General features: G+C 39.1%; 165 protein-coding genes and 5 pseudogenes. 62 read left to right on the top strand and 108 right to left on the bottom strand.

What is annotated here, in order from left to right:
- Positions 1–287: 287 nt before the first annotated feature.
- The 7 genes from MKI85_RS06955 to MKI85_RS06925 form a co-directional block, all read right to left on the bottom strand.
- On the bottom strand, positions 288–1196 hold the full coding sequence (locus MKI85_RS06955; RefSeq protein ID WP_241626283.1) for a hypothetical protein: 909 nt from the start codon (positions 1194–1196) through the stop codon (positions 288–290).
- 92 nt (positions 1197–1288) lie between these two features.
- Positions 1289–2494, bottom strand: coding sequence for an MFS transporter (locus MKI85_RS06950; protein WP_241626281.1), 1206 nt, complete (start codon positions 2492–2494; stop codon positions 1289–1291).
- A gap of 10 nt (positions 2495–2504) precedes the next feature.
- Complete coding sequence (locus MKI85_RS06945) at positions 2505–2729, bottom strand: tautomerase family protein (protein WP_241626279.1); 225 nt, start codon at positions 2727–2729, stop codon at positions 2505–2507.
- Positions 2730–2740: 11 nt separating this feature from the next.
- Positions 2741–6634, bottom strand: a complete 3894-nt coding sequence (locus MKI85_RS06940; protein ID WP_241626278.1) for an amino acid adenylation domain-containing protein — start codon at positions 6632–6634, stop codon at positions 2741–2743.
- A 154-nt stretch (positions 6635–6788) separates the two neighbouring features.
- Entirely contained in the window at positions 6789–7538 is a 750-nt protein-coding gene (locus tag MKI85_RS06935) for a maleate cis-trans isomerase family protein (protein ID WP_241626276.1), read from the bottom strand.
- A gap of 74 nt (positions 7539–7612) precedes the next feature.
- Complete coding sequence (locus MKI85_RS06930) at positions 7613–8488, bottom strand: NAD(P)-dependent oxidoreductase (RefSeq protein WP_241626274.1); 876 nt, start codon at positions 8486–8488, stop codon at positions 7613–7615.
- 232 nt (positions 8489–8720) lie between these two features.
- Positions 8721–9302: a TetR/AcrR family transcriptional regulator gene (locus tag MKI85_RS06925; protein WP_241626272.1), complete on the bottom strand. Its 582-nt coding sequence runs from the start codon at positions 9300–9302 to the stop codon at positions 8721–8723.
- 123 nt (positions 9303–9425) lie between these two features.
- Between MKI85_RS06925 and MKI85_RS06920 the strand changes: the two genes are divergently transcribed.
- Together MKI85_RS06920 and MKI85_RS06915 are read left to right on the top strand one after the other, a co-directional pair.
- Complete coding sequence (locus MKI85_RS06920) at positions 9426–9836, top strand: RidA family protein (RefSeq protein WP_241626270.1); 411 nt, start codon at positions 9426–9428, stop codon at positions 9834–9836.
- A gap of 540 nt (positions 9837–10376) precedes the next feature.
- On the top strand, positions 10377–10613 hold the full coding sequence (locus MKI85_RS06915) for a VF530 family protein (RefSeq protein WP_016141020.1): 237 nt from the start codon (positions 10377–10379) through the stop codon (positions 10611–10613).
- Positions 10614–10954: 341 nt separating this feature from the next.
- On the opposite strand, the gene MKI85_RS06910 is transcribed toward MKI85_RS06915, so the two are convergent.
- The 4 genes from MKI85_RS06910 to MKI85_RS06895 all read right to left on the bottom strand — a co-directional run bounded on the left by MKI85_RS06910 (position 10955) and on the right by MKI85_RS06895 (position 14987).
- Positions 10955–12295, bottom strand: coding sequence for an MFS transporter (locus MKI85_RS06910; RefSeq protein ID WP_241626269.1), 1341 nt, complete (start codon positions 12293–12295; stop codon positions 10955–10957).
- Positions 12296–12454: 159 nt separating this feature from the next.
- Positions 12455–13543, bottom strand: a complete 1089-nt coding sequence (locus MKI85_RS06905; RefSeq protein ID WP_241626266.1) for a 4-oxalomesaconate tautomerase — start codon at positions 13541–13543, stop codon at positions 12455–12457.
- Positions 13544–13545: 2 nt separating this feature from the next.
- Positions 13546–14259, bottom strand: coding sequence for a 4-carboxy-4-hydroxy-2-oxoadipate aldolase/oxaloacetate decarboxylase (locus MKI85_RS06900; protein WP_241626264.1), 714 nt, complete (start codon positions 14257–14259; stop codon positions 13546–13548).
- A complete protein-coding gene (locus MKI85_RS06895) occupies positions 14256–14987 on the bottom strand; it encodes a PIG-L deacetylase family protein (protein WP_241626263.1) in 732 nt (243 codons plus the stop codon). Before MKI85_RS06895 ends, MKI85_RS06900 begins: the two co-directional genes overlap by 4 nt.
- A gap of 156 nt (positions 14988–15143) precedes the next feature.
- Here MKI85_RS06895 and MKI85_RS06890 point away from each other — a divergent pair, with 156 nt between their 5' ends.
- The 7 genes from MKI85_RS06890 (at position 15144) to MKI85_RS06860 (ending at position 21326) form a co-directional block, all read left to right on the top strand.
- A complete protein-coding gene (locus MKI85_RS06890; protein ID WP_241626261.1) occupies positions 15144–16343 on the top strand; it encodes a LysR family transcriptional regulator in 1200 nt (399 codons plus the stop codon).
- 113 nt (positions 16344–16456) lie between these two features.
- Positions 16457–17293, top strand: a complete 837-nt coding sequence (locus MKI85_RS06885; protein WP_241626259.1) for a gallate dioxygenase — start codon at positions 16457–16459, stop codon at positions 17291–17293.
- A 15-nt stretch (positions 17294–17308) separates the two neighbouring features.
- Positions 17309–17668: a protocatechuate 3,4-dioxygenase gene (locus tag MKI85_RS06880; protein WP_241626257.1), complete on the top strand. Its 360-nt coding sequence runs from the start codon at positions 17309–17311 to the stop codon at positions 17666–17668.
- 10 nt (positions 17669–17678) lie between these two features.
- Positions 17679–18380, top strand: coding sequence for an alpha/beta fold hydrolase (locus tag MKI85_RS06875; protein WP_241626255.1), 702 nt, complete (start codon positions 17679–17681; stop codon positions 18378–18380).
- Positions 18377–18796, top strand: coding sequence for a nuclear transport factor 2 family protein (locus MKI85_RS06870; protein WP_241626253.1), 420 nt, complete (start codon positions 18377–18379; stop codon positions 18794–18796). The genes MKI85_RS06875 and MKI85_RS06870 overlap by 4 nt, the downstream gene beginning before the upstream one ends.
- 329 nt (positions 18797–19125) lie before the next feature.
- On the top strand, positions 19126–20043 hold the full coding sequence (locus MKI85_RS06865) for a SphA family protein (protein WP_241626252.1): 918 nt from the start codon (positions 19126–19128) through the stop codon (positions 20041–20043).
- A gap of 101 nt (positions 20044–20144) precedes the next feature.
- On the top strand, positions 20145–21326 hold the full coding sequence (locus MKI85_RS06860; RefSeq protein WP_241626250.1) for an MFS transporter: 1182 nt from the start codon (positions 20145–20147) through the stop codon (positions 21324–21326).
- An 808-nt stretch (positions 21327–22134) separates the two neighbouring features.
- On the opposite strand, the gene MKI85_RS06855 is transcribed toward MKI85_RS06860, so the two are convergent.
- From MKI85_RS06855 to MKI85_RS06835, 5 genes are all read right to left on the bottom strand, one after another.
- Positions 22135–23112, bottom strand: a complete 978-nt coding sequence (locus MKI85_RS06855) for a fumarylacetoacetate hydrolase family protein (protein ID WP_241626247.1) — start codon at positions 23110–23112, stop codon at positions 22135–22137.
- 99 nt (positions 23113–23211) lie between these two features.
- Entirely contained in the window at positions 23212–24351 is a 1140-nt protein-coding gene (locus MKI85_RS06850; protein ID WP_241626246.1) for an FAD-dependent monooxygenase, read from the bottom strand.
- A 10-nt stretch (positions 24352–24361) separates the two neighbouring features.
- Positions 24362–25495 carry an alpha/beta hydrolase family protein gene (locus MKI85_RS06845; RefSeq protein ID WP_241626244.1) on the bottom strand — a complete coding sequence of 378 codons (1134 nt, stop codon included), beginning with the start codon at positions 25493–25495 and terminating at the stop codon, positions 24362–24364.
- Between the two features lie 41 nt (positions 25496–25536).
- Complete coding sequence (locus tag MKI85_RS06840) at positions 25537–25899, bottom strand: Rieske (2Fe-2S) protein (protein WP_413350973.1); 363 nt, start codon at positions 25897–25899, stop codon at positions 25537–25539.
- Positions 25896–26825 (bottom strand): VOC family protein, encoded by a 930-nt coding sequence (locus MKI85_RS06835; RefSeq protein WP_241626239.1) that lies wholly within the window; start codon positions 26823–26825, stop codon positions 25896–25898. The genes MKI85_RS06840 and MKI85_RS06835 overlap by 4 nt, the downstream gene beginning before the upstream one ends.
- A gap of 224 nt (positions 26826–27049) precedes the next feature.
- Here MKI85_RS06835 and MKI85_RS06830 point away from each other — a divergent pair, with 224 nt between their 5' ends.
- Positions 27050–27841 carry a cyclase family protein gene (locus tag MKI85_RS06830; RefSeq protein WP_241626237.1) on the top strand — a complete coding sequence of 264 codons (792 nt, stop codon included), beginning with the start codon at positions 27050–27052 and terminating at the stop codon, positions 27839–27841.
- A gap of 186 nt (positions 27842–28027) precedes the next feature.
- Here the strand turns inward: MKI85_RS06830 and MKI85_RS06825 are convergent, their stop codons facing one another.
- Positions 28028–28465 carry a MarR family winged helix-turn-helix transcriptional regulator gene (locus tag MKI85_RS06825; RefSeq protein ID WP_241626235.1) on the bottom strand — a complete coding sequence of 146 codons (438 nt, stop codon included), beginning with the start codon at positions 28463–28465 and terminating at the stop codon, positions 28028–28030.
- A gap of 321 nt (positions 28466–28786) precedes the next feature.
- On the opposite strand from MKI85_RS06825, the gene MKI85_RS06820 reads away from it, so the two are divergent.
- Positions 28787–29329 carry a cysteine hydrolase family protein gene (locus MKI85_RS06820; RefSeq protein WP_241626233.1) on the top strand — a complete coding sequence of 181 codons (543 nt, stop codon included), beginning with the start codon at positions 28787–28789 and terminating at the stop codon, positions 29327–29329.
- Positions 29330–30429: 1100 nt separating this feature from the next.
- Here MKI85_RS06820 and MKI85_RS06810 read toward each other — a convergent pair.
- Positions 30430–31560, bottom strand: coding sequence for an alkaline phosphatase family protein (locus MKI85_RS06810; RefSeq protein ID WP_241626232.1), 1131 nt, complete (start codon positions 31558–31560; stop codon positions 30430–30432).
- Between the two features lie 190 nt (positions 31561–31750).
- Positions 31751–32857: an MFS transporter gene (locus MKI85_RS06805; protein ID WP_241626230.1), complete on the bottom strand. Its 1107-nt coding sequence runs from the start codon at positions 32855–32857 to the stop codon at positions 31751–31753.
- Between the two features lie 154 nt (positions 32858–33011).
- On the opposite strand from MKI85_RS06805, the gene MKI85_RS06800 reads away from it, so the two are divergent.
- Positions 33012–33809 (top strand): AraC family transcriptional regulator, encoded by a 798-nt coding sequence (locus tag MKI85_RS06800; protein WP_241626229.1) that lies wholly within the window; start codon positions 33012–33014, stop codon positions 33807–33809.
- Positions 33810–33847: 38 nt separating this feature from the next.
- On the opposite strand, the gene MKI85_RS06795 is transcribed toward MKI85_RS06800, so the two are convergent.
- Together MKI85_RS06795 and MKI85_RS06790 are read right to left on the bottom strand one after the other, a co-directional pair.
- Positions 33848–34486, bottom strand: coding sequence for a TetR/AcrR family transcriptional regulator (locus MKI85_RS06795; protein ID WP_241626227.1), 639 nt, complete (start codon positions 34484–34486; stop codon positions 33848–33850).
- A gap of 371 nt (positions 34487–34857) precedes the next feature.
- A complete protein-coding gene (locus tag MKI85_RS06790; protein WP_241626225.1) occupies positions 34858–35436 on the bottom strand; it encodes an NAD(P)H-dependent oxidoreductase in 579 nt (192 codons plus the stop codon).
- Between the two features lie 507 nt (positions 35437–35943).
- Between MKI85_RS06790 and MKI85_RS06785 the strand changes: the two genes are divergently transcribed.
- The gene (locus tag MKI85_RS06785) at positions 35944–36333 is read left to right on the top strand and encodes a DoxX family protein (protein WP_241626223.1); all 390 of its coding nucleotides are present in this window, start codon (positions 35944–35946) and stop codon (positions 36331–36333) included.
- Between the two features lie 59 nt (positions 36334–36392).
- Here MKI85_RS06785 and MKI85_RS06780 read toward each other — a convergent pair.
- A pseudogene (locus tag MKI85_RS06780) lies at positions 36393–36527 on the bottom strand (IS5/IS1182 family transposase); the annotation flags it as partial.
- A 131-nt stretch (positions 36528–36658) separates the two neighbouring features.
- Positions 36659–38797, bottom strand: coding sequence for a TonB-dependent siderophore receptor (locus tag MKI85_RS06775; RefSeq protein ID WP_241626220.1), 2139 nt, complete (start codon positions 38795–38797; stop codon positions 36659–36661).
- 76 nt (positions 38798–38873) lie between these two features.
- On the opposite strand from MKI85_RS06775, the gene MKI85_RS06770 reads away from it, so the two are divergent.
- Entirely contained in the window at positions 38874–40022 is a 1149-nt protein-coding gene (locus MKI85_RS06770) for a DUF1624 domain-containing protein (RefSeq protein ID WP_241626218.1), read from the top strand.
- Between the two features lie 820 nt (positions 40023–40842).
- Here MKI85_RS06770 and MKI85_RS06765 read toward each other — a convergent pair.
- The 8 genes from MKI85_RS06765 to MKI85_RS06725 form a co-directional block, all read right to left on the bottom strand.
- The gene (locus MKI85_RS06765; RefSeq protein ID WP_413350968.1) at positions 40843–41166 is read right to left on the bottom strand and encodes a helix-turn-helix domain-containing protein; all 324 of its coding nucleotides are present in this window, start codon (positions 41164–41166) and stop codon (positions 40843–40845) included.
- Positions 41151–42482, bottom strand: coding sequence for a type II toxin-antitoxin system HipA family toxin (locus tag MKI85_RS06760; protein WP_241626214.1), 1332 nt, complete (start codon positions 42480–42482; stop codon positions 41151–41153). The genes MKI85_RS06765 and MKI85_RS06760 overlap by 16 nt, the downstream gene beginning before the upstream one ends.
- A 227-nt stretch (positions 42483–42709) precedes the next feature.
- Entirely contained in the window at positions 42710–43420 is a 711-nt protein-coding gene (locus tag MKI85_RS06755; protein WP_241626213.1) for an LrgB family protein, read from the bottom strand.
- Positions 43413–43817 (bottom strand): CidA/LrgA family protein, encoded by a 405-nt coding sequence (locus MKI85_RS06750; protein WP_241626211.1) that lies wholly within the window; start codon positions 43815–43817, stop codon positions 43413–43415. Before MKI85_RS06750 ends, MKI85_RS06755 begins: the two co-directional genes overlap by 8 nt.
- Complete coding sequence (locus MKI85_RS06745; protein ID WP_241626209.1) at positions 43817–45469, bottom strand: nitrite/sulfite reductase; 1653 nt, start codon at positions 45467–45469, stop codon at positions 43817–43819. Before MKI85_RS06745 ends, MKI85_RS06750 begins: the two co-directional genes overlap by 1 nt.
- 64 nt (positions 45470–45533) lie before the next feature.
- Complete coding sequence (locus MKI85_RS06740; RefSeq protein WP_241626207.1) at positions 45534–46355, bottom strand: hypothetical protein; 822 nt, start codon at positions 46353–46355, stop codon at positions 45534–45536.
- A 384-nt stretch (positions 46356–46739) separates the two neighbouring features.
- Entirely contained in the window at positions 46740–47207 is a 468-nt protein-coding gene (locus MKI85_RS06730; protein ID WP_241626204.1) for a DMT family transporter, read from the bottom strand.
- Positions 47208–47218: 11 nt separating this feature from the next.
- A complete protein-coding gene (locus tag MKI85_RS06725) occupies positions 47219–47647 on the bottom strand; it encodes a DMT family transporter (protein ID WP_241626202.1) in 429 nt (142 codons plus the stop codon).
- A gap of 135 nt (positions 47648–47782) precedes the next feature.
- On the opposite strand from MKI85_RS06725, the gene MKI85_RS06720 reads away from it, so the two are divergent.
- The gene (locus MKI85_RS06720; RefSeq protein WP_241626200.1) at positions 47783–48721 is read left to right on the top strand and encodes a LysR family transcriptional regulator; all 939 of its coding nucleotides are present in this window, start codon (positions 47783–47785) and stop codon (positions 48719–48721) included.
- Between the two features lie 450 nt (positions 48722–49171).
- Here MKI85_RS06720 and MKI85_RS06715 read toward each other — a convergent pair whose 3' ends face one another.
- The gene (locus MKI85_RS06715; RefSeq protein ID WP_241626198.1) at positions 49172–50110 is read right to left on the bottom strand and encodes a LysR family transcriptional regulator; all 939 of its coding nucleotides are present in this window, start codon (positions 50108–50110) and stop codon (positions 49172–49174) included.
- A 201-nt stretch (positions 50111–50311) separates the two neighbouring features.
- Here MKI85_RS06715 and MKI85_RS06710 point away from each other — a divergent pair, with 201 nt between their 5' ends.
- On the top strand, positions 50312–53791 hold the full coding sequence (locus tag MKI85_RS06710) for an indolepyruvate ferredoxin oxidoreductase family protein (RefSeq protein WP_241626196.1): 3480 nt from the start codon (positions 50312–50314) through the stop codon (positions 53789–53791).
- A 177-nt stretch (positions 53792–53968) separates the two neighbouring features.
- Here MKI85_RS06710 and MKI85_RS06705 read toward each other — a convergent pair whose 3' ends face one another.
- Positions 53969–55981, bottom strand: coding sequence for an AAA family ATPase (locus MKI85_RS06705; protein WP_241626194.1), 2013 nt, complete (start codon positions 55979–55981; stop codon positions 53969–53971).
- A 796-nt stretch (positions 55982–56777) separates the two neighbouring features.
- Positions 56778–57485, bottom strand: a complete 708-nt coding sequence (locus MKI85_RS06700) for an SDR family NAD(P)-dependent oxidoreductase (RefSeq protein ID WP_241626192.1) — start codon at positions 57483–57485, stop codon at positions 56778–56780.
- A gap of 274 nt (positions 57486–57759) precedes the next feature.
- On the opposite strand from MKI85_RS06700, the gene MKI85_RS06695 reads away from it, so the two are divergent.
- On the top strand, positions 57760–58458 hold the full coding sequence (locus MKI85_RS06695; RefSeq protein ID WP_241626190.1) for a DUF1826 domain-containing protein: 699 nt from the start codon (positions 57760–57762) through the stop codon (positions 58456–58458).
- A gap of 148 nt (positions 58459–58606) precedes the next feature.
- Here MKI85_RS06695 and MKI85_RS06690 read toward each other — a convergent pair whose 3' ends face one another.
- On the bottom strand, positions 58607–58906 hold the full coding sequence (locus MKI85_RS06690) for a hypothetical protein (RefSeq protein ID WP_241626188.1): 300 nt from the start codon (positions 58904–58906) through the stop codon (positions 58607–58609).
- 149 nt (positions 58907–59055) lie between these two features.
- Between MKI85_RS06690 and MKI85_RS06685 the strand changes: the two genes are divergently transcribed.
- The 4 genes from MKI85_RS06685 (at position 59056) to MKI85_RS06670 (ending at position 62811) form a co-directional block, all read left to right on the top strand.
- Entirely contained in the window at positions 59056–59739 is a 684-nt protein-coding gene (locus MKI85_RS06685; protein WP_241626186.1) for a heavy metal response regulator transcription factor, read from the top strand.
- Positions 59729–61105, top strand: coding sequence for a heavy metal sensor histidine kinase (locus tag MKI85_RS06680; RefSeq protein WP_241626184.1), 1377 nt, complete (start codon positions 59729–59731; stop codon positions 61103–61105). The genes MKI85_RS06685 and MKI85_RS06680 overlap by 11 nt, the downstream gene beginning before the upstream one ends.
- 383 nt (positions 61106–61488) lie before the next feature.
- Entirely contained in the window at positions 61489–61869 is a 381-nt protein-coding gene (locus MKI85_RS06675; protein ID WP_241626183.1) for a copper resistance CopC family protein, read from the top strand.
- A gap of 63 nt (positions 61870–61932) precedes the next feature.
- A complete protein-coding gene (locus MKI85_RS06670) occupies positions 61933–62811 on the top strand; it encodes a copper resistance D family protein (RefSeq protein WP_241626180.1) in 879 nt (292 codons plus the stop codon).
- 229 nt (positions 62812–63040) lie between these two features.
- Here MKI85_RS06670 and MKI85_RS06665 read toward each other — a convergent pair whose 3' ends face one another.
- The 5 genes and pseudogenes from MKI85_RS06665 to MKI85_RS06645 form a co-directional block, all read right to left on the bottom strand.
- On the bottom strand, positions 63041–65140 hold the full coding sequence (locus tag MKI85_RS06665) for a TonB-dependent receptor (RefSeq protein ID WP_241626179.1): 2100 nt from the start codon (positions 65138–65140) through the stop codon (positions 63041–63043).
- Positions 65141–65457: 317 nt separating this feature from the next.
- The gene (locus MKI85_RS06660; protein WP_348637232.1) at positions 65458–65880 is read right to left on the bottom strand and encodes a DUF2946 domain-containing protein; all 423 of its coding nucleotides are present in this window, start codon (positions 65878–65880) and stop codon (positions 65458–65460) included.
- A 191-nt stretch (positions 65881–66071) separates the two neighbouring features.
- The gene (locus MKI85_RS06655) at positions 66072–67409 is read right to left on the bottom strand and encodes a PepSY-associated TM helix domain-containing protein (RefSeq protein ID WP_241626178.1); all 1338 of its coding nucleotides are present in this window, start codon (positions 67407–67409) and stop codon (positions 66072–66074) included.
- A 121-nt stretch (positions 67410–67530) separates the two neighbouring features.
- Positions 67531–67659, bottom strand: a pseudogene (locus MKI85_RS06650) (type 1 glutamine amidotransferase domain-containing protein); the annotation flags it as partial.
- A gap of 272 nt (positions 67660–67931) precedes the next feature.
- Positions 67932–68360, bottom strand: coding sequence for a MerR family transcriptional regulator (locus tag MKI85_RS06645; RefSeq protein ID WP_241626176.1), 429 nt, complete (start codon positions 68358–68360; stop codon positions 67932–67934).
- Positions 68361–68460: 100 nt separating this feature from the next.
- Here MKI85_RS06645 and MKI85_RS06640 point away from each other — a divergent pair, with 100 nt between their 5' ends.
- Positions 68461–69732: a saccharopine dehydrogenase family protein gene (locus MKI85_RS06640; protein WP_241626174.1), complete on the top strand. Its 1272-nt coding sequence runs from the start codon at positions 68461–68463 to the stop codon at positions 69730–69732.
- A 168-nt stretch (positions 69733–69900) separates the two neighbouring features.
- Here the strand turns inward: MKI85_RS06640 and MKI85_RS06635 are convergent, their stop codons facing one another.
- From MKI85_RS06635 to MKI85_RS06620, 4 genes are all read right to left on the bottom strand, one after another.
- Positions 69901–71622 (bottom strand): acetyl/propionyl/methylcrotonyl-CoA carboxylase subunit alpha, encoded by a 1722-nt coding sequence (locus MKI85_RS06635; RefSeq protein WP_241626172.1) that lies wholly within the window; start codon positions 71620–71622, stop codon positions 69901–69903.
- Positions 71619–73205, bottom strand: a complete 1587-nt coding sequence (locus tag MKI85_RS06630; RefSeq protein WP_241626170.1) for a 5-oxoprolinase subunit B/C family protein — start codon at positions 73203–73205, stop codon at positions 71619–71621. Before MKI85_RS06630 ends, MKI85_RS06635 begins: the two co-directional genes overlap by 4 nt.
- 92 nt (positions 73206–73297) lie before the next feature.
- Positions 73298–74065: a LamB/YcsF family protein gene (locus tag MKI85_RS06625; RefSeq protein ID WP_241626169.1), complete on the bottom strand. Its 768-nt coding sequence runs from the start codon at positions 74063–74065 to the stop codon at positions 73298–73300.
- Between the two features lie 64 nt (positions 74066–74129).
- Positions 74130–75029, bottom strand: coding sequence for a LysR family transcriptional regulator (locus tag MKI85_RS06620; protein WP_241626167.1), 900 nt, complete (start codon positions 75027–75029; stop codon positions 74130–74132).
- Between the two features lie 110 nt (positions 75030–75139).
- Here MKI85_RS06620 and MKI85_RS06615 point away from each other — a divergent pair, with 110 nt between their 5' ends.
- Positions 75140–76567 carry a coniferyl aldehyde dehydrogenase gene (locus MKI85_RS06615; protein ID WP_348637234.1) on the top strand — a complete coding sequence of 476 codons (1428 nt, stop codon included), beginning with the start codon at positions 75140–75142 and terminating at the stop codon, positions 76565–76567.
- Between the two features lie 45 nt (positions 76568–76612).
- On the top strand, positions 76613–77290 hold the full coding sequence (locus MKI85_RS06610; RefSeq protein ID WP_241626163.1) for a type 1 glutamine amidotransferase domain-containing protein: 678 nt from the start codon (positions 76613–76615) through the stop codon (positions 77288–77290).
- 193 nt (positions 77291–77483) lie between these two features.
- Here the strand turns inward: MKI85_RS06610 and MKI85_RS06605 are convergent, their stop codons facing one another.
- The 7 genes from MKI85_RS06605 to MKI85_RS06575 all read right to left on the bottom strand — a co-directional run bounded on the left by MKI85_RS06605 (position 77484) and on the right by MKI85_RS06575 (position 86078).
- Complete coding sequence (locus MKI85_RS06605) at positions 77484–78851, bottom strand: amidohydrolase family protein (protein ID WP_348637233.1); 1368 nt, start codon at positions 78849–78851, stop codon at positions 77484–77486.
- A 23-nt stretch (positions 78852–78874) separates the two neighbouring features.
- Positions 78875–79795: an ABC transporter permease gene (locus tag MKI85_RS06600; RefSeq protein ID WP_241626160.1), complete on the bottom strand. Its 921-nt coding sequence runs from the start codon at positions 79793–79795 to the stop codon at positions 78875–78877.
- Positions 79796–79805: 10 nt separating this feature from the next.
- Positions 79806–80906, bottom strand: a complete 1101-nt coding sequence (locus tag MKI85_RS06595) for an ABC transporter permease (protein ID WP_241626158.1) — start codon at positions 80904–80906, stop codon at positions 79806–79808.
- A gap of 21 nt (positions 80907–80927) precedes the next feature.
- Positions 80928–82532 (bottom strand): ABC transporter ATP-binding protein, encoded by a 1605-nt coding sequence (locus tag MKI85_RS06590; RefSeq protein WP_413350952.1) that lies wholly within the window; start codon positions 82530–82532, stop codon positions 80928–80930.
- A 109-nt stretch (positions 82533–82641) separates the two neighbouring features.
- Positions 82642–83733 (bottom strand): BMP family ABC transporter substrate-binding protein, encoded by a 1092-nt coding sequence (locus tag MKI85_RS06585; protein WP_241626156.1) that lies wholly within the window; start codon positions 83731–83733, stop codon positions 82642–82644.
- 622 nt (positions 83734–84355) lie between these two features.
- Positions 84356–84841 (bottom strand): nucleoside deaminase, encoded by a 486-nt coding sequence (locus MKI85_RS06580; protein ID WP_241626154.1) that lies wholly within the window; start codon positions 84839–84841, stop codon positions 84356–84358.
- 322 nt (positions 84842–85163) lie between these two features.
- Entirely contained in the window at positions 85164–86078 is a 915-nt protein-coding gene (locus MKI85_RS06575) for a LysR family transcriptional regulator (protein WP_241626152.1), read from the bottom strand.
- Positions 86079–86181: 103 nt separating this feature from the next.
- Between MKI85_RS06575 and MKI85_RS06570 the strand changes: the two genes are divergently transcribed.
- The 3 genes from MKI85_RS06570 to MKI85_RS06560 all read left to right on the top strand — a co-directional run bounded on the left by MKI85_RS06570 (position 86182) and on the right by MKI85_RS06560 (position 89356).
- Complete coding sequence (locus MKI85_RS06570) at positions 86182–87222, top strand: aromatic ring-hydroxylating dioxygenase subunit alpha (RefSeq protein ID WP_241626150.1); 1041 nt, start codon at positions 86182–86184, stop codon at positions 87220–87222.
- A 64-nt stretch (positions 87223–87286) separates the two neighbouring features.
- Positions 87287–88258: a PDR/VanB family oxidoreductase gene (locus MKI85_RS06565; RefSeq protein WP_241626148.1), complete on the top strand. Its 972-nt coding sequence runs from the start codon at positions 87287–87289 to the stop codon at positions 88256–88258.
- Positions 88259–88300: 42 nt separating this feature from the next.
- Complete coding sequence (locus tag MKI85_RS06560) at positions 88301–89356, top strand: aromatic ring-hydroxylating oxygenase subunit alpha (RefSeq protein WP_241626146.1); 1056 nt, start codon at positions 88301–88303, stop codon at positions 89354–89356.
- A 199-nt stretch (positions 89357–89555) separates the two neighbouring features.
- On the opposite strand, the gene MKI85_RS06555 is transcribed toward MKI85_RS06560, so the two are convergent.
- Entirely contained in the window at positions 89556–89795 is a 240-nt protein-coding gene (locus MKI85_RS06555) for a hypothetical protein (protein ID WP_241626144.1), read from the bottom strand.
- A gap of 570 nt (positions 89796–90365) precedes the next feature.
- Positions 90366–91667: a dicarboxylate/amino acid:cation symporter gene (locus MKI85_RS06550; RefSeq protein ID WP_241626142.1), complete on the bottom strand. Its 1302-nt coding sequence runs from the start codon at positions 91665–91667 to the stop codon at positions 90366–90368.
- A 303-nt stretch (positions 91668–91970) separates the two neighbouring features.
- Between MKI85_RS06550 and MKI85_RS06545 the strand changes: the two genes are divergently transcribed.
- A complete protein-coding gene (locus MKI85_RS06545; RefSeq protein WP_241626140.1) occupies positions 91971–93038 on the top strand; it encodes an asparaginase in 1068 nt (355 codons plus the stop codon).
- 91 nt (positions 93039–93129) lie between these two features.
- On the opposite strand, the gene MKI85_RS06540 is transcribed toward MKI85_RS06545, so the two are convergent.
- The 6 genes from MKI85_RS06540 to MKI85_RS06515 form a co-directional block, all read right to left on the bottom strand.
- A complete protein-coding gene (locus MKI85_RS06540; protein ID WP_241626138.1) occupies positions 93130–93585 on the bottom strand; it encodes a hypothetical protein in 456 nt (151 codons plus the stop codon).
- Between the two features lie 32 nt (positions 93586–93617).
- Positions 93618–94091: a hypothetical protein gene (locus MKI85_RS06535; protein ID WP_241626136.1), complete on the bottom strand. Its 474-nt coding sequence runs from the start codon at positions 94089–94091 to the stop codon at positions 93618–93620.
- Between the two features lie 234 nt (positions 94092–94325).
- On the bottom strand, positions 94326–95789 hold the full coding sequence (locus MKI85_RS06530; RefSeq protein WP_241626134.1) for an amino acid permease: 1464 nt from the start codon (positions 95787–95789) through the stop codon (positions 94326–94328).
- 521 nt (positions 95790–96310) lie between these two features.
- Positions 96311–97777 carry a succinylglutamate-semialdehyde dehydrogenase gene (astD, locus tag MKI85_RS06525; RefSeq protein WP_241626133.1) on the bottom strand — a complete coding sequence of 489 codons (1467 nt, stop codon included), beginning with the start codon at positions 97775–97777 and terminating at the stop codon, positions 96311–96313.
- Positions 97774–98811: an arginine N-succinyltransferase gene (gene astA, locus MKI85_RS06520; protein WP_241626131.1), complete on the bottom strand. Its 1038-nt coding sequence runs from the start codon at positions 98809–98811 to the stop codon at positions 97774–97776. The genes astD and astA overlap by 4 nt, the downstream gene beginning before the upstream one ends.
- Positions 98812–100041: an aspartate aminotransferase family protein gene (locus MKI85_RS06515; protein ID WP_241626129.1), complete on the bottom strand. Its 1230-nt coding sequence runs from the start codon at positions 100039–100041 to the stop codon at positions 98812–98814.
- Positions 100042–100499: 458 nt separating this feature from the next.
- Here MKI85_RS06515 and MKI85_RS06510 point away from each other — a divergent pair, with 458 nt between their 5' ends.
- The gene (locus tag MKI85_RS06510) at positions 100500–100922 is read left to right on the top strand and encodes an Lrp/AsnC family transcriptional regulator (RefSeq protein ID WP_241626127.1); all 423 of its coding nucleotides are present in this window, start codon (positions 100500–100502) and stop codon (positions 100920–100922) included.
- A 287-nt stretch (positions 100923–101209) separates the two neighbouring features.
- Here the strand turns inward: MKI85_RS06510 and MKI85_RS06505 are convergent, their stop codons facing one another.
- Positions 101210–102745: an arylsulfatase gene (locus tag MKI85_RS06505; RefSeq protein ID WP_241626125.1), complete on the bottom strand. Its 1536-nt coding sequence runs from the start codon at positions 102743–102745 to the stop codon at positions 101210–101212.
- 698 nt (positions 102746–103443) lie between these two features.
- On the opposite strand from MKI85_RS06505, the gene MKI85_RS06500 reads away from it, so the two are divergent.
- The 3 genes from MKI85_RS06500 to MKI85_RS06490 all read left to right on the top strand — a co-directional run bounded on the left by MKI85_RS06500 (position 103444) and on the right by MKI85_RS06490 (position 105951).
- Entirely contained in the window at positions 103444–103845 is a 402-nt protein-coding gene (locus tag MKI85_RS06500; protein ID WP_241626124.1) for a rhodanese-like domain-containing protein, read from the top strand.
- 275 nt (positions 103846–104120) lie between these two features.
- The gene (locus tag MKI85_RS06495) at positions 104121–105335 is read left to right on the top strand and encodes an MFS transporter (protein WP_241626121.1); all 1215 of its coding nucleotides are present in this window, start codon (positions 104121–104123) and stop codon (positions 105333–105335) included.
- A 154-nt stretch (positions 105336–105489) separates the two neighbouring features.
- Positions 105490–105951, top strand: coding sequence for a hypothetical protein (locus MKI85_RS06490; RefSeq protein ID WP_241626119.1), 462 nt, complete (start codon positions 105490–105492; stop codon positions 105949–105951).
- 176 nt (positions 105952–106127) lie between these two features.
- On the opposite strand, the gene MKI85_RS06485 is transcribed toward MKI85_RS06490, so the two are convergent.
- Positions 106128–106766: a LysE family translocator gene (locus MKI85_RS06485; protein WP_241626117.1), complete on the bottom strand. Its 639-nt coding sequence runs from the start codon at positions 106764–106766 to the stop codon at positions 106128–106130.
- Positions 106763–107407, bottom strand: coding sequence for an alanyl-tRNA editing protein (locus MKI85_RS06480; RefSeq protein WP_241626115.1), 645 nt, complete (start codon positions 107405–107407; stop codon positions 106763–106765). Before MKI85_RS06480 ends, MKI85_RS06485 begins: the two co-directional genes overlap by 4 nt.
- Before the next feature lie 89 nt (positions 107408–107496).
- Between MKI85_RS06480 and MKI85_RS06475 the strand changes: the two genes are divergently transcribed.
- Positions 107497–108432: a LysR family transcriptional regulator gene (locus tag MKI85_RS06475; protein ID WP_241626113.1), complete on the top strand. Its 936-nt coding sequence runs from the start codon at positions 107497–107499 to the stop codon at positions 108430–108432.
- Positions 108433–108608: 176 nt separating this feature from the next.
- Here the strand turns inward: MKI85_RS06475 and MKI85_RS06470 are convergent, their stop codons facing one another.
- The gene (locus MKI85_RS06470; RefSeq protein ID WP_241626111.1) at positions 108609–109481 is read right to left on the bottom strand and encodes a LysR substrate-binding domain-containing protein; all 873 of its coding nucleotides are present in this window, start codon (positions 109479–109481) and stop codon (positions 108609–108611) included.
- A 140-nt stretch (positions 109482–109621) separates the two neighbouring features.
- Between MKI85_RS06470 and MKI85_RS06465 the strand changes: the two genes are divergently transcribed.
- From MKI85_RS06465 to MKI85_RS06455, 3 genes are all read left to right on the top strand, one after another.
- Positions 109622–111037, top strand: a complete 1416-nt coding sequence (locus MKI85_RS06465) for an aspartate ammonia-lyase (protein WP_241626109.1) — start codon at positions 109622–109624, stop codon at positions 111035–111037.
- 348 nt (positions 111038–111385) lie between these two features.
- Positions 111386–112513 (top strand): hypothetical protein, encoded by a 1128-nt coding sequence (locus MKI85_RS06460; protein WP_241626107.1) that lies wholly within the window; start codon positions 111386–111388, stop codon positions 112511–112513.
- A gap of 282 nt (positions 112514–112795) precedes the next feature.
- Positions 112796–113584 (top strand): crotonase/enoyl-CoA hydratase family protein, encoded by a 789-nt coding sequence (locus tag MKI85_RS06455; RefSeq protein WP_241626105.1) that lies wholly within the window; start codon positions 112796–112798, stop codon positions 113582–113584.
- 517 nt (positions 113585–114101) lie between these two features.
- Here MKI85_RS06455 and MKI85_RS06450 read toward each other — a convergent pair.
- The 14 genes from MKI85_RS06450 to MKI85_RS06385 all read right to left on the bottom strand — a co-directional run bounded on the left by MKI85_RS06450 (position 114102) and on the right by MKI85_RS06385 (position 130351).
- Positions 114102–114995 (bottom strand): LysR substrate-binding domain-containing protein, encoded by an 894-nt coding sequence (locus MKI85_RS06450; protein WP_241626103.1) that lies wholly within the window; start codon positions 114993–114995, stop codon positions 114102–114104.
- A 112-nt stretch (positions 114996–115107) separates the two neighbouring features.
- Positions 115108–115746, bottom strand: a complete 639-nt coding sequence (locus MKI85_RS06445) for an ATP-binding cassette domain-containing protein (RefSeq protein WP_241626101.1) — start codon at positions 115744–115746, stop codon at positions 115108–115110.
- A gap of 3 nt (positions 115747–115749) precedes the next feature.
- Positions 115750–116433: a molybdate ABC transporter permease subunit gene (gene modB / locus MKI85_RS06440; RefSeq protein WP_241626099.1), complete on the bottom strand. Its 684-nt coding sequence runs from the start codon at positions 116431–116433 to the stop codon at positions 115750–115752.
- Between the two features lie 10 nt (positions 116434–116443).
- Positions 116444–117208 (bottom strand): molybdate ABC transporter substrate-binding protein, encoded by a 765-nt coding sequence (gene modA / locus MKI85_RS06435; protein ID WP_413350937.1) that lies wholly within the window; start codon positions 117206–117208, stop codon positions 116444–116446.
- 43 nt (positions 117209–117251) lie between these two features.
- On the bottom strand, positions 117252–118478 hold the full coding sequence (locus MKI85_RS06430; protein ID WP_241626096.1) for a molybdopterin molybdotransferase MoeA: 1227 nt from the start codon (positions 118476–118478) through the stop codon (positions 117252–117254).
- Complete coding sequence (gene moaCB / locus MKI85_RS06425; protein WP_241626094.1) at positions 118478–119401, bottom strand: bifunctional molybdenum cofactor biosynthesis protein MoaC/MoaB; 924 nt, start codon at positions 119399–119401, stop codon at positions 118478–118480. Before moaCB ends, MKI85_RS06430 begins: the two co-directional genes overlap by 1 nt.
- Positions 119402–119425: 24 nt before the next feature.
- Complete coding sequence (locus MKI85_RS06420; RefSeq protein ID WP_241626092.1) at positions 119426–119944, bottom strand: molybdenum cofactor biosynthesis protein MoaE; 519 nt, start codon at positions 119942–119944, stop codon at positions 119426–119428.
- A gap of 3 nt (positions 119945–119947) precedes the next feature.
- Positions 119948–120208 carry a MoaD/ThiS family protein gene (locus MKI85_RS06415; RefSeq protein ID WP_241626295.1) on the bottom strand — a complete coding sequence of 87 codons (261 nt, stop codon included), beginning with the start codon at positions 120206–120208 and terminating at the stop codon, positions 119948–119950.
- 4 nt (positions 120209–120212) lie between these two features.
- On the bottom strand, positions 120213–121229 hold the full coding sequence (gene moaA / locus MKI85_RS06410; RefSeq protein ID WP_241626090.1) for a GTP 3',8-cyclase MoaA: 1017 nt from the start codon (positions 121227–121229) through the stop codon (positions 120213–120215).
- 129 nt (positions 121230–121358) lie between these two features.
- Positions 121359–121970, bottom strand: coding sequence for a molybdenum cofactor guanylyltransferase (gene mobA, locus MKI85_RS06405; protein WP_241626088.1), 612 nt, complete (start codon positions 121968–121970; stop codon positions 121359–121361).
- Positions 121967–124747 carry a nitrate reductase gene (locus tag MKI85_RS06400; protein ID WP_241626086.1) on the bottom strand — a complete coding sequence of 927 codons (2781 nt, stop codon included), beginning with the start codon at positions 124745–124747 and terminating at the stop codon, positions 121967–121969. Before MKI85_RS06400 ends, mobA begins: the two co-directional genes overlap by 4 nt.
- 58 nt (positions 124748–124805) lie before the next feature.
- Positions 124806–126425, bottom strand: coding sequence for a nitrite reductase small subunit NirD (nirD, locus tag MKI85_RS06395; RefSeq protein ID WP_241626084.1), 1620 nt, complete (start codon positions 126423–126425; stop codon positions 124806–124808).
- A gap of 14 nt (positions 126426–126439) precedes the next feature.
- Positions 126440–128986 (bottom strand): nitrite reductase large subunit NirB, encoded by a 2547-nt coding sequence (gene nirB / locus MKI85_RS06390; protein WP_241626083.1) that lies wholly within the window; start codon positions 128984–128986, stop codon positions 126440–126442.
- Between the two features lie 24 nt (positions 128987–129010).
- Positions 129011–130351, bottom strand: a complete 1341-nt coding sequence (locus MKI85_RS06385; RefSeq protein ID WP_413350933.1) for an MFS transporter — start codon at positions 130349–130351, stop codon at positions 129011–129013.
- A 462-nt stretch (positions 130352–130813) separates the two neighbouring features.
- Between MKI85_RS06385 and MKI85_RS06380 the strand changes: the two genes are divergently transcribed.
- Both MKI85_RS06380 and MKI85_RS06375 read left to right on the top strand, forming a co-directional pair.
- The gene (locus tag MKI85_RS06380; protein ID WP_241626078.1) at positions 130814–131407 is read left to right on the top strand and encodes an ANTAR domain-containing response regulator; all 594 of its coding nucleotides are present in this window, start codon (positions 130814–130816) and stop codon (positions 131405–131407) included.
- Positions 131408–131410: 3 nt separating this feature from the next.
- The gene (locus MKI85_RS06375; protein ID WP_241626076.1) at positions 131411–132400 is read left to right on the top strand and encodes an ABC transporter substrate-binding protein; all 990 of its coding nucleotides are present in this window, start codon (positions 131411–131413) and stop codon (positions 132398–132400) included.
- Positions 132401–132415: 15 nt separating this feature from the next.
- On the opposite strand, the gene MKI85_RS06370 is transcribed toward MKI85_RS06375, so the two are convergent.
- From MKI85_RS06370 to MKI85_RS06350, 5 genes are all read right to left on the bottom strand, one after another.
- Positions 132416–133213, bottom strand: a complete 798-nt coding sequence (locus MKI85_RS06370; RefSeq protein ID WP_241626293.1) for a thioesterase family protein — start codon at positions 133211–133213, stop codon at positions 132416–132418.
- Between the two features lie 60 nt (positions 133214–133273).
- Complete coding sequence (locus MKI85_RS06365; RefSeq protein ID WP_241626074.1) at positions 133274–133951, bottom strand: class I SAM-dependent methyltransferase; 678 nt, start codon at positions 133949–133951, stop codon at positions 133274–133276.
- 80 nt (positions 133952–134031) lie between these two features.
- Positions 134032–135024, bottom strand: a complete 993-nt coding sequence (gene bioB / locus MKI85_RS06360) for a biotin synthase BioB (RefSeq protein ID WP_241626072.1) — start codon at positions 135022–135024, stop codon at positions 134032–134034.
- A 97-nt stretch (positions 135025–135121) separates the two neighbouring features.
- Positions 135122–136813 carry an AMP-binding protein gene (locus MKI85_RS06355; protein WP_241626071.1) on the bottom strand — a complete coding sequence of 564 codons (1692 nt, stop codon included), beginning with the start codon at positions 136811–136813 and terminating at the stop codon, positions 135122–135124.
- Positions 136814–136916: 103 nt separating this feature from the next.
- Positions 136917–137546, bottom strand: a complete 630-nt coding sequence (locus MKI85_RS06350) for a TetR/AcrR family transcriptional regulator (RefSeq protein ID WP_241626069.1) — start codon at positions 137544–137546, stop codon at positions 136917–136919.
- A gap of 144 nt (positions 137547–137690) precedes the next feature.
- Between MKI85_RS06350 and MKI85_RS06345 the strand changes: the two genes are divergently transcribed.
- The 5 genes from MKI85_RS06345 (at position 137691) to MKI85_RS06325 (ending at position 144342) form a co-directional block, all read left to right on the top strand.
- On the top strand, positions 137691–138887 hold the full coding sequence (locus tag MKI85_RS06345) for an isovaleryl-CoA dehydrogenase (protein ID WP_241626067.1): 1197 nt from the start codon (positions 137691–137693) through the stop codon (positions 138885–138887).
- A gap of 90 nt (positions 138888–138977) precedes the next feature.
- Complete coding sequence (locus MKI85_RS06340; protein ID WP_241626291.1) at positions 138978–140630, top strand: carboxyl transferase domain-containing protein; 1653 nt, start codon at positions 138978–138980, stop codon at positions 140628–140630.
- A gap of 10 nt (positions 140631–140640) precedes the next feature.
- On the top strand, positions 140641–141435 hold the full coding sequence (locus MKI85_RS06335) for an enoyl-CoA hydratase/isomerase family protein (RefSeq protein ID WP_241626065.1): 795 nt from the start codon (positions 140641–140643) through the stop codon (positions 141433–141435).
- 19 nt (positions 141436–141454) lie between these two features.
- Positions 141455–143443 carry an acetyl/propionyl/methylcrotonyl-CoA carboxylase subunit alpha gene (locus MKI85_RS06330; RefSeq protein ID WP_241626062.1) on the top strand — a complete coding sequence of 663 codons (1989 nt, stop codon included), beginning with the start codon at positions 141455–141457 and terminating at the stop codon, positions 143441–143443.
- Positions 143440–144342: a hydroxymethylglutaryl-CoA lyase gene (locus MKI85_RS06325; RefSeq protein ID WP_241626060.1), complete on the top strand. Its 903-nt coding sequence runs from the start codon at positions 143440–143442 to the stop codon at positions 144340–144342. Before MKI85_RS06330 ends, MKI85_RS06325 begins: the two co-directional genes overlap by 4 nt.
- Positions 144343–144411: 69 nt before the next feature.
- Here the strand turns inward: MKI85_RS06325 and cysK are convergent, their stop codons facing one another.
- From cysK to rutD, 8 genes are all read right to left on the bottom strand, one after another.
- Positions 144412–145410 carry a cysteine synthase A gene (gene cysK, locus MKI85_RS06320; RefSeq protein ID WP_241626058.1) on the bottom strand — a complete coding sequence of 333 codons (999 nt, stop codon included), beginning with the start codon at positions 145408–145410 and terminating at the stop codon, positions 144412–144414.
- Positions 145411–145578: 168 nt separating this feature from the next.
- Complete coding sequence (locus MKI85_RS06315) at positions 145579–146454, bottom strand: NAD(P)-dependent oxidoreductase (protein ID WP_281070021.1); 876 nt, start codon at positions 146452–146454, stop codon at positions 145579–145581.
- Between the two features lie 31 nt (positions 146455–146485).
- The gene (gene rutG, locus MKI85_RS06310; protein ID WP_241626056.1) at positions 146486–147835 is read right to left on the bottom strand and encodes a pyrimidine utilization transport protein G; all 1350 of its coding nucleotides are present in this window, start codon (positions 147833–147835) and stop codon (positions 146486–146488) included.
- A 32-nt stretch (positions 147836–147867) separates the two neighbouring features.
- Entirely contained in the window at positions 147868–148434 is a 567-nt protein-coding gene (gene rutF / locus MKI85_RS06305; protein WP_241626054.1) for an NADH-dependent FMN reductase RutF, read from the bottom strand.
- Positions 148435–148469: 35 nt separating this feature from the next.
- The gene (gene rutC / locus MKI85_RS06300) at positions 148470–148859 is read right to left on the bottom strand and encodes a pyrimidine utilization protein C (RefSeq protein WP_241626053.1); all 390 of its coding nucleotides are present in this window, start codon (positions 148857–148859) and stop codon (positions 148470–148472) included.
- Positions 148860–148874: 15 nt separating this feature from the next.
- On the bottom strand, positions 148875–149630 hold the full coding sequence (gene rutB, locus MKI85_RS06295) for a pyrimidine utilization protein B (protein ID WP_241626051.1): 756 nt from the start codon (positions 149628–149630) through the stop codon (positions 148875–148877).
- On the bottom strand, positions 149627–150745 hold the full coding sequence (gene rutA, locus MKI85_RS06290; protein WP_241626049.1) for a pyrimidine utilization protein A: 1119 nt from the start codon (positions 150743–150745) through the stop codon (positions 149627–149629). The genes rutB and rutA overlap by 4 nt, the downstream gene beginning before the upstream one ends.
- Positions 150746–151085: 340 nt before the next feature.
- The gene (rutD, locus tag MKI85_RS06285; protein ID WP_241626047.1) at positions 151086–151901 is read right to left on the bottom strand and encodes a pyrimidine utilization protein D; all 816 of its coding nucleotides are present in this window, start codon (positions 151899–151901) and stop codon (positions 151086–151088) included.
- 232 nt (positions 151902–152133) lie between these two features.
- Between rutD and plsB the strand changes: the two genes are divergently transcribed.
- The 6 genes from plsB to MKI85_RS06255 all read left to right on the top strand — a co-directional run bounded on the left by plsB (position 152134) and on the right by MKI85_RS06255 (position 159645).
- Positions 152134–154638, top strand: coding sequence for a glycerol-3-phosphate 1-O-acyltransferase PlsB (plsB, locus tag MKI85_RS06280; protein ID WP_241626045.1), 2505 nt, complete (start codon positions 152134–152136; stop codon positions 154636–154638).
- A gap of 175 nt (positions 154639–154813) precedes the next feature.
- Positions 154814–155134: an ArsR/SmtB family transcription factor gene (locus MKI85_RS06275; protein ID WP_241626043.1), complete on the top strand. Its 321-nt coding sequence runs from the start codon at positions 154814–154816 to the stop codon at positions 155132–155134.
- An 80-nt stretch (positions 155135–155214) separates the two neighbouring features.
- Positions 155215–156948 carry a SulP family inorganic anion transporter gene (locus tag MKI85_RS06270; protein WP_241626042.1) on the top strand — a complete coding sequence of 578 codons (1734 nt, stop codon included), beginning with the start codon at positions 155215–155217 and terminating at the stop codon, positions 156946–156948.
- Positions 156949–157176: 228 nt separating this feature from the next.
- Positions 157177–158370 carry a serine/threonine transporter SstT gene (sstT, locus tag MKI85_RS06265; RefSeq protein ID WP_241626040.1) on the top strand — a complete coding sequence of 398 codons (1194 nt, stop codon included), beginning with the start codon at positions 157177–157179 and terminating at the stop codon, positions 158368–158370.
- Positions 158371–158422: 52 nt separating this feature from the next.
- Positions 158423–159091 (top strand): YoaK family protein, encoded by a 669-nt coding sequence (locus MKI85_RS06260; protein ID WP_241626038.1) that lies wholly within the window; start codon positions 158423–158425, stop codon positions 159089–159091.
- A 17-nt stretch (positions 159092–159108) separates the two neighbouring features.
- A complete protein-coding gene (locus MKI85_RS06255) occupies positions 159109–159645 on the top strand; it encodes a DUF2058 domain-containing protein (RefSeq protein ID WP_241626036.1) in 537 nt (178 codons plus the stop codon).
- Positions 159646–159697: 52 nt separating this feature from the next.
- Here the strand turns inward: MKI85_RS06255 and MKI85_RS06250 are convergent, their stop codons facing one another.
- Complete coding sequence (locus MKI85_RS06250; RefSeq protein ID WP_241626034.1) at positions 159698–161854, bottom strand: TonB-dependent siderophore receptor; 2157 nt, start codon at positions 161852–161854, stop codon at positions 159698–159700.
- A gap of 285 nt (positions 161855–162139) precedes the next feature.
- Between MKI85_RS06250 and MKI85_RS06245 the strand changes: the two genes are divergently transcribed.
- Positions 162140–163426 carry a mechanosensitive ion channel family protein gene (locus MKI85_RS06245; protein WP_241626032.1) on the top strand — a complete coding sequence of 429 codons (1287 nt, stop codon included), beginning with the start codon at positions 162140–162142 and terminating at the stop codon, positions 163424–163426.
- Between the two features lie 85 nt (positions 163427–163511).
- Here MKI85_RS06245 and MKI85_RS06240 read toward each other — a convergent pair whose 3' ends face one another.
- Positions 163512–163832 (bottom strand): hypothetical protein, encoded by a 321-nt coding sequence (locus MKI85_RS06240; protein ID WP_241626030.1) that lies wholly within the window; start codon positions 163830–163832, stop codon positions 163512–163514.
- 129 nt (positions 163833–163961) lie between these two features.
- Positions 163962–164573, bottom strand: a complete 612-nt coding sequence (locus MKI85_RS06235; protein WP_241626028.1) for a LysE family translocator — start codon at positions 164571–164573, stop codon at positions 163962–163964.
- A gap of 531 nt (positions 164574–165104) precedes the next feature.
- Here MKI85_RS06235 and MKI85_RS06230 point away from each other — a divergent pair.
- Together MKI85_RS06230 and MKI85_RS06225 are read left to right on the top strand one after the other, a co-directional pair.
- Positions 165105–165320: a hypothetical protein gene (locus MKI85_RS06230; RefSeq protein WP_241626026.1), complete on the top strand. Its 216-nt coding sequence runs from the start codon at positions 165105–165107 to the stop codon at positions 165318–165320.
- 55 nt (positions 165321–165375) lie between these two features.
- Positions 165376–166104 (top strand): annotated as a pseudogene (locus MKI85_RS06225) (IS982 family transposase); the annotation flags it as partial.
- Between the two features lie 108 nt (positions 166105–166212).
- Here the strand turns inward: MKI85_RS06225 and MKI85_RS06220 are convergent.
- Positions 166213–166428, bottom strand: a complete 216-nt coding sequence (locus MKI85_RS06220; RefSeq protein WP_241626024.1) for a hypothetical protein — start codon at positions 166426–166428, stop codon at positions 166213–166215.
- 792 nt (positions 166429–167220) lie between these two features.
- On the opposite strand from MKI85_RS06220, the gene MKI85_RS06210 reads away from it, so the two are divergent.
- From MKI85_RS06210 to MKI85_RS06190, 5 genes are all read left to right on the top strand, one after another.
- Positions 167221–169074 carry an ABC transporter ATP-binding protein gene (locus MKI85_RS06210; protein WP_241626020.1) on the top strand — a complete coding sequence of 618 codons (1854 nt, stop codon included), beginning with the start codon at positions 167221–167223 and terminating at the stop codon, positions 169072–169074.
- The gene (locus MKI85_RS06205) at positions 169074–169526 is read left to right on the top strand and encodes a MaoC family dehydratase (RefSeq protein ID WP_241626018.1); all 453 of its coding nucleotides are present in this window, start codon (positions 169074–169076) and stop codon (positions 169524–169526) included. Before MKI85_RS06210 ends, MKI85_RS06205 begins: the two co-directional genes overlap by 1 nt.
- A 144-nt stretch (positions 169527–169670) precedes the next feature.
- Positions 169671–170699: a helix-turn-helix domain-containing protein gene (locus MKI85_RS06200; protein WP_241626016.1), complete on the top strand. Its 1029-nt coding sequence runs from the start codon at positions 169671–169673 to the stop codon at positions 170697–170699.
- A gap of 69 nt (positions 170700–170768) precedes the next feature.
- Positions 170769–171143 carry a glycine cleavage system protein GcvH gene (gcvH, locus tag MKI85_RS06195; protein WP_161933873.1) on the top strand — a complete coding sequence of 125 codons (375 nt, stop codon included), beginning with the start codon at positions 170769–170771 and terminating at the stop codon, positions 171141–171143.
- A gap of 268 nt (positions 171144–171411) precedes the next feature.
- On the top strand, positions 171412–172587 hold the full coding sequence (locus MKI85_RS06190; RefSeq protein WP_241626013.1) for an MFS transporter: 1176 nt from the start codon (positions 171412–171414) through the stop codon (positions 172585–172587).
- Between the two features lie 59 nt (positions 172588–172646).
- Here MKI85_RS06190 and MKI85_RS06185 read toward each other — a convergent pair whose 3' ends face one another.
- From MKI85_RS06185 to MKI85_RS06175, 3 genes are all read right to left on the bottom strand, one after another.
- Entirely contained in the window at positions 172647–173693 is a 1047-nt protein-coding gene (locus tag MKI85_RS06185; protein WP_241626011.1) for a 3-deoxy-7-phosphoheptulonate synthase, read from the bottom strand.
- Between the two features lie 441 nt (positions 173694–174134).
- Complete coding sequence (locus MKI85_RS06180; protein ID WP_241626009.1) at positions 174135–175277, bottom strand: fatty acid desaturase family protein; 1143 nt, start codon at positions 175275–175277, stop codon at positions 174135–174137.
- Between the two features lie 24 nt (positions 175278–175301).
- Positions 175302–176327 (bottom strand): flavin reductase family protein, encoded by a 1026-nt coding sequence (locus MKI85_RS06175; RefSeq protein ID WP_241626287.1) that lies wholly within the window; start codon positions 176325–176327, stop codon positions 175302–175304.
- A gap of 701 nt (positions 176328–177028) precedes the next feature.
- On the opposite strand from MKI85_RS06175, the gene MKI85_RS06170 reads away from it, so the two are divergent.
- On the top strand, positions 177029–178582 hold the full coding sequence (locus MKI85_RS06170; RefSeq protein ID WP_241626007.1) for a phospholipase D family protein: 1554 nt from the start codon (positions 177029–177031) through the stop codon (positions 178580–178582).
- A 78-nt stretch (positions 178583–178660) separates the two neighbouring features.
- Here MKI85_RS06170 and MKI85_RS06165 read toward each other — a convergent pair whose 3' ends face one another.
- Positions 178661–180058, bottom strand: coding sequence for an aminotransferase-like domain-containing protein (locus MKI85_RS06165; RefSeq protein ID WP_241626005.1), 1398 nt, complete (start codon positions 180056–180058; stop codon positions 178661–178663).
- A 138-nt stretch (positions 180059–180196) separates the two neighbouring features.
- On the opposite strand from MKI85_RS06165, the gene MKI85_RS06160 reads away from it, so the two are divergent.
- Positions 180197–181060 (top strand): DMT family transporter, encoded by an 864-nt coding sequence (locus MKI85_RS06160; protein WP_241626004.1) that lies wholly within the window; start codon positions 180197–180199, stop codon positions 181058–181060.
- Positions 181061–181087: 27 nt separating this feature from the next.
- Here the strand turns inward: MKI85_RS06160 and MKI85_RS06155 are convergent, their stop codons facing one another.
- The 8 genes from MKI85_RS06155 to MKI85_RS06120 all read right to left on the bottom strand — a co-directional run bounded on the left by MKI85_RS06155 (position 181088) and on the right by MKI85_RS06120 (position 187431).
- Positions 181088–181675: a uracil-DNA glycosylase family protein gene (locus MKI85_RS06155; protein ID WP_241626002.1), complete on the bottom strand. Its 588-nt coding sequence runs from the start codon at positions 181673–181675 to the stop codon at positions 181088–181090.
- Between the two features lie 518 nt (positions 181676–182193).
- A complete protein-coding gene (locus MKI85_RS06150) occupies positions 182194–182391 on the bottom strand; it encodes a hypothetical protein (protein WP_241626000.1) in 198 nt (65 codons plus the stop codon).
- Between the two features lie 61 nt (positions 182392–182452).
- On the bottom strand, positions 182453–182680 hold the full coding sequence (locus MKI85_RS06145; RefSeq protein ID WP_241626285.1) for a hypothetical protein: 228 nt from the start codon (positions 182678–182680) through the stop codon (positions 182453–182455).
- Positions 182681–182778: 98 nt separating this feature from the next.
- The gene (locus MKI85_RS06140) at positions 182779–182994 is read right to left on the bottom strand and encodes a cold-shock protein (RefSeq protein WP_005093626.1); all 216 of its coding nucleotides are present in this window, start codon (positions 182992–182994) and stop codon (positions 182779–182781) included.
- Positions 182995–183563: 569 nt separating this feature from the next.
- Positions 183564–184307, bottom strand: coding sequence for an SDR family oxidoreductase (locus MKI85_RS06135; RefSeq protein WP_241625998.1), 744 nt, complete (start codon positions 184305–184307; stop codon positions 183564–183566).
- Between the two features lie 13 nt (positions 184308–184320).
- Entirely contained in the window at positions 184321–185019 is a 699-nt protein-coding gene (locus tag MKI85_RS06130) for a histidine phosphatase family protein (RefSeq protein WP_241625996.1), read from the bottom strand.
- The gene (locus MKI85_RS06125; protein WP_241625994.1) at positions 185016–186137 is read right to left on the bottom strand and encodes a phosphotransferase family protein; all 1122 of its coding nucleotides are present in this window, start codon (positions 186135–186137) and stop codon (positions 185016–185018) included. Before MKI85_RS06125 ends, MKI85_RS06130 begins: the two co-directional genes overlap by 4 nt.
- Before the next feature lie 55 nt (positions 186138–186192).
- Complete coding sequence (locus tag MKI85_RS06120; RefSeq protein ID WP_241625992.1) at positions 186193–187431, bottom strand: acyl-CoA dehydrogenase family protein; 1239 nt, start codon at positions 187429–187431, stop codon at positions 186193–186195.
- Between the two features lie 92 nt (positions 187432–187523).
- Between MKI85_RS06120 and MKI85_RS06115 the strand changes: the two genes are divergently transcribed.
- Entirely contained in the window at positions 187524–188441 is a 918-nt protein-coding gene (locus MKI85_RS06115; RefSeq protein ID WP_241625990.1) for a LysR family transcriptional regulator, read from the top strand.
- 265 nt (positions 188442–188706) lie between these two features.
- Here MKI85_RS06115 and MKI85_RS06110 read toward each other — a convergent pair whose 3' ends face one another.
- Both MKI85_RS06110 and MKI85_RS06105 read right to left on the bottom strand, forming a co-directional pair.
- The gene (locus tag MKI85_RS06110) at positions 188707–189309 is read right to left on the bottom strand and encodes a nitroreductase family protein (protein WP_241625988.1); all 603 of its coding nucleotides are present in this window, start codon (positions 189307–189309) and stop codon (positions 188707–188709) included.
- 288 nt (positions 189310–189597) lie between these two features.
- Entirely contained in the window at positions 189598–190092 is a 495-nt protein-coding gene (locus MKI85_RS06105; protein WP_241625986.1) for a hypothetical protein, read from the bottom strand.
- Positions 190093–190379: 287 nt separating this feature from the next.
- Here MKI85_RS06105 and MKI85_RS06100 point away from each other — a divergent pair.
- Both MKI85_RS06100 and MKI85_RS16960 read left to right on the top strand, forming a co-directional pair.
- Positions 190380–190674 (top strand): annotated as a pseudogene (locus MKI85_RS06100) (transposase); the annotation flags it as partial.
- 2 nt (positions 190675–190676) lie between these two features.
- Positions 190677–191217: pseudogene (locus MKI85_RS16960) on the top strand (DDE-type integrase/transposase/recombinase); the annotation flags it as partial.

Here is a 191217-nt window from a genome sequence, read left to right as displayed (position 1 = left end):
GAATAATAAAGGGCGAATTAATCGCCCTTTTCTTTTGTTCGCTTGGATGTCGCATAACGAAACTATTATGTTAAATAGAATATTATGTAAGTTGCCTACGCAAATGTTGTTTGCCGTCACGCGACATATAGGTTGTCATTTGCGACAATTGTATGCGCTCATCAAACTTCAATGATCTATCATCAGCATTATACTATTGTGAAGTTTACGCAGCTCGTTTAATAAGCGTTTGGCGATAATCTTGTGCAACAAAGCCTACTCAAATTAATAGTGCAATACTAATCCAATTATTTTATTAGGATAGAATTATATTTTTCTGGTAAGAGACCATATTCACCCCATGTAAGGTTCTCAACACATAGCCCTATACCATTAGGAGTAATTTTACCCCAAAAAATTACTATGCGACCTTCTGAGTTGTCATTAATACCGTGTTTCTTTTGAATACCATTTAAGTCTTTAAAATAAAAGTCTTTTATCAGGGGGTTTGATACTAATCTAGTCATTCTTACATTACTATCAGTACCTTGACCAGCAACAAATGAGCCTCGAATTACTCCATAATACAATTTAGGTTCATCATCTTCATCAATAACATCTTCGATATTATGTAATACTTCTTTTAATAATATAGCAGCATTTGCATTTGGTAGATAAAAGTATTTATAGTAATTTTCATTAAATTTTCTACAAATTCCAGCTACCGTTGAAATTTTTGTTGGCAAGTCTAGGTTTTCACCATTATGTCTAGATATAGGGACGGCTGAGATTGGCCCATCCACATCTTCGATTGCTGTTTGATCGTACTCATCTACTTCAGAATCATCTTCAGCAGGAGCTTCTGATTTAAATTTATGAATGATTGCTAATTGTTTATTTTCGATAGCTTCTAGTGCCTGCTCTTCTGTCTCATATAGTTGACCTTCTGGTTTTGGTACTCTTAATTTACAGTCAACATCACTATAAGAAGGCAAATGAGAAAAAAAAGCTTCTCTCCCATTTGTAAAAAAATCTTCAACTAAAGGTCTTCTAGTTAAGGGGGTTAAACATATCGGACAAAATATTTTATCTTTCATCGATACATCAAACTCTTTAGCTATAATACTTGTGGCATTTCTTCGTAAATGATCTTTATTTCCTGTTTCGTAATTCCAGCCAATTAAATACAGGGCTGATTTAATTCTATTATCTGACATTATTTATTCCTTATAAATTATTTGTAATCTAAATAGTCAATAAACACTAAGTTGAGAAGACACAACCTAGTGTCTAAAGCTAATAAGAAATTTTATCTATTTCTAAATCCATGTGCTTTAGCTTGTAATACAACATAGACTGAAGTTATTGATAAAATACACATTGCTATTGTGAATGATGATGGGCCGATTTTTTGAAGTAATACACCACCTAGCAACCCTCCTCCAGCAACAGCCAAATTAAAGACAGTAACTAACATGGACTGAGCAACATCAGCACCTTCACCAGCTGTGTCAGCAATTGCTGTTTGCAATAAAGTTGGAGCTCCACCAAAAGTTATACCCCATAATGCGATACCACAAAGTACTAGCCAAGCATAGTTACCATTACCACCTAGCCCTATAAGAATGGCAGCAACAGCAAAGCCCGCTAAACTTAGTAAAGTTAATAGGCGTAATGATCTATCAACCCAAACACCAGTAACCCAAATCCCAATGATTGAGGATACACCGAATAATAAAAGGACTAGATCCACCCTGTCACCAAGACCTACCGAGGTTAAATAAGGTGAAATAAAGGTATACAAAACATTATGTGCAAGTATCCATAAGAAGATTACTGTTAATACTGAGCGAATACCTGGATGTAAAAAAATCTCTTTGATTGACTGGCGTTTTTCTGCAACCTGTCCAGAAACGTTTGGAATTGCAACTCTAATCCAAATTAATAGAAGTAACGCGAGTAGAGAAATGATCCAAAATACACCTCTCCAACCAAACATACTTCCCAACCAAGTCCCCAAAGGTACTCCCATACATAAAGCAATTGGTTGTCCTACACCAACAATAGCCAATGCTCGCCCCTGTAAGTTAGTAGAGACCATACTTCTAGCATAACCTGCCAGTACCCCCCAAATAATTCCTGCTGACATCCCTGCGATAAAACGAGCAACTAACACAACAATATAGCTAGAAGATAAAGCCGTTAAGGTATTGAAAATTAATAGTCCGCTTATTGCCATTAAGAACAATGGTCTTCTAGACCAACTGCGAGTAGCAGCAACGACAGGAATAGCAGCTATTACAGAACCTAGAGCGTAAACAGATACTAATTGTCCTGCTAAAGCTTCTGTTACCTGTAAATCTCTACTAATCAAAGGTAATAAACCAGCTGGAATTGTTTCTGTCATAATTGTAATAAAACCAGCAAGCGTAAATGCTAGAAGCTTTAAAATTGGAATATCTTCTTTAGAGGTACTTACAATATCTGCTGTAACAGAGTTTTCTTGTATAGTCATAGTCCAGCCTTTAATATCGAGGTACTTTATTTAGCAAATTTGAACGATTAATAATCTCTGTTAAATATACTTCACTTTTCCATTTTTCTGGATGAATAGGCTCTAGTGCTATAGAAATAACTTCATCATCACATTCAAAAATACTTTGAAGTAATTTTGATATAGTATTATTAATATCTTCCTTTTGATCATCAGTAATTTGACGTTCAAAATACTTAATATTGACATGAGGCATAGTGTTATTCCTTATGCAGTTTTACATTCAGTTAATTTTGAAGTTTTTATTTTTTCAATAAGTTCTATTAATTCATTCACACCTGTTTTTAGAACTTGATAATGATCAAAATTTAATTGTAATAACAATGGCTTATCTATTAAGTTTTCCATTACCTCTTCTATAAACGAATAATCATCACCTGGTGCTTTAAATATAGAAATAGGGGCTTTAATTCTATGTTCTAACATTTCATTGAATGTATATTTAAATTCATATGTAAGTTCAACGATTTTTGTAATTCTTTCAATTAATGAGGTTTCTAGAGTAGGTATTTCCATCATGATCAAATTAATAAAATCAACTTTTGAATTCACTAGCTTAAATTCATTTATTACATCTAAAGATGGTAAATAACCTAGAAAAACTGAATATAAAATTGATAAGAATGCATTATCAGAATATAAATATTCTCCATTACTTCTATAGGCAATATCTCTTGTATTAGGTGAACCTGGTGCTATCAAGATTAACTCATCCACTATTTCTCCCATTTTTTCTAACTGGTAGGCTACTTCAAAAGCTACTCTTGCTCCAAAAGAATAACCCCAAAGTGTATATGGACCTTTTGGCTGCTGCTTTTTGATCATAACAACATCTTTTTGCGCCATTTCAGCTATAGTTGAATAAGGCTGTTCATGTTCATTAATTCCAAATGCCTGTACACCATAGAATGGTCTTTCATTACCAGTAGCTTGTGCCAATGTTCGTAAATTCATTGGGTAACCACCTAAACCAGGCCAGCAAAATATTGGTCTTTTAAAATATTTACCATTATTGAGATTCACTAGCCGAGAATATTCATTCTGTGTTAGTGCTTTTACTTGAATTGCTAAGGCTTCAACAGTTGAATAACTAAATATAGTTTGGAGAGGCAATCTAGTATTCAAATTTTGGTTAATGGAATGAATTAATGATATGGCTAATAAAGAATCACCGCCTACTTCAAAAAAGTCATCTGATACAGAAACTTCATTCAATCCCATAGCCTCTTTCCAAATTTCTGCAATCTCTATTTCTAAAGTATTACGAGGTAATATGATCTCCCTTTTAAGCTGAACCGACTTAATAGTTGCTTTCAAAAGTTCAATGTTGACTTTTCCATTCGCAGATAAGGGTATTTCATCCAGCATTACAATCTGATTGGGAACCATATAATTAGGTAAAATATTTTCTAGATCTTGTTTTAATATTTCAGATGGACCTTTCAAATGTATGGAATCTTCTTTCATTCCTTCACCAAGAATTTGTTCACTACTAATTCCACCCGCTAAAGCAAAATATGAAGATTTATGAATTAAGCCAATTTCACTAAACAAAAACTCTAATCGTTTTGCTGTAGCTAAATCATTACCTGTCTTAGAACTATATCCTGAAGCCATCAAACCAATTTTTTCATTATTCATTTGTAGAATCTGTAATTGGCGTCCTAATTGGATATAGTCATCCCATCTGCTCTCATTCAATTTGACTAAAGCTATACCAAAACTTGCTTGCTCATAAGTCCTCTGATTAATTGCTATAACATGTTTTTTTTGTATAATCTCTTTCGTCAACTTAGATAAGGAACCTTCCTTGTAGTGATAAATTCCCTGCTCTAGATCACTCACATTGTTAACTTGAATAAATAAATCTAAGTCAGTTTTGATATTTCGATCCACAAAGCTAACTATTGGATAACTTCCTAAATAACGATGGCCTTCGCCACATTCTAAGTCAGTCATAATTTGATTTTTGGTAAACCCCAAACCTACCCCTAAACCATATTCTGGTAGCACTACATCTAATAACCCCAAGACATGACCTGCCTCCATTTCTAAAACTTCAATCACATTATTTTTATATACAGCCTCAATAGCTGTTTCCTTACCTACAAAATGCATTAATAGCTTTGTAGTGCCTTGTTCTGGTAATTCTTTTATTATTTTAAGTTCATGATTTATTTGATTAAAATAATATAACCCAGCATCTAATCCTTCTACCCCTTCGATTTCAAGGTAAAGTTGATGTGCATACAAAGCTCCTGGCGAGGCATAAGCGTACTTAGGTAGCAAACGATGCTCACTATAAAAAGGCCCCAAATTCCGAAGAATCTCACCAAGGATAGCGAAAGTTATTTGCTGAACATTTATCGCTTTTACTTTTTTTCTTTGATGTTTGCTTTCAATTAGATTTATTATTTTTTTTCGATTAATAGTTTCTCCTTCAAAAAACCTATATGTTTTACGTGCAAAAGCCTTCTTATATTGTTCCTTAGTTGGCTCCTTACCTAACAACTGTATAGTTGGCTTTTCAAGATCGCTCTTTACATTGCGTAACCCCAATTGACTCAATTGTGCTTTTACTTGTGTACGACTTGATTTTGAAAGATGATGACCTCCATGTGTACCTTGATCCATAAGAATTGCTTCTCTAGGATTCAATTCAACACAAGCAATTAAACTTTCAAAACCAGAATCACCATCTTTATTAACAAATATAGCTGCATTTTTTACCCAATCATGGTTTTCGACAGCGACCCTAATTTCATCCAACTCAATTCGATAACCACGAAGTTTTACTTGATTATCTACTCGTCCTACAAATTGCACACTACCATTAGCATTCCAACTTGCGAGATCCCCTGTTTTATACAACCTTACAGGAGTAATAGAATCTTTTAAGTTAAGGCTAATAAAGCGTTCTTCTGTTTGTTCTGGTCTATTTAAATAGCCACGAGCAACCTGCATTCCTCCAATGTAAAGTTCACCAATTTTATCAGTATCTGTAATAAGTTCTCCAGTTTCATGATCCATAATATAATATGAAGTATTAGATACAGGGAAACCAATTGATACAACCTTAGGAGAATTTTTTAAATACTCCTTACATACAGTTAAAGCTGAGGTATTAATCGTACATTCAGTTGGCCCATATAAATTAACTAGTTTGCAATTAGGAATAATATTCATAAAAGTTTTAGCAAGTTTTCTAGTTAAGGCCTCTCCACCGCTAAAAACATATATTAATGAGCTACAACTTATGAATTCAGCTTCATTAATTAGTGCCTGCAATAATGTAGGAACACATTGTAATACTGTAACATTATGCCTTTTGATTGCTTCAATCATTGCAAGAGGATCACGATAAATATCAGGTTCGCCCATAATTACTGTTGCACCAAGTACAACTGATAGTATCTCCCATTGGGCGGCATCAAAGCTCATCGGTGTTTTTCTTAAGACTACCTGATCTTGATTAATTTTATAAGTCGACTTTAACCAAAGAAGTTGATTAACTAGATTTTTATGTTCTATTTCTACCCCCTTAGGTTTTCCAGTTGTTCCAGATGTATAAATCACATAAGCTAATGAGTGAGTACAAACACTCAATGCAGCGTCATTTAAAGGCGATGCTATTTGTAAATTATCAGTTGTTATAAATGTGATATCTTTTAGATTTAATTCTTGTAAACTTGGCAATAACTCTGATTGAGTAAATATAATTTTTAATCCTGAGTCTTCAATCATATAACGAATTCTTTCTTCAGGATATTCTGGAGCTAAGGGTAAATAAGCACAGCCTGCTCTTAAAATACCTAATGTACCAATCATCATATCAATTGAAGGCTCAACATAGATCCCAATGCAACTATTTGGGCTAATTCCATCAGCTTTAAGTTTTTTTGAAACTAATTGGGTTTTAGCTGATAACTCAGAAAAAGTTAATTTTTCTTCTTCTGTGCTAACTGCTATTTTATGTGGATATTGAAGCACTTGTTTTTCAAACAGATCAATTACTGTTTTTGGTTGAATTTCTATCATTTTTTTACTTTCGTAATCTATTGTAGCGATATTGCTTTTATCTAATAAACCTATATTTTTCAATGATGTGACTTCCTAGAATAATATTTTATTTATTTCTAATTACGTTTTCTTGGATGATTATTCGGTGTAAAAGATATTTCTACATCGTTAAAAACAATATGCAATAAAAATTGATTTTTATTGTATCAATCATTCCAAAACCACTAAAAAAAAATCAATATTTTTCTAGTAGACATCCAAAGTTCATAATTTTATCTGCTATCCCACTTTGACGAAGTGCATGCCAATATAAAACCACATTATTAGAAATCACGGGTTTATTTAACCATTTCTCAGCAACCATTGCTGCTCTTGCCATAGCTACATTAGTTCCTACCTGTACAATGGCTTCAATTTCTGGAGAGTCAACAGCTTTTATTGCTTCAAAAATTTGATTTTCAGAAATATGTGAAATGAGGGCTGGTGTTGAACCACCAAGCCCTCGAATAGCTAGTACTTCATACCCATTATCTGTAAAAAAGCGGCTAACGGTATTATCACCTACAGGTAAATATGGAGTAAGTACAGCAATCTTTTTAATCCCTCCCAATACATCAAATGCTGACTTATATGCGTCAGGACTTGTTGTAACAGGAATACCTTTGCTCATTGAATTAAACGAATCGACAACTTTCTCATGACTACCTAATCCATCCCAGTAGCTTTCAGGTGAAACACCAATAATAATTCTATCTGGTTTACAAGTGATTAAACTCTGTATAGCACCTTCAGTAGATGTTCTAATATTATTGATAACACTCTGAAAACCAGGTTGTTGATCCATTAATTCATCTTTGATCAACATTCTACTAGTATGGTTAGTAACACCATAAGGTCTTAAAGCCTCTGTTTCTGGTTGCATAGATGTATTTGTAGAGGGAAGAATTAACCCCATTTTTAATCTATACCCTAATGAATCGTTCATTTATTTCTCACAAAGCCGATATTAAATATCGGCATATTTAAAATTATTTATTTTGGTATTAGGTGTGGATAATCTTATTTAGCAAAGTAACTTGCAGCCATATCCTTAGCGCCATATCCAGCTTTCTGAGCACGTTTGAATCGCGCAAGTCCTGCTTCCACACCATCAACATTAACACCAGCGTGTTTAGATGCATCTAAAACTAGTTCAGTGTCTTTGACTGCATTGTCCAAAGAGAAACTTGCATCATAATTACCTGCTAAAATTGCAGCTGATTTGAGCTGAAAATACATGTTGTCCATAGGACCGCCTTTAACTACTTCTACCACTAAAGCTGGGTCAACATCTAAGGCTTGAGCGATTGATAGACTTTCAGCAATACCATGAGTTAAAGCAAAGGCCCAGCTATTTAATGCAAGCTTTAATTTACTACTTACTCCACTCTCATTAGAAACCCACACTGTACGTTGACCAATTGCATCAAAAACTGATTGGGCAGTATCTTTATAGTCCTCAGGACCAGAAGCAATAATTACTAGTTTTCCTTGTTCTGCTGGACCCTTAGTACCTTGAACAGGAGCATCATAGTATTTTAGAGAATTATCATGAGCAAATTCTTCTAGTTGTGAATTTGCACTAATGCCCACGGTACTTGCTTGAATCCAAATAGTATTCTTAACTAATTCAGGTTTTGCCAAATTCATCGCATCTAATACAGCTTGTCCGTCTTTAAGCATTGTTAATACAATATCGGCTTCTTTAACAGCATCTTTTGCGTGCTCATATACAGTTATGTTTGACTCTTCTAAAGCTTTAGCTTTTTCATAGGTACGATTCCATGCATTGACATTAAAACCATTTTTTTTTAGGTTTCTAGCGATTGCCGCTCCCATAATACCCGTGCCTAAAACCGCAATTGTCTTTGCTTTAGATTGTGATGCTTGAGTCATTGTTACTTCCTTTCTTTGTAGCTAATAAAAAATTATGTTTGTTTAAGTTGTACTACTTTTTAGATAGACAGATAGTTTTGTACCAATCATTCCAAAATAAATTAAAAAAATATGCTTTTTCACCTCAGATATTGAATTAAAACTGTATTTATTAGACATAGAAATATGCCTTGGAGTATTAACAATTTAGCTATTAACACTACAAGAAATATTTGCAATATTATTAATTAATTTAAATAGCACTTATAGCAATATCAACAATGTCTACAAGCCTTTCAGAATGACATTTTTTTTCACTACCTTTACTCACGACCCGAATCCCTTGGATTGTGCTAACAATAAATCTAGCTAATGCATCAGGTTTTTTTGTAGCATCAATTTCACCATTAGCTTGGCCACGCAGTATTAACGTGCTAATTGCTCTTTCCATTCTACTTAAATTCTTTGCTACTAAATCAGCAATACCCTCATCATGTCTTGCCATTTCTAATGATGCATTAGCTACCATACAACCCATGTTCTCAGTATCATTAAGCTCTTCTGAGACAATTTTCATAAGTAAACGACGTATTAATTCTTTAACAGTCCCATCCTCAGATAACATAGCTATATTACAAGCAGTAATTTCATAATAACGCTTTAAAGCAAATTCATAAACTCCATATTTACTTCCAAAAGCATTATAAAGACTCCCACGTCCTAGACCTGTGCCCTCCACTAAGTCTTGAATACTAGTTCCTGCATATCCTCTTTGCCAAAAAACTTTCATAGCAGCTTCTGCTATATCGTCTTCTTCAAATTCTTTTGGTCTCATTTTGAAACTCTTTCTGGAATGATCGTTCAAAAAAATATATCATTCACATGACCGAAACGTCAATAGAAAAATCTTATTAACAATATTTATCGAGAAATAAATTTTATGAGTAGAATTACACGCATGGGTTCAGATCAAGCACAATATGCAGAGTCAATATCAATTCCAAGTGATACTTCTTTAGTTTACGTAAGCGGAATTCTTGCAGACATTGCAGATTCTTCAGCTCCAGCTGATACAATTAAAGCTTATGGGGACACACAAACGCAGACCATATCTATATTAAATAAAATTAAAACTATTCTTGAAAAACAAAATCTTAAGATGAATAACGTCATTCAATTAAGAGCTTTTTTAGTTGGAACTGAAGAGCATGAAGGAAGATTAGATTTTAAAGGATTTCAAAAAGCTTACGCTGAATTCTTCACAGATTCTGATGTACAAACCAAACCAACAAGAACAGCGATTCAAGTAGTAGGTTTACCACTACCAGGAACTCTTGTTGAAATTGATGTTATTGCTGCTAAATCTTAATATTATAGGTATTTGTGCAAGTTTAGTTTTACTTGCATAAATACCTTAAAATTGCAGTTAAAAATACTTAAGAATAAAATGCTAAATGTTGACTAGATTTAGCATCATATTTCTTAATCTAAGCCTATAGACTATGAGTTACCTTATAAAAATAATGAACTTAATAAAAAAAACTTTATTGATTAAATAATTGTTTGAAGAATGAGTGAGGAGTTAATTACTTCTGAAACATTTACTTCAAGTGATTGAATAAATTGAGTATAAAAGTGACAACTTATATGTCGTTGAAGGTTGATACTCTCTGTCATGACAACCTGTAATCTATTGATTATTATGATGTAGAAATGACAACTTATGTGTCGCGTGACGGTTTGCAATAACTACCTAATTATTAGAATTTGACTAATTTATATTTAGAAAAAAGTTAACATAGAAAATAAGCTGTAATTTTCTATGTTAATTTCGTTTAAATTCTAACCCTCTCATTTTCCAACTCGCTCAGGTTATAATAATGGCCTCCCAAAATATGATTGATCTATTATGAATACCTCCAATGACCCTTTACACGGCAAAAAACTTGCCGACATTTTGGATGAATTATTGGATTACTACGGCGGCTTTGAAGGCTTAAGTCGTAAAATTGAAATTAGATGTTTTTGTATAGATCCAAGTGTTAAATCATCATTGCGATTCTTACGTACCACACCATGGGCACGTGAAAAAGTAGAAAACTTATATTTGTATGTCTTACGCCAAAAAGCTAAACAGAAATCGTAACTATCAAAACCTTAGCCTCAGAACTTTAATTAGTGGTGGACTGCCACCACTCTCTTAGACAAAATTTAGTCTATTCTTAAGACCTTTTTTGTAGGAAAATATGTATTCATAGCTAGGTTCATGAACCAAATTTTTTATAAGTTATCACTTAGTGCTCTAAGTAATTAAAACAATCTAGAAAAAGATTACATGCTGCAAATAATGGATCTCAGCTTAGGCCATTACTTGATTGTATGGAAATATCACTCACCATTCATTGTACTTTATAAAACGATCATTTAGTCTGATGAAGTCGCTGTGAGAAATACTAAGTGTTGAGGCTTAGTATTTCTCTGCATTATTTAACTAGGGCTGAAACACTCAGTTGAAGTTCTTGAGCTTGAAATTGAACATTTGTAATGATGATAGCTGATTAAAAGCATAATAAAAGCAACTGCAAAGAAAATAGAAGCGAATACATACAAATTCAATGGTGATATACCTGCATCAAGAAAGTAACCAGCTCCTAAAGGTGCTAAAATGGCACCAAATCTTCCCATACTAATAGCAAGCCCAACACCTGTTGCACGGATTTCTGTTGGGTAAGTTACTGTAGATAAAGCATATAATCCTGCGACACATCCATTCGCCAGCATTCCCACTAGAATACCTACCCAAAGCGCATAATTATAAATATTCGATACCACGATAAATAAAAGAATTGCTATCGCTGTTGCGACTAGAAAGATTGCTAAAATTTTGTGAATCTGAAACCGTGAACTTATACTTCCCATTAGGATGGCACCTAAGATACCACCAATGTTTAGAAAAATGCCTAAATTTACGCCCTGCTCCATACTCATTCCAGCCATAGCTAAAATTTTAGGTGTCCAGCTCAAAATAAAATAGAATCCTGCCATAATCATAAAAAAAGCAATCCATAAACAAATTGTCTGGGTTGCCAATTGCGCTAGGAAAAGTTTTTTGATTGATGTTCTTTGCTCGGTTAAAGTAATAGCTGGCATCTCTACCAAAGGTGTCAGTCCAATTTTAGTACCAATTTTATTAATTCTCTCCAATGCATATTTGGGTTGTTTAACGGCTAGATATTCAAGAGACTCAGGCAATATCTTCAAACAAATCAAAAATACTGAAAAAGTTAATCCACTACCTAATAAAAAAACACTACGCCAACCATGTAAAGCAATTAAATAATAGGCAATCATTCCTCCCAGTACAGCACCAACAGCATATCCCATTGATAATAAACTGACGGATAGACTTTTCCATTTTAATGAAGAAAACTCATTCGCAACGACACTGGCATTGGTTAAGATACCACCAATGCCTAACCCTGTAATTAAGCGGCAGGTTGCTAACTGAAAAGCATTTTGTGAAAAAGCGCTGAGTAACATTCCTGAACCACAAATAAATAAACAAATTAGAATAATATTGCGACGACCAATTTTATCCGCTTGTGGTGCAAGTATAAATGAACCTAATGCCATCCCGATAAAGCCAATACTTAGCAGAATTCCTAACATCGAACTTGAAATTTGCCAATCTGCGGAGACGGATGTTGAAGTAAATGCCATTACCATGACATCGTAACCATCTACAATATTTAATAATATACAAAGTGCTACGATGAACCACTGATAGAGATTCATTTTTTTTTGACCTAATTCTTCTTTTAAATCCATAATTCATTCCTTGAAAAAATTTTAATTAATTTTTTAAACAGCTAATCTAAAGCTGAAAGTTATTCAAAGAGAAAATTGCAGAACAACTTTCTGCTGGGTCTTATTGATCACTCAAGCTAATCATTGAGTTTTAGCCGAAATTATTAAGTATTTATTGCATCAATTCTGTAGCTGGTTTTTCCATATTTGTGATGGAATTAAAACCCAGCCATCAAATAACGCCCGTGCAGTACGCACAAAACCACATCCAGTTACTGAGCCAGACCAGTCCCGTTTTAGCAAAACAGTGAAATGTCCTGAAGGATGCTCAATATCCAATCTCTGTTCAGATTGGTCTACACATCGAACAATTGAATTCGCTACGCTCTCAGGCAGAATGCATGCAGTTGCTACACTGGTAGCACCAAATACACCAATCGCACTGTGACATTGATGTGGAATAAAACTTCTTGTATTAATCGCTCCTCCTGCCTGTGCCGATGAAATCAAACACATTTTGGGTATTGTTTTTTCAGTCACATCTCCAAGGTTCATCATGTGACCTGCTTTAAGTCGGATTTTTTCCAATTGTGCTTTTAATACATGGTTTTGATCGAGTTCCTGTGGTGTTTCATTACCATGACATCCCAAATCTTGAGCTTGAATGAGAACAACAGGCATTCCGTTATCAATACACGTCACACTAATGCCATCTATCTCATCTTTAACTTGACCCGTGGGTAATAATTGTCCACAAGTTGAACCAGCAATATCAGCAAACTCTAAAATAATTTCTGCTGCAGGCTCTCTTACTCCATCAATATAGGTCTCACCCACATAATCCAATTTAGCATCGGGAGTCTGAATACTGGCATATGCCAATTGCTCAGTATTCTGCATAAAGACCCGAACCGTGGTAATCGTTTCTTGAGTTTTTATCAATCCGCGTTCGATAGCAAAAGGTGCTACTCCTGCTAAAATATTGCCGCAATTTTGTCCATAATCAACTTTGGCCTGATCTACATTGACCTGTGCAAATAAATAATCAAGATCAGCATCTTCACGTAATGAGCGCTGTACAATTGCAACCTTACTGGTCAGAGAATTTCCACCTCCAATACCATCGATTTGTCTAACATCCGGTGAACCCATAATTGCCAACAAAACCTGATCTCGCAATTCAGCGTCTTGAGGCAAATCTTGTGCTAAAAAATAAGCCCCTTTCGAGGTTCCTCCACGCATTAATAAACAGCGGATTCTGGTTTGCATGGCTATAGCTCCAAATCTTCTAAACGCTCTACATAGCGTAAGCCTTTTTCTGCCAACCGAGGTCGCATCTCGTAGATATCAAGTCCCAGTTCCCCCAGAGCCATACGCTGTCTTTTCGATTCTTCCAAATGCATACGCTGTTGGCTTTTCTTTTCCACATTAAGTGCTTCTTCGCGTCTTACAACGACTACCCCATCATCATCTGCAACAATCACATCACCGGGATTTACCAACTGATCCGCACAAACTATTGGGACATTAACTGAACCCAGTGTTTCTTTAACAGTTCCTTGTGAATAAATAGCGCGTGACCACACATGAAAACCCATTTCACGTAAAACCTGACTATCTCGGATACCAATATCACCAACCAAACCCACCACACCGCGAGCCTGCATTGAAGTTGCCAGTAAATCGCCAAAGAAACCGTCATAACATGGAGAAGTTGGAGAGACTACAATAATATCTCCAGGCAAACATTGTTCTACTGCCACATGGAACATCCAATTATCGCCTGGTGCTACCAAAAGCGTCACTGCCGAACCCGAAATGCAAACACCCTGTTGGATCGGACGTATCCTTGGTGCCATCAGACCTTTACGACCTTGCGCTTCATGGATAGTCGCAACACCATATTGAGCCATAGATTTAATGACTTGTTGATCAATACGATCAATCTGACGAACAACTACACCTTTATGACCAAGAATATTCATTCTAAGTTCTCCGTCACACGAGGAAATATGCTTTGGTATCCTTCGGCATAGACGATGTTTTTAGCTGCGGTAATTCCAATATTACGTTTTGCCTGAACACCACGTTGTAAAGCTACACGCGTATAATATTCCCAAAGGTGTTCCTGTCCCTGCATACATTGAATTGCTTGATATTTTTTCTCCCATACGCTGGTTATGTCCAGTAGCACATCAGGTTTCCAGTTACATTGTTCTGGTTGGTGAGGTTCAAAGCAGTAAAAAGGTGGCGCGGCTATAATTTTTTCACCAGGATTGTGCCCTTCTGCTTGAGCAATTATGCGTGCTTCCTGAGCTAAATGCGTTGCGCGTGGATGATCATAATTATAAGGGTCATGTAAAGAATGACTTAATACAAATGAAGGTTGCAGACACCGATATATTTCAGCCAATTTAAATAAAACATCTTTATCTGTAATCAGTGGATAATCACCTAGATCTAAAAATTCAATACTAGCACCCAAAATTTCTGCTGCTGCTTGAGCTTCTTGCTGCCGAACCTGTTTTACTTTTTCTTCGGTCATATTCGGTTGACGCCATAATTTGGCTGATTCACCGCGTTCTCCAAAAGACAAGCATACAATATGCATCTGTGTTCCCTGTGCTTGATGTAAAGCAATTGCTCCACCTGCACGCCATACAAAATCAGCCGAATGTGCACTAATAACTAATCCTGTTTTTTGCGCTGTCATGTTTCATCCTTAATCTCTGAAGTTGACGAAATAGTGACATGGGGCTACGCACTTTGAACAATTCAATTGACTTTTCCTGATATGAGTTTTATTTATAGGCTAGCAATCAAGAGAATTGAGAAAATAATTTTGAATCATGAAAAAAACTTTAATATCATGCAACTACGTTTTTTCATTGAAGTTGCAAAACTGCAAAATATTTCAAAAGCAGCAGAAAATTTATTCCGCACACAATCTGCGGTGACACGAGGAATCTTGCAATTAGAACAACAGCTCGCAGTACAATTGTTTGAAAGACACCCTCAGGGTGTTTTACTGAGTGATGCTGGTCACTATCTTTTACCTCGGGTACAAAATGGTATCGCTTATTTGCAAAAGATCGCCGATCTGGTGAAGCACTCTTTTACGGATTCACAGCGCAAACATCCTATTTCTGAACCCTTTTTTTTATACAATCACCAACGCCTTCAAATTTTTCTGACCCTGTGTTTAACCAAAAATATGAAAAGCACTGCTCAACTGCTACATTTGACCCAACCCGCAGTGAGTGCAGCGATTAAAGTTCTTGAACAATCACTCGGTATGAAATTATTCGAAAGAAGTGTGCAGGGATTAAAAGCCACCACCTTTTGTGAATTATTGAGACAACAGGTTCAGCTCTGTTTTAATGAACTTAGACCATTACATGATGATTTACGGACCTTTCAAGGACAAATACGGGGAAGTGTGCATATTGGAACACTGCCATTAATTCGCGTAGAGGTCTTGCCACAAGTGATTGGCCAAATGAGTTTTGACTATCCTGCCATTCATTTTGTAACTTATGAAAGTGCGTATGAAATTCTGAGTGCCCAGCTTCGTGTAGGCGATATTGATTTTATATTAGGTGCAATACGGCCTGATCAAGGAAGTGCCGATTTTAGCCAGAAAATATTGTTTTCAGAAGATATGGTCATTGTGCTAGGTAAGCAGCATCCCCTGCTTAATCAACCAATTGATGAAATTCAATTAACTGACTTAATGGATTTCCCTTGGATTCTACCAAGAGCAAACACACCATCACGAGAATTGATTCAAAAAAGTTTCGATACTTTGGGCTTAACTGCCCCTATACCGACTATTGAAACTGGAGATCAAACACTGGTTCGTGGTCTTTTACAGTCTTCATCATTATTGGCAATTGTCTCACATTCGCAGATGAGACAAGAGTTGGAACAGGGTCTAATTTTACAATTACCCATTCGGCTGCCAAATACGCAACGTGATATCGGGATCATTTACAGAAAGCATGCCATCTTAAGTCAAGCAGCACAACTTTTTCTTGATAACATACTGAATTATAATTACAAATATTAGTTAAACTTGAGCTAACATAAATAAAATTCATACCTATTTTAATGAATAGAATTAGTCATTCTTATCAAAAGTAACAATACTGCTTCTAATTCAAAGTACACAGGGAAAATAACGTGGCAAAAATAATTTGTGGAATCGGAAGTTCACATGTTCCAACGATTGGTTTGGCTTATGACAAAGGCAAACAAACTGATCCCGCCTGGAAACCATTATTTGATGGTTATAAACCGATTGCACAGTGGTTAATTGATAAAAAAATTGATGCGCTCGTCTTTTTTTATAATGATCATTGTTCGACTTTCTTTTTTGATTTTTACCCTACGTTTGCATTGGGTGTGGGTGAGTCTTTTCCTGTTGCGGATGAAGGTGGAGGCGCGCGTAACCTTCCTGACATACGTGGGAACGTTAAATTACAGGCTCACATTGCCGAAAGTCTGGTCAATGACGAATTTGATTTAACGATTTTTCAAAACAAACCGCTCGATCATGGCTGTGCTGCCCCTCTTCCACTGCTTTGGTCACCTGTACCAGATTGGCCTGGAGTGATCGTTCCTATTGCAATCAACGTTTTGCAATATCCATTACCCACTGGTTTACGCTGTTACAAACTAGGACAAGCCATTCGCAAAGCGATTGAGAGTTATCCAGAAGATTTGAATGTTGCTGTAGTGGGTACAGGCGGTTTATCTCATCAAATTCATGGAGAGCGTACTGGTTTTAATAATACAGAATGGGATCACGAATTTTTACAACTATTACAACATGATCCTCTAGCGCTTACTCAACTGACTCATAAAGATTATATCGAGCGCGGTGGTGCCGAAAGTGTAGAACAAATTATGTGGCTGGCAATGAGAGGCGCACTTGGGGATCATATTGAACAAAAGCACCTCAACTATTATCTGGCAACAACGACTGCCATGACAGCGGTACTTTATGAAGTTAAATAAGCTAAGGAATGCAACATGAATCCACAACTTCAAGGAATAGAAAACATTGAAGGCACTTATGTCTTTGATCTAATCACAAGTAACAATCGATTGAAAATTAATACTTTTTTTTGGAATATGACCAAGCAAGAATGGAGAGAACGTTTTATAAATAATCCAGATCTAGTTATGACCGAAGCTGGGCTAACCGCTCATGAAAAGCAATTAATTTTAAATCAAGATTGGTTAGGGTTAGTACGACATGGTGTCAACTTTTTTGTACTGGAAAAATATGCGCGCGTCCTAAAAAAAAGCAATATGGAGGTCTATGCCATTATGCGTGGTGAATCTTTAGAGGATTTTTTAAAAACTCGTCTGGTTCCAGACCTAAAATAAGGCAAATAACATGAAACCTAAACTGATATTTCTATCAGGATTGTTGTGTGACGCAACGATATGGTCCAAACAGCTTGATTTCTTTTCTTCTAAATATGAAGTTTGTGCTGTCGATTTCCGTGATCTTGATAACTTTCAAGACATGGCTCAAAAAGTCATAAAGCTCATAGACTCATCATGTACCGTAATTGGCCACTCTATGGGGGCAAGAGTTGCTTTGGAAGTTTATAGACTGGCTCCGCAACAGATATCTCAACTTGCACTGCTAGATTTTGGTATTCATGGGACAATGCCAGGTGAAGCAGAAAAACGCATTGCATTAATCGAAGCTGTACGTACAAACGGAATAAAATATCTTATTCCTCATTGGCTTGAACCCATGATGCATCCTCAAAATATACGCGTTACAGAGATCTTTGAACCTATGGAAAATATGGTGCTTTCTCAGACGCTAAATAGTTTTCAGGCTCAAATTTATGCCCTGCTTCATCGACCAGAAGTAAAAGAACTTTTTGCTCAAATTAATGTCCCTTTATACTTGGGCGTTGGTCGTGAAGATCAATGGAGTACACTTTCACAACATCAAGCCATGCTTGAATTGAACCCTACTGCACAATTAAACATTTATGAACAAAGTGGCCATATGTCACCAATAGAAGCAGCAGAACAAGTGAATCAAAGTCTAAAAGAATGGTTGAAAAAATATTCATGAACAATCCCGAACCACATATTCAGGCTCAAATTGAGCATTTAATTCGATATTTTGCTTATTTAAATGATCAAAAACAGTATGAAGAACTCATTCAACTCTTTACTGAAAATGCAAGCTATACGCGGCCTAGTCAGCCTGACCAGATTATCTTGGGGAAAACTGATATTTTAGATTCATTTATCAATCGTCCACAAAAGAAAACTCAACATGTTGTCGGTAATATTTTACTCGACCAACAGTCGCCTGATTTAATCATTTCACATAGTCAAATTGTGTTATATAGCGGCCGTGAAAATAAAGAACTCGATATGATTGTAGTTGGTGGTTTTAATGATAAAGTTATTCTAAATCAAGGGCGATGGTATTTTAATGAACGCCGCGGATTCTTAAATTTTAAACATCACTTTACGTCATAATCATAATAGTCAAAATAATGTTAAGTGAATAAAAATTTGATACTTTAATAATATTGAATATTTATTAAGGTTAATTAATTTATGATAATATTTTTTAAAAGGATTAATTTAATACTAATCCTTTTTTTATTTAAATTTTTATTTTAAAAATAAAAACTATTCACAGATATAAAATTAAAAATATAGTTGACACATCAACATAATCAAATTAAATTAACCATTATGCATTATTTGATCAAAATGCAAGCAAATGGATCCATAGCAAAAAATTCAGATTTAAAAAAATTTTCCACCTAAGGAATAGGTGTGATTGAACAAAGGAAACAGAAATGATGATCAAATATACAAGTATCGCCCTTGTAGGTATGGCTACGTTATTTACGACTGTAGGGAAAGCAGCTCCAAATGGTAACCCAACTATTCCTGGTGGTGTTACTCAATTTTTTATTGCGGATTTTCCACCTATGTCAGGAAACTATGCGCAGTTTTCATCTAGCTATACAACGGCAGAGAGTGCTATAGACCAAAACGGTGACAAAAAAGCTGACATAGATTTGACAGTTAAAGCCCAAACCCTACGATTAATGACCGTATGGGATAAAAAATTACTGGGAGCTGATATTGTCGCGTCAGAGATGATTGGTACTTATGTAGATTTAGATAATACGATCTACACTCCCTATACAAATATCGAGATTGCTGATAGTGGATTAGCTGACGTATTAATCGAGCCCCTAATCCTGCAATGGAATAAAGGCGATCGTAAGCAATGGAAGTTTGTAGCGGGAGGAGGCCTTGTTGTTCCTATTGGCTCGTACTCAAAAAGTCACAAAGCGAATGTCGCCGCGCACTATTACTCTTTGGCTCCACGATTTGCAGCAAAATATCAAACTCAATCCGGTATCGAAATTGGCTTAAGCCCAATGTTTAACTTCAACTGGGAAAATGAAGATTCAAACTACCGTACAGGGAATGAGTTAACTTTAGACTATGTTATTAATCTAAAAAGAAATAATTGGCGATATGGTATTACGGGTTTCTATTACACCCAATTCGAAGATGATGAACAAGATGGAAACACTATTGCGAATTCAAAATCTGAAGCTTTTGCAGTAGGTCCAGCCATTCAGCATCAGTTCATGAATGGCAAAGGTCCTTTAGTGAGTGCAAATTGGATGAAAGAAATTTATAGCCGTAATCGTTCAGAAAGTGACACTTTTATGTTGTCTGTAGCAGTTAAATTCTAATTCTAACCCAGTCCCAACTTTCACTTTCATTCCAGTTTTTGCAAGAAAACTGGATCAAGTTTGATCACTCTAAAATTCAATACGCTAAGGAAAGATCAAGTATGAATCAGATTAATTCTAAAAAAAGTATATTTGCCTTAACTGTAAGTCATTGTGCTGGCATGCTCGATGCTATTGCACTGCCTATCTGGATCAGTGTACTCATGACGGTTTACATGTTTGATTCACAACAGTCTGGATTGTTAGTCACAATGTTCCTAATCGCCGTGACGATTTCGAGTGTTATATTTTCTGCTAAATTTAATCTACTCAGACCGCATAAGTGGGTATATATAGGCTTTTTCATAGCAGGTCTATGCTTTTTGGGGTGCACACAAACGGACACCTTTGGAAGCTTGGCCATTCTCCATTTTTTTGGTGGTTTTGCTGTAGGAATGTCTTTAAGTTTAGCCCATGGCACGATGGGACGTAGTCAAAACCCACACCGAATTTTTGGCATTGCTGGTATTGCAATTGGTATTTTCGGTCTATTATTCATGATTGGTGCTCTACCTATCATCCAACATTGGGGCGGTCGATATCTGTTTTTATTTTTAGGCAGCATTATGTTTGTTGCGAGTGCAATAACCTTATTTTTGTTCCCTAAAAAAGAAAAAGATGCTTTTCAAGTCACTCAATCCTCTGCATTGCTGCCTAAAACCAAACTTTCATCAACCGTCTGGCTTGTGATCGCAGGTGTTGTGTGTTTAACAATTATTCAATCAATGACCTTCAGTTTCTATGAACGGATTGGAATAGCAGAAGGATTCGGTCAAAAAGCAGTAGGTATGGCTCTAATTATTTATGGCATCATGGCACTCTTTCCCGCTCCTTTGGCAACCGTTTTACAATATCGTATCAAGCCTACTTCCGTTATCTGCATTGCTCCTATTTTACAAGCTATTAGCGTAATGTTTATTGCGCAAAGTTCAAATTATTTACTGTATGTCATTTTCGGTTCTGTGATGATCATGGTACTTATTTTCTCACATACCTTTATTTTTGGTTTACTTGCTCAACTTGATCCCACTGGTCGTGCAGCTGCCGCAACACCAGCGATGTTAATGTTTGGTACTGCGATTGGCCCTATTTTAGGAGGAAGTATTGTTAAGTTTTATGGTTTTCCTGCACTCGGTTATGCTGCAATAATATTGGCTGGAATCCAATTTATGTTATTTAGACGTGCAAGCTTTCAGATTTATCATCCCAATAAATCATCAACCAGTTCATTGAAATCAACATAATATATAATATTAAAATTGTATTAAAGATCCGCCTTAGGGCGGTTTTTTATTTGCATAAATAACATTCATTAAAATATATAATGCTATCTGGCGCATATTAAGTAAAATAATTAATCCCATCCCTATTGGGGAATATATTTTTGATATTTATCTTGGTAATCAATATCTATATTAATTCAGAAAAATTATTTTATATTAATGATCACTGAAGTTTTCTTGTGGATTGATAAATCTGATTGATGATTAAAATTAAATAAACCTAATTTTTAATATTAAATTACCAGTAGACAAACCTAAGTAATATTTTAAAAATAGTACTTCATGTGACACCATTTCAAAAATGTATTACTGAAAAATATGTAATTTAAAGAAAAATAAATTAAACTGCTTATGTAATTTTATAATGCTAAATATATATTGAATCAATTGTAAATTAACAATAAAGCTTCGAATTCAAGCAGAAATTAATTAAAATTTCATAGAAAAACAAGACAATATTTTTTCTAGAAAACAATCTAATCATTAAGATAAGTTATCTGTAAAAGAAATCTGAAAATTTAAGAGGCAGCTGAAGTGATCAAATTGTAATGCACAAAATTATTGGATTTTTTGCTGAGGTTATGTATTTAAATGATATTTTTCCAAGAATTGGTATATTTAAATTTGTGATGCAGTTTCGAGAATTTATAAGCGAGGGATATATAGAATAAGATGATTTGGAAAAGTTCAGCTTTCGAATGCGTATGAGCAAATAACTCGTCATAATCAAACGGAAAGCTGACTCAATATTGTTTAATTTAAAAAATATTTAATTAATTTTTGTAAGGAAACGAGTTTTAATTTCTCCAAAAACAGGTTGATTATCAACATCATAAACTTTCATTTCAATCACTTCACCTGACTGAATAAATGTACTTTTTGCTTGCCCTGTTTCAAGTATTTCAAGTGCAAGTCCTTCAGCCAAACAGGCTGATCCAACTGTTTTGGCATCGATGTTCGATACAGTACCAGATCCTATAATTGTGCCAGCCTTTAAATTACGGTTATAACTTAAATGTGTGATTAATTCACTAAATGAATAATTCATTTCAGCCCCATTGGGATGACCAAATAATTCAGAATTACGATATACATTTAGATCCAGCTGTACTTTGTCATTTTCCCATGCGTTGCCTAACTCATCTGGTGTGACTGCAACTGGCGCAAATATTGTTGCAGTTTTAGCCTGAATAAAGCCAAATCCCATTTTTATTTCACGTTTTAGTAAATTACGCATACTTACATCATTCATAAGCATAATTAATTTGATATTTTTACTGATCTCAGCTTTTGAACTTCCCATAGCTGTATCAGAAACAACCACAGCAAACTCGCCTTCAAAGTCACATTGATCTTCAGCTTTAATAAATTCGTAATCTGCATAGGCAGGTCTAAAATCATCACTTTGACGTTGAATCAGAATTGGGACACCTTCAGGCTCCTCATTTTCGACTTTGTAAGCCGCTTTCATAATCTTACCGTGATTTAAAAATGCTGAGCCATCTACAAACTGATAACATCGTGGTAAGGGAGCAAGGGCATGTGTAGGATCGAATGGAAAACCAGCACTGATATCATCATTGAAAATTTCATAGGCTGCTTTTAATTGATGTTCGATTTGATCCCAGTTTTCAAGTAATTGGATTAAGCTGCTATATGAGGAGATTTTTTGTGCACGGCTTAAATCTCTCGAAACGAAAACAACTTCGCCATCGCGAGTAGCATTCGGTAATGATGCAAATTTCATCAACAATATCCTTTTATAAATAAGTCAACTTTTCCTTTAAGTTGACTTTTTATGTGTATATTCAGTTCGAATTTATTAATTATCTATTTCACAGTTAACTTAAATTCGCTCACGTAAACGTTGCATCGTTTGGATCATGATATTCCGATGTTCTTCAGGAGAGCCTTGAGATATCTCAATTTCTCCAAGACGGGTGGAGCTTGAAATAACCAAATTTGCTCGGTCAAAATGTCGGGCTTGATATTGTTTAAATGCATCTTCTATAGAGTCAGCTCGCGCAAGTTCCTCCGCCAAAATAATGCCTCCTTCAATTGCCAATCCTGCTCCAGACGCTAGATGCGGCGTAGTACTGTGTACAGCATCACCTAATAATACGACACGATCTTTATACCAAGGCGTTTCAATGAGGTGAGTGTATAAAGGTCGATAAATAATATCTTTTTCTTCAATTTCTCCTTCATCGATTTTTTGTTTTATTCGAGTTAACGGATCACCAAATTCAGCAAGTAGTTTTGCTAATCGTTGAGGCCATTCATTTTGAGGAATTGCTTCATCTTGCTCATGATGATCCAAAACGAACAAATAACTCTCTTCTTTACTGATAGGTGTCATTCCAGCTTTGAGTGTTTTACCTACATACATTGTAAGATGTTCGAAATAGCGCGGGATCACAATTCGCCAAGACCCCTGATGAGTAAATTTTAAGCCTTTATAATCAGGATAAATATTTTTACGCACCTTAGAATGAATACCATCTGCGCCCACCACGATATCGTAATGTCGCCAATGATTTTCCCCTGTTAACTGAATATCCACTCCATCTTTGTGATTTTGAAATTTTTCAACTGTATTGGATACAATGACATTTACACCTAATTCACGTAATCGGGTTTCTAAGATGCTGGCAAGTTTTGTCCTTAAAATTCCAGCATTATGATTCTTTAAATCTTCAGCACCAATTGCAGGCAATACAGGTGCTTGCATAATCTTATGCCCTTCTGCAGTCCGTAATTCAATTAAGCTAAAACTTCCTGCAATCTCTAAAACCTGATCAATGACCCCTATTTCCTTAAGCGCACGTAATGTTGCTGCACTTAAAGAAATACCCGCACCTAATGGCTTGAGGGTATCACGCTGCTCAATCAAATCGACCTGATAGCCTTGTTTGCTTAATTGGATGGCAGCACACATTCCACCAATACCACCACCAATAATTGCAATTTTCAAAATCCCTTTCATTTTATTTTCCTTATATATGACTAGTTGTACCGTTTAAATGTTCCGCAAGCCAATCTGCGACATAGGCACCTGAATTTAATGGATTATCAACTGAGCTATGTTCAACGCCCCCCATTTCATCTGTTATGACTAAGAGTTCTTTATCTATTGAATTAGTAAGCTGCTCATACGTTTCATACGCATATTTAAGGGGAATTTGACGATCTTTTTCACCATGTGTTACTAGGAAAGGGACTTTGATCCGATCCAAGATGCCATTGAGATGCATGTTTTCTGCGATTTCAAAAAACTCTTCTGAATTTTTGGCCCCAAAAACCCATTCAACATGTTTCCAGTAATGTGGCACTGGATTTTCACCTTCTCGCTTCAAACGTGCTTGTTGTACCGCACGCCAGTCATGATTCGCTCCCCAAATCGCAGCACAGCAAAAACGTGGTTCAAAAGCAACTGCACGTGGGCAGTAGTATCCACCTAATGAAATACCGAATGCTGCTATTCTGTTATGATCAATATTGGGTTGTTCAACTAACCAATCGACAATTTTTGATGCCCAAATTTCTGAATTATAAACAGCGGGCATATTTTGAAAACGAATTGCCTCACCTGTTCCTGGTTGATCTACAGCGAGTATTGAAATACCACGATCCAGTAAATTGTTGACTAAGGGGTTACAAATCATTAATTCTTTGGTCGAGTCTAAGCCATTCATCATGACCACAATTGCTTCCTTCTCACCCTCAGCCAGACCACGCCCACGAGCGTAAATCGCACTAATATGCGTATCCTGATAAGGAATTTCTACACGTTTTGAACCATCGTTTTTATATTGTCGTGATTTCTCAAAAATATCTAAATACCGTTTATAGGCATCCATGCGTTCAGGGCTACCCTGCTCTTGCATACGCTCAGCAATTAAATAATATAATCCTGCACGATGATATTTTTCGCCAGCTGAAATATGACGTTTTTTAGCAACATCATTTTCAGCCATCCGAACTAATTTATCCGCACCTTCACGCCATGCATGAAGAAATTCAACTGTACCAATATCTGCATCGGTTGAAGATTTTTCTAACAATGGACGACAAAAGACATCAATCTCACCAATACTTCCACCATGCGTTGCAGCAATGATAGTCGACATACTCCAAATATAATTTTTAGGAAAATAAATAAACATTCAGGTTAACCTCTAAAATCAATTAATAAATTATTTTCAATATAAATCGCACCATCGAGCACAAAATGTTCGATTCTGGTTAGATACTGTCCTTGACAAGGACCTGCAAAGCAGTGCCCGTCTAACTTGTCAAAATGGGCCGAATGGGCATAGCACACAATGTGAGAGCCACTAGTCGCAAGAAATTGATCTTTTTTAAACTCAAGCGGACGGTGGTGATGTGGACAATCATTAAGCCAAACACGAACCTGCTTCTGGTGGTAAGTCACAAAGATCTGATCATTTCGATTATCAAAAGAAATTCCTTTAGCTTGTTTTTCTGATAATTCTGCGACGTAAGCAATAAAAGTCTTATCACTCAATCTCATGCTCCAGGTGACCACTTTTTCACATGTTCAAATAAGAATACTTGTGATGTGTCAGCAGATGTTGGCAAAGCACGTGGCTGCCAAGTGTCATCATGGATATCCATATCTGCATCAAATTCGATCGTTCCGCCGAATGGGCTGTTGAAATACCAGAAGAAATTACTTCCCATAATATGGCGACCCGGACCCCAAAAGCTTTTATAGCCTTTTTGGGCAAAATCCCATCCATTTCTAAAGACTTCGTACCCACTACCAAAATGAAACGTAAAATGGTTAAGACCAACCATATGCGGGTTAAAACTTTGTACTAGAAATAGTGAATGATGTTCTTGAGAACCAGCGGGACGCATAAATGGCCCTAGGTTAATAAATCGATCTGTAGTTCTAAAGCCTAAACGATCTGCATAAAATGCTTCAGCTTTATTATGATCTGGCACAAAATAAACCACATGAGATAACGAGCGTGGAGTACGAGGATGATCTTTATCTAGTACGCCAAGTTCGTTTAAAGCACGCCCTGGTGCTTGTCCTGGAGCATTAATACCGACATGAGGGGCAATAATCTTACGACGTCGTGTAATACGAAAACCAATTGCAAATCCGCTGTCATCAATTGAATGCACGGTGCCTTCTTCATCGATACTCACAACACGATCTTTAGATAGTTCAGCAGTAATCTTTTCTAGTTCTTCTTGATCTGGAACTCCATATACAGTTTCACGTATATTTGGCGATGGTGCATTTGGTGCTGGTAATGATGGATCCGTATCAAGTTTGAATACGATAGTACTGCCATCGAGTGCTTCATATACTCCACCTGATGCATTCTTTTCGACTCGAATTAAACCGTAATCCAAAAGATATTGATGACAAGCTTCTAAATCCGTTACGCCAAAAATAAGACTTTCCAAGCCTAATATATTCATTTCATTTCCTTATATATTTTACAAATTAACTAAACAGGTCACTCACCTGAAGTCTATCGGTCTATTTTTTATAGCACACATTGTTGATGTGTCAACTATATCTGGAATAATAAATTTATTAAGTTGACATATCAACAATATCTAATTTATTTTAAGATGAAATACCAATTATTGGCATAACCATTAAATAGTTTAACTCACCCTTTTGACATGGATAGCAACCGATGGAAATACAAAATCTTATTAAAAATCTAAAGTTTATTGATCTTTCTGTATCTTTACAGAATAACCCTTATACGGATCCCCCACCGTTACTACCTCAGATTGATTATTTTGATCATAAAGAAGGTATAGATGAAATGATTGCAAACTTTCCAGGACTGGATATTGCGGATATACCTGGACAAGAAGCCTGGGCTGGTGAATTTCTGAAAATCACGACGCACAGCGGCACTCATATGGATGCTCCTTGGCATTACAGTTCAACCACTGATGGAGGAAAACCATCATATGGTATTGATGAATTACCTTTAGATTGGTGTTTACGTCCTGGTATTAAACTTGATTTTCGTCACTTTGAAGATGGTTATGTAGCAACGGCTAAGGATATTCAGAATGAATTAGATCGGATCGGATATACTTTAAATCCACTTGATATCGTTTTAGTGAATACTGCTGCGGGTGCAAAATTTGGGGAACCTGAATATTTAGATACAGGATGTGGAATTGGACGTGAAGCTACACTTTGGATGTTAGAGCAAGGAGTACGTGTTGTGGGTACGGATGCTTGGAGCTGGGATGCACCATTTAGTTTTACGCGGCAACGCTTTATGGAATCTAAAGATGCTTCCATTATATGGGAAGGGCATAAAGCTGGTCGTGATATTGGCTATGGGCAAATGGAAAAATTGTCTAACTTAGAAAGTTTACCAGCCTTTGGTTTTATGGTTTCCTGCTTTCCTTATAAAATTAAACATGCCTCTGCTGGCTTTGTTCGCGCAGTCGCAATTCTGTAGTCCAAAATTATTTATAGAAACCATTTATAAGTAAATGGTTTCTATATCTCTCTTTTAGTTCCAGTATTTACTTATTCTTATTTATTTCTGGGAATCTAGTTGTTTCAAATATTTCGATCAAGAAACTATAGGTCTAGCTCAATAAATAAAAAAACCTTATAGAAGTTTATTTCTATAAGGTTTTTTTTACATCTGATCAACTTTATTACGGAGTTTTTTAAGAAGATGAAAGAGTTGATTTTTTTCTGCTTCATCAAGCTCTTCAAGGAGTAGCTGTTCTCTTGCAATTGCAAAGTCTGCTGCAACTTCATAAAGTTGTTTTCCAGATTCAGTTAGATTTAAGACATAAGCGCGTTTATCCGTGTTATCACCATCTACACTAATATATTTCTTTTCTTCCAACTTTTTCACAGTGCGGCTCACCGCAGCTTTATCTAGACCTAAGAGGTCGCTGACAATTTGCAAAGAGCTGTTCGGATTACCTGATAAGACTGCTATTACGCGCCATTCCATCATGCCAATGCCAAAATTTTGTGTATAAGCAGTGCTCGATTTCAACATGAGCTTATTGGCGAGCATATTGATTTGGGCTGTCGCATGACGGTCAATAATAATTTTTTGCATTGATTAGAATATTTGCATAAATAAGGGATAAATTATACATGATCAATAAATAAAGGTATATTTAACTGAGTAGTTAAATGTACCTTTGATCGTTGATATTAAAATCATTATAAGATAACAACTGCGCGGACAAAGCGAGCAGAAGTATGCTTTATCAAATTAAAGTAATTTTTAACCCTAAGTGGTTGTGAATTTTGTTTTGTTGCAAATAACTACTAATGCTAAGTTTAATACTGTCAACTTCAGGAAATGTTGGTCGAACGTTGCTTGAAAGTCGATCACACTACTATAAGTAATACCAAAGAGACCTAAGGAAAAAACATGTCAAAATCAGCTTTATTAGTTATCGACTTACAAAATGAATATCTACCTACAGGTAAATTACCTTTGGCAGGTATTGAACAAGCTGCTGAGAACGCAGGAAAAGTGATTGCTAAGGCCCGTCAAGAGGGTACTCAAGTGATTCATGTCCAGCATATTGCTAATGCGGAATCTCCTATATTTGTGCCTAATTCGAATGGTATTGAATTTCAGGATACAGTTAAGCCACAAACTGATGAAAATGTGGTCATTAAAAATCAAATCAATGCTTTCTTAAATACGAATCTCAAAGAAATTTTAGATACCAATGAAGTGACTGAGTTAGTTGTGATTGGTTCCATGAGCCATATGTGTGTGGACGCTGCTGTTCGTGCTGCTTCGGATTTTGGCTATAAAGTTAAAGTTATTCATGATGTTTGTACAACGCTCGACTTAGAATTTAATGGCGTCAAGGTACCTGCTAGCCATGTCCATGCAACATTGATGGCCGCTTTTGAATTTGCTTATGCTCAAGTGATATCAACTGAAGATTATATTGGCTAAAGATTAAGATTTTCTAAAATTAATATAATATGAATGATCCGAAATTATTCAGACATCAAAAAAGCCCAACATCATGTTGGGCTTTTTCGTATGCGCTGTTTAGGTATAACTCTTGTTTTTAGGCTCATTAGGTTCATGAATCTAGATTATTAAAATTAACTCATATTTTGGCATATATAATTGAAAGGTATAAATAAACTTTAAAAAATAATTTATAAGCCAGATTTCAGGTAAACATAAGTTAAATATGATATCCAAGACTGTTGTAGCCTACACAATGCAGTTGCTGTTACAGATCAGCATCATGAACATGAAAAATTGTATTCATGATGCTGAGTACCTTAAGTAACATAATATTCGTTATACCGAAATCCGTCGCTATCTCATAAGATAGATATGATGATCTAATTTTTTTATACTATCCAAAGAACAATAAAATTAATCATCTAAAGCAACCTTATAATAATTTCGAAACAAACTAAAACATCTAATAAAGATAGATAATAAAACCAATAAGTCCAAAATATCTTATGTTGTTATATAAAACTTAAATTTTACCAGCATCTTATTGCTGAAGTTACTCAAAAACTCTCCCCCATTTCATGCATGTTGTTAGAGTATTTTTTAGAATTTTGTGGTACTCAGAAACGAGAGCAGATCTGTAACCCCATTCCCCCATCACGGTTTCGATGTGGAGTAAAACTATTTCAGATTCAAACGCACGGTAGCCCATCTAGGATGAGCTCAGTAGCTCTATCGAAAAAAAGTTACCAGTTATTTAGTTGCAGGAATTTACAGCATGAATAAAGTGTACAAAATAAGGAGCAAGGGAATTTAAGGTATGAAAGAAACGTTAATGAAATCCGTCGTCTATAAGAGTTATTAATATTATAAAGTATTTTAATTCAATGGCTTATAACTAAAATTAAAAAGACCTCAAAGCGAAAGAAGCCTTAAGAGACTGAAGTGAAGATCTTGGGAAAGATGAATAATAATATTTTAAAGAAAAAAGGGATATTTGCCCTTTCCTTTTGTCCTCGTCGATATGTCGCATAACGAAACTAGGCTGTTTAATCCGACACGCCGAATATTTGAAATAATTACCCCCATATCAGGAGAGGGATTCTTTGTTCATCATCAGAAATAGCGCCGTGATGACCGATCCAGCTTGTCTGATATTGATCATATAAAGAGTTAGAATCCACTAATCCATATTGATTTTTACTCACAACAATTAAATCACCTAGTCTATGATTAAAAGATGAGTTTTTTTGTGTACCAAACATTTGGTTATCAATCGCATTTTGTTTGCTATAAATATTAAAGTTTTCGCCTAAATAACTGTGCCATTTAATTAAATTAATATCTTTTGCATATTCAGGTTTTAAATATATATGCCGAGCACGAATATCACCACAAAGGAGGTGTGTTTCCTTTTTAAGCTCTGTTATTTTATTAAAATCAATCATATTATTACGATCTATATTTATCATTCCATGATCAGCTGTAACTATCAAAACAGCATCATTCGGAATAACCTTACGAATCTTTTCAACAATAGATTCTAGTAAAATAAGTTCATCTTTCCACTCTTTTGAGCCTGCCCCATACAAATGTCCCACATAGTCTAGATTTCCGAAATATATATATGAAAAACTCCTCTCGGCAGTTCCTCTGGATTGGCTTAATTGATTCACTAAGAGTGTATCATTCTCATAACTATAAATTTCAGCATCTGAAAATACCTGTTTAGTAAATTCAGAATCTGCTATCTCAAAGGGTAAAAATGCGTTTATTTTTATTCCGTCATTATGCATGTCACTCCAAATACCTTTCGGAATCCTAATATCCGATTCTAAGAGCTGAATACTTGAATCTTGTGCACATAGATAGCTCCATCTAAGCGGACTAAAATATTTGTGATTATTGTAAAAAGCAGATCCAACTATGCCATGTTCAATTGGATCTAAACCTGTTGCCAATGATGTTAGACAAGTTGCTGTAGTAGAAGGAAAACCTGATGCAATTGTTTTATGGTCATTAAAAGTTTTAAGAAAGCTTAAGTCAGATTTATTCTCAAAAAATAAATTATCAGATAGCCCGTCGATTAAACATAAAAAGTAATGTTTAGCTTCTGGAAGTTCAATGGGAGTAGATTCAAACTTAGATTTATTCAATTGAAATGCTACTGAATTAATAACATTTGCCAATCCAATGTTTTTTGTTCTCATAAAATTTCTTCCTGTTACTCATTTTTATTTAATCTAAATGAATTCATAAATTTAGTTAAGTCATTTAATCTCTTAAAAAATAATATAATATCTATCCAACATATAGATTAAGATTTTCCCAACGTCCTTGTTGTTGGGTGTCATTAGTAAATACTACGTCTTGCAATTCCGCAAGACGTTAAATATCAGTTTAAATATATTTATTTCTGCCAGCTAACATACCAGTATAAGCACCAAGTACAGCAATAACTGATGTCACTAATAAGGGAATTGACCAATCTCCGAACATATCAAATAGTTTACCTAATAGCATAGGACCTACGGCTGCAAGTAAATATCCTAAACATTGAGCCATACCAGAAAGTACTGCCGCATCTTGGGTCGATTTTGTGCGTAACACAATAAAAGTTAACCCTAGCATCATACTTGCCCCACAGCCAAAGCCTAGTAACATAGACCAAATAAAGGCAAATTTAGGTGCATAAACCAGACCGACAAATGAAATAGCTGAAAATAGACTCACAATAACTGCTGCTAATCTTTGATCTTTCATACGGCGTAGACTCGCAGCTAAAATCAGACCAGGAATAGCTGTAGCAAGTTGCAAAACTCCATGTAATGATCCAGCCTCAGCAGCAGATAAACCTTTACTCATTAAAATCGTTGGCAACCAACCTACCGCAATATAAAAAGGCATTGCGTTAAAACCCATGAATAAAGTTACTTGCCATGCTAAGGGAGATTTCCAAACACTACTACTAGACTGAGAGGCATTCGTTGCGACCTTTAAACTTTCATGATTCTTTAATTGAGGAATCCAGAATATTCCAGCAAGTAGCGGTGCTATCACAAATATAGACAGAGCAATATGCCATCCCCAAAGTTGGGTTAATGGAATTACAATCGTAGATGCTATCGCTCCACCAAGTCCCATAGTAATAGAATATGCCCCTGTTAAAGATGCGGCACTTTTAGAAAAGCTTCGCTTGATTAGACTAGGTAGCAATACGTTTCCAAAGGAAATTCCAATACCTATAAATAATGTGCCAGCATATAGCATCCATGAATATTGTCCTGACCGAATTAAAATTCCTAATGCGATAATAATAAGAGCACTAAAAAGAGTTCTCTCTATTCCAAATTTATTCGCTATAGATGCACTAATTGGAGAAAAAACTGCAAAAGCAATAAGCGGCAATGAGGTTAAAAAGCCAATCGCAGTAGTACTTAAATTAAATTCACTTTTGATCCATGATAAAACTGGTGCTATTCCCGTAAAAGGTAAACGTAAGTTCAAAGCAATAAGTAATATCCCTATACAAAGTAGTATGGCTTGATAATCATACTTAGTAGTCGACCTATTCATAAATCCAAATAAAATACCAAAAAAGCAATTTTATGGCATAGAATTATGGTGAAATATAGATAAATGGACAGAATATACCTATATCATGCCAAATCAACGAATATTCGTAAGCTCTATAAATGATTTTGATTCTGATCACTTCGAACAATCTACAATAGCGCTTCAACTTGCCCCAAACCTAAAAAAAATAGCACCACGTCAGCACAATCATAGAAAAGGTCAATTAATCCTATCTGTTCATGGTGCAGTGACTTGTGAAGTTCCAAATGCTTTATGGCTAGTACCCCCTCAACATGCTGTTTGGATACCGAGTGGAACAAATCATTGTTTTAAAGTGACTGAAAATGCTCAGATATATTTTTTATTCATTGAACCAGACGCTGCAAGAATGCCTATGGAGTGTTGCACAATCGCAATTTCCCCATTAATTCGGGAATTAATTATATATTTAGCACAACAAGATCCATCCTATCCTGCGGACGGACCGACAGCACGACTTGCTGCTGTATTACTTGAGCAACTATCTGATGCTCCAGTTAAGGAATTACACTTACCAATGACCAATCATCCTAAGATTCGGCATATATCAGATGCGCTTATTTCTGACCCAAGTAATCGAAACACGCTTAAACAATGGTCTGAAGAGCTTTCCACCAGTGAACGCTCCTTAGCGAGATTAATTGAGAATTCAACTGGTTTAAGTTTTGGAAAATGGAGACAACAGCTCTATCTTATGATTGCTTTAACCCAATTAGCAGAAGGACAATCGGTTCAAAATGTAGCAGGAAATTTAGGATATGATTCAGTTAATGCATTTATAACCATGTTTAAAAAAGCATTGGGGAAATCCCCGACTAAGTACTTTTCTTCACTCAATACTTAATAAAGACAATTGCTTAAACGATTATCTAAATGAAATATTTATTCATCCTTTACAGGACCATAATACGACATAAAGATATCAATTCCTTGTTCCACTCTTGTTTCAATTTCATCATCAGAAAGAATGGATCTAACCCCCAGTTTAATTTCTAAACTGGTGAAACCCAGCCATAAGCCTGTCAGATAATCTGCGGCGATATGTGGCTCACATCTTTTAATTTCACCTTTCGCTATTGCTTGAGAAAGGAGTGCTATAAGCATGTATTGCCCTCTACCAGGGCCAGCAGCAAAAAAACGTTCAGGCAACTGAGGGGATTTTACTGCCGCAGCAGCAATAAGACGATCCCAACCCAAAATCTCTCTATTATTAATAAAGCGGACATAACGCAAACCAAAAGATTTAAGTACCAAATTTAAAGGCATACTAAGACTTTGCTTAAATTGTTCGTCGCTAATTGTGAGGTCTGATTCATGTCTAATGACTGCTTCTAAAAGACTCTCTTTATCCGAGAAATGTGAGTAAACAGTAGATTTAGCAACACCAGCGTTTAATGCAATTGTATCAATTGTCACATCCAGTCCATACTCAAGAAAAAGCTTACGTGCCGATACAAGAATAGCCAGTTTTCTTGATGAGTCTTTTGGTCGACCTGGACCACGAGTTTTTTTAATTTCCATTAAGCTACCGATATAACCATGAATAATGCTCAATATAACTTAAAGATAAATAGTCACTATGATGCATACGAATTGACTAGTGAAGTCTTAAATTTTAGCGTTAAAAAATTGAAATAAAAAGAAATAATCTAGATAATTTTAAACTATAAATGGTAAGGAATAAGGTTTCAAATAGAGGACTGTTTTCAATAATATTGAACTCAGGATAGATTTTTCTCTTTTAAGGAAGGGACAAGGGAAAGAAATTTATTCGAAACAATCCCTACATCCAAACCTTATTTCAAGAGAAAATAACCTTTCATTTTAAGTTTAAATGAATGATTAATTACTTAGTATTTTATTGCGCCAATAATGGAGCTTAAAATTTAGAATTAAACTTCATTTAAAAGATGTTTTTCAAAACGCTTTATCTCTTCACTTACTTTTGGATTTTTAACGACATCATTCGTTATAAATGTTGCAAGGGGTTTCATGCCTAAAAATTGATTAGCTTTATGAAAATGGAGATAAACGCCATCAACCCCATACCCTTCAAAAAACTGCTCAGGGTCAGTAAAAGCCTCTAATGGTGCATTCCAAGTAAGAGATAACATGTACTTTTTATCGTGCAGTAAACCACCTGAACCATATTTGCGTGATTCATCAGATCTAGTACGACCATCACTTGCATAAAGCCTACCGTGACCTATTGTAAATACATCATCCATCCATTTTTTGACAGTCCAAGGCTCACCCATCCACCAACCAGGCATTTGATAGATTAAAATGTCACTATCAAGAATTTTTTGAATTTCTGATTCAACATCGTAATTACTATCAGCATGTGTGACTGTTACCTTATGACCGCTATCACTTAATAGTTTCTGAGCTGTACTAACATAAAGCTCATTTAGTTCACCTTTAGCAAAGTCAAAAGCCTTAGCACCATTAACAATTAAAATGTTACTCATATATTACCTTTTGGGAGAAAAAGAACATAAGTTGCTGATAAATAATGTTATTACTAAATTGATACCACCAGTAAAATATGTCTAATTAGCAAGCTATTTAGCTTAAAATCTACAATTAGACTACTAATAAGTATAGTTAATAGATAATGAAAGAGCAACATAGATCGGTTTTTAATCATCTTTGTGTGATTTAAGGTTTTGAATAGATTGAATTTAAATATAAATTTTAATATAGGATTTATAAATTCCTCTAATCTTGATTGTCTTTAGGTATATAAAATATTTAATACAGAACAAGATGATTTAGAGAGTTCTAGTTGTGCTTTTTCAACAGGATATATGTCTATTTAAATTGCTGATATATATTGATTTTATGTGATATTGTTGACATGGTTTCTCAAAAAGGTATTGATCGTTTTATAAGCTAATTTATATAGAAGACTTTACAGTATGGTAATTGATTTCTATACTCATGAGTCTGCTTATTGTCATCCTTATTGAGTCCTAATGATTGAAATCCTATCAAGTACGCTCTTTTTAATTGTTGCAAAAATTATTCTGACATTTTTCTTTTGGATTGCAGGAATTTATGGAATCGTTAATTTCCAAGAAATTGAAAAGGAAATGAAAGATGTCCAGCTTCCTTATCCAAGATTTTTTGCAGTAGCAACAATTTTTTGCCAACTTATGGGCTCATTGCTCATCATTCTTAATCCATATGGCTTTGGATGGATAGGTGCAGGCGCTTTGATTATATTTACCTTGCTAACCATTCCGTTAGGACATGCATTCTGGAAATTTGATGAGCCTCAGCGTACCTCGGAATTTCACATTGCATTAGAACATATCTCTTTAATTGGTGGATTAATGATAGCCGCTGCACTGTCCGTAATGTAGATATGTTTAAGTAAACTCAAACTGGAGGTCGTCTTAAAGGGATTGAAAAATTTAAGTGTGACTTGGAGATGCGGTTTGCCTAATTCAGTAAATTTATTCAATAAGGCTATGCGTACTTCTATCTCCTTGACCTGAATTGAAAAATACTTTGCCTATAATTTATTGATTAACAGTTTGTTGCAGTGCATTTTGTCGAAACCAAATACTCTGCAACAAAACTCCTTCCAAATACGAATCAAACTTTTTTTTCTTAGCTTAAGGCTAGGATAAGAAAAATATGGGTGTTCTGACTATGTTCGCCTGAACTACGTGCATCAAAACTAAGTTAGAACATCCACTGTACAGACAGAGAAGCATTTATTGGATCACCTGGCTGTATCCACATTTCGTTATAACTCTCTACATAATAAGTTTTATCAAATACGTTGTTGAGATTAAACTGATAACGAAACTTGCTATTAGGTTCGTAATAGGCATTTAGATTCACTACGCTATAGCCTGGCAATTCCAGATTCCCTTGGTCATTTTGAGTGCCGTTGCGTTTCCCAACATAAATCAGATTACCCCCTATACCTGCTTTGCGATGTTCGTTGTCGAATAATGTGTAATCAAGGCTAAGATTAGCATTGTTTCGCGGAACACTATTTAAGCGTGTACCTTTTGCAATGTTGGTGTCTTTGGTAATGATTGCATCGGTATAAGTGTAGTTGGCCAATAGGTCTAATTTTGAAAATATCTGGGTCTTGAAGCTTAACTCAACACCTTGGCTTCGTGCTTCCCCTGCCGCATATTGATAACTAGGATCATTTGGATCAGTCGTCAAAGCATTGCGTTTTTTCATATGAAATACTGCAACACTGAATAAGCTATTATCTGTAGGTTGGTATTTGGAACCCATTTCATAGCTTTCACCTTTTTCTGGAGCAAACACATTACCGCTCGTGTCAGTTCCTGTATTTAGTGCAAAAGATTTGCCATAGTTGCTATAAAATGACAAGTGATCGTTCACCTTATAATTGATGCCGAGTCGGGGTGAAATTTCATTGAAGGTTTTATTCGAATAAATACGATTGACGTAATTGTCCAAACTCTGTTTAACGTGATCTAAACGGCCACCTATTAAAATACTCCATTGATCATTCAAGAACATATGGTCTTGTAGATTCAAAGCCATATAGTCTTGTACTTCATGTGTGTTGGTGAATAGCCCCATCTCTTTGGGATAAGTCCCATATTGCGGGTGATTGACATTGATCTGGTTAACACAGTATCGGCTTGGATTGCTGTATCCACCATTGACAAATCCTGCACGTCCATTGTCGCAGCGGAACTGGCGCTGATCAAAAACTAATGTGCCGAGTTCGGCACTAACTAAAACTTCATGTTTCGCCCAAGCCGTGTCCACTTTTCCTAATAATTCAGTCTGCGCCAATCGATCGGCAGTGTAGGTATATCGCTGACGACGCTGACGGTTCAAAGTTTCACCATCAGCCTCAAAGTTTCGTGGTTCATTTGAACTTCCAGCAATTTTCCCCTGCTTGTAACTGATGGCACTGTTGAGTTTCCAGTCATCATCCAACTCATGTGCCAAATGTAGTTGATAAAACTGGTCGCTGACTTCATTCTCATCTGCAGAAGGTTCACCTGTGTAGGTTGTACGATCCATGAAGATCTGTCCCTTGTAGGCACTGATGCCACGGTCAAATAATCCTTTTTGACGGGTAATTTCACTGTCAAAATTGAGTTGAGTCTGGTCAGAAATTTTCCAACTGAGTTGAGGTGAAAAGAACCAACGTTCGCTGTTGACATAGTCACGGAAACTTTGGTTATCTTCATGTGCAACTGCAAATCTGTAAGCAACCTGATCATTAATTGGTGCGGTATATTCAAAACTACCACGATATTTTTCTTCAGTATTGGCTCTAAGATAGACCTCTCCTTGGGGTTCCCATTGTGGTTTTTTTGCAGTGATGTTGAGTAAGCCTCCCATTTCACCCCGACCGTAGAGAGCTGCGGCAGGACCTTTTAGAAAATCCATGGATTCGATATTGAGCATGTCACGTGGTGCACTTAAACCACGGTTTACGCTCAATCCATTACGGATAATAGTTGCACTTACATTAGGATCGGTTGTAAAACCACGAATCGAATAGTTGTCCCAAAAACCGCCACCATAATTATTCTGTGCGTATACACCATTAACCAGTTGAATGGCTTCATCAATCCGCTGTACGTCCTGTTGCTTCAAAATTTCTTCAGACAAAAAACTGCGACTGAATGGAATATCCACCGCATCATGTGCGAATTTTGTAGCCACCGATGTTTTAGTTTCACTTTCCTGACCATCCACTGCTTGCAGCGTAATCGTCGAAAGAACATTCGTCGATTTATCATCGCCCCATGTTAAACCTGGAAATAAAGAAAGTCCCAAAACAGAAGAAATGAAATAATTTTTGCGTTGCATAAAACGACTCAATCGAAGAGACAAAATTTAATTATTGTAATAATATAACATTACATATATGAATTTTATAGTGATCATGCCAGAAGTTAAAATATTATCTCGATTGCAATCAATTGATGCGCTACGCGGCTTGGTGATTGTGATCATGTTACTCGATCATGTTCGAGAAACTTTTTATCTCAATAAACAAGTCACAGACCCCATGAACATTATGGAGACAGAACCTGCGCTTTTTGGTAGCCGAGCCTTAGCCCACATCTGCGCGCCAATTTTTGTTTTGTTAACGGGCTTATCTGCATATTTGTATCAATTGAAGAATAATAATCTCGCAAGTACTCGCAGTTTCTTGTTCAAACGGGGTCTGTTTCTAATTCTTTTGGAACTTACTTTAGTGAACTTTGCTTGGACTGCAAAATTTCCTCCAGATATCATTTATTTACAGGTGATCTGGGCTATCGGGATCAGTATGTTGGTTTTGGCCTTATGTGTTGGGCTACCAAGAAATATTCTACTGGGTGCTGGGTTACTCATTATATTTGGGCATAACTTACTTGACCAAATCACCTTCAGAGGCATCTCTGGCTTAGAACAAATATGGTTTGTTCTGCACGAACGTGGTTGGATCGAATTTGAGACACTCAGAATACGAACATCCTATCCGGTTCTGCCATGGTTTGGTGTGATCTTTGTGGGCTATGCATTAGGTTACTTCTTTGAACCACGATTTAGTACCGCAGAGCGTCAGCGTTATTTGCTTACACTGGGTATTATTAGCATCGTTTTATTTTTGGCTTTGCGGTCAATCAATATCTATGGGGATCATCCGTGGAGCTTTTATGATTCGTGGATGATGACTGTTATGAGCTTTTTTAATCTGACGAAGTATCCGCCTTCTTTGTTATTTATTCTTTGGAATGTTGGACTTGGACTTATTTTTTTAGCGTTATTTGAAATTTTGATTAAATGGAATGCCTTTAAGCCACTGATTGTGTTTGGTTCTGTACCGATGTTTTTCTATTTGCTTCATCTATTTATACTAAAGCTATTTTATGTCATTTGTATTGCTCTGATCGGTACTACCGACGGAAATTATTTTGCAGTCAATTCAGTAGCTGCACTGTGGTTCATTACTTTACTGCTAACTGTGTTGCTCTATCCTTTGGTGGCGTGGTTCTCAAAGTTTAAGCACAAGAATAAGCAAATAACTTGGCTCAAATACTTTTAATATCAAATTCCATTGAGGCTGGTTGTTTCATGTTTTGATATAAGCATCATTTGAAGATAGAAATACCATCATATCTAGAGCTAAAAAATATCTGCTGTCATTAAAACCATATTTTAGTTTTAATAAAATTAGCATACATAATATGGATTATTCCGAATCATCCATGCAATAAAAAAGCCCAACATCCAGTTGGGCTTTTTCGTATGCGCTATTTAGGTATAACTCCTGTCGTACCTCACATCCTGGTGGTGCCACTTATGATTATTGTTTTATGTGTTGGAACTTCCTGTTCTCTATGATCTGATCATAAGAAATATATCAGGGATGACATAGACGCAATGTTCTCTAATTTATGTCAGCCTGAGCTTACAACATTGCTCAAAACTTATCCCAAGGTTTATCCGCAGAAATTGTGGATAATTTCCGAGTGGAAGCATTGAGTTCTCTAGAAAAAGTTAAAATATGATCATTCTTTAACCTATTTTGTAAAAAAAACAGATCAACCACCTTGCTCCTAAAAATAGTTCGTTCATCTGCTAAACGAACTGTCAGACGCATAAGGTTCATGATCTTTTGTTGTTTAAATTTACCTATATATCAATATATAACTTTTTGAAAATCCCAATCTATTTAAATAATAATTCATGAGCTAGACTTCAGGAAAATCTAAGTAAAATTCGATATACCTTATACGAAATTCACTTGTAATCCACAAATTAATGTTTGCTTTTAGAATACTCATTCTCGAGATTTTGCTAGCGGACGGTTTTCAAAGTTCGTGTATTTATAAGATGATCAAAATAGCTTCAATTTCAAGTTTTTAATCACTAGATGGCTGAATAATCTTGTGAACGATATGCTCATGTGTCGGTACGAGACCGGCTTTTAAGCCAAGTGGTTTAAACACCTTATCTAACACGACCTGAGTCAGTTGACCTTTGTCCTGTTCAATGTCTGTTAACGTACGCCGACTGATTCCGACCATTGCTGCATATTTTTCTTGAGATAGCCCCAATACATTTTTTCGCAAGTGGCACAGCAGTTGCCCCAAGGTAATTTTACCGAATAAATATTGCGTATATAAATCAATGAGCAATTGTTGACGGTCTAGTGGTTGATTTTCCTTTTTCATAATAGCTCCCATCGACTTAGTTTGGCTTCAATGAAGTCATATCCTAGACCAGGCATATCTATAATCGTTTGGGGAACACCTTTATTGATTAATTGCTGCTTGAGACCAATAAGTTTGCTCGCCAATGTTTTCAATGTACTTAAAGAGATATGTGGTTCACACCAGTGTGCAAGATTTTGTGTAATACCTTCCCAGCGGTATTCCCCTCCTTCCTCATACGGACTTCCCCATGTTGTTGATCTTGTCACAACTTCTGGATCGGCTTTCATCGGGGCAAAATCATAAATTGGAGCAAGAAATATTCGTCCTGATTTTTTTAGGAATGACGTATTACGACCGTGATTATCTGAGTTACCAAAAATGATATTCAGTAGATCCCTTTGTAACCACTCACAAACGAACTGCGAAGAATCAAAGTTTTTGTCCACCGATTTTAATAAGGTACAAAGCGCGTCTATGACTTCAAAATGATTCAAATGGCTCCCTGTTGTTTTATTCAATACAGAGTAAACCGACTCAAGCCCGAATCTATGCCATTGTTGATTACACCACTCTACGTCAAATCTTGGTAGCCATAACGAAGGGTATTTCTGACCTTCAATCAGCTTCATCTGAGAAGTTTCAATTGTTGTAAATCCAAGTTCATTCAGGGCATGATAAAAATGATATTCTGCTCTCAATATGTCGCAGTCTATTGCACTACGGTTATTTCGAGGGAATTTAACTAGATAATGCTGATCTGGTTCATCAAAAGAATTTTGATAGGTATCAATCCAAACTTGCTGATCCTTTGACACGCGAATCAGTAGTTTTGGAGCCTCACCACCTGCACCAGTTGCACCACCACTAATTGCACCCATTTGTTGTGCGTATTCGAGAAAATCAATATTCCGTTCCGTAACATCATCAATAGTGAACTTGCGTAAGTGCAATGTTGATTCTGAATTGATTGGTGGAACTGATTCCTTAACTCTTAAATTCCCTACAGGAGCAATTGTGCCTTTTTCCAATAAAGTAAAATCTTGTTCTGCTGGTGAAAGTTTTTGCAGACCTAAATATTGAACTAAATAACGTCGAGCAGCACCAGACGGAACAATATCATCTAAAAAACTAAACCAGACTTTCGATTCATGTTGAATAAGAATTTGAACAGGAAGTGCTAAGCTACATGCATGTTCATCTCTCTTATCTAGATAAGAAATGGCATATTCTAATTCGTAGGCTAACTCACTCGCACTTGCAGACCCTTTATGTGGCTCTAATATCTTGAGTTCTGCTATATCTAGCCATTCTGTATCGAGAAGAGCCTGAATCGTTAATTTTTTCATAAATATTAATGAGCAAATATTTTCTCAAAAATACCATAAAACCAAAAAAATGAGAATATATTTGCTCATTTATACAGTGATTCAAATTAAATGAGCAAATATATGCTCAAGCAATAGATAAAGTTTCTTCAAATACTACAAATGTAGAAGCCACACAAATTCTAGATACCCATAGCCCAACCGCCAACGCCGCTGACATAGGATTCATTTGCGACTCCTTGTTGATTTTAGAACGATATAGCACCAAGGATGTATTTCGTCAGTGCAATCGCTGTGGGAGCAAATAGCACCATGATGATTCCTGAAATAATCATAGAAAGGCTGGCAATCACACCTTCTAATTCATTTCGTTGTCTTGCACGGGCAATCCCCATGGCATGTGCGGCATTCCCCAATGCTGCCCCCGAAGCAATCTTGTTTTTGAACCGCATCCATAACAGCAGAACATCTCCCAACAACATGCCGACCAAGCCTGTAATCACGGTAAATAGTGGAATTAAGCTGATTGAACCGCCAACTTTTTCAGTCAGCACCAAAGCAAAGGGAATTGAAATAGAACGTGCCAATAGACTATTTTTCACAATGTCATCGAAATTCATCAGACTGGCCAAAAACCAGCTACTCAAAATACCCATCAACATGGCGAGGCTAGAACTTAGCATGAGTACCTTAAAGTGTTGCTGAATCATGCGGCGATAGCGAAATACAGGAATAGCAAAAGCCACAGTGATGGGACCAAGCATCGCCACCAAATACTGTGTGTAGTGGTAATAGTCTTGGAACTGATGCTGTAACATAAAAATCAGCACAATGCTCAAAACTGGGACGACAATAATCGGAGATAAATAGATTTTTTTTGTTCGAACAAAGAGCCGCTTTGCCATGAAATAACACAGTACGGTCCAAACGAAGTAAAAAAGTCCCCAGAACTCACTCATACTGTCCTTCCTGATTTAGATCTTCATGCTTTAGGAGCAACTTGACTGTATAGACGGAAGCCATCATCACCAAAGCTGTGCTGATCAAAATCACCAGCAGTATTTTCCAACCACTGATCATCAATAAGTTCTGATATTGAATTACACCGACCACAGGCGGAATAAAAAACAGCAACAACTCACCCAGTAAAAGGTCGGCACCGTAGTCAACTTGGGCTAATTTAAGCCATTTCATTTCAAGCAAAAATAACAGCAGAAAGAAGCCCAACACACCCGATGCCACGGGCAAGCTCAGCAGCTTTTGCAAGCCATAAGCACAGCCCCAGACCATCAAAATGATGATGATTTGGTAGCTTGAACTTTTGAGTTGACTGAGTTGATTTCGCATATCCAACATTAGCTTATGTCCGCATAAGCCCGTTCTTTAAATGGCTGAATCGAAACACGTTTGTAGGTTTCTAAAAAAGATTCATCCTCCAAACGTAGATCCAGATAGGTATTCAAAATTTCTTCGAGCACATCCGGAATATCTTCTGCTGGAAAAGAAGGTCCTAAAATATCGCCAATAGATGCATCGTGGTTAGAATTCCCGCCTAAAGTAATTTGATAATACTCAGCACCTTTTTTATCGACACCCAAGATACCAATATTTCCGACATGGTGATGCCCACATGCATTCATACAGCCTGAAATGTTCAGATCAACCTTACCTAAATTATATATAGTGTCTAGATCATCAAAACGACGAGCAATCGCTTCATATACTGGAATGGATTTGGCATTCGCCAATGAACAAAAATCACCGCCGGGGCAGCAAATCATGTCGGTCAAAAAACCAATATGAGCACGGGCTAGATTGGCGCGATCCAAGACTAGCCACAGTTCAAATAAATCTTTTTGTCGCACATCAGTTAAGGCTATATTTTGCTCATGCGTGGTACGGAGTTCACCAAAAGTATATTGATCAGCTAAATCTGCAATTAAACGCATTTCATCGGAAGTCATATCTCCTGATGCTACACCAGCTCTTTTTAAACTAATTGTAACTATGCGATAGCCTGCCACTTTATGTGGATGAGTATTGATATTGAACCAGTGTTTAAACTTCGGATACTGCTGGAATAAAGCTTCAAAATCATGCTGTTCTAAGTTTTCATATGTAAATGGCTGAAATACGGCATCCATTTGCTCTAACACACTTTTCTGAACTTTTAGCTGAGTCTGAGTATAGGCAAATTCAGCTTCAACTTTTTCAGCAAAACCCTCAGGAGTTAATGCTTTCACGAGAATTTTGATGCGTGCTTTATATTTATTATCGCGACGACCATGTAAGTTATATACGCGCATGATGGCATCTAAATAAGCAATTAAGTCTTCACGCGCTAAAAATTGCTTGATGACATGCCCAGCTAATGGTGTACGACCCAAACCACCACCTACTTTAATTTGATAGCCAATTTCCCCTGTTTCATTTTTTACAACATACACTCCGACATCATGGAATGTTGTCGCAGCTCGATCCTGTTCTGGGTGTGCACAAACTGCGATTTTAAATTTACGTGGCAGGAATGAAAATTCAGGATGAAAGGTGCTCCACTGGCGAATCAGTTCACAAGTTGGACGCGGATCGGTCAATTCCCCTTCAACTACACCGGCATACTGGTCTGTGGTGGTATTTCGAATGCAGTTACCACTGGTTTGAATAGAATGCATTTGTACTGTAGCCAGTTCTTGCAAAATATCAGGCACATCTTCAAGCTGTGGCCAATTGAGTTGAATGTTTTGGCGTGTCGAAATATGTGCATAACCACGATCATATTTCTGTGCAACCTCAGCCACCTTTCGTAGTTGTCGAGCATTCATAAGCCCGTAGGGTACAGCTAAACGTAACATCGGTGCATAACGCTGAATATATAAACCATTTTGTAAGCGCAACGGTCTATATTCTTCTTCGCTCAATTTTCCGTTTAAATAACGCTGTGTTTGATCTCGAAATTGTGCAACACGCTGATTCAATAAATTTTGATCAAAGTCACTATATAAAAACATATGCTACCTATCTATTTATTACGTAAATTCAAAAGTTTATTTTAAAGTTGATGAGTGAAGCGGATCAGGCGAATAAAGCTACCGACTGCCCTGACACACCATTCTGAATACAGGTCTGCATATACTCCGCATAGACCGATAATTTTTCATAAATATGCTCTGCATAGAACATATCTTCCACCAGTTGCTTGGCTTGAGGTTTTTGATAACGACCACTCACAGAGAGCAACTGCGCATTAAGATTGGAGAATCTTTCACACAATTCGGTATAGCTTTGATCTTTGCGTTTAAACATTAACTGACGCATGTCGAGTTCAGCGCTGTCCATGATTTTGTCTAATGGATCCGTTGCAATAACATGAATTTTGATCTTAAAAAACTGTTCAACTGCCGCAATTTTCTGCGTATCAAGCTTTAAATGGGTAATTAAATAAATCTGGGCGACATCTGCTCTGCATAAGGCCTTCAGCAAAGCGTAATAGAAAAATTCCACATCATCCAAATCGGTATCATGCAGGTCTAAATAAATATTCAAGGCTTGTAGAACATCATCCATTTTGATGTGCTGTTTTTTCTCGGCCTGATAGTATCGGTTTAATACATTCAGTACAGGTAGGCTTGCTTGGCTATGATAGATGGTGGTTTGATTTAAATTTCCCAGAATAAAAGGCGAAAACAAGTAAGCTAAGCTTGATTGCTCCTGCTGAATGGCCGACTGCACGATATAATCGACTTTCGCCTTGGAAAGTTCACGTAATACTTTTGCACGTAGTAGGGTGGCTTCTAAATTGACAAATTTCTGTATCAGTTGCTTTTGCAACTTTTCTGAAAAAGCACCCTGCTCTACAAGCTCAGGAATTCTATTCAGACTCTCTGTAACAAACATGTCCGCACCATCAAGATTTATTCATTTCAGACATTTTTGATTCTTTTTCAAATCAGCAGTAGCTACAAAATCGCACTGTCTGAATATAACAGAGTATTTTTATCAACTTTCTCTGTTATATTTTTTATGACGTATTCTTGTACCTACTTCTTGAATTCCCTGTCCTGCAAAATCTGGATAATTAGTCAAAGTAGGTAGTAATGGAAATGGCGATGTACGCAAAACCCGATTTACATAAAGATGCTTAAATACTGGATCAAAATTTTGCTGACGTATTTTCCATGGGTATCTTATCCGGAATCTTGACCTATCAATTTGGGCCCACTAATTTAGCTAACTAAAAAGTAGCTACAAAATACTTGGCTATTCAGCTCTATTTTCTATCTAATGAAGTTCTGGCTGAGTTTTAGCTGTAACATTACTTTTATAGATAAAAAATAGCGCGATCGCTAATAGCATAAGAGCAGCAATTCTTGATCCATCCAAAGGAATAACAGAATTATTAAACCAGCCAAAGTTATCAATAAAAACACTCATAAGTAACTGCCCGCTAATAACAGCCACAGTGGTAGCAGCAGCACCAAGTCTAGGCATAGCAAACACGACCACTAGCATATAAGTAACACCAAAAAAAGCACCTGTTAATTGCCATCTTGGTGCAGTAAATAAATTTAATGAATAGTGTGGCTCCCAAAAGAAACCTATTAAAAAGCTAACCATGGAACCCATTACAAATGTTAACCAAGCACTTTCCAATACCCCCACTTCTGAGCCAAGGCGTCCATTAATTGATGATTGGGCACACAATACCGCGCCACCAAACATTACAATGAATAACATCAAGTAAATCATGGGAAAACTCCTTATTGAATAAGCCACAATGCAGCTAAAATGGCAATTAGTGCACAAATACGATATTTATCTACAGCACGTTTACTGCTGCCTAATAAGCCCCAATGATCAATAATAAGACTGGTGGCTATTTGACCAAATAAAATGCCTACCATCGTTAAACCGACACCAATGTGAGGTGTCGCTATGGTTAAGGAAACCACATACACGGGACCGAGTATTCCACCAGCAAGTTGCCAGCGTGGTTGTTTAAATAGAAGAGTAAGTCGCGGACGGCCGAAAATTAAACCAAATGTTAGTAGAATGGAACCTATTACAAAAATTCCTAATGTAGCCCAGATATGTCCAATTTCTTCACCCAGTGGTCCAAGCAAACCCGCTTCGACAGAGAGTCCCATACCCGCAAGAACAACTAATGGAAAAATCCATAACTGCTTCATACATTATTGCCACAAAAAAAGAAGAGCAGATTGTATTTACTTGTTTAAAAAGCCACAATTAAGCAATTAATCAAAACATAATTGCTATAATAACAATAATTAATTCGTAACTAACATTCTAGGAACAGACCAAGAATGCAACTAAACGCACTACGTTATTTTGTTATGGTTGCAACCACAGGTAGCTTTGCAGCTACAGCAAAGCACTTTAAAGTTCCGCCCTCTTCTGTGTCCCGATTTATATCGGGGCTTGAACAAGAAATTGGGCAGCAACTGTTTTACCGTAATACTCGATCTGTCCGACTGACGGAAATCGGGGAAAAGTACTATGTCCAAATTAGGGATGTACTTGATACTCTTGATTTTGCTAACGAGCAGGTTGCAGGTAAGGGTTCTGGTGTAAGAGGATTAGTGCGTATTAATACAGCCGTCGCACTAGGACGGCTACATATATCCCGCATTGTGAATAAATTACAGGAGATATACCCTGATTTATCGGTAGAGTTAATCCTAACGGATACATTCATTGACCCTGTACAAGAAGGTGTCGACATAGCGATAAGGATTGGTTCATTACCAGATTCTGCATTAATAGCGAGAAAAGTCTGTGATCAGCAGTACGTATTATGTGCTAGTCCTGAATATCTTGAACGGTATGGCGTACCGGATTCACCAGAAGATCTCAAAAAACATTTATGCCTTGTTTATAAGGGGCTTTTAGGTACTCAACGGTGGTACTTCCGACAGGAACATCATGACAAACCTATTGTATTAGAACCACAAGGTACATTAACGAGTAACAATGCAGATGTCTTAGTTGCAGCGGCATTAGAAGGAAGAGGTATTGTGCTATTTCCTACTTGGATTTTTGAACATGATAGTTTCAAAAACCGAAAATTAGTTCCTTTACTGCCTGAATGGATAGGTACAGTTGATCCTCATTCTATTGGAATTCACCTTGTCTCTCCTGAAAACAGAATTCGTTCTCAAAAAGTAAGAGCCGTACTTGATTTTATATTAAAGGAAATTGGAACCCCTCCTTACTGGGATAATATCCTTGAATTTGGAAAATGATTGAAGTATCAGTATTAATTTTATTTAAAATCAAAATTATACGGCTTTAACAATTTTCTTTTAATTTGTTTATGAACCATAACATTATCGTATAAAACCAAGCCCAAAACTAAGCGGTTGGGCTTGGTTTTATGATTTATCATTTATCATTTATCATATTTCATGACACTGAGTACGTGAATGAACATAATATTTGTTATGTCGAAATCATTTGCCTTCTCATTTGATGAACAAAAAATTCAATTGATCTATTTCATCATGATGGTCTGTATCTCACTACGGAAGAATATTGATTAAGGCCAACAAGTATTTTCCACGAAATCAGCTCTAGCTTATTCGCTTGACTTTATTTAGTTTCATTCTAACTTTTAAAGCTGTACGACTCTATGGACTGAGGTTTGTGGTAAATCTACTTTTATATTTAATGGTGATCTTAAGAGCCTATTAGCATTATAAAAAATACTCTGTATCACTCTGAATTTTTGGTGAAATATGCTGCTCTACCCACGTTAACCATGCTCTGGTTTTTGCATCAATAAAATGACGAGATGGTAATAAGGTATAGACCCCAATATCTGGTGACCTCCAGTCAGATAATATTCGATGTAACCGCCCAGTACGTATAGCTTCAATCACTGTAAAGGTTGGAAGCAATGCGATGCCCATGTCTTGTAGCACCATATCCAGTAAGAGTTCTGGTGAATCTGCAATTAATGGTCCTGTAATATCGATTTGATAGGAACAACTATTTTCACTCACCAGATGCCATTGTGGTGTAATCGATGGATTCACCAATCTCAAACATGCGTGTTTTTGCAGATCATCTAATGATTTGGGTTCACCATATTTTTCTAAATAAGCTGGTGATGCACAAAGTACTGAAAATATGGTTCCAATTTGGCGAGCAACAAATCTTGAGTCAGCCAAAGATTCAGCAAGATACAGACTGACGTCAATTCCTTTACCTAAAAGATCTGGAACATTCTGCGAAGTACGATATTCAACTGTAAGTTCTGGATAGGTTTGACAGAATTCCGCCATCATTGGAGACACATAATGATGACCGAAACTTGCCATACTCAAAACACGTAGCCGTCCCTGTGGTTTGGTTGCCCTTCCCATGGCTTGAGTTTCTGCTTCATCTACCATTGCAAGCACGTGACGGCATTGTTCTGCATAAGTTGCACCAATATCGGTCAGTGCGTGCTGTCTGGTCGTTCGTTGTAGTAATTTTGTTCCTAAACGCTCTTCTAACTCGCTAACGAGCCGAGACACTTGCGCTGTTGTCAGTTCCATCTGCTCTGCCGCAGCAGTAAAGCTTCCACTATCAATCACTTTTAGAAAAGCATGCATTGCATGGAGTAATCCACCATCAAGATTTTTGCGCATAACGTAAATATCTTTTGCTTAATTACGCATTGTTGCACCAGTCTGGATCAATCACAATGACATTAATGTACATACATTGAGCAGTTTTATTGTTTACAAAGACTGATCAATTTTTTCCTAAGTATGTCATTTACTCCAAATATTCAACGGGATGTTGAGAAAATAAAGTAGCTCGAACTACAAAATTCCAAGGAGAAATAAATGAATATAGCGACAAAATTTACTCCAAATAAGATTCCAACCAAGGATGTATCACTTGAAGATAAATATCTCAGTGATGACGGTACTGCTTACATGACAGGTATTCAGGCTATGGTGCGCTTACCACTCGCGCAAACACGGCGGGATACTTTAAACGGTTATCATACTGCTGGTTTTATTTCTGGTTATCGTGGTTCCCCTGTCGGAAATTATGATAATTTTCTCTGGCAAGTTGAAGGCATACTCAAAGACCATCATGTGGTTTTTCAACCAGGTGTAAATGAAGATCTCGCTGCTACTGCAATTTGGGGTACTCAACAAGCCAATCTCGCAGGTCAAGGTAAATATGATGGCGTGACTTCTTGGTGGTATGGCAAAGGTCCTGGTGTAGACCGTTCTGGAGATGTTCTGCGTCATGCCAATCTTGCAGGAACACAAGAACGAGGCGGTGTGGTTGCCTTTTTTGGGGATGACCACTCTTGTAAATCCTCAACAGTTCCGCACCAGTCAGAACACGTCATGATCGGTTGTGGCATTCCCATTTTTTACCCGACTTCAATACAACAAATTCTAGATTTAGGTGTGCATGCGGTAGCCATGTCACGCTTTGCTGGCGTATGGACGTCAATGAAATTGGTCAGTGAAATTGTTGAAACCTCTGCTTCTGTTCATGTCGATTTAGATCGGGTGACTCCTGTATTACCTGAAAATGTTGCAATGCCTGAAGATGGAGTCAACATTCGTTGGCCTGATCACGGCATTCAACAAGAAGAACGTCTTTATAAATATCGCTTACCCGCTGTATTGGCTTATGCCCGTGAAAATGAACTGAATCAGGTCACTTGGCATTGTCCTAATGCACGTATTGGTATTGCAGCCAGTGGTAAAGGCTATTTAGATACTATTGAAGCCTTACGTATTCTAGGCATTGAAGGTGAAACAGCCCAACAGCTCGGACTCCGAGTCTATCAAGTTGCTTTAATTTGGCCTTTAGAACCACAAGGTCTGCATGAATTTGCCGAAGGTTTAGAAGAACTGATTGTTGTCGAAGAAAAACGCCCGATCCTTGAAGCACAAATTAAAGATGAGCTCTATGCACTTCCAGATGACAAACGCCCTCGTGTGATTGGTAAAGCCTGTGATGGCAAAGGTGAATGGAGTACATCTGTAGATGAAGCCCCTTTGAAGGGTTACTTTGAGTACCAACCAGAGCCCATTGCAAAAATGCTGGCAGCTCGATTCTTAAAATTAGATCTTCCAGAAAGCTTAAAAACCCAAATTCAAAATAGAGTTGAGCTACTACAAAAATCAGAACAAGAATCACAGCGTGCTTCTGATATTGCAGAACGCAAACCTTTCTTTTGTAGCGGTTGCCCCCACAATTCATCCACAGTATTACCAGAAGGTAGTCGTGCATTAGGCGGGATTGGTTGTCATTATATTGCCGTGTTACAGAATCATGGCACAGAAACGTTCACGCAAATGGGTGGCGAAGGCGTAAGTTGGGCTGGTGCTTCGCATTTCACAAATGAAAAACATATTTTTGCGAACTTAGGCGATGGAACGTATTTCCATTCAGGTTATCTAGCAATACGCCAAGCAATCGCGGCAAAACTCAATATCACCTACAAAATTCTCTATAACGATGCCGTTGCAATGACAGGTGGGCAGCATGTCGATGGTCATCTTAGCGTGGCACAGTTAACCCGACAATTGGATGCTGAAGGAATCACCAAACAAGTTATTGTTACGGATGAACCTGAGTTGATTCATGCAGAAGAAGTCATTGCACCTCACGTAGAGATCTATCATCGAAACGAACTAGATGATGTGCAACGTAAATTACGTGAAATTTCTGGGGTTACGGCGTTAATTTATGTTCAGACCTGTGCCAGTGAAAAACGTCGTCGCCGTAAACGCAATGCTTATCCAGACGTTGCAGAGCGCGTTTTTATCAATAGTGAGATTTGTGAAGGTTGCGGTGATTGTTCTAAAAAATCGAACTGTTTATCTGTCGAACCGGTTGAAACAGCGTTAGGAACAAAACGTCAAATTAATCAGAGCACTTGTAACAAAGACTTCTCTTGTGTCGAAGGTTTCTGTCCAAGTTTTGTGACCGTACATACTCGCGACATGAAACGCCAAGAAATATTTAAAGGCATTGCAGCGGGTTGGCCAGAAAAACCGATTATTCCTGAGCTTGATCAACAGCCAATCCGTATCATGGTCGGTGGTGTTGGCGGTACAGGTGTAGTTACAGAAGGTGCTTTACTTGGCATGGCTGCTCATTTGGAGGGTAAAGCTGCACGTATCATGGATATGGCTGGACTTGCTCAAAAAGGCGGTACGGTTTATTCCTACGTACAACTCGCTAGAGAAGATGATCAAATCTCTGCAACTAAAATCCCTGCGAGTCAATGTGATGTTTTAATCGGTGCAGATGCCATTGTCGCAGGGAGTAATGCGTCACTTTCTCGCTTAAAAGCGGATGCTGTTGTCATCGTCAATGAAGATGCTTCCCCTACTTCGGCTTTCCTAGAGTCTCGGGATTGGCATGCGCCAATAACAGATTTGATGAATCGAATTCGTGGTCGAACCACACAAGGAAAACTCGTCTCTGTACCTGCAACCCGTATTGCCTCTCAAGTGCTGGGTGATGCGATCTATGCAAATCAAATCTTACTTGGCATGGCTTGGCAATTAGGTCAGATTCCGTTGAAGCGTGAGAGTATTGAAAAGGCAATCCATCTTAATGGCACTGCTGCTGAAAAAAATCTTGAAGCTTTCCGCATCGGTTGTCATCTCATCAGTGACCCTGACTTGGCAAAACGCATTATTGCAACGATACCTGCAACCCATACACCCACAACCTTAGCCGAATTAGTTGAAGATCGCTCTGCTCGGTTGGTTGAGTACTGGAATCAAGATTATGCAACGCAGTATCGAACTCTAGTGGAACAAGCTGCCAAAGTATTGCCAGAAGAATTAGCGGCAACAATTGCGACACAGCTCTATAGAGTCATGGCGTATAAAGATGAATACGAAGTTGCACGCTTACTTACAGGAAAAAGCTTTAAACAATCGATTGAAACGCAGTTTGGTCAAGGTCTACGTCTAACCTATCACCTTGCTCCACCTGTTCTAGGTGCAAATGCAGCAACACACAAACGTGCTTTCGGATATTGGATGCGTATTCCGATGATGATACTTGCTCGTCTACAATGGCTTCGAGAAACTTTCCTTGATCCATTTGCTATACAGCAAGAACGTCAAAGAGAACATGCTTGGCGTGATCGTTATATCACATTTGTAAAAGACATGAGTGCTGCACCTGAAAGTTATGACTTAGCTGTCGCTAAACAAATCGCTGAATTACCTGCAGATGTACGCGGTTTTGGTCATATCAAAATGCAAGCGATGGAAACAGCGGTAAAACGTTGGGATGAACTTGCATTGAGTTTACGTAAAGAAAATGAATAGCAAAGTGTTTAGATAAATAAGTAGCTGATACAGGATCACACAGAGGTTGTATTGATTAGGTTCAGCTACTTGAGGTTTATTATTTAATGCATGTAAATATTGTAAATGCGGTCTTAAACCACTTTTTTACTGAGTCATATGAAATAGCCCATCTAATATGGGCTATTTATTTTTACTTTATGCTACTTTAAGTTTGTCATGCGACTTATAAGATTCCAGTAATTCTGGATGAAGATTGAAATAATTTCGAACAATCACCAAAGCCTCATCAATCTCAAGTACATAGTTTTCGATGAGCTTATCCGATAGATTGTTTGTCAGCTCCATGAAATTCGCTAGCAACATTTTCGTACTAGCATAAAGACGTTTCGAGTGTTGTTCAATCAGGTCTAATTGTACTGGACTCATTTCTTTATCTTTCATTAAAACTGAGTAATTCAGTTTGAAATCCTGATAAAAACCAACTTCTCCAATCATGACTTTAAGTAAGCGCGTCACTTTTTCAATATCATTATGTGCGCCTGCGGTCACGCCAACGGCGTTATAGTAAAGCTCTTCATTTACCATCCCGCCATATAGCTGCATAATCTGTAACTCGTAATCATAGAGAGATTCTAACTTCAACTCTTTTTCTTTACTTAGTACAAAACCCAATGCCCCCATTTTAGAGACAGATTCAGTAGAAATTTTGATGACATCGATGTGTTCATGAAGATGTTTTAAGTCTCCTTTGCTTTTTAGTAAAGCCTCGTGTAACTGCATAATGAAATGCCCAGATTCATGACGTGCAATCAATACGCGTTTTTCTAGCATATTGGCTGTGGTTTCACGGTCAGTTAAGCCCACTGCAACACGCTCAAAAGCCTGCATTAAAATATCTTGAGAAACCGCAGTACGCTCCTGTAATGCAATTAAGGATGCACGACCAACCAGAGTTTCCAAAATAGCGGGACTCATTGAACTTGATACACTGGCGATTTTATTGAGGTCTAGGTCAGTACTTACTTTGTTACTATCCAACTTACTGATTAAACGGGAAAGAATCTCTCGACGTTCTTCAAAGTTAGGTAAGCGGAAGTTAATTTTAAGATGGAAACGACGCAACATTGCATCATCCATTTGAATTTTATGTTCATCCATATTGGATGCCACAATCCATATAATTTCAGATTTAGTTGTATTCACACCATCTAAAAGTGCTAACAATGCGTTGATGGTATCGCGTTCCCAATCTTTCACGCCTGAATGTGTTCTGCTCATAAGCAATGATTCAGCTTCATCTAAAAAGATGATCGCACGTTTTGACGTAGATGCTTTTTTTACGAGGTTCTTTAAAGCTTTTGGACCACCACCTACATAGCCACTTTGCAGGCTTGCAGCGGATTGATAAATAAGAGGGATATCCAGTCGTTTTGCTAAACAACGAGCAATTTTGGTTTTACCCACACCAGCAGGTCCAGTCATCATGATATTGAACTTTTTGGTGACATTGTACTGCGCGTAAAGTTCCTGATTTCGGATCATATCTTCGATTTGTAGTAGTTCCGCCTTAATATCTTGCAGGCCAACTAAATCATCCAAATCATCTTTGATGTCTTTCGGCTCAACACGATTTGCAGAAGTCGCCAAACTACGGTTTTGAAAGTAAATAAAGCCCCAGAGGATTAAGCCGATAAAGACCAAGTTAATTACAGTGCCCAAAGCACCACTGCCACTACCTTCAACTGCGGGTTCTTTTACAACCAACGGATCTTTTGGAACACCAAGTCGCTTATGAATATCTTTCATGCTTTCTGTATATTGCCAATCGATATTCTTATTTTTGGAATAATACGGCTCAAAAGTATTTTTCAAATACGTTGAATACAGTTCATAGCTCACACCTTCATAGACAGTAATCTCTTTCTTATTTTTTTGTTTCACAAAGATTGCTTTACTTGAATAAGAGATTGGGCTAACAACAATGAATTTTGTTGTATTGGCTAATTCTGCACTGTTTAACTTGAACAGATCATCCGCAGTTTTCAAATTATAGTATTGTGCCTGTTCAGCTAGTTTTTCATTTTTAACCACAGTCCTATTATAAGCGACTGCTAAGCCAGCACATATCAAGCAGAAAAGTAAAATATGCAATAAATACGTCTTCAATTGCTTAACAACTTTAGACAGCAACACTTTAATTTTCTTCATACAACACATCACCCACAAGTTTTACATACAAATGAATACTCAAATTTTTGAGTTCTTGACAAAAAAAAGAACGTAATTGATTTTCCTGAGAAAAAACAATTTCTTGCCTGTCATTCATCTGTTTTAAGCAAAAAAGCCATTCGGGCATAGAATCACATGAAATAGTCAGCTATGCAATTTTCAATATATTTAGGTACAAAAAATTGATATTCAAACAGTTAAAAATATTTGTATATTCCATATAAGTGTTTGATAAGTTTATTTTTATTATCTCTGTTGGCTTCTTGGATATTCACAATTAAATGCCTTATATATATTTTGAATATACAAGGCATTTTTTGCCCAGAGTGATAAATCGACATCATTTTTGCCATATGGAATACGAATTCCTGTGGTTAGATTTAACACGCCATAACTTAGAATTTTAGAATAAATTGAATTATTCACATCCGAATAAACTTCTGAGCGCCAACCATAGTTGACCAAGCTATAGTGTTGCACATTGGAAAATACATCATGTTGATGCAGAGCCGCAGCACGTTGAAGAGTTTTTAGCGAAACTCAATCAACAAGAGGGTCATCACCTTGAAAAGGTGGCTACAGCAACCATTTAATTTATTCAATTGTGTGTTTTCGGGCATTACTATTTGTTCAGAGATGAGTTCTACTTACCCACGATAGAACAATTGCAAGACAATATTCAAAACACAGTGCATTTATTTTTAAATGGTTATCGGACTTGTCTACTCAACAGCCCTTCAAATCATGAGAGGACTGTTATTATTTAAGAATATGGCTACCACGCCATTTCATTCCCCTGAAAATCAATAAACTTTTGTTCAGTCTTACCAAGAAAGCCTTCTATCAAACTTACAATTCCTGCGGTGCTCTCTTTCACAGTTACAGGTGCAAGGCTGCCACCCATTTCAGTTTGAACCCAACCTGGATGTAAATTTAGAACACCAATTTGCGCAGGAATTGCCTCCTTTTGTGCAAAGCCACGGGTAATACTGTTCAGTGCTGCCTTACTGGCACGATACAATTCCATACTGCCATCTTCGTTTAAAGTAATACTGCCCATGATTGAGCTCATAAATGCAATTACGCTGTTTGCTTTCATTAGAAGAAGGAACTTTCTGGCAATGGTTACAGGTGCAATACTATTGACCCAAAACAGATTCGCAATTTCATTTGGGGTACACTGCTCCACGCGTTGATGTTCTGGTCCTAAAATACCCGCAGAAACCAACAATAGATTAATGGAATGCTCAGGATATTTACTGATAATGCTGTCCGCAGTTTGTACATTGCTTAAATCTAACTCAGCCAATTCTAGTTTGTCTGGATGCTCTGAAAGCAGTTGCTTCAGATCGGCAGGCACTTGGGTTATATCTCGGATAGTCGCGATTACACTCCAATGCTGATTGAGTAGCTCACGCACCAGCCCTAAACCAATCCCTCTTGAAGTCCCCACCACAATTGCACGTTTATTTTCATTAGACATAAAATGTTCCTATTCATTCTTTATTTCATGGTGAAAAAACACCTTTAAAGGTTGAAGTCATTTACAGGCATCAAACCTTTAGACGCTATCTGATCTTAACAAGTGTTTCATGCACTGGATTATTTTTCTTCATAAAAAAATAGGATGACAATACGTCTTTATCAATCTAGCCTCTTTGCTAGAAGCACTCATGTATTCTTTCGTTATTTCCATTTCTAAAATGTTGAGTATGGGTATATTATCCCGCACGGTTGATGATTGATTTAATGCTAGTATGAAGAATTCGTTTTCTGACAATAAGCAAGTTAAGGTAGTTTCTACCTTTTCTGAACTCGTGAATTCACCTTTCCAAGGAACCATGAATGCGATTTGTTGGTCTAGAAATTTAGTTGGCGATTTTCAAGAGATCGTAGCTAAACTTGAATTAAAAGAAAATATGACCGAAATATCTGTTGATGACCTTTTAGCACTGCAACTTTCAGAAAAAGGCAATTTGGCGAGGGACATTCTCTTAAGTGATATTCAGTTATTAACTGATTTTGGAGCATCTCCTTCACTTAATTTGTTGAAATGTTACGAACGAGATGACGAACTAGATTTCATTTCAACCGATGTCTATTCGTATCATGTTGATCGTTCTCCCATCGCTACGGATACTTTTTTATGTACTTATCATGGTGCAGCAAGTGATATTTTGCCCAATGATCAGGTCGAGCAAAAAATTTCAATTCCAGAAATAAGGGAAAAACTCAAAGAATTACATGAGGGTTCAGAAGCTGAATTTGAAGCTTTCCTTGAAGAGTATTTCTTTGATTTACATTATCAACCTAAACCCAATGCCATACCTATAAATTTAGGTATAGGACATCTTTGGCGCTTGGCAGTAGATCATCCAACACAGCAAGTCCTACCTTGTGTACATAGAGCACCTATTGAAAAGGATGGCGTGTATAGACTGCTCTTGATTTGTTGAATTTTTATCATTACTTAGAAATGAAGTTTATTTTTATTAGATCAAAGGGCATGATCTAAATCTATAAATAAAAGCCTTTGACCAGCTTAAAGTAAAAAGAGCATCAACTTTGATGCTCTTTTTGTTTCAAAACGGATTGTTTCAACCCTTATTTTTTTGGAGCGGATTGATTCATATTAGAATGGTCCATTTTTGAGTGATCCATGTCCATCATTTTAGAATGATCCATCTCAGACATCTCTGCCATTTGGGTATGTTGGCTATGGTCTTGTTGCATTTTCTCCATAGTTTTCATATCACACGGTTCTGGGCATTTCTCCTGCATTTTAGCCTTGGCTGGAGTTTGAGCTACTGCAGGCTTAGCCTCCGCTGCCCAAGATTGGGTACCCATCACTAAAGCACCAACACACATGAAAGTGGTTAAACCACAGCGAAACATCATTTTCATTTTTTGCTCCAAAAATTAACTTTCTTCCCCTAACATATCCCTGAGTGATAAACATCTAAGTGACATGAAAATGACATTTTTGTAATCTACGTAAAATCACCTATTTATCACGCTATTATGATAGTCAGGTGTGATATGGGATTTTGTCTATGAGAATCTTATTGGTTGAAGATGAACAAAAAACTGGGGATTACCTGAAGCAAGGGTTGACTGAAGCAGGCTATATTACCGACTGGGTCACAGATGGATTATCGGGCAAGTATCAAGCGCTTTCTGAAGAATATGACCTGATTATTTTGGATGTGATGTTACCTAAACTAGATGGTTGGAGCATCATTCAAGATATCCGAAAAAGTGGTAAAACCATGCCGATTCTGTTTCTATCTGCTCGTGATCAAATTGAAGATCGAGTCAAAGGTTTAGATTTAGGTGCAGATGATTACTTGGTCAAACCTTTTGCTTTTGCCGAATTACTGGCTCGAATAAAAAGTCTTCTGCGGCGCGGGCAACAAAAAGAAGACAGCAATATTATTACCATTGCGGATCTTGAGCTTGATCTGCGTAAACGGCGTGTCACACGGGCGGGACAACGCATTGACCTGACGGCAAAAGAGTTTGCACTGATGGAATTATTTATGCGTAGGCGTGGAGAAATCCTACCTAGAGCGCTGATTGCATCGCAAATCTGGGATATGAACTTTGATAGCGATACCAATGTTGTCGAAGTCGCGATTAAACGCTTAAGAAATAAAATTGACAGTGACTTTAGCCCTAAACTGATTCAGAACATACGTGGTATGGGCTATGTGCTAGAGATAGAAGATGACTCATAAATTGTTGAATGCAATCAGCTTTCGTATTGCACTCGTCTTTTCCATTTCCACTATTATTATCTTAATGATTATGGGGTTGGTCATTCATCAACTTGTAATGCATCATTTTGAAATGCAAGACAGAACGCAGTTAGAGGGCAAAATTCAACTGGTTGAAAACTTATTGGCTCAAAATCCTTCTAGTGCACAAGAGCTCAATTTATATTTAAAAGATGCCTTAGTTGGTCATCATGATTTAATCGTTCAGATTGAGCGCCCCTCTGGGGAAATTATCTTTAGTTCGGCACCGACCGTCATTGATTCTAAAGTGCTCACCAAGTCCCCCAAAAACACATGGGTAGAATGGCGGAATCAAAATAAAGTCTATCGTGGGCTGGTCTATAAGAAATCTTTTGAGCAAAATCTTATGGTTCCATCAGCTCAAATTATTGTTGGGGTAGATACTTCTGAACATCTACATTTTTTAAATAATTTTAGACAACAGCTACTTTATATAGGCTTAGTCGGTACACTCTGTTTAATGTTCTTTGGTTGGCTTGCTGCATGGCGAGGTCTTCGCCCTGTTCAAAACATGGCAAGAGTTGCAGAAGGTATTTCAGCCCAACATCTGTCTGAACGTTTAGAAGTCGACCATACTCCAACCGAATTGAGATCACTCGCCATCGCTTTTAACGAGATGCTAGATCGACTAGAAATAGCGGTGGAAAAACTGTCCGACTTTTCATCGGATCTTGCACATGAAATTCGAACGCCAATTAACAACTTGATGACTCAAACACAAGTTTGTTTATCGCGTAGCCGAAATATTCAGACTTATCAGGAAGTTCTTTTTTCAAATTTAGAAGAGTTTGAACGTTTAGCCCGTATGATTTCGGATATGCTTTTTCTTGCTAAAGCAGAGCATGGATTACATTTACCCAATTTACAACAAGTGAATTTAGAACAAGAAGTTGCCGCTTTGTTTGACTTTTATGATGCAATCGCTGCTGAAAAAAATATGTCTTTAAGCCAAAGTGGTTCTGCCAATGTACAGGGTGATCCGTTAATGCTGCGCCGTGCACTGAGTAATTTGCTATCGAATGCGATTAAATATGGTAAGCCAGATTCCACCATTAACATCAACTGCGAGCAAAACACAGAGACCACAATTTTTAAAATTGAAAATGAATGCCCCCCTTTATCACAAGAACAGTTGAGTCGGCTATTCGATCGGTTTTATCGCACCGATGCATCTCGACAGCGCGTTGAAGAAGGGACAGGCTTAGGACTGGCTATTACTAAATCTATTCTTGATGTACATAGAGCAACCATCCAAGCCGATTATCAAAACGGACATATTATTTTTACAATCACCTTTAAAAATTAACGCGTTGCTGTTTTTGCTTTTTAGACATTCCTTATTCTCACAGGAATGTCCGAAGAAGCTGTTCACAATCATGCAGGAAATGGCTTGATAAACCTGAATGGTTAGGTTCCCTTTCAAGAGAATTTAGACACTTTCTACGCACTCATTTTAAAAAGTATTGTAATAACAAAATTTTATCTATTTGATCTACAAGTCTATAGGGTTCCGCAAAGTGTACTCAGTTCCCTGTCCACCACCGAAAATGACAAAAATGTAATTTTGAAGTCATCGAGGCGTTTCATTAGATCCTGAATAATAGAGAAAAAGGTGATGAGCAATTTACCAAGCCGAGAAGCTTGATTAAGCCATTGCTTAACCCCTGATAGTTTTAAAAGGATGAGGACATGATTTTCTCTCAACGTACAACAAATGCCTTACGTAATATGCTTTTGGGTGCAAGTTTAGTGGTTGCCTCTTCAAGTGCTTTAGCCCATGTGAGTCTTGAAAGCGCAAATCCAGCCATCAATGCTACTGTTGCAAGCCAGCCTAACAGTTTAAGACTGAACTTTGGCAGCGAAGTGATGTTAATGAACGTCAAGCTGAAGGATGCGCAAAGTAAAACGATCGCGCTAAATTACCAAGTCAATCATGACTTAAAAAAATCATTTGAAGTCGCTCTGCCAAAACTAAAATCAGGCAAATATACTGTGATCTGGACCACCATGGGCATGGATGGTCATCACATGAGTGGTGAATATAATTTCACGCTAAAATCACCAAAATAAAAAATCTCAATGGACATCATGTCAATCTTTGGCTGACATGATGTCGTTGCAAGGACGAAGAATATGGTTGCTGAAACTTGGGACTATTTATCATGGCTAGTCAAAGGCATGTTATATCTTGGCGTTGCATTTGTGACAGGTGGGTTATTCTGCTCGTATCTACTTAAACGTTATACCAATATTCAGCAAATGCTCCTTAAATACATCACGCTTGGCGCAGGCTTAGGTTTAGTGACGAGTGTTCTAGGATTTTTTGTTCTCATCGGCAGTTTTTCAAATAGTGGTCTGTCGGGTATGTGGGATAGCAACTACATCTCCTTGCTCATAAATACCCCGATCGGGCATGCTTACATGATTCGGTCTATCAGCTTTGCCCTCATCCTTCTGTTGATGATCATTAAACTAAGCAAAGCACGTCCAATTTCTAATGTTGAAGCCATTGTTATAGGTTTATTGATTCTCCCCATTCTGTTCAGTTTTTCTCAACTTGGACATGTCACCCATTTAGACCGGTTCGGTCACTTGTTGTTATCACTGCATGTATTCGCGATGTCTTTATGGATGGGATCACTCTATCCTTTATGGAAAACCAGCACCTTAATTCATGGTTTGCCATTAAAAGAGCGCATGCACGTGTTTGGTCAAATTGCCGCGGTAATTGTCGCGATACTAGCGACTTGTGGGATCAGTATCGTGCTGTTGCTTGTACAAGATTTCAATACCCTCCTCAGCACTGCTTATGGACAGGGGTTTATCATTAAAATCCTCTTGGTACTCAGTATTATATTATTGGCGGCCTTTAACAAATGGTACTTCACTCCTCGTTTGCAAGATCCCAAATTTGCGAAAAAATTAAGTTATGCCATCTGTTTGGAAATGCTTCTGGGTCTTTCCATCCTATTCACCACAGGTTATATCACCACAGTAGTTGGTCTTGAATAGTAATTCCTAGATGAAATGGAGTTGACTTTTTTTTATTGAAAATGATCGCTAGAACCTTAGTGCTACCTCATTGATAAGTTTTAAATTAACAATAGAAAAATGTCGTATTAAAGTCGCAAAATTCATGATACTTGGAGTAATTGATGTGATTACTCCAAGTCATTCATTCTAGTGATTTGAAAGTCATAACAATGAGCCAGTTTGGTATAAAACCTAAACTCATGCCGGCTTAGAATGCCCAGTGAATGGTTGCTGTTGCCTTCAGTGGTTCACCGGGTTGTACCCAGTTGTTGGTATAGCTAGATACGTAGTAGTCTCGATCGAATAGATTCTCTATATTCAACTGGACACGTAAATCTGGATGTACTTGAACATATCCTCCAAGATTCACCACAGTAAATTCAGGTAAGCTTGTGCCATTGTCGATATAGTTTGCACTACGTTTGCCATAATAATTTACATTGCCAATCAAACCTGCTTCATGCCCCACCAGACTAAACTGATAATCTGCACTTAAATTAGCAGTATGTTTTGGAATATTTTTAAGTCTGGCACCTTTTGCTTCAACTTCACTTTCTACAATTGAAGCATCGGTATAGGTATAGTTGGCATTGACACGTAGATGATCTGTGAACTGATGTTGTAACTCGAACTCAAGACCATGGCTTTGCACTCGACCACTATCGACATAGCTATCACTAATACCTTCCGTGAGTAAATGCTGCTTATCTAGATCAAAATAGGTTAAGCCTAACCAGCTTTTTGCCAAGAACTGATACTTGCCTCCAACTTCCCAGCTTTCAGTTTTTTCAGGGTCATACAGCTCATTGTCTTTATTCAAGCCTGTATTTAACTCAAATGCCTTGCCCCAATTGCTATAAAAAGAAAGTTTTTCAGTGGGTTGATAATTAATCCCTGCACGAGGTGTAAACGGTGTAAATGCCTGTTCGGATGAGTTTCCTGTACGATGATCCTCAATTTGCTGTTCTAAGCGATTGAAACGACTACCAATCAATACATTCCACTGATTATTGAGAAAAATCTGATCTTGAAGATTAAAGCCCAAGATATCCTGCGTTTCTTTGCTGTCTTTGGTAATGCGGGTTAAAGGAAGAATATTCTGACCATACACAGGATTGTAGATATCTATCTGACTGGATGTCCCTGCTGCACTTCGGCGTTGTAACTGATCAATGGTATAGTGACTAGCTTCTAGATTTGTAACTATTTCATGGCGAATCGATCCCGTATCGAACTTGCCTCGTAAAATCGACTGAAAATCGCTGGTATCGGTTTCAAATTGTCGTGAGCGACGGAAACGGTTTGCGGTTTTTCCATCTGGCGCAATAGACGAGATTTCGGTCGATGTTCCTGCACGTTCTCCATGACTATAGGTAATTGCAGTCGTATTATTCCAATTGTCATTAAATTCATGATTTAGGCGTAATTGATACATTTGATCTTTGATCTCAATATCACCATCACTCGGTTCACCTAAAAAGGTTTTTTTATTCAAGGTGAACTGACCATTGACCATTGGGATACCGCGATCAAATACCCCTTGGGATTCTGCAAATTCGGTATCCAGATTCAACTGGGTTTGCTCCGAAAGCTTCCAAGCCAGTTGTGGGGCAATATAATAATGTTCACTATCGACTTGATTGCGAAAGCTCTGGTTATTTTCATAAGCCAATCCAAGGCGATAAGCCACATCCTGATTTATTGCACCTGTAGTATCCACAGCAGCACGGTATTCTTCTAAGGTGCTGCCACTTAGATTTAAACTATTCTTGTTCTGCCATTCGGGCTGTTTGGTGGTAATGTTCATGATGCCTCCAATCGCGCCCTGCCCATACATCGCGGCCATTGGTCCTTTCAGGAAATCAATTGCTTGAATATTGATCATATCTCTAGGGGTATGAATACCACTCACGGAACTGAGCCCATTACGCATGTAGATTGTCCCCATATTGGGGTCGGTACTAAAGCCTCGGAAGGAATAGTTATCCCAAAATCCACCACCATAACTGTCTTGATAAACTACACCATTCACCAAGGACAACGCATCACTCACACGCTGAACATTATGATTTTGAATATCTTCATTTGAGACATGTGATTTGGTAAATGGCACTTCCAATAAGTCATGGTTAAACTGGGTAATCGCCTGAGATGAAGTATGGCGCTCATCCTGCTTCTCAGCAGTTAAAGTAATGGTTGCGAGTTGTGCTGTATTGTTCTCAGTGGTTTCAGCAGCAGAAGCTGTGCCCATTGAAAATTGAGCCAGTAAAATACCTAAGGTCAGTGGATGAAATACAAACTTCGCCATGAATAAAAACCTAAAATTTTTTTAAACTTGAATAAGGGGTTAATTCAATACTGCGTAGCTGTTTGATCAGATTGATGAGAAGAATTACCAAAACCTCCCTCCTGATATTTTGCTCAGCGCTTATGCAAGCCTAAATATCTCGATCATTTACTGCGATCCCCATTTTTTTCTTCAGCATGCTTTCTAGCAATTTTGAAATATCAGAAATGAATACAAGGGGATCTACGTAAAACTACGAAGTATGAACAACAAAACGTTGAACAAATCATTCAAAGCTGTTGAGTGTTTAACGCGCATGATGATTTGCTACTGGAGTTTTAGGCGAATACAGGCGGGGCTCGTCCTTGAGGACTTAAAAATAAGCGTTGTAATACAAAGAAGACATGCTTAAATGCTTTCTGAAAAGTCAGTAATCGGATTTGTAATCGTTCAAATACTTCTTGGATCTCAAGATTTAAGTTTGCAATTAAATGTCCATAAACAGTACAGAACATACATTGATGATCAAGTGTATGATCATGCTGGGAACTTGAGATCTGAAGCTGCTGAACATCTGATTGATGCAAATCATGAGTTTGCATTTTGTGCATGCTATGCAGCGTTGATTTGGACGTAGCGGATAATTCAGCAATCGTGACGCAAACCCGAGAAATTTGAAATTGCTCAGGTAATAAGGGCTGTAAAAATACAGCAACTTGTAAAAACATCGCCACTAATGCGAGAACCAAAGCCGTTCTCAATCCACTACTCGTCCATTCAGCTTGAGCTCAGCGAAATTAGCATAGATATAATGATCAAAGCAATGTAAGGTTTTAGATCAATTTATTTGTCATAAACGACTAAAACTCAATCTATACATGTTTTACAGCTACAAAAAATCAATTTCGAAATAATGCTCATCAGCTAAAAATTGCAAAAGTGACTCTATTGCTTAATGTTTGATCTGTTTAAAGAGTTGTCCAACCGCGAAGATGATATGTAATACCACTATACTTACGACCCATACAGGCACTAAAAAATAGAGTAAAACTAAACTCATAATAAGAATGCTTAAAGGTAGAAGATTACCTTGCTGCCAAAGCTGACTCAAACTCTTATTCAATTGCTGAATGGACTCTGCAGGACGGCTATAGCTCCACCATGCACGATAAGCAAAAGCGGTAATCATTAATATCCCCAGTGCACTCAGCACCAAAATAAGTTGATTCCACCAACCAAACAATACTCCAATGTGCATATCGACACCCCAACGCGTCAATTTAGCTGACAAAGGGAAATCTTTAAAATGCACTTGATCAATCACTTTTTGTTGCGCGATATCAACCGCTAAAGCATCAATTTGTATCGGATGACGATGATTTATTTCCTCTACCGTCCATGCCTGATTGTGCTGATAACTTGGTTTGATCTGCAAGGCGGTTGCCATCAGTCCATTGGCTCTGGCAATTGTGACCATCTGATCAAAATAATCAAAGTCCAATACCTTCATATCAGAAGACATATTCATCTTGCCATGATGTTCTGCATGTGGGTCGACATGCTGTGAATGTGATGTCATTTGAATTTGTCTATTCAACGTTGGCGTATCGCTATTTAACCAATGTCGAATTTCGGCAATATTTGCACCTGACCATTTTGACCAAGTTAAACCCGTAATGGATAAGAATAAAAGCATCGGTAAAATCAGCAACGCGGTCAGATAATGCCATTTAATGAAACGATTACGCTGATGTGCAGATGTCTTAATCTGTTTACGTTTAAGCCACCATTGTAGCAGTCCTGTGAGTGTAAATATCCCGAGCCAACTTGCGGCAAGTTCACTGTAAAGACGTCCCCACTCTCCGAGCAATAGATTTCGATGAACTTGATCTAAAAAGGTGCGGACAGGCAGCACACCACTGGTGCCATACGCAGCAAGCTGACCTTGTACCTTAAGCGTATAAGGATTCACAAAAATAGCCATCGATGTAATGGAATCTTGGGAGCCTTGATACAGTATTCTGGTGGTACTGTTCTCTGTCGGAGCTGTACGTATTGCAATGATCTGGGCGTCTTTAGGCAAAACTTCTTGAGCAGCTTTGACTTGTAAACTCAAAGGTTGAGCCAATGCTCCAACTTCATGTTCGGCAAAAAGTTGCTGATGATAAATACTTTGTTCGATTTGCGGTGTTAAGGCATACAGTAATCCCGTCAAAGCAGCAATAAAAATAAAGGGTGCAATCAAAAGCCCAAGTTGACTATGACTTAGACGTAACAAGGATTTCAGCATTCTGCCCCCATTGCTGTTCATCGATTTATCTTTACCCTACAGATATCTGCGGAGTAAATGTGCGAGGCATTATACGTATGAAAATATCAGGAAGGAAACTGTTGGAAATCTTAAGGGTATTTGGACTGATGAAATCGATGTCATAACCAGTCGCATGTGCTACATCGTAAAAATGAGTTAACTCTGTTAGCCAAACTTAAGTTGTCTCTTCTGGAAATGGATATTTCGTGTGATTATTCATGACAATTAAAAAATCTTGGTTTGTTATTAATGTTGGTCTGATCAGCATAACGACATACCGAAATGGAAAGTAAGATAGCCAATATCGAAGGGACCGCTGCCCTATCACGTTGAAAGCGAATGTTTATAGGCTGTAACGTCAGCATGAATATCTACCACAAAATGTTCATAAAGAAATATAAGGTTAAAGTATACTTTAGGTTTAAGGTCAAGCGTGTCTTATAGGGTTATCCCTACTTACAAGTTAGATATAAATTATTTAATAATTCAGAAGATAAACGTCTAAGACTTCTCAGTTATTTCGTTAGATTCCGTGTAATAAATATTCATTAAACGTTTGGCATTATCTTCACAGCTCATGTCATTCGGTTTATTTTGAATAGACTCAATGAGCTGTAGTAAGTTCTTTTTATTACTAGCCAGCATTTTTTGCATTTTGGTAATTTCTTTGACTTTGTCATTCAACGTTTCAATTAGTTTTTCATGATTCCAGTTTGAAATATTGGCAGGAATTAAAGATTTAATTTCTTCCAAAGAAAAGCCCACTTGTTGTGCCTGTTTAATTAAGTGGAGTTGCTGTAAATCATCTTCAGAATATTTACGATAACCATTGGCAAGTCGTTTGGCTTTAGGCAACAACTTGATTTGCTCGTAATACCGAATAGTCGGTGTATTCAGACCGCTTAGCTTTGACAATTCACTAATATTCATTTGCACAACTCTCTTGACCTTAAAGTTTACTTTAATCTTATAGTGTTCATCTAAATTGCAGGCTCCATACGTATAAACAAGACTCATCAGGAGAATATCAATGACCGCCACAGAAACAGCACAGTTTGATTTGGTTGTATTTGGTGCCACCAGCTTTGTGGGACAAATTTTAACAACTTATCTGACGCAGTATTTTGCTGAGCAAGGTCCGTCAGGTGAACAAATTCATTGGGCAATTGCAGGTCGTTCGCAAAGTAAACTGGATGCTTTAAAACAAACATTGGGGAATGCAGCCAAAGATTTAACCACCATTATTGCCGATGTAAATGATGCCCATGCCATTAAAGCACTGTGTGAACAAACGCGTGTGGTGGTGTCTACCGTAGGTCCTTATGCATTGTATGGTGAAGCCATGGTTAAAGCCTGTGTTGAAACGGGAACAGACTATTGTGATCTGACGGGTGAAACACAGTGGATCAAAAAAATGCTGGATCGCTACCAGAGCCAAGCTGAGCAAACAGGTGCGCGCATTGTGAATTGCTGTGGTTTTGATTCTGTGCCATCCGATATGGGGGTCTATTTCTTACAACAACAGGCTCAAAAACACTGGCATGCACCTGCGACGCAAGTCAAAATGCGCGTTAAGGCACTAAAAGGTGGTGCTTCGGGCGGTACCATTGCCAGCATGATCAATATTATTCAGGAAGCAGCAGCCGATCCTGTACTGCGTAAACAATTAGTCAATCCATATTTGCTTGCTCCTGAAAATCATGGTTTCCAAAAGAAACAACATTATGTAAAGACTGCTGAGTTTGATACAGATTTTAACGCTTGGATTGCACCATTTGTGATGTCTGCAATTAATGAACGGGTTGTACATCGCTCTAATGCGCTTGCCAATCATTCCTATGGAGATCAGTTTTCTTACAATGAAGCGATGTTGATGGGTCAGGGTTTCAGTGGTCGTGCCAAAGCGTATTCTTTGGTGGCGGGATTAGGTGCTTTCATGCTGGGTGCAGTGAGCAAACCAATCAGCAAAGTCATGGAGCGCTATATGCTTCCAAAGCCAGGTGAAGGTCCGACACCAGAACAGCAACTTTCAGGATTTTTTGATATCCGCTTTATGGGCAAATCGGACGATGGAAAAGTCATACAAATTAAAGTGACTGGAGATCGTGATCCTGGCTATGGCTCGACAGGAAAAATGCTCGGTCAGGCTGCACTGAGTTTGGTGCTTGATCACCATAGCAATGGGCAGAAAACTGGGCGCAGTGGCGGATTTTGGACGCCTGCGACCATGTTTGACCAACGCTTTATTGAGCGTTTAGAGCACTATGCGGGCATTGATTTTCAATTGATTTCAGTATCTTAAAATTGCTGATAATCGGAAGTACTAAAGCCGAATTCGCTCGACGATGTCTTATATGAGATGATCGCACTACACACTCTAGCGCTGAAAAAATCGGGTAAATTGGTAAGACCTGATTCTCCAAAATAGAATCAGGTCATTAGAAATGAGTATGATCTTTAATCTCTAGAATTACTGAATTGAGGCAATGATATCTTCCGCATGGCAACTTATGCCCTGTTGTATCAAGATTTCTAATACTCCAGTTTGATGCGCTTGCACAGGAACTTCCATTTTCATGGCTTCCATAATGGCAACCACTTGTCCTTGCTCGACTTGTTCACCACTTTTGACCTTCCATGCACTAATTACCCCATTAATCGGTGCAAGCAAATGTTCAGGTTGTAGGCTTTGTTCAGGAGTTGCCATCGCTTGAGTCATGTTTATTGGATTTTGTGCAAACATGTTTGCAGGCAGACCTAAACGATGTAATTTGCCATCAATTTCAATATAGCTCAGTAGCATCGGCTGTTGATGATTGGGGATACTGCGTTTCAATGGCTTTAACTCATGTTTAAAGTCATTTTCAATCCAGCGGGTATGCACCTTAAAATTATCCGTGAAGTCTGGTTCGTTTAATACCGCACGATGAAAATCTAAAACAGAAGCGATGCCTTCTATTTTGAATTGCTTGAGTGCGCGTTTGGCACGCGCAATTGCAACCTCACGTGTAGGACCCGTCACAATCAGTTTTGCCATGAGTGAATCAAAATGGCTGGAAACCAAGGATCCTGTGCGGACTCCAGTATCTACACGTACCCCATGCCCAGAAGGTGCATCAAATAAGTTGAGCGTACCAAATGCGGGGATAAAACCGCGCGCTGGGTCTTCTGCATTAATACGGAACTCAATGGCATGCCCTTGCGCTTTTGGTGTTTCTGTAATCGAGAGTGGATGCCCTTGCGCTACGCGAATTTGCTCAACCACCAAATCGACTTTAGCTGTTTCTTCGGTCACAGGATGCTCGACTTGCAAGCGTGTATTGACTTCCAAAAAGGAAAACTTTCCATCTCGGCTCAGTAAATATTCAACCGTCCCTGCTCCGATATAGTTTGCTGCCTGACAGATATTTTTTGCTGAATTAAGAATTTGCTGATAAATTTCAGTACTGATAAACGGCGCAGGTGCTTCTTCCACCAGTTTTTGGTTACGGCGTTGCAGAGAGCAATCTCGCGTGCCCAGCACCACAATATTGCCATGCTGATCGGCAATCACCTGTGCTTCAACATGACGGGGTTGATCTAAATACTGTTCAACAAAACATTCACCGCGCCCAAATGCAGCCTTTGCCTCACGAACTGCGGAATCATAAAGCTCTTTTACTTCTTCAAGTTTCCATGCAACTTTTAATCCGCGCCCACCGCCACCAAATGCTGCTTTAATGGCAATCGGTAAACCGAACTCTTTGGCAAATGCGAGGGCTTCATCCGCATTGTTCAAAGGTTCTTGTGTGCCTTGTACCAATGGAGCACCGACTGAAGCGGCAATTTTACGTGCTTCAATTTTATCGCCTAATTTTTTAATGGCACTGGGTGATGGTCCGATCCATTTTAAACCTGCATCAATCACGGCTTGTGCAAATTCAGCACGTTCAGATAAAAATCCATAGCCAGGATGAACCATGGTCGCTTCGGACTTTTTGGTAATTTCTAGAATTTTGGCAATGTTTAAATAAGTTTCACTGGCACTAGCCCCTTCTAAGCCCCATGCCTCATCAGCAAGTTCTACATGCATACTGCCGATGTCGTCATCTGCATAAACTGCAACCGATGGAATACCCAGATCACGGCAAGCATGAATTATACGAACGGCAATTTCCCCGCGATTGGCAATCAATAATTTTTCAGTCTTCATGCTTTGTTCTCTAAATCTGTAAATTCAGCAATTTTTCTAAATTTGAGTTGGCAACCTGCTGGAATCTGCGCCACCAAGTCCCAATGGTGTTTCGCGACACTGGCAATGACGGGATATCCCCCAGTAAGCGGATGATCATTCATAAACAGAACGGGTTGACCGTTGGGCGGAATTTGTAAGGCACCTATACAGGTTCCTTCACTTTCGAGTTCACGGTTAATTTTACGCACCAAGGGTTGTTCTCCCAAAAGTCGTAGCCCGACCCGATTACTCTCATTGCTAACCAGCCATGTTTGCTGGCATAAACGTTCAATACTGTCTGCATCAAACCAATCTGTACGTGGTCCCATCACAATATCAAGTTCAACTAAATCCCCAACTTTAGGCAAATTCAACTTGGCAATCTCGGTTACGCTAATGTATGTTGTTTTGACCTGACCTTGATAAAGGGTATCGCCTACTTTTAATGGCTCTGGTCCCAATACCGCCAGACTGTCAAAAGAGGCACTTTGCAGGATCGGTTCGACCGCTAGCCCACCGCGCACGGCTAGATAGTTACGTAATCCAGAGGTCGGTGTTTGAATGAAAAATTCATCCCCTTCATCCAGTGCGATGGCTTGATAACTTTGAAAATTTGCAGTTTGTCCATCCGAAAATGTGATATGGATGGTTGAGATTGCTCCCGTAACTGCAATCACTGTTGAGCGATGCACTTTGGCTTTTAAGCCACCATTTAAAACTTCAACAACAGCAGTCTGCGTTGGATTTCCCACAATTCGGTTAGCACTATGCATGGCGGATAAATCCATTGCACCAGCACCTCCGACACCAATCTTGCTTTGGTTGAGTCGTCCTTCATCCTGTATCAGCATTTGTAAACTGGGTGCGGTCACGGTAAATAATGCATCAATAGATTGGGGATTGATGGTCGGCAGAATTTTCCCAGGAACACTGACTGTTATTGGCTGATGCGTGACATCCTCGAAATGTACTGTCATACCTGGCAACAGCAGCGCAGGATTTTGACGCTGCAAATCCCACATTTTTTCGTTGGTTGTTCCAATCAGTTGCCAGCCCCCTGGACTATCTTTTGGGTAAATCCCTGAATATTGTCCAGCTAAGCCCAAAGAACCTGATGGTATTTTTTTACGCGGAACCGATAAGCGTGGAATATCAGTAAATGGTCTATCAGGGCTGGTCAAATAGGCAAAGCCCGGTGCAAACCCAATAAAGGCAACATTCCAGACACTTTGCTGATGTTTTTGGATGAGCTCAGCAACAGAAAGTCCCTGTAACTCTGCGACCTGTGTAAGGTCTTCGCCTGTATATCGAATTGGGATAATGACTTCTTGGGTATGCAGCTCGTAGCTAGAATTGGCTTTTAGCGACTGAATGCAAGCCATGAGCGTTGTGAAATTGGTTTCTAGCTCATTAAAAAATACTAAAATGGTTTTGGCAGCAGGAATTAAGTCTTTAATGCCTTTGAATTTCATGCTGTGCAATTGATTGTACAACGCCAAAGTTTCTTCGAGGCTATCAAGCTCGATTAAGAAACAATCCGTGTTTACGGATAAAAAACGCATTTGTGTATCCTTGCAAATTCTACTTGAGTCTCAACTCACCCATCTAAGCCTAAAGGTCTGTTATGAACTTAAACCTTATTTGATTGAATGTTCTACAATTTTTTTTGTATAAATGAGCCAACTTGGATGTCATGCTGTTGCAATTCAGTTTTAATCGCCTTTGCCATGTCTAACGCTTCAGCAGTGTCGCCATGTAAACAAATCGTGTCAGCTTGAATTGGAGTAAATTTGCCATCGATAGACTCTACACCACCTTTTTGCAACATCGAGACCACACGGCGAGCAACCAATGCCGCATCATGTAACACAGCACCTTCTAAACGACGTGATACTAAGGAACCATCACTGTTATAAGCACGGTCAGCAAAGGCTTCAGACACTACGTTTAAGCCTGCTTTACGCGCTTGATCTACCAAATTAGAACTCGCCAGAGCCACTAAAACCAATTCAGAGTTGTAGATTTTAATGGCATCAATGACTGCGGCAGCCTGTACTTGATCATGGGCGATGGTGTTATAGAGCGCTCCATGGGGTTTTACATATTGCACTTTAGAACCTGCGACTTTTGCCAGACCATCCAACGCCGAAATTTGGTAAAGCACATCAGCAATCAGTTCGTCTCGTGAAAGTTGCATATTACGGCGACCAAAGCCGACTAAGTCAGGATAAGAAACATGCGCACCAATTGTTACCCCCAATTCAACAGCTTTACGCACTGTTTTCAAAATTCCAAGCGGGTCGCCTGCATGAAATCCACAAGCAATATTGGCGCTTGTGACAAGCGGTAAGATTTGATCATCATTACCCATCTTCCACGAGCCATAACTCTCTCCCAAATCACTATTTAAGTCTACATACATAGCAAATTCCTTTATTCCTACATTATCTTTTGAATTCAAGTTGAACCGAACTGAAAATAACTCTTTATTTCGGCTTATCTGTATTCTGTAATCGCCACAACAACGTTTGACGAGCATGTGCAACCCGAGGTTGACGTAGTGCACTCGGTAGCCAAATCAAATAATAATTAATTTCAGTATGTGTACGTGGTGGAGGAATGATCTTTAATTCGTTATTTTCCAATTGCTGCTGACACAGGAATTGAGGCATCACTGACCAACCAATTCCCTGTACCAATAAACTTCGATGAGCACGTAGATCTTGTCCGACCATTGCGAGAGTCAATTCAGGTATTTCAATTCGATTATGTTGCAGCCAAGGTTCTACCAGTGACAACTCGAGATTATATGCCAGTAATGGTTCTAGTAATAAAGCCTGTGGAAAATTTTCTGCTTGGAGTAAACGTTCAACAACGCTAGGGGCTGCAACTGCAATTACCTTGTCGGTTAAAATCGTCTCACTTTTTAGACGAGCATCAGTGACTGGATGCGCAGATATTCCCAAATCACAATGACCTTCCAGTAACATCTGAGTCACCATTGGACCATCGCCCGTATGCATACGGACTCTAATTCCCGCTTCTAATAAAGGGGCTAACTCAGGCGCCAGTTTTTCTGCCATAAAATCGGCATGACCAATCAATTGCAATGCGCCAGCAACATCACGTGAACGTGCTCGAGCAGAAGCCAATGCTGCCTCTACCGCATCTAATTTATCGCCTATATCAGCAGCGAGTTCATCCGCAGCAGACGTCGGCAATACACCACTTACTTGCCGCTCAAATAGTGGACGGCCAATTGCAACTTCAAGCCCAGCAATATGCTGCGAAACTGCAGGTTGCGTTAGGTTTAATCTACGCGCTGCGCTGCTAATTGAACGCTGACGATAAACTTCAATAAAAGTTCTTAATCGGACTAATGACATGAGTAGCCATAAATTTATTTATGCCCCTACCAAAATAGCATGATTATCACTCACTCAACAAGAACACGTATCCTGATCTCAACATCAGATCTTACTGAAATACCAAGGATATTTTAATAATGATGAAGCAACAAACCTCTGAAGATTTATCGACCATACTTAATAGCTTAAAGCGTGCCCATTTAAAACATGGACCAGCCAGTGCGGCATTGCGACGCGATCGGTTACTTCGCGCGGTTCAATTGCTCAGTGAGAATCATCTAGCCCTGTCCGCTGCAATTAATCAAGATTTTGGTCATCGAAGTGCGTATCAAACCCTGCTTGCAGATGTACTCAGTAGTATCGGGGCTTTAAAATTTGCGGCAGAACATGTTGAGCAATGGATGCAACCTGAAGTTGTAGCTGCTCCTGCAGAAGGTATGCAAACTTGGATTCAACAGCAACCTTTAGGTGTAGTCGGCATTATTAGCCCATGGAATTTTCCACTTAATCTTGCCTTTGGTCCGCTGGCTGGCATATTTGCTGCGGGGAATACCGCGATGCTGAAACCCTCAGAGTTGACACCGCATACTTCTGAATTGCTCGCAGAATTGGTGGCTCGCTATTTTAAACCTCATGAGCTTGTCGTGGTTTTAGGTGATGCTGAAGTTGGTCAAGCATTTAGTGCTTTACCATTCGATCATTTGGTGTTCACAGGAAGCAGCGCTGTGGGTAAACATATTATGCGCACCGCAGCAGAAAACTTAGTACCTGTTACATTAGAATTGGGAGGGAAATCTCCTGTGGTTATTGCAGAAAGTGCCGATGTTCAACAAGCTGCGCAACGCATTATGACGGTGAAAACCTTTAATGCAGGACAAATCTGTGTTTCACCCGATTATCTGTTCTTATCAGATGCTCAAGAGAAAGCCTTTGTTGCTGCTGCACAACAATTCATCAGCGAAAGTTTTCCGAGTGTGCAACATAATAATGACTATACTTCTATTGTTAGCCCAAGACACTTTGAACGACTTGTTGCATTGCTGTCTGATGCGCAAAGTAAAGGTGCGAAGATCATTAGTTTAGCACCTGAAGGTGAGCCTGATATTGATGCTGTTACGCGGAAAATTGCCCCTCATCTTATACTGAATGTGACGGATGAAATGCTGATTATGCAGGAAGAAATCTTTGGTCCCCTGCTACCTGTCAAAACCTATCAACTATTCGAGGAGACAATTAACTATATCAATGCTCATCCACGACCGCTGGCAGCTTATTATTTTGGTCAGGATCAAGCACAACAGCAGCATTTTGCAATTCATACGACCTCTGGTGCACTCGTAATCAATGATGTTATGACCCATGCTTCCATTGATACATTACCCTTTGGCGGTGTTGGCGCTTCAGGTATAGGCGCATATCACGGTGTTCATGGGTTTAGACGTTTTACCCATGCGAAAGCCGTTGTGGTACAAAGTATGGATGGTGCTTCCAACCTTCGTTTACGCGCGCCATATGAACAAAAGCAAGCAACACTAACTGCGCTTTTTAACAATTAAAATATTAAATGATACAACCCGTTGCACGGGACAAAGGAGTTACTGATGAAGATTTTAATGGTATTAACGTCACATAGTGAACTGGGTAATACAGGACACAAAACTGGCTTCTGGTTAGAAGAGTTTGCCGCTCCTTATTATACTTTTAAGGATGCTGGTGCAGAGATAGTTTTGGCATCACCACTGGGTGGACAACCTCCACTCGATCCCAAAAGTGCGCTCGATGATTTTCAAACTGAATTAACGCATAGATTTAACCAAGACCCTGAAGCACAAAAGGAACTAGCAAACACGGTGAAATTAGACACGGTGAAAGCAGAAGATTTTGATGCGGTGTTCTATCCGGGTGGTCATGGTCCATTGTGGGACTTGACTAATTCGACAGACTCTATTCAGTTGATTGAAGCCTTTACTGCAGCGAACAAGCCGACAGGCTTTGTATGTCATGCTCCAGGGGTTTTACGTCATGTGAAAGCTGCAAATGGCGAACCTTTGGTTAAAGGGCGTAATGTGACTGGCTTTACCAATGGTGAAGAAGCCGATGTTCAGCTCACGGATATTGTGCCTTTCTTAATTGAAGATGAGTTCATTCGTCTTGGGGCAAATTACCATAAAGCTCAGAACTGGCTGCCAAATGTCGTCACAGATGGCAAATTGATTACAGGTCAGAACCCTGCCAGTTCAGCGCCTGTTGCGGAAGCGCTATTAAAACTCCTTTCTTAACATGCTAAATCAACAAACATAAGCTTTGATTAAGCCTCTCAATTTGAGAGGCTTTAGCTAGTTGAAAGAATAGATGCATCATTCGCTTAAATACTTTAGGCATAACTTCACGCAATCAGTTCAAGTCGACAAATGAATGCCCCTCACTTCAATATGATGGGCTTAAAATTAAACCGTTTGAAATTGAACAATATTATCTTTGTAATTCATTAATGATCACACCACCGTGTTGTGACATCCATTCATCACGACGTTTAAATAATTGCGGTGCAGCTTGATTGACCTGATCTATTAAGGCTTGCAGATCAGCATTCACCAGTTTTCGATTCTCGACAACGGTTTGCCCATTCACCATGGTCATATGCACATCTTGTCCTTGCACTGCATGGACTATATTGGTGTGCAAGTTAAATAAACGACCATGATCAATTAAGGGTGTCATTCGAGGGGTCGCAATATCGACTGCGATAATATCCGCCAATTTCCCTGCTTCTATCGAGCCAATCTGATGTTGCATGCCGAGTGCTTTTGCACCCAATTGAGTTGCCATTTGACAGACCGACCAAGAATCGAGTGCTGCGGCATCCAGTCCAGAAAACTTCGCCAATAAAGAGGCTGTTTTCATTTCTTCAAACATATCCAGATTGTTGTTTTCCTTTTCCCCATCTGTTCCCAAACCAACCGCAATACCCTGTTGCAGCATTTGCGTAATTGGTGCTGCACCTGAAGCCAGTTTCATATTAGAAATGGGGTTGTGGGCTACGCCAACATTGTAATGCCTTAAAATCTCAATTTCAGCGGCATTGGTCCAAACGCAATGGGCTAACAAGGCTTTGGGAACATCGAACATGCCCAATTGTTCCATGGTCTGAATCGGTCGCATGCCATAACGATGAATATTTTCCTCTACATCAAACTGACTTTCATTACTATGCGTGTGAAACCCAGTCTGATAGTCATTACAGAGTTTTTGAATACGCGCGAGCGCTTTTTCTTCCGCATAAAACAAATGCTCTAGACCAACCCAGACTTGAATACGTCCGTGTGCTGCTTGATGCCATTTTTGCAGCAGTTTTTCATTACTATTCAGCGTTTCGAAATAGTTATGGTCGGGATGTTCAGCGACATAAGGCACCAAGACTGCACGTATCCCCAACTGTTGTGCAGCTTCTGCACTGCCATCCATATAGCGCCACATGTCCACAATTGTCGTTGTACCTGAAAGAAGAGCTTCTGCATAACACAAATAAGAGGCTATTTTTGCGTCATGGGCAGTGAGTACACGGTGCATCGGATCAATAAACTGTTGTAGCCAATCCCAAACGGGTAATCCTTCTGCCGTTCCTCTTAACAAGCCTGAATGACAATGCGTATTGATCAGACCAGGCATCAGTAAACTTTTCGGATATTGGCTGATTTCCACATTTGGATAGAGCTGCCGTATTTCCTCTAAAGTCCCCACCTGCTGGATCTGCGCGCCATCAATTAAAATGGCACCGTTCTTGATACACTCCAAGGCTGAATTCATGGTCAACACATAATCTGCGGCGATAATTTTCATCATGTAATTCCGTTATTGGGGCGTTAAGGGCTGAATGTTTTACCCAATGAAGCAGGTAAATTCAGTTTTAATAATTTCTTATCACGTGAAATAAGCACCAAAACGACAATGGTCGCAAGATACGGTAAAGCGGATAAAAACTCATTTGGAATTTCGATGCCTAAAGCCTGAGCATGGAATTGTAAAATGGTCACGCCACCGAATAGATAAGCACCAAGCATTAAGCGCGTTGGTTTCCATGCGGCAAAAACCACTAAGGCAATTGCAATCCAGCCACGACCTGCCACCATATTTTCAATCCACATGGGGGTGTAAACCGTTGATAGAAAAGCACCACCAATGCCTGCCATCATGCCGCCGAATAAGACAGCACCATAACGAATTGCCAGCACGTTATAGCCCATAGCATGCGCGCTTTCTGGTGACTCCCCGACTGCTTTGAGTAACAGCCCCAAACGGGTTTTGCTTAACACCCACCAGACCGCAATAAACGCAACGATGGAAAGATAAACCACATAATTCTGCTGAAACAACACAGGACCCAGCACAGGAATTTCAGCAAGCACAGGAATATTTAAGTTTGTAAGACCGGGTAAAGTCGTACTGACATAACTTTGTCCAATAAATGCAGAAATCCCTATACCAAAGATGGTCAGTGCAAGACCACAAGCAGACTGATTGGTGCTCATGGATAAAGTGAAAAAGGCAAAAATCAGTGCCATCAATGCACCCGCCAAGCCACCAACCATGAGTGCACTTGCTACGCTGGCATCGTACTGGCTCGCAAAGGCAAAACCCGCAATTGCCCCAACCAGCATCATGCCTTCAACCCCCAGATTTATCACACCTGTACGTTCGGCAACCAGTTCACCTAAACCTGCAAAAATAATCGGGGTTGCTGCAGCGACAGTGCCAGCCAGAATTGCAGTTAATTCAATACTCATATGATTTTCCTTATGATGAAGCCGCTTGAGTCGTTACAGTTGTTGTTTTGTTTTTCTTTTTAGAAAAGCGGTAACGGTTTTCAATTAGCGCATCGGATGCCAATAAAAAGAACAAAAGCAACCCCTGAAATACGCCTGTAATGGCTACAGGAAGTTGTAATTCCATCTGAGCAAGTTCACCACCCAAGTAGATGAGAGCCATTAGAAATCCTGAAAGAACAATACCAATGGGATTTAAGCGACCTAAATACGCCACAATAATTGCTGCATAACCGTAACCAGGCGAGATATTCGGATTTAATTGACCAATGGGTCCTGCGACTTCACAAATACCTGCGATACCCGCCATCATCCCAGATATGCCTAAGCTTAGCCAAATGGCTTTACGGGCAGAAAAGCCTGCATATTGAGCGGCTTGAGGTGCTTGTCCACTCACTTCCAGCGTATAAGCCGACATGGTTTTACGAATGAAAATCCAGAATAGACCCACTGCGACCAAGGTAATAAAAATAGACGCATTGACTCGAGTCCCTTCAATAATCAAAGGTAATGTCGCACTTTCGCTAAACATCACCGATTGCGGAAAGTTCATACCATCGGGATCGCGCCATGGACCATTCACCAAATACATCAGTAAGAAAAAGGCAACGTAGTTCATCATTAACGTGGTCAAGGTTTCTTGAGCATTAAAATGCGTTTTCAACAAGGCTGGAATCAGCCCCCAGATTGCGCCTCCAATTGCCCCCATCACGACCATCAGCGGTAGAATCCACCAGCCCATTTGGTTATGGAATAAAATGGCAATACCACCGCCTACAATTGCACCCATGGTCAACTGACCTTCTGCACCAATGTTAAATAACTGTGCGCGAAAGCCGACAGCTAGACCCAAGGCAATCAGAATCAATGGACTAGCTTTAATCAGCAATTCACTTAAGTTATAGAGTGAGGTTAATGGCTCAATAAAGAAGATATATAACGCTTTGGCTGGATTCACCCCCAATATTAAAAACAACAAACTCCCGACCACAAGCATTGCCACTAGCGCGAGAATGGGCGATAACCATTTCATTAATTGAGAAGGTTTTTCTCTAGGTTCTAATAAATACATATTTCTACCTTATTCGCGTGTTTACTGAGCTTGTACATGGTTTGCAGTAGGTGTTGCATATGCTGAAGTTGGTAGCACTTGAATGCCAGACATCAGTAATCCAATCTGTTCTGCATTGGTTTGTTGTGTTGCAACGGGTGCTGATAATTTTCCAGCAGCCAAGACACAAATTTGATCGCTAATTTCAAATAACTCTTCGAGTTCTTCTGAAATCACCAAAATAGCGACGCCTTGGCGAGATAAATCAATCAGGGTTTGACGAATAAACATCGAAGCACCCACATCAACACCCCATGTGGGTTGAGCAATAATCAGGACTTTGGGCTGTTGTAATATTTCACGACCGACAATAAATTTCTGTAAATTGCCACCAGATAAACTACGGGCTTCGGCTTGAGGACCTGATGCCTTAACGCTAAATTTTTCAATACATTGCTGTGTCAGACTGACTACTTTTTTAAATTGAATAAATCCAAACTTGTTTAAGCCTTGTCGAAATGCAGTCAGCAGCATATTTTGCGTCAAAGGCATTTTAGGCACAGCACCGCGACCTAATCGTTCTTCAGGGACAAAGCCCAGACCAAGGTCGCGACGTTTACCTGCCGTTAATTCCGAGATGTCTTGATTTAAAATAAAAATTTGATCTTTCTTACAAGTCTGTTCACCTGAAAGTAAGGACAAGAGTTCTGCTTGACCATTCCCTGAAATTCCCGCAATCCCCAGAATCTCCCCCGCTTTTAGCGATAAATTGATCTCGGAAAGTGAAACTCCAAAAGGATCGTCTGTTTCATAATTTAACTGTTTCACTTGAAACAAAGTTTCGGCACTGCCCAAATATTCGGGATGTTCATAACTTGGTAAATCTCGGCCAATCATTAATTTAGCCAATTCAGCGGTGTTTTTTTCAGCAGGTAATACATGACCTGTGACTTTGCCATTACGCAAAATTGTTGCTTCGTCACACAGCTCTTTAATTTCATGCAATTTATGACTGATATAGAGAATGGAAACGCCCTGTGATGCCAGTAAACGCAAGGTTTTAAATAACTGTTTCACCGCTTGAGGGGTTAAGACCGAGGTGGGTTCATCTAAAATCAGCAAGGAAGGATTTTGTAATAAACAACGAATAATTTCGACTCGCTGGCGTTCACCGACAGAAAGCGAATAGACTTCACGCCGTGGGTCTACAGGTAAGCCATATTGCTCAGAGACTTCTACAATTTTGGCATTTAAGGTTTTTAAATCTATTTTTTCGTCAAGACCCAGTAGAATATTTTCAGCGACAGTCATGGTTTCAAACAAAGAAAAATGTTGGTAAACCATTCCAATTCCAAGCTTTCTTGCTGCGGATGGACTATCGATCAGTACTTCCTTACCATTCCAGACAATTTGTCCAGAATCAGCTTTGGTTGCGCCATAGATAATTTTCATTAAAGTACTTTTTCCAGCACCATTTTCCCCCAAGATGGCGTGAATCTGCCCTGCCTGTACTTTTAAATGAATGGCATCATTGGCTTTTAGTGAATTGTAGCTTTTGTTGATATTGACTAATTCAAGTCGCAAGCTTTTCTGTTCCTGCGCTGATGTTTTTTGTATATCGTTTGACATATTCGGCAGGCTATTCATCTATTGCCCTCCACTCATATTTGGCTCAGTACATGAATCAGTCATGAGCTAAGCCAAACGCTCTAATTTTTCTGCTTAATTTTTTAAACAAGGTGATTTCAATTGAGATTTATTTAGGTAATGAACCTTCAACCCCTTTCACATAGAAGTTCATTTTTGCGAGGCTTTGATCGTTCATTTTGCTACCTTTCGCAATCGCTAAACTACCATCTTGCTTATAGATTGGACCTTGGAACGGATGTAATGTGCCGTTGTGAATCGCACTTTGGGCATTCAAGGCAGATTGCTTCACTTTTGCAGGCACAGCAGGACCAAAGTTTTCAATTTTTACAGCATCTTGACGTACGCCATACCAAATTGCAGAAGGTTTCCAGCTCTTATTGGCTACGCTTTGCATCACAGGGGTGTAAATTTTTTCCCAGTGTAGAACAGATGCCGCTAAATGGGCTTTAGGACCAAATTTGGTCATATCCGAATCCCAACCAAAGGCATATACACCCTTCTGTTGCGCTGCTTGAACCACTGCAGGAGAGTCCGTGTTTTGCATGAGCACATCGGCTTTTTGTGAAATGAGAGCCAAAGCCGCATCTCGTTCTTTACCTGGGTTAAACCAAGAGTTTACCCAAATCACTTTGGTTTTGACTTTAGGATTTACACTTTGTGCACCCAGCGTATAGGCATTAATGTTACGTACCACTTCTGGAATCGGGAATGAAGCAACTACACCCAAGGTATTGGTTTTTGTGGTCTGACCAGCGACTATCCCCAACATATACGCACCTTCATAAGTACGTACATCGTAAACACCTAAGTTTTTCCCTTGTTTATAGCCTGTAGAGTGCATAAACACAGTATTTGGGAACTGTTTAGCGACTTTTTCCATTTGGTTCATATAACCAAAAGAGGTCGCAAAAATGACTTTATTGCCCTGCTGAGCCAAGTTACGAATTACGCGTTCAGCATCGGCAGTTTCAGGGACATTTTCAATATAAGAAGTCGAGAATTTACCGCCCAGAGCCTTTTCAGCTTTCATACGACCTTGATCATGCGAATAAGTCCAACCATGGTCGCTGGTCGGACCAATGTAAACAAAAGCTGCTTTATCTGCGGCAAAGCTTTGGCTGCTAAGCACCAAGCCAATTAGTGCCGATGAAATTAAAGAAAGAACAGTTTTTTTGCCCATATTATGTTGCTTTGCCATATGGCACTCCATGAAATCAATTTAGGTATTCGATGATTAGGCATTGAAATGTGTGCACTTCAAAATGCTGTCTCATTACTCTTCATGGGTTAATTAGCAACATCTATTCCATATTTTTATAAAAAATGACAAAGAACTTATTTTTTCTAAACAATTTTTAGAACATGCTGTTCATTAATTTATTTCGTTCAATATAAATCATTATTTTTAAAGCCTAATCATGAATTAATTAATTTTTTGGAACCTGATATATGACTTGGATAATCTGTCAGATTGACAAGATGGATCGTGGTTGATGATTCAGATCTCTGTAAATTTGACCTTTGGTTAAACTGTAAATATATGAAATAATTTAGATAAACTACATTCAAAAGCAATGATTTGCTTAAATCTGGTGCATAAGAAATAGGTATGCCTTGTTTGGATTCAAGACATGAACGAGATATTTTATGGATTTTATTATTGAAGAGGAAAAGTAAAAAAATAAAATCTATATTGATATATTTATTATCTTTGATTTTTAATTGATTATTAATTGGATTAGATTAAATTAATTCATTTTGTATGCCTTAAAATTAAATACTCTTTCGTATTAAATTAGAGAATATAAGTAAAGCACCTATTATCTAGAGTGCCAAAAATCTTGTTGGAGCTTTACGATTTCTTCTTCTAATTCTACAACTGGACCGATTAATTCTATTTGTTTCTGTCCATGGGAAAATACATATTCGGCAGAGACACTCATAGTCGGATTCTCACCATGATTGCCAGTACACGCCAATAATCTTTCTTCTGACATTGCATAAACCACCCGACCAATATTTGCCCAATAAATGGTGCCTGAGCACATACAGCAAGGTTCTACTGCGGTATACAAGGTACAGTCCGCAAGATATTCAGGCGTGTAATTAGTTGCTGCAATACGCGCTAAAGTCGATTCAGCATGATTCACTGTATCAATATTACATTGGGTCAGTAAAACGGTTTCGTGATCTGGAGCGACCAGTACTGCACCAAAAGGATGATGCCCTAAGGACATGGCTCTTTTGGCGACTTCATTTGAAAGTCTTAAAAAAGTTAACATTTGCTTATAGCTAGGCTGTGTCATATATAGCTCAATTTTTTAGAAACTCATATCAACACACGATTCGTATGCTGATATTGTGCTGGTAAAATTAATTACTGTGCTTGAGGTATTACTGGTAATACCACTTCTTTGTTTTATGATTAAAGCAATATTGATGCCATACCTAGTTTCTAACAAATTGAAGACTTAAGACTCACCTTGTTGCATTATTTTGGTCCTGTTTACACCAATCAAATCATATGAAATGAAGCAATTTTTTTTGTCATTCATTGTTGCTGCACTTTTTTAGCGCTTGCTTGGCTCAATAATAAAGACATTACAATTTTGTGTGCATTCCAGATATTCAAAAATCTGCTTTTATACTTTCCATGTTTTGTATCAAACTTTGGATCAGTAGCTTGGAAATTCTAGAAAGCTGGCGTCGTGAACCTGCACAAAGTGCCAGAGTCAGCGGTTGTACGGCTCGATCTACAATCGGAATAAAAACCAGATCCTGATTTTTCACCGCAGAATAAACATCCAGATAACTCATAATAGAGATGCCCAAGTTGCGTTTAAGCATGGAAATCATTAAGTGGATATCATTGGTTGAAGTCTCGAACGTGGGGGTAAAACTCTGTTTTTTATAAATTGCCATCACCCGTTCATGGATGACGAGTGGTCGATCCGCAATAATATGTCGGTACTCTATAGTATCAGATAGGTTCAGTTTTTTATTTTTAGCAAGAGGATGTTCGGGACTCATCACAAAACCTAAAGGAATTTCTATAAAAGATAAGACTTCCAGTTGAGAATTTAAAATCGGATCAAGAATAAGACCAAAATCAATTTCAGTATTGATAATTTTTTCGACTATCTCATCACTTCCATTGGTATGAATATTAAAAGTCAGCCATGGATATTCAGTTTGTAATGAAGTTAGTGCATCAATGACAAAGCCTTCACTCAAAGCCGCGATTAAACCAAATTCAATCGAACCTCGTTTGAGTCCCTGTATTTCATCGAAGCGCACACAAGTTTGTTTAAATTCTTTTTGCCAACGCAGTAAATCGGCATAGAGCAATTCCCCAGCAAGCGTCAATTTCAGTCCATTGGGCAAACGCTCGAACAGTAATACGCCAAGCTCTTCTTCTGCCAATGCAAGTTGCCGATGTACTGCTGATGCCGAAATAAACAGTTGATCGGCAGCTTTTCTCAGATTACCTGACTTTGCCACGACAAGGAAATATTCACTGAATCTTGAAAAAGGTACGCTCATTTGTGTTCTAAAAAAAAGAATGATGTCTTCAAATCATTGTAATAGACAGAACACAAAAAGCAAATCAAAGTAAAGACAAAGATAGATTATGACTTGAAACAACATGAATGCTCCTATTACGACCTTAAATTTGAGTCTCCCAGCGCATTGTTCTTTTACTGAACAAGACTGGCTGCTATTGGCAAAATATTGGTATCCCGTTGCACGTGTGGAAGATATTCAGGCGGTGCCTGTCAAAGCTACACTGTTGGATGAGCCTTTGGTGATATATCGGGTAAATAACCAAATTGTGGTCGCGAAGGATGTGTGTCCACATCGTGGGGTGCCACTTTCACTGGGGCGTCATGATGGTGAAGGTGTGGTGTGTCCATATCATGGCTTGCGTTTTGGTGCTCATGGACACTGTAATCGTATTCCTTCCAGTCCAAATCAAGCGATTCCAGCCAAACTCAATCTTTTTACTTATCCTTCAGAAGTTCGTTATGGCTTGGTCTGGACGTGTTTAGCACCAGAAAATGAAACGATTCCACACATGCCGCTTTGGGATGAAACAGATGTTCAGCAAGTTGTATGCCCACCTGTAGATATTCACGCTTTTGCGGGTCGCCAACTGGAAGGATTTATTGATGTCGCACATTTTGCATGGGTACATACAGGCACTTTTGCAGATCCGAATAATCAGCTAGTTCCTGATTATTCAACTCAAGAAACAGATTATGGATTTACAGCAGAATACTGGAGTACGGTTGGTGACTACCCAGCCAGTGATGACTTTAAAAAGGAGCCAGAGTTTAAAATTTTACGTTACTTTGAAGTGCATGTTCCCTTTACTGCAACCTTAAGTATTCACCTGCGTAATGGTGCAAAAATGGTGATTATGAATGCCGCTTCACCAGTTTCAGCCAAAGAAACCCGTTTGTTTGCACCTATCGTGAAAAACTTTGATTTGAATGACAAGGTTGAAGACATTATCGAATACAACTTAAAAATTTTTGAAGAAGACCGTTTGATGGTGGAAACGCAAAAACCTGAACGTCTACCCCTAGATTTGACTATTGAAGCGCATATTCCAGCCGATCGGAGTTCCATCATGTTGCGCCGCAGTTTGAAAAAAGCAGGTTTTGGTGAGTTTTTCTTGGTTTAAAACCCTCCTATTTTTCAGCCAGTGAATGTGAATCAAGAATAATTTAAGTATATGGAATAATGATATGAAACAACTATCTGTAGTCGTCGATCGCCTTTCACGGCAAGGAAAGAATAATCTTGCCGTGACCCTCGTTCCAGTGGATCAACAACAATTGCCCACTTGGAAAGCAGGTGATCATATTGATGTGTTCTTACCAAATCAGCTGGTCCGTCAATATTCTTTAACGGGTCGCCCAAATGAGCAAAACGAATATCTTATTTGTGTAAAAAAAGAACAGCAGTCCAGAGGTGGTTCACGTTATGTGCATGAACAATTAAGAATTGGGCAAACCCTGAATATTTCATTGCCACGGAATGCTTTTCCCTTGGTTACAGCGCAACGTTATATCCTTTTGGCTGCAGGCATTGGTATTACGCCCTTGTTGGCTTTTGCAGAACAGTTAGAAACACAGCAAACGCCTTTCGATCTTTTTTACTATGTAAAAGACCTAGAAGATGTCGCTTTTAAAAAACGTTGGCAGAAAGGTTTCCAACATGGACGATGCCATCTTTTATTGAGTAATCATGGGCAAAGTGTTCGTCATGGTTTGCCTGAAATATGCCATCAAGCGAATCCCCTTACACAACTATATTTATGTGGTCCAGAAGCCTTCATGCAACATTGTCAGCTGCAAGCTATGCAATTGGGCTGGTCAGCAGATCAGATACAGCTGGAAGCTTTTGCACCAAGTCAAAATAAATCCTCAGAGACACATGCAACATCGGCAGAGTTTAAGGTCATTCTTCGCTCGACAGGGCAAAGTTTTGACGTCCCCGAGAACAAGACCATTGCTCAAACATTGATGGAACAAAATATTGCTGTACCAGTTTCCTGTGAAATGGGCATGTGTGGTGCCTGCCTGACACGTGTTTATCAGGGGGAAATTGACCATCAAGATACCGTACAAACAGAATCAGAAAAAAATGCCGCTGAACAATATATTGCTTTGTGTTGTTCTCGCGCCAAATCAGCCATTTTAGAAATTGCATTGTAATTACATTGTAAGTTTAATTTCAGAACTTTTAGGAAAATTAACATGAATGCCATCCCTGTGATCAATTTAGTCAATAAACCATGTTTCAGTCAGTTTGAAGATCAGGATTGGGACATTCTTTCACAACATTGGTATCCGATCGCACGGATTCAAGACGTCACACAGCAACCGCAGCAAGTAACTTTACTCGATATTAAAATGGCATTGTATAAAACCGAATCTGGTCAAATTCATCTGGTGCGTGATATTTGCCCACATCGTGGTGTCCCATTAACCAAAGGTTGGGTTGAAGGCGAAGAAATTATTTGTCCTTATCATGGTTTACGTTATAACGTGGAAGGTAAATGCACAAAAATTCCTGCGCAACCTGAGTTAACCAAAATTTCTGATCGCTTTAGTTTGACCAAATTTCCTGTGGTCGAAAAATATGGGCTGATTTGGACCAGCATTCAAAACCGTGATCTGAATACTGCAAACTTTCCTGTACTAGATACCTGGGATACAGCAGAACATCAATCCATTTTGCCGCCATCTGTCGACATTAATGGTTCTAGTGGTCGTCAACTGGAAGGTTTCATTGATGTTGCACATTTTGCATGGGTGCATCATGAAGCATTCGCCAGTCGTGAAAATCCCGTCGTGCCTAAATACAGCACTATTAAAACCGATTATGGTTTACAAACAGAATATATCAGTGATGTCAGTAATTATCCGCATGGGCTACAACATTTGGCTCCAGAAGGATTTTTATGGAAACGTGTTTTCGACATCTACCCACCATTCTCAGCCATTTTGAGCATTGATTTTCCAAACCAAGGTCTACTGAAAATTTTAAATGCTTGCTGTCCTGTGTCGCATAATAAAACTCGATTATTTGTCCCTTTAACGCGTAACTTTGATACCACAGGCGATTTACAAGAGGTCTATGATTTTAATGCACAAATATTTGCTGAAGATCAGGACATGGTCGAATCTCAAAAGCCTGAAGAGCTGCCGTTAGATCTAACCATGGAAGCCCATTTTGAAGCAGACCGCTCTTCTACGATGTATCGTCGAATTTTGGCAGATTGGGGCTTAAGTAAACGATATACCGTCTAAAAAGTTGCTGAGGTAAATCTAAAATGTAATCTAGTCGATTGCATTTTAGAAATTTAGCACTGAAGTATTGATGCGTTTTAGGTTGTTTTTTACTCTTATAAACCATTCAGCAACTCTAGTCTGTTCATGGTTTAGTGTTTACAAGCAAGGCATAAACAAAAGACTAAAGCGTGGAGATCAACAGAGCGTTGGATAGTCATTAAATTGAATTTGATGTAATTTTAATTATAGAAATGTCTGTAATGAGTTCTGAATCTTTGTAGTGTGATTGAAGTAATATCACCAATTCCTTTGCCCTTTGTTCGCTATAATAACAATCCCCTTCACTGAGCTCTTCTAACCATTCTGGTAGAGAACCCAATACGGTCTGCTTACCATGACGTGTGCCATAGTACACGTCTACGCCAGACTTTTTGGCTATGATAAGAAATTGTGACATAAGGAATATCCCAAGTCATGGGGTGGAATTTTACTGTTTGGTTGAAATTACATTAGACAGTAAGTTGACTTAACATGACATCACCATTCCTTGTGATATTTATGAAGATAATGCTCACTCTGTGAGTATTATGTGATCAACTTAGCCTTCTTAATTTACCAATTGTACATGCAAAAAAGAAGCCTATATCTATAAATAACCGCAATTTTTTCGATAGAGCCTTCAGGAAGTTTGGTGTGTTATTTGTATTTGTAAAACAATAAGATTCAATAGATTATATTTTTATTAGAGCCACATCCCACACAGCGTATAAAAGTCACCTAAATAAATAATCTGTTGCTAGCTGGAGACATTTCAAAGCAATAAGTCTATGTTAAAATTACAGTAAATCTACTTTAGATAGGTCATGCCATGGAAACTATAATTATTACCGTGATCTTACTGATAATCTTGGTATTACTGGTGTTCTTTTATAACAAGAAGAAATAGTGAGAGTTATTAGATTTATTCTTTGAAGCAATAAAAAAACACCGCTTTCACGGTGTTTTTTGAATAAAGACTCAGTTCAGATCAATTACGATATGTGGTCTGGTCATTTGGGATCAGTGGTTGGACTAAAGCTGTTTCAGTTTCATCTGCTTCAACTTTGTTACCTTCCGTTTTCGCAATAACAGCAGTTGCTACACTGTTACCAATAATATTGGTTGCAGTACGCCCCATATCTAAGAAATGATCAACGGCAAGAATCAAAAGAATACCTGCTTCTGGTAATTTAAACATCGCTAAGGTTGCTGCAATTACTACTAGTGAAGCACGTGATACCCCTGCAATACCCTTACTGGTAATCATCAAGGTTAATAACATCAAGATTTGCTGGGAAACGCTCAGTTCAATGTTATATGCCTGAGCAATGAACAACACTGCAAATGACATGTAAATCATTGAACCATCTAAGTTAAATGAATAACCTAGGGGTAATACAAAACTGGTAATGCGTTTAGGTACACCAAATCTTTCTAAGGCTGCCATTAACTTCGGATATGCAGATTCACTACTCGCAGTAGCAAAGCCTAAAGCAACAGGTTCACGTACAGTTTTGAGTAAGCGGAAGACATCCTTCTTAAGAAAGATATAACCGACACTGATAATAATTACCCAAAGAATGATCAAGCTTGCATAAAACTCGCCAATAAAAACACTATAGTCGAGAATGATTTGCGGACCTTTTACGGTAATTGCGGATGCAATTGCAGCAAATACAGCAATTGGTGAAAAAGTCATGACATAGTCCGTAATACGGAACATGATACGACACAATTCATCAATTATTTTTGCAATTACAGTGCCTTCATCTTGCTGATGATGTACATATGCTAATGCAGAACCAAAGAAGATCGAAAAAATAAGAATCTGAAGGATTTCATTATTCGCCATCGCTTCAGCAAAGCTTTTTGGGAAAATATGCGTGATAAAGGTTTGTAGGCTTAGATTGGTTGCACTTACGCCCACATCTACAGGTGCTGTTGGGATTGGGAGATTCATACCCGCGCCTGGTTGGAAGAAATTGGCCATACCCATTCCCAATAATAGAGAGATGAGTGAAGCACCAATAAACCAACTCATAGCCTTGAGTGTGATTGAACCTAAAGATGATGATTTGCCCATGGAAATCAGACCCGATACGATGGTCGCGAATACCAATGGTGCAATAATCATTTTAATTAATCTTAAGAATATATCTGTAAGAATCTTAAAATATGAAGCGATATTTTCAGCTTGAGTAGGACTCAAATTACTATGAAAAAGCCAACCAATTAATATTCCAGAGACCATCGCTACTAGAATAAATTTCAATAGTTTTTTCTGATCCATTAAAATTTCCTTTTAATACCCTAAAATCTTCAACAACATCTTATTGTTTTATAAGATGTTCTGATTTTCTTCCTTCCAAGCCAAATATCCATTTAACTTAGGGGTGACTGGCAGAATCTAAACAATATCAATAAAAATTAACAATGCAAAAAAGTATTTTTCCATGCAAAAAATGCATAGCGATTATTAAGATTTAATACAAAATGCCAATGACGATTAGCAGCAAAGCTTCTTAAATATTGTTAATGTTTGTAGTAATCAAACATTGTTGTTTATGGAATTTAAAGAACTAGGATCTGGTTAATGATAAGTAAAACTCTCCAAACATGCGGCTTGGCACTTACTCTCCTTGCATCTTCAATGGCGCTATATGCAAAAAATAATGTAGTTGTGGTTGCTACAGGCGGAACTATTGCGGGTGCGGGTGCAAGCTCAACCAATAGTGCAACCTATAGCGCAGCTAAAGTACCAGTGGATGCGCTGATCAAAGCTGTACCACAAGTGAATGATCTTGCAAATGTGACAGGTATTCAGGCGTTACAAGTTGCATCGGAAAGCATCACGGACAAAGAGTTGTTGTCTTTAGCACGTCAAGTCAATGATTTAGTGAAGAAACCTTCAGTTAACGGTGTCGTGATTACCCATGGCACAGACACCATGGAAGAAACGGCATTTTTCCTGAATCTAGTAGTACATACAGATAAGCCAATTGTATTGGTTGGCTCTATGCGACCTTCAACTGCCCTATCTGCAGATGGTCCCTTAAACTTGTATAGCGCTGTTGCACTTGCATCCTCAGATGAAGCAAAAAACAAAGGCGTTATGGTTTTAATGAATGATTCGATTTTTGCTGCGCGTGATGTGACAAAAGGAATTAATATTCATACTAATGCCTTTATCAGCCAATGGGGTGCTTTGGGTACTTTAGTTGAAGGTAAACCGTATTGGTTCAGAAGTTCTGTGAAAAAGCATACCAATAATTCTGAATTTAATATTGAGAAAATTCAGGGCGATGCTTTACCAAGCGTGCAAATTGTTTATGGTTCTGACTCTATGATGCCTGACGCCTATCAAGCATATGCAAAAGCAGGCGTAAAAGCGATTATTCATGCGGGTACAGGAAACGGTTCTATGGCAAACTACATAGTCCCTGAAGTCAAAAAATTGCATGATGAACAAGGCATTCAAATTGTACGTTCATCGCGTGTAGCGCAAGGTTTTGTCATTCGCAATGCAGAACAGCCAGATGATAAATATGGTTGGATTGCAGCACATGATTTAAATCCACAAAAAGCCCGAATTTTGACGGCGCTTGCACTGACTAAAACCAATGATGCGAAAGAAATTCAGGATATGTTCTGGAAATATTAATCTATAATCTAAGCTAAGTCGCATAAAGAAAGCCAGATTCAAGTATCTGGCTTTTTTAGTTTTTTTGAATATAAATGAATAAAAATAACCTTTATTCCAACTTAATCGGACCTGTGGTCTGGGCATCAGAATCATACCAATAGCCTGCATTTCCGTGCATGGTGTTGCCTTCTAGCCGATATTGAATAAAACCTTGCTTAAACATTAAACCGCCATCACTTCTTTTGGCAGCAACCTTTTTACCATTCACCCAGACATTTTCCTTGTCATCTACTCGTATAGTCGCAACGGTTTGTCCTGTATTGGCATTTTTTGCCACCCATTGCCCTGTAAAAGTGTGATGATGCATTGGATAAACTTCTGAACCAAAACCTGCTTTTGCATTTTCAGCTTTGGTTTTATTAATATCACAGCCCATCATTTCAGACATTTGTGTACAACCAGACTGCTCTAATTTGGTTCTGTATTTAGCATCAATAGCATGTGCAGTATTGAAACTACATAGTGCAAAAAGGATTACACATGTACTGCTCAACTTTTTATTCATTCGGTACATCCTCTTTTATAGTTGTATGAAAATTACTGACAATCAGATGAATTGACTTTATTTATTGTATTGATGCGACCATTGTAAGTAACCGTTGCTATACAGCTAGAATCACTTGAATTCCACCAATAGTTGGTTTTTGAACTGTAGTCAGTGGAACGGCTGGTTAAATGGTAGTTATAACGTTTAAACACAGATGTCGCTGAAATGGCTTTAGTTTCTTCTAGGTTTTTTATTTCTGGTGGAATTTGAAGGCTTTCATTTTTTTTATTGGAGCTATCTGCATATTGTGCTAAGGCAGAAATAGAGGCAATGGATAAAGCTGCGCTAGATAGCATGGAAGTATTGGTTGGATATTGTTCTTTTGAATTTTCTGATGCACGGTCCTTGGCATTTATCGAAATATTATTCAGTTCTGCAAGTTCGGATGGCGTCGCAGCTTGTGTCAGAGCTGATGTAAGACTGAAGAAGAACAAAGCACTGATTGTCTTATGAATATTGTTCATTTTATAACTCCCCTTAATCCGTGAGAAGATTTTTGTTATAGAGATACTCTAAGCTTTTTTTTTCGAAAATAAAAGTACTGAAATAATTTTAAATAAAACTAATCTTATTGAATTTTATCCTTATTTTTTTATGAATTTATACTTTTCAATTGTTTAATATATTTCTAATACATACAAATAAAATAGCTAGGATGAATTCATCCTAGCTATTTAAAATCAAGTTAAATTGAGCGATTAAACATAATCCGCTTTGCTTTGATCTAATAGGCTAAGTTGTAATAATTTTTTCTTTTTATAACGGTAGCCAATAAATAGACCGATAAACCAAATTGGAGAAACTGCAAGCGCAACTAATGTATCGTGATCAAAAGCTAAAATAACAATAGTGAATGCCAAGAATAACATGGTGAACCATGCCATAAATAATCCACCCGGCATTTTGTAGTTAGATTGCTGATGTAATTCAGGATCTTTTTTACGATATGCAATGTACGAAAGCACAATTAACATAAAAGTAAAAATACATAAAATTGAAGTCAGTGCAGAGATAATAGTAAATGCTGTCATGACATTTGGAACAATAAATAGAATTGAAGTTCCAAGTGTTACGCAAACCATTGAGAACACTAAGCCACGAATTGGAACTTTGCTTTTTGACAACTTACTAAAGCTTTTCGGTGCATCATTTTCTAAAGATAAACCGTATAACATACGACTGGTCGCGAAAATACCGCTGTTTGCAGATGATAATGCTGAAGTTGCAACTACAAAGTTAATTAAGCCTGCAGCAATTGGTAATCCCACATGCGTAAACATTTCCACATAAGGGCTCTTGTCTGGAGAAACTTGTGCCCAAGAAGTCACAGCAATAATACAGAGCAGAGAACCTACATAGAACAACAAAATACGTATAGGAATTGAGTTGATCGCTTTAGGTAGTGATTTATGCGGATCCTTCGTTTCTGCTGCAGTAGTACCCACCAATTCAATACCAACAAAGGCAAAAATTGCTATTTGGAAACCTGCCAAGAAACCTGTTAAACCATATGGGAACATTGAGCCACTTTCAAAAACATGTGAGAAAGAAGCTGAGACACCATTTGGAGAAACAAAGTTGGTGCTAATTAAGTAAAGTCCAGCAACAATAAATAGAATAATTGCCACGATTTTAATTAAGGAGAACCAGAACTCTAGTTCACCAAATATCCTGACCGCGACAAAGTTCAATATGGTAAGTATGGCGAGTGATGCAAATGCTGGTATCCATACCGGGATGTCTGGATACCAGAATTGCATGTATCCCCCAATGACAATGACGTCTGCAATTGCAGTAATGATCCAGTTACACCAATAGGACCACCCTAGAAAGAATCCTGCACATGGACCTAAATATGCAGTTGCAAAATCAGCAAAAGTTTTAAAGTTGGTATTTGCAAGAAGCAATTCCCCCATCGCACGCATCACGAAAAAGAAGAAAAAACCAATAATTAAATATGTGAGGATAATTGATGTTCCAGAGACACTGAGTGTTTTACCAGACCCCATAAATAAACCTGTGCCAATTGCACCACCAATTGCAATCATCTGAATATGACGATTGGTTAATGAGCGCTGCAATTTTTCTTCATCTTGTTCAGTCATGTGCTGACTACCAAGAAGATCTCCTTCTAGAAATGGCTTTCCCTTTTCATTACTCATGTAGTTATCTACTCCAATTTAAACACTTGTTACAAACCCTTTAATGCCGACTTAACCTACATAATGAATAATCTCAATGATTTAAATCAAATAATGTCATTAATTTAAATGCGTCTGAATAAATCCATTTAAATTTTTAATTTAAAGTCGTGCATGACTACTTAATTAAAGGGATTGCTTAAATAAGTTTTATTTAAAACTCAATAATCACTCCAATTTGAATGTGAAATGAATGCCTAAGATTTAATCCACAGAGTCTCATTTCAGTACTTTATTTGACCGAAATAATAAAAGCGTGGATCATACAGCACACTCGAAACTTTTAGGTTTAATTACTCTTTAGTTTTGCTTAATTTAAAAGCACTTGTTTACTTTAAAATGAACGTTTAGCTAAAAAATATGCAAAATATGGTTGCAATTATCCATTAGTCTAGTGTGTTTTATTTTAAGGATTGATGGATTTAAAATATGTTCCATCAATCCAATTCTGAATATATTTGAGTATTTAAATGCTCAAATATTTATAAACAAATACCTGGAGAAAGTTTTTCAGGTAAAATAACTTTGTCACTTTCCAGTGAAGCCATAGGCCAAGCACAATAATCTGCTGCATAAAATGCGCTTGCGCGATGATTGCCTGAAGCCCCTACACCACCAAAGGGTGCGGCGCTAGATGCGCCCGTTAAAGGCTTGTTCCAGTTCACAATTCCTGCACGCGCCTCAATTAGCAAACGATCAAACAACGCTCGATCTGGTGAAACCAAACCAACGGATAGTCCAAAACGTGTCTTGTTTGCGATGCTTAAAGCTTCATCGAAGTCTTTATAACGGCAGATGGTTGTTAAAGGTCCGAAGTATTCTTCATCTGGAACCTCAACATGGGTCACATCAATAATTCCAGCGGTCAGTAGTGAACTTTCTAACTGTGGGCGTGTCATTGCTAACAATGTTTTTGCACCCAAAGCAACAAGATTATCTTGTGCCTTAAGAATCTGTTCAGCTGCCTGAGAGGAAATCACCCCGCCCATAAACGGTTGCGGTTCAGCATTCCAAGTACCAACCACCAGCTTGCTCGCTGCTTCAACGAAACGTTGAACAAAAGCATCACCATTGGCACCTTCTTTCACCAAAATACGTCGTGCGCAAGTACAACGCTGTCCGGCTGAAACAAAGGCAGATTGGATCGCTAAATGCACTACGGCATCAAGGTCAGTCACTTCATCAATAATGAGTGCATTATTGCCGCCCATTTCTAAAGCGAGAATTTTTTCAGGACTGCCCGCCATTTGTTGATGCAAATGGTAGCCAGTATTGGCACTGCCCGTAAAAAGCAAACCATCAATCTGAGCTGAAGCCGCCAGTGCTTCGCCCGTTTGACGTCCGCCTTGTACCAGATTCAAAACACCCTCAGGTAAACCCGCTTGTTGCCAGAGTTTTACTGTTTCTTCAGCAGTCCAAGGTGTTAGTTCACTTGGTTTGAATACGATGGTATTTCCAGCAATTAAAGCAGGAACAATATGCCCATTTGGCAAATGACCTGGAAAATTGTATGGACCGAAGACTGCCAATACTCCATGTGGACGGTGGCGCAAAGATGCCACGCCATCTGCCATGACCGTTTCGCTAGCACCTGTTCTTTGATGATAAGCACGTACAGAAATCGCCACTTTTGCAATCATAGACTGCACTTCTGTCAGTGTTTCCCAAAACGGCTTACTGGTTTCTTGGCTAATAACTTCTGCCAGATGCTTTTTATTTTGTTCGAGTAAAGCGGCAAAACGTTCAATTAACTCGATGCGTTGTTCGATTGGACGTTTTGCCCATGCAGGAAAAGCATCACGCGCTGCAAGCGTGGCTTTTTCTACATCAGCTGAATTGGCTTCTTGAGCAGTCCAGAGTGCTTGGTTGCTGACTGGATCAGTTTTGATCCAGTCTGTACCATGCCCATTAAGCCACTGCCCGTTTATGAATTGCTTGCCCTGAATCATGCTTTGTGCTCTTTTGGGTTGAGTGACAAAACACGCACAACATCACCTTGCGCCACTTTGAGTTGCTCAGCCTGTGCTTGAGTCAACTGGATGGTTTTTTGTTGTGGATCATGCTGAACCAAAATACCGCGGAACTCTTGGTAATGATCATTCGAAATTAGATAAGGCTCTGCTTCATTCAAGGTTGCTGTTTCAACAATCGCAACTTGAAGAACCAAGCTTTCTTTAATTGAACGTAAGTTTTCAACATCTGCTTCTAAGGTTGCCCCGCCATCGAAAATGTCGACATAGCCTTGGAAACGTAAACCTTCACCCAACAGCAATTTGTAAGCAGGTAAGGTATTTGGATGTACTTTACCAATCACTTCTTTTGCTGCCGCAGGCAACATATCGACATATATAGGATAGCGTGGCATCAATTCAGCAATAAACGACTTTTGCCCTGTACCGCTTAGATAATCTGCCTTTCTAAATTCCATATCGAAGAATTTATGTCCGACAGCATCCCAGAATGGTGAATTGCCAACATCATCAGAATAGCCGCGCATTTCAGCCACGATGCGTTTTTCAAAAAGATGTCTAAATGCTGCGATGAACAAGAAACGGATTTTTGAAAGGAATTTTCCGTTCATATCTTTACGATAATCTGGATCAAGGAATAAAGTACACAATTCACTGCACGTGGTATGGTCATTGCTCAAAAATAAAGTTTGATGTGACTTATACACATTTAAATTTTTTGAAGAATGAACCTGTGTGCCCACATGGAAGTTGTACCAAGGCTCACTTAAGCCTAGTGCAACTTCAATACCACACAGTCCCACCACTTTGTTAATGCTGGTATCTTCTAAAACAAAGAAATAACCCTGATCTGCTTTACTCAGTTTGCCACGTACGGTATCGCAAGCACGTTTCAGTTTTGCAGCCAAAATTTCCAAGTTTGGCTGTAATGATGTAAGACCATAGCCTGCTTTTTCAGCAAGTTGGTAAATATCATTAATATCATCTTCTCGGATATAACGAATAATCATCATTTATGCACACTCCTTCAATTCTTGATAAAATTTTTCTAGGGCTTGTTCAAAACGACGTAGCCCTTCATCGATATCTTCAAATGGAATAATCAGTGAAGGTGTAAAACGAACAACATTTGGACCTGCAACCAGTGCCAGTAAGCCTTCGTCACCAGCCAAGTTCACAATCATTTTGGCTTGACCCGCATGCTCAGCTTTCAGCACACACCCAATCAGTAAGCCTTGACCACGGATTTGCTCAAACACGTTGAATTTGGCATTGATTTTATTGAGACCACTGACAAAATGATCAAAACGTTGCTTAACGCCATCTAACACTTCTGATGTATTGATGAATTCAAACACTGCATTTGCGACAGCACACGCCAATGGATTACCACCATACGTTGTTCCATGATCACCTACGGCATACATGTTTGCGTATTTGTCTGTGGTAATCATTGCACCGATTGGGAAGCCGCCGCCCAATGCTTTTGCAGTGGTTAAAATGTCTGGGGTAACCCCTGTATTCATGTAGGCATACAGTGAACCTGTACGACCAACGCCTGTTTGCACTTCATCAAAAATCAGCACTGCGCCATGTTCATCACAAAGTTGGCGTAAGCCTTTTAAGAATTCTAAATCGGCTGGTAAAACACCGCCTTCGCCTTGAATCGGCTCAACAATGACAGCGCAGGTGTTTTCATTAATGACTGCTTTCGCCTGCTCTAAATCATTGAATGCTGTATGCTGAATACCTTCTGGTAGTGGTGCGAAATCTTGAGAGTACTTTGGTTGACCACCCGCAGTTACGGTGAACAAGGTACGACCGTGAAAGGCATTCTTAAACGCAACAATTTGATTTTTTTGTGAATTACCGTTGAGTAAACCGACTTTACGCGCAAGCTTTAAAGCCGCTTCATTCGCTTCTGCACCTGAGTTACAGAAGAAGACTTTGTCTGCAAAAGTATTTTCAACCAACTGTTTCGCTAAACGTAGAACTGGCTCATTGGTATAACCATTACCAATATGCCAAAGTTTACTCGCTTGTTCTGTCATCGCTTGAACAGGCACTGGGTGTGCATGACCTAGGGCATTTACTGCAATACCACCTGCAAAATCTATATACTGCTTGTCATTTTGATCCCAAACTTGAGAACCTTGACCACGAACTAAGATGAAGTTTGCTGGTGCAAAAACTGGAACCATCCAATCATTAAAGTTCTCACGAGTCACTGCGAAGTTATTCATTTTGCTTCCTCTTCAATATTTCCAAATTTGTTTATCTTTAGCGCTTTGCCAGCATTGCCAAAGAAAAGTCCTGATATCTCTGCGCGGTGCGCCTAAATTCTGTGAAGCTGGATTGTTATAGAAAACTGGAATTTGATTCAGACTGTTCTAAACCGAGTAAAATCCAAGTTGGGGAAAAATGATGTTTAATCATCGTTTGAGCATGATGGATATAAGCTGAGGTCATCTATTTTTCCCTTAACAATTTGAGTTTCCTTGGCGCTAGGAATCTTTTGAGAAAGATGATCTGCAACTTCATGTTGAATGGATCGCATGCGGATTTTAAGTTTCAAAGAAAACTGACTCTGCCGCAGGCCTAGCGCATTTGTATATTATTCAAAATCAAAATGAGTAAAAAAATTTGTACTTTTTTTTAAAATGAATTATTTTTTTCCAAATTGACAATTGCAGGATGCAAAATGAGTGAAATTGATCAAATCATTCTGGGTTTACTAAAAGAAAATGCTCGAATGTCTGTCACGGATTTGGCAGAAAAAGCAGGGGTATCTCGCCCAACCATTAGAAGTCGCATTGATTATATGGAGTCCAGCGGAATGATCACGGGATATACCGTGCGCTATCGTCCAGATGTAGATAGGAATATTATTCGTGCATGGATGAGCATTATGGTGGAAGGCACTAAAGCCCGTTCGGTGATTAGTGAATTACGTCTTGATTCCGCAGTTGAACAGTTGCATAAAACCAATGGTAAGTGGGATATTTTGGTGGAAATCCAAGCCGATTCACTCGAAAACTTCGATAAGGTTCTGGAGAGAATACGTTGTATTTCTGGTATTTATAATAGTGAAACCAGTATTTTGCTTTCTACGTTTAAGACCTAATTTTTCAATATCTTTTTTAAATATCCTATTATGAAGCTAAGCTTTGGATGCTTTTAAAAGCACATTCGGAAACTATTGATTGATGTACTTAATGCAATATTGCATATTCTTATTCTAATGGACACCAAATCTCACAAACAAATGAACAGAGAGTCGTATCTAACTTGGACACTTTAAATGGTTTCTAACATTTTGATTTCGTATAATGGCCTTTATGTTAAATACTTTGAAAATATAAGAAAGCCCTTAACAAGTAAGGGCTAACCTAGAAAAATTTCGTGTATCAATTAGCGGTTTGAAGATTGGTTTTCAATCAGACTTGCAACGTTATCAACTTGAACAGACATGCTCTTTTGACTTGGCGGGAAATCTTTAAATGTACTGATGAATTGACCAATTTGCTGACCTGCTGGACCTAAAATCCAACTGCGGTTCTCTGACCACTCATCATATCCACGTGCTTCGGTAAAGCGTTCAAATGGGTCCATTTTTAAGTTGATGATATATGGACTTGTGAGCGTTTCTTGTGTTGAACGGAACCAACCATCTTGTTTTGTAAACAGTAATTTCCAATCACCATAACGCATGCCATGGAAGGTTGTTTCTGTAAAGTAGTAGAAGTCTTTACGTTTGGTCTTGCCTTGGTTTAATAAAATATCACTTTGATCATAGCCGTCTAAGTGAACTTTATAATTTTTACCCCCAATCCGCTTTCCTTTTAACAGGTCTTCTTTTAGTGTTTTCTCTCCAACCCATGACATGATTGTTGGCATCCAATCTTCCATGGTCATAAATTCCCCCGTTGTTGTATTTGCTGGAATATGACCAGGCCACTTAACAACTAAAGGAACTCGGAATCCACCTTCCCAACCACCAACGCCTTTCTCCCCATGGAATGGCTGATTACCGCCATCTGGCCAAGAGTTGGATGCAGCACCATTATCCGTAGAGAACACTACAATGGTATCGCCACTTACTTTCATATCATCAAGTAGCTTTAAGAGTTCGCCAACATCATCATCCATTTCAGCGACACCATCAGCATAAATGCCATATCCTGTTTTGCCATCATAGTGCTTATTCAGGTTGGTTTTATAATGGGTACGGGTCATGTTATGCCAAACAAAGAAGGGCTTGTCTTGTTTAACCGCATCTGTAATAAAGCGCTTAGATTGCTGTAGAACTTCTTCGTCTAAATTACGTTGACGTTCTTCACCGAATGGACCTAGGTCTTCAATTTGTTGTTTACCATTGCCGAGCGCTTTTGAGTGAATAACACCACGCATTTTTAAACCTAGTTTCTCTTGTGTGGCTTCATCTTTTGGATAATCTTGCTGCTCGCCATATTCACCTGCATTGAGGTGGTAGAGAATCCCGTAGAACTCATCAAAACCATGTGCAGTAGGTAAGTGCTCATCTCGGTCGCCCAAATGGTTTTTACCAAATTGACCCGTAATATAGCCTTTTGCTTTTAACATCTCAGCAAGGGTGGGATCTTTAGCTTTTAAGCCTTGTTCTGCTCCAGGCAGACCAACCGTACTTAACCCAGTACGCATTGGATACTGACCCGTAATGAATGCAGCACGACCAGCAGTCGAAGATGCTTGAGCGTAGTGATCCATAAAGGTCATGCCTTCTTTGGCAATTCGATCAATATTTGGAGTAGTACCACCCATCATGCCACGGTGATAGGTGCTTAAGTTCCACATCCCGACATCATCACCCCAAATGATTAAAACGTTGGGTTGCTTTGCGAATGTTGTTGCCGAGATCAACGCCCCACCAACTAAGGCGATGGAACGTGCTATTAGACTTTTCCGCATAGATATTCTCCAGTGTTGATTTTTATAAAGCTCTTAATTTCTGATTTTCTGTAATTAAAAATGACTATAGTTATTCGAGGTAGTGTTTGTAGAACACTTTTGGATTTAGTCTAAAAATACAGCATATTAGAAAATAAAAAAATAGGCTGAAAGTAGGTTGGTATGTTTTCTTTATAACAAATAAAAAAAGGCCTGACATAATACCAAGCCTTTCCCAATAGATTTAACTCTATTTGCTTCATCACTTGAAAATAGCGTAGATATTTTTCTTAATCAATAGTTAAAGAATTTGTTTATATCCGAGTATGTCTATTTGAAAGTTTTCCTAAAATTAACATAATGCACGTTATACGTAATTCTTAATTTATATTGTTGTAAATCAGTTATTTATAGCATTTAATTAAGCCCAATCTATTCCGATAGGGCTTTTTTATACACTTTTCATGTTCCACGGTTTTATCTAGTCTCATTTGACCCTAAAACAGAAAAAAATGTCCAGATGAAGTAAGAATAGATGTCCAAGTAGTTATTGATTTTTCAGCAATATTAAAAAGGTCGTGCAAAATGAAAACGGAAAGTATTTCTTCGGTTAAAGTGAATCATTAGACTGATATATATTACAAAATTGTCGAAATCATTTAGAAAATTTTGTTAAGGTGAAAGTTAGAACTCATTACTTGCCGCAAGGAAATACAAACATGGTGATGTCACAATTAGAGTTTTATCAAGCAAAACTGAACTATGAAATGGACTCTTGGGATTTATTCGAGGCATTAAACCAAGGTCAAAAAATTGTGGTGGTCGATGGTCGCAGTGCAACGGCATATCAGCAAGAGCATATACCGAATGCGATGAATATTCCGCATCGAGGAATTACTCCTGAATCCTTAGAACATTTAGACCCATCACTATTGTATGTCACCTATTGCGATGGGATTGGTTGTAATGCTTCAACTAAGACTGCACTTAAAATGGCAACTTTGGGCTTTCAAGTGAAAGAACTCATTGGTGGTCTGGATTGGTGGAAACGAGATGGCTACCAAACAGCAGGTGAAAATGCGCAAGTAGGCACAAGCTTAGATTGTGGTTGTGCAGGTTAAATTGAAAATACTAAAGCTTGATTTGTTTTCAACCTGATCAAGCTTCCTCAATCGAATATAAAAATAAACAACTAAGCATTCCAAATAGTTTTAACCAATTTTTGAGTGCTTTCTTAGCGGCATTTTTGATATTCTTTATGATAAAAATCAACTTTTAATTCATCTTAACCATCATAAACTGAATAAGACCATTAATTCTTTTGGCAACTTCATTAAAACATAAGTCAGGAAAGACTAAATCTACAGACTATAAAGCTTGCTAAGGATTAGTGGTAATGGATTTTAAAACTCAGCGTAATACACCTGCTTTCTTCTCATTCCATGCAATTGCAATCATTACCTTTGCTCAACTATTCGGAACGTCGCTATGGTTTAGTGCCAATAGTGCTGCACTGGATTTAATCCGAGAATGGCACATTACGGTCTCAGATATCGGCTGGCTGACCAATGCTGTGCAAGCGGGGTTTATCATTGGCACCTTTCTCATTGCTTTTACAGGCTTTGCTGATCGTTTCAAGGCGAGTTCAATTTTTACAGTTGCAGCATTAGCAGGCGCTTTTTTTAACCTGTGTTTTGCTTGGTTTGCACAAGGTTTAGTCGATGGCATGATGTATCGCTTTTGTGTAGGTGTTTGTCTGGCTGGTATATACCCTATTGGAATGAAATTGGTGGTGCAATGGGCACCTAACCGAGCAGGACAAGTTTTAGCACTCTTGGTTGCCATGCTGACTTTAGGTTCTGCCCTACCGCATGCCTTAAATGGTTTATCTGCCAATTTGAACTGGCATTATGTAATCACCTTATCTTCAATTTTAGCATTGATAGCTGCATCGCTTATTTTCATGTTAGGTGATAGTCAAAATGCAAAATCGCCAATAAAAAAGGTGAACAAAGCATCAGCATTTCACGTGTTTAAGATTCCTAAATTTAGAGCTTCTGCATTGGGATATTTTGGACACATGTGGGAGTTGTATGCCTTCTGGACAGTGCTCCCTCTGCTCATTGCTCATTCTGGCGTTTTAAATATACTGCGTTTTTCTAACCTTGCCTTAACTACCTTTTTTGTCATGGCTTTTGGGGCTTTAGGCTGTCTGTTCGGGGGATACTTGTCAAAAAAATACGGCAGTGACAAAGTCGCGATTGGGGCTTTATTCACGTCGGGTCTGAGCTGTCTCATCTTTGCGATTGGTTGGCGCTATTTACCTGAGTGGTTGATATTGCTTGTGCTGATTATTTGGAGTGCATCTGTGATTGCTGATTCGCCACAATTTTCTGCGCTGTCCTCTGCTGCTTGCCCTCCTGAAAATTTGGGTGCAGGGCTTGCTTCACTGAATTCGATTGGTTTTGCCATCACCATCATTTCTATTGCATTGACAACTCATGCATTCGATCGCATAGGTTTAGATTCAACTTGGATTCTGTTGATTGGACCTGTGCTTGGGATCTTTGGTTTTTATAAAGCGATAATCAAAGCCCATCCCGATAACTAACTAAAATATAGCCACTATATTTTGTTAATTTAAAGATATAGACCACGCCCTTTTAACAGGGTCTGCTCATGTTAGAATGCAAAGCATCGACTTGATAATAATTGAGGGAAACTCATGTTTTATAAATTTGCAGACCATTTGGATTGAATAGATTATGGGTATAGCTATCTTCTGTCTGATTCTCGGTTTTATTATTGGTTATTTATTTCGAGATTCTCGTAAAGAGACCAACACAACGAATACTAAAGCAAAACCAAATACGCGAAATGTTTATTTGAGTTATAACGAAAGACAACGCGCTAAGCTTCAACATTACAGCGATGCAGATCGCATTCGCGAACTCAATTTACTCTCTCCCAATGAAAGCAAATTCATGCGTTTATTACAGCATCAGTTTCAACATGAATTGTTGATTATTAAAGATCGACGCTTTTATATTGCAGATCAAGACCGCTACCCGATAGCAATCTTTGAATATCGGGATGGTTCAAAAGAACTTAAAGTCCAAGATGTGGAAGATGGTATTCCCGTCTTTATTTATAAGGCGATTCTTTCCAGTGATGCCATAGCTGAAGACTATTTATTCGTAAAGAACAATAACTCTGCGAGAAAGTAAAACTTTCTCATAAGTCCTTTTTAAAATATTCCCTAAAAAGCCCTCTCATCCTTGCCTTCTTTAAAAAATGAGAAGGCATTTGGTACGTCGATGGTATGGACTACTCATTACCTGCGTGTAGCCACTAACAATTCAACGAGATAGGTCTGACAATAGACTGAATTGTTGTTTTTAATTTAAAAAACAACATTCCAAATTAAACGCAATGCGATTACAGCCAATAACACCCCCATCATTTTTTCAAGTACAGCATTATATTGGAGAAAACCTGATCGAATGTTTGGTCGTGTGAAAATCAAACTGACCCCTACAAACCATATTGCATTCACAAAACACATCCAGCCTCCATAAAAGATCTGAATGCCTAGAGGTGTCGTTGCACTCACAATACTGGTAAAAATTGCGAGAAAGAAAATAGTCGCTTTCGGATTCAAAGCATTGGTTAGAAAGCCCATCATAAATGCTTTCTGAGCTGTCATCTGTACTGGGTCAGAAGGTTGATTAAAGCTCATTTCAATAGGTTTGGATGCCCCTTTGACACAATTCCAACTTAAATAAAGTAAATATGAGGCACCTATAATTTGGAAAATACTCATAAAACTCTGATTCTGAGACAGAATAAGCCCTACACCGATGAGGGTATAAAACACATGAACTGAAATACCACAGCCAATGCCTAGCGCCGTCATACATCCAATACGATGTCCATACAGCGTGCTTTGTCGAACTGTTACAATGAAGTCAGGTCCAGGGATAATCACGGCAAGAAAATGTATAACCGCTAAAGTAAAAAATTCATGGCTATACGCACTCATCCCGCATCACCCGCTTCTAAAGCGTAACGAATGGATAATTTCCCTTTTTTGATTTCTATCTTCTGAATTTTAATTTCACCTATTTCTGCAAGTGATTGAACATGTGTACCGCCACAAGGATAGGCACTAAAATGACCAAAAGCTATTTCTCGAAATCCATCTTTATTGATGCTTATGTGAGCTGGAAAATCTGCTTCAATCGACTGTTTAAGTAGACTTTTTAGCTGGATAGGATCTATTTCTTCGCTCTTTTCAGTTGCATTGAATTGTACTTTTGCATCGCTTGGCCAATGTTGAGCTTTGATTGGCTGCCAACCATAAGTCTCGACGATATGTCCAATTAAGTGCCCAGCACTATGTAAGCGACTATGGAAATGTCGCTGTTGTTGATTTACTTTTGCATAAACCTGACCAAGAGGAACAGCTTGTTTACATTCATGAATAATCTTGCCATTTTCAAATGATACATGCATGACTTCGCTCTCATCAATCGTCCCAAGATCACTGGGCTGCCCTCCACCCTGAGGATGAAAAGGTGTCTGATTTAAGACAATCTTAAAATGTAGATTTTCAAGTTTTTCACATGAAATCACTTCAACTTCATGTTCAGTAATACCCGATAAATAAAGATTTTTTTCCATAAATCACAACCAATTTCATTATATGTAAAAATTGTATAGTTTTGTCCTGATCGTGATAATCTACAAAAAAACCAAATAACTTTTGCCTTATGAGCACAAATCAAAATCTTAATTTACTCAATGAAATGGCTACATTTGTCAAAGTGGTAGAAACCAATAGCTTCTCTGAAACGGCTCGCCAGATGGGAACCACACCTTCTGCCATCAGTCGTGCAATTTCACGGCTTGAAAAAGCTTTGGGAACACGATTAATTCAAAGAACCACACGTAAACTACGTTTGAGTGAGAGTGGACAAGCGGTTTATGAGCGTTGTCTCGATATGGTGAATGCTGCCCAAGCCGTTATGGAAAGTTCAGAAAAATTTCACGCTGAACCCCAAGGACAAATTCGCATGAGTGTCCCTAAAGCGGTTGGACATTATTTGATTCATCCACATTTACCTGAGTTTTTAAGACTGTATCCCCAAATCGACATTCAACTACTTTTAGAAGATCGTTATGTAGATCTCATAGAGGATGAAGTTGACCTTGCTATTCGCATTACGGAAAAACCGCATAATGGCTTAATGGGGCGAAAACTGATTGAAATTGATCATGTCATTTGTGCATCACCAGAATATTTGGCACAACATGGAATGCCACAGCATCCGCATGATTTGAAAGACCATTCATGTATCTACCTGGGTGAACAAGCCATTGATTCAAAATGGAAATTTCAGCAAGGAAGTAAAAATGTATCTGTACACGTCAAAGGTCGCTATGCAGCCAATCATACAGGCGTGCGGCTAGATGCTGCCTTACAACATATTGGTATTGCCAGTTTACCGTTTTTTGTCGCTAATCAAGCGTTGCAGAATAAGCAATTGATTCAAGTTCTACCCGATTGGTATTTCAAAACCTACTACAGTGGTGGTGCATGGCTACTTTATCCAGCCACGAAGCACTTGCCTCCCAAGCTTAAAGTATTGATCCAGTTTCTCGCTCAAAAACTTGAACAAGCGCCAACATTGTTAAGACCAGATTGATAAAAAATGTACAGGGAAACAGTCGGCGGCTTCATAAGAAGTTCAAATAACAAAGTATAAAGATTAGCAGCGAAGTAAATAATGCAGTAAATATTCAAGTATTTAAGAGGAATGTTGGCATTATATAAATCTATTTTAAGTTATTTAACTTATGATTTATACAATGCCAAAATTGATTATTGGATTAGGGTATTCCAAATATAATCCATGCGTTGCGAATAGATTACTTTACTACGAATAATATAAATATCTTGGAAAAAATGATAATTATCTAATACTCGTAATTTATTTTCAGCAATCTCTTCTTCAACCAAAAGTTTAGGCAGCCAAGCAACGCCTAGTCCTTGTAAAACCAAAGCTTTTAGATCACCCGCATTATCTGTTTCATATAAAATTCGATAATCGAGTTTATCTTCAATTTCACGATCCACACATTTTCTGAGATACGCTTGTTTACTGTACGACAGTAAAGGGAAGTTTTGATCTAAACTATATTTTTCGTATTTATCACGTGCAGAAGCGACAGGTAAGATTTCCATTTTCACAATTTTATGAAATGCAAAAATTGCATGATCCAATTGTTTTAAGGTTTCTTCATCACAATAGCAAATGAGGAAATCACATGAACCTTCTTTCAATAATCGCATGCCCTGTTTCATATTTGCTGCAATAATTTCAAGCTGTAGATCTTTAATATCTGTATATAAATTGTGAATAAAGTTCGGAAAAAACTGTGTGATTAATGAATGAGAAACAGCAAACTTTATCGAAAGTTCGTTGTTTCGGATATTTTTTTCCAAATACTTAATGGTTGTATCTAGTTGATTTTGTATGTTTTTAGCGGAAGATAGTAAAATTTGTCCTGCATCTGTAAAGTCTACGTTTTTGCTATAGCGTTTTAAGATTTGAAAGCCAAGTGCATCTTCGATGGCTTGAATTCTGCGTGTGAAAGCAGATTGTGTTACATGTCTGAGTTCGGCCGCCTTTGAAATTGACTTCTCTTGTTCTAGAGCAAGTAAATCTTCAATCCAGCGAATTTCCAATGACATTTGTGTTGTCCATATTTTAAGCGGTGCCATTAATTATACAGTGTTATGCAAAAAATGCATGGATAAATATTTTTTTACATTAGCCAGCCTGAGGGTTCTGGATCTAAGATTAATTTAACCCCGCTATAGAGCTTCTCTAAATGAACATTGAAATTAAATCACGGACTGAAAAAGACTTACTCGGTTTTAAAGAAGTCCCATTCCATTGTTACTATGGTGTACAAACACTTAGAGCTTTAGAAAATTTCAATTTAAGCCCAAATAAATTAAGCCATTTTCCTATTTTTATTAAAGCACTGGCAATGGTTAAGTCTGCATGCGCAGTTTCGAATTTTAAATTAAATAAATTAGAAGAAAATAAATACAATGCGATTCAGCATGCATGTCAACAGTTGATGAATGATTTATATCATGATCAATTTCCAATTGATATGATTCAAGGTGGTGCTGGTACTTCAACCAATATGAATGCAAACGAAGTAATTGCAAATATTGGCTTGGAATATATGGGACATTTAAAAGGTGAATATAAATATTTACACCCGAATAATGATGTCAATATGTCTCAATCAACCAATGACGTATACCCTACTGCAATTAAAGTCGGTCTATTATTTTCTTTAGATCAGCTTAACACCCCATTCCAAAACTTAATTGATAGTTTCCGTGCAAAATCTGAAGAATTTGCACATATTTTGAAAATGGGTCGTACACAGTTGCAAGATGCTGTACCAATGACATTAGGTCAAGAATTTGGTGCCTTTGCTAATACATTACAAAATGATTTGAACATGTTGAATCGAATCATGCCTGATGCGTTAAGTGTGGTGAACTTGGCTGGTACAGCGATTGGAACAGGAATCAACACCGAAGTAGAATACCGTTTACATGCAATTGAAGCATTGTCACAAATTACCCAAAAGAATATCTCAAGTTCGCCTGACTTAATTGAAGCAACTTCAGATATGGGTGATTTCGTTTTATTATCGGGTTTCTTAAAACGTACTGCGACTAAACTTGCTAAGATTTCTAATGACTTACGTCTATTATCAAGTGGTCCACGTGCAGGGTTAAATGAAATCCATTTAGAACCGCGTCAACCAGGCAGTTCAATTATGCCAGGTAAAGTAAACCCAGTGATTCCGGAAGCAATGAACTTGGCTTGCTACCAAATTATTGCAAATGACTTGGCAATTACCCTTTCTGCTGAAGCGGGTCAGTTACAGTTAAATGCAATGGAACCGTTAATCGCGTTTAAACTATTCGAATCAATTGATTTGTTAGGTAAAGCAATGCGCATGTTCCAGCTTAAATGTATCGAGAATATCCGTGCCAATGCTGAGCATTGCCAACACTTGGTTGATAACTCAATCGGTATTATTACTGTATTGAACCCATACCTTGGTTATGAGACAACAACTCGCATTGCGAAAGAAGCAAACGAATCTGGTCAAAGTATTTTGGCGCTCATTAAAGCTGAAAACTTGCTTTCAGATGAAGTTTTAGCAGAAGTACTTTCAGTACAGAACATGGTTCACCCTAAACAGTCTGCTTAAGCATCTGATTTAGTAATTTAAGATTTGAAAAAGGAACTTAGTCATTAAGTTCCTTTTTTGTTACTGAACAGCCTAAATTTGACTGTAAATTTGAAAAATTAATTATTTTTGATTAACTTACTCGCTCGCTAGTTTATTGTGAGTGTCATGTACGATCATTTCTGTATGCATTTTGATTTTCAATTCTTTATTTCTCTTCGATTTTAATTTTTAAAATCTCCGATGTAATAGTTTACTTTTCTATTTTTACATCTTTCTGTTTTAAAGCCATAACGAATTTTCAGCATCAGTTCATTTCTATAACACTTGCTTTATCTATTCTTTTTTAATCTTGTTGAGGAAACTTACATGCTTAAAAAATATGCTGCTCTTACGAGTTTACCTATTTTCTATTTTTATTCACCACTTGCCTTGGCTGATGAGGCAAATTTCAAATTCTCTGGGGTGGTCAATAGCAACTATCAATATAAAGAATATGCTGACACTGAAAAAAGCAAAGCTAAATTTAACGATCTGACTTTGTATTTCAATTATCAAAAGGATCAATGGTCTGGCGCTGTGACTGCTCGTTGTTACCAATTTGATGAATTATGCGATTTTACAGTGTTGTCAGATGCCTATTTTTCTTATCAATTTGATCCGAGTAAGTTACTTACGGTTGGCTTACAGCCCATTCCTTTCGGTGCCGATACTTATTGGGACAGAAGTTATTATGAAAGTATGATGTATACCCTCGGTATGCAAGATACACATAATTTAGGCTTCCGTTATGATCACCAAATACAACAACATGCACTGAGTATTGGCTATTTCCCTGGGGATGGTGGCAACTATATTGGTACGAGTCAGGATGCTTCTCGCTATAGTGCCAATTTCGTTAAAGGCAGCTCCCTCGATACTACGCGTATTAAAGAACAACATATGCTGTTTGGTAAATACAGTTATCAACATAAAAATGCAGACTTAGACTATAAAGTCGGGAGTTCACTCTGGTATTCGCAGCTAGACAATCAAAATACCAATAAAACGGGTTCACGTTTGAATGGTAATATCTTTGCCAAAACCACAAAAGATCAGTTTGATTCAACTCTAACCTTTGGCTATCAACAGATTGATAATGCTCAAGATGATTTAAATTACTCGACTTTAGGTTCATTTGATTCTGAATATAATCTTGCCAACAAGTCCTACTATTATGTGGCGGATATGGGCTATCGGATTCCTGATCAATTTCAAAGCCTGACGGGTTTCCGCCCTTATGTCGTGCTGAGTGGTCTTTTGAAAAAAGACAACATGCCAAATTCCTATCGCAATATTGCTGGACTTCAGTTTGACTATAAACAATTGCGAGTCAATGCCGAGTATATGTGGGCAAAAAATGATGCCTTTATTGGCGGTGATATGAATGCTTTTGCAGATTCGCAAGATACAGACTGGAAGCAATTGCTTTATCTTAATTTTGCCTTTAATTTTTAAAGGTTTATATGCGGTCAGCTTAGACTGACCGCATTTTAATATAATTTTAGAGTGGCTTATAGAACGACCAAATAACTCAAATCAGCGTTCCGTTGATTTAAGCATCACCAAAACCGCCCCATTCAAAACTATAAAGCCTCAACAAATATAAGCTTATATCTGTTTCATACTTTTCTGTGTAGCAGGACTATATTATTTGGCTACAGTTCTCTGCTTTTATTTTTCGAAAGAGTCATTCCATAATAAGTGAGTCCACTCAACAAAATAATAAGGAGTGCAATAATGAATAAAGTGAATGGAAGTGTGAGTCGTGAAGTTCAAGATCATCTTTTACTTATTGGTTTAGATCGGGTCAGTAAAAGAAATGCTTTTGATAGCCACATGATTTTAGCGTTATCACAAGCCTTGACCGACTACGAAGCTGATTCAGCTTTACGTTGTGCAGTCATTTTTGCGCATGGCGAACATTTTACTGCAGGACTAGATTTGCTTGAACTTCAAGATAAATTAGCGCAAGGGATTTTTAACTTTAGTTCAGATCAAATTGACCCTTGGGGAGTGAGTGGTAAACCAAGAACTAAACCTGTTGTGGTTGCAATTCAAGGCACCTGTTTTACTGCGGGTATTGAACTGATGTTAAATGCCGATGTTGTGATTGCCAGTGAAGATGCCAAATTTGCGCAAATGGAGGTTCAGCGCGGCATTATGCCATTTGGCGGTGCAACCGTACGCTTTATTCAAGCAGCTGGCTGGCAAAAAGCCATGCCTTATTTGTTGACGGGTAAAAGCTTTACATCTGCCACAGCATTAGATTTAAATCTGATTTCCGAAAGTGTAATTCGCGGTAAGCAGTTCACTCGTGCTGTTCAAATTGCCCAAGAGATTTGCAATGCAGCGCCTTTGGCTGTCCAAGCTTTGATTCAATCTGCACAGGAAGCGAATTTAAAAGGATCAGCTCAAGCGTTGCAAAATTTAGGTTCATATTTGCCTGCATTATTTCAATCAGAAGACGCACATGAAGGTGTCATGGCAATGATTGAAAAACGCAACCCTATGTTTAAAGGCAAATAAACAGGTATTGTTGTTATATAACTTTTCAAATTATAAAATATTTATATTTAATATAAAATTAAAATAAGCAACATGGATTGCTCGTCAAAAAACATAACAGATAGAGTATAGATGAATCTCCTGTTATAGTTTTTTAGTTCAAAAGTGTATCTACTGAGATTGCCTGTGTCGCTGCATAATCATTACAGACCATAACAGAGTGAGTTTTGTAATGAATGATGATCAAGGTTCAAAAAAACCTGAAAAATATGCGGACAGCTCTATTTCAGACAAAGCTTTTAAACGCATGATTCTTTGGTTTTTCTTATATTGTGCATTTTTCTGTGTATGTGTGATCTTTGTTGTAAACGCCGATTCAGCATTTATGCCTTAAATGCGACAGCTATAAAATTTATCTGATCGACCAATCTCAGATGGATGATTTAAGCCGTAGATGACCGTTGAAAAAAACACATTAAAAAGGAGACCTGATGATCTCCTTTTACTTTATGTGTTTTAAGCATCTATGTCTTTCAGTTTATCGCGCTAAAATCTCATGACACATTTGTCTTAGCCATTGATGGCTAGTTTTATGATGGCACGACATATGCCAGAACTGCTTCACACTATAAGTTGGGAATGAAATTGGGGCATTAAAAATCTGCAAATTACCGCGTGACAACAATACTTCACTTAAATAATAAGGCACAGTGGCAATCGCATCAGATTCCTGCACCACCAAACCTACACCTAAGTAGCTGGGTAAGCGCATAATAATATCGCGTTTTAAGTCTAACTTTAAAAGTTCATTTTCAATATGATAATGACCAATGCCTGCATCAATATCGATATGTGGTTCAGCCAAATACTGTTCAATCGTCAAATGATTCGGGGTTAAGCGCGGGTGATTTTTTGCCGCAATCACCACATAATATTGTTCAAATAATAATTGTTGATAGAAACCATTTTCCATATGCGGTAAGAAACCAATGGCAAGGTCAATTTCACCATTCGCCATTTGATAACTGGTTTCAGAAGTAATGGGACGTACATTCAGTCTCACATGCGGTGCATGCTGCTTTAAGTATTGAGACATCTTCGGTAATAACACCAAATGTGAGACATCAGTCATGGCAATGTTAAATTGCTGATGCGAATTCATTTCATCAAAATCGATGGTGAAATTATTAATTAATTCAATACGGTTTAATGCTTCGCTCACCAATGGAAATAACTGCTTGGAGAGTTCCGTAGGCATCATTTCATTGCCAATACGTAAAAAGAGTGGATCGTTATAATGTTGACGGATTCGATTTAAGCTATTACTGACTGCGGGTTGACTCATACAGAGTTGTTCTGCTGCAATTGATACACTTTTGAATTTGTATACATACACAAAAATGCTGAGAAGTTTACCGTCAAGTTCAAACACTAAATTAGGAATCCTGTTCTTGTTGAAATAGGCATATATCATCGCCTTTTTTCATACGATCTCCAATATCAAATTCTATCTTTTTCTGTGATTGTATGTATTTTCTAAAGCTTTAGCCTACTAATTGCCCTGCTTGCATGGTTAAGATTTTCGCATCCAAACTTTCTAATTCTTCAATATGATGGGTGACATATATCATGGGCAAATTGAGTTCCTCTTTAATGCGTTTTAAGAAGGGTAAAATTTGCTGTTTAAGCTGAATGTCTAAACCTGTAAGCGGTTCATCCAACAATAATAAATGCGGAGAAGACAATAATGCTCGCCCTAAACAGACGCGCTGTGCCTCCCCACCTGAAAGCTGGTGTGCTTTACGTTGAATCAGTTTTTCTAATTCTAAGAGTTGAATGATTTGCTCATAATGAAACTTGATTTGCGATGTATTTTTTAGTTTTTCAGCATATTTCAAGTTTTGCTGAACATTTAAATGTGGAAATAATAAGGCTTGCTGGAACACCAAGGCGACATGCCGCTGATGGGGAGCAAGATGAATATTTTGTGTAGAGTCGAATAGATAATGTTGATCAAGGCGAATACTGCCTGACTTAGGTTTAAGTAAACCCGCAAGATTTTTTAAAAAAGTGGTTTTACCACTCCCCGATGCACCGACAATGCCTAAAATCTGTTGCTGCATTTCTAGCTGAATATGCAGATTAAACTCACCGCGCTGGTAATGGAAGTTACAGTTCAACATACCCTAACCCCCAAGTCGCTTTTGGTACTTCTGTAAAATGACATAATTCGCAATTAAAGCACCAAACGCCAGTAACAGCGATAACATTACCAGACGCATCGCCATCTCTTCGCCATTTGGTTGCTGTAGAAAGGAGTAAATGGCGATGGGGACGGTACGGGTTTCATCAGGAATATTTCCAACAAAGGTGATAGTCGCGCCAAATTCCCCCAAGCTTCTGCTAAAGCACAAAATACTCCCAATGATGATGCCAGGAATTGCCAGTGGCAAACTGATACTGCAAAACACCCGAATTGGGTTTGCACCTAAGGTAGCTGCGACGTGTTCCAATTGTTGGTTAATCAGTTGAAAAGACAATCGGATTGGCTGCACCATCAGCGGAAATGCGACAATCATAGATGCGAGGACAGCCCCTTTCCAATTAAACGCGACCTGTATTCCAAGTTGATTCAAATAACGTCCAATCCAACCCTGCTGACCAAATAGTACCAACAGTAAATAGCCCAAAACGACTGGGGGTAATACCATAGGCATTTGTAAAACAGCTTCGACTAAGAATTTAAGTCGGAACTCGTAACGTGCCAGTACCCATGCCAGAGCAATTGCGAATGGCAAGCTCATGACTGTAGCAAACAGTGCCACTTTAGCCGAGAGGTATAATGCACTGAGTTCTTCTGGACTTAACATAGCGTTTGTCCTATTGCTTCAACACAAAACCATAACGTTGAAAAACCTGTTTAGCTTTGCTGTTTGTACGCACATAGCGTTCAAACTGTATCGCCTCTTTATTGCTCATCCCTTGTAGCGTTAAAGCCATTGGATAGATAATCGGCTGATGGGTATTCGCTGAAAAAGTTCCGATGATTTTGACTTTTTGACTGATTAAGGCATCGGTCTTGTAGACAATTCCCACGGAACATTCTCCGCGCTCTACAAAAGCCAGTGTTGCACGGACATCATCCGTTCCCACGATTCTGCCTTTTAAATCATCCAGCCAGCCCAGTTTAATCAAACTTTGTTTGGCATATTTCCCTGCCGGTACAGATTCCATTTGACCTGTACACAGATGTCCCTGAAATGAGCCTGCAAAATTAAATTGTGGTTTGGCTTGAAATGGAATATTCATTTGAATTGGGCTTACTACAACCAATTGATTTAATAAAAAGGGTTGTACCTGCATACGGTTGATTTTCTTCTTTTTAACCAAATAATCCATCCAGTCGAAGTCAGCAGAAAAATAAATATCACTAGTGGCACCCGCTTCGATCTGTTTGGCTAAAGCCGATGATGCGGCAAAAACAGGAACAACCTTAGTTTGAGGATATTGCGTTTGGTAGAGTTTTGAAATGTCGGTTAAGGCATTGCTTAAGCTTGCAGCCGCATAGACTTTTACAGTTCCAGCTTGTACCGTTGCTGTCAAAAGTGTTGTGATTCCAAGCATGACTGCATTTACAACTTTCATTTCCTCACCATGTTTAACCCTACTCCAAATAACAGATCCCGTTTTAAATAAAGAGTCCTTGTATAACAGAACCCTCTTCCAGTACCTGATTATCAGGGATACGTACCAAACAATTGGCCTGCATCAAATTACTTAACATATGCGATTGTTGTTTCGATAGATTTTTGACACTTAACTGCCCTTGCTCAAAATGTGCATACATTCTTAAAAAGCGCTCTCTGGCATCACTTTTCATGGGTTGAGTCAGTGTCGCTGTAAACCAATTCGGTAACTGTGCTTGACCTTGCAGTGCCTGAAGCAATATTGAGGTATAAACCTGCATACCAACAAATACCGCGGCAGGATTACCCGGAAGTCCTAACAGATAACAAGATTCTTCAGGTGAACGTTGAAATTCAGCAAATAACATCGGCTTGCCAGGTTTTTGTTTGACCTTCCAGAAGATTTGCTGAAAACCTTGAGCTAAAGCAACAGGGCGGACAAAGTCATAATCCCCGACCGAGACTCCACCCGTTGTCAGAATCACATCATATTCATATTTTAATTGTTGAATGAGTTGTACCACAGCAGACTCTGTGTCGGCTACATGGAAAATTTGAACCTGTTGTTGACGTTCTGCAAACCATGCCTGTATGAGTGGTGCATTGGCATCGAAAATCATGCCTGCTGCAAAATCATCTAAATTTTGAGCAACTTCGTCGCCTGTAATGACTACAGCTACACGTGGATAACGGTAAACTTCGACCTCTGAAACACCAGCCATACTGAGTGCTGCGATTGCACCAACAGTTAAATGCTGCCCTTTATTTGCCAACAGTTGTCCTTTACACAGTTCTTCACCGACATCTCGAATATCTGCATGGGCTGCCAAATTTGATTCGATCTGGATTTGATTTGACCCTAAAACCGTCACGATTTCTTGTCGTGCAACAGTGGTTGTTCCTTCAGGAGTTTTGGCACCCGTAAAAATACGCAATGCCTGCCCTTGTGCTAGTTGTGTGTTCTGGTCTTGTCCTGCACGTATTTCACCCACCAATTCAAATTGTGCATCAGCTAAGATAGGTTCATGGCTACATAGCGCATAACCATCAACAGCGCTTTGGCTAAACAAGGGCAAATCTATTTCAGAATAAATGTCAGTTGTCAGATAGTGATGTAGTGCGTGTTGTAGCGAAATTTTATCACTCGCCAAAGGCTTTACAGTTTCAATTATCTTCGCCAAAGCTTGGTCAACACTGATCAAGCCTTTTTCTGCACCACATCCTGACATTATTGGTATCCTCCAGCATGCGGAATATTTTTTTGGACATCAAAAAGATGGATTAATGCGGGTTGAATCGCAATCAGTGACTCTTTTGCTCCTTGACGGCTTCCCGGTAAGGTAATCACCAAACTCTGATCAATATAACCCGCAACACCACGGCTCAATGCCGCATAGGGTGTGCGTTTTTGTCCAAAACTTCTGGATGCTTCCATCAGTCCTGGAATTTCACGTTTTATCAAGGGTTGTAAGGTTTCTACAGTCAGATCTTTGGGTCCAAGCCCCGTTCCGCCAACTGTCAAAATCAGTGGATAATAATTTTTCTGTTGTTCGATTAATGCCAATAACTGTTCAGGACTATCAGGAATGACTTGATAAGCAATATCTTTAAAATTTGCCTCTTTTAAAATATCGAGTACATTCAATCCCGCAGTATCAGGCTTCTTCCCTGCTGCTACTGTATCGGAAAGTACAATGATGGATGCTGGAATGGCATCTTTTAAAGCACGAGTATAGTGCGATTTCCCGCCTTTTTTTTGTGCCAATTTACACTGATCTAAGCACAAGTCTTCAGGTTCACAATGTGGTTTGAGCATGTCATATAAAGTTAAACCTGCCAAACTAACAGCAGTTAATGCCTCCATTTCTACCCCTGTAGGTCCAATGGTTTCTACAGTGGCGGTGATCAGGACATGTTGCTCAAACAGTTCATATTCCACATCTGCACGGTAAATTGGTAAAGGATGGCACAAAGGAATCAGTTCATCGGTCCGTTTTGCAGCCATAATGCCCGCAATACGAGCCGTTTTCAGTGCATCGCCCTTTTCGGTATTGCCATTACGCAGTAATTCAATGCAATGAGCAGGCGCATGTAAAATGCCTGTTGCCACGGCTGTTCGATAACTTTCGGCTTTCATGCCTACATTTTTCATTGCTGATTCCTATAACTCTATTTTTTATACGGCTACTGATTGCGTATGATGATGCTGACAGTCATGGTGATGCGAATGATCAGATGTTTTTGCCACATAATCATGGTCTTTACGAATACAGCAGCCTTCTACATATTGACTGCTACCATCTGCATAAAATTCTTCTTTCCATACAGGTACTTCATGTTTGACCCGTTCAACTGCTTCTTCACACGCTTGAAAAGCTTCTCGGCGATGTGCTGCATAAGCCATGGCAATAATCGCGGTATCACCAATATGTAAAGCACCAATGCGGTGAACCACTCTGACATAGGAAACCTGATATTTGGCTTGGATTTCTTGCTCGATGGCTCGAATCATTTTTTCAGCTACAGGTGCATAAGCCGTATATTTCAAGGCTTTGACGGCTTTACCTTCGTGATGATTACGTACTGTGCCAATGAAGATGCCAATTCCGCCACACTCGGGGAAATACTGTATACCATCAAAATTGGCTTGGTCGAGTGCAGTAGATTGCACACGTGGAAAGTTCTTTAAGCTCATCGCTTAACCTCCCGCTACAGGTGATAGCAGCACCAAAGTCATTGCCTGCTGAATGGTGGTATGACGCGCTACAATATCTTCACCAATAGCACAGGCACAGCGTTCAATCAGAGTTTTAGCTTCAGGATATAATTCGGCGAGTTGAGTTAACACTGCGCCAATATCACTATGTAAGGGCGTCTGAATCACCAAATTGGATGGAAGTAATTTTTCAACTGCACCGTAGGCTTCAATTTGAATTTGGATGGTTGAACTGGCTTGCATCATACTAACCTCCGATCATATGCATACTAATTTTTCTGTGAGTCTGTTGTGCCTGTATGGCATGAAATCCTGCTTTCTTATTCCAGATATAGGCTTCCAGCTTTTGCTCCAAATCATTGGGCAACACGTCTTGATTGGTTTGTAGCTGTTCTATATCAGTTTTTATAGCCAAACCTTGTGTTGCAAATAAACAGTTATAAAACTCACCTTGCGCGGTCAATCGAACACGGTCACATTCACCACAGAAGGCATGGGTAATTGTAGAAATAATGCCAATGGGATGTTCATCGACCAAATACTGTCTTGCTGGACTTCTGGACCGCTCGTGGATGGCTTGAACATTAAATTTCGATGCAAGCGTATCCAGTATCTGCTGTTCACTGACCACATGTGCTGTGGTCCAATGACGGTCACCATCCAAAGGCATAAACTCAATAAAACGCAGTGGAACACCAAGGTTTTTTGCCCATTGCACCAAGGGAATGATTTGCTCGTGATTTTGTCCTTGAATGAGCACACTGTTAATTTTTAATGGCAGCCCCACAACTAAAGCAGCTTGAATTCCCTCCAGCACGGGCGCGAGCTGTTTTTGGGTGAGTTGGTAGAACCCTGCTGCATCGACGCTGTCGAGACTGACATTGATATTGTCTAATCCCGCAAACTTGAGTTCTTGCGCATATTTTTTTAAGTAGTGACCATTCGTGGTCATGGAAATTTGCTGAAGTCCAAGCTTTCGCAGTTGTTGTAATTCCGCAATAAAATGAACCACACCTTGACGCATTAATGGTTCTCCGCCAGTAATGCGGATATGTTGAATGCCACGCTGCACCATAAATTGGCAAAACTGAAACAAGGCTTCAAAACTTAAAATCTGATGTTTCTTCATCCATTCAGGATGTTCTGGCATGCAATAGACACACTTAAAATTACAGCGATCCGTCACTGAAATTCGAAGTTTACGCTTGCTGCGACCAAATTGATCGGTAAACGCAGCAGCGCTTTCTGTCATAAATACTGTCATGCTTATAATTCCAGATTGGAAATATCCTAACGCACAATCACTGTGCTTAATTACATCTTGCACTTGGATTGTGCTGATGAGCAGATACTATCTTGCAATAAATGTTCCAACTTTGTGCTTAAGCCGAAGTTAGCTAAGAAGTTTTAATTGTTGATACTGCTGGAGTTCATCCAGTGAGTTAATACTGTGAAAAAATAGATTTTTATTACTAAAGCGTGCGACTTGAGGGTGCATTTCTGCAAAACATTGCCTCAAACTGAACTGTTTTAGATCAATTTGTCGATTTAGCTGTGCTAATGCACTACGTTTGAGCAAGCAGAAGGGATACAGCGCTCGACCATTCATTTCGACAAAAGCCACTTCAGCAAGAGTATTTTTTGCCAGTGCTGCATGCAGCTTTTCAATGACTCGTGATGGAATATAGGTCACATCACAAGGTACAAACAGGACATAGTCTGCCAAGACATGTTTCCAAGCACTTTTCATGCCCATGAGTGGACCTAAAAAACCAGACTCTTCATCTTGATAATAAGCAATACTTGGAACCATTTTGCGGTAAAGCGAATAGTCGCGATGACTATTCACCCAGATGCTATTCACTTGATGTTTCAAGCTTTGATGAATTTTTAACAGCTGAATTTGATCATCAAAGGTTTGTAAAAGTTTATTCATCCCATTCATACGTCGAGCCTGTCCTCCAGCGAGGATGACAAGATCAGTCTCAGGATAAGGTGTCGTCATTCCACATCCTCCGTTTGACAAGCTTTAATTAAGCCGCGAATTTCAGGTAAACAAGAACCACAATTACCGCCAGCTTTTAAACAGGCCGTCACTTGTTTTTCATTGGTAATTTTTTTCTCTTTAATGGTTTCAATGATTCGGTTTTTACCCACTTTGAAACAGCTACACACCAATGAACCTTCATTATTGCTCATCGACATGGGCTGACCTGCCAGCAAAGCCTTACGATGCATGGCACTTAAGCGTTCACGTTTAAATAAACCCGCCACCCAATCACGGTCAGGCAGCAAGGCACGTGGTGCGATGTACAAGCTTGCAATCAAAATGCCATCTTTTAACACGATGCTGTGACTGATTTGAGCTGTGTGATCATCGACATTCAACCATTCAAAACTTTCATCTTGGAACGGCAACAGTGCTTTTAAATGTTCGGTAATGTCGTCATATTTTCGACGATCTGCCAGCTCATAGCGCACTGCTTTGGCGGTAGTGACTTTGGTCCACCACACACAAGCTTCAATCGAGTCCTGAACCATATTGGTAAACTCATTGCGCACATAAAATACCCCTTGCCACTGGGTATAGAACGGTTGCAGCATCACTGGCGTGTGCTTAAATTCGGGTTCTCCTGAAATGGCATCCACTACAGGATTCACCACTTTACCAATTCGAGCATCTGAAGCGACTTGATCATTCCAATGAATTGGCGCAAAAACTTGACCACGGCGTATTCCTTGAGAGATGGTAGTTTTGAGTACACAACGTCCCCACGCAGATGAAACTTCAACCAAGTCGCCTTCTTTTAATCCATACTTCAACGCATCTTGCGCATGAATCTCACAAAACGGTTCTGCACGATGCGTACTTAAATTTGCCGACAAACCTGTGCGGCTCATGGTGTGCCATTGATCACGGATACGGCCTGTATTTAGAACCAATGGATATTCACTATTGCAGGCATGCACAGGCGCAACATTTTCCACCGCAATAAATTTAGCTTTCGCATTCGCATGACTAAATTGCCCATTGGCATAAATGTGTCGCACGCTTTCAGCAGGCTGCTGTTTATCCCAAACCGGCCACTGACTTGGAACTAAATCCTCATATTCTTGTGCTGTGAGTTCAGTTAAGCCTTGTAGATTGAAATAACGGAACGTGTCTGATTCATCACGATGTGCCAAAGGCACATTTTCATAGGCTGAAAGTTGGGCATGTTCAATAAAAATATCACTGACATTCTGGAAGTCAAAACCACCAAAACCTATTTTTTTTGCCACTTGTGAGACCGTCCACCAATCGGCTTTAGCGGTGCCTGGCGCATCTAAAAAGGCACGTTGTCTGGAAATGCGACGTTCTGAATTGGTCACTGTGCCATCTTTTTCTCCCCAACCCAGTGCTGGAAGCAATACATCGGCATATGCAGTGGTGTCGGTATTTTGGCAAATATCCGAAACCACAACCAAAGGACATGTTTCTAAAGCACGTTTGACCTGATCTGCATTGGGTAAACTCACCACGGGATTGGTTGCCATAATCCAAAGCGCTTTAATTTTGCCACTTTCCACCGCCTCAAATAAGTCGACGGCTTTTAAACCCGCAGATTTAGCAATCACGGGACTTTTCCAAAAGTTTTGTACCAACTGTTGATGCTGCGGATTATCAATATCTAGATGCGCAGCCAGCATATTGGCTAAGCCACCCACCTCACGTCCGCCCATGGCATTCGGTTGACCTGTCATCGAGAAAGGAGCTGCACCAGTTTTGCCAATTTTTCCGCTGTATAGATGGCAATTGGTAATCGCATTGGCTTTATTCACGCCTTGAGAAGATTGATTGACGCCCATTGAAAACAGCGTCATCACGCGTTCAGTTAGTGCAAATTTCTCATAAAATTGTAGGAGTTTTTCGAGTGAAATCCCTGTTTGCTTGGCGACATCTTCAGGGTTTTGTTCTGCTTGGCTGCTCTGTATAGCAGCTTCCACACCTTGGGTATGTGCATCAATAAAAGTCTGATCAGCAAAACCTTTTTGATGTAAATATTGCAATAAACCATTAAACAGCGCGATATCTTGCCCGGGTAAAATTGGCAAATGTAAATCGGCTTGTTCACAGGTACTGGTAAAACGTGGATCGACCACAACCACGAAAATATCCCGTTCTGCTTTGGCTTGCATGATGCGCTGATACAAAACTGGATGGCACCATGCGGTATTGGATCCGACCAATACCACCATATCGGTCTGTTCAAAATCTTGATAGCTGGCAGGAACAATATCCTCACCAAAAGCCCGTTTATGCGCTGCCACAGCAGAAGACATGCATAAGCGCGAATTGGTATCAATATTTGCCGTACCCAAATAGCCTTTTACAAACTTATTCACCACATAATAGTCTTCGGTCAGCAGTTGCCCTGACACATAAAAAGCAATACTTTCAGGTCCATATTGCTCTATACAGCTCTGAAACTGCTGTGCAACCTGAGTAATGGCGGCATCCCAAGTCGCCATTTTACGCTGTGTATTTCGACCTAACATCGGCTGCAATAAACGTGTTTCTAGTCCAAGGGTATCGGCTAAATTGCTGCCTTTAATACATAATTTACCGAAATTGGAGGGGTGCGTTGCATCTCCCTCCACGCTAACCACTTGCCCTTGCGCCGTATGTTTGACATGTGCAACAACTCCACACCCCACTCCACAATAAGGACAGGTTGTCTTTGTGCTCACTGTGACTGGAGTTGTCGAGCTTTGAAGTTCCACAAATGGAATACTGGTCATACGGTGCTCCCTTTTATTTCTTTTGAACCCATGGCAGCAAAAAATGTTGTACCTGAAATTAGCCTACTTTTTTTAATGCAAAATCCCGACCAAAAAGCAATTTATTGCGAATATTCGAGATTGGCGTTTGATCTGCAATCAGCTCTGCATACCAAGCGCCATCCTCAGTATCTCCAAACAACACCGCACCAATCACTTTGTCATGCTGAATAATGATGCGTTTATAAATTTGACGTTTTTCATCATTCAAAATGATGTCTTCAAAATCTTCAGACGGTTCGAAATTACCTGCTGAAAACACATCTACACCACTGACTTTCAGCTGTGTTGGCACGGTTGGCGCTTTGAAGGTTAAACTGCCATGTTCTGCCAAATGCGAAGCACAAATAAATGCTTGTCCCCACAGCGGTTCTACTAAACCGAAGGTTTGACTGCGATGCTCAATACATTCACCAACGGCATAGATACTTGGGTCATACGTTTGCATGGTGTCATTGACCATCACTCCACGCTGGGTTCTTAAGCCCGCGCTTTGTGCCAAAGTGATATTTGGTCGAATGCCGACAGCAAAGACCACCAAATCTGCATCTAATAGCGTTCCATCTTGCAGGCGAATTTGATTAACATGACCATCCACACCTAACAACGCTTCAGTATTGGCTTCTGTAATAATCTTGATGCCTTTTTCTTCAATGTTATGACGTAACATTTGGCTGGCACGGCTGTCTAGTTGACGATCCATGATTCGATCCATCAGGTGCAGCACTGTCACATTCATACCACGGCGTTTTAAACCATAGGCCGCTTCAAGCCCGAGTAAGCCACCGCCAATCACCACGGCATTCTTCTTGTTTTTGCTGTATTCCAGCATTTGATTGACATCATAAATGTCACGGAAGCTCATCACACCTTTCAGGTCAGCACCAGAAATAGGCGGAATAAAAGGTTTCGAACCTGTCGCTAAAATCAGGCGATCGTAGTTCACCACCATGCCTTTTTGGGTATGCACTTGCTTACGTGGCCGATCAATTTTGATTGCAGGATCATCTGCAATAAACTGAATCCCTTTTTCGCTGTACCAGACATGTGAATGGAGTATGATATCTTCAATGGTTTTATCGCCTGAAAGCACAGGTGACAGCATAATTCGGTTATAGTTGCCCCATGGTTCTTCACCAATCACGGTAATTTCATAACGATCAGGTGCCATATCCAATAAGTCTTCTAGGCAGCGCATACCTGCGAGTCCATTGCCGACCAAAACCAAATTCATTTTTTCTGAACTCACACCATTGTTGGTGATATAGGTTTTTTGTGCTGTCGGGCAAACCATGACGCGATCATTTTGAATTCTGGTTGGAAAAACCAAAAGTTTTTGATCTTTATCTTCCAAGCAGCGCCCAGTCGCCAAGCTAAAATGTTGTTTATAGATTGGAGAAGCAATGACACGCTCACCTTGTAAGTCACCAATAATGCCGCGACTCATGACATTGGCTTGGCTGAACGGATCTTTATTGCTGAGTGCATAAACGCGCTTTTCTGTACCCACACGGAATAATGCAACTGATTGTCCACCCACCAAGGCGCCCACACCTGTATTTGGTGTAATGTCACTCAAATCACAGACATCAACCCACTCTTGTTCTGGCAGCATATTTTTATGGTTTAAACTGGTCATGTTGATTCTCCTTATTATGCTTCAACCATTGGAATTCGTTCTGCTGCACGTTCCGCTTCGCTGAGAGGGCGAATTTGTCCACGTTCCTGCGTAAATTGGATGTGTGGATCGGCTTGCTGATCGACATCGGCATTGATATAGGTTTGGAAGCGCTTACGAATTTCTGGGTTTTCTACCGCAGTACGCCATTCATCTTGATAAGTTCCAACAACGTGTTGCATACGGCGTTCTAATTCAGCGGCTAGACCAAGAGAATCTTCAACAATCACGGATTTTAAATAATCCAAACCACCTTCCATGTTGTCGCGCCATACACTGGTTCGTTGTAAACGATCTGCGGTTTGAATATAGAACATGAAGAAACGGTCGATATAGCGAATCAGGGTTGCTGTATCCAAGTCTGATGCAATTAGTTCTGCATGGCGTGGTTTCATGCCGCCATTACCGCAAACATAAAGGTTCCAGCCTTTTTCCGTGGCAATGACCCCGACATCTTTACCTTGTGCTTCTGCACATTCACGAGTACAGCCTGACACTGCCATTTTTAATTTATGTGGTGAACGCAGACCTTTGTAACGGTTCTCAAGGAAAATCGCCAAGCCAACTGAATCATCGACACCATAACGGCACCATGTGCTACCGACACAGGATTTAACGGTACGTAATGATTTACCGTATGCATGTCCCGATTCAAAGCCCGCAGCATTGAGTTCTTCCCAAATTAACGGTAGTTGGTGCACTTGTGCACCGAACATGTCAACACGTTGACCGCCAGTGATTTTAGTGTACAAATTATATTTTTTGGCAATTTGACCCACAGCAATTAAGCCGTCTGGCGTAACTTCACCGCCTGCCATACGCGGCACTACCGAATAAGAGCCATCTTTTTGGATGTTGCCCAAGTAATAGTCATTACTGTCTTGTAGACCCGCATGTTTTGGCTCAAGGACAAAGTCATTCCAGCACGATGCCAAAATGTTGGCAGCCGTCGGTTTACAAATATCGCAGCCTAAACCATGACCATGTTGATGAATCAGATCATCAAAAGTCTTGATTTCATTGACGCGCACCAAGTGATACAGCTCTTGGCGTGAGTACGGAAAGTGTTCACAAATGTGATTGTTCACCGTTACACCTTGACGTTGTAATTCTGCTTTTAAGACTTGTGTTACCAGTGGAGTACAACCACCACATGCCGTCGCCGCTTTGGTACATTTTTTCAGTGCACCTAAAGAGGTCGAACCCTCACTAATGGCTTGGCAAAGATCTGCTTTTGATACATTGTTGCATGAACAAATGGTGGCACTGTCAGGCAGTAAATCAACACCACTTCCACCTGCTTTGGCAGCTGAGTCAGCAAACCCTGGCATGATTAAGCTTTCTGGAACTTCGGGTAATGCCAGTCCATTTAGCATCATTTGAAGTAAATCATTGTATTCTTGAGCATCACCAACCAGTACTGCTCCTAGCAGTTTGGTTTTTTCTGCATTGATGACAATTTTTTTATACACCAGCGCTGCTTCATCAGCATAGAAATAGCTGAGTGAATTAGGCGTCAGCGCATGCGCATCACCGACCGAGGCGACATCGACACCCATCAATTTCAGTTTGGTGCTCATGTCTGCACCAGCAAACAGATTGGTGTCTTGCTGCATCATGTGTTTGGCAGCAATACGTGCCATGTCATAACCTGGGGCAACCAAACCAAAGATTTTATTGTTCCAGAGTGCACACTCACCAATTGCATAAATATCTTCATGGCTGGTTTGGCAGAAATCATTAATCACGATCCCGCCACGTTCACCAATCGCCAAACCACTACTTCGTGCCAGTTCATCACGTGGGCGAATACCTGCTGAGAACAAGACGATATCCGTTTCAAGTTCAGAACCATCGCCAAATTTCATCACATGCACTGCAGATGACCCATCTTCAATCGATTGGGTGGCTTTTTGGGTATGAACTTTAACTCCAAGATTTTCAATTTTCGTGCGTAATACTTTACCGCCTAAGTCATCCACCTGAACCGCCATCAGGCGCGGTGCAAATTCCACCACATGCGTTTCAAGGGCTAAATCGCGTAATGCTTTTGCTGCTTCCAGACCCAATAAGCCCCCACCAATCACCACCCCAGTTTTAGCATTTAAACTTGCAGCTTTAATGGCATCTAAGTCTTCAATGGTGCGGTAAACAAAGCAGTTCTTGCGGTCATTGCCTGGAATGGGTGGTACAAAAGCATATGAGCCTGTTGCCAGCACCAATTTGTCATAACTTAAAGTTTCACCATGATTGGTAGTGACCAATTTATTTTGTGCGTCAATTGCGGTCGCTTTGGTATTCAGACGTAAATCAATGCCATAGGCATCAGCAAAATCTGCACGAGCAAGCGATAAATCTTTTGCGCTTTTACCAGAGAAATATTCAGTTAAATGTACGCGGTCATAAGCTAAACGTGGTTCTTCTGCAAGGATGGTGATTTCAACTTCATCACCTGCATGTTCCAGCACACTTTCAATAAATTTGTGCCCAACCATTCCATGACCAATCATCAATAATTTCATATTCATTCTCCTTAATTTTTTTACTTATGCCATGTTGTTACGATCAAGCACGGCTTGTTCAAATAGACGTTGTTCTTTCTCTTTGTGTTCGACTGAAAAGCGAATCATGAGGACAAAACTTGCTGCAATTACCACCAGTCCACCCAGAACCATCAGGCAAGTTTGAATATCCAAGACACCTTTTAGTAAGAAACCTGCTGCAACCGCGCCGACATTGCCACCCGCACCAATAATGCCAGCCACCCCACCCAAGGCATCACGATCGATAAATGGCACCAGTGCATAAGTTGCTCCGCAAGCCATGTGGGTAAATAGTGCAAATACGGTCATGGTTAAGATTGCGAGTACAGCAGTATTCATTTGTGAGAATAAGATCAGGAACAGACCTTCCAGTAAGATCATGCCAAACAGCACTTTAGTACGGCCATCCAAGCCTTTATTCGTTGCGACTTTGTCAGAAATGATACCGCCTAAGGCACGAGCGAACAGCGCCAATAAGCCGAAGATCCCTGCAGCGAGCCCCGCTTCTTTTAAGCCGAAGTCAAAATTTTCGACGTAGTACATCGCAACAATATTGTGAATAAAGATCTCGATACCGAAACAAGCAGCGTAAGAACCAAATAGAATCCAAACACGATAGTTACGCGCAGCATGCAGCAGAATATTCAAACCACCTTTTTTATCGCTACCGACCTGAACGCCTTGAGCACGTAACTCTTTAAAATTACCTTGAGGACAATCTTGGGTATATTTCCAATACAGCCCACCCACGATCAGCATCATGATGCCAGGAACCAGCAAAGCAATACGCCAACCCATTGCTTGCTCTACACCAAACATCACAATTGCTGAAAGTAATAACGGCATGAGTGCTTGTGTCGCGCCACCACCCGCATTGCCCCAGCCTGCTGTGGTTGCATTTGCGGTTCCTACTACATTTGGTGCAAACATAATGCTGGTGTGGTATTGAGTAATGACAAAACTCGCACCAATCGCACCAATCAGGAGTCGGAAAAATAAAAATGATTCATAACTATTCGCAGAAGCAACGCCGAATACCGGAATACTGCCCAAGATGAGTAAGGTGGTATAGGTTTTGCGCGGACCGTATTTGTCACACAATGGCCCTACAATGAGTCGGACTAAAATAGTGATGGCAACTGCGGCAATATTAATATTGGCAATTTGATCTTTAGTCAGATGAAATTCACCTGCAATCACAGGCATGAGAGGTGCACAGGCAAACCATGCAAAAAAGCAGACAAAAAAGGCGAGCCAACTCATATGGAAGGCCCGCATCGCTGAAGTCTTGAAATTAAAAAGACTTATTGTTGTGGCTTTTTTCTCGTATAAATTTGAAGACATAACCATCTCCTTCCTGAACTGAACGTATATAAAATGCTGTTATTCAGCTTTCGCCATATAACAGCTCGATCAGAACGGACATCGTTGGCCGTCTTGCAAATTTTTTAGAGTCGTCTTTGACTCAGTTTTAATTATGCAAACAGTATGCCAATATTGTTTATTTTTTTATAAGCTACTGTTTTTATATTAAAAAACTCACCTCCCTTCCATTTTTAGATCTATTGATGAACAACCACAGGCTGATCACGGCGATTTTATTGCGATGCTTTGGTCAAAAAATCTAATCTTGCATCCAAATTGTACATTTTGCTTACTTGTGGTGCAGTAACCGCGATTCACATGAAAGCAACGTTATTTTTTGTATTCATTTATGGCAAAAAACATTGGTGGTATGTTTTTTGCTTTACAGGTTTAAGTATAAATCGAGTCGATTCAGACTCATATCATTAGCGATAGCTCAATATGCCAAAGCTTAAACTTAAAATTGCCTTGATTGATGATGATCAAGATCGTGCCCACTATATTAAAGACTCATTGATCGCACATGATTTTGATGTGGTTGCCTGTTTAACCATCGATCATCTGAATATGTTCAAACTGGAACACTTACAGGTCGATGTCATTTTGTTAGATATGGATCATCCACATCGCGACATTATTGAAAGCTGTGTCAGCCAGTTTGATTTACCGACCGTTCTTTTTACCCAAAATAGCCAAAAAGAGATGATCAAAAGCGCGATTGACGCAGGCATTACGGCTTATATTGTCGATGGTATAGATCCTTCCAAACTTGAGAGCATTTTAGAGATTTCGATTGAACAATTTAAAAAGCATAAAAAGCTGCTTTCAGATTTAAAGGAAACCAAAAGTAAATTGGCAGATCGTAAAGATGTGGAAAAAGCCAAAGTCCTGCTGATGCAGCTGCATCAACTCACTGAAGATCAAGCCTTCCAACTGTTGCGTAAAAATGCGATGAGCCATCGAATCACCATGGGAGAAATGGCACGCCGCCTACTCGATGCGCAAGAATTACTACAAACCAAATTGAAGGATTAAGCCATGTCTGCATTAGAAAAAACTCAAATCCAACTTGGCTATATTCCCTTATTAGATTGTATCGCGCTACTTTGGGCGAAGCATCGTGGCTATTTTGAGGAACTGGGTCTCGATGTGACCTTGGTTAAAGAAGCCTCTTGGGCGAGTCTGCGTGATCGTCTAGCCTTTGGTGTATTAGATGCAGCACATTGTCTTTCAGGTATTTTACCCGCAGCCAGCATCGGTACCGACCAAATAGGGATTCCCTTTCAAACACCTTTGGTGCTGAGTGTAAACCGTGCCTATATCAGTTTAAGTCAAAAGCTCTGTTTTGCTTTAGATGTTCAAGCAGAAGATACACCTAAAGACATTGCAGAGAAAGTGACTCAAGCGATTCAGCAAGGGCAGAATATTCAACTGGCGCATGTGTTTGCCAACTCGATTCATCACTACTGTTTGCGTGAATGGTTAGCACTGGCAAATCCTGAGTTAGCACATTCCATCAAACTCAGAATTTTACCGCCGCCTTATATGGTGGAAGCGTTAAAGAGTCAGGTGATTGATGGTTTTTGTGTCGGTGAACCGTGGAATACCCAAGGCGAAATTTTAGGCATTAGTCAGATTGTCGCTTCGAGTGAAGATGTGATTCCTGCGATTGCTGACAAGGTGCTGGCGGTAACACAAGATTGGGCAACAGCCAATCCCAATACCCTCAAAGCCATGACTCAAGCCATTGAAAAAGCACAGGCTGAAATTAAAGTCATGTCCGACTTTAATCAAATTTGGGAATTGTTGCATGCCTATGATGTGATTCAGTTTGAATGTTCAGATAGCGTGCATGTGCAAAAATTCCATAAAATCCAGCAGATTATTCGCAACTTTATTGAAGACAGTGCAAGTCCAAAGATTGAAGACTTTGAATGGTTAATCCAGCAAATGCAGAAATGGAGCAAGGTACAAGTGAATGATGCCGACCTAAAAGCCCTAAGCCAGCAATGTATCATTCAGCTTTAATTTGGATGGGTGCATTTAAAGTTTTCTTAAGGTGAGAATTTGTTCACTGCGCCCAAATGGTCCATGCGTGTCATGCAATACAGCACTGGTTAGTCCTATGCCGTCAGTACCATATTGTTGCTCGACCTCAAGTCCAAGCCATTGTCCTTGTGGCATACGATACAAATGAATTTGTAAATCTAGATTAGGAAATGCCCAACCCGCCTGCGGATCTTGACGAGGAACGACACCATTGGCGGTATCGACCATGCCCATCAGTTTAACAAAGTCACTGGTAGTCTTGCCTTCGACCATATTGCAATGATTGGTCAACCAGACCACGCCCTTTCCTGCACGTCGGGCTGGTTCGGTACGGGTTTCAATGCTTTGAATATAGCCACCTGCCCAGCACTTCATACCTTCCCAAATTGGCAATTGCTCTGGATGTTGTACTTTTTTATCTTCAAGCCCCGCAATACTATGCGTGTCTTGAGTCAGCATTTTCCATGCACGCGCCACAATACAGGTTTTACCATTGGCTTGCATTTCACTTTCAATCAATTCAATGGTTTTACCACCCCGAATCATACGCGTGGTAATACTAAAATCACCAAAAGCAATCAAGCCAAAAATATCGAAACTGATACGTCCAATTCGCATTTCCTCGCGGGCTAAGAACTGTTCCAACTCCGCACACATGACTCCTGATGCTGGTGCCATATGTTGCTCATGTGGATTCCAAGCCCCCTGCGCATGTAAGTGTGATTGGTAATGTGCGGTTACGCTACCATCAGCATTATTTTCACGCTGAATCAAACGATAATAAGCTGGCATAGTGACATCCTGTTGTTGCATTTGCATGGTATTGATCAGTCCATGACGAAGTGTAAATCATTACTTCACGGCACAAAAACCGTAATAATTCATAATCTGGCTGTAGGTTTTTACTTTTTTAAATCCAACATTGGAAAGAAGTTGCTGACCCATTCGCGGTGAAACCAGAAAAAAATCCTGTTGTAAGCGTTCCACCATTTTTTCACTCTGACCTTCTGTTAAGCCATTGTTCTCACAGAACTGCTTCAGAACCAAAATTTCATGTGCTTCTGTTTCTTTCATTAAGTCATAGGTCAGCAGCATGCCATTTGGTTTTAATTGAGTAAAAATGTCTTTAAAGAAGTTTTGTTTCGATTCCAATGGAATAAAGTGCGCAACCAAAATGGATAACACCGCATCAAAGCTTTGCGTCGCGCCAATACTTTTGGTATCGCCATGAATAAAACGGATGCGATTTAACACCCCTTGTTTTTCTAAGTGTTGTTTGGCTTTGCACAACATCACATGTGATGGATCTACTGCGGTGAAGCGCCAAGTCGGGTGCTTTTGTGCAAGATATTGAATTTCATATCCTGTACCGCAACCGACCACCAAGATTTGAACATTTTCTTGGTCGCCATAATGATGTGACAAAATAGCATCCACTTGCTGATGCGTTAATTCATACCCCGGAATCAGCTTACGGATATGTTCATCATATCCCTCCACCACTTGTGGGCTGTTAAAGTCTTTGGCCATGCTGCGCTCTATTTTTAATTGTTCTGCATACGACAAGAAACTGTGTAAAAGTTTTTGTACCGTGCTGCTTTATGGTTGAATTAAGCGACTGACATAGCATCCAGTGTCAGTTCTGCAATAGAAGGTTTTGGTTTCTCTACCGTTAAACCTAATTTTTGAAATAATTGTTGATCTTTACCCTGTCCTACATTTGGCGTGGTCAGAAGTTTCTCACCGGAGAAAATGGAATTTGCACCTGCCATAAATGCCAAGGCTTGATCGCTGTCAGTTAAGGATTCTCGTCCTGCTGAAAGTCGGATATAACTTTTCGGCATCACAATACGGGCAACCGCAATGGTACGAATCCATTCAGTGACATCCAGTTTTTCTTCTTGCGCCAGAGGTGTACCTTCAATCGGCACCAACATATTGACTGGCACAGATTCAGGATGAATCGGTAAAGTCGCCAATTCGAAAATTAAACCGATACGGTCTGCACGCTGCTCACCCAAGCCAACAATTCCGCCACTACAGACTTTTAGCCCTGCATCACGGACATGTTGTAAGGTTGCTAAACGATCATCAAAACTACGGGTAGTGATAATATTGGGATAATGTTCGCGTGAAGTATCCAAATTATGATTGTAATAATCCAAACCTGCCTGTTGTAAGCGTTCTGCCTGAGAAGCATTCAGCATACCTAGAGTCATACAGGTTTCTAAACCTAAGGCTTTGACTTCACGCACCATGTCTAAGACATAAGGCATGTCGCGTTCATGCGGATTCCGCCATGCAGCCCCCATACAAAAACGTGAAGATCCTGAAGCTTTGGCTTGTTTCGCCTCCTCAATGACTTTTTCAACCGCAATGCGTTTTTCTGCTTCTAGCTTTGAATCGTAACGTGCAGATTGAGAGCAATATTTGCAATCTTCAGGGCATTTTCCTGTTTTAATCGACAGTAAGGTGCTGACCTGAATCTGATTAGCACTGAAATTTTGACGATGAATTTGTTGTGCCTGAAAAACCAAATCTAAAAATGGTTGCTGATACAGGTCTTGTATTTCTGCGCGAGTCCAATCGTGACGAAGTTGCATCATGATTTCCTTATTTTTGTTTGGGTAGTTCAGACATTTTTATTCTTTCCTTTACCCGACTGGCGAATAAAGGAAAGTAATCAATACTATGTTCGCGTTATGCAATATCTTCTACTAAGTTCAGTTCGTTACGCATAAATTCACGTAATTTGAATTTTTGCGCCTTGCCTGAAGCGGTCATTGGGAACTCAGTAAAGAAGCGAACATAACGCGGCACTTTGTTATGTGAAATATGTTCAGCACAGTAACGACGAATGCTCTCTTCTGTTGTTTCATGGTGTTCATGCAAAATAATGCAGGCACAAAGCTCTTCGCCATAACGTGCGTCTGGTAGACCAATCACCTGTACATCACTCACATCTGGATGGGTATATAAGAAATCTTCAATTTCTTTCGGGAACAGGTTCTCACCGCCACGAATCACCACATCTTTAATACGACCTTTAATTTTTACAAAGCCGTCATCATTCATTTCTGCGATGTCACCGGTATGCATCCAGCGCGCATTATCAATGACTTCTTGGGTTTTCTCGCCATCTTCCCAATAACCCAACATGACTGAATAACCACGCACACACAGCTCACCCAGCTTGCCACGTGGTACGACTTTACCTGCTTCATCGACAATTTTGATTTCCAAATGTGGATGTACGCGACCTACCGTACCAACACGTTGTTCAACTGTATCGCTGGTCGAACTTTGTGCGCTCACCGGTGCAGTTTCGGTCATGCCATAGCAAATGGTAATTTCGGTCATGTGCATACGCTCCATGACACGTTGCATAATCTCACGTGGACACGGACTACCCGCCATAATGCCTGTGCGTAAGCTGCTTAAGTCAAAGTCGTTGAACTGTTCATGCTCTAAGGTCGCAATGAACATAGTTGGCACACCATAAGCAGCGGTACATTTTTCTTGCTGAATGGCTTTTAACGTATCTAAAGGATTAAACACTGCTGAAGGATAGACCATGGTTGAGCCATGCGTGATGCAGGCCAAATTGCCCATGACCATTCCAAAGCAATGGAATAAGGGCACTGAAATACAGACGCGATCTTGCGGGCTTAAATGAATCGCTTCACCGACAAAATAACCATTATTTAAAATGTTATTGTGTGTGAGCATGGTGCCTTTCGGATTACCCGTTGTACCCGAAGTAAACTGGATATTAATGGTTTCATCAAACTGCAGTTCACTTGCAACCTCTTCTAATTTTTCAAGTTGCTTGACTGTGGGTTGTCCCAAAAGATCTTGAAAACGATGCATTCCTGTATGTACGGCATCATCAATTTTAATCACGTGTTTTAAATGCGGTAAACGTAGTGCATTTAAGATTTTATCTTCAGCTTCTTGCAGCTCAGGCGCAATCTTAGTTAACAGCTCTTGATAATTTGTAGTTTTAAATTGCGAGGCAATCACTAAACCTTTACACGACACCTTATTCAGCACGTATTCAAGCTCGTTGCTTTTATAGGCAGTATTCAGGTTGACCAAAATAATGCCAGCTTTAAATGCAGCAAATTGAGTAATGGTCCATTCCACACAATTTGGTGACCAAATGGCAAGGCGATCGCCTTTTTTAAATCCCAGCTTAAGTAAGCTACAAGCCAGCGCATTCACCTGAACTTGTAGCTCTTTGTAGCTTAACCGTACATTCTGATGCACACTGACTACAGCATCCTGATCTGCATATTGCGCACATGCCTGATCAAATTTTTCACCAATGGTCATACCCAATAAAGGTTGACTGCTGGCTCCATACGCATAGCTTAACCGTACCTGTGTCATTTGAATCACTCTCCTTGATTCTTTGTAATTCTGATTCTTACTGTTTTATTTTGATCACACGGATTACTTTGTACGCGATTTCCTATTTTGCATATCAGACTATTTAATTACGCTCCTGTAATTGCACAGCTTGAACACAAAAATCTGCAACCTGCTTCACAAAATAATCTTTGTAGTTTTGATCAAACATCACATTACGAGATGGATTTAAAGGCTCAATTACGACGAAAGTCATACTTCCGACAATGCATAACGCCACCGTATTTAAGTCTTCAAAGCCAAACTCACCATTGACTTTCCCTTCGGCAAGAATCTCGTTAATGCTTTGCTTGATCAATTGTTTACTGCGAAAACGCTCATGTTCAATAATTGGATCTACAGGTTCGAACATGAGTGAATACGACAGTTGAGGACTATTCAATGCCCGCTTAACAAAGGTGGTGACTGCCTTGTGTAATTTCTGCTGTGCTGTTAGCCCTTCGCTACTCGCAATGGTATTCAAAATATGAATTTCATGCTGAATCGCTTCAGACAACACTTCAATTAAGACTTCACTTTTATTGTTAAAATAGCGGTAAACCAAGCCACTGGACACGCCTGCACGTTCAGCAATTGCTTGAATTTGTGCATCTTTAAATCCTCCTTGAGCAATAAGTTCACGTGCAGATTGCAAAATCGATTGTCGATTTTGTTCCATACGTTCTTGCATCAATGATGATCTTTTATAACTCATAATTTTATTCTCAACAAGGCAAAAATGAATTTTAAATCAATTTATGAATTTTAGTTCACTTTTTTAAAAAATAGATGTATTGTAAAACTACAAGCACAACAACAATGCTTATTGGACAACAAATATAACCTCAGGATGAACAGCATGAACTCACACGTTCCATTACAACTTAGTCTACAAACCTTAAGTTTCGGTTTGGACGATACTCTACTCGCACTTCGTGATTCAGTTGCCGCTTTTTGTGCAAAAGAAATTGCACCAATTGCACAACAAGTGGATCGTGACAATGTATTCCCTGCTCACCTTTGGAAGAAAATGGGTGATATGGGTTTACATGGCTTAACAGTAAGTGAAGAGTACGGCGGTTCTAACCTCGGTTATTTAGCACATATTATCGTTATGCAAGAAATCTCACGTGCATCTGCCGCTATCGGATTGTCTTACGGGGCACATTCTAACCTATGTATTAATCAAATTAAGCGAAATGGTAACGAAGAACAAAAACAACGTTACTTACCCAAGCTGGTTTCTGGCGATTTTGTTGGTGCATTAGCCATGTCTGAACCCAATGCAGGCTCAGATGTGGTCAGCATGAAGTTAAAAGCAGAAGAACAAGGCGATCATTACATCTTAAATGGCTCGAAAATGTGGATCACCAATGGTGGTGATGCCGATGTGTTGGTGGTATATGCTAAAACTGACTTACAAGCAGGTCCTAAAGGCATGACCGCCTTCCTGATTGAAAAAGATATGCCTGGATTCAGCCACGGCAACCATCTGGATAAATTGGGTATGCGCGGTTCAAATACTTACCCTCTGTTTTTTGACAACGTCAAAGTGCCAAAAGAAAACGTATTGGGTGGTGTGGGTAATGGCGTAAAAGTGCTGATGAGTGGCCTAGATTATGAACGTGCAGTCTTAAGCGCGGGTCCTCTCGGCATTATGGATGCGTGTATGGATACCGTGATTCCTTATATTCACGATCGTAAACAATTCGGACAAGCACTGGGTGAATTCCAGCTCATGCAAGGCAAAATTGCCGATATGTATTCAACTTGGTTGGCATGTAAGGCATTGGTTTATGCAGTGGGTGCTGAATGTGACCGAGCTGAGCATAGCCGCAGCCTGCGTAAAGATGCAGCCAGTGCCATTCTGTATGCAGCGGAAAAAGCCACTTGGATGGCAGGTGAAACCATTCAAGCCCTTGGTGGAAATGGTTATATCAATGAATTTTCAGCAGGACGTTTATGGCGTGATGCGAAACTTTATGAAATTGGTGCAGGGACTTCGGAAATCCGCCGTATGCTCATCGGTCGTGAATTATTTAACGAAACTGCTTAATCCCTCTGACCCAATTTATACAAGGAAGTTTCTATGAATCAATTACAAAACAAAATGCATAGCGACCATGATGAGTATAATCTGGTACAAATGCCAAAACAGAACAATCAGAACATTACTTTTGCAAACCAAGGTTCAGACTTAAATCAACTTCAAAGCAAAATTAACAGTCGCAGTGATGAGTTTAAAAACAATCAGTCAAGCATGCTGAATCTGGTTCAAGATTTAAAACAAATCAGCCAGAAAATTGCCTTAGGTGGTGGTGAAAGCGCTCGTCAAAAACACATCGCCCGTGGCAAATTGTTGGCGCGTGACCGTATTGATCAACTGATTGATGCTGGGACAGCTTTCTTGGAAATTGGGCAATTGGCTGCACATAAAGTTTATGCCGATGATGTGCCTGCTGCGGGTGTAGTGGCAGGTATTGGTCAAGTGAATGGCGTCACTTGCATGATCGTTGCCAATGATGCAACGGTTAAAGGCGGTACCTATTACCCGCTTACCGTGAAAAAACACTTACGTGCACAGGAAATTGCAGAACAAAACCACCTCCCTTGCATTTATTTGGTGGATTCGGGCGGTGCATACTTACCTATGCAAGATGAAGTGTTTCCAGATCGTGATCACTTCGGGCGTATTTTCTACAATCAAGCCCGTATGTCGAGCTTAGGCATAGCCCAAATTGCAGTGGTAATGGGAAGCTGTACCGCAGGTGGTGCTTATGTGCCTGCCATGTCGGATGAAACGATTATTGTGCGCAATCAAGGCACCATTTTCTTGGGTGGTCCACCTTTGGTAAAAGCTGCAACTGGCGAAGTGGTCAGCAGTGAAGATTTGGGTGGTGGTGACGTGCATACTCGTCTTTCAGGGGTTGCAGATCATTTGGCAGAAAACGATGAGCATGCTCTACAAATTGCCCGTAATATCGTAGCGAACTTGAACATCAAACCAAATAAAACCTTAGAAGACATTGAAGCGCCACTTTTCCCTGCTGAAGAACTGTATGGCATTGTGCCAAGTGATACGCGTAAACCTTTTGATGTGCGTGAAATTATTGCCCGTATTGTCGATGGTTCACGCTTAGATGAATTTAAAGCACGCTTTGGCACGACTTTAATTACGGGCTTTGCCAAAATTTACGGCATGCCAGTCGGCATTATCGCCAACAACGGTATTTTATTTTCCGAATCTGCTCAAAAAGGTGCACACTTCATTGAGCTGTGTGTACAACGCAATATTCCATTGTTGTTCTTACAAAACATCACCGGCTTTATGGTCGGACGTGAGTATGAAAATGAAGGGATTGCCAAACACGGTGCCAAACTGGTGATGGCGGTTGCCACAGCGAATGTGCCTAAACTGACTTTAATTATTGGCGGATCATTTGGTGCAGGAAACTATGGTATGTGTGGTCGTGCCTATTCCCCACGCTTCTTATGGACTTGGCCAAATTCACGTATTTCGGTCATGGGTGGCGAACAAGCGGCCAGCGTACTTTCTACCATTAAACGCGATCAAATTGAACAAAAAGGTGAATCTTGGTCTGCCGAAGCAGAAGATGAATTTAAGCAACCCATTCGTGATCAATACGAACGTCAAGGACATCCATATTACTCTTCTGCACGCTTATGGGATGACGGTGTGATTGATCCTGCTCAATCTCGCCAAGTCTTGGGTTTAAGTCTGGCAGCGGCAATGAATGCCCCAATTCAACCAACCAAGTTTGGCGTGTTCCGCATGTAAGGGGTGAAAAATGGACTATCAATTTTTACAACTCGAACAGCAACAGCAAGTGGCAACGGTTTGGATCAATCGTGCGGAACTGCATAATGCATTCAATACCACGGTAATTGAAGAATTGCATCACTGCTTTCAACAACTGAATGGTCGTGATGATATTCGTGTAGTAATTTTAGCGGGTCGTGGCAAAAGCTTCTCAGCGGGTGCTGACTTAAACTGGATGAAACAGGCTGGACAAGCCTCGCAAGCAGACAATGAAGCCGATGCATTGAAACTAGCGAAAATGCTGCAAAGCTTGGCAACCTTAAAACAGCCGACCATTGCACGTGTACAAGGCATTGCCTTTGGTGGTGGTATGGGTCTCGCTTCTGCTTGTGATATTTGTGTTGCCAGTACGGAAGCGAAGTTTGCGACGTCTGAAGTACGTCTGGGGCTAGCACCTTCGACCATTAGCCCTTATGTGATTCGTGCCATTGGTGCCCGTCAGGCTTCACGTTATTTCTTAACAGCTGAACGGATTAGTGCAGAACAAGCACTTCAAATCGGTTTAGCCCATGAAGTCACCACGCCTGAATTACTCGATGCCAAAGTTGATGAGATTTTACAAGCGCTGTTATTAGGTGGTCCAGAAGCTCAAGCAGCATCGAAACAACTGATTCAGATGGTCAATCAAAAAAGTGTTGATGAAAATTTACTCGTGCAAACGGCACAACATATTGCACATGTGCGCCAAGGTGAAGAAGCAAAAAATGGACTGAATGCTTTTTTAAACAAACATAGCCCAGCTTGGATCAAGGCAACGGCATAACAACAATAAGGACAGAACAATGTTTGAAAAAATTCTAATTGCGAACCGTGGTGAAATTGCCTGCCGTGTGATCCGTACTGCGAAAAAGTTGGGTATTGCGACGGTTGCGGTTTATTCAGATGCCGATGCACAATCTCAGCATGTTAAACAGGCGGATGAAGCCATTTATATTGGTGAATCCCCTGCTTCACAAAGTTACTTACAGATTGACCGTATTATTCAAGCGGCTCTAACGACAGGTGCTCAAGCCATTCACCCTGGTTATGGTTTTTTATCTGAAAATGATCAATTTGCTGAAGCCTGTGAAAAGAACAATATTACCTTTATTGGTCCTCCAGTTGCCGCCATTTTAGCGATGGGCTTAAAAGCCACTTCAAAAGCATTGATGGAAAAAGCTGGTGTGCCTCTAACCCCTGGTTATCATGGTACCAATCAAGATGCAGCTTTCTTAAAACAACAAGCGGATCAGATTGGCTATCCAGTTTTGATTAAAGCCAGTGCAGGTGGCGGTGGTAAAGGGATGCGTTTGGTCGAGCGCGAAGCTGACTTTTTAAGTTCACTTGCTTCTTGTAAGAGTGAAGCAAAATCCAGCTTTGCCAATGATGACGTGTTGATTGAACGCTATGTGATACAACCACGTCATATTGAAGTTCAGGTTTTTGGCGATACACATGGTAATTACGTACATTTATTTGAACGTGATTGTTCAGTACAACGTCGCCATCAAAAAGTCTTGGAAGAAGCACCTGCTCCTTTAATGCCACAGCATAAACTAGAGGCGATGCGTCAAGCTGCGATTGATGCAGCGCGTGCTGTCCATTATGTCGGTGCGGGTACGGTGGAATTTATTGTCGAACAAGATGGTACGGCGTACTTCATGGAAATGAATACCCGTCTGCAAGTTGAGCACCCTGTGACTGAAATGATTACAGGACAAGATTTGGTTGAATGGCAATTACGCGTGGCTTATGGTGAGCCATTACCAAAGCAACAACATGAATTACAGATTCATGGTCATGCGATTGAAGCGCGTGTTTATGCGGAAGAACCTGAAAAAGGCTTCTTACCAGCGATTGGTCAAATTAGCTATCTGCACTACCCAAATCAAAACCAAAATGTCCGCGTGGATAGTGGTATTGTCGAGGGCGATGAAATTACCACCTTCTATGATCCAATGATTGCCAAGCTAATCGTCTGGGGTGAAAACCGTGAGGCGGCATTGGTTCAAATGCATAATGCCTTAGGTCAATTTCATGTGGAAGGTTTAGGCAACAATATTGCATTCTTAGATCGTATCATCCGTTGTGATTCATTTAAAAATGCCAAACTGGATACCAACCTGATTCAACGTGAAGATGCATTCCTCATGAATGCTGAAGCAGCTTCATCTGAAACCATTGTTTCTGCAGCATTGATTGAATTATTAAAACGCTTTCACCAACAGCAAAATTCGCATTCAGTCTGGTCTTCAGCACCCCTTTGGCGTGTCAATGTAAAAGCTCAATACAGCGTTAAATTGCAGCTCAATCAACAAGCCATTGAGGTGCGCTTTACGGCAATTGATCACGGCTTTATTGCACACTATCAAAGTCAGGAATATCCAATTCAGGGGCAATTGCTGGATGCACATTTAGCACAACTTAATCTGAATGGTCAGCAATCTAAATTGGCATTTAGTGCAGATGTAGACCACCTTACCGTTTTCAAAGAAGGTCAGACACATAAATTTGCCTATGTACGCCCAACTTATGGCAATCAGGATGCACAGCAGAATGAAGGTAATTTAAAAGCGCCAATGCCAGGTGTGATTACTCAAGTGTTGGTTGAAGCCAATGCACAAGTGAAAAAGGATGACATCCTGCTCACCTTGGAAGCAATGAAGATTGAATATGCGATTCGTGCTCCGCGCGATGGTGTGATTACCTCTGCCTATTTCCAAGCAGGTGACCAAGTCAAAGCAGGTGATGAACTGGTGGAGTTTCAAGCTTTAGCAGAGGAAGTGGCATGACTGAATTTGTGAAAATCGTTGAAGTCGGTCCGCGGGATGGGCTTCAAAACGAGAAAACACCACTCACGCTTCAGGATCGTAAACAGCTGATTCTGGACTTGATGCAAACGGGTCTCAAAGCGATTGAAGTCGGTTCTTGCGTGTCACCAAAATGGGTGCCACAAATGGCATTTAGTGATGAGCTGTATGCACAATTACCGAAAGATCCGAATATTCAATTTAGTTTGCTCACTCCAAACATGAAAGGCTTTGAATCTGCTCTGGCAGTAGGTTGTAAAGAGGTTGCGGTTTTTACCGCAGCTTCTGAAAGCTTCACGCAAAAGAACATTAACTGTTCCATTGATGAAAGCTTTGAAAAATTTGCCGATATTCTAAAAGCAGCCAAAGAACATGACATCAAAGTCCGTGGCTATGTATCTTGTGTGGTCGATTGCCCCTATGAAGGTGCAATTGATCCGAAACAAGTCAGCAAAGTGGTGACACGTTTGTTTGATATGGGCTGTTATGAGGTGTCTTTGGGTGAAACCATCGGTACAGCAACGCCAAACCGTGTCAAAACGATGTGGGAAGCTTGTTTAAGTGAATTAGATGCTCAATTCATGGCAGGACATTTTCATAACACCTACGGCATGGCAATTGCCAATATTTACCAGTCCCTTGAACAAGGCATTCGAGTTTTTGATTCTTCAATTGCAGGTTTAGGCGGGTGCCCGTATGCCAAAGGGGCATCGGGTAATGTAAGTACCGAAGATTTATTGTATTTACTCAATGGCATGGGCTTTGAAACCGGCATTAATGTCGAAGCATTGATGCGTGCCAGTCAAAACATCAGTCAGCGTTTAGATCGGAATAATCCTTCAAATTATGCCAACGCTTATTTTCAAACACGTTGTGCTTGAACTAGAACAGCTACTTAAAAAATTAGCCGCTCAATGAGCGGCTAATTTTTTCATTAAAATAAATTTGGCTTAGTCAGCAGAGATATCTTCAAACAGCACAGAAGATAAATAGCGTTCACCACTGTCAGGCAAGATCACCACAATATTTTTACCCGCATTTTCAGGACGGGCTGCTAATTGCGCTGCTGCTGCCATGGCTGCACCACAAGAAATACCGACTAAAATGCCTTCTTGAGTCGCAGTTTTCCGCGCCCAATCAATCGCCTCTTGGCTGGCAATTGCAATAACTTCATCGACTAAATCAAGATCCAAGTTTTTCGGAATGAAGTTTGCCCCAATCCCCTGAATTTTATGCGGTGCCGGTGAAATCGCTTCACCACGTTTAGTTTGGCTAATAATTGGCGACTCTGCAGGTTCAACAGCAACAGAATAAAGCGGCTGGTTTTTCACTTTTTCAAAGAAACGTGAAATCCCTGAAATTGTACCGCCAGTTCCTACGCCAGCCACTAAAATATCGACTTGTCCATTGGTCGCTGCCCAGATTTCAGGACCAGTCGTATCTTCGTGAATTTGTGGATTCGCTGGGTTTTCAAATTGTTGTGGTAAATAGTAAAGCTCAGGTTGCTCAGTGGCCAAACGTACTGCTTCATCTACAGCACCTTTCATGCCTTTAGCTGGTTCAGTCAACACCAAGTTTGCACCCAATGCTTTCAGTACTTTACGACGCTCAATACTCATGCTGGCTGGCATGGTTAAAGTAATGTCATAACCTTTTGCTGCTGCAACAAAAGCCAAAGCAATCCCCGTATTACCACTGGTTGGTTCGACAATATGCATGCCTGCCTTTAATACACCGCGCTTTTCAGCATCGGCAATCAATGCAGCACCAATACGACATTTCACAGAAAAAGCTGGATTACGGCTTTCAATTTTAGCAAACACATTAGCGCCACCTGAAATGACACGATTAATACGTACCAATGGAGTATTACCGATTGCATCGGCATTATTACTATAAACTGCGATACCTAAATTATTTGGTGTTGGAAAGGCTGAATCAGTACTCATGTTATATCCCTAAGTTTATTGACTATTTGTAACTGAATCATGATACAACCAATTTTACTGAAATACAGATGGCGCTTGGCATTTTCTACAGATTTCGCTTTAAAAATCCCTCTTTTTTGGTCTTTTTGGGATATCAAGATTTCGGCATTTCCCTATGCCGTTTTATCTTTAGGCTTGTAAAACCGTTTGGTTCCATTGCTCAAGCACGGAAACTGCCGCAGTAAAATCCACCTGCTCCGCTTGCGCTTTTGGAATTTCTTGAAACAGTGCTTGAATACTTTCAAAAATCGGGACATTTGCGTCTTGTTGTTGTGCCAAATCCACCCCAATTCCAATATCTTTTTGCAACAAATTTAAGGCAAAGGTTTTAGAAAAACTACGGTTCAACACTTTCTGCGCCATGATGGAATCGGACACTGTACTTTTACCGCTGGAATGATTAATACAACTCAATGCCGCTGTGACATCGACCTGCTGTTGCTTCAGAATGGTCATCCCTTCTGCCAATGCCCATAAATGCGTTGCCATGAGTACATTATTCACTGCTTTCACCGCAAAACCTGAACCACTGCATCCGACATATTCGACCAAGCCTGAAAATGCTGAAATGATCGGTAATGCACGTTGGTAAGCGTCTTTATCTCCTCCCAACATTACAGTTAAGCTTCCTCGTTCCGCGCCGATGGTTTGCCCTGATACAGGTGCATCCAAATACGCCACCTGATCTTTCCCCAACTGTTGCGACAACTTACGTGCTGAATCTGGTACGCCACTGGTACAGTCAATCCAGATACTGCCCGCTTTGGGTGGATATTGTGCAATCAACTGTTCGACATCTGCACTGGTCGGCAAGCAGGAAAAAATATAATCAGCTTGCACGGCGTGTTCTAAATTCACCGATTGTGTACCAAATTGCTTTGCATGTTGTTCGGCTTTTTCAGTCGTTCGGTTCCAGACATACACAGGTAATCCGAGTTTTGGCAGATGGGATGCCATATGCCAACCCATCGCCCCCAATCCAATAAAAGCAATACTTTGACTCAATTTATTTCTCCATTCAGGCTCATTAAGCGCCTTATGCCACACGGCTGTTTACTTCACTATCCACGTCTTGCACCTTCGCTATGGTTTCTTCACCACGATTGAGGAAAAGGTTAAGTAAAATTGCCGCCAGTGTTGCAGTACCAATACCGCCCAAGTCAAATGAACCAATGTGTAAACTGAAGTTCCCTGCGCCCATAATTAAACTGACCGCTGCAATAATTAAGGTGCTGTTTTGAGTGAAATCAACTTTATTATCGACCCAGATTTTTGCACCAGCCACAGTGATCAATCCAAAGACCACAATTGACGCACCACCTAATAGTGCCACTGGAATCGTGCTGATCACCGCCCCAAACTTTGGTGATAAGCCCAGTAAAATGGCGAAGATCCCTGCGACCACAAAAATGGTGGTTGAATAGACTTTGGTGACTGCCATCACGCCAATATTTTCAGCATACGTAGTCATGCCTGTGCCACCCACAGAAGCAGATAAAGAGGTACATACACCATCAGCGAAGAAGGCACGTCCCATGTATGGCGACAAGTTTTTCCCAGTCATGGCTGAAACTGCTTTGAAGTGCCCCAAGTTTTCTGCCACTAAAATCACAGCTACAGGTGCAATGAGTAGCATCGCATTAGCATCAAAAACAGGAGCATGAAAGGTCGGCAGTCCAAACCATGCTGCATTGCCAATGATTGAAAAATCAATTGATTTGCCAAATCCCATCACGTTGGCAAGTAAGAAATATACAAAATATGCAGAACAAAGCCCAAGCAGCAGCAATAAACGGCGCACCATACCCCGGGTAAATACAGCGACAACGCTAATACATACGATGGTGATCACCGCCATCCAAGTGTCAAACGTATTGGCAGATACACTTTTTATCGTGATTGGAGCAAGGTTCAAACCAATAATCATCACAATCGCTCCTGTGACAATCGGTGGCATCAACTTTTCAATCCAGCCTGTTCCCGTTTTCATGACCACCAGACCGATGCCGGCATACACCAGACCACAGGCAATAGTTCCCCCAAGTGCAAGCGCCAAGTTAGGATTGGAGCCTACGCCGCTATAGCCTGTTGCCGCAGCAACTGCGCCAATAAATGCAAAGCTAGACCCCAGATAACTCGGCATTCGTCCACCTGTCATCAGGAAGAATAAAATGGTGCCTATACCCGTAATAAAAATGGTTAAGTTAGGATCAAAACCCATCAGCAAGGGTGCCAGTACTGTTGCCCCAAACATGGCAAAGGCATGTTGTAAGCCAAGAACGATACTGCGTCCGACTGGGAGATATTCATCAATTTGAACTGGTGTTGTATCTAAATCGCCTTGGTAAGGCTTAAATTTCGGAAACCACGATTGTTTTTCTTGCATGGGTTTCCCCTCCTTCTCATAGGGTTTTTTCTTTAGCACATACGGTGTGGTTCACAATAAGCACGGTTAAAATACATCAACGCATTTAAGCCCTGATTGTGTTGAATTGCTTTGACCTGACAGAACAAAACATCATGACTTCCCACGCTCATGCTTTGTACAATTTCACAGTCAAAACTAATCAATGCATCTTGTAAAACGGGTGCCTGAGTGGCAAGCGTTTCCCACTGACCCGCAGCAAAACGTTCAGGCATTGGCGTTTTGCCTCCAAACAAATTAGATAGTGCCATTTGATGTGAAGCTAATGTATTCACACATAACACCTGATTGGTCTTAAAAGTTTCAAATACCGAAGCTGAACGATTCAGGCACACCAACAAAGTTGGTGGTGTATCGGTCACACTACACACGGCTGAGGCGGTAAAACCTGCAACGCCTGCGGGTCCAGAAGTGGTAATCACATTTACTGCCGCGCCCAAATTTGACATGCCTTCGCGAAAGGCTTTTTGATCGACGTCAGTATGTGTGGTTTTTTGCGTGTTATAGATGTGTTCTAAACATTCTTCTTTAATTAAACTTTTGAGTAATTCTGCATTCATTTTTATTCTCCTGTCGGGTTTGATCTCGCGACTAACTAAGCGGTAGCGACATGGGCAACACTGGCAATTTCAACGAGGGCCTCAGGCTTCACCAAACCTGCCTGAATGCAGTAGCGTGCAGGTTTATCCCCTGGAAAATACTCGGCATAGACTTGATTGATCGCAGCATAATCTGCCCAGTCTTTCACAAAAATATGGTTGAAGGTCACATCATTCATACTGCCTCCCGCTTCTTTCAAAACCGATTGAATGGTTTCCAAAATATGTCGGGCCTGTGCTGCGGCATCACCGACATGCACTACATTGTTATTTTCATCAAAAGCCAAAGTACCAGAGACATACACAATGTTGTCTGCTTTAGTTGCAGGAACGTACGGCGCTAAAGGTTTTGAGGTTCCTGCTGGAATAATGACTTGTTTAGGCATGGTAATCGCTCCGTATTAGGCAGATTTTGCAAGTTGGTCGGTATGGGGAACAAAGGTATCGATAAAACTTTGTGTATCTGACACCCATCCAAAGAAGGTTTTAATGTTGTACAGACTTGCCGCTTGTATTTCTGCAGGACCTGCCTGATAACACGCATCTTGTAATGCCACGCCAAAGTACTCGAGGAAAAAACCATCTCTTAACGTGGATTCCACACAAACATTGGTCGCAATACCCACGAAAACCAAATTACGGATACCACGTGCACGTAACATGCTGTCCAATGCAGTATTGAAGAAACCACTATAGCGAGGTTTTTCAATTACGATATCTTGTGCTAAAGGTTGTAATTCATCGATGAGTTCGAAGTCCCAACTGCCTTTTGCCAGTAATTTACCTTGAAGTTCTGGCTGTTTACGCATGGTTTTGAGTGCATTGGATTTATGGAAATTTGGTGAGCCACGTCCCCCCGCTTCGACATATTGATCATCCCAACCATTTTTAAAGTAAATCACCTGAATATTGGCTGCATGTGCTGCTTCAACTGCCTTTTTAATGTTCTGCACCATAGGTTGAGTGGTTGAAACATCAAAACCAGCCAAATCCAAATAGCCACCCATCGAGGTATAGGCATTTTGCATATCAATCACAATTAAGGCAGTTTGTTCAGGTGCAAACTGAATGTTTTCAGGCTCTGCCTTTAAGGTTTTGCCTTGACCTGTGGCTTCGGTAAAATCACTAATCACAGTATTTGTATTGATGTGGCTCATGCTGATTTCTCCAAAACAGTTACTGATGCTTGTTCCGCCAGATCCATCACGACATTCTGACGACATTGCATCAGCGGCTGAATTTTCTGACCAAAATCTTCCACACCCTGAACAAAATCATCAAAGGTTAATAAAATGCCTTCAGTACCTTTAATTTCGCCAATTTCATCCAACATCGCAGCGACTTTTTCATAAGAACCCACCAATGTTCCCATATTGATATTGACTGGAGAAACGCTGGAGGCCATTTGACGAATATTGGTATCTGTCCCTGAAGTTGTGTCTTTTCCGCCTTGATTCATCAGCCAGTTAATCGCTTCCATATCCGCACCATCGTTATAGCTCTGCCATTTTGCAAAAGCTTCTTCATCAGTTTCTGCGGCAATCACCATAAACAGCACATAGGTTTGAACATCTCGTCCGGTTTTATCGGTATGGGCTTTTAAGCGGTCATTAATTTCTGCATAAGCCGTTGGGGTATTGAGTCCTTTGCCAAAAACAAAGTTGTAATCTGCATATTCAGCTGAAAATGCCAGTCCTGAATCCGATTGCCCTGCACAGATGATCTTCATATCCGCTTGTGGGGTTGGGCTGACACGGCAATCTTGCATTTCAAAGTGCTCACCTTTGAAATCTGACTTGCCTGTTGCCCAAAGTTCACGAAGAATCTGCACATATTCAGATAAATACTCATAGCGTTTGCCAAAGTATTCATCTCCTGGCCACATGCCCATTTGGGTATATTCAGGCGCTTGCCAGCCTGTCACCACATTTAGACCAAAACGACCATTGGAAATAGAATCAATCGTCGATGCCATACGTGCCACAATTGCTGGCGGCATAACCAAAGTTGCTGCTGTGGCATAAATTTTGATTTTGCTGGTCACAGCCGCTAAGCCCGCCATCAGGGTGAACGTTTCTAAGTTATGATCCCAAAATTCGGTTTTGCCACCGAAGCCACGCAGCTTAATCATGGACAAAGCAAAATCAAAACCATAATGTTCGGCACGTTGTACAATTTTCTTGTTCAGTTCAAAGCTCGGCATGTACTGCGGTGCGTTCTCAGAGAGTAACCAGCCGTTGTTCCCGATTGGGCAAAAAACACCTATTTTCATGTATTGCATCCTCATTCAATCATTCAACAACTCAAAATTTACTTCTTACTATTTTTTAGAAAATAAATTTATTAATTCTTGGTTTTATGATTGCATGGAGCGTGCCAACTTTTTATATATCAATAATATCAGTAACTTAAATATTTTTTGTAATTTATATATTTTACCAAAGGGTATATTTATAATTCTTCATCTGCACTTTTTTTGTGAGTCATGATCTAAATTTGTGCACTTTTTTGACCAAGTGGAAAAATAAATAAAATAAAAAAGGCACTGAACTTTGCAGTACCTTTTTTATTCTTGATAAAAAATTTCTGATGCTGAAGATGAACCTCGACTGTTAACTCGCCGCTAAATTTTCAGCAGGCTTCTTCAGCAGTTTTTCTAAGAGTAATGCATTGAATAGTTCAGCTTGCGTAACTGTTACCGCATGCGCACCATGCGGCAGAACATCCAATTCAGCATGTGGAAAGACCCGCTTTAATTGATAACTTTGTTGATAAGGCACCAGAAAATCATCTTCCGTCGCTATTAAATACAGCGGAATTTTATTCAGACTAGAAATCGTTTCAGCCTTCAGTTCATAAGCCATTAACGCTTTGAGTCGAGTGAAGACATTGAGTAATGGCGGGAATTTTTCAATCTGTTGATTTTCTTGTAAATATAAGGTTGAAATATTCGCTGAAATCCATGCTGGCGGATATAAAAACAATGCCTGCGCTCTAACATAGGCATCTACACCCGCATATTGCAATAATGATATACGAGTATTGAAACACTTTTGCGTATGCGCATCTAAATCTGCCCAACCATTAACAACAGTTAGGGACAGCATGGTTTTTTCAGATTTTTCCAGTAAAACTGCCAGTTCAGCACCGATGAAACCACCCAAAGCATGTCCGATAAAATGGAATTCATGGATGTTCAATATCGCCAATAAGTCCATGACCTGTTGCGCTAAGTGGGTCATCGTGTAATTTTCATCGATAATATTCGAATTTTTATGACAGCCCTCTTGGTCATAAATCACCACATGGAAATGCTGCTGTAAAGTTTCGATTTGTGGATTCCAAAATTGTCCATGCCCACCTAAACCAGAAGATAAAACGACATATTCAGCGTGTAATTTTTGCGATGGAAAAACCTGATACTGCATGATTATGGACCTTGAATAGAAAAAGTATTGACTTCAGTGCAGCAAAAAATATGCCCAATCACTTTTCCTTACCTTAATTCAGCCAGTTCGATTAGCATTTATGCCGCATGCCCATGTATTCTTCAGATACGATCTGTAACATGCTTTATGTTCTATTTAGCAGCAAAAGCATTTGTATTCTTAGGCAAGATTGAACAAAATAATCCCCGAAACATGGTTCATAGGAATAACAATGTCCAATAAAGGTTATCGCCAATTTTATCGTCAACTCACGCAGAAAATTCTAAATAAAGTTGTGAGTCCACAAGTATTAGGCACGACCTCTGAACTTGAACAACAATATTCAGCTTCGTCAAATGGCAATCCTATTTGCTATATTTTGCAAGATGCTTCACTTAGCAATACTGTGCTGATTGATCATGAAGCTCAAAAAAGACAGTTACCTTCAGTCTATCAGCCGCTACAGCTAGGTACTGTGCAGGAAGAAGATTCGATTCTGGTTTTAAATGAAAAGAACCATTTGAAACAGGGATTACATTACCCTGCTAAACTCATTCGCTTGATTGAGCTACTCGAAAAGCATCCAGAATTTGATCTGGATCTAGTTCCAGTCACTATGTTATGGGGACGTGCACCAGAGTACGAAGATTCTTGGTATAAAGCTTTATTTGCCGATGCATGGTCAACCCCATCTCCGTTAAAGCAAGCCATGAATATTTCATTATACGGTCGGGAAAATTACCTTGAATTTCACAAGCCACTTTCCTTACGTAAACTCATCACTGAAGCCAAAGAGTTAAGTCCAAACTTTTCGCCTGCGCATCATGTGATGAAGGAATTAAATGCCAGCTTTAATAAATATAAAGAAGCCATTTTAGGACCCGATTTATCCGACCGTCGTAACGTCATTAACAACCTGATGATCAGTGATGTCATCAAACGAGCGATTCGTAAAGAAAGTATTGATGAAAATATCAGTATGTTTGAAGCCGAAAATCGCGCGCGTCACTATCTCACTGAAATTGCCTCTGACTTTTCTTATTCGACTCTACGTTTTGGCTATCTGGCTTTAACAAAATTGTGGACACAACTCTACGATGGGATTGAAGTCCATAACTTTGATACGGTACGTGAATTGGCACAGGACTATGAAATTGTCTATACCCCTTGTCACCGCAGTCATATCGATTACTTACTGCTGTCTTATGTCATTTTTAACCGTGGTTTGATGGTCCCACATATTGCCGCAGGGATTAACCTCAATCTTCCAATTGTTGGTCAGTTGTTCCGTGGTGCTGGCGCTTACTTTATTCGCCGTAGTTTTAATGGCAACGAGCTTTATACTTCCGTCTTTAAAGAATATTTGCATAGTCTGCTGATGCGTAACACGCCTTTAGAATACTTTATTGAAGGTGGACGCTCACGCACAGGTTTATTGCTGCCTGCGAAAAAAGGCATGTTGTCGATGACCATTCAAAGCCATCTAAGAGGAAACTCCAAACCGATTGCCTTTATCCCGACCTATTTTGGCTATGAAAAACTGTTGGAAGGCACCTCCTACTTGAATGAACTGAGTGGCAAACCGAAAGAAGCTGAATCACTTTGGGGAATTCTCAGTTCAGCTCGCAAAATTGAGAAAGTATTTGGACAGGTTTATGTCAATTTTGGCGAACCTGTTTTTCTGGATGAAGTATTAAAACAGCAAAATGCTGAACATCTAAGTCTGAATTTCAATGACAAATTGCCTCCTACAGTTGTAAATACGGTGGATCAAACAGCACAATCAATTTTAGAAAACATAAATAAGGCCGTGGTGATTAACCCGATTTCGATCATTTCATTAATTTTGTTAAATGCACCGCAGCATCAAATGGCTGAAGCAGATTTAATGAAGATGCTTGATCAATATCGCGATTTACTTGCGCACAATCGTTATGATGATCGGATGATTATTTCTGAACTGTCCAGTGCCGAAATCATTCAATATGCCTTGAAGTTAAAGCAGGTTGAGATTCACACTCAAGATCAGACTAAATGGGTTCGTGTTGCAGAAAGTCAGAAAATTTTATTGAGCTATTTCAGTAATAACATTCTGCATTGCTTTATTTTGCCTGCATTAATTGCCCGTATAATTCAGCAATTTGGAAAAATCGAAACCTCAGAGCTGATAGACTTAGTTCAATCTTTATATCCATTTATACAAGAAGAATTTTTCTTAAAATGGAAAATTGAAGATGTAGAAGCTCAAGTGGTCAGCATTTTAGAGAGTTTCGAGCATGATCAATGGATTGAGCGTTCTAGCAATCAGATCACGCCATTCACAACCAACCATACAGGCTTAGAAACTCTTGCAGCACTGTCAGAGCGTAGTCTAAACAACTTCGTGGTCATGCAAGGCTTGTTCTGTCAATATGCCCATACACAGACTTTCTCAGAAAAAGTCTTTGAGAACATGGCGAAGTCGGTTCTACAACAACTGAGCCAAAATCAAGTCATCACTCGAGGCTACTATTTTGATAGTGCCACGTTAAAAGGTTATTTAACTACACTGAAGAAATTGGGCTTAGCCGAGGTTACCCGTGAGCACTTACTACTGGCTCCAGACTTTGTGCCGCAAATGCAACGTCGTCTGTCTTGGTATGCACAAGATCATGAAGAAACATTTAACAAAGCCATGCAATTTAATGAAAAAGAGCTCAAGCATTTTTACGAAAGTGTGAAGCCGAAAAAGAATTAACACAAACGCTTCACACAGCATGTCATTGAAATCAATTTTCATGCTGTGTGAAGTATTACTTATAAATAAATCTGATATTTGTTTTCATTAAAAACCATTGAGAATGAAAACTCTGATGCATGTAATCTGCATTTTCTACCATTATAATAATATGCTGATTTAGTGAGGCGCTCTAATGGAAAATGATTTTGAAATTACATCAATGCGAAATTCAGCAGAGGATGTCGTGAGTATTTTAAAATCACTGGCAAATACAGATCGTTTACTGATTTTATGTCATTTGGCAAAACAAGAACTGAACGTATCACAAATTGAGCAAATTACGCATATTACCCAACCAACCTTATCGCAACAATTGATGATGCTGCGTAAAAGTGATGTGGTCAGTACCCGCCGGGATGGTAAGCAAATTTTTTACTCCATTAAAGATGAAAAATTAGTTCAGGTGCTCCAAACACTCTATGAACTTTACTGTACCAAGCCCGTATTTAATTAAATAAAATCATTCGCCTACTTTTAGCTATGCTGCATATTTTTTGTGCATAATAGAGCTAAAGTTGCGATTTAGATCGGCACATGGCTCATTCAAAAAATAGCGTCTTAAAGTATTTGCCTGCAACTGCATGGCTGGCTGGCTACAATGCCAGTAAATTCAAATCAGATCTTCTATCGGCACTCATTGTAATTGCGATGCTGGTTCCGCAAGGTATGGCGTATGCCATGCTTGCAGGATTACCACCCATTACAGGTCTATATGCCAGTATTCTTCCAATGATTGTCTATGCACTGTTTGGCAGCAGTCCGACTCTATCCATTGGTCCTGTAGCCATTATCTCCATGATGACCTTTGCTACGCTCACGCCTTTTTATGCCGCAGGTTCTGAAGCTTATATACAAGCAGCATGCTTACTTGCAGTCATGGTCGGGATCATTTCTTTTTTATTGGGGCTGTTTAAATTTGGTTTTCTTATCCAGTTAATTAGCCACCCGGTGATTCACAGTTTTATTATTGCCTCTGCTTTGTTGATTGCTTTAGGGCAAATCAAGTTTTTGCTCAATATCCCTCTGCAATCAAATAACATTCCCGAACTATTAATCAGCTTTTATCATTATGCAAATCAAACACATTGGGGCACGTTACTGTTTGGTCTGGCTTCCATTCTATTTTTAATTTATTTCCCTAAATTACTGGGTTTAAGCCATATTCAGCAACGTTTTCGCTTTGCAGCCTTCTTGGTTAAAGCTGTACCTTTAATTTTGGTCGTTGGCTCAATTATTTTAGTTTCATTGTTTCAGTTAGATAGTGTTGGGATTAAAACCGTCGGGGAAATTCCATCTGGTTTTCCACCATTGAGCTTACCGCAATGGAACTGGCCGCTTGTACTTCAACTCCTGCCTGGTGCAAGCATGATCGCGATGATCAGCTTCGTGGAATCGCTTTCTATTGCTCAAGCAACAGCCTTACAACAACGCAGTGCTTTAAATAGCAATCAAGAATTAATTGCATTAGGACTTTCAAATTTGAGTGCTGGACTCAGTTCGGCATTCCCCGTCACTGGCAGTCTCTCTCGTACAGTTGTAAATGCGGATGCAGGTGCAAAAACACCAATGGCAGGCATTCTATCTTCCTGTTTTATTGTGGTTGTGAGTTTGTTCTTTACAGGTTTTTTCCAAAATTTACCACTCGCCATACTTGCTGCCACAATTATTGTTTCAATCTGGAAACTAGTTGATTTCAAAGCATTCTTAGAAACATGGCACTATTCCAAAGCCGATGGCATTGCCATGTGGATTACCTTCTTTGGTGTCATTTTTATTGATATTTCGACAGGACTCATTTTAGGTGTCATTTCGACTTTTCTGCTTATGCTTTGGCGTATCAGTCGCCCGCATATGGTGGTGATTGGGCTGGTCGAAGGCACACAACATTTCCGTAACCAACAACGTTATCCTGTAAAAACCGTAGATTCCATACTTTCACTACGCATTGATGAAAGCCTGAACTTTTTGAATGCCAATAGCTTCAAAGACTTCTTTATCAATGCCGTCAGTGAAAAGAAAGACGTTAAATCCGTGGTGATTAATTGTTCAGGAGTCAGTCGCATTGATTACAGTGCTTTGGAAATGCTGGAAGAATTGGATGCTGAATTAAATAAACAGAATATTCAATTGCACTTGTCTGAGGTCAAAGGTCCTGTCATGGATAAACTGATCCATTCCAGATTATTTGAACGTTTGCATGGTCGTATTCACCTCACCCATTATCAGGCTATGCAAGCCCTAGCTCCCGAAATATTAAGCACGACTTGAAAATATAAGTGAATAATTTAAAACATGTTATTTACGATAAATTTGTATAGATAAGGCAGTTTTTGCAATAAAATTCGGTTTTTTCGCGATTTAAAACAGAAAATATCAACTTTAAAATGAATAATTTAGTTTTTATAGCAAAATAATTTTTAATCATTGTAAATTTTAGGTATAGAATTGCACACTTAATTTTAACCTCTGCCCTCGTAGTACAGACAAGGCTAGCCTATGTTTTCAGCTTTTGCGCGTTTAAGTTTAGTTACGCGAATTATCATTGCCATCATTCTAGGGATGGCTGTTGCCTTCACTTTTCCGAATGCTGCTCCTTATTTAAGCCTTTTAGGTGACTTATTCATTAAGGCACTAAAATCTGTCGCGCCGATTCTGGTCTTTGTTTTAGTGATGTCATCTATTGCTAACTTTAAAGTTGGGCATAGTGCGAATCTTCGTCCGATTATGATCTTGTACGCTATGGGCATGTTACTCGCTGCATTCAGTGCTGTTGTTGCAAGCCTAGCTTTCCCAAGTACATTATTCTTGGATATTCCTGCACAAGGTGATTTACAACCACCTGGTAGCTTGGCAGAGATTCTAAAGAACTTACTTTTAAGTTTTATTTCAAATCCTGTCGTTGCAATTTCTAATGCTAACTTTATTGGTATTTTGGCTTGGGCAATTGCGCTTGGTTTAGCGTTTCGTCATGCGCAAGATTCGACCAAAGCTTTCATTTCGGACGCTGCTCACGCTGTAAATAGCGTTATCCGTATTGTGATTAACTTTGCACCAATTGGTATTTTTGGTCTAGTTGCAGTAACTTTTGCTGATGCTGGCTTAAAAACTTTAGAAAGCTATGCACAATTATTGGCTGTATTACTCGGTACAATGGTATTTGTTGCGCTGGTCATTAATCCGATCTTAGTTGCTTTAGTCATTCGTCAAAACCCGTATCCACTGGTTTTCAAATGTTTACGTGAAAGTGGTATTACTGCTTTCTTTACCCGTAGTTCTGCTGCGAACATTCCAGTTAACCTTGACCTCGCAAAACGTTTAGGTGTGAATGAAGCTACAGCAGGTGTCGCCATTCCATTAGGTGCAACCATTAACATGGCGGGCGCTTCAGTGACCATTACTGTACTAACATTGGCAGCTGTGCATACTTTAGGTATTTCAGTTGATTTAACCACAATGTTAATTTTATCTGTGGTTGCTTCTATTTCTGCTTGTGGTGCTTCGGGTGTTGCTGGTGGTTCATTACTGCTAATTCCCGTAGCTTGTGGTTTATTTGGTATTTCTTCGGATATCGCGATGCAAGTGGTTGCCATCGGTATGGTCATCAGCGTATTGCAAGACTCGACTGAAACAGCTTTAAACTCATCTACTGATGTTTTATTTACAGCAGCAGTTGATCGCGCGGCGCGATAATATTATTTTATAAATAATCATTTAGACATTTCTTGGATGGTTGTATCACGATATGCCATTTCAAACTTTACCGTTTTGGATGCAACTTGGGGCATTCTTTCTTGCCATTAATGCGGGCATGATTAACGTACTCGGACTGGTGACTGTATTGCACCAGTCCGTTTCTCATATGACTGGGAATGTGAGTATGTTGTCGATGGCGCTAGTGCAATGGCAACCTGCAACAATTTTCTACCTAGTCCTTGTGATCTTATGTTATGTCGCTGGGTCGTGTTATAGCGGACTAATTCTTGCAAATAGCAATTTCCAACTGGGACGGCGCTACGGTGTTCCGCTCAGCTTAGTCGCTTTTTTCATTTTCATCTGCTGGTTACTTTTACCCTATTTGCCACGTTACGCATTGTTATGGGCGTGTGCTGCAATGGGTATTCAGAATGCCATGGTGAGTCACTATAAAGGCACGATTATTCGAACAACTCACCTTTCAGGTGTATTAACCGATTTAGGACTGGCTTTAGGGTATCGACTTCGTGGCTTAAAAGTCGGTCAGCGCCGAATTATTTTACATTTACTCATTTTATTTGGCTTTCTGATTGGTGGATTGGTTGCAAGCTTGATTTATCCTTATTTAAAATTAGATGCCTATCTGATTCCAGTCGGTTTAAGTTTCTGCTTAAGTCTGGTGTACTGGATCATTTATTTTCAATATCGTCGTCATTAACCCTTTCGGAATTTATTATGGTTAAAAATGCATTGCAGGCACAGTTGCTCAAAGCTGGTCTGGTTGACAACAAAAAAGCGAAAAAACTGTCGAAACAGGCGGTGCATGAACAACGCACAGGGCAAAATGACGATGCCGAAATCAAAGCTAAAATTGCCAAAGACCATCAAGCGAAAATAGAAAAAGACCAAGCGCTAGAGCAAGAAAAGAAAACCATCCTGCAAGAAAAAGAGCTCAAAGCTGCCATCGTGCAAATGATTAAGCAACATAAAATTAAAGATGCTGCGGGCGATGTTGCCTATCAGTTTATTGATGAAACCAAGATTAAAAAAGTATATTTACAACAGCAAGTCTATAACGCACTGGTTTCTGGCAGCCTAGTGATCGCCAAAGATCAAGACAGCTATGCATATTTGCCAAAAGCGCTGGCAGATCGTATTAATGAAAAAATGACAGGCTTCATTATTGTGAACAATTCTGAAAAGAATGAGCAAGTGACCGATGAAGAAGATCCGTACGCAGCTTATGTGATCCCAGATGATTTAATGTGGTAATTAAAAGGGCGTCATTTAGACGCCCTTTTCTTTAACTATAAACTGAATGTGTTTAGAACTTCATCGTGGCTTTTAGCACTGCCTGACGCGCATCACCTTGTGAAACTGTCAAATTACTTACACTTGCGGTGTAGTAAGTCGTATCAAAAATATTATTCAGATTAAATTTAAAGTTAACATCTTGATGCACAATTTTGGTGTCGTAACTAACAAAAGCATTAGCAACAGCATAGTCGGGTAACGTAAAGGTATTTTCCGTGTCACCGGCTCGCTTACCCACGTAGTTACCACTGACGCCCATGCGCAAATTACCATTGCCCAGTTGCCCATAGTCATAGGCAAAACTTAAAGAAGCGGTATTCTTGGCAACATTATTCAAGCGATTACCAATTAAGTCGGTATCTTCATCTTGTAAAACTTTCGCATCGGTATAAGCATAGGTCAATGTGGCATCAAGCTGATCCGTAATTTGACCCGTCACATCAAATTCCAAGCCTTTAGAGCCCACTTCACCTGAGGTATGCAGCTCATTTTCACCCGTTGCAGTATTAGTTACGCTGGCCAATACATTACGCTTTTTTATGTCATACAAGGCAAAATTAGCTCTTAAGCGATCATCCAATTCGTACTTCAAACCAACTTCATAGGACTTAGCTTTTTCAGGCTGAACATCTGAATCAATTTGACCACCGCTTAATGGTGCAATTGAAGAGTTTGGTTTCAAAGATTCGGTATAACTGGTATATAGCGACAGTTGGTCATTCCATTTATAGACCAAACCTGCACGAGGTAACCACGCATCATCATTGGTATCAGTATTAATACTAAACGGACGTCCACGCCCCGCTGTTTGTTGATAATGCGTATATCGTCCACCTAATACCGCAATCCATTGATCAGTGAGATGAATCGCATCTTGTATATAGAACCCATAGGTATGCAATTTATCGGTTTGCTCACTGGCATTGTCATCAATACTGTTAGATGCCGTGACTTGCCCATAGACTGGATTTAAATAATCTAATGTACTGCTGCTGCCACGGACCATGTTGGGGCGATAATATTTTCGATATTCAATATCTGAACCAACTTGAAGATCATGCTGCAATCCCAGCGTATTAAAATGTCCCTCTAAATACGCCTGCCCCGCGCTATCAACACTTTCTGCACCCAGTGTGCCATCGGTACGGCGGGTTACGGTATGCTTGGTCGTATTGAGCTTAGTAATGCGTAACTGATTGGCATCGTAAGTTTCATAATTGTAGCTATAGCCCAAATGCGCTGACCATTCATCGTTGATCTGATGATCGACCGTCAATTGTGCCAGATGATCTTCACCATTGGTTTGGTTAAACGCTTCATCTAAACGGGTATATTTCGAAATAGGTAGCGCCTTATTGGTCGTAGGATCAAAAACCGTCGTACGGTCAAATGGCACATCAAAATCTCGATATTGATAACTCAGATTGACTTGTGTTTGACCATTGTCCCATGCCAAAGATGGTGCAATTAAAGTCTGTTGGTTGTAACCGAAGTTACGCCAGTAATCTTGGTCTGAATAATCGACAATTAAACGATAAGCAAAGTTACTTTCGCCAATGGCACCTGTTGTGTCTACGCTTCCACCTAAGCCATTTTTACCATTACCAAAACTAGAACCATAAAGTGATACTTCAGAAGCCTGTTCAGGTTGTGGCTTTTTAGTAATTACATTGACCACGCCACCAGGATCCATAATTCCGTAGAGTAAAGACGCTGGACCTTTGAGCACCTCAACCTGCTCGACTGCGGCATTCATGGCACGTCCCTGTACAATAGGGAGTCCATTAATCATGATCGAACCATCACGGTTATCACCAAAACCTCGCTTCATCACAGTATCTTGCGTACCTGCCAGCGTATTGCCTTGAGTAATACCACTCACCTGCGTTAATGCAGCATCCAAGGTTGCAGGCTCGAAATCTTCAATATATTGATTCGATACGACATTGACCGTTTGCGGCGTTTCTAAATTAGTTTGCGTCCCTCTTAATGTGCTTGCAGTTTGTTGCCCGATTTTTTTTTGATCTGATTGTTTGGCAGTTAAATGAATGGTTTCTAAAAGATTAGTATCTTCTGATTCAGCAGCATGAACCAGTAATGGGCTGAAGGCTGTTGTTAAGCCAAATACGACTTTTATACTTAGGCTCAGTGGGTGTAATGGCTTCACTGTTAGGTAAACTCTACTGGAAGAAAGATAAGGCATTGCGTGAGCTTATTCTAACGATACTGCACATTAATGAGAATACTTATTATTTATCTTTTTTAGTAAATTTAAATTAATAATATTATTCTTTAAATTTATTTAACCAGCTAGATGGCTTATCTAGTAACAATCAGGTCAAAACATCAATAAATTCTGCCTGAACTAATGTTGTGAAAATGTTACTTAATTTCAAGTCAAACCTGATACTTTATAAACTATAGCCAGTTCAGTCGCATATTGAGGTTAGCTTTGCAGCATTTCGCTTTTATCCAACGTAGTTTAGATTGGGCAAATCAATATCCTTGGTTAGACATGCTAATTTCTCTAGCACTATTGATATTACTTGCCATTTTGACTAATTTTTTCGCAAAGAAAGTCGTTGTGCGTGGCATACGAAAACTTATAGAAAAAATTAAATTTGCCAATAACGATATTTTTACTCAACATAATGTCATCCGCCGTATTGCCAATATCGTTCCTGCGATCGTCATCATGAATGGTATTGTGACGGTACCTCATCTTTCTATAAAACTGGTCAATTTGGTCCAAATGGCATCACAGGCTTTTATTTTTCTGACCATTGCACTGGCAATTGGTGAAAGCCTTAATATTTTCAATGCCATTTATCAACGCAATCCGAAATCCAAGAACAAGCCGATTAAAGGTTATTTACAACTGGTTAAACTGATCATTTTTGTGGTTTGTGGCTTGATGATCCTAGGCACATTCTTGAAAAAAGATGTATTTACGCTCTTGGCTGGTTTTGGTGCAATGGCTGCGGTGCTAATGTTGGTATTTCAAAATACAATTTTATCTCTGGTAGCTTCAGTACAGATCTCATCTTATGACATGGTGCGTATTGGCGATTGGATCGAAATGCCCTCTTTAAATGCCGATGGTGATGTGATTGATATGTCTCTGCACACTGTGACGGTACAAAATTTCGATAAAACCTTTACCACTATTCCAACCAACAAGCTGGTCACCGATACTTTTAGAAACTGGCGTGGTATGGCTCAGGCGGGTGTACGTCGTATTAAGCGTTCCATCTTTATTGATCAAAGCAGTGTTCATTTCATGAGTAATGATGAGCAAAATAAATTAAAAGATTTTTTGCTTTTGGATCAGTATTTAGATACCAAACAAGAAGAACTTGAAGAGTTCAATTTACAACTCTCCAATCAAGCGATATATAACCAGCGCCGCCTGACCAATTTGGGTACTTTTCGTGCCTACGTTGAGTTCTACTTAAAACAACATCCAGGTATTTCTCAGCACCAGACTATTATGGTACGTCAGCTTCAACCGACCAGCGAAGGTTTGCCTCTGGAGATTTATTGCTTCGCGAACACGACTGTCTGGAAAGATTATGAAGCCATTCAAGCCGATATCTTTGATCATCTGATTGCGATTTTCCCTGAATTTGGCCTGACAATTTATCAAGCACCTTCAGGATCCGATATGAAGATACTGGCACAACATACTGCTCAAGCAACACATGATTATCATGTAGAACGTTCAACTTCGCATAGCTAAATTAAAAAAAATCCCCTCGCAATGAGGGGATTTTAATATCACGTACTGTCTAAAAAGTTTACAGCTTCGTTCAGAAATGCCCTATTTATTGACTGACCTCGGCATGTTCACAATAATCAAAATATTCTAATTTGAAGCTTTGTACGGCTTGTTGCTTTTGACTGTCATTTGGGAGTATTGGCAGATCATAAGCATCTTCGACTATGGCTTCATATAAATCCCGCGCCCCATCATCATATTCAAGTGCAATTTGCTTTTGGGCAAGAAGTGGTACTTCATCCTGCCTTTCTTGCATGACATTGCCTGCAACAATCGCAATAGCTTCGCATAGGCTGATATTGTCCTGCATAGAGGCAAATAATGTTCCAGAATACAAAAAGCAGCAACACATTATTATTTTTTTCATAATGCACCTGTTTTATATGCTTTAGATCTATTTTAATCGCCAAAATGCGAAGCTGTTGTAATTTCTTGTTGAACCAACCCCGAAAGTCAGCCCTCTTTTAGCCATGACAGTTTTTCTAGCAAACAGTGCTTAACGTTTACTAAATATTAGTTTAATGGCAAATAATAAGAAAATAGCTCCTGTAATTTGGTCTAAACGCTTTACAATTTTCGGTTGTTTAAGAAATTTAGAGATGGGTTGCATCATGAAAATAAGCACAGTCAACCAAAGGAAACCCAATACAACATGAATGCTAACTAGCCCCATAATCCAAAAGAAAGGGTTTACAGTACTCGGAATAAACTGTGGCAAGAAGGTCACATAAAACAGCCCGACTTTAGGATTCAAGATATTGCAGAAAAAACCCTTTAAAAACCAGTTAGTCGTGCTCTGAACTGTAAGGTTATTGTCTAAGCGACTACGTGGCTTGGTCAATAATTGTAAACCGAGCCATGCAAGGTAAGCAGCACCAATCCACTTTAATAAAGTGAAAGCCAGCTCTGAAGTCGCCAAAAGCGCTCCTAAACCACAAGCGACAATTACTCCCCAAATAATACATCCAAAGTTAATCCCTAAAGCAGTTTGAAAAGCCTTTTGACGATTTTCCACAGTTGCTGTACGGATAATCAGCGTGGTATCGAGACCAGGAGTAATAGTTAAAATAATGATCGCAATAGTATAGGGTATGAGTATTTCAAGCATGTCTAATCTAACTTAATTTTTTAAGTATGAGAACAATCAATAGTGGATTCATCCATATTTGGCAAGTTTTTTACTTAAGCCTCTAATATAAATGGATATCAAGGCAAATTCTGTAAGAGAGACAGTAAACCGTAGTTACAGCACTTAATGAGCTCTCACCTCATGTTGGGTGTCATTTGTGTAGTCCCGTATATCTTTAATCCAAACTAATACAGAAAATTTACCCGTAAGAATTTTATCGGCTTGTACCCGAAAAAATTCAGGACTTCATAATACTGAAAATATGAATTACCACTTAAATTTAATTAATACCTAAATCATTTAAAATAAAAAAAAAGATATGTTTTATCAAGTAGTCAATGTAATTTATATTTTTAAAAGATTTAAATAATTTCATCCTAATTAATCATATATTTTTATTTAAAATAATCCATTTTACAATGAAAAAAAATGTCACATGAAGTCGATAGCTTTATAATGATAAATATGCAAATTTATAATTAACTTGTTTTAAAAATGGAAGTTTTTAGCATGGCTAATCAAGAAAGTGATCAACATCGGCAACAAGAAATTGATCAAGAGCTCCAAAAAAAACAGCAAGATCAACAATATCATCAAAACAAGCAGGATCAGCAACAAAAGCAAGACCATCATCAAAATCAACACTATAAGCCAGATCAACAGCGCCAACAAAATCAGAAGGATTACGAAGATATACAACGAAAAAAAGATCAAAAAAATCAGTAAAATGTTCACTGATATATAAAAAAAGCCCCAATATCTTGCTGAGGCTTTTTTTATACAACTCAGGATCTCAGAAATCACCTTTATCGCTACTTTGTATAAGTGTTCTCACTTCAACAAATTCAAAGCATTTTTCTCATAGTTGAAACAGGATAAAAGTCATTTATTTAAAAGCTTGCCTTGTTACCAACGTATGATTCACCTGATGAATATGCATCAATTAAAACTACAAGCTTTACATATAGCTTTTATGAAAGGTCAATACAAACAAAATTTATGGATTGACTCAACGACATTAACTGTCTTTAAAAATCAGTGGATTCAACGACATAAATCCCTAGCAGCAATTGCAACACATGGAAAAAGTTCCATGGGATGGTTCTTTGACTGTAAGCTATGTTGAATGATGGATTCTTCAGAAGAGATTGTGAGTACAGCTTTATCGGATGGACATACAGCAGATATTAGAATGGTTGAGCAATTAGTCAAAGGATTAGAAGTAAAACTCTATGCTGATCGAGGATATATTAGTCAGGAATGAAAGAGCAGATTAAAAGTACAAGGCTCTGATTTAATTACTTATCATCGAAAGAACATGCAATCTATACTGTGATCAAAAGCAGATCATCTGAAGCAACGTAATAAAATAGAAACTTTATTCAGCTCGCTGCAAGGGACTTACAATCTAGTGACGACTAGAGCCAGAAGTGTTAGAGGCTATTTAGCGGGTATTTATGCATTTTTATGTGCATACCAATTAAATCACCGAAATAAGCCAACCATTTAAATTATAGAATCATTGGCTTAAACAGGATTGGGGTAGATTAATAAATAAGGTCTATCTAAGTAGACCTTATTCGATGTTTTTGAAGAGTGAATAAAGCTGAAAATAAAATTAATGCGTATTTGTTACTTCCCATACTGAAGTCACTTCAGCGCCATCGATGACAAAATCAACGACTAAACCATCAATCGGTAGGTTATTGGGATCATTCCACTGTTCCACCGCAAAATAAAACCACTCACCACATTCATCTCGAATCATGCCCAGTTGTGTTTGGGAATCATATCGTTGTACACAGCCTCTCATATTGCCACCTTTATTATTCATTCAATTATTTAAGTTAACAATTACAGGTTCTTAATGACATTAACTCGCCTGTATCGATAAAAATATTATCATTATTTTTATAAAAATCACGTTTTTTTCTAACGAAGATCACATTTTTATTGCTTTAAACGCATATCCCTTGTCATGGCATGACTGTCAATATTCAGCATGCCATGCTAACACCAGTTATAATCAAGCTTGATCACTCAACCCACTTTGAAATAGTGCTTATCGGTCACCAAGGTAATTTTAAGCTTCTTGTAAAATCTACTTAGTGGCTCATCTTTTCCTTTGATGATTTGATCTGCAAATTTGTCATCTTGCATCAACATGGCATAGGTTTTATAACCAAAAATTAGACAGCTGGGTATTTTTCCACTTTGGGTAAATTCATCAATGAGCTTATTTATTTTCTTTACAGATAGGTCGTTCATATGCTTTTAAAGTCTCAGATTTGGCTAACTTTCTTATAATTTATAAATGTGACAAGTGTATGAAGTTTTCTACAAACGTGTTTCTATTAAAAAAATAGGGTTTGGTTTAGAGTTTGATCAGAAGCCTTCAGAGCACTCAAATACAAATTCAGAACTAATAGGCTAAAACTCTGAGAATACCTAGACTGCGGTTTCGCATGGTAAACTCATAATATGAGAAAATTATGCATGATTAATATCCTCATCAGCACAAGTAACTTAGATACAGTTTCATGCTTTTTTATTTAAATATTTCATATATCTTATTGTAATTAAGATACTTTAAAATATAGCAACTTTACCAAGAGGTTAATATCAAATGCTTAGATGGTTTGAGAAGCGAGTAGATCCCTATCCCAGCAAAGGTTTGAATGATCCACTGCCAACAACTTTCTTTGCATTCGTTTGGCATGCATCCAAAGGCGTTCGACCATATTTACTTATTTTGGTGCTGTGTACTGCTGGTGCAGCAAGTTTTGAAGCACTGCTATATGCCAAAATTGGTGATTTGGTCAATTGGCTCAGTAAAAGCCATCCTGATACCTTTTTGGCTGAACATCGTCAAAATTTAATCTTGCTAAGCATGATCTTGCTGGCAAATATCTTTTTTGCCAACTTTCAATCCATCATTAAGCATCAAATCTTGTTTAGTGGCTTCCCAATGCGCTTACGCTGGAAGTTTCACAATCTTTTGCTTCAGCAGAGCCTAGATTTTTTCCACAATGACTTCGCAGGACGATTGTCTGCCAAAGTCATGCAAACTGCGCTTGCTGTGCGTGAATTCTGGATGATTTTGGGCGACATGCTGGCTTACGTCCTGATTTACTTTTTTACCGTCAGTATCGTCCTCGGCTCGATCTCTCCTTTTCTGATTATTCCCTTATTGGTATGGCTTGCCCTGTTTCTGCTTGCAGCATGGTATTTCATTCCACGACTCAGCAAAATTTCAAATGAACAAGCCGATGCACGTGCGGTCATGACCGGTCGTGTGACCGATGCCTACACCAATATTCAAACTGTCAAGCTGTTTGCGCATGCTGGTCGTGAAAGTCAGTACGCAAAATCATCAATGCAAGAGTTTTTGCGTACTGTGTATAAACAAATGCGTTTGGGTTCAGGCTATGAAATCAGCATTAACTCTCTCAGTATTGTTCTTTATGCAGGTGTACTTGGAACGGCTTTATGGCTATGGATTGAAGGTCGAGCAGAACTGGGCATTATTGCAGCAACGACCGCTATGATTCTGAAACTCAACAGTATTGCGGAGTTCATGATGTGGCAAACCTCTGCTTTGTTTGAAAATGTCGGGACTATTCAGGACGGCATGAAAACCTTAGGGCGTCCAATTAGCATTCAAGACAAGCCTAATGCAACAACATTAGACGTTAAGCATGGTGAAATTAAATTTGAAGATGTTAGCTTTGCTTACAATGAAAAAAATGTGATCGATCACTTTAATTTGACTATTCGTCCAGGTGAAAAAATTGGGATTGTAGGACGTTCAGGTGCAGGTAAATCCACTCTGATTCAACTGTTATTGCATTTCTATACCATTAACCAGGGTCGAATCTTAATTGATGGGCAAGATATACAAGATGTTACTCAAGACAGTTTGCGTAAAAGCATTGCCCTTGTAACTCAAGATACTTCGCTGCTGCATCGTACTGTTGCGGAAAATATTAAATACGGACGTCCAGATGCCAGCGATGCAGAAATGTATGAAGCTATGCGTAAAGCCAAAGCTGAAGACTTTATCCCGCAACTCTCCGATCTACGTGGTCGTAAAGGCTATGATGCTTATGTCGGGGAACGTGGCGTTAAGCTTTCTGGTGGACAACGTCAACGTATTGCAATTGCCCGTGTGTTCTTAAAAGATGCGCCTATTCTTATTTTGGATGAAGCAACCAGTGCCTTAGACTCTGAAGTTGAAGCGGCAATTCAGTCGAGTCTGGATGATTTAATGCAAGATAAAACCGTGATTGCTATTGCACATCGACTTTCGACCATAGCGCAAATGGATCGTTTGATTGTGCTTGATCAGGGACGAATTGCTGAACAAGGTACACATGATGAACTGGTTGCCTTAAATGGTATTTATGCACATTTGTGGCAACGCCAAACAGGTGGTTTTTTAATTGAACAACATCAAATAAACAAAAAGGATAGTGCTTAATGTTGTATTTAGAAGATCTACAGGTCGGAGACCGTTTTGTGAGTCGTGCTTATGAAATGACTTTGGATGAAATCAAGCAATTCGCACAGCAATTTGACCCACAGCCTTTTCACACCGATGAAGTCAAAGCTGCTCAACACCCGATTTTTAAAGGTATGGCAGCCAGTGGATGGCATACTTCAGCCGTGACCATGCGCTTATGGACAGAATGTTTTCCTGTTGCATATGGTTTAATTGGCTCAGAAGCCCAAGTCCGTTGGCCTAGACCGACCCGAGTCGGCGATCAAATTCATGTGGAAGTTGAAATTACCGAGATTAAGCCATCTAAATCCAAACCAGACCGCGCCATTGTGACTTACACCACTGAAACCTTGAATCAACATGGTGAAATTGTGCTGCTTGGGAATACCAAAATTTTGGTGTTTAGTAAAAGTTATCAACCCGAAATATAATCCTGCAGGATTCTAAAACCATGCGTGGTTTTAGAATCACCTTTGTTCAGTTTGTCGAACAATTTATCAGGGTCGTACTGCTTTTTCATGCCAATATAAAAAACTGACTTGATATAACAAAATTAAACGTGCAATGGATCGCGCATGAATACTATTTCATCTAGACAAGACCAAGGAATTCCAGGGGTCTATGGTCTGTTACTTTTAGATGTCGTGTCTCGCTGGGGATATACAGCAGATACCTTATTTTCCCCATTCCAGCTGGATAGTGAAAAATTAGCCGAGCCTGATTTTAGAATCTCGACACCCATAGCCAATGCTTTAATTCAACACGCCAAGTCCCTCACAGGTGAGTCGACGCTGGGCTATCATTTGGGTACGCAAATGCGTATCTCCATACATGGCTTTATCGGTTATGCCATTATGACGGCGCATGACATAAGCGATGCTTTGGTATTGGCAAACCGTTTTGTACAATTGCGATTACCTTTCTTGCAAATCTACTTTTCTACCTTTGCAGAAAAAGCCACTTTACAGCTCCGAAGTGATGTCACCATAGAACCATTGCGTTCAGAAATTTGTATTGCTTTGACCATTGGTATTATTTCCATGGCGAAAGCCATTACGGGTGTAACGGATTTAGGCGGTGAGATTGACTTTGATTTTCCTCAACCTGAAGGCTTTGAACGTTACATTACCAAGTTCCCGAATCATCAATTTCGCTTTGAACAGCCGCATTTGTTGATGAGTTTTGATAAAAAATATCTGGCGCTGAAAATGGTGAATGCCGACCCAATCGCAAGCCAAATTGCCATTAACCAATGTGAAGCTGAACTTTCAGCTTTAGGTGAGCGCAGACGGCTTTCTATGGCGGTTCGGGATATTTTAACCCACTCGGAACAGCATTATTTAAGCATCGAGCATGTTGCCTATCGCCTGCACATGTCAGACCGAACCTTAAAGCGCCAGCTCGCCACCGAAGGCACTTCTTTTTCAACCATTGTAGATGAAGTTCGTTATCGGCATGCAACCTCATTACTCTCTCGAACCGATTACACGCTTGAACAAATTGCAGATGAATTGGGCTATAGTGATGTAGCGAATTTTAGTCGCGCGTTTAAACGCTGGAGTGGACGCAGTCCAAGTAATTGGCGTAAAGATCCGTACCTATAAACCTTTTGTTTTGCTGTAAAAACCTGTATAAAGCATGACAAAAATAAATGAATACTTTGAGGAGTCATCATGAATCATCCTTCAGATTTGAAGTATGCGAGTACGCATGAGTGGGTGAAAATTGAAGGTGATCTTGTTGTAACTGGGATTTCAGACCATGCGCAGGATGCCTTAGGCGATTTAGTTTATGTAGAAATGCCAGAAGTAGGTCAACAAATCACAGCTGGTGAACAGGCTGGTGTAGTTGAATCGGTAAAAACTGCTTCTGACATTCATGCCCCTGTTTCAGGTGTAGTCGTAGAAGTAAACACTGCACTTGAAGATGACCCAGACTTTGTCAATGATGAGCCATACGGTAAAGGCTGGATCTATAAAATCAAGCCAAACAATCTTGATGATGTGAATGCATTATTATCAAGTGCGGACTATGAAGCGGGTCTATAAGCCCTTTATACATTCCTACACTGAAAAAAATCAGCCTTAAGGCTGATTTTTTTATGCTCAATATTTATATAATGATCAAAATGTGAGAATAAAGGTTTTAAAATTTGATTTTAGCCAATGTAAATTTTACAAAATATCAATTTACTTTATTTATCCACTGTAATTGTTTATGCTATGGGTACATCTTCATGACCTTGATACCCACAGGGAATACATAAAAAAGTGATAGCCGTATTGTCATGATTCCCTTTCTCGTTCTAGGTTAACTATGTCGCAATCAACTTCTGTTCAACTGTGGAATAAATCTTTTATTCTATGTTTGGCAAATAATTTATTTCTATTCGTCTTTTATTTTGCCCAAACCACCATCTTACCCATCTATATTATAAGAGACTTACACGGCAGTCTGGCTCAAGCAGGACTCGCCATGACCTTATTCATGGCATCTTCTATTGCGGTTCGCCCGTTCAGTGGGCTGATCATAGAAAAGTTCGGTCGCAAGAAAACGCTTTTTGTTTCCGAGTTTTTATTCTGTCTATTTTCGGTTGCCTATATCTTTGCTGATAACCTACAAGTTTTACTTTGGCTACGTTTCTTACACGGCATCTGGTTCAGTATTTTAACCACAGTGACCGTTCCGATTGCCAATGAATTTATTCCAGATTCACGTCGTGGCGAAGGCATGGGTTATTTTGTGATGTCAGTCAATTTGGGCATTGTTCTGGGGCCATTAATTGGACTGTCTTTAATTCAGCCGCTCTCTTATGCTCTGGTCGCGACGATTCTAGCTGCTATTGTCTGCCTTGGTTTTGTGTTTTGTTTCTTAATTCCTATTGGTACTGCAGTCACATCCATACAAACTCCAGCGAAGAAACGCCTAACCGTGCATGATTTTATCGAGAAAAAAGCCTTGCCAGTTTCAGTCATGGCGATGCTGGTGTCTTTTGCTTATGCCAGCATTATGTCCTTTATCTCGACTTATGCATCCTCAAAAAATTTACTGGCTTATGCCAGTCTGTTCTTTATCGTATTCGCTATTTCGATGATGAGCCTTCGCCCCTTCACGGGCAAAATTTATGATCGCAAAGGTCCTAGTTATGTGATTTATCCAGCCTTGGCTTTATTTTCACTAGGTTTAGTTATCTTGAGCCAAATTGATAGCTTATTTGGATTCATGTTTGCTGCGATTCTGATTGGGATGGGATTTGGGTCAGTACAACCATGTTTACAAACGCTCGCCATTCAACGTGCTGAACCACAGCGTATTGGTCATGCGACCTCAACTTTTTTCACCTTTTACGATTTAGGCATTGCATTAGGCTCAATACTCTTAGGTATTTTGATAACTGCGCAAGGCTATACTGTGTCTTATATATTGTGTGCCATCATCGTATTACTAAGTCTTGTATTTTATAAATTTTGTGTAAGCTCATCGACAAAATAAGATTAAAAATAAAGCCCCTTTTCAGGGGCTTAGAACTCACGATATTTCACAACTGCATTTTAGTGTTGCTGTGCTTTCAACTGCGCAGCCGTTTCTAATAAGAGTTGTTCGGTTTTCTCCCAACCAATACAGCCATCAGTTACAGATTGACCATAGATCATGTCGCAAGAAATCTTCTGATTGCCTTCAACTAAATGACTTTCCAACATAACACCACGGACGTTTGTATTCGCACGTTCATTCACAATTTGACGTAGCACCTCTGGCTGTAATGCAGGGTTCTTGCTGCTATTCCCATGGCTACAATCAATCACTAGCGCAGGTAAATCCCCTTTAACTTTCGCTTTGATTTTATTGATTTCTTCTACCTGATAATTAGGACCAGTATTTGAACCACGTAAAATCAAATGCGCCAATGGATTGCCACGTGATTGAAGTACGCAAGGTAGACCAGACTGGCTCATTCCCATGAACTGATGCGCATTTGAAGCGGATTGGATGGCATCCAATGCAATTTGGATTGATCCATCTGTACCATTTTTAAAACCAATGCTGTATGGCATTTGACTTGCAATTTCACGGTGAATTTGGGATTCGCTGGTACGTGCACCAATTGCACCCCAAGCCAGCAAATCATCAAAGTAAGCCGTTGCCATCGGGCTTAGAATCTCACTCGCAATCGGTAAACCCATTTCAATAATATGTAAATAAAGTTGGCGTGACTGTTCTAGACCTGCTTGTAAGTCTGATGACCCATCTAGATCAGGATCATACATAAAGCCTTTCCAGCCTACTGTTGTACGTGGTTTTTCAATATAAGCACGCATTACGAGAAAAATTTGATCAGAAACTTGCGCTTGTAAATGTTGTAATTTTTGCGCGTATTCCAAAGCTGCAACAGGATCATGAATAGAACAAGGTCCAGTAATGACCAAAAGGCGTTGATCTGTGCCAGCCAGAATGTTTTGAATAGTTTGACGATGTTCGGAAATCTGAGCCGCAAGTGATGCAGAAAGAGGAAGTTGTACTTTGAGTTGCTGAGGCAAACTCAATAATGTTTCTTGTGAAGTCGGTTGATGTTGTAGTGCAGTATTTAGAGCGTTCATCGGTCTTTCCTTTGGACTGTTGTTCAGTCCGATCTTTTATTTGTGCGTTTTGGGTCTATGGGATGATAAGGATTGAGTCATAAACTGACTAAAGTAAAACCAATAACCGTTGCTAAAATATGAAGTGTTAAATGTGTACATGTGAATCTCCTAAAAAAATTATAAAAAACAAAGCATAAAAAAACCTGACCGGGGTTGCCGATCAGGTATTAACTGGTGGGCAACCTTTATTTTGCCCAAACGCGTTTAGGCAATTATCTAAACTGCCAGAAATAAAAATAAGCGTTTGCGATTAAAGGTTGCTTTAACATCTTTGTTTCATCAAAAAAGTGTCTGAAATTAAAAATACGCTTTATTACCACGTTTGACAACCTTTATTTCACGAAAAAAAGTTATGCCTGCTGTAACTTTTGCTTATCATTTAACTGAATGATATGCAGTTTAAATCCAGCGTTGCACATACTTTTGCAAGTTTTGTTTCAACTGGACTTTCCAGTCATTGGGTAAAGAACATTTAGCAAGTCGAACCCATACGCTGGCAAATTGTCGGGTAAAACTGGCTTCGTTGTAATGAATGCCATACTCTGCACATAAAGCCTTAATCTTGGGTGCGACTTCTGCATAACGGTTTGCAGGCATGTCTGGAAACAAGTGATGTTCGATTTGATGACTCAAATTTCCACTGAGAATATGCAACCACTGTGTGCCAGTGAAATTACTCGAGCCCCGAATTTGGCGTAAATACCACTCTGCACGTGTTTCATTTTCGGTATTGTCTAGCTCAAAGGTCTCCGCATCTTCAGTAAAATGCCCATTAAAAATTACAGCTGAAGCCCATAAGCTTCGGATAATATTGGCGACTACATTTCCAGCAAATACTGGAATGGCATTCGGTCCCGCAATTAAGGGAAAGAATAGATAGTCTTTGACCACTTGTCGTTTCACTTTCTGACGCAGTTTCGCTGCATCCTGCCAAACTTGATGCCAGGTTTTGGTTTTATACGCAAACACATCTTCCAGATGTAAATTCTGTACGCCCACATACCACTCAAAGAAAACCATCAACTGGATGGCGAGTGGTATATTGAATAAGAATCGGGGTTCCCAATGCTGATTTTCACTGACGCGAATCAGACCATAGCCCACATCATGGTCTTTGCCCACAATATTGGTATAAGTATGGTGCACATAATTGTGGGTATACTTCCAGTCATCGCCTGTGGCAATGGTATCCCAGTCATAGTTTGCACCGTTTAGGCTCGGGTCGTTCAGCCAGTCAAACTGACCATGCATGACGTTATGCCCCAACTCCATGTTTTCGACAATTTTGGAGATGCCTAATAATCCTGTCCCTAATAGCCACACGGGCGGTAGCCAACCTGCAAACATCAACATGCCGCGTGAGGCAATTTCACTATAACGGACAAAATTTCGGACTTTGTAGATATATGCAGCGTCTTGTTCTCCCAAACTTTGCATGATTTCGCGACGAATGGCTTCGACCTTAGCACCAAAGGATTGAATTTCTTCATCACTTAAATAGCGCGATTTACTGTTACTTTGAAAATTTACGGGTTTATTCATTTTATTTGTCCCTAGATTCAACACTTATAAATTAATGACTACTGGACTAATTGCCTGTGAAATGCAGAGTTTGATCTGAGTATTACTCTGCTCATCCACTTCCCCTGTAAGCACATTACGTACCGCACCCTGAACTTTGGTACACGAACACGTATTGCAAATTCCCATGCGACAACCGTGGGCAGGTTTCAGCCCAGCTTTTTCTGCACTTTCAAGCAAATTGGTGTCAGCAAGAAACTCTTGCTGGGCACGTAAAAATGTTATGGGTTGTGCCTCAAGGGTTTCATCAATCTTAATTTGAAAAAATTCTGTCTTGAGCAAATGCGAAATACTGTGATCTGCATAAAGCTGTTGCACACTTTGCATCATGTTGTGTGTACCACAGGCATAACACTCACGTTGCTGATAGTCTGGTACGAATTGCTGTAGTAATGGCTCGGTTAAATGCTGTGAATTTCGCAATGTATTGAATGGATGGTATTTAAACTGCGGATATTGCGCAGTTAAGGCTTCGAGTTCTGCATGGTAAGCATAGTCACGATTAAAATACAGCAAATCGACTGGAGCGCTTGTCGATGTCAAAGCCTGTTTTAGTAAAGCGTAAATCGCTGTAATCCCACTGCCAGAGGCAAGGAAAAGTGTTGCTGCTCCAGAGTGCTGTTTCAACACAAACTCACCTTGAGCTTGTGAAATTTCGATGACTGCGCCCAAAGCAAGCTGAGTCACTGTATTGGATACTAATCCTTGTTGCTTAACTGCAATTAGTAAATCCCCATTGTCGAGAATTTGGACCAAGGAATAGCTACGCTGCTGTCGAACACCTGCGATTATTACCGTGAGAAGTATGCATTGCCCTGCCTGAGCTTGCTCATATCTAAAGTTATGATTTGGTCTTAACTGTAACTGAATAAAATTATCGCTTAATGCTTTACGCACAATAAGCTGAGCTTTGACCTTTTTCCATGCCCAAGTGGGATGAAGTTTTTCCGCGACAAAATCTACGAAATCTTCACGCACCCATTCAGGTTTATATTGCACATGATTTCCCATAATTGTACTCATCTGAATCTGCAAATATTTATATACAACTGTCTTTTATTACTAGCTCAACAATAGATTTAACTAATCGCATGCTCTATGTCAGAAGAGGACAAAACATATCATTTGGCATTTATTATCATTTTCTGTCTAACAAAATGTTAGGTTTTGCCAATCAAGTTTATATGCTGTCTTTACTCGAAATGAAAAAACCAAGCATTCGCTTGGTTTTTTAGATTGGAGAGACTGATTTTTAGCAAGGTAGTACTATACGAATTGAGATGCTTTCATGCAGCAAATCAAAGGTGCTATTAATTTTGTTTAAGCCTATGTAATGCGTACATAACAAAAGATTCTCACTACTTATCACCTTTGATCACTACTACAGCCACAAAGCATTTGCCTACAGGCTGCAATATTGCTAGATCAGACCTGTTCAAGGTTACGTTCATATAAGATAAAAGTAGTGTTATGGCATACCCGCATGAATCATATATCTATGCTTCTCATCTTACTTTTGTGAGGATGTAACAAATTTCAATCGTGGATAGGCTGACTTGATCTAAGCATTACAAGCACTAAATTTGAAGTCATGTGCAATGTGATGAATCGCTATTTAACAGTTGAACTACAGTTGCCGCTTTTAAAACCTTAATTCAACCATAACAGCATGATAATATGTGCTTATATTGGTAATAATGAATTAGAACAATATGCAAAAGAATAACCGATACTTCTCTTTATTATTATGTGCAGGCATGAGCTCACTCACCGCTTGTAGCCTGCCGCCGAATCAGGCAAAGAAAGAGTCTGCTTCAGACTACCATACGGAAAATTGGGTACAACGCCAAAATGTCGATACTCAACTGCAACAGGGGCTTACCGCTTATTTGGCACTTGATGATGCCTTTATGAGTATTGCTTCACGCATTCATTTAATTCGAGAAGCGAAATATACCCTCGATTTGCAATATTATATTTGGGAAGATGATTCCCTCGGTCATATGATGCTGTCGGAACTATTAAAAGCAGCAGATCGTGGTGTTAAAGTACGACTGATGATTGATGATCAGAATGGTACAAAATTAGATCCAATACTAGAAAAGCTGGTTGCGCATCCAAATTTCGAAATCAAACTTTACAATCCCTACAAATATCGAAATTTCCGAGTGATGGATTATGCCTTGCGATTGAAGCAAATTAATCATCGTATGCATAACAAGCTGATTATTGCTGATGGTGCCATTGCGGTAACAGGTGGACGCAATATCAGCCGTGAATATTTTGATGCAGGTGATGATTTTCAATTTACCGATATGGACATCTTGTTTTTTGGCAATGCGGTTAAATCTGCCAATCAAATTTTTATTAACTTCTGGAACAATGATTTAAGTTATTCCGTACAACAGTTGATTGGCGTTGGTACAGCTGCGGAACTTGATGAAGTACGTAAAAGTCATGCCATGAATGATCTTGAAAAAGATCAGTTCAAAAGTCGACTAGATTTTGCGCAAAAGCAAATTATGACGCAATTACGTGAACGTAAAGTAGAATGGGTAAAAGCACAGTTTCTGGGTGATTACCCTGAAAAAACACTTGGCAATATAGATCACGATAAGCTGCTTTATTCACAATTAAAACATGCCATGGGAACACCTAAGCAACATTTAGAATTGGTCTCGGCTTATTTTGTTCCAACTAAAGATGGAACGGCTTTCTTGAATGATCTGTCCCATCGGAATATAAAAATACGCGTCTTGACCAATGCCTACTTAGCGAATGATGTCGCATTAGTGCATGCCTTTTATCAAAAATATCGCAAAGACCTTTTAAAAAATGGCGTACAACTTTATGAGTTTAAGCCTGATATCGAGCGTAAACAACGTACTTGGTACGAGGTATTGACGGGAAATGTGATACCAGCCAAAGGGAAAAGTTCATCGCGCTTACATGCTAAATTTTTTGATGTGGATGGCAAAGTATTTATTGGCTCGTTTAACTTTGATCCTCGTTCTGTCAATCTAAATACAGAAGTTGGCTTGATGGTGGAATCTGATTATTTACAAAATCGGGTCACTCACGCGCTGGATCGTTACTTACCACAAATTGCATACGAATTAAAATTGAATACTGAAGGTGAAATTATCTGGATTGAACATCATGACAATGGAAAAACTACAACATATGATGTAGATCCGCACACGACCAAGTTCCAGCGTTTCACCTTTAAAAGCCTGTCCTATTTACCTATTGAATGGATGATGTAATGATAATGTAATTACATTAACAATACCCTTAACCTATTAGTATTTAATCAGATTGTTCAGAATTGAACCTTATACGCATTACGCAGAATCATGGCAAAAAGTATTCATTTCCTCAGCAAGAATATCGAATACTTTAGGATTTATACATTGTGCAACATTAAAGCGCATCAAATGTTTTGCATTTGCAGATTGGCTAAACGCATGCCCTGGTGCCAATATCAAACCTCGCTGTAAACAGCGGCGTGTCAACTCAGCTGCATCAAGTTGTTCAGGCAAATGACACCAAAGAAAGATTCCAGCTTTTGGAATGAGAACAGGCTCAATACCAAGTTGTCTTAACCGTTGAATGCATATACTCATACTGTTATTGAGCTTCTTCTTCAGCGACTCAATATGCTTAACATATTGACTGTCCATCAGTGCAGAATAAATGATTTCCGCATTTAAATGCCCACTACTAAAATTCGTTGCAATTTTCAGGTCAATATATTGTTCAATATCTTGAGGATTAGAAACAATATACCCACAGCGAAGCGACGCCGTTAGAGTTTTAGAAAAACTCCCAATTTGAATCACCTGATTAAAGCCCATCAGCGTGGAATAACGCGGTGCTGGCAGATATTCAAATTCTGAAAAAATATCATCCTCCACAATGAGCAAGTTCGCTTGTTCAGCCAATTTTGCAACTTGATATGCCCTTTGAATAGATAACGTCGCACCTGTAGGATTATGAATACCTGAATTGGTTAAATAGAGTTTGGGTTGATATTGTAATGCTTGCTCAAATTTTTCTACGTCAGGTCCTTGAGCTGTAAAAGGAATCGCGATCGCCTGTAAGTGATGTGCTTGAATTAAAGCTTGAAAATTGAAATAACACGGATCATCAACAAGAATTACATCGCCAGCCTGTAGATGCACCCGAAAAATCAAATCAATGGATTGTGTACCTGAGTCGGTAATTAAAATTTGCGAGGGATCTACATTTATTTCATATTGAGCATTTCTACGAGCAATCCACTGTCTTAAACCTGCATGACCATGTGGGATTGGATATTCGACTAACATTTTGACAGAAGATTTTGCAGCTTGCTTGAGTGCTTTACGTAAACTACTTTCAGGCATCCACTCAGGAGGTAACCAGCCACAGCCTGGTTTAAGCATGGCATCATTAGCATCTAAAGATTGCCGCGAAATCCAGAGAGGATTAATTTCTCGGTCATATTGAAAATTGTTTGCAGTTATTACTTTCTGTGGTTGCGCCTGACCTTTGACATAAAACCCTGAACCTGCCCTTGCTTCGAGTACACCTTCTGTCACCAAGCGAGCATAAGCTTCCACTACAGTAGAAATCGAGAATTGCATCTCCTGTGCTAAACGCCGAACTGAAGGCAACCGCGCCCCTGCAACAAAACGTTGATTCGCAATCTGTGATTTGATCTGCTTCATCACGATCTCAATTTTGCTTTGCGTATCCATAGATAGGTATTCAATATTTATTTCAAGACAGTTCTTATTGTATACCAATACAGTTTCTTTAAATTGTACTGGATTGTATCTGTCTCAAACCGCGGATTTGCCTTGTAATTGAACAATGATAATTAGAGCAATTCAGGCATGAAACAAAGTAATCTTGGATGGATACACGGGCTATTGGGCGTCATTATTTTTGCAGGTTCTATGCCCGCAACGCGTGTTGCCGTTTCAGGTTTTAGTCCTGAGTTTCTGACTGGCGCACGCGCGGTAATCGCCGCAGTATTTGCCATTTTATGTTTGTTTATTTTGAAACAGCCAATCCCGAATACTAAACAGATCAGATCTTTAATTCTGATTGCTCTTGGTGTTGTATTTGGTTTTCCATTTTTTACGGCACTCGCTTTAGAAAACATCACTGCGGCTCGTGCCCTTGTCTTTGTAGCTTTACTGCCCCTCGCGACTGCAATATTTGCCGTACTCCGCGCAGGTGAAAAACCATCTATTCAGTTCTGGTTATCTGCAATCTTAGGAAGTAGCTTTGTCGCAGTATTTATGTGGTTTCAAGACCAGCAAGCATTCCATTTCCGTAGTGATTTATACATGTTGATTGCTGTATTGGCTTGTGGTTTAGGTTATGCGGAAGGTGGACAACTTTCAAAACAACTGGGAGGCTGGCAAGTGATTTGCTGGGCACTAATTATTGCCTTGCCCTTAATGTTACTTTTATTCGGAATTTATTTTCCACAAGCTTGGGAAGCTATTCCTGTTACAGCATATGCAGGATTGTTCTATGTTTCCTTATTTAGCATGCTGATTGGTTTCGTATTTTGGTACAAAGGCTTGGCAATGGGTGGCGTTGCGCGCGTCGGACAAATCCAACTGTTACAACCTTTCCTTGGATTGATACTTTGTGCTGTGCTCCTACATGAAGCGATTGACTTCGCCATGATTGTGGTGTGTTTTGCCGTGATTATCTGTGTCTTTTATGCAAAAAAATATGCTTAAGCATAACGATCCTTTATTCACATACAATTAATCCAGCAAACCAATCTTTTGAAAAAGCTGTTGATAGGCTTCCGCTTTTTTCTCTAGTGCTAATGGATAAGCGCGTGAAGAAGAAGGCATTCTAAACAAACTAAGCTCGCGAGAAGCAAAAATAGTTTCTGAACTTTTTCCTATCACTGGTTTTTCAGTGCCTTCAGGCATCGATAACATGAGTGTATCTGTAGCCTTATCGCCCGTCGTTACAATATTTTGACATAGTGGAATTTGAGCCAATAGTGCAGTTAAATCAGTCGGTGTTTCAATGTGTAAGAATTTATCTGAAGCATTTTCTTTTAAACGGACGACTTGATAGGCCGTATCAAAAATCGCAATCCCTTTTTCAATGAGAAAGTCGCGAATTTTCTGTTCATAGAAATTCTTGTTTTTAAGATCAAGGAAATAGTTTTTATCTTGGAAAAATATCAGCCCGTAGATGCGCCACATATCATTTTGATAATTCGGATAATAAAAATCCATTTTCCAGCGTGTTTTCGGTGGCGGAAAACTACCCAGCATCAGTAATTTTGCATTTGCTGGTAAAAATGGTTCAAGTGGATGGGTTTCTATTGGTAACATGATGCAAAATTCAATATGTTATTTGAGGACTATAAATCCTTAATTTAGGACATTGCCTTAAGAATAGTCCAAATTCTAACATAGGAAATTTATACAATCAGTTAAAGTATTGCACCCTACTCACACTTTCCTTAATTTTCAGGGGCTTTTCTTTGTCTTAAAAAATTCATTTATAATTCGATTAAAAAACAGCCATAAAACGTGATAAATCTATTAAAAAGCCCACACTAGAGGATATGGGCTGGAATAAGAAGCGGACGCTATTGAATTTAAAACTTTAATGCAAAGCATCGTATAAGCTGTATTAAGTTAATTTAGAAAACTGACTAATCGTCAAATTAAAAATAAACGGATAAAAGAGAAGTTAATGACCTTAGATCAAGGTACAGGCTTTCCAGTAGGTACTTTGGTACAGTAAAATGAAGGTTTTGTTGCAATTAGATGCTAGTTTTCTGCTTTCTAAAATTGAATCTAGATCATCTTAAGTTAACAAGTAATGATCTAACAAAAAATATTATCTATATAATTTTAAAAATTTTTCCACTTAAAGTACTTTGAAAAAGCATTTCAAAACTAGGTCGAATATCTTCACCATCAACGGTGATATGTTTTATATTCGAATGAGATTGCGTGTTGGCAAACTGATGATCCACCGTTGCTTGAATAGTGTGTTTAATCCCAAACTGATCTTTCACACTAAGACTCTGTTTAAACATATATATCTCCTTAATAAAACTGCATAAAAAACTAAATCATTGATATTTGTTAATTTTATTTCTAAGAAACTTTATGGTTCAATTTAAACAATTGATTTGGAGAAGTGTAAAATGTACGGCCATCCAAATTTAAATCAACCTCGATTCCAGATTCCAGCAGAACTCTTTTACCGACTTCTATTTGTTTAAAACCTTGACGTGTATTCTGCATTTTATTGAGGGGAATTAATGAAACAATAATTTCAGTACCATTTTTAGATTTTGCAATTAAATCATTTATTTTTAACAACTTATATCCTATCTTATAGAGATTTCTTTCACTTTTAAACCAAATTTTAAAGTATAAAAAAGCACCCATGAGTGCTTTTTACTACTGCTTATTATTACTTAGATAGCAACAATATTTACAGCATTTGGTCCTTTTTGACCTTGAGCTACACTGAATTCAACTTGCTGGCCTTCAAATAAGGTTTTGAAACCTGAATTCGCGATTTCGCTGAAATGAGCAAAAACGTCTGGACCTGATTCTTGTTGAATGAAACCAAAACCTTTAGTTTCGTTAAACCACTTAACAGTACCTTTAACAACATTTGAGTTTGACATAATATATCCTACTAATTTTTAATAATATTTTAGTCATTTTATTGACTAATTATAACTTTGAAATAATAAAGAATGAGACTTAAAATCTAAAAAACGAAGGATTATGACTAAAACTGCGATACTTAAGGAAGATTTACCGAAACAAGACTTTTTTCTAGTTAAGTTAAATATACACTAAAAATAGAAATAATCAAGTTTTTAAATATATATATTTATTTTTCTTATTAAAAAAATCCACATTTCATAAAAAACTCATTTAATTCAATGGTATATTATTAATTTTGATTACCATTAAATAAGTTTAATCTGCTCAAATAACATTTTTAACCAAGTCAATCCATGTGTTGTATAGTAATAATATTAGTTGTTCTTATTTTAGGATTGATATTTTTCCCATGTACCTACAACTTTTGTAATGTTTAGGTTCCATTCAGCCTAAGATTTCTTGCATTCAATTAAATAAGCAAATAATCACTATAAAAAATCTGAGTAGTAAAAAACCGACTTATTATAAAGTCGGTTTTTATACCGTCAATCAGCTTGAACATTAATATATTTGAGTTAAAAAATTAACCTAATTTATTCACAAGCCTTAATGGCAAAACTTTCATTGCCAAACCCATTGGCAGCCACGGCCACTTTGGCACATAAGCTTTGACTGGGGCTTTTTCAATCGCTTCAGCAAGTAAATGAGAACCCGTCTTTTCATCAACTTCAAAAGGCAATTTTTTCGCACCTTCGTTTAGTTCAGTACGAATATAACCAGGGAAAATGGTCGAAACCTTGATTGGTGTATCAATCAGTTCTGCACGAATCCCTTCTGCCAAGTGTGCCACCGCAGCCTTACTTGCTGCATATGTAGAAAGATGCTTGGGTAATCCTCGCATCGCACTCATTGAAGAAATCACCACCAAATGCCCAGCGTTTTGTGCCCGGAAAATTTCAACAGCAGCTTCGCATTGTGCTAAAGCAGATATAAAGTTAGTTTCGGCAGTTACTCGGTTAATTTCAAAATTACCTTTACCAATGCGACGACCTTGCCCCACACCGGCATTCACAATAATACGATCCAGCTTGCCAAAGTCTTGTTGAAATGCCTTAAACACTTCAAAGACTTGATCGTAATTAGTGACATCTAAAGTTTTCGCAATAACTTGTATGCCATACTGACTTTCAAGCTCTTGTTTAAGAGCTTCTAAACGTTCCATGCGTCGCGCACAAATCGCAAGGTTATACCCTTTTTGAGCAAATTCACGCGCCATGCCTGCGCCTAAACCTGAGCTCGCCCCTGTAATTAAAATGGTTTTTGCCATGGGTCAATCCTTGTTATATCCATGTTAAAAGTTCTGAGTCATCGGCTTTAATAAAATGATGCTCATTTAAACTGAGTAATTGTGGTTCATTTCCGACTAAACGCAATGTGGTCATGCTGGTATTGGTAATTGCCCAGTTCAAAGCAAATGTACGATTTGGATTCAATTCCAAAATTTTTCCTGCAGCCACAGAAATGACACCGCCAGAGGTAAATACGACCGCATAACGCGGTTTGGTCTGTGCAAGTTCATCACATAAATCTTGTAAGGCTGTTTCGACTCGATCTTTGAATAGTGGCCATGACTCTTCATATTCATGGTGATATTCACCACCAGTCCAACGCTCAATTGCCCCTTCAAATATTTTTGCCAGATACGCACGTGGATTCACATGCTGTGCCACATCAGATTTTAATAAATGCGGCTCTTTGAATCTGGGTTCATATTGCGCAAAAACCTGCTGATGATTGAACTCGTTCCACTTCGAATCTGTGACCACTGGACTATGCGGAAAACATTCTGCCAAAGCCAGTTGCGCCGTTTGCTGATGGCGATGCATTGAACCCGCCACTACATAAGGAGTTTCTTTTAAAATATATTTGAAATATTGCCCCAGTCGTTGAGCCTGCAATTCTCCTTTTTCCGAAAGTTTGTCATAACTCTCTGCACCAAAGGACGCTTGCCCATGACGAATTAAATAAATGGTGGTCATTTTTCTAAAATTTCCTTAAATTTTTCCATATATTTATGTGCAATTTCATTAGCTTCCAGTTTCTGAATACCAATCAGTTTTAACGCACGGATATGTAAGGCATGAATAATGACCCAAAAATCTTTAAACGCAGGATTGTTGGTTTGCTTATGGAAATAGCGATAGTAAATTTGCTGTGCAATAACGGCTAAACGGAAGATGCCAAACACTTCGTAAAAGGTCCAGTTTTCAGGCTGTAACCCTGTTTTTTCCAAGTAATATTCTACGACCTGCTTACGGGTGAACATACCTTTCATATTAGTAGGTTGACGGCGCGTCGCTTTAAAAATGTTACTGTCAGTTTCTTCCACCCAATAAGCCAATGCAGCCCCCAGATCCATCAGTGGATCACCTAGGGTTGCCATTTCCCAATCCAGCACACCAATAACTTGTGTTGGATCTTCAGGATCTAAAATCACATTGTCAAAACGCCAATCATTGTGAATCAAACAGGTTGCTGAATCTTCAGGGATATTGTCGATCAGCCACTTACGCACAAATTTAAAGGTCGGCACATTAATGGTATGCGCTTTGTCAAAACGCTGATCCCAACCTTCTACCTGTCTACGACAATAACCTTCACCTTTGCCTAATTTTTCCAGTTCCGTACCTTGATACGGAACTTGGTGCAGTTCAATCAGTTTATCAATCACATTGATACATAACTGATGGACTTGCTCTTCAGAAAAGTGTAGTTCGGGTGGCAGTTTTGCACGTGGAATAATCCCAGCAATCCGTTTCATGACATAGAAGTCACAACCCAATACAGATTCATCCTGACAAAGACCAACCATTTCAGGGAGTACAGGATAAAAAGGCGCTAAATTGTGTTGCACCGTGTATTCACGTGCCATGTCATGTGCTGACTTTGCCTTAGTTCCCTTTGGGGGGCGACGCAGAATCAAGTCTGTATTGTCATATTTCAAGCGGTAGGTCCAATTAGAAGCCCCACCCGAATATTGTGTGACTTCAACTTGTCCCACTAACACGACGCCTTGTGACTTAAGCCAATCTTCTACAGCTTGTACATCCAGCTCTTCACCTTCACGTACACTGCCACCAACATCAATTACCGACATACTTGTTATCCCTGATTTTTAGAATATGAATGCTTTACTTACTTTTACCACAGCTTTATTTTTTACGCGCGCCGTATCCACGCTTTTTCAGTTCAAGTTTTGCAATCATCCCCTTATGTACTTCATCAGGACCATCAGCCAAACGTAAGCTGCGCGCTTGGGCAAAGAAAGCTGTTAATGGCGTATCACGCGATACACCTGCGCCACCATGAATTTGCATCGCCATATCAACCACTTTTTCTAAAACACTTGGGGCAACCACTTTAATGGCTGAAATCTCAGTTAGCGCAGCCATATTACCCAAAGTATCCATTTTATAGGCAGCATATAAAGTCAATAAACGTGCTTGATCAATGGCAACACGAGCTTCAGCAACACGTTCTAAATTGCCACCTAATTTGAGAATTTCTTTACCAAAAGCTGTTCGACTCATACCACGATCAATCATCAATTCTAGCGATTTTTCAGCTGCGCCTATACAGCGCATACAATGATGAATACGACCTGGTCCTAGACGACCTTGTGCAATCTCAAAGCCTTGACCTGCACCGCCAATGAAATTAGACACAGGTACGCGAACATTGTTAAAGCTGATTTCGCCGTGACCATGCGGCGCATCATAATCACCAAATACGGGTAACATTCTTTCAATGGTTATACCTTCAGAATCAATAGGAACAAGTACCATCGAATGTTGATGATGGCGATCTTTAGTTTCATCAGGCGTGTGTGCCATAAAGATAATCATTTTGGCATTTGGATCACCTAAACCAGATGACCACCATTTACGCCCGTTTAAGACAATTTCATCGCCCTCAACCACAGCAGTGGCTTGCATGTTGGTTGCATCACTTGATGCTACTGCTGGTTCAGTCATACAAAATACTGAACGGATTTTTCCTTCCAGTAATGGCGTTAACCATTGTTGTTTTTGTTGTTCGCTACCATAGCGCCATAATACTTCCATGTTTCCGCTATCTGGTGCATTACAGTTGAATACGGTTGGTGCAATTAAGCTACGACCTGTTAACTCTGCAATATGTGCATACTCTTGAACTGAAAGTCCTGCACCCAATACTGGATCTGGTAAAAACATATTCCATAAACCCTCAGCACGTGCTTTGGTCTTTAATTCTTCTAATTGTGCTGGCCACTGCCATTGCGTCCAATCTCCATTGGGATTTAAATGATGTACCTCATTCCAAAATTCAGCTTCTATTGGTTCAATTTCATTTGTAATAAATGCTTTAGTACGTTCTATATAGTCTTTGACACGTGCAGAGAGTTCAAACATAAGGTCATCCTGTGAATTTTGTATATTTTCGCTTTACAGTACATTAGCTCGAAAATTACTATGAATGAAATGATTTTATTTAATCTAAAACTATGAACAGTATTCATAATGATGCAGATATAGATTTAGCAAATTTCTACCGTATCGATATCAATCTCTATCCATTATTTATTGCTATTTTTGAGCTAAAGAGTATTTCTAAAGCCGCACATATTCTTAGTATTACGCAATCTGCCGCGAGTCATGCTTTACAGCGATTACGCCAGCAATTGCAAGATGACTTATTTATCCGAACAGGCAACCAAATGTTACCTACGCCATTCGCAGAACAAAGCTATCCTGCCATAAAAAATGCACTTCAAGCTATTCAATCTATCTCACTGCAAAAACATAGTTTTGAACCGAGTATGATCAAAACACTTAAAATTGCAGTCCACGATGAAATTGAACCGATCATTTTCCCTCGAATTTTCCAACATTTTCAACAACTCAACTTAGACATTCAATTTACGAGTATTAAGTTAGACCGTAAAACGGTTGTTGCCGATTTAGCTGCTCAACAAATTGATTTTGTAATGGATTTGGAGCAGCATTTTGGAGATAAAATTCAATTTCAAGTACTGGTACATGACCGTTTTGTCGCCTGTACTCAACAAAAGCAGTTGAATGAAATGAGTTATTTTTCATCTCCACATATTGGCGTTTCATCACGCCGTACAGGCTTGTTACTTGAAGATATGTATTTGCAACGTCAACAATTGAATCGGAATATATTATTGCGTTGTCAGCACTACTCTACTGCTTTACAGATATTAGAACAAAATGCTCAAGCAATTTTGACCTTGCCAGAGACGATACTTTCTCACCTACAAGTTGCGCCGTCTTTAAATATTTTTTCTGTACCTGCTGAATTACCTTTTATGAAAATGGGAATGTTTTGGCATAAAGATTTAGATAGAAATTTAAGGCATATTTTTTTGCGAAAGCAAATTAAAGAAATTTTTGCTTAGGCTATTTATTAAAGTGGATTTAATTATGCTTAGGCTATTTTAACTAACCGAATTTTTTTAGTGTGGAATAAAAAAGAGGTTTGCATTGCAAACCTCTTTTTTTGTAAAAGCCATAATGACGATCAAAGTAAATTTAGTTTCATCCGTTTGCCAGATCATTCATATTTCACGGAACCAATAAGCTTTTACTGACGGGAATACTTGTCCCGACTTAAATTAAGAAAATCGATACATCTTGTTTTCAGACTCAGTTTCACTATTTAATTTATTGAAAAACTTTGAAACGCTCGGTATTTTCAATATACGTTTTGTCTTTAGCTGCTGCCTCAATCGAACCAAAAACCAATTGAGCACGTAATTTCCAATTCTTGGGAATGTCCCATTCAGCATGGACTTGCGTATCAACAATTGGATTGTAATGCTGTAATGAAGCCCCTAGCCCTTCTGTATGTAAGGCTGTCCACGTTGCAAATTGAGCCATTGCCGTAGAATGCTCCGCCCATATCGGGAAGTTCTCAGCATATAAAGCAAAACGATCTTGTAAGTCTTCAACCACAGCCATATCTTCAAAAAATAAAATCGTGCCTAACCCTGCTGAGAAACTATCCATTTTAGCTGCAGTTTTAGCTGCTGCAGCTTCGTCAGTAACATAAGCTTGTAATTCTTTTTTAACGAAGTTCCAAAACTTTTCATGTTCTGAATTGAATAGAATTACAGCACGCGATGACTGTGAATTAAAAGAAGACGGACTTTCTCGAATCGTTCTTTGAATCAGATCGGTTAAATATTCTGTTGTTTGCTCTACATTTTTTGCTAATGCATAAATCGTACGGCGTTGTTCAATTAAGTTCAGAAATTTATTTGCCATGTGGTAGCTCCTTCTTGGGTGGAATGTTTCGCTGGAAAAATTGAAATTATCCAGTCATACAATGCTACTCAGCATTATGCAAAATCAATTCCAACTTGCTTATAAAAGTTAATATAATTCATGTCTCTATTTTTTATATTTGGTAAAAAATATATTTAATCGCCCCTATACACTATTCAGAATAAGCCTAAAGTTTATGAAGCAATCGATCATTCAGACAATAAAAAACCATTTAGCAATACACACTAAATGGTTTCTTTTTTTAAATCAGCAGCTTTTTAATAAATCTCAAGCTAAATTAGCTTGCAGCACATTATTTGGAAGGTGGGCTTTCCAGATTTCTCTTAATGTTGGTAAGTAGAACTTCTCGCCCAGCTCAACCAATTCAGCATCAATCAATGCATGAATTTCGTGCATAAATAAATAATCAAGCTCTACAATTTTGAGTTTTGCATGCTTTTGAGCCTCAGCCTTGCGCTTTTGTTGTGCACGCTTAACCAGTTCATCTGCAAATTTCTTATCTTTAAATTTTGCTAAGGCAGTTAAGCGTAGCTCAATCACGCCCCAACCACTCAAAAGTAATTTAAATAGTTCAAAATCTTGAGTAGTCGACTCCCATGTCATTTCCTCTAAATTTTCATTTTCAGGCAATACTGGAAGCAGTAGTTCCATGACACTTGGGAAAATCTTTTTAAAATTTAGAATAAATTTAACAGGATGCTCACCTGGGTAATCCTTAAATTGAATACGTTTCTGAACATCTGTCAAATATATAGAGAGCATTAAATAAATCCTAGCGTAGACCACTGTTTCCAAGGGTATTATTTTTTATCCTGCAAAATAAGTGCGAAATAAAAACAAAACGGAAACAAAAAAAGAAAATCATTCTAGCAATTATGACATTTTATTCAATGTAAAAACATGCTTTCTACACTGAACTCACATTTGAAATTAGTGCTAAAAAAGACCGCCCCAAAAGGCGGTCTTTTTTACTTGATTAGGCTGTACCTTTGATGGGCTTTGTTGCAAAAACCTATCATTAAAGACTTATTCAACAAAATAATTCTCAAATGAATAAGCCAGCACCTAAAATTTATCGTACTCTCAATTGCTCTTCAAACAACCGTGCTCTCATTAATCGTGAAAATATTGGCATTTGGTTTGATCCCAAAACTCAGTGGTCTAGATTAGACAACTCCAGATTATTCCACTATCTGCACAAGAAAAAAGCATCTTGATATTGTTATTAGTTATCAAAAAAAGCACTAATGATTACATCTACTCATCGACAATACTGGTTTAAACTTCCTTGGTGAAGGCGAATGGAAACGTAAGAAGCATCAACCTGAATATCGTCGCCAATGGCATATCACAAGATCCACTGTGATTTAAAAGATGTTGGTGAAAAGTATGGAATTAATCGTGTCTATCGCCTGATGAAAGCCAATGAGCTTAAATCACAGCAGGGTTATCATAGCGAACCTCTGCTAGAACACTTGCTATTGTTGCTGCTAATACTTTAGATCGGCAATTTAATCCAACTCAACCAAATCAATTATGGGTGACAGACATGAGTAAACCAGATTGGTAGCTGGAGAAGCACTTCTTCGCAAGATATCCCTACTCATGAAGGTTGGTTATATCGGGCTGTTGTCATCGACCTATTTTCTCACTTAGTAGTAGGATGGTCGATGAAATCTAGAATCACCACAGATTTAGTGCTTGATGCATTATTGATGGCATTCAGACCAAGGTAGCCAATATACCAGTTATTAATGCAGACATTTCTGAAACACCATAATCTTGAAAGCAGTATGAGCTTTGTCTTGCACAGTATACTGCTCATGCAATGACAATGCTGTTGCGGAAAGCTTCGTTCAACTGTTAAAGCGGGAACGAATTAAAAAG

The sequence above is a fragment of the Acinetobacter zhairuonensis genome (genome assembly GCF_022601715.1).
Lineage (GTDB): Bacteria > Pseudomonadota > Gammaproteobacteria > Pseudomonadales > Moraxellaceae > Acinetobacter.
This window is presented reverse-complemented; position numbering and strand designations above follow the sequence as displayed.

Coding starts and splice junctions, on each gene's coding strand:
- MKI85_RS06955 (WP_241626283.1), bottom strand. CDS start 1,196: ATGTCAGATAATAGAATTAAATCAGCCCTGTATTTAATTGGCTGGAAT.
- MKI85_RS06950 (WP_241626281.1), bottom strand. CDS start 2,494: ATGACTATACAAGAAAACTCTGTTACAGCAGATATTGTAAGTACCTCT.
- MKI85_RS06945 (WP_241626279.1), bottom strand. CDS start 2,729: ATGCCTCATGTCAATATTAAGTATTTTGAACGTCAAATTACTGATGAT.
- MKI85_RS06935 (WP_241626276.1), bottom strand. CDS start 7,538: ATGAACGATTCATTAGGGTATAGATTAAAAATGGGGTTAATTCTTCCC.
- MKI85_RS06930 (WP_241626274.1), bottom strand. CDS start 8,488: ATGACTCAAGCATCACAATCTAAAGCAAAGACAATTGCGGTTTTAGGC.
- MKI85_RS06925 (WP_241626272.1), bottom strand. CDS start 9,302: ATGAGACCAAAAGAATTTGAAGAAGACGATATAGCAGAAGCTGCTATG.
- MKI85_RS06920 (WP_241626270.1), top strand. CDS start 9,426: ATGGGTTCAGATCAAGCACAATATGCAGAGTCAATATCAATTCCAAGT.
- MKI85_RS06915 (WP_016141020.1), top strand. CDS start 10,377: ATGAATACCTCCAATGACCCTTTACACGGCAAAAAACTTGCCGACATT.
- MKI85_RS06910 (WP_241626269.1), bottom strand. CDS start 12,295: ATGGATTTAAAAGAAGAATTAGGTCAAAAAAAAATGAATCTCTATCAG.
- MKI85_RS06905 (WP_241626266.1), bottom strand. CDS start 13,543: ATGCAAACCAGAATCCGCTGTTTATTAATGCGTGGAGGAACCTCGAAA.
- MKI85_RS06900 (WP_241626264.1), bottom strand. CDS start 14,259: ATGAATATTCTTGGTCATAAAGGTGTAGTTGTTCGTCAGATTGATCGT.
- MKI85_RS06895 (WP_241626263.1), bottom strand. CDS start 14,987: ATGACAGCGCAAAAAACAGGATTAGTTATTAGTGCACATTCGGCTGAT.
- MKI85_RS06890 (WP_241626261.1), top strand. CDS start 15,144: ATGCAACTACGTTTTTTCATTGAAGTTGCAAAACTGCAAAATATTTCA.
- MKI85_RS06880 (WP_241626257.1), top strand. CDS start 17,309: ATGAATCCACAACTTCAAGGAATAGAAAACATTGAAGGCACTTATGTC.
- MKI85_RS06875 (WP_241626255.1), top strand. CDS start 17,679: ATGAAACCTAAACTGATATTTCTATCAGGATTGTTGTGTGACGCAACG.
- MKI85_RS06870 (WP_241626253.1), top strand. CDS start 18,377: ATGAACAATCCCGAACCACATATTCAGGCTCAAATTGAGCATTTAATT.
- MKI85_RS06865 (WP_241626252.1), top strand. CDS start 19,126: ATGATGATCAAATATACAAGTATCGCCCTTGTAGGTATGGCTACGTTA.
- MKI85_RS06860 (WP_241626250.1), top strand. CDS start 20,145: ATGAATCAGATTAATTCTAAAAAAAGTATATTTGCCTTAACTGTAAGT.
- MKI85_RS06855 (WP_241626247.1), bottom strand. CDS start 23,112: ATGAAATTTGCATCATTACCGAATGCTACTCGCGATGGCGAAGTTGTT.
- MKI85_RS06850 (WP_241626246.1), bottom strand. CDS start 24,351: ATGAAAGGGATTTTGAAAATTGCAATTATTGGTGGTGGTATTGGTGGA.
- MKI85_RS06845 (WP_241626244.1), bottom strand. CDS start 25,495: ATGTCGACTATCATTGCTGCAACGCATGGTGGAAGTATTGGTGAGATT.
- MKI85_RS06840 (WP_413350973.1), bottom strand. CDS start 25,899: ATGAGATTGAGTGATAAGACTTTTATTGCTTACGTCGCAGAATTATCA.
- MKI85_RS06835 (WP_241626239.1), bottom strand. CDS start 26,825: ATGAATATATTAGGCTTGGAAAGTCTTATTTTTGGCGTAACGGATTTA.
- MKI85_RS06830 (WP_241626237.1), top strand. CDS start 27,050: ATGGAAATACAAAATCTTATTAAAAATCTAAAGTTTATTGATCTTTCT.
- MKI85_RS06825 (WP_241626235.1), bottom strand. CDS start 28,465: ATGCAAAAAATTATTATTGACCGTCATGCGACAGCCCAAATCAATATG.
- MKI85_RS06820 (WP_241626233.1), top strand. CDS start 28,787: ATGTCAAAATCAGCTTTATTAGTTATCGACTTACAAAATGAATATCTA.
- MKI85_RS06810 (WP_241626232.1), bottom strand. CDS start 31,560: ATGAGAACAAAAAACATTGGATTGGCAAATGTTATTAATTCAGTAGCA.
- MKI85_RS06800 (WP_241626229.1), top strand. CDS start 33,012: ATGCCAAATCAACGAATATTCGTAAGCTCTATAAATGATTTTGATTCT.
- MKI85_RS06795 (WP_241626227.1), bottom strand. CDS start 34,486: ATGGAAATTAAAAAAACTCGTGGTCCAGGTCGACCAAAAGACTCATCA.
- MKI85_RS06790 (WP_241626225.1), bottom strand. CDS start 35,436: ATGAGTAACATTTTAATTGTTAATGGTGCTAAGGCTTTTGACTTTGCT.
- MKI85_RS06785 (WP_241626223.1), top strand. CDS start 35,944: ATGATTGAAATCCTATCAAGTACGCTCTTTTTAATTGTTGCAAAAATT.
- MKI85_RS06775 (WP_241626220.1), bottom strand. CDS start 38,797: ATGCAACGCAAAAATTATTTCATTTCTTCTGTTTTGGGACTTTCTTTA.
- MKI85_RS06770 (WP_241626218.1), top strand. CDS start 38,874: ATGCCAGAAGTTAAAATATTATCTCGATTGCAATCAATTGATGCGCTA.
- MKI85_RS06765 (WP_413350968.1), bottom strand. CDS start 41,166: ATGGGAGCTATTATGAAAAAGGAAAATCAACCACTAGACCGTCAACAA.
- MKI85_RS06760 (WP_241626214.1), bottom strand. CDS start 42,482: ATGAAAAAATTAACGATTCAGGCTCTTCTCGATACAGAATGGCTAGAT.
- MKI85_RS06755 (WP_241626213.1), bottom strand. CDS start 43,420: ATGAGTGAGTTCTGGGGACTTTTTTACTTCGTTTGGACCGTACTGTGT.
- MKI85_RS06750 (WP_241626211.1), bottom strand. CDS start 43,817: ATGTTGGATATGCGAAATCAACTCAGTCAACTCAAAAGTTCAAGCTAC.
- MKI85_RS06745 (WP_241626209.1), bottom strand. CDS start 45,469: ATGTTTTTATATAGTGACTTTGATCAAAATTTATTGAATCAGCGTGTT.
- MKI85_RS06740 (WP_241626207.1), bottom strand. CDS start 46,355: ATGTTTGTTACAGAGAGTCTGAATAGAATTCCTGAGCTTGTAGAGCAG.
- MKI85_RS06730 (WP_241626204.1), bottom strand. CDS start 47,207: ATGATTTACTTGATGTTATTCATTGTAATGTTTGGTGGCGCGGTATTG.
- MKI85_RS06725 (WP_241626202.1), bottom strand. CDS start 47,647: ATGAAGCAGTTATGGATTTTTCCATTAGTTGTTCTTGCGGGTATGGGA.
- MKI85_RS06720 (WP_241626200.1), top strand. CDS start 47,783: ATGCAACTAAACGCACTACGTTATTTTGTTATGGTTGCAACCACAGGT.
- MKI85_RS06715 (WP_241626198.1), bottom strand. CDS start 50,110: ATGCGCAAAAATCTTGATGGTGGATTACTCCATGCAATGCATGCTTTT.
- MKI85_RS06710 (WP_241626196.1), top strand. CDS start 50,312: ATGAATATAGCGACAAAATTTACTCCAAATAAGATTCCAACCAAGGAT.
- MKI85_RS06705 (WP_241626194.1), bottom strand. CDS start 55,981: ATGAAGAAAATTAAAGTGTTGCTGTCTAAAGTTGTTAAGCAATTGAAG.
- MKI85_RS06700 (WP_241626192.1), bottom strand. CDS start 57,485: ATGTCTAATGAAAATAAACGTGCAATTGTGGTGGGGACTTCAAGAGGG.
- MKI85_RS06695 (WP_241626190.1), top strand. CDS start 57,760: ATGAAGAATTCGTTTTCTGACAATAAGCAAGTTAAGGTAGTTTCTACC.
- MKI85_RS06690 (WP_241626188.1), bottom strand. CDS start 58,906: ATGAAAATGATGTTTCGCTGTGGTTTAACCACTTTCATGTGTGTTGGT.
- MKI85_RS06685 (WP_241626186.1), top strand. CDS start 59,056: ATGAGAATCTTATTGGTTGAAGATGAACAAAAAACTGGGGATTACCTG.
- MKI85_RS06680 (WP_241626184.1), top strand. CDS start 59,729: ATGACTCATAAATTGTTGAATGCAATCAGCTTTCGTATTGCACTCGTC.
- MKI85_RS06675 (WP_241626183.1), top strand. CDS start 61,489: ATGATTTTCTCTCAACGTACAACAAATGCCTTACGTAATATGCTTTTG.
- MKI85_RS06670 (WP_241626180.1), top strand. CDS start 61,933: ATGGTTGCTGAAACTTGGGACTATTTATCATGGCTAGTCAAAGGCATG.
- MKI85_RS06665 (WP_241626179.1), bottom strand. CDS start 65,140: ATGGCGAAGTTTGTATTTCATCCACTGACCTTAGGTATTTTACTGGCT.
- MKI85_RS06655 (WP_241626178.1), bottom strand. CDS start 67,409: ATGCTGAAATCCTTGTTACGTCTAAGTCATAGTCAACTTGGGCTTTTG.
- MKI85_RS06645 (WP_241626176.1), bottom strand. CDS start 68,360: ATGAATATTAGTGAATTGTCAAAGCTAAGCGGTCTGAATACACCGACT.
- MKI85_RS06640 (WP_241626174.1), top strand. CDS start 68,461: ATGACCGCCACAGAAACAGCACAGTTTGATTTGGTTGTATTTGGTGCC.
- MKI85_RS06635 (WP_241626172.1), bottom strand. CDS start 71,622: ATGAAGACTGAAAAATTATTGATTGCCAATCGCGGGGAAATTGCCGTT.
- MKI85_RS06630 (WP_241626170.1), bottom strand. CDS start 73,205: ATGCGTTTTTTATCCGTAAACACGGATTGTTTCTTAATCGAGCTTGAT.
- MKI85_RS06625 (WP_241626169.1), bottom strand. CDS start 74,065: ATGTATGTAGACTTAAATAGTGATTTGGGAGAGAGTTATGGCTCGTGG.
- MKI85_RS06620 (WP_241626167.1), bottom strand. CDS start 75,029: ATGTCATTAGTCCGATTAAGAACTTTTATTGAAGTTTATCGTCAGCGT.
- MKI85_RS06610 (WP_241626163.1), top strand. CDS start 76,613: ATGAAGATTTTAATGGTATTAACGTCACATAGTGAACTGGGTAATACA.
- MKI85_RS06605 (WP_348637233.1), bottom strand. CDS start 78,851: ATGAAAATTATCGCCGCAGATTATGTGTTGACCATGAATTCAGCCTTG.
- MKI85_RS06600 (WP_241626160.1), bottom strand. CDS start 79,795: ATGAGTATTGAATTAACTGCAATTCTGGCTGGCACTGTCGCTGCAGCA.
- MKI85_RS06595 (WP_241626158.1), bottom strand. CDS start 80,906: ATGTATTTATTAGAACCTAGAGAAAAACCTTCTCAATTAATGAAATGG.
- MKI85_RS06590 (WP_413350952.1), bottom strand. CDS start 82,532: ATGAATAGCCTGCCGAATATGTCAAACGATATACAAAAAACATCAGCG.
- MKI85_RS06585 (WP_241626156.1), bottom strand. CDS start 83,733: ATGGCAAAGCAACATAATATGGGCAAAAAAACTGTTCTTTCTTTAATT.
- MKI85_RS06580 (WP_241626154.1), bottom strand. CDS start 84,841: ATGACACAGCCTAGCTATAAGCAAATGTTAACTTTTTTAAGACTTTCA.
- MKI85_RS06575 (WP_241626152.1), bottom strand. CDS start 86,078: ATGAGCGTACCTTTTTCAAGATTCAGTGAATATTTCCTTGTCGTGGCA.
- MKI85_RS06570 (WP_241626150.1), top strand. CDS start 86,182: ATGAATGCTCCTATTACGACCTTAAATTTGAGTCTCCCAGCGCATTGT.
- MKI85_RS06565 (WP_241626148.1), top strand. CDS start 87,287: ATGAAACAACTATCTGTAGTCGTCGATCGCCTTTCACGGCAAGGAAAG.
- MKI85_RS06560 (WP_241626146.1), top strand. CDS start 88,301: ATGAATGCCATCCCTGTGATCAATTTAGTCAATAAACCATGTTTCAGT.
- MKI85_RS06555 (WP_241626144.1), bottom strand. CDS start 89,795: ATGTCACAATTTCTTATCATAGCCAAAAAGTCTGGCGTAGACGTGTAC.
- MKI85_RS06550 (WP_241626142.1), bottom strand. CDS start 91,667: ATGGATCAGAAAAAACTATTGAAATTTATTCTAGTAGCGATGGTCTCT.
- MKI85_RS06545 (WP_241626140.1), top strand. CDS start 91,971: ATGATAAGTAAAACTCTCCAAACATGCGGCTTGGCACTTACTCTCCTT.
- MKI85_RS06540 (WP_241626138.1), bottom strand. CDS start 93,585: ATGAATAAAAAGTTGAGCAGTACATGTGTAATCCTTTTTGCACTATGT.
- MKI85_RS06535 (WP_241626136.1), bottom strand. CDS start 94,091: ATGAACAATATTCATAAGACAATCAGTGCTTTGTTCTTCTTCAGTCTT.
- MKI85_RS06530 (WP_241626134.1), bottom strand. CDS start 95,789: ATGAGTAATGAAAAGGGAAAGCCATTTCTAGAAGGAGATCTTCTTGGT.
- astD (WP_241626133.1), bottom strand. CDS start 97,777: ATGATTCAGGGCAAGCAATTCATAAACGGGCAGTGGCTTAATGGGCAT.
- astA (WP_241626131.1), bottom strand. CDS start 98,811: ATGATGATTATTCGTTATATCCGAGAAGATGATATTAATGATATTTAC.
- MKI85_RS06515 (WP_241626129.1), bottom strand. CDS start 100,041: ATGAATAACTTCGCAGTGACTCGTGAGAACTTTAATGATTGGATGGTT.
- MKI85_RS06510 (WP_241626127.1), top strand. CDS start 100,500: ATGAGTGAAATTGATCAAATCATTCTGGGTTTACTAAAAGAAAATGCT.
- MKI85_RS06505 (WP_241626125.1), bottom strand. CDS start 102,745: ATGCGGAAAAGTCTAATAGCACGTTCCATCGCCTTAGTTGGTGGGGCG.
- MKI85_RS06500 (WP_241626124.1), top strand. CDS start 103,444: ATGGTGATGTCACAATTAGAGTTTTATCAAGCAAAACTGAACTATGAA.
- MKI85_RS06495 (WP_241626121.1), top strand. CDS start 104,121: ATGGATTTTAAAACTCAGCGTAATACACCTGCTTTCTTCTCATTCCAT.
- MKI85_RS06490 (WP_241626119.1), top strand. CDS start 105,490: ATGGGTATAGCTATCTTCTGTCTGATTCTCGGTTTTATTATTGGTTAT.
- MKI85_RS06485 (WP_241626117.1), bottom strand. CDS start 106,766: ATGAGTGCGTATAGCCATGAATTTTTTACTTTAGCGGTTATACATTTT.
- MKI85_RS06480 (WP_241626115.1), bottom strand. CDS start 107,407: ATGGAAAAAAATCTTTATTTATCGGGTATTACTGAACATGAAGTTGAA.
- MKI85_RS06475 (WP_241626113.1), top strand. CDS start 107,497: ATGAGCACAAATCAAAATCTTAATTTACTCAATGAAATGGCTACATTT.
- MKI85_RS06470 (WP_241626111.1), bottom strand. CDS start 109,481: ATGTCATTGGAAATTCGCTGGATTGAAGATTTACTTGCTCTAGAACAA.
- MKI85_RS06465 (WP_241626109.1), top strand. CDS start 109,622: ATGAACATTGAAATTAAATCACGGACTGAAAAAGACTTACTCGGTTTT.
- MKI85_RS06460 (WP_241626107.1), top strand. CDS start 111,386: ATGCTTAAAAAATATGCTGCTCTTACGAGTTTACCTATTTTCTATTTT.
- MKI85_RS06455 (WP_241626105.1), top strand. CDS start 112,796: ATGAATAAAGTGAATGGAAGTGTGAGTCGTGAAGTTCAAGATCATCTT.
- MKI85_RS06445 (WP_241626101.1), bottom strand. CDS start 115,746: ATGTTGAACTGTAACTTCCATTACCAGCGCGGTGAGTTTAATCTGCAT.
- modB (WP_241626099.1), bottom strand. CDS start 116,433: ATGTTAAGTCCAGAAGAACTCAGTGCATTATACCTCTCGGCTAAAGTG.
- modA (WP_413350937.1), bottom strand. CDS start 117,208: ATGAAAGTTGTAAATGCAGTCATGCTTGGAATCACAACACTTTTGACA.
- MKI85_RS06430 (WP_241626096.1), bottom strand. CDS start 118,478: ATGTCAGGATGTGGTGCAGAAAAAGGCTTGATCAGTGTTGACCAAGCT.
- moaCB (WP_241626094.1), bottom strand. CDS start 119,401: ATGAAAAATGTAGGCATGAAAGCCGAAAGTTATCGAACAGCCGTGGCA.
- MKI85_RS06420 (WP_241626092.1), bottom strand. CDS start 119,944: ATGAGCTTAAAGAACTTTCCACGTGTGCAATCTACTGCACTCGACCAA.
- MKI85_RS06415 (WP_241626295.1), bottom strand. CDS start 120,208: ATGCAAGCCAGTTCAACCATCCAAATTCAAATTGAAGCCTACGGTGCA.
- moaA (WP_241626090.1), bottom strand. CDS start 121,229: ATGACAGTATTTATGACAGAAAGCGCTGCTGCGTTTACCGATCAATTT.
- mobA (WP_241626088.1), bottom strand. CDS start 121,970: ATGACGACACCTTATCCTGAGACTGATCTTGTCATCCTCGCTGGAGGA.
- MKI85_RS06400 (WP_241626086.1), bottom strand. CDS start 124,747: ATGACCAGTATTCCATTTGTGGAACTTCAAAGCTCGACAACTCCAGTC.
- nirD (WP_241626084.1), bottom strand. CDS start 126,425: ATGACCAGTTTAAACCATAAAAATATGCTGCCAGAACAAGAGTGGGTT.
- nirB (WP_241626083.1), bottom strand. CDS start 128,986: ATGAAATTATTGATGATTGGTCATGGAATGGTTGGGCACAAATTTATT.
- MKI85_RS06385 (WP_413350933.1), bottom strand. CDS start 130,351: ATGTCTTCAAATTTATACGAGAAAAAAGCCACAACAATAAGTCTTTTT.
- MKI85_RS06380 (WP_241626078.1), top strand. CDS start 130,814: ATGCCAAAGCTTAAACTTAAAATTGCCTTGATTGATGATGATCAAGAT.
- MKI85_RS06375 (WP_241626076.1), top strand. CDS start 131,411: ATGTCTGCATTAGAAAAAACTCAAATCCAACTTGGCTATATTCCCTTA.
- MKI85_RS06370 (WP_241626293.1), bottom strand. CDS start 133,213: ATGCCAGCTTATTATCGTTTGATTCAGCGTGAAAATAATGCTGATGGT.
- MKI85_RS06365 (WP_241626074.1), bottom strand. CDS start 133,951: ATGGCCAAAGACTTTAACAGCCCACAAGTGGTGGAGGGATATGATGAA.
- bioB (WP_241626072.1), bottom strand. CDS start 135,024: ATGCAACTTCGTCACGATTGGACTCGCGCAGAAATACAAGACCTGTAT.
- MKI85_RS06355 (WP_241626071.1), bottom strand. CDS start 136,813: ATGACACAGGTACGGTTAAGCTATGCGTATGGAGCCAGCAGTCAACCT.
- MKI85_RS06350 (WP_241626069.1), bottom strand. CDS start 137,546: ATGAGTTATAAAAGATCATCATTGATGCAAGAACGTATGGAACAAAAT.
- MKI85_RS06345 (WP_241626067.1), top strand. CDS start 137,691: ATGAACTCACACGTTCCATTACAACTTAGTCTACAAACCTTAAGTTTC.
- MKI85_RS06340 (WP_241626291.1), top strand. CDS start 138,978: ATGCCAAAACAGAACAATCAGAACATTACTTTTGCAAACCAAGGTTCA.
- MKI85_RS06335 (WP_241626065.1), top strand. CDS start 140,641: ATGGACTATCAATTTTTACAACTCGAACAGCAACAGCAAGTGGCAACG.
- MKI85_RS06330 (WP_241626062.1), top strand. CDS start 141,455: ATGTTTGAAAAAATTCTAATTGCGAACCGTGGTGAAATTGCCTGCCGT.
- MKI85_RS06325 (WP_241626060.1), top strand. CDS start 143,440: ATGACTGAATTTGTGAAAATCGTTGAAGTCGGTCCGCGGGATGGGCTT.
- cysK (WP_241626058.1), bottom strand. CDS start 145,410: ATGAGTACTGATTCAGCCTTTCCAACACCAAATAATTTAGGTATCGCA.
- rutG (WP_241626056.1), bottom strand. CDS start 147,835: ATGCAAGAAAAACAATCGTGGTTTCCGAAATTTAAGCCTTACCAAGGC.
- rutF (WP_241626054.1), bottom strand. CDS start 148,434: ATGAATGCAGAATTACTCAAAAGTTTAATTAAAGAAGAATGTTTAGAA.
- rutC (WP_241626053.1), bottom strand. CDS start 148,859: ATGCCTAAACAAGTCATTATTCCAGCAGGAACCTCAAAACCTTTAGCG.
- rutB (WP_241626051.1), bottom strand. CDS start 149,630: ATGAGCCACATCAATACAAATACTGTGATTAGTGATTTTACCGAAGCC.
- rutA (WP_241626049.1), bottom strand. CDS start 150,745: ATGAAAATAGGTGTTTTTTGCCCAATCGGGAACAACGGCTGGTTACTC.
- rutD (WP_241626047.1), bottom strand. CDS start 151,901: ATGCAGTATCAGGTTTTTCCATCGCAAAAATTACACGCTGAATATGTC.
- plsB (WP_241626045.1), top strand. CDS start 152,134: ATGTCCAATAAAGGTTATCGCCAATTTTATCGTCAACTCACGCAGAAA.
- MKI85_RS06275 (WP_241626043.1), top strand. CDS start 154,814: ATGGAAAATGATTTTGAAATTACATCAATGCGAAATTCAGCAGAGGAT.
- MKI85_RS06270 (WP_241626042.1), top strand. CDS start 155,215: ATGGCTCATTCAAAAAATAGCGTCTTAAAGTATTTGCCTGCAACTGCA.
- sstT (WP_241626040.1), top strand. CDS start 157,177: ATGTTTTCAGCTTTTGCGCGTTTAAGTTTAGTTACGCGAATTATCATT.
- MKI85_RS06260 (WP_241626038.1), top strand. CDS start 158,423: ATGCCATTTCAAACTTTACCGTTTTGGATGCAACTTGGGGCATTCTTT.
- MKI85_RS06255 (WP_241626036.1), top strand. CDS start 159,109: ATGGTTAAAAATGCATTGCAGGCACAGTTGCTCAAAGCTGGTCTGGTT.
- MKI85_RS06240 (WP_241626030.1), bottom strand. CDS start 163,832: ATGAAAAAAATAATAATGTGTTGCTGCTTTTTGTATTCTGGAACATTA.
- MKI85_RS06235 (WP_241626028.1), bottom strand. CDS start 164,573: ATGCTTGAAATACTCATACCCTATACTATTGCGATCATTATTTTAACT.
- MKI85_RS06230 (WP_241626026.1), top strand. CDS start 165,105: ATGGCTAATCAAGAAAGTGATCAACATCGGCAACAAGAAATTGATCAA.
- MKI85_RS06220 (WP_241626024.1), bottom strand. CDS start 166,428: ATGAATAATAAAGGTGGCAATATGAGAGGCTGTGTACAACGATATGAT.
- MKI85_RS06210 (WP_241626020.1), top strand. CDS start 167,221: ATGCTTAGATGGTTTGAGAAGCGAGTAGATCCCTATCCCAGCAAAGGT.
- MKI85_RS06205 (WP_241626018.1), top strand. CDS start 169,074: ATGTTGTATTTAGAAGATCTACAGGTCGGAGACCGTTTTGTGAGTCGT.
- MKI85_RS06200 (WP_241626016.1), top strand. CDS start 169,671: ATGAATACTATTTCATCTAGACAAGACCAAGGAATTCCAGGGGTCTAT.
- gcvH (WP_161933873.1), top strand. CDS start 170,769: ATGAATCATCCTTCAGATTTGAAGTATGCGAGTACGCATGAGTGGGTG.
- MKI85_RS06190 (WP_241626013.1), top strand. CDS start 171,412: ATGTCGCAATCAACTTCTGTTCAACTGTGGAATAAATCTTTTATTCTA.
- MKI85_RS06185 (WP_241626011.1), bottom strand. CDS start 173,693: ATGAACGCTCTAAATACTGCACTACAACATCAACCGACTTCACAAGAA.
- MKI85_RS06180 (WP_241626009.1), bottom strand. CDS start 175,277: ATGAATAAACCCGTAAATTTTCAAAGTAACAGTAAATCGCGCTATTTA.
- MKI85_RS06175 (WP_241626287.1), bottom strand. CDS start 176,327: ATGGGAAATCATGTGCAATATAAACCTGAATGGGTGCGTGAAGATTTC.
- MKI85_RS06170 (WP_241626007.1), top strand. CDS start 177,029: ATGCAAAAGAATAACCGATACTTCTCTTTATTATTATGTGCAGGCATG.
- MKI85_RS06165 (WP_241626005.1), bottom strand. CDS start 180,058: ATGGATACGCAAAGCAAAATTGAGATCGTGATGAAGCAGATCAAATCA.
- MKI85_RS06160 (WP_241626004.1), top strand. CDS start 180,197: ATGAAACAAAGTAATCTTGGATGGATACACGGGCTATTGGGCGTCATT.
- MKI85_RS06155 (WP_241626002.1), bottom strand. CDS start 181,675: ATGTTACCAATAGAAACCCATCCACTTGAACCATTTTTACCAGCAAAT.
- MKI85_RS06150 (WP_241626000.1), bottom strand. CDS start 182,391: ATGTTTAAACAGAGTCTTAGTGTGAAAGATCAGTTTGGGATTAAACAC.
- MKI85_RS06140 (WP_005093626.1), bottom strand. CDS start 182,994: ATGTCAAACTCAAATGTTGTTAAAGGTACTGTTAAGTGGTTTAACGAA.
- MKI85_RS06135 (WP_241625998.1), bottom strand. CDS start 184,307: ATGGCAAAAACCATTTTAATTACAGGGGCGAGCTCAGGTTTAGGCGCA.
- MKI85_RS06130 (WP_241625996.1), bottom strand. CDS start 185,019: ATGACCACCATTTATTTAATTCGTCATGGGCAAGCGTCCTTTGGTGCA.
- MKI85_RS06125 (WP_241625994.1), bottom strand. CDS start 186,137: ATGTCGGTAATTGATGTTGGTGGCAGTGTACGTGAAGGTGAAGAGCTG.
- MKI85_RS06120 (WP_241625992.1), bottom strand. CDS start 187,431: ATGTTTGAACTCTCTGCACGTGTCAAAGACTATATAGAACGTACTAAA.
- MKI85_RS06115 (WP_241625990.1), top strand. CDS start 187,524: ATGAACAGTATTCATAATGATGCAGATATAGATTTAGCAAATTTCTAC.
- MKI85_RS06110 (WP_241625988.1), bottom strand. CDS start 189,309: ATGGCAAATAAATTTCTGAACTTAATTGAACAACGCCGTACGATTTAT.
- MKI85_RS06105 (WP_241625986.1), bottom strand. CDS start 190,092: ATGCTCTCTATATATTTGACAGATGTTCAGAAACGTATTCAATTTAAG.